This is a genomic window from Dactylosporangium sp. NPDC048998, assembly GCF_043197855.1.
Taxonomy (GTDB): Bacteria; Actinomycetota; Actinomycetes; order Mycobacteriales; family Micromonosporaceae; genus Dactylosporangium.
In genome coordinates this window covers 6,705-231,261 of sequence record NZ_JBICTV010000011.1, presented here as the reverse complement: position 1 = coordinate 231,261, position 224,557 = coordinate 6,705, and the positions used below count along the sequence as shown (strand labels likewise).

At 71.4% G+C, this 224,557-nt stretch carries 204 protein-coding genes and 2 pseudogenes; 112 read left to right on the top strand and 94 right to left on the bottom strand.

Going from position 1 to position 224,557, the window contains the following annotated elements; translation table 11 throughout:
• Together ACGFI8_RS25795 and ACGFI8_RS25790 are read left to right on the top strand one after the other, a co-directional pair.
• Positions 1-1,756 (top strand): tetratricopeptide repeat protein (locus ACGFI8_RS25795; RefSeq protein ID WP_392808656.1); only part of this gene is annotated, 1,756 nt, incomplete at its 5' end.
• A complete protein-coding gene (locus ACGFI8_RS25790) occupies positions 1,753-2,763 on the top strand; it encodes an HAD-IIA family hydrolase (protein WP_392808655.1) in 1,011 nt (336 codons plus the stop codon). The genes ACGFI8_RS25795 and ACGFI8_RS25790, both read left to right, overlap by 4 nt.
• A 64-nt stretch (positions 2,764-2,827) precedes the next feature.
• Here the strand turns inward: ACGFI8_RS25790 and ACGFI8_RS25785 are convergent, their stop codons facing one another.
• Complete coding sequence (locus ACGFI8_RS25785) at positions 2,828-3,166, bottom strand: SCP2 sterol-binding domain-containing protein (protein WP_392808654.1); 339 nt, start codon at positions 3,164-3,166, stop codon at positions 2,828-2,830.
• A gap of 109 nt (positions 3,167-3,275) precedes the next feature.
• Here ACGFI8_RS25785 and ACGFI8_RS25780 point away from each other — a divergent pair, with 109 nt between their 5' ends.
• The 6 genes and pseudogenes from ACGFI8_RS25780 to ACGFI8_RS25755 form a co-directional block, all read left to right on the top strand.
• Positions 3,276-3,953 carry a hypothetical protein gene (locus ACGFI8_RS25780; protein WP_392808652.1) on the top strand — a complete coding sequence of 226 codons (678 nt, stop codon included), beginning with the start codon at positions 3,276-3,278 and terminating at the stop codon, positions 3,951-3,953.
• On the top strand, positions 3,950-4,180 hold the full coding sequence (locus ACGFI8_RS25775; protein ID WP_392808650.1) for a hypothetical protein: 231 nt from the start codon (positions 3,950-3,952) through the stop codon (positions 4,178-4,180). The genes ACGFI8_RS25780 and ACGFI8_RS25775 overlap by 4 nt, the downstream gene beginning before the upstream one ends.
• 21 nt (positions 4,181-4,201) lie before the next feature.
• Positions 4,202-4,999, top strand: a complete 798-nt coding sequence (locus ACGFI8_RS25770; protein ID WP_392808648.1) for a TlyA family RNA methyltransferase — start codon at positions 4,202-4,204, stop codon at positions 4,997-4,999.
• Between the two features lie 88 nt (positions 5,000-5,087).
• Complete coding sequence (locus tag ACGFI8_RS25765) at positions 5,088-6,029, top strand: NAD kinase (protein WP_392808645.1); 942 nt, start codon at positions 5,088-5,090, stop codon at positions 6,027-6,029.
• A 38-nt stretch (positions 6,030-6,067) separates the two neighbouring features.
• Positions 6,068-7,819: a DNA repair protein RecN gene (recN, locus tag ACGFI8_RS25760; RefSeq protein WP_392808644.1), complete on the top strand. Its 1,752-nt coding sequence runs from the start codon at positions 6,068-6,070 to the stop codon at positions 7,817-7,819.
• A gap of 100 nt (positions 7,820-7,919) precedes the next feature.
• Positions 7,920-8,369, top strand: a pseudogene (locus tag ACGFI8_RS25755) (DedA family protein); the annotation flags it as partial.
• 114 nt (positions 8,370-8,483) lie between these two features.
• Here ACGFI8_RS25755 and ACGFI8_RS25750 read toward each other — a convergent pair.
• On the bottom strand, positions 8,484-8,702 hold the full coding sequence (locus ACGFI8_RS25750) for a PASTA domain-containing protein (protein ID WP_392808642.1): 219 nt from the start codon (positions 8,700-8,702) through the stop codon (positions 8,484-8,486).
• A gap of 205 nt (positions 8,703-8,907) precedes the next feature.
• Between ACGFI8_RS25750 and steA the strand changes: the two genes are divergently transcribed.
• The 6 genes from steA to ACGFI8_RS25720 are packed head-to-tail and all read left to right on the top strand — an operon-like array spanning position 8,908 to position 16,725.
• A complete protein-coding gene (steA, locus tag ACGFI8_RS25745; protein ID WP_392808640.1) occupies positions 8,908-10,080 on the top strand; it encodes a putative cytokinetic ring protein SteA in 1,173 nt (390 codons plus the stop codon).
• 16 nt (positions 10,081-10,096) lie between these two features.
• Positions 10,097-11,044, top strand: coding sequence for a copper transporter (locus ACGFI8_RS25740; protein ID WP_392808637.1), 948 nt, complete (start codon positions 10,097-10,099; stop codon positions 11,042-11,044).
• Between the two features lie 7 nt (positions 11,045-11,051).
• Complete coding sequence (locus tag ACGFI8_RS25735; RefSeq protein ID WP_392808671.1) at positions 11,052-11,906, top strand: hypothetical protein; 855 nt, start codon at positions 11,052-11,054, stop codon at positions 11,904-11,906.
• Positions 11,903-13,501 (top strand): murein biosynthesis integral membrane protein MurJ, encoded by a 1,599-nt coding sequence (gene murJ / locus ACGFI8_RS25730; protein ID WP_392808636.1) that lies wholly within the window; start codon positions 11,903-11,905, stop codon positions 13,499-13,501. Before ACGFI8_RS25735 ends, murJ begins: the two co-directional genes overlap by 4 nt.
• Complete coding sequence (locus ACGFI8_RS25725; RefSeq protein ID WP_392808635.1) at positions 13,502-14,596, top strand: glycosyltransferase family 4 protein; 1,095 nt, start codon at positions 13,502-13,504, stop codon at positions 14,594-14,596.
• Positions 14,596-16,725 (top strand): hypothetical protein, encoded by a 2,130-nt coding sequence (locus ACGFI8_RS25720; RefSeq protein ID WP_392808634.1) that lies wholly within the window; start codon positions 14,596-14,598, stop codon positions 16,723-16,725. Before ACGFI8_RS25725 ends, ACGFI8_RS25720 begins: the two co-directional genes overlap by 1 nt.
• Positions 16,726-16,752: 27 nt before the next feature.
• Here the strand turns inward: ACGFI8_RS25720 and paaI are convergent, their stop codons facing one another.
• From paaI to arfB, 6 genes are all read right to left on the bottom strand, one after another.
• Complete coding sequence (gene paaI, locus ACGFI8_RS25715; RefSeq protein ID WP_392808632.1) at positions 16,753-17,178, bottom strand: hydroxyphenylacetyl-CoA thioesterase PaaI; 426 nt, start codon at positions 17,176-17,178, stop codon at positions 16,753-16,755.
• Positions 17,175-17,762 (bottom strand): NUDIX domain-containing protein, encoded by a 588-nt coding sequence (locus ACGFI8_RS25710; protein WP_392808630.1) that lies wholly within the window; start codon positions 17,760-17,762, stop codon positions 17,175-17,177. The genes paaI and ACGFI8_RS25710 overlap by 4 nt, the downstream gene beginning before the upstream one ends.
• Positions 17,759-19,465 (bottom strand): CTP synthase, encoded by a 1,707-nt coding sequence (locus ACGFI8_RS25705; RefSeq protein ID WP_392808629.1) that lies wholly within the window; start codon positions 19,463-19,465, stop codon positions 17,759-17,761. The genes ACGFI8_RS25710 and ACGFI8_RS25705 overlap by 4 nt, the downstream gene beginning before the upstream one ends.
• Positions 19,466-19,606: 141 nt before the next feature.
• Complete coding sequence (locus tag ACGFI8_RS25700; protein WP_392808628.1) at positions 19,607-20,272, bottom strand: NAD-dependent epimerase/dehydratase family protein; 666 nt, start codon at positions 20,270-20,272, stop codon at positions 19,607-19,609.
• An 8-nt stretch (positions 20,273-20,280) separates the two neighbouring features.
• Positions 20,281-20,589, bottom strand: a complete 309-nt coding sequence (locus tag ACGFI8_RS25695) for a hypothetical protein (RefSeq protein ID WP_392808626.1) — start codon at positions 20,587-20,589, stop codon at positions 20,281-20,283.
• 36 nt (positions 20,590-20,625) lie between these two features.
• Entirely contained in the window at positions 20,626-21,051 is a 426-nt protein-coding gene (arfB, locus tag ACGFI8_RS25690) for an alternative ribosome rescue aminoacyl-tRNA hydrolase ArfB (RefSeq protein WP_392808625.1), read from the bottom strand.
• Positions 21,052-21,166: 115 nt separating this feature from the next.
• On the opposite strand from arfB, the gene ACGFI8_RS25685 reads away from it, so the two are divergent.
• Complete coding sequence (locus ACGFI8_RS25685) at positions 21,167-21,574, top strand: ATP-binding protein (protein WP_392808623.1); 408 nt, start codon at positions 21,167-21,169, stop codon at positions 21,572-21,574.
• 9 nt (positions 21,575-21,583) lie between these two features.
• On the top strand, positions 21,584-22,153 hold the full coding sequence (locus ACGFI8_RS25680; protein WP_392808621.1) for a GNAT family N-acetyltransferase: 570 nt from the start codon (positions 21,584-21,586) through the stop codon (positions 22,151-22,153).
• Here ACGFI8_RS25680 and ACGFI8_RS25675 read toward each other — a convergent pair.
• Positions 22,132-22,503 carry a YchJ family protein gene (locus tag ACGFI8_RS25675; protein WP_392808619.1) on the bottom strand — a complete coding sequence of 124 codons (372 nt, stop codon included), beginning with the start codon at positions 22,501-22,503 and terminating at the stop codon, positions 22,132-22,134. The genes ACGFI8_RS25680 and ACGFI8_RS25675 overlap by 22 nt on opposite strands.
• Before the next feature lie 85 nt (positions 22,504-22,588).
• Positions 22,589-23,290 carry an RICIN domain-containing protein gene (locus tag ACGFI8_RS25670; RefSeq protein WP_392808617.1) on the bottom strand — a complete coding sequence of 234 codons (702 nt, stop codon included), beginning with the start codon at positions 23,288-23,290 and terminating at the stop codon, positions 22,589-22,591.
• 155 nt (positions 23,291-23,445) lie between these two features.
• Here ACGFI8_RS25670 and ald point away from each other — a divergent pair, with 155 nt between their 5' ends.
• The 6 genes from ald (at position 23,446) to ACGFI8_RS25640 (ending at position 29,299) form a co-directional block, all read left to right on the top strand.
• A complete protein-coding gene (gene ald, locus ACGFI8_RS25665; protein WP_392808615.1) occupies positions 23,446-24,561 on the top strand; it encodes an alanine dehydrogenase in 1,116 nt (371 codons plus the stop codon).
• A 6-nt stretch (positions 24,562-24,567) separates the two neighbouring features.
• Entirely contained in the window at positions 24,568-25,533 is a 966-nt protein-coding gene (locus tag ACGFI8_RS25660) for a site-specific tyrosine recombinase XerD (RefSeq protein ID WP_392808613.1), read from the top strand.
• Positions 25,534-25,586: 53 nt separating this feature from the next.
• Positions 25,587-26,162 carry a TetR family transcriptional regulator gene (locus ACGFI8_RS25655; protein ID WP_392808611.1) on the top strand — a complete coding sequence of 192 codons (576 nt, stop codon included), beginning with the start codon at positions 25,587-25,589 and terminating at the stop codon, positions 26,160-26,162.
• An 85-nt stretch (positions 26,163-26,247) separates the two neighbouring features.
• The gene (locus ACGFI8_RS25650; protein WP_392808609.1) at positions 26,248-27,039 is read left to right on the top strand and encodes a hypothetical protein; all 792 of its coding nucleotides are present in this window, start codon (positions 26,248-26,250) and stop codon (positions 27,037-27,039) included.
• Complete coding sequence (locus tag ACGFI8_RS25645) at positions 27,036-28,946, top strand: hypothetical protein (protein ID WP_392808607.1); 1,911 nt, start codon at positions 27,036-27,038, stop codon at positions 28,944-28,946. The genes ACGFI8_RS25650 and ACGFI8_RS25645 overlap by 4 nt, the downstream gene beginning before the upstream one ends.
• Positions 28,943-29,299, top strand: a complete 357-nt coding sequence (locus tag ACGFI8_RS25640; RefSeq protein ID WP_392808605.1) for a hypothetical protein — start codon at positions 28,943-28,945, stop codon at positions 29,297-29,299. Before ACGFI8_RS25645 ends, ACGFI8_RS25640 begins: the two co-directional genes overlap by 4 nt.
• Positions 29,300-29,386: 87 nt before the next feature.
• Here the strand turns inward: ACGFI8_RS25640 and ACGFI8_RS25635 are convergent, their stop codons facing one another.
• The 4 genes from ACGFI8_RS25635 to ACGFI8_RS25620 form a co-directional block, all read right to left on the bottom strand.
• Positions 29,387-29,620, bottom strand: coding sequence for a hypothetical protein (locus ACGFI8_RS25635; protein ID WP_392808603.1), 234 nt, complete (start codon positions 29,618-29,620; stop codon positions 29,387-29,389).
• Between the two features lie 236 nt (positions 29,621-29,856).
• Positions 29,857-31,038, bottom strand: a complete 1,182-nt coding sequence (locus ACGFI8_RS25630; RefSeq protein WP_392808601.1) for a hypothetical protein — start codon at positions 31,036-31,038, stop codon at positions 29,857-29,859.
• Positions 30,968-31,615, bottom strand: coding sequence for a SigE family RNA polymerase sigma factor (locus ACGFI8_RS25625; RefSeq protein WP_392808599.1), 648 nt, complete (start codon positions 31,613-31,615; stop codon positions 30,968-30,970). Before ACGFI8_RS25625 ends, ACGFI8_RS25630 begins: the two co-directional genes overlap by 71 nt.
• Before the next feature lie 174 nt (positions 31,616-31,789).
• Positions 31,790-33,097 (bottom strand): protein kinase, encoded by a 1,308-nt coding sequence (locus ACGFI8_RS25620; protein WP_392808597.1) that lies wholly within the window; start codon positions 33,095-33,097, stop codon positions 31,790-31,792.
• A gap of 161 nt (positions 33,098-33,258) precedes the next feature.
• On the opposite strand from ACGFI8_RS25620, the gene ACGFI8_RS25615 reads away from it, so the two are divergent.
• From ACGFI8_RS25615 to ACGFI8_RS25600, 4 genes and pseudogenes are all read left to right on the top strand, one after another.
• Complete coding sequence (locus ACGFI8_RS25615) at positions 33,259-34,194, top strand: ParA family protein (RefSeq protein WP_350621314.1); 936 nt, start codon at positions 33,259-33,261, stop codon at positions 34,192-34,194.
• Positions 34,195-34,227: 33 nt separating this feature from the next.
• Entirely contained in the window at positions 34,228-35,301 is a 1,074-nt protein-coding gene (locus tag ACGFI8_RS25610) for a segregation and condensation protein A (protein ID WP_392808594.1), read from the top strand.
• A gap of 578 nt (positions 35,302-35,879) precedes the next feature.
• A pseudogene (gene scpB / locus ACGFI8_RS25605) lies at positions 35,880-36,644 on the top strand (SMC-Scp complex subunit ScpB); the annotation flags it as partial.
• The gene (locus tag ACGFI8_RS25600) at positions 36,631-37,440 is read left to right on the top strand and encodes a pseudouridine synthase (protein WP_392808592.1); all 810 of its coding nucleotides are present in this window, start codon (positions 36,631-36,633) and stop codon (positions 37,438-37,440) included. The pseudogene scpB and the gene ACGFI8_RS25600, both read left to right, overlap by 14 nt.
• On the opposite strand, the gene ACGFI8_RS25595 is transcribed toward ACGFI8_RS25600, so the two are convergent.
• Complete coding sequence (locus ACGFI8_RS25595) at positions 37,421-38,128, bottom strand: ABC transporter ATP-binding protein (RefSeq protein WP_392808590.1); 708 nt, start codon at positions 38,126-38,128, stop codon at positions 37,421-37,423. The two genes, ACGFI8_RS25600 and ACGFI8_RS25595, sit on opposite strands and share 20 nt — an antisense overlap.
• A gap of 61 nt (positions 38,129-38,189) precedes the next feature.
• On the opposite strand from ACGFI8_RS25595, the gene ACGFI8_RS25590 reads away from it, so the two are divergent.
• A complete protein-coding gene (locus ACGFI8_RS25590) occupies positions 38,190-39,176 on the top strand; it encodes a helix-turn-helix transcriptional regulator (RefSeq protein ID WP_392808589.1) in 987 nt (328 codons plus the stop codon).
• A 297-nt stretch (positions 39,177-39,473) separates the two neighbouring features.
• On the opposite strand, the gene ACGFI8_RS25585 is transcribed toward ACGFI8_RS25590, so the two are convergent.
• Entirely contained in the window at positions 39,474-40,034 is a 561-nt protein-coding gene (locus ACGFI8_RS25585) for an NADPH-dependent FMN reductase (RefSeq protein WP_392808588.1), read from the bottom strand.
• Positions 40,035-40,144: 110 nt separating this feature from the next.
• On the opposite strand from ACGFI8_RS25585, the gene ACGFI8_RS25580 reads away from it, so the two are divergent.
• From ACGFI8_RS25580 to der, 3 genes are all read left to right on the top strand, one after another.
• A complete protein-coding gene (locus ACGFI8_RS25580) occupies positions 40,145-40,774 on the top strand; it encodes a MarR family winged helix-turn-helix transcriptional regulator (protein WP_392808587.1) in 630 nt (209 codons plus the stop codon).
• A gap of 194 nt (positions 40,775-40,968) precedes the next feature.
• The gene (gene cmk / locus ACGFI8_RS25575; protein WP_392808585.1) at positions 40,969-41,640 is read left to right on the top strand and encodes a (d)CMP kinase; all 672 of its coding nucleotides are present in this window, start codon (positions 40,969-40,971) and stop codon (positions 41,638-41,640) included.
• A 5-nt stretch (positions 41,641-41,645) separates the two neighbouring features.
• On the top strand, positions 41,646-43,010 hold the full coding sequence (gene der, locus ACGFI8_RS25570; RefSeq protein WP_392808669.1) for a ribosome biogenesis GTPase Der: 1,365 nt from the start codon (positions 41,646-41,648) through the stop codon (positions 43,008-43,010).
• Between the two features lie 86 nt (positions 43,011-43,096).
• Here the strand turns inward: der and ACGFI8_RS25565 are convergent, their stop codons facing one another.
• The 7 genes from ACGFI8_RS25565 to ACGFI8_RS25535 all read right to left on the bottom strand — a co-directional run bounded on the left by ACGFI8_RS25565 (position 43,097) and on the right by ACGFI8_RS25535 (position 49,826).
• Positions 43,097-44,446 (bottom strand): ferric reductase-like transmembrane domain-containing protein, encoded by a 1,350-nt coding sequence (locus tag ACGFI8_RS25565; RefSeq protein WP_392808583.1) that lies wholly within the window; start codon positions 44,444-44,446, stop codon positions 43,097-43,099.
• Positions 44,443-45,117 carry a RibD family protein gene (locus ACGFI8_RS25560; RefSeq protein WP_392808668.1) on the bottom strand — a complete coding sequence of 225 codons (675 nt, stop codon included), beginning with the start codon at positions 45,115-45,117 and terminating at the stop codon, positions 44,443-44,445. The genes ACGFI8_RS25565 and ACGFI8_RS25560 overlap by 4 nt, the downstream gene beginning before the upstream one ends.
• Positions 45,118-45,304: 187 nt before the next feature.
• Positions 45,305-45,937, bottom strand: a complete 633-nt coding sequence (gene ribA / locus ACGFI8_RS25555) for a GTP cyclohydrolase II (protein ID WP_392808581.1) — start codon at positions 45,935-45,937, stop codon at positions 45,305-45,307.
• Positions 45,938-45,946: 9 nt separating this feature from the next.
• The gene (locus ACGFI8_RS25550; protein WP_392808579.1) at positions 45,947-47,053 is read right to left on the bottom strand and encodes a YbhN family protein; all 1,107 of its coding nucleotides are present in this window, start codon (positions 47,051-47,053) and stop codon (positions 45,947-45,949) included.
• A gap of 146 nt (positions 47,054-47,199) precedes the next feature.
• The gene (locus ACGFI8_RS25545; RefSeq protein ID WP_392808667.1) at positions 47,200-48,336 is read right to left on the bottom strand and encodes a glycosyltransferase family 4 protein; all 1,137 of its coding nucleotides are present in this window, start codon (positions 48,334-48,336) and stop codon (positions 47,200-47,202) included.
• 92 nt (positions 48,337-48,428) lie between these two features.
• Positions 48,429-48,827, bottom strand: a complete 399-nt coding sequence (locus ACGFI8_RS25540) for a 6-pyruvoyl tetrahydropterin synthase family protein (RefSeq protein ID WP_392808578.1) — start codon at positions 48,825-48,827, stop codon at positions 48,429-48,431.
• 27 nt (positions 48,828-48,854) lie between these two features.
• Positions 48,855-49,826 carry a zinc-binding alcohol dehydrogenase gene (locus tag ACGFI8_RS25535; RefSeq protein ID WP_392808665.1) on the bottom strand — a complete coding sequence of 324 codons (972 nt, stop codon included), beginning with the start codon at positions 49,824-49,826 and terminating at the stop codon, positions 48,855-48,857.
• A gap of 555 nt (positions 49,827-50,381) precedes the next feature.
• Here ACGFI8_RS25535 and ACGFI8_RS25530 point away from each other — a divergent pair.
• From ACGFI8_RS25530 to ACGFI8_RS25520, 3 genes are all read left to right on the top strand, one after another.
• A complete protein-coding gene (locus ACGFI8_RS25530; protein ID WP_392808576.1) occupies positions 50,382-51,041 on the top strand; it encodes a CDP-alcohol phosphatidyltransferase family protein in 660 nt (219 codons plus the stop codon).
• Positions 51,042-51,061: 20 nt separating this feature from the next.
• Complete coding sequence (locus ACGFI8_RS25525; RefSeq protein ID WP_392808575.1) at positions 51,062-53,011, top strand: sulfatase; 1,950 nt, start codon at positions 51,062-51,064, stop codon at positions 53,009-53,011.
• A gap of 369 nt (positions 53,012-53,380) precedes the next feature.
• Positions 53,381-54,655, top strand: a complete 1,275-nt coding sequence (locus tag ACGFI8_RS25520; RefSeq protein ID WP_392808574.1) for a glycoside hydrolase family 3 N-terminal domain-containing protein — start codon at positions 53,381-53,383, stop codon at positions 54,653-54,655.
• Positions 54,656-54,666: 11 nt separating this feature from the next.
• On the opposite strand, the gene clpB is transcribed toward ACGFI8_RS25520, so the two are convergent.
• Genes clpB through dnaK form a run of 5 tightly spaced genes read right to left on the bottom strand, consistent with a single transcriptional unit; the run spans position 54,667 to position 60,887 of the window.
• Positions 54,667-57,297 carry an ATP-dependent chaperone ClpB gene (gene clpB, locus ACGFI8_RS25515; RefSeq protein ID WP_392808572.1) on the bottom strand — a complete coding sequence of 877 codons (2,631 nt, stop codon included), beginning with the start codon at positions 57,295-57,297 and terminating at the stop codon, positions 54,667-54,669.
• The gene (locus ACGFI8_RS25510) at positions 57,288-57,578 is read right to left on the bottom strand and encodes a chaperone modulator CbpM (protein ID WP_392808570.1); all 291 of its coding nucleotides are present in this window, start codon (positions 57,576-57,578) and stop codon (positions 57,288-57,290) included. The genes clpB and ACGFI8_RS25510 overlap by 10 nt, the downstream gene beginning before the upstream one ends.
• Positions 57,575-58,486, bottom strand: a complete 912-nt coding sequence (locus ACGFI8_RS25505; RefSeq protein ID WP_392808568.1) for a DnaJ C-terminal domain-containing protein — start codon at positions 58,484-58,486, stop codon at positions 57,575-57,577. Before ACGFI8_RS25505 ends, ACGFI8_RS25510 begins: the two co-directional genes overlap by 4 nt.
• Positions 58,476-59,006 carry a nucleotide exchange factor GrpE gene (locus ACGFI8_RS25500; RefSeq protein ID WP_392808567.1) on the bottom strand — a complete coding sequence of 177 codons (531 nt, stop codon included), beginning with the start codon at positions 59,004-59,006 and terminating at the stop codon, positions 58,476-58,478. Before ACGFI8_RS25500 ends, ACGFI8_RS25505 begins: the two co-directional genes overlap by 11 nt.
• Before the next feature lie 3 nt (positions 59,007-59,009).
• On the bottom strand, positions 59,010-60,887 hold the full coding sequence (dnaK, locus tag ACGFI8_RS25495; protein ID WP_392808566.1) for a molecular chaperone DnaK: 1,878 nt from the start codon (positions 60,885-60,887) through the stop codon (positions 59,010-59,012).
• 188 nt (positions 60,888-61,075) lie between these two features.
• On the opposite strand from dnaK, the gene ACGFI8_RS25490 reads away from it, so the two are divergent.
• The gene (locus ACGFI8_RS25490) at positions 61,076-61,465 is read left to right on the top strand and encodes a DUF2267 domain-containing protein (RefSeq protein ID WP_392808565.1); all 390 of its coding nucleotides are present in this window, start codon (positions 61,076-61,078) and stop codon (positions 61,463-61,465) included.
• 24 nt (positions 61,466-61,489) lie between these two features.
• Here the strand turns inward: ACGFI8_RS25490 and ACGFI8_RS25485 are convergent, their stop codons facing one another.
• Together ACGFI8_RS25485 and ACGFI8_RS25480 are read right to left on the bottom strand one after the other, a co-directional pair.
• On the bottom strand, positions 61,490-61,870 hold the full coding sequence (locus ACGFI8_RS25485) for a YccF domain-containing protein (protein ID WP_392808563.1): 381 nt from the start codon (positions 61,868-61,870) through the stop codon (positions 61,490-61,492).
• A gap of 49 nt (positions 61,871-61,919) precedes the next feature.
• Positions 61,920-62,507 (bottom strand): HdeD family acid-resistance protein, encoded by a 588-nt coding sequence (locus ACGFI8_RS25480; RefSeq protein WP_392808561.1) that lies wholly within the window; start codon positions 62,505-62,507, stop codon positions 61,920-61,922.
• A gap of 194 nt (positions 62,508-62,701) precedes the next feature.
• Between ACGFI8_RS25480 and ACGFI8_RS25475 the strand changes: the two genes are divergently transcribed.
• On the top strand, positions 62,702-63,547 hold the full coding sequence (locus ACGFI8_RS25475; protein ID WP_392808559.1) for a M15 family metallopeptidase: 846 nt from the start codon (positions 62,702-62,704) through the stop codon (positions 63,545-63,547).
• Between the two features lie 39 nt (positions 63,548-63,586).
• Here the strand turns inward: ACGFI8_RS25475 and ACGFI8_RS25470 are convergent, their stop codons facing one another.
• From ACGFI8_RS25470 to ACGFI8_RS25460, 3 genes are all read right to left on the bottom strand, one after another.
• A complete protein-coding gene (locus tag ACGFI8_RS25470) occupies positions 63,587-63,805 on the bottom strand; it encodes a ferredoxin (protein ID WP_392808557.1) in 219 nt (72 codons plus the stop codon).
• A complete protein-coding gene (locus ACGFI8_RS25465; RefSeq protein ID WP_392808555.1) occupies positions 63,799-65,016 on the bottom strand; it encodes a cytochrome P450 in 1,218 nt (405 codons plus the stop codon). Before ACGFI8_RS25465 ends, ACGFI8_RS25470 begins: the two co-directional genes overlap by 7 nt.
• A gap of 66 nt (positions 65,017-65,082) precedes the next feature.
• On the bottom strand, positions 65,083-65,538 hold the full coding sequence (locus tag ACGFI8_RS25460; RefSeq protein WP_392808554.1) for a DUF6640 family protein: 456 nt from the start codon (positions 65,536-65,538) through the stop codon (positions 65,083-65,085).
• 93 nt (positions 65,539-65,631) lie between these two features.
• Between ACGFI8_RS25460 and ACGFI8_RS25455 the strand changes: the two genes are divergently transcribed.
• Positions 65,632-66,174, top strand: coding sequence for a DUF6886 family protein (locus tag ACGFI8_RS25455; RefSeq protein WP_392808552.1), 543 nt, complete (start codon positions 65,632-65,634; stop codon positions 66,172-66,174).
• A 132-nt stretch (positions 66,175-66,306) separates the two neighbouring features.
• A complete protein-coding gene (locus ACGFI8_RS25450) occupies positions 66,307-67,398 on the top strand; it encodes a cellulose-binding domain-containing protein (protein WP_392808551.1) in 1,092 nt (363 codons plus the stop codon).
• Between the two features lie 110 nt (positions 67,399-67,508).
• Here ACGFI8_RS25450 and ACGFI8_RS25445 read toward each other — a convergent pair whose 3' ends face one another.
• A complete protein-coding gene (locus ACGFI8_RS25445; RefSeq protein WP_392808549.1) occupies positions 67,509-69,524 on the bottom strand; it encodes a ThuA domain-containing protein in 2,016 nt (671 codons plus the stop codon).
• 365 nt (positions 69,525-69,889) lie between these two features.
• Between ACGFI8_RS25445 and ACGFI8_RS25440 the strand changes: the two genes are divergently transcribed.
• Positions 69,890-70,642, top strand: coding sequence for a DUF4253 domain-containing protein (locus ACGFI8_RS25440; RefSeq protein ID WP_392808547.1), 753 nt, complete (start codon positions 69,890-69,892; stop codon positions 70,640-70,642).
• 88 nt (positions 70,643-70,730) lie between these two features.
• Complete coding sequence (locus ACGFI8_RS25435) at positions 70,731-71,135, top strand: PadR family transcriptional regulator (protein WP_392808546.1); 405 nt, start codon at positions 70,731-70,733, stop codon at positions 71,133-71,135.
• A gap of 127 nt (positions 71,136-71,262) precedes the next feature.
• Here ACGFI8_RS25435 and ACGFI8_RS25430 read toward each other — a convergent pair whose 3' ends face one another.
• The 5 genes from ACGFI8_RS25430 to ACGFI8_RS25410 all read right to left on the bottom strand — a co-directional run bounded on the left by ACGFI8_RS25430 (position 71,263) and on the right by ACGFI8_RS25410 (position 76,119).
• Positions 71,263-71,979, bottom strand: coding sequence for a hypothetical protein (locus tag ACGFI8_RS25430; RefSeq protein WP_392808543.1), 717 nt, complete (start codon positions 71,977-71,979; stop codon positions 71,263-71,265).
• Between the two features lie 75 nt (positions 71,980-72,054).
• Positions 72,055-73,080 (bottom strand): cellulase family glycosylhydrolase, encoded by a 1,026-nt coding sequence (locus ACGFI8_RS25425; protein WP_392808541.1) that lies wholly within the window; start codon positions 73,078-73,080, stop codon positions 72,055-72,057.
• 291 nt (positions 73,081-73,371) lie between these two features.
• A complete protein-coding gene (locus ACGFI8_RS25420) occupies positions 73,372-73,986 on the bottom strand; it encodes an exonuclease (RefSeq protein WP_392808540.1) in 615 nt (204 codons plus the stop codon).
• Positions 73,987-74,058: 72 nt separating this feature from the next.
• On the bottom strand, positions 74,059-75,036 hold the full coding sequence (locus ACGFI8_RS25415) for a hypothetical protein (RefSeq protein ID WP_392808538.1): 978 nt from the start codon (positions 75,034-75,036) through the stop codon (positions 74,059-74,061).
• A 45-nt stretch (positions 75,037-75,081) separates the two neighbouring features.
• Positions 75,082-76,119 (bottom strand): LysR family transcriptional regulator, encoded by a 1,038-nt coding sequence (locus tag ACGFI8_RS25410; protein WP_392808663.1) that lies wholly within the window; start codon positions 76,117-76,119, stop codon positions 75,082-75,084.
• Positions 76,120-76,160: 41 nt separating this feature from the next.
• Here ACGFI8_RS25410 and ACGFI8_RS25405 point away from each other — a divergent pair, with 41 nt between their 5' ends.
• The 4 genes from ACGFI8_RS25405 to ACGFI8_RS25390 all read left to right on the top strand — a co-directional run bounded on the left by ACGFI8_RS25405 (position 76,161) and on the right by ACGFI8_RS25390 (position 80,341).
• Complete coding sequence (locus tag ACGFI8_RS25405) at positions 76,161-77,429, top strand: MFS transporter (protein WP_392808537.1); 1,269 nt, start codon at positions 76,161-76,163, stop codon at positions 77,427-77,429.
• Between the two features lie 45 nt (positions 77,430-77,474).
• Positions 77,475-78,728 carry a hypothetical protein gene (locus ACGFI8_RS25400; protein WP_392808536.1) on the top strand — a complete coding sequence of 418 codons (1,254 nt, stop codon included), beginning with the start codon at positions 77,475-77,477 and terminating at the stop codon, positions 78,726-78,728.
• A 99-nt stretch (positions 78,729-78,827) separates the two neighbouring features.
• Positions 78,828-79,610, top strand: a complete 783-nt coding sequence (locus tag ACGFI8_RS25395) for a glycosyltransferase (protein ID WP_392808535.1) — start codon at positions 78,828-78,830, stop codon at positions 79,608-79,610.
• Positions 79,611-79,615: 5 nt separating this feature from the next.
• Positions 79,616-80,341: a polysaccharide deacetylase family protein gene (locus tag ACGFI8_RS25390; RefSeq protein WP_392808661.1), complete on the top strand. Its 726-nt coding sequence runs from the start codon at positions 79,616-79,618 to the stop codon at positions 80,339-80,341.
• Between the two features lie 17 nt (positions 80,342-80,358).
• Here ACGFI8_RS25390 and ACGFI8_RS25385 read toward each other — a convergent pair whose 3' ends face one another.
• The 8 genes from ACGFI8_RS25385 to ACGFI8_RS25350 form a co-directional block, all read right to left on the bottom strand.
• On the bottom strand, positions 80,359-81,069 hold the full coding sequence (locus tag ACGFI8_RS25385) for an FHA domain-containing protein (protein WP_392808533.1): 711 nt from the start codon (positions 81,067-81,069) through the stop codon (positions 80,359-80,361).
• Between the two features lie 13 nt (positions 81,070-81,082).
• The gene (locus ACGFI8_RS25380; RefSeq protein ID WP_392808531.1) at positions 81,083-82,369 is read right to left on the bottom strand and encodes a VWA domain-containing protein; all 1,287 of its coding nucleotides are present in this window, start codon (positions 82,367-82,369) and stop codon (positions 81,083-81,085) included.
• The gene (locus ACGFI8_RS25375) at positions 82,366-83,466 is read right to left on the bottom strand and encodes a PP2C family serine/threonine-protein phosphatase (protein ID WP_392808529.1); all 1,101 of its coding nucleotides are present in this window, start codon (positions 83,464-83,466) and stop codon (positions 82,366-82,368) included. The genes ACGFI8_RS25380 and ACGFI8_RS25375 overlap by 4 nt, the downstream gene beginning before the upstream one ends.
• Entirely contained in the window at positions 83,466-85,934 is a 2,469-nt protein-coding gene (locus ACGFI8_RS25370; protein WP_392808527.1) for a tetratricopeptide repeat protein, read from the bottom strand. The genes ACGFI8_RS25375 and ACGFI8_RS25370 overlap by 1 nt, the downstream gene beginning before the upstream one ends.
• Positions 85,931-87,124, bottom strand: a complete 1,194-nt coding sequence (locus tag ACGFI8_RS25365) for a hypothetical protein (RefSeq protein WP_392808525.1) — start codon at positions 87,122-87,124, stop codon at positions 85,931-85,933. Before ACGFI8_RS25365 ends, ACGFI8_RS25370 begins: the two co-directional genes overlap by 4 nt.
• A gap of 20 nt (positions 87,125-87,144) precedes the next feature.
• Positions 87,145-88,119 (bottom strand): glutamate ABC transporter substrate-binding protein, encoded by a 975-nt coding sequence (locus tag ACGFI8_RS25360; protein ID WP_392808524.1) that lies wholly within the window; start codon positions 88,117-88,119, stop codon positions 87,145-87,147.
• Entirely contained in the window at positions 88,116-89,336 is a 1,221-nt protein-coding gene (locus ACGFI8_RS25355) for a hypothetical protein (RefSeq protein WP_392808522.1), read from the bottom strand. Before ACGFI8_RS25355 ends, ACGFI8_RS25360 begins: the two co-directional genes overlap by 4 nt.
• Before the next feature lie 314 nt (positions 89,337-89,650).
• Positions 89,651-91,345, bottom strand: a complete 1,695-nt coding sequence (locus ACGFI8_RS25350; RefSeq protein WP_392808521.1) for a cellulase family glycosylhydrolase — start codon at positions 91,343-91,345, stop codon at positions 89,651-89,653.
• A 639-nt stretch (positions 91,346-91,984) separates the two neighbouring features.
• Here ACGFI8_RS25350 and ACGFI8_RS25345 point away from each other — a divergent pair.
• Complete coding sequence (locus ACGFI8_RS25345; RefSeq protein ID WP_392808519.1) at positions 91,985-92,695, top strand: hypothetical protein; 711 nt, start codon at positions 91,985-91,987, stop codon at positions 92,693-92,695.
• A 232-nt stretch (positions 92,696-92,927) separates the two neighbouring features.
• On the opposite strand, the gene ACGFI8_RS25340 is transcribed toward ACGFI8_RS25345, so the two are convergent.
• The 5 genes from ACGFI8_RS25340 to ACGFI8_RS25320 form a co-directional block, all read right to left on the bottom strand.
• Positions 92,928-93,260: a hypothetical protein gene (locus tag ACGFI8_RS25340; RefSeq protein ID WP_392808517.1), complete on the bottom strand. Its 333-nt coding sequence runs from the start codon at positions 93,258-93,260 to the stop codon at positions 92,928-92,930.
• A 306-nt stretch (positions 93,261-93,566) separates the two neighbouring features.
• Positions 93,567-96,356 carry a BTAD domain-containing putative transcriptional regulator gene (locus tag ACGFI8_RS25335; RefSeq protein ID WP_392808516.1) on the bottom strand — a complete coding sequence of 930 codons (2,790 nt, stop codon included), beginning with the start codon at positions 96,354-96,356 and terminating at the stop codon, positions 93,567-93,569.
• Between the two features lie 1,003 nt (positions 96,357-97,359).
• Entirely contained in the window at positions 97,360-98,595 is a 1,236-nt protein-coding gene (locus ACGFI8_RS25330; RefSeq protein ID WP_392808514.1) for an RCC1 domain-containing protein, read from the bottom strand.
• A gap of 255 nt (positions 98,596-98,850) precedes the next feature.
• Positions 98,851-99,063 (bottom strand): hypothetical protein, encoded by a 213-nt coding sequence (locus tag ACGFI8_RS25325; RefSeq protein WP_392808513.1) that lies wholly within the window; start codon positions 99,061-99,063, stop codon positions 98,851-98,853.
• On the bottom strand, positions 99,060-99,992 hold the full coding sequence (locus ACGFI8_RS25320; protein WP_392808512.1) for an SPFH domain-containing protein: 933 nt from the start codon (positions 99,990-99,992) through the stop codon (positions 99,060-99,062). Before ACGFI8_RS25320 ends, ACGFI8_RS25325 begins: the two co-directional genes overlap by 4 nt.
• Before the next feature lie 41 nt (positions 99,993-100,033).
• On the opposite strand from ACGFI8_RS25320, the gene ACGFI8_RS25315 reads away from it, so the two are divergent.
• The 3 genes from ACGFI8_RS25315 (at position 100,034) to ACGFI8_RS25305 (ending at position 103,390) form a co-directional block, all read left to right on the top strand.
• Positions 100,034-100,975 (top strand): ABC transporter ATP-binding protein, encoded by a 942-nt coding sequence (locus ACGFI8_RS25315; protein WP_392808510.1) that lies wholly within the window; start codon positions 100,034-100,036, stop codon positions 100,973-100,975.
• Positions 100,972-101,712 carry an ABC transporter permease gene (locus ACGFI8_RS25310; RefSeq protein WP_392808508.1) on the top strand — a complete coding sequence of 247 codons (741 nt, stop codon included), beginning with the start codon at positions 100,972-100,974 and terminating at the stop codon, positions 101,710-101,712. The genes ACGFI8_RS25315 and ACGFI8_RS25310 overlap by 4 nt, the downstream gene beginning before the upstream one ends.
• A 211-nt stretch (positions 101,713-101,923) precedes the next feature.
• Positions 101,924-103,390 carry a glutamate synthase subunit beta gene (locus ACGFI8_RS25305; protein WP_392808506.1) on the top strand — a complete coding sequence of 489 codons (1,467 nt, stop codon included), beginning with the start codon at positions 101,924-101,926 and terminating at the stop codon, positions 103,388-103,390.
• Between the two features lie 52 nt (positions 103,391-103,442).
• On the opposite strand, the gene ACGFI8_RS25300 is transcribed toward ACGFI8_RS25305, so the two are convergent.
• Genes ACGFI8_RS25300 through ACGFI8_RS25290 form a run of 3 tightly spaced genes read right to left on the bottom strand, consistent with a single transcriptional unit; the run spans position 103,443 to position 105,654 of the window.
• Positions 103,443-103,739 carry a hypothetical protein gene (locus ACGFI8_RS25300; RefSeq protein ID WP_392808505.1) on the bottom strand — a complete coding sequence of 99 codons (297 nt, stop codon included), beginning with the start codon at positions 103,737-103,739 and terminating at the stop codon, positions 103,443-103,445.
• Complete coding sequence (locus ACGFI8_RS25295) at positions 103,736-104,713, bottom strand: adenosine deaminase (RefSeq protein ID WP_392808503.1); 978 nt, start codon at positions 104,711-104,713, stop codon at positions 103,736-103,738. The genes ACGFI8_RS25300 and ACGFI8_RS25295 overlap by 4 nt, the downstream gene beginning before the upstream one ends.
• On the bottom strand, positions 104,710-105,654 hold the full coding sequence (locus tag ACGFI8_RS25290; protein WP_392808501.1) for a nucleoside hydrolase: 945 nt from the start codon (positions 105,652-105,654) through the stop codon (positions 104,710-104,712). Before ACGFI8_RS25290 ends, ACGFI8_RS25295 begins: the two co-directional genes overlap by 4 nt.
• A gap of 62 nt (positions 105,655-105,716) precedes the next feature.
• Here ACGFI8_RS25290 and ACGFI8_RS25285 point away from each other — a divergent pair, with 62 nt between their 5' ends.
• The 12 genes from ACGFI8_RS25285 (at position 105,717) to ACGFI8_RS25230 (ending at position 118,167) form a co-directional block, all read left to right on the top strand.
• Positions 105,717-106,631, top strand: coding sequence for a carbohydrate kinase family protein (locus ACGFI8_RS25285; protein WP_392808500.1), 915 nt, complete (start codon positions 105,717-105,719; stop codon positions 106,629-106,631).
• A complete protein-coding gene (locus ACGFI8_RS25280) occupies positions 106,628-107,521 on the top strand; it encodes a nucleoside phosphorylase (RefSeq protein ID WP_392808499.1) in 894 nt (297 codons plus the stop codon). The genes ACGFI8_RS25285 and ACGFI8_RS25280 overlap by 4 nt, the downstream gene beginning before the upstream one ends.
• A 97-nt stretch (positions 107,522-107,618) precedes the next feature.
• Positions 107,619-108,971: an ABC transporter substrate-binding protein gene (locus ACGFI8_RS25275; protein WP_392808497.1), complete on the top strand. Its 1,353-nt coding sequence runs from the start codon at positions 107,619-107,621 to the stop codon at positions 108,969-108,971.
• Between the two features lie 75 nt (positions 108,972-109,046).
• Positions 109,047-109,955: a carbohydrate ABC transporter permease gene (locus ACGFI8_RS25270; RefSeq protein ID WP_392808495.1), complete on the top strand. Its 909-nt coding sequence runs from the start codon at positions 109,047-109,049 to the stop codon at positions 109,953-109,955.
• Positions 109,952-110,776: a carbohydrate ABC transporter permease gene (locus tag ACGFI8_RS25265; protein WP_392808493.1), complete on the top strand. Its 825-nt coding sequence runs from the start codon at positions 109,952-109,954 to the stop codon at positions 110,774-110,776. The genes ACGFI8_RS25270 and ACGFI8_RS25265 overlap by 4 nt, the downstream gene beginning before the upstream one ends.
• Positions 110,773-112,845: an ADP-ribosylglycohydrolase family protein gene (locus tag ACGFI8_RS25260; RefSeq protein WP_392808492.1), complete on the top strand. Its 2,073-nt coding sequence runs from the start codon at positions 110,773-110,775 to the stop codon at positions 112,843-112,845. The genes ACGFI8_RS25265 and ACGFI8_RS25260 overlap by 4 nt, the downstream gene beginning before the upstream one ends.
• Before the next feature lie 25 nt (positions 112,846-112,870).
• On the top strand, positions 112,871-113,299 hold the full coding sequence (locus ACGFI8_RS25255; protein WP_392808490.1) for a secondary thiamine-phosphate synthase enzyme YjbQ: 429 nt from the start codon (positions 112,871-112,873) through the stop codon (positions 113,297-113,299).
• The gene (locus tag ACGFI8_RS25250) at positions 113,299-114,198 is read left to right on the top strand and encodes a PfkB family carbohydrate kinase (RefSeq protein WP_392808488.1); all 900 of its coding nucleotides are present in this window, start codon (positions 113,299-113,301) and stop codon (positions 114,196-114,198) included. Before ACGFI8_RS25255 ends, ACGFI8_RS25250 begins: the two co-directional genes overlap by 1 nt.
• Positions 114,195-115,163, top strand: a complete 969-nt coding sequence (locus tag ACGFI8_RS25245; protein WP_392808487.1) for an SIS domain-containing protein — start codon at positions 114,195-114,197, stop codon at positions 115,161-115,163. Before ACGFI8_RS25250 ends, ACGFI8_RS25245 begins: the two co-directional genes overlap by 4 nt.
• Before the next feature lie 10 nt (positions 115,164-115,173).
• Positions 115,174-116,394, top strand: coding sequence for a multidrug effflux MFS transporter (locus tag ACGFI8_RS25240; RefSeq protein ID WP_392808486.1), 1,221 nt, complete (start codon positions 115,174-115,176; stop codon positions 116,392-116,394).
• A 94-nt stretch (positions 116,395-116,488) separates the two neighbouring features.
• Positions 116,489-117,259 carry a GntR family transcriptional regulator gene (locus ACGFI8_RS25235; RefSeq protein ID WP_392808484.1) on the top strand — a complete coding sequence of 257 codons (771 nt, stop codon included), beginning with the start codon at positions 116,489-116,491 and terminating at the stop codon, positions 117,257-117,259.
• The gene (locus ACGFI8_RS25230) at positions 117,256-118,167 is read left to right on the top strand and encodes a ribokinase (RefSeq protein ID WP_392808482.1); all 912 of its coding nucleotides are present in this window, start codon (positions 117,256-117,258) and stop codon (positions 118,165-118,167) included. The genes ACGFI8_RS25235 and ACGFI8_RS25230 overlap by 4 nt, the downstream gene beginning before the upstream one ends.
• Before the next feature lie 163 nt (positions 118,168-118,330).
• On the opposite strand, the gene ACGFI8_RS25225 is transcribed toward ACGFI8_RS25230, so the two are convergent.
• The 11 genes from ACGFI8_RS25225 to ACGFI8_RS25175 all read right to left on the bottom strand — a co-directional run bounded on the left by ACGFI8_RS25225 (position 118,331) and on the right by ACGFI8_RS25175 (position 129,081).
• Positions 118,331-119,668: a hypothetical protein gene (locus ACGFI8_RS25225; RefSeq protein WP_392808480.1), complete on the bottom strand. Its 1,338-nt coding sequence runs from the start codon at positions 119,666-119,668 to the stop codon at positions 118,331-118,333.
• Between the two features lie 4 nt (positions 119,669-119,672).
• Positions 119,673-120,455 (bottom strand): helix-turn-helix domain-containing protein, encoded by a 783-nt coding sequence (locus tag ACGFI8_RS25220; protein WP_392808478.1) that lies wholly within the window; start codon positions 120,453-120,455, stop codon positions 119,673-119,675.
• 50 nt (positions 120,456-120,505) lie between these two features.
• On the bottom strand, positions 120,506-120,958 hold the full coding sequence (locus ACGFI8_RS25215) for a hypothetical protein (RefSeq protein ID WP_392808477.1): 453 nt from the start codon (positions 120,956-120,958) through the stop codon (positions 120,506-120,508).
• A 79-nt stretch (positions 120,959-121,037) separates the two neighbouring features.
• On the bottom strand, positions 121,038-121,673 hold the full coding sequence (locus ACGFI8_RS25210) for an NAD(P)H-dependent oxidoreductase (RefSeq protein ID WP_392808475.1): 636 nt from the start codon (positions 121,671-121,673) through the stop codon (positions 121,038-121,040).
• 4 nt (positions 121,674-121,677) lie between these two features.
• Complete coding sequence (locus ACGFI8_RS25205) at positions 121,678-122,856, bottom strand: cupin domain-containing protein (protein WP_392808472.1); 1,179 nt, start codon at positions 122,854-122,856, stop codon at positions 121,678-121,680.
• 245 nt (positions 122,857-123,101) lie between these two features.
• Entirely contained in the window at positions 123,102-124,526 is a 1,425-nt protein-coding gene (locus ACGFI8_RS25200) for an MFS transporter (protein ID WP_392808470.1), read from the bottom strand.
• Entirely contained in the window at positions 124,516-125,703 is a 1,188-nt protein-coding gene (locus ACGFI8_RS25195) for a hypothetical protein (protein WP_392808468.1), read from the bottom strand. The genes ACGFI8_RS25200 and ACGFI8_RS25195 overlap by 11 nt, the downstream gene beginning before the upstream one ends.
• Positions 125,700-126,896 (bottom strand): hypothetical protein, encoded by a 1,197-nt coding sequence (locus ACGFI8_RS25190; protein ID WP_392808466.1) that lies wholly within the window; start codon positions 126,894-126,896, stop codon positions 125,700-125,702. The genes ACGFI8_RS25195 and ACGFI8_RS25190 overlap by 4 nt, the downstream gene beginning before the upstream one ends.
• A 16-nt stretch (positions 126,897-126,912) precedes the next feature.
• A complete protein-coding gene (locus ACGFI8_RS25185) occupies positions 126,913-127,671 on the bottom strand; it encodes a hypothetical protein (protein ID WP_392808465.1) in 759 nt (252 codons plus the stop codon).
• Positions 127,672-127,679: 8 nt separating this feature from the next.
• Positions 127,680-128,231 (bottom strand): CGNR zinc finger domain-containing protein, encoded by a 552-nt coding sequence (locus ACGFI8_RS25180; RefSeq protein WP_392808464.1) that lies wholly within the window; start codon positions 128,229-128,231, stop codon positions 127,680-127,682.
• 1 nt (position 128,232) lies between these two features.
• A complete protein-coding gene (locus ACGFI8_RS25175) occupies positions 128,233-129,081 on the bottom strand; it encodes a creatininase family protein (protein ID WP_392808462.1) in 849 nt (282 codons plus the stop codon).
• 223 nt (positions 129,082-129,304) lie between these two features.
• Here ACGFI8_RS25175 and ACGFI8_RS25170 point away from each other — a divergent pair, with 223 nt between their 5' ends.
• The 10 genes from ACGFI8_RS25170 (at position 129,305) to ACGFI8_RS25125 (ending at position 139,950) form a co-directional block, all read left to right on the top strand.
• Entirely contained in the window at positions 129,305-130,642 is a 1,338-nt protein-coding gene (locus ACGFI8_RS25170) for an ABC transporter substrate-binding protein (protein ID WP_392808460.1), read from the top strand.
• A gap of 139 nt (positions 130,643-130,781) precedes the next feature.
• Positions 130,782-131,615, top strand: coding sequence for a carbohydrate ABC transporter permease (locus tag ACGFI8_RS25165; protein WP_392808458.1), 834 nt, complete (start codon positions 130,782-130,784; stop codon positions 131,613-131,615).
• Positions 131,612-132,463 carry a carbohydrate ABC transporter permease gene (locus ACGFI8_RS25160; protein WP_392808456.1) on the top strand — a complete coding sequence of 284 codons (852 nt, stop codon included), beginning with the start codon at positions 131,612-131,614 and terminating at the stop codon, positions 132,461-132,463. Before ACGFI8_RS25165 ends, ACGFI8_RS25160 begins: the two co-directional genes overlap by 4 nt.
• 133 nt (positions 132,464-132,596) lie before the next feature.
• Entirely contained in the window at positions 132,597-133,661 is a 1,065-nt protein-coding gene (locus tag ACGFI8_RS25155) for an aminotransferase class V-fold PLP-dependent enzyme (protein ID WP_392808454.1), read from the top strand.
• Complete coding sequence (locus ACGFI8_RS25150) at positions 133,658-135,097, top strand: amidohydrolase family protein (protein ID WP_392808452.1); 1,440 nt, start codon at positions 133,658-133,660, stop codon at positions 135,095-135,097. Before ACGFI8_RS25155 ends, ACGFI8_RS25150 begins: the two co-directional genes overlap by 4 nt.
• Complete coding sequence (locus ACGFI8_RS25145) at positions 135,094-136,080, top strand: DUF4432 family protein (protein WP_392808450.1); 987 nt, start codon at positions 135,094-135,096, stop codon at positions 136,078-136,080. Before ACGFI8_RS25150 ends, ACGFI8_RS25145 begins: the two co-directional genes overlap by 4 nt.
• A complete protein-coding gene (locus tag ACGFI8_RS25140; RefSeq protein ID WP_392808449.1) occupies positions 136,073-137,044 on the top strand; it encodes a Gfo/Idh/MocA family protein in 972 nt (323 codons plus the stop codon). Before ACGFI8_RS25145 ends, ACGFI8_RS25140 begins: the two co-directional genes overlap by 8 nt.
• Positions 137,041-138,294, top strand: coding sequence for a M20 family metallopeptidase (locus tag ACGFI8_RS25135; protein ID WP_392808448.1), 1,254 nt, complete (start codon positions 137,041-137,043; stop codon positions 138,292-138,294). The genes ACGFI8_RS25140 and ACGFI8_RS25135 overlap by 4 nt, the downstream gene beginning before the upstream one ends.
• On the top strand, positions 138,291-139,133 hold the full coding sequence (locus ACGFI8_RS25130) for an amidohydrolase family protein (protein WP_392808446.1): 843 nt from the start codon (positions 138,291-138,293) through the stop codon (positions 139,131-139,133). The genes ACGFI8_RS25135 and ACGFI8_RS25130 overlap by 4 nt, the downstream gene beginning before the upstream one ends.
• Positions 139,134-139,191: 58 nt before the next feature.
• The gene (locus tag ACGFI8_RS25125; protein ID WP_392808444.1) at positions 139,192-139,950 is read left to right on the top strand and encodes an SDR family NAD(P)-dependent oxidoreductase; all 759 of its coding nucleotides are present in this window, start codon (positions 139,192-139,194) and stop codon (positions 139,948-139,950) included.
• Between the two features lie 34 nt (positions 139,951-139,984).
• On the opposite strand, the gene ACGFI8_RS25120 is transcribed toward ACGFI8_RS25125, so the two are convergent.
• Entirely contained in the window at positions 139,985-140,467 is a 483-nt protein-coding gene (locus tag ACGFI8_RS25120; RefSeq protein WP_392808443.1) for a flavin reductase family protein, read from the bottom strand.
• On the bottom strand, positions 140,464-141,882 hold the full coding sequence (locus ACGFI8_RS25115) for a condensation domain-containing protein (protein ID WP_392808442.1): 1,419 nt from the start codon (positions 141,880-141,882) through the stop codon (positions 140,464-140,466). Before ACGFI8_RS25115 ends, ACGFI8_RS25120 begins: the two co-directional genes overlap by 4 nt.
• Positions 141,883-142,259: 377 nt before the next feature.
• On the opposite strand from ACGFI8_RS25115, the gene ACGFI8_RS25110 reads away from it, so the two are divergent.
• Complete coding sequence (locus ACGFI8_RS25110) at positions 142,260-143,492, top strand: helix-turn-helix domain-containing protein (protein WP_392808441.1); 1,233 nt, start codon at positions 142,260-142,262, stop codon at positions 143,490-143,492.
• A gap of 19 nt (positions 143,493-143,511) precedes the next feature.
• Here ACGFI8_RS25110 and ACGFI8_RS25105 read toward each other — a convergent pair whose 3' ends face one another.
• A complete protein-coding gene (locus tag ACGFI8_RS25105; protein ID WP_392808440.1) occupies positions 143,512-148,338 on the bottom strand; it encodes a condensation domain-containing protein in 4,827 nt (1,608 codons plus the stop codon).
• A 346-nt stretch (positions 148,339-148,684) separates the two neighbouring features.
• Here ACGFI8_RS25105 and ACGFI8_RS25100 point away from each other — a divergent pair, with 346 nt between their 5' ends.
• Both ACGFI8_RS25100 and ACGFI8_RS25095 read left to right on the top strand, forming a co-directional pair.
• Positions 148,685-149,941 (top strand): MFS transporter, encoded by a 1,257-nt coding sequence (locus ACGFI8_RS25100; RefSeq protein ID WP_392808438.1) that lies wholly within the window; start codon positions 148,685-148,687, stop codon positions 149,939-149,941.
• Between the two features lie 429 nt (positions 149,942-150,370).
• Positions 150,371-151,264, top strand: a complete 894-nt coding sequence (locus ACGFI8_RS25095; RefSeq protein ID WP_392808436.1) for a ParB/RepB/Spo0J family partition protein — start codon at positions 150,371-150,373, stop codon at positions 151,262-151,264.
• Between the two features lie 16 nt (positions 151,265-151,280).
• On the opposite strand, the gene ACGFI8_RS25090 is transcribed toward ACGFI8_RS25095, so the two are convergent.
• A complete protein-coding gene (locus ACGFI8_RS25090) occupies positions 151,281-152,303 on the bottom strand; it encodes a TauD/TfdA family dioxygenase (protein ID WP_392808434.1) in 1,023 nt (340 codons plus the stop codon).
• A gap of 331 nt (positions 152,304-152,634) precedes the next feature.
• On the opposite strand from ACGFI8_RS25090, the gene ACGFI8_RS25085 reads away from it, so the two are divergent.
• The 5 genes from ACGFI8_RS25085 to ACGFI8_RS25065 are packed head-to-tail and all read left to right on the top strand — an operon-like array spanning position 152,635 to position 159,971.
• A complete protein-coding gene (locus ACGFI8_RS25085) occupies positions 152,635-153,633 on the top strand; it encodes a phosphopantetheine-binding protein (protein WP_392808432.1) in 999 nt (332 codons plus the stop codon).
• Positions 153,630-154,379, top strand: coding sequence for a thioesterase II family protein (locus ACGFI8_RS25080; RefSeq protein ID WP_392808431.1), 750 nt, complete (start codon positions 153,630-153,632; stop codon positions 154,377-154,379). The genes ACGFI8_RS25085 and ACGFI8_RS25080 overlap by 4 nt, the downstream gene beginning before the upstream one ends.
• Positions 154,376-156,448, top strand: a complete 2,073-nt coding sequence (locus ACGFI8_RS25075) for an amino acid adenylation domain-containing protein (protein WP_392808429.1) — start codon at positions 154,376-154,378, stop codon at positions 156,446-156,448. The genes ACGFI8_RS25080 and ACGFI8_RS25075 overlap by 4 nt, the downstream gene beginning before the upstream one ends.
• Positions 156,445-156,630 (top strand): MbtH family protein, encoded by a 186-nt coding sequence (locus ACGFI8_RS25070; protein WP_392808427.1) that lies wholly within the window; start codon positions 156,445-156,447, stop codon positions 156,628-156,630. The genes ACGFI8_RS25075 and ACGFI8_RS25070 overlap by 4 nt, the downstream gene beginning before the upstream one ends.
• Complete coding sequence (locus tag ACGFI8_RS25065) at positions 156,627-159,971, top strand: amino acid adenylation domain-containing protein (RefSeq protein WP_392808425.1); 3,345 nt, start codon at positions 156,627-156,629, stop codon at positions 159,969-159,971. Before ACGFI8_RS25070 ends, ACGFI8_RS25065 begins: the two co-directional genes overlap by 4 nt.
• A 45-nt stretch (positions 159,972-160,016) precedes the next feature.
• Here ACGFI8_RS25065 and ACGFI8_RS25060 read toward each other — a convergent pair whose 3' ends face one another.
• Positions 160,017-160,901, bottom strand: coding sequence for an aminoacyl--tRNA ligase-related protein (locus ACGFI8_RS25060; RefSeq protein WP_392808423.1), 885 nt, complete (start codon positions 160,899-160,901; stop codon positions 160,017-160,019).
• 77 nt (positions 160,902-160,978) lie between these two features.
• On the bottom strand, positions 160,979-162,328 hold the full coding sequence (locus tag ACGFI8_RS25055; protein ID WP_392808421.1) for a condensation domain-containing protein: 1,350 nt from the start codon (positions 162,326-162,328) through the stop codon (positions 160,979-160,981).
• A gap of 142 nt (positions 162,329-162,470) precedes the next feature.
• Between ACGFI8_RS25055 and sbnA the strand changes: the two genes are divergently transcribed.
• From sbnA to ACGFI8_RS25005, 10 genes are all read left to right on the top strand, one after another.
• Entirely contained in the window at positions 162,471-163,496 is a 1,026-nt protein-coding gene (gene sbnA, locus ACGFI8_RS25050) for a 2,3-diaminopropionate biosynthesis protein SbnA (protein WP_392808420.1), read from the top strand.
• A complete protein-coding gene (sbnB, locus tag ACGFI8_RS25045) occupies positions 163,496-164,518 on the top strand; it encodes a 2,3-diaminopropionate biosynthesis protein SbnB (protein WP_392808418.1) in 1,023 nt (340 codons plus the stop codon). The genes sbnA and sbnB overlap by 1 nt, the downstream gene beginning before the upstream one ends.
• 16 nt (positions 164,519-164,534) lie before the next feature.
• A complete protein-coding gene (locus ACGFI8_RS25040) occupies positions 164,535-165,479 on the top strand; it encodes an ornithine carbamoyltransferase (protein ID WP_392808416.1) in 945 nt (314 codons plus the stop codon).
• Positions 165,466-166,425, top strand: coding sequence for a 3-oxoacyl-[acyl-carrier-protein] synthase III C-terminal domain-containing protein (locus tag ACGFI8_RS25035; protein ID WP_392808414.1), 960 nt, complete (start codon positions 165,466-165,468; stop codon positions 166,423-166,425). Before ACGFI8_RS25040 ends, ACGFI8_RS25035 begins: the two co-directional genes overlap by 14 nt.
• Complete coding sequence (locus ACGFI8_RS25030) at positions 166,422-167,789, top strand: ATP-grasp domain-containing protein (protein ID WP_392808412.1); 1,368 nt, start codon at positions 166,422-166,424, stop codon at positions 167,787-167,789. The genes ACGFI8_RS25035 and ACGFI8_RS25030 overlap by 4 nt, the downstream gene beginning before the upstream one ends.
• On the top strand, positions 167,786-169,072 hold the full coding sequence (locus tag ACGFI8_RS25025; RefSeq protein ID WP_392808410.1) for a type III PLP-dependent enzyme: 1,287 nt from the start codon (positions 167,786-167,788) through the stop codon (positions 169,070-169,072). The genes ACGFI8_RS25030 and ACGFI8_RS25025 overlap by 4 nt, the downstream gene beginning before the upstream one ends.
• The gene (locus ACGFI8_RS25020) at positions 169,069-169,329 is read left to right on the top strand and encodes an acyl carrier protein (RefSeq protein ID WP_392808409.1); all 261 of its coding nucleotides are present in this window, start codon (positions 169,069-169,071) and stop codon (positions 169,327-169,329) included. Before ACGFI8_RS25025 ends, ACGFI8_RS25020 begins: the two co-directional genes overlap by 4 nt.
• A 78-nt stretch (positions 169,330-169,407) precedes the next feature.
• Positions 169,408-170,136: a hypothetical protein gene (locus tag ACGFI8_RS25015; protein ID WP_392808407.1), complete on the top strand. Its 729-nt coding sequence runs from the start codon at positions 169,408-169,410 to the stop codon at positions 170,134-170,136.
• Positions 170,133-170,705, top strand: a complete 573-nt coding sequence (locus tag ACGFI8_RS25010; protein ID WP_392808406.1) for a hypothetical protein — start codon at positions 170,133-170,135, stop codon at positions 170,703-170,705. Before ACGFI8_RS25015 ends, ACGFI8_RS25010 begins: the two co-directional genes overlap by 4 nt.
• Positions 170,702-171,823 (top strand): acyl-CoA dehydrogenase family protein, encoded by a 1,122-nt coding sequence (locus ACGFI8_RS25005; RefSeq protein ID WP_392808404.1) that lies wholly within the window; start codon positions 170,702-170,704, stop codon positions 171,821-171,823. Before ACGFI8_RS25010 ends, ACGFI8_RS25005 begins: the two co-directional genes overlap by 4 nt.
• Before the next feature lie 25 nt (positions 171,824-171,848).
• Here ACGFI8_RS25005 and ACGFI8_RS25000 read toward each other — a convergent pair whose 3' ends face one another.
• Genes ACGFI8_RS25000 through aroB form a run of 9 tightly spaced genes read right to left on the bottom strand, consistent with a single transcriptional unit; the run spans position 171,849 to position 181,141 of the window.
• Complete coding sequence (locus tag ACGFI8_RS25000) at positions 171,849-172,874, bottom strand: LLM class flavin-dependent oxidoreductase (protein WP_392808403.1); 1,026 nt, start codon at positions 172,872-172,874, stop codon at positions 171,849-171,851.
• Between the two features lie 48 nt (positions 172,875-172,922).
• Complete coding sequence (locus ACGFI8_RS24995; RefSeq protein ID WP_392808402.1) at positions 172,923-173,804, bottom strand: aldo/keto reductase; 882 nt, start codon at positions 173,802-173,804, stop codon at positions 172,923-172,925.
• Positions 173,801-174,598: a trehalose-phosphatase gene (locus ACGFI8_RS24990; protein ID WP_392808400.1), complete on the bottom strand. Its 798-nt coding sequence runs from the start codon at positions 174,596-174,598 to the stop codon at positions 173,801-173,803. Before ACGFI8_RS24990 ends, ACGFI8_RS24995 begins: the two co-directional genes overlap by 4 nt.
• Positions 174,595-176,028 carry a trehalose-6-phosphate synthase gene (locus ACGFI8_RS24985; protein ID WP_392808398.1) on the bottom strand — a complete coding sequence of 478 codons (1,434 nt, stop codon included), beginning with the start codon at positions 176,026-176,028 and terminating at the stop codon, positions 174,595-174,597. The genes ACGFI8_RS24990 and ACGFI8_RS24985 overlap by 4 nt, the downstream gene beginning before the upstream one ends.
• Positions 176,029-176,054: 26 nt before the next feature.
• Positions 176,055-177,134 (bottom strand): sugar phosphate nucleotidyltransferase, encoded by a 1,080-nt coding sequence (locus ACGFI8_RS24980; protein WP_392808395.1) that lies wholly within the window; start codon positions 177,132-177,134, stop codon positions 176,055-176,057.
• 5 nt (positions 177,135-177,139) lie between these two features.
• Positions 177,140-178,114 carry a sugar phosphate isomerase/epimerase family protein gene (locus tag ACGFI8_RS24975; RefSeq protein WP_392808392.1) on the bottom strand — a complete coding sequence of 325 codons (975 nt, stop codon included), beginning with the start codon at positions 178,112-178,114 and terminating at the stop codon, positions 177,140-177,142.
• Entirely contained in the window at positions 178,111-179,073 is a 963-nt protein-coding gene (locus ACGFI8_RS24970; RefSeq protein WP_392808390.1) for a BadF/BadG/BcrA/BcrD ATPase family protein, read from the bottom strand. The genes ACGFI8_RS24975 and ACGFI8_RS24970 overlap by 4 nt, the downstream gene beginning before the upstream one ends.
• Positions 179,070-179,963 (bottom strand): SDR family oxidoreductase, encoded by an 894-nt coding sequence (locus ACGFI8_RS24965; protein ID WP_392808388.1) that lies wholly within the window; start codon positions 179,961-179,963, stop codon positions 179,070-179,072. Before ACGFI8_RS24965 ends, ACGFI8_RS24970 begins: the two co-directional genes overlap by 4 nt.
• Entirely contained in the window at positions 179,960-181,141 is a 1,182-nt protein-coding gene (aroB, locus tag ACGFI8_RS24960) for a 3-dehydroquinate synthase (protein WP_392808387.1), read from the bottom strand. The genes ACGFI8_RS24965 and aroB overlap by 4 nt, the downstream gene beginning before the upstream one ends.
• Before the next feature lie 280 nt (positions 181,142-181,421).
• Between aroB and ACGFI8_RS24955 the strand changes: the two genes are divergently transcribed.
• The 4 genes from ACGFI8_RS24955 (at position 181,422) to ACGFI8_RS24940 (ending at position 187,100) form a co-directional block, all read left to right on the top strand.
• The gene (locus tag ACGFI8_RS24955) at positions 181,422-183,038 is read left to right on the top strand and encodes a carbamoyltransferase (RefSeq protein WP_392808385.1); all 1,617 of its coding nucleotides are present in this window, start codon (positions 181,422-181,424) and stop codon (positions 183,036-183,038) included.
• A gap of 127 nt (positions 183,039-183,165) precedes the next feature.
• Positions 183,166-184,467 carry a condensation domain-containing protein gene (locus tag ACGFI8_RS24950; RefSeq protein ID WP_392808383.1) on the top strand — a complete coding sequence of 434 codons (1,302 nt, stop codon included), beginning with the start codon at positions 183,166-183,168 and terminating at the stop codon, positions 184,465-184,467.
• A 14-nt stretch (positions 184,468-184,481) separates the two neighbouring features.
• Positions 184,482-186,101, top strand: a complete 1,620-nt coding sequence (locus tag ACGFI8_RS24945; protein WP_392808381.1) for a carbamoyltransferase N-terminal domain-containing protein — start codon at positions 184,482-184,484, stop codon at positions 186,099-186,101.
• 60 nt (positions 186,102-186,161) lie between these two features.
• Positions 186,162-187,100 carry a carbohydrate kinase family protein gene (locus ACGFI8_RS24940; protein WP_392808380.1) on the top strand — a complete coding sequence of 313 codons (939 nt, stop codon included), beginning with the start codon at positions 186,162-186,164 and terminating at the stop codon, positions 187,098-187,100.
• Between the two features lie 51 nt (positions 187,101-187,151).
• Here the strand turns inward: ACGFI8_RS24940 and ACGFI8_RS24935 are convergent, their stop codons facing one another.
• On the bottom strand, positions 187,152-187,427 hold the full coding sequence (locus ACGFI8_RS24935) for a phosphopantetheine-binding protein (protein WP_392808379.1): 276 nt from the start codon (positions 187,425-187,427) through the stop codon (positions 187,152-187,154).
• Positions 187,428-187,505: 78 nt separating this feature from the next.
• Here ACGFI8_RS24935 and ACGFI8_RS24930 point away from each other — a divergent pair, with 78 nt between their 5' ends.
• On the top strand, positions 187,506-188,711 hold the full coding sequence (locus ACGFI8_RS24930; protein ID WP_392808377.1) for a glycosyltransferase family 4 protein: 1,206 nt from the start codon (positions 187,506-187,508) through the stop codon (positions 188,709-188,711).
• A gap of 15 nt (positions 188,712-188,726) precedes the next feature.
• Here the strand turns inward: ACGFI8_RS24930 and ACGFI8_RS24925 are convergent, their stop codons facing one another.
• The 3 genes from ACGFI8_RS24925 to ACGFI8_RS24915 are packed head-to-tail and all read right to left on the bottom strand — an operon-like array spanning position 188,727 to position 191,328.
• Positions 188,727-189,524 (bottom strand): ABC transporter permease, encoded by a 798-nt coding sequence (locus ACGFI8_RS24925; RefSeq protein ID WP_392808376.1) that lies wholly within the window; start codon positions 189,522-189,524, stop codon positions 188,727-188,729.
• Positions 189,521-190,306 carry an ABC transporter permease gene (locus ACGFI8_RS24920; RefSeq protein WP_392808375.1) on the bottom strand — a complete coding sequence of 262 codons (786 nt, stop codon included), beginning with the start codon at positions 190,304-190,306 and terminating at the stop codon, positions 189,521-189,523. Before ACGFI8_RS24920 ends, ACGFI8_RS24925 begins: the two co-directional genes overlap by 4 nt.
• Entirely contained in the window at positions 190,303-191,328 is a 1,026-nt protein-coding gene (locus ACGFI8_RS24915; RefSeq protein WP_392808373.1) for an ATP-binding cassette domain-containing protein, read from the bottom strand. Before ACGFI8_RS24915 ends, ACGFI8_RS24920 begins: the two co-directional genes overlap by 4 nt.
• A gap of 76 nt (positions 191,329-191,404) precedes the next feature.
• On the opposite strand from ACGFI8_RS24915, the gene ACGFI8_RS24910 reads away from it, so the two are divergent.
• The 5 genes from ACGFI8_RS24910 to ACGFI8_RS24890 are packed head-to-tail and all read left to right on the top strand — an operon-like array spanning position 191,405 to position 196,228.
• The gene (locus tag ACGFI8_RS24910) at positions 191,405-192,619 is read left to right on the top strand and encodes an alpha/beta fold hydrolase (protein ID WP_392808371.1); all 1,215 of its coding nucleotides are present in this window, start codon (positions 191,405-191,407) and stop codon (positions 192,617-192,619) included.
• Positions 192,612-192,869, top strand: coding sequence for an acyl carrier protein (locus tag ACGFI8_RS24905; protein ID WP_392808369.1), 258 nt, complete (start codon positions 192,612-192,614; stop codon positions 192,867-192,869). Before ACGFI8_RS24910 ends, ACGFI8_RS24905 begins: the two co-directional genes overlap by 8 nt.
• Positions 192,866-194,089: a glycosyltransferase gene (locus ACGFI8_RS24900; protein WP_392808368.1), complete on the top strand. Its 1,224-nt coding sequence runs from the start codon at positions 192,866-192,868 to the stop codon at positions 194,087-194,089. Before ACGFI8_RS24905 ends, ACGFI8_RS24900 begins: the two co-directional genes overlap by 4 nt.
• 4 nt (positions 194,090-194,093) lie before the next feature.
• On the top strand, positions 194,094-195,995 hold the full coding sequence (locus ACGFI8_RS24895; RefSeq protein WP_392808366.1) for an HAD-IIIC family phosphatase: 1,902 nt from the start codon (positions 194,094-194,096) through the stop codon (positions 195,993-195,995).
• On the top strand, positions 195,992-196,228 hold the full coding sequence (locus ACGFI8_RS24890; protein WP_392808364.1) for an acyl carrier protein: 237 nt from the start codon (positions 195,992-195,994) through the stop codon (positions 196,226-196,228). Before ACGFI8_RS24895 ends, ACGFI8_RS24890 begins: the two co-directional genes overlap by 4 nt.
• Before the next feature lie 6 nt (positions 196,229-196,234).
• Here the strand turns inward: ACGFI8_RS24890 and ACGFI8_RS24885 are convergent, their stop codons facing one another.
• Complete coding sequence (locus ACGFI8_RS24885) at positions 196,235-197,218, bottom strand: ParB N-terminal domain-containing protein (RefSeq protein WP_392808362.1); 984 nt, start codon at positions 197,216-197,218, stop codon at positions 196,235-196,237.
• Between the two features lie 43 nt (positions 197,219-197,261).
• Between ACGFI8_RS24885 and ACGFI8_RS24880 the strand changes: the two genes are divergently transcribed.
• Complete coding sequence (locus tag ACGFI8_RS24880) at positions 197,262-198,416, top strand: ParB N-terminal domain-containing protein (protein WP_392808360.1); 1,155 nt, start codon at positions 197,262-197,264, stop codon at positions 198,414-198,416.
• Between the two features lie 543 nt (positions 198,417-198,959).
• On the opposite strand, the gene ACGFI8_RS24875 is transcribed toward ACGFI8_RS24880, so the two are convergent.
• Positions 198,960-199,535, bottom strand: a complete 576-nt coding sequence (locus ACGFI8_RS24875) for a winged helix-turn-helix transcriptional regulator (protein ID WP_392808359.1) — start codon at positions 199,533-199,535, stop codon at positions 198,960-198,962.
• Between the two features lie 95 nt (positions 199,536-199,630).
• Between ACGFI8_RS24875 and ACGFI8_RS24870 the strand changes: the two genes are divergently transcribed.
• Complete coding sequence (locus ACGFI8_RS24870; protein WP_392808659.1) at positions 199,631-200,206, top strand: dihydrofolate reductase family protein; 576 nt, start codon at positions 199,631-199,633, stop codon at positions 200,204-200,206.
• Positions 200,200-201,018 carry an MBL fold metallo-hydrolase gene (locus tag ACGFI8_RS24865; protein ID WP_392808358.1) on the top strand — a complete coding sequence of 273 codons (819 nt, stop codon included), beginning with the start codon at positions 200,200-200,202 and terminating at the stop codon, positions 201,016-201,018. The genes ACGFI8_RS24870 and ACGFI8_RS24865 overlap by 7 nt, the downstream gene beginning before the upstream one ends.
• A gap of 3 nt (positions 201,019-201,021) precedes the next feature.
• On the opposite strand, the gene ACGFI8_RS24860 is transcribed toward ACGFI8_RS24865, so the two are convergent.
• Positions 201,022-201,600 (bottom strand): TetR/AcrR family transcriptional regulator, encoded by a 579-nt coding sequence (locus tag ACGFI8_RS24860; RefSeq protein ID WP_392808356.1) that lies wholly within the window; start codon positions 201,598-201,600, stop codon positions 201,022-201,024.
• Positions 201,601-201,681: 81 nt separating this feature from the next.
• Here ACGFI8_RS24860 and ACGFI8_RS24855 point away from each other — a divergent pair, with 81 nt between their 5' ends.
• The 3 genes from ACGFI8_RS24855 to ACGFI8_RS24845 are packed head-to-tail and all read left to right on the top strand — an operon-like array spanning position 201,682 to position 204,278.
• A complete protein-coding gene (locus ACGFI8_RS24855; RefSeq protein ID WP_392808355.1) occupies positions 201,682-202,737 on the top strand; it encodes an NAD(P)H-binding protein in 1,056 nt (351 codons plus the stop codon).
• 15 nt (positions 202,738-202,752) lie between these two features.
• Complete coding sequence (locus tag ACGFI8_RS24850; protein WP_392808353.1) at positions 202,753-203,712, top strand: hypothetical protein; 960 nt, start codon at positions 202,753-202,755, stop codon at positions 203,710-203,712.
• A complete protein-coding gene (locus ACGFI8_RS24845) occupies positions 203,709-204,278 on the top strand; it encodes an HD domain-containing protein (RefSeq protein ID WP_392808352.1) in 570 nt (189 codons plus the stop codon). The genes ACGFI8_RS24850 and ACGFI8_RS24845 overlap by 4 nt, the downstream gene beginning before the upstream one ends.
• Before the next feature lie 63 nt (positions 204,279-204,341).
• Here ACGFI8_RS24845 and ACGFI8_RS24840 read toward each other — a convergent pair whose 3' ends face one another.
• From ACGFI8_RS24840 to ACGFI8_RS24830, 3 genes are all read right to left on the bottom strand, one after another.
• Positions 204,342-204,950 (bottom strand): sigma-70 family RNA polymerase sigma factor, encoded by a 609-nt coding sequence (locus tag ACGFI8_RS24840; protein WP_392808350.1) that lies wholly within the window; start codon positions 204,948-204,950, stop codon positions 204,342-204,344.
• A gap of 48 nt (positions 204,951-204,998) precedes the next feature.
• The gene (locus ACGFI8_RS24835) at positions 204,999-205,697 is read right to left on the bottom strand and encodes an alpha/beta fold hydrolase (protein ID WP_392808348.1); all 699 of its coding nucleotides are present in this window, start codon (positions 205,695-205,697) and stop codon (positions 204,999-205,001) included.
• 94 nt (positions 205,698-205,791) lie between these two features.
• Positions 205,792-208,575: an AAA family ATPase gene (locus ACGFI8_RS24830; protein ID WP_392808346.1), complete on the bottom strand. Its 2,784-nt coding sequence runs from the start codon at positions 208,573-208,575 to the stop codon at positions 205,792-205,794.
• Between the two features lie 185 nt (positions 208,576-208,760).
• Here ACGFI8_RS24830 and ACGFI8_RS24825 point away from each other — a divergent pair, with 185 nt between their 5' ends.
• Both ACGFI8_RS24825 and ACGFI8_RS24820 read left to right on the top strand, forming a co-directional pair.
• A complete protein-coding gene (locus ACGFI8_RS24825; RefSeq protein ID WP_392808344.1) occupies positions 208,761-208,931 on the top strand; it encodes a hypothetical protein in 171 nt (56 codons plus the stop codon).
• Between the two features lie 9 nt (positions 208,932-208,940).
• Positions 208,941-209,303, top strand: a complete 363-nt coding sequence (locus ACGFI8_RS24820; RefSeq protein ID WP_392808342.1) for a RidA family protein — start codon at positions 208,941-208,943, stop codon at positions 209,301-209,303.
• A 23-nt stretch (positions 209,304-209,326) separates the two neighbouring features.
• Here ACGFI8_RS24820 and ACGFI8_RS24815 read toward each other — a convergent pair whose 3' ends face one another.
• From ACGFI8_RS24815 to ACGFI8_RS24805, 3 genes are all read right to left on the bottom strand, one after another.
• Positions 209,327-212,047, bottom strand: coding sequence for a right-handed parallel beta-helix repeat-containing protein (locus ACGFI8_RS24815; protein ID WP_392808341.1), 2,721 nt, complete (start codon positions 212,045-212,047; stop codon positions 209,327-209,329).
• A gap of 6 nt (positions 212,048-212,053) precedes the next feature.
• Complete coding sequence (locus ACGFI8_RS24810) at positions 212,054-212,710, bottom strand: response regulator transcription factor (RefSeq protein ID WP_392808340.1); 657 nt, start codon at positions 212,708-212,710, stop codon at positions 212,054-212,056.
• A 189-nt stretch (positions 212,711-212,899) separates the two neighbouring features.
• Positions 212,900-214,318 carry a hypothetical protein gene (locus ACGFI8_RS24805; protein ID WP_392808338.1) on the bottom strand — a complete coding sequence of 473 codons (1,419 nt, stop codon included), beginning with the start codon at positions 214,316-214,318 and terminating at the stop codon, positions 212,900-212,902.
• 323 nt (positions 214,319-214,641) lie between these two features.
• Between ACGFI8_RS24805 and ACGFI8_RS24800 the strand changes: the two genes are divergently transcribed.
• From ACGFI8_RS24800 to ACGFI8_RS24770, 7 genes are all read left to right on the top strand, one after another.
• Positions 214,642-216,390 carry a S8 family serine peptidase gene (locus ACGFI8_RS24800; RefSeq protein ID WP_392808336.1) on the top strand — a complete coding sequence of 583 codons (1,749 nt, stop codon included), beginning with the start codon at positions 214,642-214,644 and terminating at the stop codon, positions 216,388-216,390.
• A gap of 208 nt (positions 216,391-216,598) precedes the next feature.
• Positions 216,599-217,489 (top strand): hypothetical protein, encoded by an 891-nt coding sequence (locus ACGFI8_RS24795; protein ID WP_392808334.1) that lies wholly within the window; start codon positions 216,599-216,601, stop codon positions 217,487-217,489.
• A gap of 19 nt (positions 217,490-217,508) precedes the next feature.
• The gene (gene eccCb / locus ACGFI8_RS24790) at positions 217,509-221,561 is read left to right on the top strand and encodes a type VII secretion protein EccCb (RefSeq protein ID WP_392808333.1); all 4,053 of its coding nucleotides are present in this window, start codon (positions 217,509-217,511) and stop codon (positions 221,559-221,561) included.
• 70 nt (positions 221,562-221,631) lie between these two features.
• Positions 221,632-221,949 carry a WXG100 family type VII secretion target gene (locus tag ACGFI8_RS24785; RefSeq protein WP_344617503.1) on the top strand — a complete coding sequence of 106 codons (318 nt, stop codon included), beginning with the start codon at positions 221,632-221,634 and terminating at the stop codon, positions 221,947-221,949.
• Positions 221,950-221,989: 40 nt separating this feature from the next.
• Entirely contained in the window at positions 221,990-222,301 is a 312-nt protein-coding gene (locus ACGFI8_RS24780) for a WXG100 family type VII secretion target (RefSeq protein ID WP_392808332.1), read from the top strand.
• Positions 222,302-222,309: 8 nt separating this feature from the next.
• On the top strand, positions 222,310-223,710 hold the full coding sequence (locus ACGFI8_RS24775) for an EsaB/YukD family protein (protein WP_392808331.1): 1,401 nt from the start codon (positions 222,310-222,312) through the stop codon (positions 223,708-223,710).
• Between the two features lie 12 nt (positions 223,711-223,722).
• Positions 223,723-224,557: hypothetical protein (locus tag ACGFI8_RS24770; protein ID WP_392808329.1), on the top strand; the 835-nt coding region annotated here is incomplete at its 3' end.

Genomic DNA, 224,557 nt, shown 5'->3' with positions numbered 1-224,557 from the left:
CTTCCGCGACCGCGACGGTGCGCCGCGTGGGGATCGGCCGTCGGGCTTCCGCGACCGCGACGGTGCGCCGCGTGGGGATCGGCCGTCGGGCTTCCGCGACCGCGACGGTGCGCCGCGTGGGGATCGGCCGTCGGGCTTCCGTGATCGTGATGGCGGCGGGCGTGGGGATCGGCCTTATCGGGATCGTGACGGTGGGCCTCGTGGGGATCGGCCGGGCGGGTTCCGTGGTGAGCGGGCCGGCGGTGGGTTCCGGGACCGCGATGGCGGGCCTCGTGGGGACCGGCCGTCCGGGTACCGCGACCGTGACCGCGACCGCGATGGTGGTGGGCGCGACCGCGACGGTGGGTTCCGCGATCGGGGCGGGAATCGGCCCGGGTATCGGGACCGTGACGGGGACACGCGCCCCGGTGGGTTCCGGGACCGGGACTCCGGCGGGCGCGCCGGCGGGTTCCAGCGCGGCGAGGGGCTGCGGCGCAGCGACGCCGGCGGGTACCGGCCGCGCACGAGCGACCCCGGGTTCGTCAGCAGCGAAGAAGCGGGCGAGGAGACGGTCAGCCGGGTCGCCGACCCGGTGCTCGCGGACGACATCGACGCCTCGGAGCTCGACCGGGAGGTTCGGGCGGAGCTGAGCTCGCTCGCGCGGCCCGTGGCCGAGGAGGTCGGTCGCCGGCTCGTCGCGGCGGGGCAGCTGATCGACGACGACCCCGAGCTGGCGCTCGCGCATGCGCTCGTGGCGCGGCGGAAGGCGTCCCGGATCGCGGTGGTGCGCGAGGCGGCGGGGCTCGCGGCGTACCACGCCGGGGAGTGGCAGACGGCGCTCGGGGAGCTGCGGACGTACCACCGGATGACCGGGCGGCAGACGCACATCGCGGTCATCGCGGACTGCGAGCGGGCGCTCGGGCGGCCGGAGAAGGCGATCGACCTGTTCCGGACCGCGGACCGGGAGCGGCTGTCGGCCGAGGAGATCGTGGAGCTGCTCATGGTCGCCGCGGGGGCCCGCGGGGACATGGGGCAGCACGACGCGGCCGTCGCGATGCTGCAGGTGCGGGAGCTCACGTCGGCGCCGGAGGCGCCCTGGGCCGCGCGGCTGCGGTACGCGTACGCCGATGCGCTGCTGCGGGCCGGGCGGCGGGAAGAGGCGCGGGAGTGGTTCGCCCGGGCCGCGGACCTGGACGAGGACCTGCGCACCGACGCGGCGGAGCGGCTGCTCGAGCTCGACGGGATCACGCTCGACGGGGACACGGACGAGGAGTCCGACGAGCAGGACGGCCGGGACGAACCGGCCGGCCGGGCCACGGACGACGAGGACGACGACGTAGACGACGAGGATGACGACCGCGACGAAGACGACCGCGACGACGATGACGTAGACGACGATGACGTAGACGACGATGACGACGAGGACGATGACCGCGACGACTACGACGACGAAGACGACTACGACGACGATGAGTACGACGACGAGGACGACGAGGACGACGACCTCGACGACGACGATGACGACGTAGACGATGACGACGACTACGACGACGAGCGCGACGGGGACGCCGACGTCCACGACGGCGACCGTGAAGGCGACGAGGACCGCGAGGACGAAGACGGCGGGGACCGTGAAGACGGGACCGGCCAGGGAGCCGATCCGGACGGGGCCGTGGGTGACGACGAGCGGGACGGGGACCACGGCGACACTGAGCCGGTGACCACACGGGACGAGACGACGCAGGCCGGAGGCCGCGACGGGACGGGTACGGCGTGAGCGGGGCCGGTCCGGAGGAGGACGGCGGCGACCTGGTCGGTCACTACGACCTGGTGATCTTCGATCTTGACGGGGTGTTGTACCTCGTCGATCAGGTCATCCCGGGGGCGGCGGAGGCGTGCGCGAGGCTACGCGAGCGGGGTATCCCCAGCGCGTACGCCACGAACAACGCCTCGCGGCTGCCGGGCGACGTGGCCGCGCTGCTCACCCGGATCGGCATTCCCGCCGAGCCGCGTGAGGTCGTCACCTCGGCGCACGCCACCGCGCTGCTGATGGCGGAGCGGTTCCCGGCCGGGACGCCGGTGCTCGTGCTCGGGGCGCCGGCGCTGCGCGAGGAGGTCGCCGCGGTCGGGCTGACGCCAGTGACCGAGGCGGAGCAGGCGCGGGTCGTCGTGCAGGGGTACGGGCCGGAGGTGCGCATGCGCGACCTCGGCGACGCCGCCGTGGCGATCCGCGGTGGCGCGGCCTGGATCGCGACCAACGCCGACAAGACGCTGCCGTCGCCGCGCGGGCCGCTGCCGGGCAACGGGTCGCTGGTCGTGGCGCTCGCAACGGCGCTGGGGCGCCAGCCGGACACGATCGTCGGCAAGCCGGACCCGGGGCTGTTCCTGGAGGCGGCGCGGGAGCGGGGTGCGCAGCGGCCGATCGTCGTCGGGGACCGGCTGGACACGGACATCGAGGGCGCGTACCGGGCGGGGATGGACAGCCTGCTCGTGCTGACCGGGGTCTCCGACGCCGCCGAGCTGCTCGCGGCGCCGGTCGAGCGCCGGCCGACGTTCGTGGCGGAGGACCTGCGCGGGCTTTTCGAGGCGGCTCAGGCGGTACCGCGGGAGGGGCAATGGCAGGTCACGGACCGTGACGGACGGTGGGAGCTCGCGGGCGACGGACGCCCGGTCGACGCCCTGACGGCGCTGTGCCAGGTCGCGTGGGCGGCGGGCGAGGTGCGGCCGGTCGTCGCGGCGGACGAGGCCGCGCAGGCCGCGCTGAAGTGGCTGAAGCTGGCCTGAGACGAGACCATGCGCGGTGCGGCGACATCGTCGCCGCGGTCGCGCTGAGGCGGTCGCGCGGGCTCTACAGGAGCTTGCGGAGCTTCAACATGTCCAGCACGCCGGCCTCGATCTTGATGCGGCCGCTCGTCCACGCCGACATGACGTGGAGCCCGCCGTTGACCAGGGAGACCAGGTCGTCGCTCGACGAGGTCAGCTTGATCTTGGCGCGGGGGTCGTCGCCGTCCTGGAGGTCGATGATCTGGCCGTCCTTGAGCCGGCCGTGGAACGCCACTTCGAGATCGGTGACGCGGCAGGCGAGGGAGCGGTCGAAGTCCAGCTTCTCCCGTGCCTCGGCGGCGTTGGCCGCAAGTCGCTCTGCCAGCTTCTGCAGTGCGGCCCGACACTCGTCAACCGTTGCCATCGCGTGAATCTCCGTTGTTCTGCGGTTCTGTGGAATGTGACGGTACCGTACGGCGTCGCGGCTCGCCCGGTAGCGTGATGGCGTACACCACTTGGAGGAGAGACGCAATATGGCGCAGGAAGCATGGCGAGCGTATTTGGAACTCGCCTACGGCATGACCGAGGCCACCACGAAGAAGGCGACCAAGACGGTCCGGCGCCTGGTGGGTAAGAGCGGCGCGACCGCCGAGCAGCTGCAGACGATGGCCGAGGACCTGCTCAAGGCGGGCTCGGCGAACCGTGAGGCGCTGACGAAGCTGGTGCGGTACGAGCTGGATCGGGCGCTCGGCGCCGTCGGCCTGGCGACCGCGGACGAGGTGTCGGCGCTCACCTCCCGCGTGCACGAGCTCGAGGCGCAGCTGAAGGAGGCGACCGTGCGCGCGGTCGCGCCGGTGCCCGAGCCCGCGCCGCCGGTGGGTGCCGAGGAGATCGAGGAGGCCCCGGCGGCGCCGGCGGCGAAGACCGCGCCCGCGAAGAGGGTGGCGAAGAAGACGGTGGCGAAGAAGGTCGCGGCGCCGGCCGAGACGGCCGCCCCGGCGAAGGCTCCGGCGAAGGCTCCGGCCAAGGCAGCGGCTCCGGCGAAGGCTGCGGCTCCGGCCAAGGCGGCCCCGGCGCGGCGGGCGCCGGCGAAGAAGGCCGCGGCGAAGGCCGCCATCGAGACCGTCGCGGCGGCCTCGGAGGTCGGGCCTGTCTCGGACAAGCTGCCCGTGAAGAAGACCACGCGCAGGCCCCGTAAGGCCGCGTCATGACGGCCCCGGTTCCCGGCCCCGTGCCTGGTGAAGGCCCCCGTCCGGGGCCGGTGCCCGGGCCGGGCGCTGTGCCGGGCCCGCCCGGCGCGGCGGTGGTCGGCCGCGTCGAGGCGGCGGTTGCGGCGCTGGGCGAGGTAGCGTCGCTTCCGCTGCGGCAACAGGTCGGGGTGTACGCCGACGCGCACCGAACGCTGCAGGAGACGCTGAGCACGATCGAGGAACGCTGAGCATTCAGGAGCTGCTGGCAGATGGCGCGCCGGAACCGACTCGACGCTGAGCTGGTGCGCCGCGGGCTGGCCCGCTCCCGCGAGCAGGCGGCGGCGCTGATCGCCGCGGGCCGCGTGGAGGTGCGGGGCACCACCGCGGGCAAGGCCGCGGCCCAGATCGACCCGGCAGACCCGGTGCGGGTGCTGGAATCGGCGACGGACGATTACGTGTCGCGGGGCGGGCACAAGCTGGCGGGGGCGCTGGACGCGTTCGGCGCGCTGCCGGTCGCGGGGCGACGCTGCCTCGACGCGGGTGCCTCGACCGGCGGGTTCACCGACGTGCTGCTGCGCCGGGGCGCGGCGGAGGTCGCGGCGGTCGACGTGGGGTACGGGCAGATCGCCTGGTCGCTGCGGACGGACCCGCGGGTGCAGGTCATCGAGCGGACGAACGTGCGCACGCTGACGCCCGAGCAGATCGGCGGCGCGTGCGAGTTGACCGTGGCGGATCTCTCATTCATCTCGCTGCGGCTGGTGCTGCCCGCGCTGGCGGCCTGCACGACCCCGGGCGGCGACCTGGTGCCGATGGTGAAGCCGCAGTTCGAGGTGGGGCGCGAGGCGCTCGGCGACCGCGGGGTGGTGCGCTCGCCGCAGCTGCGCGCCGCGGCGGTGCTCGACGTCGCCGCCTCGGCCGCGGAGCTCGGCCTGGGCGTGGCCGGCGTGGCGCGCAGCCCGCTGCCGGGGCCGCAGGGGAACGTGGAATTCTTCCTGTGGCTGCGGCGCGACGCCCCTGCGGTGGATCCGGCCGCGGTGAACGACGTGGTGGAAGGGGTTGTGGCGTGAGCGGTACGGAGCGAAGCGGCGCCTGGTCTGGGTCGCTCACCGCGAAGCCTCATCGAGCCAGACTGGGCGCAGTGGCCGCTCACCGGGGATGCAGGTGCAACTCGCGCCGCGGCCGGAGCGAAGCGGAGGTCTCGGCGTGAGCGTACGTGAGGCGCTGCTCGTCACGCACACGGGCAAGGCCAGCAACAATGACCATGCTCGCACGGTGGCGGCGGACCTGCTCGACAACGGCTTCACGGTGCGGGTCCTCGCCGACGAGGCCGCGCAGCTGGACATCCCGCGGGCGGTGCCGGTCAGCGGCGAGGCGGCGGCGCAGGGCGTCGAGATCGTGTTCGCCCTCGGCGGCGACGGCACGCTGCTGCGCGCCGCGGAACTCGCCCGGCCGGCGAAGGCCCCGCTGCTCGGCATCAACCTCGGCAAGGTCGGCTTCCTCGCCGAGGCCGAGATCGGCGATGTCGACAAGGCGGTCCGGGAGATCGTCGAGGGCACGTACACGGTCGACGAGCGGCTCACGGTCGACGTCACCGCCGAGCACGACGGGCGGCTGGTCGGCACCTCGTGGGCGCTCAACGAGGCCACCGTGGAGAAGGGCGCCCGGGAGAAGATGCTCGAGCTGCTCGTCGAGGTCGACGGGCGGCCGCTGTCGCGATACGGGTGCGACGGCGTGGTGTGCGCCACGCCGACCGGGTCGACGGCCTACGCCTTCTCGGCCGGCGGGCCGGTCGTGTGGCCGGAGCTGGAGGCCCTGCTGCTGGTGCCGATCTCGGCGCACGCGCTGTTCAGCCGGCCCCTGGTGATCGCCCCGTCGGCGACGATCACGATCAACGTCGAGCCGTTCACCAGCTTCGCGCTGCTGTCGTGCGACGGCCGGCGGGTCATGGACCTCGCCCCGGGCTCCACGGTGACGGTACGCCGGGGATCCCTCCCGGTCCGCGTCGTGCGCCTGCGTGAGCGGCCGTTCACCGATCGTCTCGTGGCGAAGTTCGGTCTCCCGGTCGAGGGGTGGCGGCACAACAAACGGCATGGCTGAGTGGAGAACTGTCGTACCCCGCGGCTAGTGTTCCTCACGTGCTGGAGGAACTCCGCATTACCGGACTGGGCGTGATCGAAGACGCCACCCTGCCCCTGGGCCCGGGCCTGACCGTCATCACGGGCGAGACCGGCGCGGGCAAGACCATGGTCGTGACGAGCCTCAATCTGCTGTTCGGCGGGCGCGCCGACGCGGGCCGGGTGCGCGCCGACCCGGGGCGCGCCACCGTCGACGGCCGGTTGACGCTGCCCAGGCACGTGCGGGCCGCCGTGGAGAGCCGCATCGCGGACGCGGGCGCGGAGGTCGACGACGACGGCACGCTGCTGATGAGCCGCACGCTGACCGCCGAGGGCCGCTCCCGCGCCCACGTCGGCGGGCGCACCGTCCCGGTGTCGCTGCTGTCGGAGGTCGGCGAGCGGGTGTTCGCCCTGCACGGCCAGTCCGACCAGCTACGCCTGCTACGCCCGGCCGAGCAGCGGGCCGCGCTCGACCGCTATGCCGGGCCCGAGCACGAGAAGCTCCTCGGTCAGTTCGCCGAGCTGTACGGGCGCTGGCGGGCGGTCGAGGACGACCTCGCCGACCGGCGCGCCAACGCCCGCCAGCGCACCCAGGAGGCCGAGCTGCTGCGGCTCGGCCTCGACGAGATCAGCCGCGTCGACCCGCAGCCCGGCGAGGACGAGCTGCTGCGCGAGGAGGCCCAGCGCCTCGAGCACGTCGAGGGCCTGCGCTCGGCCGCGCAGCTGGCGCACGTGGCGCTGGCCGGCACCGGCGAGGGCGACGACGTGGCCGACGTGCTCAGCCTGATCGCGACCGCCCGGCGCACCCTCGAGGCGCAGTCCGGCGTCGACCGGGTCCTCGGCGAGCTCGCCGCGCGCCTCGACGAGGTCGCCACGCTCGCCGGCGACGTGTCCACCGAGCTGGGCACCTATCTCGCCTCGCTCGACGCCGACCCGGGCCGGCTGCAGGAGGTGTACGAGCGGCGGGCCGCGCTGCGGGCGCTCACCCGCAAATACGCCGAGGACGTCGACGGGGTCGTCGCCTGGGCGGAGCACGCCCGCACCCGCCTCGCCGAGCTTGACACGTCCGACGAGCTGCTGGAGGAGCTCGACCGGGAGCGCAAGCGGCTGCACGGCGAGGTCGCCGAGCTCGCGACCACGCTGTCCGCGGCCCGCCGCGAGGCCGCCGTGCGGTTCGCCGCCGACGTCACCGTCGAGCTCGCGGGGCTGGCGATGCCGCATGCGCGGATCGAGGTCGTCGTCGTGCCGAAGCCGGCCGGGAGCGGGCCGACCATCCCGACGCCGTCCGGCGCGGACAGCGGAGTCGGGCCCGACGGGGCCGACGACATCGAGATCCGGCTGCTGCCGCACCCGGGGGCGCCGGCGCAGCCGTTGCAGAAGGGCGCCTCGGGCGGCGAGCTGTCGCGGGTCATGCTCGCGATCGAGGTGGTGTTCGCCGGGGTCGGCGGGCCGCCGACGCTCGTGTTCGACGAGGTCGACGCCGGGGTCGGCGGGACCGCGGCGGTGGAGATCGGCAAGCGGCTGGCCCGGCTCGCGCGCGACCACCAGGTGCTCGTCGTGACGCACCTGCCGCAGGTGGCGGCGTTCGCGGACCGGCACCTGGTGGTGGCCAAGGACACCGGCGGCGCCGTGACGACGAGCGGGGTGCGGGTGGTGGAGCACACGGAGCGGGCCCGGGAGCTGGCCCGGATGCTCGCCGGGCTGCCCGACTCCGACCTCGGGATCGCGCACGCGGAGGAGCTGCTGTCGGTGGCGGATCGGGAGAAGGCGTAGGTCCCCTCCGGGAGCGGGGCCGATAGTTGCTTCGTCGGCGGTAGTCGTTCCGCAGTCTCGTCGTTACTGGGCGTTTGAGCGGCCGCCCTACGTTTCGAGTGTGGTGGATGCGGTTGCGGGGTCGCCGTGGGTGTTGCTCGTGGTGTTCCTCGTGGCCGGGCTCGATGCGATCGTGCCGCTCTCGCCGAGTGAGTCCACGTTGATCGCGGTCTCGGTGCTGGCCGGGACCACCGGGGAGCCGCACATCGCGCTTGTCGTCCTGGCCGCCGCGTCGGGGGCGTTCGCCGGGGACGTGGTGTCGTACCGGATCGGGGTGCGGGCCGGGGCCGGGGTGCTGCGCCGGCTGCGGGGGAAGTCGCGCGGGCTGGCCGCGTACGAGTGGGCGCGGCGGACGCTGCACAGCCGCGGGGCGCAGGTGCTGGTGTTCGCGCGGTACCTGCCCGGCGGGCGGTCCGCGTCCGCGCTGGCCGCCGGGGTGGTCGGATACCCGGCGGTGCGCTTTCAGGCCTGGACGGCGCTGGGGGTGAGCCTCTGGGCCTCGATGGCCGGACTCATCGGGTACATGTGCGGGCTCTCCTTCGGGGGTAGCCCCTGGAAGGCGCTGTTGTTCGCCTATGCGGGGGCCGGCGCGCTGCTGGTCGCGGCGGAGCTGGTGCGGCGCTACTCAGCGCCGGCCGACCAGCAGGTTGACCTTCGTGCCGACGGGGGCGACGGTCAGGGCCAGGGTGGACTGCTCGAGCACGATCATGGTGCCGGCCGGGCCGATCTCGCGGATCACTCCGAGCTCGAGTCCGGCGGCGCGTAGTGCGGCGGTCGCCTCGGCCGGGGTCTGTCCGGCGAGGTTGGGCACGCGGGTCAGGCGGATCGACGACAATGTTTCCATCAGGCGACTCCTCACGATGGACCCTTGCGCTGATGTGAGGCACCGCCGGGCGTCGTAAATACGCCTCCATAGTGTCGGGTGCGCGACACCGTGCGTGAGCTATCGAGGGTGACCGGCGTCACGCCGAAACGTGAAATGGGGCGTTCCACCTGGTCGTGGACATGTCGCGCGGCTTTCGGCGACGGTCCATGCCAGGATGGTGCTGATGCGACTTCCAACCTTGCGCCGCACCCGGCCCGCCGAGCCGGGTGTCATCGCTGGCGTCGTGCGGCTCGATCGGCGGACGAAGCGCCTGGTGGGGCGGCTGCGGCCGGGGGACATCGCGGTCATCGACCACATGGACCTCGACCGGGTGGCGGCCGACTCGCTGGCCGCGTCGGGCGTGGCGGCGGTGCTCAACGCCAAGCCGTCGGTGTCCGGGCGGTATCCGAACCTCGGGCCCGAGGGGTTGATCAAGGCCGGCATCCCGCTCGTCGACGACCTGGGCGAGGAGCTGTTCGACCGGCTCCGCGAGGGCGACTCGGTGCGCATCGAGGGTGACAGCGTGTATGTCGGCGACGACGCCGTCGCCAAGGGCGTGCGGCAGGACGCCGACTCGGTCGCCGAGGCGATGGCCGATGCCCGCGAGGGCCTGTCGGTGCAGATGGAGGCGTTCGCCGCCAACACGATGGAGTACCTCAAGCAGGAGCGCGGCCTGCTGCTCGACGGCGTCGGCGTGCCCGAGGTGCAGACCCAGATCGCCGGGCGGCACTGCCTGATCGTGGTGCGCGGGTACGACTACAAGGCCGACATCGACGTGCTGCGGCCCTACATCCGGGAGTACAAGCCGGTCCTCATCGGCGTCGACGGCGGGGCCGACGCGCTGGTCGAGGCGGGGTACACCCCGGACATGATCATCGGTGACATGGACTCGGTCAGCGACGACGTGCTGCGCTGCGGCGCCGAGATCGTCGTGCACGCCTACCCCGACGGGCGCGCGCCGGGCCTGGCCCGCGTGCAGCGGCTCGGCGTCGAGGCGATCACCTTCCCGGCCGCGGCGACCAGCGAGGACATCGCGATGCTGCTGGCCGACGAGAAGGGCGCGTCCCTCCTGGTGGCGGTCGGCACCCACAACACGCTCATCGAGTTTCTCGACAAGGGCCGCGGCGGCATGGCCTCCACGTTCCTGACCCGGCTCAAGCTCGGCGGCAAGCTCGTCGACGCCAAAGGCGTCAGCCGGCTCTACCGGCAGAGCCTCTCCGGTTCGTCGCTGATTCTGCTGCTCGCCTCGGCGATCGCCGCGATGGCCGCCGCGCTCGCGGTCACCACGATCGGCCGGGCCTATCTCGGCGTCATCGCCGAGTGGTGGGACAACCTGATCTTCACGCTGTTCTCCTAGACGGGCCGCATTTCCTGTGATCAACTTCCGGTACCACGTGGTGTCGCTGGCCGCCGTGTTCCTGGCGCTGGCCATCGGCCTCGTCGTCGGGACCGCGGCGGCGAACGGGCCGCTCGCCGAGAACCTCAACGAGCAGGTCAGCAAGATCACCGACGAGAAGCAGCAGCTGCGCGACGACCTCGAGCAGTCCCGGGCGGAGCTGAAGAAGAACGCCGACTTCGCCGCCGAGATCGCGCCGATGCTGCTGACCAACAAGCTGCCGAACAAGAACGTGCTGCTCATCAGGCTCGACGGCAGCGACAGCAGCGACGTGGGCACCGCCACCGACGGCGTGGCCACCATGCTCGGCACCGCGGGCGCCAAGGTCGTCGGCACCGTCACCGTCAAGGAGAAGTTCACCGCCGCCGCCAGCAACGCGATGCTGCTCGACCTCGCCGAGTCCTCCGCCCCGGCCGGCGTCAGCGGCGCCCTGCCAAACCAGGCCAACGGCGTGGACACCTCGGCCGCGCTGCTCGCCGCCGTGCTCGTCGGCAAGACCGGCACGCCGCAGGTCGAGGGCGCGCGCACCGTGCTCAGCACGTACGAGTCGGCCGGGTTCATCGGGCTCGACGGCGACTTCAAGGCGCCCGCCGAGGCGGTCGTGATCGTCGCCGGGGCGCCCGCCACCGGCAAGGACGCCAAGGACCGCAACGCCGCCGCCCTCACCCTGGCCAGCCGGTTCGACCTGGCCGGGCGGGTCGTCGTGGCCGGGCTGTCGGCCAACGGCCTGGTGTCGTCGGTACGCGGCGACGCCTCCATCGCCCGCTCCATCTCCACCGTCGACAACGCGGTCACCGCAAACGGGCAGGTCGCCGTGGTCATGGCCCTCGTCGAGCGGCTCGGCGGCAAGACCGGCCACTACGGCATCGGCGACGGCGCCAGCAGCCTGCTGCCCAAGAACGCGAGCGTGACCAATGGCTCGTAGCCGCGTGCTGAGGTTTATCGGCGGCGCGCTCGCCGGCCCGGTCGGCGGCGGCGTCGCCCGCGCCGCGCTGCGCGCCCTGCAGGACAACCCCGCGCTGGAGCGCACCAACTTCCGCGGGCGCACCGTCTCGCTCGCCGGCGGCCCGGCGCTCGCCCTCGGCGCCACCGCCGGCGCGATCGTGCACCGGCCCGAGCACGCCGCGGCGAACGCGATCGCCGGCCTCGGCGCCGGGGCCGTCGGGCTCTACGACGACCTCGTCGGCGGGCGGCCCGAGCACGCGGCCAAGGGCTTCCGCGGGCACCTCGGCGCGCTGCGGCAGGGCCGGGTGACCAGCGGCCTGGTGAAGATCGCGGGGGTCGGCGCCGCCGGGCTGGCCGCCGCCGCGCTGCTGCCCCGCAAGCGCGGGATCGACGTGCTGCTCGGCGCCGGGGTCATCGCCGGCGCGGCGAACCTGTTCAACCTGCTCGACCTGCGCCCCGGCCGGGCCCTGAAGGCCGGGCTCGCGGCCGGGACCCCGCTGGGAGCGTCCGGCCCGCTCGGCGCGGCCGGCGCGCTGCTGCCGGCCGACCTCGACGAGCGGATCATGCTCGGCGACGCCGGGGCCAACGCGCTGGGCGCGCTGCTCGGCACCGCCTACACGGCCCGCGCCGGCACGTTCGGGCGGCTCGCGGCCCTGGCCGGGATCGTCGCGCTGACCGCGGCGAGCGAGAAGGTGAGCTTCACCCGGGTCATCGAGGGCCATCCGGTGCTCAACGCGGTCGACCAGTGGGGACGGCGACAGGAAGACTCGAACAACTCGGAAATGTCCGGAAAGCCGGCGGAGTCGAAGCCGCGTAAGCCGTCCCCGTATCCGCGCGGGTGACGGGACGCCGGATCTTCGGCGCGGCGGCACTCGTCGCGGGCCTCACCATGCTGAGCAGGATTGCCGGATTTGCCCGCATTGTGGTGTTCAATGCGACGGTCGGTGCCACCGGCCTCGGCAGCGCCTACCAGGCGGCGAACAACGTTCCCAACATCATCTTCGAGCTCGTCGCCGGCGGGGCCCTGGCCAGCCTCGTCGTGCCGCTGCTGGCCGGCAAGGACCGCGAGACCGTCGGGCGGACCGTGGGCGCGCTGCTCACCTGGGTGGTCCTGCTGCTCACGCCGATCGCCGTGCTGGTCGCGCTGCTCGCCCACCCGCTCGTCGAGCTACTCGCGGCCGGGCAGGGCCCGCAGGTCGTCGACACCGGCGCGGCCATGCTGCGGGTGTTCGCGCCGCAGCTGCCGCTGTACGGGGTGGGGATCGTGCTGGCGGGGGCGCTGCAGACGTACCGCCGCTTCGCCTGGCCGGTCATCGCGCCGCTGCTGTCGAGCCTCACGGTGATCGGCGTCTACATCGCGTTCGGCGCACTGGCCGGGAGCGAGGCCGCGCTCGGCGGCGCCTCCGGCGGCCACCTGCTGCTCCTGTCCGGCGGCACGACGCTCGCGGTCGCGGTCCTCTCGCTGTGCCTGGTCCTGCCCGTGAGCCGCCTCGGGCTGCACATCCGGCCCACGACGCGCCTCGACGTCGGCGCGATCGCCACGCTCAAGCCCCTCGCGATCGCCGGGATCGTCACCGTCGGCACCCAGCAGCTGGTGTTCGGGCTCGCCATCCGGCTGGTCAGCTACGGGCACGACAAGGGCGTCATCGTCGTCTACGGCCTCGCCCAGACGATGTTCCTGCTGCCGTGGGCGGTGCTCGCGGTGCCGGTGGCCACCACGACCTACCCGGCGCTGGCCGAGCACGGCTACGCCGGCGACCGGGCCCGCTTCGCCGCCGCGCTCGCGCCCGCGGTGCGGGCGGTCGTGCTGCTCAGCTGCCTCGGTGCGGCCGGGCTGATCGTGCTCGCCCGGCCGATCGCGGTGCTGCTGAACGCCGCCTCCTCGCACCCGCCGGCGATCGGGCCGCTCGCCGCCGGGATCGCCTGGTTCGCGCCCGGCCTGCTCGGCTACGGCCTGTTCGCCCTGCTGTCGCGGGCCCTGTACGCCGGCGGCAACGCCTACCCGGCCGCGGTCGCCACCGCGATCGGCTGGGCGGCCGCCGCGGCCGCCTCGGTGTTCCTGGCCGTAGCGCTGCCCGTCGCCGACCGGGTGGCCGCCGTCGCCGCGGCGAACTCGTTGGGCATGCTGGTGCTGGGGGCGGCGCTGCTGGTCGCGGTGCGGAGCCGGGCCGGGTCCGAGGCGCTGGCCGGCACCTGGCGTACCGCATCCATCTCGGTCGTTTCCGCCGCGGCCGCGGTCGGCGCCGGGCTGTTCGTGCGGGCACATCTGACAACCCCGGGTGTGGCCGGGGCCCTCACGCAGGGCATGCTGTGCGGAGTCGTGGTGGCGGCGGTGTTCCTCGCCGGGGCGGCGGTCGCGGACCGGCGGACCCTGTGGCGATTGGTCGGAGCCAGATCGATCGGAGGCAGGCCGATCCGAGGAAGAAGGGACGGGTAGGTGGGCGCCCGCATCGCGTTGGTCCTGGCGTCGAGCACGGGCGGCATCGGCCGGCACGTCGGCATGCTCGCCGAGGGTCTGGTCGCGCGCGGCCACGAGGTCAGCGTGCACGGGCCGGCGGCGACCGAGGAGCAGTTCGGCTTCGCGGCGCGCGGCGCGCGGTTCGTGCCGGTGGAGATCCCGGCCAGCCCGCAGCCGGGCGACGTGCTCGCGGTGCGCGCCCTGCGCCGCTCGGTGCGCGGCGCCGACGTGATCCACGCGCACAGCCTGCGCGCCGGGCTCGTCGCCGCGCTCGCCCGGCCGTCCGGCACCCCGCTCGTCGTCACCTGGCACAACCTGGTGCTCGCCACCGGCCTGCGGGCCAAGCTCTACCACCCCCTCGAGCGGCGGGTCGCCCGCGCCGCCGACGTCACCCTCGCCGTCTCCGGCGACCTCGTGGCCCGCGCGCGCGAGCTCGGCGCCCGCGACGTGCGCCTGGCCAAGGTGCCCGCGCCCGTGCCGCGGCCCGTGGCCCGCGGCCGCGACCAGGTCCGCGAGGAGCTCGGCGCGGAGCCGGAGCAGCCGCTGGTGCTCGCCGTGGGCCGCCTGCACCCGCAGAAGGGCTTCGAGACGCTCGTGTCCGCCGCCGCGCGCTGGCGCGACCGCGAGCCCGAGCCGTTCGTCGCGATCGCCGGCAGCGGGCCGTCGTACATGTCGCTGGCCCAGCGCATCTCCGTCGAGCAGGCCCCGGTGCACCTGCTGGGCAACCGCGACGACGTGCCCGACCTGCTCGCCGCGGCCGACCTCGTCGTGGCGACCAGCGTCTGGGAGGGCCAGCCGCTGTTCATCCAGGAGACCCTCGCCGCGGGTGTACCGCTGGTGTCCACCGCCGTCGGGGGCGTCCCCGAGCTCGTCGGCCAGGCCGCGCGGCTCGTCGGGCCGCACGACGTCGACGCCGTGCACGACGCCGTGCTCGGCCTGCTCGACGACCCGGCCGCCCGCGCGGAGCTCGGCCGGCTGGGGCTGGTGCAGGCCGCCACCTGGCCGACCGAACAGGACACCGTCGAGCAGGTCGAGGCGGTGTACGCGCAGCTGCGCGCCCGCGGGGAGGGCTGATGCGGCAACCGCTGCATCGGCTCACCCCCGCCCTGCTGGCACTGCTCGCCGGCCTCCTCGGGCTCGTCGCGCTGGTCCCGCGCCCGGCCGCGGCGCCCGCCGCGCCCACCGCCGACTACGTGCTGATCGTCGGCGTCGCCGGGCTGCGCTGGGACGACATCACCGCCGCCGACACCCCGGCCATGTGGCAGATGGCCCAGGGCGGCGCGATCGGGGCACTGTCGGTGCGCTCCGCTCGGCGTATCACCTGCGCGGGCGACGGCTGGCTGACGCTCGGGTCAGGCAACTTCGCGATCTACACGCCCGGTGCCGTGACACCGACGTGCCCCGGGCTGAGCGTGCCGATCGACCTGAACAACTCGAGCGCCTCGCTGCCCGACCAGGGCGACATCGTCGCGCGCAACCGCGGCCTGCACTGGGGCGCCCAGCCGGGCGCGCTCGCCGAGGGCGTGCGGTGCACCACCGCGATCGGGCCGGGCGCGGCGCTGGCCGCTGCCCGCCCGTACGGCCGCATCGACCGCTACTCCGAAAACCTCAACGACGGCCTGCTCTCCGCCTGCGCGCTGACGCTGATCGACCTCGGCCAGATCGCCGGCGACGACCCGGTGGCCCGGGCCGCGGACGCCCGCCGCGCCGACGCCGCGCTCGCCTCGATCCTCGCCGCCCGCCCCGAGCGCTCGGTCGTCGTGCTCGCCGGCCTGTCCGACCTCGACGCCACCAGCCGGCTACACGTGGCGATCGCGCAGGGCCCCGGGTTCACCGGCGGCTGGCTCACCTCGCCGTCGACGTCGCGGCCCGGGTACGTGCAGGTCGTCGACCTCGCCCCGACCGCGCTCGCGGCGCTGGACCGGCCGGTGCCCGGCAAGCTCTTCTCCGGCAGCGCCGCCTCCACCAGCAACAGCGGCCGCCCGTCCGACGTCGCCGCGGCCATCAGCCGGCTCGCCGACGCCGACCGTGAGGCCAGCGTCCAGCGCCGGGTCGGCACGAACTTCTTCACCACCCTCGTCGTCGCCGAGCTCCTGCTGTTCGTCGCGGTCGTGCCGCTGCTGCGCCGGGCCCGGCGCCCGGCCGGGCCGCTGACCCACCGGCCCGTGCCGCGGCCGATCGTGCGCGCCGCCGAGGTGCTGCTCATCGCCGCCTGCCTGGCCGTGCCGGCGGCGCTCGTCGCCGACCTGCTGCCGTGGTGGCGCTGGGCCCGGCCCGGCCTCGGCTTCGGCGGCGTGACCCTCGCCGTCCTCGCCGTCGCCACCTTCGCCATCGCGTTCCTCACCGCCCGCAGCCGGGCGATCGCGCCGCTCGGCGGCGTCGCCACGATCGCCGCCCTCGCCGTCGCCTTCGACGTGCTCACCGGCTCGCGGCTGCAGCTCAACGGCGTCGCCGGGTATTCCGCCGTGGTCGGCGGCCGCTACGCCGGCGTGGGCGTCATCGGCCTCGGCCTGCTCGTCGCCGGCGCGCTGCTCGGCGGCGCGGCCATGGCCCAGCGCTTCGAGCGGCGCTGGCGCCCGTTCGTCATGGCCGTCATCGGCGCGGTCGGGATGGTGGTGATCGGCAGCCCGTACCTCGGCGCCGACGCCTCCGGCGCGGTCGCGCTCACCGCCGGCGTGTGCGTGGCCGCGGCGATGGCCGTGGGCGGCTGGCTCACCGTCACCCGCCTGCTGTGGGCGGCCGGCGCCGCGCTGTTCGTCACCGCGGGCTTCGCCGTGCTCGACCTGTTCCGGCCCGAGGAGCAGCGCAGCAGCGTCGGGCGGCTGCTGGTGCGCACCCAGGACGGCACCGCCGGGTTCCTCGCGCGCCGCATCGGCGAGGCCGACGTGGTCACCACCGTCACCAGCCCGCTGACCGTGCTGGTGCTGGGATCCCTGGTGTACGCCACCTTCGTCCTGCTGCGCGCCTGGGGCGGCCTGCGCCGGCTGCTCGGCGTCTTCCCGCCGGTCCGCGGCGCGCTGTCCGGCCTGGTGGTCGCGAGCCTGCTGGCCGGCCTCGTCGAGGGCGTGTCGTTCAACGTGCTCGGCGCCGCCCTGGCCACGGCGCTGCCCCTGGTCGTGCTGTCCTGCCTGCGCGTGCTCGACCACGCCGACGACCGCAGCCAGCCCGCCCCGCGCGTGCCCGAGGCGGCCCTGGAGAGCTGACCGGCGCTCGGGCCCGTGCGGACCCGGTCAGGGGTTCAGGATCGAGGCGTCCAGGGTGCGTGAGCGGCCGCGGAACTCGGCCAGTACCGTGCCGTCGGCGCGGCGTACCGTGACGTCGTAGAGGCCCGAGCGGCCGCGGCGGGTGCGCTCCACCGCCGTGGCGGTCAGCTCGTCGCCGTCGCGCACCGGCTCCAGAAACGTCACGTCGGCGCCCGCGGCCACCGTGACGCGGCCGTAAGTGTTGCAGGCGAACGCGAACGCGGTGTCGGCGAGCAGGAAGACGTATCCGCCGTGGCCGATCGCGTGGCCGTTGAGCATCCGCTCGGTCACCGTCATGGTGGCCGTGGCCCGGCCGGGGCCCACGCCGTCGATCCCGATGCCCAGGGACCGCGACGCGGTGTCCTCGGCATAGAGCTTGGCGGCGCAGGCCTCGGCGAGCTCCTGCGGACTCACGTGGCGTCGGTGGCCGGGCGCAGCGTCGCCCAGTCACGGGCCCGCGACTGCGCGGCGCCGAGGACGCCGATGACACAGGCCGCGTTGGTGATCTCGCCGGACAGGGCCATCGTCACGGCCTGGTCGAGATCGATCCAGTGCAGCTCGAGGTCGGCCTCCTCGTGGGTGCGCTCGTGGCGCTCCTCCTGCGGTACCGGCGCGATCTCCCGGGCCAGGAACAGCCGGATGCGCTCGTTGGAGCAGCCCGGGCTGGTGTGGACCTCGGCCAGCAGGTCCCAGCGGGCCGCGACCAGGTCGGCCTCCTCGGCGAGCTCCCGGGCGGCGGCGCCGACCAGCGACTCGCCCGGCACGTCGATGAGGCCGGCGGGCAGCTCCCACAGGACCTGGCGGACCGCCGGGCGGTACTGCCGCACGAGCGCGACCCGCCCGTCCGCGTCCAGCGCCACGACCCCGACGGCGCCGACGTGCACCATGTAGTCGCGATCGACGACCTCGCCGCCGGGCATCTCGATGGCGTCGGTAACGATGGAGAACACCCGGTTGCGCAGCCGCTCGGTGTGCGAGCGCACGTCATAGGCCGTCATGCGTCGACCGTCTCCAGCTCGACCGGCAGGCGGTCGGCGGCGTTGTAGGCGACGGCGGCGCCGACGAACGCGGCGAAGAGCGGGTGGGCGCGGGTCGGGCGGCTCTTGAGCTCGGGGTGCGCCTGGGTGGCCACGAAGAACGGGTGCTGCTCGCGGTCGAGCTCGACGAACTCGACGAGCCGGCCGTCCGGCGACGTGCCCGAGATGTTCAGGCCGGCGCGGACCATCGCGTCGCGGTAGGCGTTGTTGACCTCGTAGCGGTGGCGGTGGCGCTCGGAGACCTCGGTCTCGCCGTAGGCGTCGGCGGTGAGCGAGCCCGGCACGAGCACGGCCGGGTAGGCGCCCAGCCGCATCGTGCCGCCCAGGTCGCCCTTGCCCGCGACGATGTCCTCCTGGTCGGCCATCGTGGCGATGACCGGGTCGGGGGCGTCGGCGTCGAACTCCAGCGAGTTGGCCCCGGCGATGCCGGCGACGTGGCGGAGCACCTCGATCGTCATGCACTGCAGGCCCAGGCACAGGCCGAGGGTGGGGATGCTGCGCTCGCGGGTGTACTGCGCCGCGCCGATCTTGCCCTCGATGCCCCGCACGCCGAAGCCGCCCGGGATCACCACGCCGTCGACGCCCGCGAGGGCCTGCGCCGCCCCGGCCGGGGTCGTGCAGGCGTCGCTGGGCACCCAGCGGATCTCGACCCGGGCCCGGTGCGCGAAGCCGGCGGCGCGCACGGCCTCGGTGACCGACAGGTAGGCGTCGGGCAGGTCGACGTACTTGCCGACGATCGCGACCGTGACCTTCTGCCGCGGGTGGTGCACCCGGTCGAGCAGGTCGTCCCACTTCTTCCACGCGACGTCGCGGAACGACAGGCCCAGGCGGCGCACGACGTAGGCGTCGAGGCCCTCCTCGTGCAGCACCCGCGGGATGTCGTAGATGGACGGGGCGTCGGGCGCGGACACAACGGCCTCGGCGTCGACGTCGCAGTACAGGGCCAGCTTGTTCTTGGTCTTGTCGGGGATCTCCCGGTCCGAGCGGCAGACCAGCGCGTCGGGCTGGATGCCGATGCTGCGCAGCGCGGCCACCGAGTGCTGGGTCGGCTTCGTCTTCAGCTCGCCGCTGGGCGCCAGGTAGGGCACCAGCGACACGTGCAGGAAGAAGCAGTTGTCCCGGCCGATGTCGTGACGCACCTGGCGGATCGCCTCCAGGAACGGCAGCGACTCGATGTCGCCGACCGTGCCGCCGACCTCGGTGATGACCACGTCGGGCGCCACGCCGTCGGCGTCGGGGGCGGACATCGCCCGGATCCGGGCCTTGATCTCGTTGGTGACGTGCGGGATCACCTGGACGGTGTCGCCGAGATACTCCCCGCGCCGCTCCTTGGCGATCACCGCCGAATAGATCTGGCCGGTCGTCACGTTGGCGTTGCGCGACAGGTCCTGGTCGAGGAACCGCTCGTAGTGCCCGATGTCGAGGTCGGTCTCGGCGCCGTCTTCGGTGACGAACACCTCACCGTGCTGGAACGGGTTCATCGTTCCGGGGTCGACGTTGAGGTAGGGGTCGAGCTTCTGCATGACGACCCGCAGTCCGCGGGCGCTGAGCAGGCTGCCCAGGCTCGAGCCGGTCAGGCCCTTGCCGAGTGAGGAGGCGACGCCCCCGGTGACGAAGATGTGCTTAGCCTGCCGGCTCGCACCGGTCCGTGCTGATGAGGACAAAGCCTGCTCCCGTGGGGTTCGTCACGCTGCCGAGTCAGCGATCCACGGGAGTCCAGCCTAACACCAGGTAAACGGCGGTGGAGAAGACACACCTGTGGTCACACGCGTCACACACCTCGGTGCGCGCCTGGCCCAGGACGGTCAGCTTGGGTAGTGGTTGACCTCAGCGGCGGCGATGTCGCGGGACGTCCACACCCGTCGCGGCGGGGTCGTGCGGGCGACCTCGAGCATGGCCCGGCCCAGCTGCGACGTGCTCGTCGCGATGCCCGGGACGAAGCGGACGAGCAGCCACGACAGCGGGCTGAGCGCGGTGTACATCACGTTGTAGAGGCGGACCTTCGAGCGGGCGCCGTGCTCGGGCCTGATGAAGCCGGGGCGGAACGCGTACACGCGCAGGTCCAGCGCGGCGACGGCGTCCTCGGTCTGGCCCTTGACCCGGGCCCACATCTGGCGGCCGTCCGTGTCCGTGCCGGCGCCCGAGACGTAGACGAACACCATGCCGGGCCGCTGCTCGGCCATCCGCCGGGCGGCGGCGAGGGTGAAGTCGTACGTGATGCGGCGGTAGTCGGCCTCGCTCATGCCGACCGAGCTCACGCCGAGGCAGAAGAAGCAGGCGTCGTACCCCGCGAAGTCCACGCCGGCGAAGTCGGTGAAGTCGCCGTGGCGGACCTCGCGCAGCTTCGGATGCGTCACGCCCGTCGGCGCGCGGGTCACGACCAGGACCTCGTCGACGTCGGCGGCCAGCAGGCACTCGCGCAGTGCGCCCTGGCCGACCATGCCGGTCGCCCCGAACACGATCACCTTCATGTCCGTCATTATGGCCGGATCGCCGACAGCGTGGCGTTCACCAGCGTCGTGTAGAGGTCCGAGTCGGTGAAGTCCGGGCCGGTCTCCTCGCCGATGTACACGTCGACGTGCCGCTTGCCGCCCAGGCCCGGGGTGAACTCGTCGACGATCGTCCAGGTCGGGGCCTTGAGCTTCGCGCACACCTCGGCCGCGACCTCGGCGGTGCCGCAGCGCAGGATGGTGAACCGGGTGCCGGCCCCGAGCACGTCGCCGTCGGCGGCGGCCGAGCTCCACGGCCGCAGTGGCCGGCCGGCGCTGTCGCGGGGCGCGGTGTCCATCCAGTAGCCGGTGTCGGATTTTGCACGAGATCGGGGCTATTCGCTGGGACGGCGGCGTTCCTGTTTGCGTAGCGCCGTGCGGCGCTTGTCCGTCAGGCGGCGCTCCACCGCCCCCTTCGACGGTTTCGTCCGCTTCCGCGGCCTCGGCGGCGGGGCGATCGCGAGGGCGATGGTCGCGGCCAGGCGCTCCTCGGCGGCCCGGCGGTTCTGCAGCTGCGAGCGGTGCTCCGAGACCACGACCGACAGCACCCCGTCGACCAGCCGGCTGGCCAGGCGCTCCAGCGCCCGGGCCTTGAGCGGCTCGGGCAGCGCGCCGGTCGCGGCCAGGTCGAAGCGCAGCTCGACCCGCGAGTCGGTGGTGTTGACGGACTGGCCGCCGGGGCCGCCGGAGCGGCTGAAGCGCCACGCCAGCTCCGTGCGCGGCAGGGCGATGTCGTCCGTCACCCGCAGGTCGTCATCCATCCGCCTAGCATGCGGGGCGCGGAATGCAATTTGCACCTCACGGGTGACTTGACGTCGGCTCGCCACCGGCTGGGGGTACTCTCAGCGAGGCGAGACGCAGCGGAAAGGTGACACCGTGGCTGAAGCCGTTCAGACGACGGCGCTGCTGGTCGAGCAGTTCGGCGTTGCGCAGATCACCACGGTGCGCCACGCCGTGAGCGAGGGCGCCTCGGCCGCCGGGCTGAGCGGGTCGCGGCTGGAGGACTTCGTCCTCGCCGTGAACGAGATCGTCACCAACGCCGTGCGGCACGCGGGCGGCGGGGGCACGCTGCGGCTGTGGGCGGCCGGTGGCGTTGTGGTGTGCGAGGTCACCGACCACGGCACCGGCATACCGCCCGAGCGGCTCAACGGCCAGGCGCTGCCGCCCAGCCACGCCATCAGCGGGCGCGGGCTGTGGCTGGCCCGGCACCTCGTCGACGACGTCACCGTGACCACCGGCGAGGCCGGCACAATTGTGCGGCTGAGCAGCGCGGTGCCGGACTAGCATCGTCGGGTGCTTCGACCCGAGTACCCCATCCTGACCGAGCGGCTCACGCTTCGCCCCTTCGCCGAGCGCGACCTCGACGACCTGCACGCCCTGACCGGCGACCCCGAGGTGGTCCGGTACCTCTACTGGGAGGTCCACACGCCCGAGGAGACCCGCGAGTCGCTACGCCGGCGCATGGCCCAGGACGCGATCACCGAGGAGGGCCAGTGGCTGGTGCTGGCCATGGACCTCGACAGGCGCGTGATCGGGCAGGTCGTGCTCAAGTGGGCCAGCCGGGTGCACCGGCAGGGCGAGCTCGGCTTCGTGATGCACCCGGCGTTCCAGGGCAAGGGCTACGCCCGCGAGGCGGCCGAGGCGATGCTCCGGCTGGGCTTCGAGGGCCTCGGCCTGCACCGCGTCTACGGCGCCTGCGACACCCGCAACGAGCCCTCGTGGCGGCTGCTGTCGCGGCTGGGCATGCGCCGCGAGGCGCACTTCGTCGAGGACGAGCTGTTCAAGGGCGAGTTCGGCGACCAGTACATCTACGCGATCCTCGACCGCGAGTGGCGCACCCGTCAGGAGACCTCGTCAAGGTAGCGCCAGGCGCCGTCGACCTTCACGAAGCGGCTGCGGTCGTGCATCGTGCCCGGGCGGCCGTCGGCGACGTACCGGGCGCGGAACTCCACGACCCCCTCGGTGTCGAACAGGCCGCCGCCCTCGCGGTCCAGGATGGTCAGCCCCTGCCAGTTCTGGCCCTCTTCGAGGGTGAGCGCCCGCGGCCGGGTCTTCTCGTGCCAGGTGCGCAGCAGAAACTTGCGGTCGCCCACCACGTACGCCGCGTAGCGGGCCCGCATGAGCAGCTCGGCGCTCGGCGGTTCGGCGCCGCGGTGGTACTTGCCGCAGCAGTCGTCGTACGGTTCGCCGAGTCCACACGGGCAGTTGTTCATGCTGAGCATTCTTCCCGATGCGCCTGCGGTGACACCCCGCGGACCCGCGCTCGGCGCCTGACGCCCGCGGCGCGACGCGCTAGCCTTACAGCTGCTGGAACTGCCAGCGCTGGTTGGTCGAGCCGTCGCAGTCCCACTGCCGGGCCACGGCACCGGGCGCCGGGTTGCCGGAGTCGATGCCGATGCAGCGGCCGCTGTTGAGGCTCACGAGGCGGTATCCGTCGCCGTCGCGGACCGGCCGCCACAGCTGGTTGGCCCCGCCGTGGCAGTCCCAGATGACGAGTTCTGCGCCGTTGTCCTTCGACGCGCCGTTGACGTCCAGGCAGCGGTTGTCGGCGGCGTTGATGAACTCGAACGTGTCCTGGCTGCCGTTCATCGCCTGAGGTACCCACAGCATGGTCCGGTTGTTGCCGTCGCAGGGCTGCTGGGAGGCGTTGCCGCCGTCGCCCGGGTTGGCCTGCAGGCACAGGCCGGAGTGGTCGGGGCGCATCAGGGTGGGCTTCGCGGCCAGCAGGGCCGCCTTCGGCGGGGTCGGCGACAGGGTGGGCGACGGCGGGGGCGGAGCCGAGGACGGCGCGTCCGACGGGGCCGGCTGTGACGGAGCGTCGCTGCGCTGCTCGGCCTGCTCGGCGGCGCTGGTGCCGTTCGGCGAGTCCGACATGAAGGCCTGCACGCCGAAGACGATGCCGGCGACGAGCGCCAGCACCAGGAAGCCGGACGCGGCGAGCAGCACCTTGTCGGGCTTCGGTGCGGGCGGCGTGGGCCGCGGCCCGCCGTAGACGGTCATGGCCGCACAGCATAGATCAGCGCCTCGGGCGACACTGTGTCAATCCGTCCACGGAGGAGTTCACACTGTGCAGCCCGCGCGCGCTGCTCACGGGCCATAAACTCCCGCGTATACACACAGCGTAACGGTGCGCTGAGTGGAGGAGGGGTCCCAACGTGAAGGTCGCAATTCCGCGCGAGGTCAAGAACCACGAGTACCGCGTGGCGATCACACCCGCAGGCGTCCACGAGCTCGCCGCGAACGGGCACGAGGTCTTCGTCGAGACCGGCGCCGGCGAGGGATCGTCGATCACCGACCAGGAGTTCCGCGAGGCCGGCGCCGCCATCCTGCCGACCGCCGACGACACCTGGGCCGAGGGCGACCTGGTGCTGAAGGTCAAGGAGCCCGTCGCCGAGGAGTACGACCGCATGCGCCCCGGGCAGGTCCTCTTCACCTACCTGCACCTGGCCGCGTCCCGCGACTGCACCCAGGCACTCGTCGACCGCAAGGTCACCGGCATCGCCTACGAGACCGTGGAGCTGCCCGACCGGTCGCTGCCGCTGCTCGCCCCGATGTCCGAGGTCGCCGGGCGGCTGGCCCCGCAGGTCGGCGCGTACCACCTGATGCGGGCCGGCGGCGGGCGCGGCGTGCTGCTGGGCGGCGTGTCCGGCGTGTACGCGTCGAAGGTCGTCGTCATCGGCGCCGGCGTCTCCGGGCTCAACGCGGCCGCGATCGCGCTGGGCATGCAGGCCGAGGTGCTGCTGCTGGACAAGAACATCTCCCGGCTGCGCGGCGCGGACGCGATCTACCAGGGGCACCTGCAGACGGTCGCGTCCAACGGCTACGAGATCGAGCGGGCCGTGCTCGACGCCGACCTCGTCATCGGCGCCGTGCTGGTGCCGGGCGCGAAGGCGCCGAAGCTCATCAGCAACGACCTGGTCAAGCGCATGAAGCCGGGCAGCGTGCTGGTCGACATCTCCATCGACCAGGGTGGCTGCTTCGAGGACTCGCGCCCGACCACGCACGCCGAGCCGACCTACCGGGTGCACGACTCGATCTTCTACTGCGTGGCGAACATGCCCGGTGCCGTGCCGCACACCAGCACGTACGCGCTGACCAACGTGACCCTGCCCTACGCGCTGGAGCTGGCCAACCGCGGCTGGCGCGACGCCCTGCGCCGCGACCCGGCGCTCGCGCTCGGGCTCAACACGCACGACGGCCAGGTCACCTACGGCCCAGTCGCGGACGCGCACGGGATGAGCCACGTTGCCCTGGAAGACGTCCTGGCATAGAACTCCATGGTGGACGTCGACGGCGGGAGTTCGGGCGCGCAGCTGCGCCGCGTCGTCGACGCCTACCTGGACCACCTGACCGTCGAGCGCGCCCTCGCGGCGAACACGCTCGCCTCGTACCGCCGCGACCTCGAACGCTACGTCGAGTGGCTGGTCGCGGCCGGGATCGACCGCCTGTCCGACGTGGCCGCGCGCGACATCGCCGGCCACGTCGCGGCGCTGCGCACGGCCGGCGGCGACGGCCCGCCGCTGTCGGCCTCCTCGGCCGCCCGCGCCGCCAGCGCCGTGCGCGGCCTGCACCGCTTCGCGCTGCTGGAGGGGCTGGTGCCGACCGACCCGTCGCGCGAGGTGAAGCCGCCGTCGCTGCCCAAGCGGCTGCCCAAGGCGCTCGACGTCGACCAGGTGTCGCGGCTGCTCGCCGTGTCGCTGCAGGCCGCCGGGCCGCTGGACCTGCGCGACGCGGCACTGCTGGAGTTTCTCTACGGCACCGGCGCCCGCATCTCCGAGGCGGTCGGCATCGTCGTCGACGACCTCGACCTCGACGCCCGGCCCGGCATGGCTGTGCTGCGCGGCAAGGGCGGCAAGACCCGGCTGGTGCCGATGGGCAACTACGCGCGCACGGCCCTGGACTCCTACCTGGTCCGCGGCCGCCCGTCGCTGGCCGCCAACGGCACCGGCGTGCCCACCGTGTTCCTCAACGCCCGCGGGGGCGCGCTGTCGCGGCAGAGCGCCTGGACGATCCTGCGCAAGGCCGCGCACCGGGCCGGCCTGGCGGTCGACGGGCCGGCCGGCGTCTCGCCGCACACGCTGCGGCACTCCTTCGCCACGCACCTGCTCGACGGCGGCGCCGACATCCGGGTCGTGCAGGAGCTGCTCGGGCACGCCTCGGTGACCACGACGCAGGTGTACACCCTGGTCACGGTCGACCGGCTGCGCGAGGTCTACGCGACGGCACACCCGCGGGCCCGCTGACCTGCCCCCCACCGCGCGGGGTCGTCAACGAGTGTTGGCCTACAGTTGTGGGCATGTCCTCCGAGGCGCCGCGGCGCTCCGACGCCACCCGGGCCGCCATCCTGCGCGCGGCGCGGGCGAGGTTTGCGCAGGACGGCTACCAGCGGGCGACGATCCGGGCGATCGCCGCCGACGCCGCGATCGACCCGTCGATGGTCATGCGGTACTACGGCAACAAGGCCCAGCTCTTCGCCGCCGCCGTCGACGTCGACCTGCGGATGCCCGACCTCGCCGGCCTGCCGCCCGAGCGGCTCGGCGCCGAGTTGGTGCGGCACTTCCTGCACCGCTGGGAGGAGGACCCGGGCGGCGACGTGCTGCTGACCCTGCTGCGTTCGGCCGCCACCGACGAGACCGCCGCCGAGCGGGTGCGCGGCATCTTCCGCGAACAGATCCTGCCGATCGTGGTGCGGATGGCCGGCGGCGACGAGCCGGAGGCGCAGCGGCGCGCGGGGCTGCTCGCCACCCAGATGCTCGGCCTGGCCATGTGCCGGCACATCCTGCGCATCCCACCGGTCGCCGCCATGACGGCCGAGACGCTGGTCGACCATGTGGGGCCCACGGTGCAGCGATATCTCACCGGCGAGCGCTGACCGGCCCGCCGGAATCCTCGGATCAACACCAGGGATCGGCCGAATGTCCGGTGAAGTCCGGTTTCCGGTTCGCTACAAGTGAGGCATGACCGCACCCCCATCCCCGGAACCACCGGAACCGCAGCGGCGCATCCTTGTCGCGGTTGACGTCGAGCGGTACTCGCGGCGGGAGAACCTGCAGCAGTACCACATCCAGCACGACTTCCGCGGGGCGCTCGCGGACGCGTGCGACCGGCTGGGGCTGCGCCGCGGCGACTGGCTGACCCAGGCCAGCGGCGACGGCGAGCTGGCCGTCCTGCCGGCCGGCACGTCCGAGCCGCGGGTGGTCGCGCGCCTCGCCGCCACCCTCGACACGCTGCTGCGCGAGCGCAACCGGGACCTCGCCGCCGAGCTGCGGCTGCGGCTGCGGGTCGCGGTGCACGTCGGGCTGGTCCACGTCGACGGCGCCAACGGCTTCCCGGGCTCGGCCGCCGTGACCGTCTGCCGGCTCGTGGACGCCGCGCCGCTCAAGCTCGCGCTCGCCGCGTTCCCGGCGGCCGGCACGGCGCTGATCGTGTCCGAGCAGGTGTACGACGACGTCGTCGCGCAGCGGTACGAGGACCTGCGGCCGGAGGGGTACACCCGGATCCGCGTCGAGCTGCCCGACAAGGACTTCGACGCGGCCGCCTGGATCACCGTCCCGGGCGAGGCGGCGGCGGACGTCTCGCGGGTCGTGCCGGACTTCCTGTTCGAGCCGGCCGCCCCGATCCCGCCGGCCCCGCCGGCGCCGGCGCGGCCCGGCAGCAGCTTCAACTTCGGCAACCTGACCACGAACGGGCCGGCCGCGTTCGGCGACAACAGCCGCGCCGTCTCCACCTGGCCGCAGGCGCCCCGATGAGCCTGACGACGACCGTTCCACCTGGCGGCCTGACCCCGGACAGCCCGACCACCGGCGCGATCCCGCCGCCGCCGTTCGCGCACCCGGTGGTGATCGCGCGGCCGCCGATGAACGACACCACCCGCCGGCTGTGCGCCGCGGCCTACCTCGACGACGAGTACGCGTACAAGGTCATCGAGGAGACCACCGGCGACGACCAGCGGGCCGTGCCGCCGTCCCTCGGCTTCGACATCGAGCCCGTCATCCGCCACTCCTTCCGGGCCCGCGGGATGCTGCTGGCGCGCGACGGCATCCTGTGCGCGATCCTGCTGGCCGCCTTCGTGCTGCTGCCGTTCGTCACGATCGGCTGGCTGTGCTTCGCCTGGGGCGTGCGCCGCATCCGGCTCGTGCGCCGGCTGCGCCGTGCGGTGCTGTCCGGGCAGGTCACCGGCGCGCTGGCGGCCCGGATCGGCTCGCTGCGCACCACCGGCGCCTGGGCGGCGGTCCTCCTCTCCGCCGTGCTGTACGCCTGCGGCTTCGCCTACTCGCCGCTGCTGCTCCTGCTGGGCCTCGGGCCGAGCCAGCAGGAGCAGGAGCTGTCGCCGTACTACGGGCAGGAGCCCGGCGCGCTCACGACGCTGACGCAGCGGCTGGGCCTGGCGTTCGACACCTCGCTCTTCCTGCTGATCCTCGCGCTGCCGCTGCTCTTCGCGCTGGTGACCGTCGGCTACGCGCTGATGGCCCGGGTCCGCACCCTCCGGACGCTGACCCACGTCCTCGCCCCGGGTGTGAATGTGTTGTTGCCGGGGCTGCCCAGCGCCCGGGTCGAGAACCGCGTCGGGTGGCTGGCCGCCGCCCAGCGCGGCAACGTCTCGCTGCACTCGGAGCGGCCGTTCATGGGCGCCGGGGACACCACGATGGTGTGGTCCATGGCGGTACTGCTGCAGGGCCAAGCGGTGCGCGCGGGCGCCGGCCGCCACGACGGCACCGAGCGCTTCGGCCGCGACGGCACCTTCGACCCCCGGTCCGTCTCCGCCCTGCCGCTGCAGCACTCGATCCGCGAGGCGGTGCTGCGCCTGCAGGATCCCGCGCTGCCGGCGCACCAGCGGGTGCCCGGCGTATACGTCATGGACCGGATCATCGCCGACGGCGAGCGCTACCAGGGCGATCCGCTCATCGACCAGCGCAGCCGCACCGCGCTGCAGATGGCCTCGCCGGACGCGGTGGCGGCGATCGTCGAGCAGCCGCAGGGCGGGGTGCGCCACTACCTGCACGTCCTCGTCGGCGTCGAGGGCCGCGAGGTGCGCATGCGCGACGGGCGCGTGGTCGTGCCGCCGCAGTCGCAGGACATCATCGTCTCCGCGCACGTTCACGTCGCGGTCGAGGGCGGCAAGCTCTACGTCGAGTTCATCGGCACCGTCCTGCCCCCGATCCGCAGCGAGTTCAAGGTCGTCGACCGGCTGCGCCCCGACCTCGGCCACCTGATCCGCCGCGCCCTGCCCGGCCTCATGTCGGACTGGATGAACTCGATGGACGCGCCCCGCCGGCTGCTGCGCTCGCTGCGCCAGATGATCTTGATCAACTACCGGGCCCGGCAGGCACACGAGGAGGCGCAGGAGTTCAAGTCGTACGAGCACGGCGCCCGGCTCTGCGTCCGCGAGCTCGCCGCCGAGTCGCAGGGCCGGACCTTTCTGCAGGACCTCGACGCCACCAAGTACCTCAAGCTCGTGGAGAAGACCGTCCTGGCGACGGTGCTCGACCACCTCGAGCGGGCCGGGGTGGACACCTCGGAGTACCGGATGCAGATGAACCACATCCAGAACTTCTCGAACACCTACAACAGCCCCACCTTCAACGGGCCGGCCGCGTTCGGCGCCGGCGCGCTGGCGCAGTCGGTGGGCGCACAACAGGCAGGAGTCTCGGTATGACCTCGGCGAGCGGCGGCGACTCGTTCACCTTCAACAACGTCGTGACCAACGGCCCGGCCGCGTTCGGCGCAGGCGCGACGGCCATCTCGGGCGCGCCGAGCGCCCAGTGGCTGGTGGAGCTGCACAGCATCCTGGGAGATTTCCACCGGCAGTGGCCGGCGACCGCGGCGACGGCCGAGCCGGCGCAGGTGGCGCGGGTGCAGGAGGCGTTGACCGCGGTCGACGAGCAGCTGCAGCGGGCGCCGGTCGACCGGGCGGCGCTGAAGGACCGGCTGTCGAGGTTCTCGGCCGTGGTGGCGACGGTGGCCGGCCTGGCCGCCGTCGCGGACCGCATCCGCGACTGGATCAGCTGACCGGGGAGCTGGGGAGACGGACCGTTTGCGGCGGCGCGTCGCCCGCGGTGCCGGGTGGCGGTGCGGGCGACGCGCTGCCAGGCGGGACTACTTGTGGCGGTTGTACATGCGCGGGGCCTTGGGGCTGCCCCCCTTGCCGACGCCTCCCCGGCCGCCGTGGCCGCCCGAACCGGGGGGCAGCGAGCGGTTGGCCTGGGCGCGCCGGAGGGCCTCGAGCGGGTTGGCCGGCGCGCTCTCCTCGGCGGCCTCGGCGGCCTCCGCCGCCTCCGCGGCCTTCTCGGCGTCGTGCGCGGACTCGTCTGAACTGTTTACGGCAGGCATGTGAGCGTCTCCTTCGCGGGACGTGCTGGCTGCATACAGAAGAGGGCTGCTGCCGCGCGGGACGCGAAGCGGGGATTGATGAACCCACAACGGGGGCCGGCCTGCTGCGCCGGATCGGCGGTCAGCGGCGGGCGCGCGCGGCGTCGGTGGGCTCAGAAACGCATGCGGAAACGGTACAGCACCCCGGCCCCTCGCGCACGCGAGTTTCCGCCGGGGTGCTGTCGACGTCGTGCCGTTTAGGGGAACACCTTGACCGCGGGTGGCCAGTCCGCCATGTTGTCCGCGTTCTGCGGCCTGATGCCCAGCGTGATCTGCGTGACCTGCGCGGTCGTCTTGAGGCCGTTGAGCTCGGCCTTGACGTACGTGGTGCCATCGCCGAGCACCCGCTGGCACTGGACGCCGGACGTGCAGTCGAGCTTGTCGACCATCCTGGGCCCGGCATTGGTACGGCCGAACGACAGCGTCAGCGTCGGGAAGCCCTGCAGGTCGATCGGCTGGGTCAGGGGCAGCGTCGGCAGCCCCGGCGACAGGCGGGCGGCCGACACCACCTGGTTGCCGGTGCCCATGTCGGTGCCGTAGCTCACCGACAGCAGCTGGAAGCCGTGCGGTACGAACGAGGGAAGGAAACCGACGGGGAACTGCTTCGTGGCCGACGGCCTGAGCCCGTCGGCGATCGCGGCGAGCTCCTCTTTGGTAGGCAGGCTCTCCCACGATGACCAGTAGATGACCGCCCAGGCGTTCTTCGCGTACTGCCACGCCAGAGACGGTATCTGCGCCTGCATCTTCTGCAGCCGGGCCCGGTCGGGGGGCGACGGCGTCGGTTGGCCCGAGCCGCCGGCGTTGCGCAGCAGCCCGAAGCCCGTGCGCACCTCGACCTTCTCCGCGGACTTGAGGAACTCGGTCGGGTCGAAGGCACCGGGGCGGTACACCACCAGGATCCCGCCGCGTAGCAGCCCCGGCATTCGCGACAGGCCCGCCGCCGGCACGGTCGTGGCCGGCAACGGCGGCGACGACAAAGGTTCGGCCGACAGGTCGATCCCGGCGTCGATCGAGGACTGCTGGTACGCCATGGTCACCAGGTCGGGGTCGCTCACCAGGTAGGAACCGGCCGCGTAGCCGTTGTACGTGGTCACGAACGGCTCAGCGTCGGCGAACGCCGTCGGGGCCGGCGACACCGCGTTGGGCAGGGTGCTCGGGTCGACCGCGGGTGTCAGCGCCGCCGGCGTGCCGGCGATGACCAGCGCGGCGGTGACGGCCGCGACCGCCGCCGCGGCGCTCCCGCCGACCGAGGACAGCAGGGTGAGCCGCCGGCGGCGGGCGAGGTGGCGGCCCGCGGCGGTGATGTCGTCAACGCTGAGCCGTGGTGGCGGCGCGCCGTCCCGGACCGACGTCAGCAGTGTGCGCAGATCCTGTTCCATACCCTTCCCTCCCATCCTGGTCGTGGCCGAGGCCGATCCCGATGGCGCCACCCGCTGTAGCGCCGCCTGCAATGTCGTCCGTGACCCGAAGCTCCTCCGCGCCGAGGAGCGCCCGGAGCGCGGCGAGCCCCCTGGCGGTCTGACTCTTGATCGTGCCCGGCTGGCGGCCGAGCACCTCGGCGGTCTCCTCAACGCTCAGTCCCTCGTAGTACCGCAGCACCAACACGGCGCGCTGGCCAGGTGCCATGCGGGCGAGCGCGGCGCGGATCCGGAGCCGCTCGTCGACCTGGTCGGCGTGGTCGGGCCCGGGCAGTTCGGGCAGCGCGTACCCGGCCGAGCGCTCCCGGCGGCGCCACGGTCGCCGGCTCTCGTCGACCAGCGCGTGCACGATCGCCCGCCGCACGTACGCCAGCGGCGTGTCCACCTTGTTCCAGCGCACGTACAGCTTGGCCAGGGACGCGGCGACCGCGTCCTCGGCGGTGTGCCAGTCCCCGCACGTCAGGTAGGCGAGCGAGCGCAGACCGTCGAATCGCGCGGTGACGAATTCGCGGAAGTGCGCCTCGTCGTCTTGATTCACCCGTCCGGGCTCCCTTCGTCGCGGGTAGACGGAACCACCCGGGGAAGGGTTGCACACGGTTGCGGATTCTTTTTCCGGTGAACGCGGTCTATGTCCCGATTGATGGGTAAATGCCCAGCAAAGTCGGTACGCACGGACGACACGGACGCCGCCATGCGTGGTTCGTCATGGTTGCTATGCCGCGGCCGCGCCGGTGGCTTCCGGTGACGCCGGTGTCGGGGGCGGGGCGTCCGTCGTCGGCGTCGCCGGAGGCTTGCTCGTCGCCGGGGGAGCGGAGGACGCCGGCTGGCTGTCCGGCGCCGGGGAGCTAGGGGCCGCGGTCTCCGTACCGGTGCTGGCGCTCGCCGAGCCGCCGGGCGTCGGGGCGTGCGAAGCGGCCGGGGCGCCAGGCCCACGGCCCGACGTCGGGGCGACCACCGAGGCCGAGACGGTCGGGTGGGCACCGCCGGAATCGGACGGGCCGATGAACTTGCGGTTCAGCGCGACCACCGCCAGGACGACGCCGGTGACGAGCGCGACCAGCGCCACGCCGGCGACCACCGGGACCCACACCGGGCGCCCGGCCGGCTCGCCGTCTGCCGCGTCGCCGTGGTCGGGCGTCGTGACGGCGGTCGGTGCGGAGGTGCGCACCAGCGGTACGGCATCCGGCTCTTCCAGCGTGCCGCTCTGCGCGGCGCGGGCCGCGGCGGCCATTGCGGCGGCGGTGGGGAAGCGGTCCTTCGGATCCTTGGCCATGGCCCGCTCGACCAGCGCGCGCATGGCGGGCGGCAGCGTCTCCGGCAGCGGCGCGGGCTCGTCCTGCAGATGCTTGATGGCGATCTCGAGCGGCGAGTTGCCGGTGAACGGCGGGGCGCCGGTGAGGCAGTGGTACGCCACGACGCCGAGCGCGTAGATGTCCGTCGACGGCGAGATGGGATTGCCGGAGGCCTGCTCGGGCGACATGTACAGCGCGGTGCCGATGACGGCGTTGACCTTCGTGACCGAGGTGACGGACTGGGAGCGGGCCACGCCGAAGTCGACCAGGGTGACCGCGCCGTCCTCGGAGACGAGCAGGTTGCCGGGCTTGACGTCGCGGTGGATGATCCCCTTCTCGTGGGCGGCGTGCAGCGCGTCGGCCGCCTGGGCCACGATGTCGAGGGTCTCGTCGACCGGCAGCGAGCCCGCGGCCTTGATCCGCTCGCCGAGCGAGCGGCCGTCGACGAAGGCCATGACCAGGAACAGCGTGCCCTCGGGGGTCTCGCCGTAGTCGTAGACGCCGACGACGCCGGGGTGCCCGATCGAGGCCATGATGAGCGCCTCGGAACGGAACCGGCTGCCGAACTCGGCGTTGGCCACGTGGCCCGGCAGCAGCACCTTCACGGCCACGGTGCGGCCGAGCGTCTTGTCGGTGGCCCGGAACACCTGCCCCATGCCGCCGCTGGCGACGAACTCCTCGAGGCGGTACCGGTCGCCGAGCACGTCCCCTGGTCCTAACACGTGCATGACCGTACCCAACGATGAGCTTCGCGACACGCCGGGCGCGCAGTGCGATATGTACCCTGCAGTGACGTACAGTCGGTCAACGGCTGACTCGTTCCCCCCGCAGGCCGACGCCGATTCGGTCCTGGGTGGAGACAATGCCGCCGGGAGGGGCGAAGACAGCGATGACAGGCATGGGCGACCAGGCGGAGTCGTGGACCACCACGATGCGCGCCGAGCAGGCCTCGCTTGACCTCGGTGCGGAGCTCGGGCCGGCGGACCCGACCGCGTACACAATGCGCAAGCCGATCCCCGAGCCGATGCCGATGGACCGGCACGGCCCGGCGCGGATCATCGCCATGGCCAACCAGAAGGGCGGCGTCGGCAAGACGACGTCGACCATCAACCTCGGCGCGGCGCTCGCGGAGTACGGGCGGCGAGTGCTCCTCGTCGACTTCGACCCGCAGGGCGCGCTCTCGGTCGGCCTCGGCGTCAACCCCCACAACCTCGATCTCACGATCTACAACATCCTGATGGACTCCGACGTGACGGTCGAGGACATCAGGATCAAGACGGACATCGCCGGGCTGCACCTGCTGCCGGCCAACATCGACCTGTCCGCCGCCGAGATTCAGCTGGTCACCGAGGTCGCGCGCGAGATGGCCCTGGCCCGGGTGCTGCGCCCGGTGCTCAAGGAATACGACTTCATCCTGATCGACTGCCAGCCCTCGCTCGGCCTGCTCGCGATCAACGCCCTTACTGTCGCACACGGCGTCATGATCCCGCTGGAATGTGAGTTCTTTTCACTTCGCGGTGTCGCGCTGCTGCTCGATACGATCGACAAGGTGCGCGAGCGGCTCAACTTCGACCTGGAGCTCGAGGGCATCCTGGCCACGATGTACGACAGCCGCACCACGCACTGCCGCCAGGTGCTGCAGCGGGTCGTGGAGGCGTTCGGTGACAAGGTGTACCAGACCGTGATCACCAAGACGGTCAAGTTCCCGGAGTCGACCGTCGCCGGGGCGCCCATCACCACCCTCGACCCGGCCTCCTCCGGTGCGCGCAACTACCGGCAGCTGGCGCGCGAGGTGATCGCGCAGCAGGCCGAGCGGCGCCTGTAAGGGTTTTCGCTGTTCGTGCGCTAGGTTCTTCGCGTGACTGAGCCGGATTTGGACTCGGCGTCCGCGCCCCCGCCGTCCTCGGACGACGCTGGGCCGCTGGATCCTGCGCCGGTTCCCGCGTCCGGGCCAGCCTCCTCGGACATCCCGGCTTCTTCGGAGTCCGCTCCGGCCACGTCCGGTTTTCAGGTCAAGCTCGCCAACTTCACCGGCCCGTTCGACCTGCTGCTGCAGCTCATCGGCAAGCACAAGCTCGACGTCACCGAGGTCGCGCTGCACACGGTGACGGACGATTTCATCGCGTACATCAGGGCGATGGGCGACGACTGGGATCTCGACGAGGCCTCGGAGTTCCTGGTCGTGGCGGCGACGCTGCTCGACCTCAAGGCCGCGCGGCTGCTGCCCTCGGCGACCGTCGAGAACGAGGAGGACCTCGCGCTGCTCGAGGCGCGGGACCTGCTCTTCGCGCGGCTGCTGCAGTACAAGGCGTTCAAGGAGGCCGCCGCCCACATCGCCGGCCTCGAGGCGGTCGGGTCGCGGCGCTACCCGCGGTCGGTCGCCCTCGAGCCTCGCTACGCTGAGGCGCTGCCCGACCTGGTCCTCGGCGTCGGCCCGCAGCGGCTGCTGAAGCTGGCGCTGAAGGCGTTCACCCCGAAGGCGCCGCCGGTCGTGTCGATCGCGCACATCCACATGGTGCGGGTCAGCGTGCGCGAGCACGCGAACATCATGCGCGACCGCCTGATGGAACAGCGCGTTGCGACGTTCACCGACCTGTGCATCGACTGCGAGTCGACACTGGAGGTGGTTGCCCGCTTCCTCGCCCTCCTGGAGTTGTACCGCGAGAATCTGATCAGCTTCGAGCAGGTGCAGGCGCTGGGCGAGCTGGTCGTGCGCTGGACGGCCGCCGAGGACGCGGACATGAGCATCGAGGTCGAGGAGTACGAAGGGTCGCCGGCTCCGGCGGCCGGCCCCACTCCTGCCGCCGCCGACGGTCCTTCTGATGCGGCGGATTCTTCCGACTTGGTGGATTCCGCGGGATCGTTGGATGCTTCGGGTCCGTCGGTGGGCGGGGACGCTGGGGTGGACGTGGACAACGAGGTGGACGAGTGAACCAGGACGACAAGCCGACGGGGTCGCTAGCCGACCAGGCCGCGAACTGGATTCCACCGTGGGCCCGCCCGAAGCCGGAACCGCAGCCGCAGTCCTTCCCCGAGTTGCAGTGGCAGTCCGACCCCGAGGATGCTGGCTCCCCGGATTCCGCTGATTCGCCGGACTCCCAGGGTTCCTCGGCTTCCCCTGAGTCCCCGGCTTCCCCTGAGTCCCCGGCTTCCCCTGAGTCCCCGGCTTCCCCTGAGTCCCCGGCTTCCCCGGACGCCTCTGATCCGCCGGCCGACTCGTCGGAAGCCGCCGCGTCGGAGTCTTCGTCTTCGTCTTCGGTTTCGTCGTCAGAGCCTGAGCCGGTCTCTGAGCCCGAGCTTGCGTCGGTTTCCGAGTCTGAGCCCGAGACCGTCGTTGAGCCCGAGCCGGTCGCTGAGGTTGGGCCCGAGTCGGTTGTCGAGCCTGAGCCGGTTTTCGAGCCGGAGTCTCAGTCTGTCGCCGAGTCGGTTGTCGAGCCTGAGCCCGTCGTCGAGCCCGAGTCTTCTTTCGCCGAGTCGCTCGGCGAGCCTGAGGCTGCTGTCGGGGCTGAGCCCGCAGTTGAGCCTGAGGCCGCTGCCCCGTTCGAGCCTGTCGTCGAACCCGATCTTGCCTCGCCGTCCGAGCCTGTTGTCGAGCCCGGGTCTTCCGTTGTCGAACCCGATGCTGTCGCGGAGCCGGAGTCTCTCGTTGAGGCTGAGGGTGCGCCGGGTGTCGGGGTGGACACGAAGGGTGAGGAGGAGGCTCCGGCCGAGGCTGTTCGGGCGGAGATGACGGACAGTGAGCTTCGCGGTGCGGTGGAGGCGATCCTGCTGGTCGTCGACGAGCCGACCAGCGAGGTGGCGCTCGCCCAGGTGCTCGAACAGCCGGTCGATCGGGTGCTGGCGGCGCTGGAGGCGGCGTCCCGGCAGTATACCGCGATGGGTTTTGGTTTTGATCTTCGCCGGGTGGCGGGGGGCTGGCGGCTCTACACCCGGCCGGAATATGCCGCATATGTGGAGAAGTTCGTCCTCGACGGCCAGCAGATCCGCCTCACCCAGGCCGCACTGGAGACACTCGCCGTAGTCGCCTATAAGCAGCCGGTCACCCGGTCGCGCATCTCGGCCATCCGCGGTGTGAACTGTGACGGCGTAGTCCGTACGCTGGTTACGAGGGGTCTGATCGAGGAGACCGGGAGTGAGCCCGAGAGCGGCGCATTCCTGTACCGGACGACCACGCTGTTCCTGGAGAAACTCGGCCTGGACAGCGTCGATCAGCTACCGCCGCTCGCCCCGTTCCTTCCCGACGACATAGATGAGATCGCCGATGCCCAGCGTTGACCCGTCCGTTGAGTCCGAGCTCGTGGAGTTCGAGGGTTCCGCCTTCGACGCGCCGCCGGACGCCGAGCCGCCGCGCCACGAGGAGCGGCTGCAGAAGATCCTGGCCGCGGCCGGCTTGGGCTCGCGGCGCACGTGCGAGCGCATGATCGACGAGGGCCGCGTCGCCGTCAACGGCAAAGAGGCCACGCTCGGCGACAAGGCGGACGCGATACGTGACGCGATCCACGTTGACGGCCAGCGACTGGTGACGGACACGCGGATGGTGTACCTGGCGCTGAACAAGCCGCGCGGCGTCGTCTCGACAATGGACGACGAGAAGGGTCGCGACGCGATCGCCGACTTCCTGCCGAACATCACCGCGCGCGTGTTCCACGTCGGCCGGCTCGACCAGGACAGCGAGGGCCTGCTGCTGCTCACCAACGACGGGGGTTTGGCGCACAAGCTGATGCACCCGTCGTATGAGGTCGCCAAGACATACCAGGTGGAGATCCCCGGCCCGGTCCCGCGCGCGATGGGCCGGGAGCTGAAGGCCGGCGTCACGCTCGAGGACGGCCCGGTGAAGGTCGACTCGTTCCGGGTCGTGGACGCGTACGGCAAGGTCGCCCTCGTCGAGGTCATCCTGCACGAGGGCCGCAACCACATCGTGCGCCGCATGTTCGACGCGGTTGGCTTCCCGGTGCAGCGGCTGATCCGCACCCAGATCGGCCCGATCCGCCTCGGCGACCTGCGCCCGGGCCGCACCCGGCACCTGTCGCAGGCCGAGGTGGGCGCCCTGTTCAAGGCGGTCGGCGAGTAGCCGGCCCCGCCGCCGAGGCGGTGGCGCACCACCAACGGCCGCCTTGCCCGAGTTCAGCGCCGTCGTGTCCGCACCCGGCGGGTCGTGTCCGCACCCGGCGCTGGGTCGTCAGCACGATCGTCATGCCGAGCTCGGCGCGCATGCGGGCGATGTGCGACCACAGGTTCGCCCGGTTCTGCGGGTCCAGGCCGGTCGACGGCTCGTCGAGGAACAGCAGCTCGGGGGCGTGCACCAGGCCGATCGCCACGTCGAGGCGGCGACGCTGGCCGCCCGAGAGGTCGGTGACCCTGCGCTTGCCCAGGTCGGCGAGGTCGAGCGCCTCGAGCAGCTCGTCCGCGCGGCGGCGGGCGGTCTTGCGGTCCAGACCATAGATCCGTCCCTGTACCCGCAGCTCGTCGCCGACCCGCTGGGTGTGCGCGGCGCCGTTGCCCTGCCCGACGTATCCGATGCGGCGGCGCACCCGGGCGGGCTCGCGCACCACGTCGTGGCCGGCGACCGTGGCGGTGCCGGCCGTCGGGGCGATCAGCGTCGTCAGCATCCGCATCGTCGTGGTCTTGCCGGCCCCGTTCGGGCCGAGCACGGCGACCAGCTCGCCCGGCTCGACGTCCAGGCTGATGCCGCGTACCGCGTGGACCGTCGTCTTCCGGCCGGTGGCGAAGTCCTTCGTCAATCCTCGCGTTCGAATCATGCGACGAGCCTGGCAAGGGATGCGGACAGCTCCTGTCCTGTTCGCCGGCGATACTGAACGCATGCTCGAAACCTCGGCCCGGCTGCTCGCCCTCCTGTCGCTGCTGCAGGCCCGCCGCGACTGGCCGGGTCGCACGCTCGCCGACCGGCTCGAGGTCAGCCCGCGCACGGTCCGTCGCGACGTCGACCGCCTGCGTGAGCTCGGCTACCCGGTGCAGGCGACCCGCGGCCCCGACGGCGGATACCGGCTCGACGCCGGCTCGGAGCTCCCGCCCCTGCTGTTCGACGACGACCAGGCCGTCGCTGTCGCCGTGGCACTGCAGACCGCGACGATGACCGTCCAGGGCGTCGAGGAGGCCGCGCTGCGCGCGCTGGCCACCGTCCGTCAGGTGATGCCGGCCCGGCTACGCCATCGCGTCGACGCGCTGCGGGTGACCCGGGTAGTCAAGAACACCTGGCGCGAGGCCGACATCGACGCGGAGCACCTGCTCGCGATCGGCACCGCGGTCCGCGCGCGCGAGGTGCTGCGGTTCGACTACTCCGGGCGACGCGAGATGGCTGAGGGTGCCGATCAGGACCGGCCGCCACGCCGCACCGAGCCCCACCACCTCGTCACGTGGGGTGGCCGGTGGTACCTCGTGGGCTGGGACCTCGATCGCAAGGATTGGCGCACCTACCGTGTTGATCGCATGACGCCGCGCTCACCGAACGGGCCGAGGTTCGCCCCGCGGCCGCTGCCCGCGCCGGACGTCGCCGCGTTCATCGCGGAGCGATTCGAGCGTCACGATGTGTTGCCCTGCCGGGGGACGGCGATCCTGAACGCGCCGGCCGCAGCGGTGAACGATTGGCTGCGCGGCCAGGGGGTCGTGGAGGACTTCGGGCCGGACCGGTGCCGGGTCACGGCCGGTTCGTGGTCGTGGACCGGCCTCGCCGCGTGGTTCGGCATGTTCGACGTCGACTTCGAGCTGGTCGGGCCGCCCGAACTGCGCGCCGCGGCCGCCGGGCTCGCCGGCAGGTTCGCCAAGGCGGTGGACTCGGCGCCATCCTGATATTGCTATCCGTGATTCAGGATGGTCGAGCGTAGCGGGATGGGCGACGTGCAGGGGGCGTCGCCGTGGGTAACGCGCTGGGAGCATCGCCGGATGGGTGATGCGGTCAAGCCGTCACCGGATGGGCGACGTATTGGGGGCGTCGCTGGATGGGAGTCCGCGCCGGCGAGATCGGCGCCGGTAATCGAGCGTGTCGGGTGCGGGGGTGCAACGGTGGGCTTGGACGTACCGATGAAGGAAAAAGGCCGGCCGGAACCCTCCCTCGGAACTCCGGCCGGCCAGGAATGAGCGGAGCGATCAGCCCTTGCGGACCGTAGCGAGAGCCTTACCCCAAGCCACCGTCTGGTCGAGAACGGTGGTCAGCGTGGCCTCGTGCTGCGGGCCGGGCTTGAAGACGCTGTAGTTCTCGAAGTCCGAGAACAGCGACAGTGCGACCTGGGCGCGCACGTCGGCGATCTGCAACTCGGCGGCGATGAGCCGCAGGTGCTCGACCGCGCGCGTGCCGCCCGCCGAGCCGTAGCTGACGAAGCCCGCCGCCTTGTTGTTCCACTCGGCGTAGAGGAAGTCGATCGCGTTCTTGAGTGCACCGCTCGTCGAGTGGTTGTACTCCGGCGTCACGAAGATGTACGCGTCGAACTCGGCGATCTTGGCCGACCACTGCTTGGTGTGCTCGTTCGCGTACTGGCCCATCGACGGCGGGGCAGCCTCGTCCAGGTGCGGCAGGTTGTAGTCGAGCAGGTCGACCAGCTCGAACTCCGCGTCCCCGCGCCGGCTCGCGATGTCGTAGACCCACTTGGCCACGGCCTCGCCGTTCCGGCCCGGACGGGTGCTGCCGAGGATGATTCCGACCTTGATCATTTCTGGCTTCCTCTTCCTGAAGGGTGACGCCACCGCCGAGGGTGACGTGTCACCGAGACGATAGCCCACAACTACGGTGACATGTCACCCATTCCCGTAGACTTCATCCTGTGACGGAACCGGACTGGCTCGACGAGCGTGAGCAGCGGGCCTGGCGCGGGTACCTTGCGCTGAACACCGAGGTGCAACGGCGCGTGGCGCGGCAGCTACTGCGCGAGACCGGTCTGACGGGCGCCGAGTACGCGGTGCTGGTGAGCCTGTCCGAGGCGCCGGGCGGGCGGCTGCGCGTGTTCCAGCTGCGCCATGCGGCCGAGTGGGAGAAGACCCGGCTCACGCACCAGATCACGCGGATGGTGGCGCGCGGCCTGGTGGCGCGCGAGCCCTGCCCGGACGACCCGCGCGGCGCGTTCGTCGTGCTGACCGAGGCTGGCTGGGAAGCGGTGACGGCCGCGGCGCCCCGCCACGTCGCTCACGTACGGCACTGGTTCTTCGACGCTCTGAAACCGGAGCAGGTGGACGCGCTGATCGACATCTCGCGGTCGGTGCTGACTCGCCTGCCGGAGGCCGATCGGGCGATGGGGGAGCCGTGCTCGCAGTCGATCGCCGCCGAGGCGGAGGCGTGCGGCCCGGACCCGGCCGGCGCGATCGAGGCCTGCACCGCCCTGGGTGGCCTATCTGAAATGTCCGAAATCCCCGAACCGTGTCCACCCTGCGGCAATGACGACGGCGGCGACCGGTGAGGTCAGCACCTCGCGCATCGGGCGACATTCCGGAAATGTCCGAAACGGCGCCAAGATCGACAGCGAGCCAGTACGCCGACGTGCCATACCACGCAAACCAGGTGTGACGGCGGCCTCCCGTGGGTGGGCGTCATCGGCGGGTCAAGTACTGTTTTGAAGGGCTTCATCGAGTCATCTGTGTGAGGGAGACGGGCGTGCACGACGAGGGTCGGCAACTGGTGGTTGCCGTCGACGGGCCGTCCGGCTCCGGCAAGTCGACGATCTCCCGGCGGGTCGCCCAGGCGCTCAACGCCCGCTACCTGGACACCGGCGCGATGTATCGCGCCGTCACGTATGCCGTGCTGCGCGACAACGTCGACCTTGGCGACGCCGACAAGATCGCCGCGGTGGCCGAGGGCGTGCAGTTGACCATCGGGACGGACCCCGCGACGCCGCACATCAGCGTCGACGGGATCGCCGTCGACCGCGAGATCCGCGGGCCCGAGGTGACGCGGGCGGTGTCGGCGGTCTCGGCGGTGCCGGCCGTGCGCGCGCTGCTCGTCGCCCGCCAGCGGGAGATCATCGCCGAGGCGGAGCGGATCGTCGTCGAGGGGCGCGACATCGGCACGGTCGTGGCGCCGGACGCTGACCTCAAGGTCTACCTGACCGCCGACGCCGAGGAGCGCGCCCGCCGACGCAGCAGCGAAGACGCTACGAGCCAGGCCGCGACCGCCGCCGACCTCGCCCGCCGCGACCGCCTCGACTCGTCCCGCGCCGCCGACCCGCTGCGTCAGGCCGAGGACGCGGTCGTGCTCGACACCACCTCGCTCGGCATCGACGAGGTGGTCGAGCGGCTGCAACACATGCTCGACAAGGTGACGGCGTGAACCCGATGTCCGCGGACGTCTCGCGCGAGGCCGTCGACGCCGAGCCGGAGACCGAGCTGAGCCTGCCCATCGTCGCCGTCGTCGGCCGCCCCAACGTCGGCAAGTCCACCCTGGTCAACCGCGTGCTCGGGCGCCGGCAGGCGGTCGTCGAGGACGTCGCCGGGGTGACGCGCGACCGGATCGCGTACGACGCTGAATGGACCGGTCGGCAATTCACGATCGTCGACACCGGCGGCTGGCTGCCCGACGCCCGCGAGCGCGCGAAGGCCATCGCCACGCAGGCCGAGATCGCCGCCCAGACGGCCGACGTGGTACTCCTCGTCGTCGATGCCACGATCCCGCCGACCTCCGACGACGAGGCGGCCGTGCGCATGCTGCGCCGCAACGGCAGCAAGGTCATCCTGGTCGCGAACAAGGTCGACAATGACCGCATCGAGGGCGAGATCGCCAGCCTGTGGGGCCTGGGCCTGGGCGAACCCTTCCCGGTGTCGGCCCTGCACGGCCGCGGTGCGGGAGACCTCCTCGACAAGATTCTGGAAAACCTTCCAAAAGCCCGTCCCGTTGTACCGCGTGCGGCCGGCCCCCGCCGCATCGCCCTCGTCGGACGTCCGAACGTCGGCAAGTCCAGCCTGCTGAACAAGCTCGCGAAAGAGGAGCGGGCGGTCGTCGACTCGGTCGCCGGAACGACCGTCGACCCGGTCGACAGTCTCGTCGACTTCGGCGGCGAGACGTGGCACCTCGTCGACACCGCCGGCCTTCGCAAACGCGTTTCCCACGCCAGCGGCACCGAGTACTACGCATCGCTGCGCACCAATGCCGCGATCGAGGCCGCCGAGGTCGCGATCGTCCTGCTCGACGCGAGCGAGCCCATTTCCGAACAGGACCAGCGCATCATCTCGATGGTCATCGAGTCGGGCCGCGCGCTCGTCATCGCGTTCAACAAATGGGACCTCGTCGACGACGACCGCCGGTACCAGCTCGGCAAGGAAATCGACCGCGAACTGCGTCGCGTCCCGTGGGCGGTGCGCGTCAACGTCTCCGCGCTGACCGGCCGCGCCGTCGACAAGCTCGCCCCCGCGCTGCGTACGGCCCTGGCAAACTGGGAGCGCCGCGTGCCGACCGGCCAGCTCAACCAGTGGCTCACTGCGCTCGTGCAGGCAACCCCGCACCCGGTCCGCGGCGGCCGTGCCCCGCGCGTGCTGTTCGCCACCCAGGCCGGCGTTTCCCCGCCGAAGTTCGTGCTGTTCACCACGGGCGTCCTGGACCCGGGTTATGTCCGTTTCGTGGAGCGCCGCCTGCGCGAGGAGTTCGAGTTCACCGGCACCCCGATCCACATCACGGTCAAGCCGCGGAAAAAGAACAAGAAATAGCGGATTCCGTACGCGTTCGCCTCTCTGTCCGCCGGCTCGCTTCCGCGTTTCGCGGCCTGCGACACGCCCGTGTAACGGCCGGACCGTCAGTCCGCCAACGCGAAGATCTCGGCGTGCAGCTGGGTGCGCGGCACGCCCAGGCCGCGCAGCGTTTTCAGCACCGCGTTGGTCATTGCGGAGGGTCCGCAGACATACACGTCCCGTTGCCGGACGTCGGGCACCAGCGACAGGAGGTGATCGGCGCCGAGCGGTGTCGGCGTCGTATCCCTGGTGCGGCCCGTGACCAGGTGCAGCTCGGCGCCCTTCGCAGCGGCCAGCTCGCGTAGCTCGCCGAGCAGCGGGGCGTCGGCCTCGGAGCGGGCGCGGTACAACACGACGATCGAGCCGTCGAGATCCTCCAGCAGCGATCGGATCGGCGTGATGCCGACGCCGCCGGCGATCAGCAGCGTCGCCGGTTGCGTGCGGTGCAGGCCGGTGAACGCTCCGTACGGGCCCTCGACGAAGACGCGCGTGCCGACCCGGATTCGGCGCAGGCCGGCGCTGCCGGAGCCGACCGCCTTCGCGGTGAGCCGCAGGCTGCGGCCGTCGGGCGCCTTGGACAGGGAGAACGGGTTGACCTGCCACCAGCGGGTCGGGGTGAGGAACCGCCAGAGGAAGAACTGCCCGGCCAGCGCCGGCATCCGGTCGAGGTCGCGCCCGGTGACGTGCACGGACACCACGTCGTCGGTCTCGGGTACGACGGCCGAAACGCGCAGCCCGTGCCGGGCGTTGCGCCACAGCGGCAGCGCGACGCGGCCGAACACGAACGTGCCGATCGCGATCGTCCACAGCAGCACCCAGTAGACCTTCGCCCACGTGGCCGGCTGGGAGATGGGGTTCTCGACGGTCTGGTGCACGATCGCGAACCCCACCACCGCGTACGTGCCCAGGTGCAGCGCGTGCCACAGCTCATAGGGCAGGCGCCTGCGCGCGGCCCGTGTCGAGGCGAGCACGATGAGCAGCAGCAGTGTGCCGGCCACGAACCCGGCGACCGTGCCGAGCGAGCCCGCGAACTTCTCCACCAGGGTGCCGAAGGGCCAGTTGCGGATCCGGGCGTACGCCCAGGTCGCCAGCGTCGCGTGCACGGTGATCGTCCACGCCAGCGTGATCCCGACCCAGCGGTGCCAGGCGGTGAGCTGTCCCATGCCGAGCCGCCGGTCCAGCCAGGGCACCCGGGCCACGAGGACCAGCTGCAGCGCCAGGAGCACCGCGGCGTGCAGGCCGAGGAAGCGGCCCGCGGACAGCATCGGCTCCGGCGTGTCCGACGCCGTGAAGAACAGCACCTCGACGACGATGGCGTTGGCGATCGTGACGGCGAGTACCGCCGCCGTCGCTCGTCGTGGGCCGGTGCCCAGGAAGCCCGGCATCGGCCGGGTGCGCTGCGTAACGGTGGTCATGAGGCCTCGAATCGGTCGGACAGGGCGTACCGGAGCAGGACCACGTCATCCATCTGGCGGACCTCGGCCATGGTGGCGCGGTGGCCCGGATGCCACGGGAACCGGCCGTCGCCGACGAAGCGCGGCGCCCGCCCGTCACCCACGAAGAACGGCGCGATCACCAGCTGCAGCTCATCGACGAGGCCGGCCGTGAGGAACGTCGTGTGGATCGTGCTGCCGCCCTCGACCAGCAACCGCCGTACGCCGCGCGCCGCGAGATCCTCGAGGGCGAGGCCGAGGTCGACCGGCTCGCCGCCGTCAACGACGGTGGCGCGGCCGTCAAGCCGGGCGCGGTTGCGGCAGGCGGTCTTCGTCGCGCAGTACACGATCTTGTCGGTGTCACCGTCGGTGAAGAACCGTGACTCCGGGTCGACGTCGCCGTGCCCGACGATCGCGACCTTGGCCGGCAGTGGCGGCAGCCCGTTCTCTGCGCGCCGCTCCCGCCGCTCCTGGGCGCGCACCATCAGCCGCGGGTTGTCGCGGCGGATCGTGTTGGCGCCTACCAGGATCGCGTCGCACTCGGCGCGCATCGCATCGACGCGGTCGAGATCCTCGCTGTTGGACAGCACGAGCCGCTCGTCGGTGGCGTCGTCGAGGTAGCCGTCGAGCGACATCGCGCAGCTGAGCAGCACGTAGGGCCGTTCGCGCGGCGTCGTGAAGTCGCTGCTCGTAGGTGCCGTGCGTGTTTCGGTGTGAGCGCCGAACGTGGTCGCGCTGTCGCGGAGAGCAATCGTCGTTGGCGCGCGTTCGATGGTGGTCGCGCGTTCGTTCCGTGCCGGCGTCGCCGCGCCCTTGCCCAGCGGCGGCGCGGGCGTGGACTCACCGTGCCGCGGCACGGTTCGCCTTCGCCGCGAGGTAGCCCGCGTTGGCCGGGCTCAGGAACACACCGGTCGGCACCACGCTCGCCACGGTCACGCCGAGGCGGTCGAGCTGGTCGGCCTTGTCAGGGTTGTTGGTCAGCAGGGCGATCCGCGGCACGCCGAGCGCGTCGAGCATCTGCGCCGCCGCTGAGTAGTCGCGCTCATCCTCCGCGTGACCGAGGGCGATGTTCGCCTCATACGTGTCCAGGCCCGTGTCCTGCAGCGCGTACGCGTCGAGCTTCGAGTACAGGCCGATGCCGCGGCCCTCCTGGCGCAGGTACAGCAGGAACCCGCCCGCCTCCGCAATGCGCTCGATCGCCTCGCGCAGCTGGGGACCGCAGTCACAGCGCTGGCTGCCGAAAATGTCACCGGTCAGGCACTCGCTGTGCAGGCGGACCAGGGGAGCGGAGCCGCCGTCCGCGCTGCGACGCAGCGCGCCGGCCCAGTCACCCAGCCCGAACGCGACGTGCTCGCGCCCGTCGACCAGGCCGTTGAACGAGAACAGCCGGGCGGTGGTGCAGTACCCGTCGAGGAGCCGTAGCGGCACCGTCACCTGCGTGCGCATCGTTGCCCCGGGCAGAGTTTCGAACATCCTTCTCCTTCAGCTGGCCACGGCGCGTCGGCGGAACAGCAGGACCGCGACGCCGGGAAGGCTCGACACCAACACCAGTACCCCGTAGACGGTCGCCGTTGCGACTCCCTGCGCGGCGGTCAGCCCGGCGGCGCCGAACGCCCACGCGGCGACGCCCTCGCGCGGTCCGAACCCGCCGACGTTCGTGGGCAGGCCCATCGCCAGCAGGGCCAGGAGCGTCAGCGGCAGCAGTTGGGCGGCCGGGGCGGTCAGGCCGGCGGTACGCGCGGCGACCAGAAACGTCACGAGATGCCCACCGACGGCGACCGCCGAGAAGAACACGACGCCAGGCCAGATCCGCCGCGCCAGCAGCACCTCGCGTACATCGGCGCGCACGGTGCGTACCGCCCGGCGCCACGCCTGCGGCCCCCGCCGCCCGGCGACCAGCGCCAGCAGCGCGAAGACCAGCGCGACCACGGCCAGCGCGAGCGCGATGCGCGGCACATAAGGCCGTACCGGCGACGGCAGCGCCCACAGCAGCGCCACCGCGAGCGCGCACTGCACCACCTGCCCCGCGCTGCGCTCCCACACCACCGCGCGGATCCCCCGGCCGACGTCGCCGTGCTCCCGCCCGTGACCGACCGCACGGTCGACGTCACCCAGCACGCCCCCCGGCAGCGTAGAGTTGATCAGCACCGCGCGGTAACAGTCCGCGATGGCCGTGTGCAGGGGCAGTTGCAGGCCCAGCCCGCGCGCGACGAGCCGCCACCGCCAGGCGCACGCCACGATGGTCGCCGCCCCGACCCCGAGCGCCGCGAGCAGCGCCCAGGCATCGATCATCCGCAGCCCCGCGAGGAACGGCCCGCTGCCCAGCCGCCACAACAGCATCGCCAGCACGGCCAGCCCGCCAAGCGTCCGCAGCAGCCCCCAGGGGATTTTCGGCTTTCGTACGGCAACGCGCCGACCCCCGTGAGAACCCACACCGGGGTCGGGTTCAACGTCGGGATGGTGGTCCGCCTCGGACCGGCGGCGGTTCGCATCGAGTGAGCTCTGGGCGCGAGGAGCGACCGCCGCCGACGCGGGCGCATTCGTGTCCGGCATGGCCTGCGGGCGTGCGGGCACGTCGATGCGCTGCATGGCGGACTCCTTCAGGGGGATCTCTCATGGCATACGCCGTCCGCGCCGATCGGGTTCATATCCGGCCGCGCCGCGGCCCAGGGTGTCGGGAAAGCGTCGCCCTCGCCGCGCGCGGCGATTCGGTGCCCGAGAGTGTGGATGCCATTTCAGGCGGTGATGGACGCGCCCGGCCGGGCCTGGCCGGGCGAGAGTCGCCGGAGCGTGTTTGCGACCGTGCGCGCGGTCACCGTCCAGTCCGCCAGCGTCGCGCGGCGGGCCAGGGCGGCGTCGTGCAGGCGGCGCCGGAGGGTGGGGTCGGTCAGCCAGCGGCGCAGGGCGGCGGCGAGCGCGGCCGGGTCGTCCGGCGGGATCAACAGTCCCGGCACGGTGCCGTCCGGGGCGCGGCCGACGGCGTCCGGCAGGCCCTTCGCCGTCGTGGCCAGGACCGGGATGCCGCGAGCCAGGGCCTCGGCGGCGACCATGCCGTACGTTTCCCCGCGGGACGGGTGGACGAGCAGGTCCGCCGCTGAGTACAGAGCGTCGAGGTCCGCGCCCGTTCTCGGGCCGACCAGTCGCAGCCGGTCGCCGATCGTGACCGCGTCGATCCGTGCCGTCAGGGCACGTACGAAATCCGGGTCGCGGTCCAGTGCGCCCACGCAGACGCACGTCCAGGGCAGGTCGACGATCCGGGCCAGGGCCTCCACCAGCACGTCATGGCCCTTGTGGTGGCCGACCACCGCAACGCACAGCAGTGCCCCGCCTCCGCCGAGGTCGACGCCGTCAGGGTCGGACTCTGCGCCCCCGCTGCTGCCGGTGGCGGGCTGGGCCGGGGTGACACCGGGCGTGGCGACGTCGATACGTTCGGTGGGTAGGTCGTACAGCTCCGACAGGCGGCGGCGCGTCCACTCGCTGGTGGCGATGATCGCGGACGCGGCGCGTAGCGCCCGGTGCTCGGCCGGTCGCGCCGCCGGGGCGGTGTCGCCGAACGGCATGTGCACCAGCACGGCCAGCCGCAGCCGCGGTGCGTGGGCCGCCATGGTCTCCGGCGCGCACGACGCGACCAGGCCGTCGACCAGGGCAGACGCGCCCGATGGCAGGCTGGCTATGAGATCGTCGAGCGCGGCCAGGTCGCCGACGCCCGGCCGCGGCCAGGCGCCGTGCGCGGCGTGCTCCCGCACCGACCAGCCGAGCGCGGCGAGGCCGGTGCAGAGTTCGCGGTCGTACCGGTTGCCGCCACTCGGCGTCGCGGCGTCGTCGATGTCGTTCGGCAGGACCACGTGCAATTCGACGTCGCTCGGTCGCATCGCGTGCAGGTCGTGGCTCGGCCGCACCGTGTGCGATCCGTCGTTCGGTGGCGTCACCTGCGGTTCGTCCGCCATGACCCAGTGTGGTCGGGTCACAGAGGGCGCTCGTACGTCGCCCAGGCGACATGGGACTCGCGCAACGTCACCGAGATTCGCTCCAGGCCCGCGGCGCCGGGGCCCAGGGCACCCGCCTGCACGCGGGCGGCCAGGCGGTCGGCGACCACCGCGGCGAGCATCTCCGTCGACGTGTTCACGCCGGCGAAGTCGGGGTCGTCGTCCAGGTTGCGGTAGTTCAGCGCGGCCAGGACATCTTTCAACTCCTCCGACGCGCGGCCGATGTCGACCACCAGGTTGTCGGCATCCAACTTCGGGCGGAAGAAGGTCACGTCGACGACGTACGTCGCGCCGTGCAGGCGCTGAGCCGGGCCGAAGACTTCGCCGCGGAAGCTGTGAGCGATCATCATGTGGTCACGGACGGTGATGCTGTACACGCGGAGTGGCTCCTGTCTCGGGAAGGCTTACTCGTTGCCGTAGGTGATCAGGTGGCACAGGGCCGGCAGGGTGCCCGCAGTGAGGCGAGGGAGCACCGCCGGCAGGTCCTCGAACGGCGAGGAGCCGGTGATGAGCGCGTCGAACGCCGGGTCGCGCAGCAGACGCAGGGCCAGCGCCATCCGGTCGGCGTAGGTGCGGCTGGCGCGCCGGGCCGGTGACACGGTGCCCACCTGGCTGCTGCGGATCGTGAGCCGGCCGGAGTGGAACGCGCCGCCCAGGGCGAGGGAGACCGGGCGGTCGCCGTACCAGCTCAGCTCGAGAACCGTCCCCTCCGGGGCGAGCAGGTCCAGCGAGCGCTGCAGGCCCGCCTGGGTGGCGCTCGCGTGCACGACGAGGTCGCGGTCGGTCGACGCGGTGTCCGGGGTCGCGAACATCACGCCCAGTGCCTCGGCGGTCGCCTTCCGTGCCGGGTCGGTGTCGACGAGCTCCACCTCGACACCCGGGAAGCGGGCCAGCAGCGCGGCGACGCAGCAGCCGACCATGCCGGCGCCGACGACCGTGACGCGGTCGCCGATCAGCGGGGCGGCGTCCCACAGGGCGTTCACCGCGGTCTCGACCGTCCCGGCGAGTACGGCCCGCCGCGGGGGCACACCGTCGGGCAGTTCGACGACCGATTCGCGCGGTACCACATAGGCGGTCTGATGAGGGAAGAGGCAGAACACCGCGCGGCCGACCAGCGACGGCGGGCCGGCCTCGACGATGCCCACGTTGAGGTATCCGTACTTGACCGGATACGGAAAGTCGCCTTCCTGGAACGGTGCGCGCATGATCGCGTGCTGGTCCGGCGGGACCTTGCCGGAGAACACCAGCGTCTCAGTGCCGCGGCTCACGCCCGAGTACATGGTTCGGACCAGGACCTCGTCGCCGGTCGGCGGGCGCAGCGTGACCGAACGGATCTCACCGCGGGCCGGTGCGGCGGCCGCGCGGGAGCCGGCGATGGACGGGGCGCCAGCGGGGGAGCTGGTGGTCGCCGGGGCGGCGTCCGTGGGAGAGCCGGTGGTCGCCGGGGCGGCGTCCGTGGGAGAGCCGGTGGTCGCCGGGGCGGCGTCCGCGGGAGATTCGGTGGTCGCCGGGGCGGCGTCCGCGGGAGATTCGGCGGTCGCCGAGGCGGCGTCCGTGGGGAAGCCGGCGGTCGGGGGAACGCCCACGGTGGGACCGGTGGTCGTCGGTGAGGCGTCCGCGGGTGAGGCGGACGGGGGCGTGCCGCGGTCGTCGGGGGCGGTGATCCAGAACGCCCGGGCCTCGTGCATCTGACGCTCCTTCGTGGTTCTGCTCATCGGGGCGTACCCGTTCGTGCGCCCCTCGACCGGGTCGTTCGCAGCCGCCCCCGAATCCGGCGCCGCGTCCGGCGTGGTCCGGTGTGATCGAACCGTCGCGGCGCCGTGCGCGTATGCACTGTCGGGTCCATGGTCACGGAGCGCAGCCACGTATACGGAGCGACGATGCCGAGAGTTCGAACTGGTCCGGTCACTGGACTGATCTTCCATTTCGCCGTGCTGGCCGTCATTGCGACGAGTGTCGGGCTCGGTACGGCGGGTTGGCTGGTCGGTCTCGCCAGCGGGGTCGTCACGTTCGTGGCGCTGGGTCACGGGCTGCAACGCTCCGGAGCCGAGGTGTTCGGCGCGGCGAACTGGGTCACGCTGACCCGGGCTGGGCTCGTCGGCGGGGTGGCCGCGCTGACCGCCGACTCGTTCACGCGTCCCGCGCCCGTGACGGTGCTGTGCGCGCTGAGTGCGGTCGCGTTGGCGCTGGACGCGGTTGACGGGCATGTCGCGCGGCGTAGCGGCGGGGTAACGGCGCTGGGCGCGAAGTTCGACATGGAGACCGACGCCTGGCTGATCCTGGTGCTGAGCGTGTACGTGGCGCAGTCGGTCGGGCCTTGGGTGCTCGCCATCGGGGCGATGCGGTACGTGATCGGCGTCTCCACCTGGCTGGTGCCGTGGCTGCGCGGGCCCGTGCCGCCGCGATACTGGCGCAAGGTGGTCGCGGCGATGCAGGGCGTGACCCTCGCGGTGGCGGCCTCCGGGCTGCTCCCGCTCGAGGTGGCGACCGCCGCCGTGGCGATCTCGCTGCTGTTCCTCATGGAGTCGTTCGGCTCCGAGGTGTTGTGGCGCTGGCGGCGGCAGTCGCTCGCGGTGGCGGTATCGTCCTGATGGCCATATCGTCGCATTCCGTGAGCGCCGGTGGCGACAGCGCCGAGATCGGCGTGGACGTCGCCGCCCAGAGCGGCGTGGATGTTGCCGCCGAGGGCCGCCTGGATGTCGCGGCCCAAGGCGGCGTGGACGTTGCCGGCGAGAGCGGCGTGGATGTCGCCGCCCAGAGCGGCGTGGTTGTCGCCGCCCAGAGTGGGATGGATGTCGCCGCCCAGAGCGGCGTGGATGTTGCCGCCGAGAGCGAGGGCGGCGTCGATGGTGGGAACGATGCGAGCGCCGGCACCGAGAGTGATGCAGATGTCGCCGTCGTGAGTGGCAAGGGCGGTGCGGGGCGGGGCGCGGGTGCGGGACGCGGTGTCGGCAACGTTGTACGTGGCGTGTTCGCCTGGGTCGGGACGCTGCTCGGGACTGCCGTCGTGCTGTTCACGCTCGTCACTCCCGACAGCCTGACGCAGTTCAGTCCGGCGGCGTTCGTGCGCATCCCGATCGAAGGGCTGCTGCTCGTCGCGGTGTTCCTCGCCGTGCGCGGGCGGATGCGGACCGTCGTGCTCGCCGTTGCCGGGGTGGTGCTCGGCCTGCTCGTGGTCATCCGGCTGCTCAACCTCGGGTTCTACACCGCGCTGGGGCGGCCGTTCGATCCGGTGCTCGACTGGGTGCTGTTCCAGCCGGCGTTCGGGCTGGTCAGCTCGTCCGTCGGCCGCCCGGCCGCGATCGGGGTCGCGGTCGCGCTCGGGATCGTGGTGCTGTCGGTGCCGGTGGTCATGACGCTGACGCTGCGGCGGCTCGGGCGGCTTGCGCTGCGTCACCCCGTCGCCACGACCCGTGGCACAGCGGTGCTGGCGGCGGTGTGGGCCGTGTGCGCGGTACTGAACGTGCAGACCGCCCACGGCCTCCCCGTCGCCTCCGACAGCGCGACCGGAACCATCGGCGACCAGGTCTCGCTCGTGCGCCGGGACATCGACGACGGGAAGAAGTTCGGCAACCAGGCCGCCGTGGACGCGTTCCGTGACAAGCCGGGGTCGCAGCTGCTCACCGCGCTGCGCGGCAAGGACGTGCTGTTCACGTTCGTCGAGAGCTACGGACGGGATGCGGTACAGAACCCGCTGTTCGCGACGCAGGTCGGGGCCACCCTCGACGACGGTACGCGGCGGCTGGAGGCAACCGGGTTCGGCGCCCGTAGCGCGTTCCTCACCTCGCCGACGTTCGGTGGCGGCAGCTGGCTCGCCCACGACACGCTGCTGTCGGGACTGTGGGTGAACAATCAGCAGCGCAGTGACACCCTGCTGGCCGGCGACCGGTTCACGATCAACGCCGCGTTCCGCCGGGCCGGCTGGCGCGTCGCCGGGATGATGCCGGCGAACGACCGGGACTGGCCGGAGGGCAAGTTCTTCCAGTACCACGAGCTCTACGATTCCCGGAACATCGGCTACCGCGGGCCGAAGTTCAGCTACGTGCCGGTGCCCGACCAGTTCACACTCGCCGCATTCCAGCGGCTCGAGCGCGGGCCGGGGCACCAGCCGGTGATGGGGGAGATACCCCTCGTGTCCAGCCACGCGCCGTGGACGCCGATCCCGCAGATGGTCGGCTGGGACGAGGTCGGCGACGGCACCGTGTACAACTCGATGAGCACCGCCGGGGACCCGCCGGACGTCGCGTGGCGCACGTCGGAGAAGATCCGTACCGCGTACCGCAACGCGATCGTGTACTCACTCAGCAGCATCATCTCGTACATCGAGCGGTATGGGGACGACAACCTCGTCGTGGTGTTCCTGGGCGATCACCAACCGTCACCGGTCATCGTCGGCGACACGCTGAACCGGGACGTGCCGATCACGATCGTCGCCCATGACCCGAAGGTGCTCGACCGCATCTCGGGCTGGGGGTGGCAGAACGGGCTGCGGCCCGACGACAAGGCCCCGGTGTGGCGCATGGATGCGTTCCGTGACCGCTTCCTCACGGCCTATGCGTGACGGCTCGGTGTGAGGGGTCAGCACAGCGAAGGCGTGGCCGCGGCGAATAACAAACGCGAAGCAAGGGCAAGAGAAGCAAGGGCAAGACAAGGAAGGGCAAGACAAGGAAGGACGATGACCCCGGCCGCGATCACCGCCGGCGGCCGGCGCGTCGGGTTCGCCGTGATCACGGCGTCAACATGGACAAGGAGCAGCACGTTTACTCCGTGATCAGCGAAATGCGAGGAGCGGCGGGGCGGGACGGGGAACGTGGGTACGCGTGATGGTTCAGGTAACTCTGCCGGATCCGGTGAGGGGCGGCCGCGGGCCGTTTCCGTATCCTCGATCGCGGCGTGGAAGAGCCGCCAGCAATCGCGGATGGAGTAACGGATGCCGAGAGGAACGCGCCGCCCCGGCGGGCGCGGGAGGATCGGGCCGTTCCCGGTGTGGGCCGTCGTCACGGTGGCCGTCGCGCTGGTCGCGGCCGGGGTCGTCGTCGTGGTCTCCGGGTCGCGCGGCGGATCGTCGCGGGACGCCGGGGTGAACTCGTCGGCCGCCGCGGCGTCGCCCGAGCAGGCCGGTGCCGGATCTCAGGGCGCGGGGTCGCCGTCGGCGAGCGCCGACTGCGCCGCCTCGCTGGTGGCCAAGATGACGGTGGAGCAGCAGGCCGCCCAGCTGCTGATGATCGGCACGCCGATCGCGTCGCCGTTGAACGCGACCCAGACGATCCAGCGGTACAAGATCGGGGGGATCTTCCTGGCCGGGCGCAGCTCGGCGTCGGCCGCGTCGATGCGGCAGGCGATCGGGCAGCTGCAGGAGGCGTCGCGGCAGGCTTCCGGGCTCGCGCTGCAGATCGGCATCGACCAGGAGGGCGGGCAGGTGCAGACCCTGAAGGGCACCGACTTCCCGGCCATCCCGTCGGCGGTCAGCCAGGGCCGGCTCGACGGCGGCACGCTGAGCGGCCGCACCGCCGAGTGGGCAGGGCGCCTCAAGGGTATCGGCGTGACCATCGACCTGGCGCCCGTCGCCGACGTGGTGCCGGCGGACGTGGGCAAGGCGAACCCGCCGATCGGAGGGTTCGACCGGCAGTACGGCTCGACGCCGGACGAGGTCGCCGACGACGTGGCGACCGTGGTGTCGGCGGTCCAGGGCGCCGGGGTGCTCACCACGCTCAAGCACTTCCCGGGGCTGGGCCGGGTGCGGGTCAACACCGACACGTCGACCGGCGCGCACGACGACCTGACCACCGCGGACGATCCGTCGCTGCGGCCGTTCAGCAAGGGCATCGCGGCCGGATCGGCCGCGGTCATGATTTCGTCGGCGACGTACCCCAAGCTCGACCCCGACAACGTGGCCGCGTTCTCCGCGCCGATCGTCACCGATCTGCTGCGCGGCAAGCTCGGCTTCACCGGGCTGGTGCTCTCCGACGACCTCGGCGCCGCCGAGGCGGTCGCCTCGGTGCCGGTGGGGCAGCGGGCCGTGCGCTTCGTGAAGGCCGGCGGCGACATGGCGCTCAGCGTGCGGCTGTCCGACGCCGCGCCGATGTCCGAGGCGTTGGTGGCGGCCGCGAAGAGCGACCCGGCGTTCGCCGCGCGGGTCACCCAGTCAGCGACGCGCGTGGTACAGAGCAAGATCAGGGCCGGGCTCACGAGCTGCGCGGGTTGAGCTGAGCAAGGTCAGGTCCGGGCCCGAGCCGGGGCCGGGGTGAAGGACACGTCCAGGCCGTCCGGGCCGACTTCGACGGTGACCGTCGCGTCCTCGGTGACGTCGCTGGCGAGCAGGGCGCGCGCGATCCGCGTCTCCAGCTCCCGCTGCAGGAAGCGGCGCAGTGGGCGGGCGCCGAACACGGGGTCGAAGCCCGCCTCGGCGATGAACCGCCGCGCGCCCTCGGTGACCTGCAGCGCGATGCGGCGCTCGTCGAGGCGCGAGCGGAGATCCTCGATGAGCAGGTCCACGATCCGCTCGATCTCGGGCATGGTGAGCGGCCGGAACAGCACCGTCTCGTCGATGCGGTTGAGGAACTCCGGCCGGAAGTGCCCGCGCAGCGTGTTCATGACGCCGATGCGGGCCTCCTCGGTGAGCCGGCCGTCGGGCGTGACGCCCTCGAGCAGCAGCTGCGAGCCCAGGTTGCTGGTCATGATGACGACCGTGTTGCGGAAGTCGACGGTGCGGCCCTGCGCGTCGGTGAGCCGGCCGTCGTCGAGCAACTGCAGCAGGATGTTGAAGACGTCCGGGTGGGCCTTCTCGATCTCGTCGAGCAGGATCACCGAGTACGGCTTGCGGCGCACCGCCTCGGTGAGCTGGCCGCCCTCCTCGTAGCCGACGTACCCGGGTGGCGCCCCGACCAGGCGGGAGACCGTGTGCCGCTCCTGGTACTCGCTCATGTCGAGCCGGATCATGTTGTCCTCGGTGTCGAAGAGCGCGGCCGCGAGGGTCTTGGCGAGCTCGGTCTTGCCCACGCCGGTCGGGCCCAGGAAGAGGAACGAGCCGATCGGGCGGCGCGGGTCCTTGATGCCGGACCGGGCGCGGATGACGGCGTCGGCGACGACCTGCACCGCCTCGTCCTGTCCGACGACGCGCTCGTGCAGGATGTCGGCCAGGCGCAGCAGCTTGTCCCGCTCCGCCTCCAACAGGCGGGTCGTCGGGATGCCGGTCCAGCGGGCGACGATCCCGGCGATCTCGTCCGGCGTGACCACCTCGCGCAGCAGCCGGTGCCCGCCCTGCTTGGCGGCGAGCCGCTCCTCCTCGCCCCCCAGCCGCCGTTCGAGCTCGGGCAGCCGGCCGAGGCGCAGCTGCGCGGCGCGGTCCAGGTCGTACTGGCGCTCGGCGAGGTCGGCCTCCCGGCGTACCCGTTCGATCTCCTCGCGCAGCTCCTGCACCTTGCGGATGGCCTGGCGCTCGGCGTTCCACTGTGCGCGCATGGCGTCGACCTCGCCGCGCAGGTCGGCGATCTCGCGGTGGATCTGGTCGAGGCGGGCGACGCTGGCCGGGTCGGTCTCCTTGGACAGCGCCGCCTCCTCCATCTCGAGGCGCATGAGGCGGCGGGCGGCCTCGTCGAGCTCGGCCGGCTGCGAGTCGATCTCGGTGCGCAGCATCGCGCAGGCCTCGTCCACGAGGTCGATGGCCTTGTCCGGCAGGAAGCGGTCGGCGATGTACCGATGGGAGAGGCGAACGGCCGCCACGAGCGCCGCGTCGAGGATGCGGACCCCGTGGTACACCTCGAGGCGCTCCCGCAGCCCGCGCAGGATGGTGATCGCGTCCTCCGGGCTGGGCTCGGACACCAGGATCGGCTGGACGCGCCGCTCGAACGCCGCGTCCTTCTCGATGTGCTTGCGATACTCCTCCAGCGTCGTCGCGCCGATCATGCGCAACTCGCCGCGGGCCAGCATCGGCTTGAGCAGGTTGCCGGCGTCCATCGCGCCCTCGGCGGCGCCGGCGCCGACGACGGTGTGCAGCTCGTCGACGAACAGCAGGATGCCGCCCTGCGCGGCGGTCACCTCGGAGAGCACGGCCTTGAGCCGCTCCTCGAACTCGCCGCGGTACTTCGCGCCCGCGATCAGCGCCCCCATGTCCAGCGCGAAGATCGTCTTGTCGCGCAGCCCCTCGGGCACGTCGTGGTCGACGATGCGCTGGGCCAGCCCCTCGACGATCGCGGTCTTGCCCACGCCCGGGTCGCCGACGAGCACCGGGTTGTTCTTCGTCTTGCGCGACACGATCTGCACCACGCGGCGGATCTCCTCGTCGCGGCCGATGACCGGCTCGAGCCGGCCCGCCCGGGCGTCGGCGACGAGGTCCCGCCCGTACTTCGACAGCGCCTCGTACGCCGCCTCGGGATTGGCCGAGGAGACCCGCTGCGCGCCGCGCACCGAGGTGAGCTCGCTCAGCAGCCGCTCGCGGTTGACGCCCACGTTGTGCAGCCGCCGGCCCGCCGCGGTGGACGAGCCCTCGTCGACGAGCGCCAGGAGCAGGTGCTCGACCGAGACGTACTCGTCCTTGAGCCGCGCCGCCTCCCGCTCGGCGGCGTCGAGGAGCCGGGCCAGCCGCTGCGTGATCGACACCTGCCCGGGCGGGACGCCGGGGCCGGTGACGCTCGGCCGCCGGTTCAGGTCGGCCTGCACCTGCGCGCGAAGGTCGGCCACGTCGACGCCGCAGCCGGTCAGCAGCCGCACCGCGACGCCCTCGGGCTGGTCGAGCAGGGCGAGCAGCAGGTGCTCGCCGTCGACCTCGGTGTGGCCCGCGCGGGTCGCCAGGTGCTGCGCCTCGATCAGCGCCTGCCGAGACCGCTCGGTGAGCCGGTTCAGGTCCACGACCGCCTCCTCAGTTCGGCCTCGAGCTCGTCGATGCGGGCGAGCAGGTCCAGCACCACGCCGACCGCGGCGTAGTTGAGCGGAAGGGTCGCCCGCAGCCGGCGGATCCGCGCGAGCCGGGCCAGCTGCGAGCCGGGGAACGCGGGCTCGCCCCGCACGTCGGCGACCGGCTCCAGCAGGCCGAGCGCGACGAGGCGCGTGACCAGCTGGGGGTGGACGCCGCCGGCGGCGGCGAACGCGTCCAGGGACATGGACGGGCGATGGACGATCGCATAAGTCATCGGGTACTCCGCGGGTTGTACTTGGAGACCCTCGCCAGCTCCTCGAACAGCCGTCGTTCCTCGGCCGTCGGCGCCGGCGGGACCATGATCCTGATTTCGGCATAGAGGTCGCCGGGGTTGCCGTGCGGGTCCGGCAGCCCCTGGCCGCGCAGGCGCAGCCGCCGCCCCGAGGACGAGCCCGCCGGCACGTCCAGCCGCACCTCCCGGCCCGCGGGGGTGCGCAGCGGCACCTTCGCGCCGAGCGCCGCCTCCCACGGCGCGACCGGGAGCCGCGAGGTGACGTCGCGGCCGGAGACGGTGTACCGCGGATCGGGCGCGAGGTGCACGATGAAGTACATGTCGCCGGGCGGCCCCCCGCCGAGGCCGCCGGATCCCTGTCCGGCCAGCCGGATCCGCTGCCCCTCGGTGATCCCGCGCGGGATCGTCACCTCGTAGCGGCGCCCGCCCGGCAGGGTGACCGTGCGCCGGCCGCCGCGGTAGGCGTCCTCCAGGCCGATGGTGAGCTCGACCTCGGTGTCCGCGCCGGGCACGGCCCCGCCGCGGAAGCGCCCGCCGAACATGCCGCCGAGGAGGTCATCGAGGTCGATGTCCGGCCCGGCCTCGAAGCCGCCGCCGGGCGAACGGCGCCGTCCCGCCCCGGCTCCCGAGCCCGCCCCGGCGTACTGCCGCGACTCGAAGTCGTCGGGGGCCTGGCGCCACTGGGCGCCGAACCGATCGTACTTCGCGCGGCTCTTCGGGTCGGAGAGCACGTGGTAGGCCTCGGTGATCTGCTTGAACCGCTCCTCGGCGCCCGGCTCCTTGCTGACGTCGGGGTGGCTGCGGCGGGCCAGCGTGCGGTACGCCCGCTGGATCTCCTCGGCCGTCGCGGTCCTCGGCACGCCGAGCACCTGGTAGTAGTCATCCGCCATCGTCCGGCCGCTCCAAGCTGGGGGCCTTCGCCACCGCAACGATCGCCGGGCGCAGCAGGCCGCCCGGCCCGCCGTAGCCGGGGCGTACCACCCGGACCACCGTGCCGGGCGGCACCTGTGGGTCCTCGACCGCCTCGGCCGCCTCGTGCCGTGTGGGGTCGAACGGCTCCCCCTCGGCGCCGACCGGCTCGAACCCCAGCCGCGCCAGCGCGGACTGCGCGTCTTGGCGCACCTGGGCCACGCCCTGCACGATGGACTGCGGGTCGGCCTCGGCGTGGCGAAGCGCCAGGTCCAGGTGGTCGAGCACCGGCAGCCAGGCGGCGGTGACCCGCAGCCGCTCGGCCGCGGTGCGCTCCGCGACGATCCGGTCGCAGCGCTTGCGGGCGTTCTCGGCGTCGGCGGCGGCGCGGTGCCACCGATCCCGCAGCTCCTCGATCTCGGTCGCGCCCTCGGTCCGGTCGGGGCCGCCGGCCTCGGGGGGTTCGGTGGGCCCGGCGGCCTCGACGGGTTCGCCGGTCATGGCTCACCCGCCGGTGAAGTCGGCGTCGACGACGTCCTCGTCGGACGCGGCCCCGGTGGGCTGCTGCGCCTGTCGCGGCTGTTGCTGCGCGGCGCCGGCGAGGCTGTAGGAGACCTGCCGCAGGTCCTCGGTGAGGCCCTGCAGCCGCTGCTGTTCGGCGTCCGGGTCCTTGACCGCCTCGCGGGCCTGCTGCACCAGCATCTCGGCGCGGGCGCGCTCGTGCTCGGGCACCTGGTCACCGCGCTCGTCGAGCATCCGCTGCACCTGGTACGCGGCGCCGTCGAGCTCGTTGCGCGCCTCGATCGCCCGGCGCGACCGCTCGTCCTCGGCGCGGTGCTGCTCGGCCTCGCGCACCATCCGCTCGACCTCGCTCTTCTCCAGCGTGCCGCTCTCGGTGATGGTGATCTTCTGCTCGCCGCCGGTGTCCTTGTCCCTCGCCGAGACGTTGAGGATGCCGTTGGCGTCGATGTCGTAGGTGACCTCGATCTGCGGGGCGCCGCGCGGGGCGGGCCGGATGTTCTCCAGCCGTACCCGGCCGAGCACCCGGTTGTCGGCGGCGCGCTCGCGCTCGCCCTGCAGTACGACCACCTCGACCGCGGGCTGGTTGTCCTCCGCGGTCGTGAACGTCTCCGTGCGCCGCGTCGGGATGGTCGTGTTGCGGTCGATGACCTTCGTCATGAGCCCGCCGAGCGTCTCCACGCCCAGCGACAGCGGGGTGACGTCGAGCAGCACGACGTCGCGCACCTCGCCCTTGAGCACGCCGGCCTGGATCGCGGCGCCGAGCGCGACGACCTCGTCCGGGTTGACGCTCATGTTCGGGTCCTTGCCGCCGGTGAGGCGCCGCACGAGCGCCTGCACAGCCGGCATGCGGGTCGCGCCGCCGACGAGGATGACCTCGTCGAGGTCGCCCTGGCTGACCTTCGCGTCGCTCATCGCCTGCCGTACCGGGCCCATGGTCCGCTCCAGCAGGTCGTGCGTGAGGTCCTCGAACACCGCCCGGGTGATCGTCATCGTCAGGTGCTTCGGGCCGTTGGCGTCGGCGGTGATGAACGGCAGGTTCACCTGTGTCTGCGGCACCGACGACAGCTCGATCTTGGCCCGTTCGGCGGCCTCGATGAGCCGCTGCAGCGCCTGCGGGTCCTTGCGCAGGTCGATGCCCTGCTCCTTCTTGAACTGATCGGCGACGTGGTCGACCAGCCGGTGGTCGAAGTTGTCGCCGCCCAGGTGGGTGTCGCCGGCGGTCGCGCGTACCTCCACGACGCCGTCGCCGACGTCGAGGATGCTCACGTCGAAGGTGCCGCCGCCGAGGTCGAACACCAGCACCGTCTCGTGGCCGGCCTTGTCCAGGCCGTAGGCGAGCGCGGCGGCCGTCGGCTCGTTGATGATGCGCAGGACCTCGAGGCCGGCGATGCGCCCGGCGTCCTTGGTCGCCTGCCGCTGGGCGTCGTTGAAGTACGCGGGCACGGTGATGACGGCCTCGGTGACCTTCTCGCCCAGGTACTTCGCGGCGTCGTCGGCGAGCTTGCGCAGTACCTGCGCGGAGACCTCCTCCGGAGAGATCAGCTTGCCGCGCACGTCGAAACGGACCGCGCCCTCGGGACCGGGAAGGACCTTGTACGTGACCGTCTTGGCCTCCTCGGTCACCTCGTCGAACCGGCGGCCGACGAAGCGCTTCGCCGAGGTGATGGTGCCCTCCGGGTTCAGCGCCGCCTGACGTTTGGCGAGGTGCCCGACGAGACGCTCGCCGCCGGCGGTGTACGCGACGACGGACGGCGTGGTCCGGCTGCCTTCGGCGTTGGCGATCACCGTGGCCTGACCGCCCTCGAACGCGGCGATCACCGAGTTGGTCGTCCCGAGGTCGATGCCTACTGCCCTGGCCATGGGTCTCAGATCCTTCCGACGCGTGACGTCCTCTTCTCGACATTCCGCCGGTGTACCGAACGTCACTTCCTCTGGCCCGGATGAGCCGCCCATCGCCCGGCGGCCGGACCGTTCGCCACGGGCAAGCCGTTTACCCGCACACCCCGCCGGGTAACCGAACAGGTTCATCGCACGGGAGGTGAATCCCAGTGAGGTACGTCGAGTTCATCCAGAAGGTGGCCGAGCGCAGCGGCGGCGTCTCGCTCGGGAAGGCCGAGGCGCTCACGACGGCCGCGCTGCGGACGCTCGCCGAGCGGATCGTCGGCGGCGAGGCCCGCGACCTGGCCGCCCAGCTGCCCAAGGACCTTCAGGAGCCGCTCACGTCCGGTGTGGACCAGCCGGCCGAGCGCATGGCCCTCGAGGAGTTCGTGCACCGGGTCGCCGCCCGCGCCGAGGTCAATTTTACCCTCGCGCGGGAGGGCACCCGGGCCGTGCTGGAGACCTTGCGCGACGCGGTCAGCGAGGGCGAGTTCGACGACGTGCTGGCGCAGCTGTCGGACGAGTACCACGAAATGCTGCGGCCCGTGGCGAGCCGATAGGGATGCTGGTTCCTGCCGCCTCGGTCACAGGTCGACGATCTCGCGGCCCAGGGGCCAGAAGGCGGCCGGGACCAGCTTGAAGTGGGCGATGCCGAACGGGATGCCGATGATGCTGAGGCACAGCGTGATGCCGGCGGTGATGTGCGTCAGGGCGAGCCACCATCCGGCGAGGACCACCCAGAGCACGTTGGCCAGCCCGGTGACGACCCCGGAACCACCGGACTTGGCGCGCACGGTACGGCCGAACGGCCACAGCGAGTACACGGCCAGCCGCCACGAGGCGATCGCGAACGGGATCGTCACGACGAGTACGAAGCAGATGGCGGCCGCGAGCGCGTAGCCCAGGAACAGCACCAACCCGCCGCCGAAGATGAGCCAGAGCACGTTGAGGACGAATCGGATCACACCCCGATCATGGCGCAGGCGCGCAACTGGCGCGGCCCAACTCCGGGGGTCAGCCCGCGACGGCGTGGCGGGCGCCGAAGGCGACGCCGATCTCGGCGATGCCGAGCACGATCGCGGTGATGCCGCTCAGCAGTACCAGGACGCTCAGGGACAGGCTCGGCCAGGCCAGGAACAGCACGCCGACGGCGACCGACACCGCACCGATCCCGAACAGCCAGCCCCGGACCTGGCCGGCGGTGAACGCGCCCAGCAACACTCCGGCGAAGCCGCTCAGCAGCCAGGCCAGGCCGATGAGCACCGACACCGCCACGACTCCGGTCGCGGTGTCCCGCAGGCACGCCAAGCCGACGATCGCCAGCAGGAGGCCGAAGGCGCCGTCGACGATCCGGCGCATGGGGACGAAGCGCGCCGTCTCGTCGCGGCGGGCCCGGAACGCGCCGAAGATGCGCATCAGGCCGATCACCAGCAGCCAGACGCCGGCCATCAGGCCGACGAGCCGCAGCGTCACCTGCGGCCAGGCCAGCACCCCCAGACCGAACAGCAGGGTGATCACGCCGGCGCTCAGCAGCGGCCAGAACGGCACCGTCACCGGGCGGTGCACCGCGCGAGTGGAGGCGCTTCCCGGAACGGTGGTCATGCTTCCCACCCCCTTGACGACACGATCAGCGTCGACCCGCCGGGCTCGGGGGTCCATCGCCCGGGTCGGGTGAAAAGATCGAGATTGCGGTACGGGCGTGTGACACCGGGCTGCGGTGGGCAGGGCCGCCGGCCGGGTGGCACGCGCGGCGGGCGGCGCCGCATCGACCGGCGCGGAAGCCGAATAATCCCGGCGTGCGCCTGCTGATCGCCGCGGTGGCCTGCCTGGCCCTGGCCGCGTGCGGTGGCCCGGCGCGGCCCGGCCCGCCGGCGCCGCCCGCCACCGCCCCCTCCACCGCCGGGTCCCCGTCCCCGGCGGCGCCGCCGAGCCCGTCCCCGTCGCCGTCGGTGTCGTTCGCGCCGCTGCCGACCGGCTTCGTGGCGCTGTCCGATGTGGACAACAGCATCCTGTCCGACGTCCGGTACGCCACCCCGCACAACTTCGTCGGCCGGCCAGTCACCGGATACCTCCGGCCGCGCTGCCTGCTCACCCGCCAGGCCGCCGAGGCGCTGCATCGCGTGCAGCAGAGCGCCCTTTCGCGCGGGTACAGCCTCAAGGTGTACGACTGCTACCGCCCCCAGCAGGCGGTCGACGACTTCGTCCGCTGGTCCGGCGACGCCGACCAGCGCATGAAGGGCGAGTTCTACCCGCGGGTCGACAAGTCCGCGCTCTTCGACGACGGCTACATCGGCGGGCCCACCGCGCACAGCCGGGGCAGCACGCTCGACCTGACGCTGGTGGCGATGCCGGCGCGCACGCAGCCGCCGTACCGAGCGGCCGACCCGCTGGTGTCGTGCACCGCCCCGGCGGACCAGCGCTTCCCGGACAACACCATCGACATGGGCACCGGCTTCGACTGCTTCGACCCGCTGGCCCACACGGCGGCGGCGGGCCTGAGCGCGGCGGAGCGCGACAACCGGGCGCTGCTCACCGGCCTCATGTCCGCCGGCGGCTTCACGAACTACCCGAAGGAGTGGTGGCACTACACCCTCAACGGCGAGCCGTTCCCGGACACGTACTACAACTTCCCCGTCGCCTGACCGTGCACCGGGCCGTCCCGGCGTCGGTGCGCCGCCGGGTCATTCCTCCTCGATGCGCAGGGCTCCCGAAGGGCAGCCGAGGACGGCCTGGCGGGTCGCCTCGTGCAGGGCCGGCGGGGGTTGCTCGTCGAGCACGACCACCACGCCGTCCTCCTCGCGCTGGTCGAAGACCTGGGGCAGCAGCATCGCGCACTGGCCGGAGGCCATGCACACGCCGGTGTCGGCGCTGACCTTCATCGAACCGTCTCCGTTCACCATGTCACGGGTACCTCGTCCACACCGCCGGTGAGCCGGTTGTGCCGGATCTGGATGTCGTCCACGTCGACGGCGAGGCGCAGGTCCGGGAAGCGGCGCAGCAGGGCGGGAAACACGGTGCGCAGCTCGGTGCGGGCGAGGTTGGCCCCGATGCAGACGTGGGCGCCGTGCCCGAAGGCGAGATGCGCGTTGGGCCGGCGGCCCGGGTCGAACTCGGCCGGGTCGGCGAAGACCGAGGCGTCGCGGTTGGCGGCGTTGCTGGAGATGATGACCGCCTCGCCGCGGGCGATGGTGACGGTGCCGACCTCGACGTCCTCATGGGCGTACCGCAGCAGCCCCAACCCGCCGGGCGCGGTGATGCGCAGGATCTCCTCCACGGTCGGGCCCACCTCGGCGTCCGGGTCCTTGGCGAACCGGTCGCGCCGGCGCGGGTCGGCGAGCAGCAGCAGGACGCCCAGGTCGATGCGGGTCGAGGTGGTCTCGTGCCCGGCGAAGATGAGCCCGGCGGCGAGGCGGGCCAGCTCGTCCTCGGTGAACGTGGGGTCCTCGGCCTGCGCGGCGACGAGGTCCGAGATGACGTCGAGGCCGGGCTTGCGCCGCTTGGCCGCGGCGAGCCCGGCCGTGTACACCGTGAACTCCTCCATCGCCGCCCGCGCGTCGGCGCCGCCGTCGATGCGGCCGATGCGCTGGGACAGCTGCCGGAATTGGGCGCGGTCGGCGTAGGGCACGCCGAGCAGCTCGCAGATGACGAGCACCGGCAGTGGGAAGGCGAGCAGCTCGTGCAGGTTGACCGGCTCGCCGGTGTGGGCGTCGCGGGCGGCCCGCATGTCGTCGAGGCAGCGGGCGGTGAGCACCTCGATCCGCCCGGTCAGGCGGCGCATCCGCGGCGCGGAGAACGCCGGCACCAGCAGGCGGCGCATCCGGGCGTGCTCGCGCTCCTCGGTGCCGTAGTCGCCGGACGGCCCGTCGAGCACGGCCGCGTGCGAGATCCGGGCCGCCTCCCGTGGCGCCGGGTGGGAGCGGCCGAAGCGCCGGTCGCCGAAGATCTGCCTCGCCTCGGCGTAGGCGGTCACCAGCCAGGCGGGGTCGCCGGCGGGTGTGGTGACGCGGGTGAGCGGGGCCTCACGGCGCAGCACGTCGTACAGCGGCGCGATGTCGAGGACATTCGGCCGGTCGAAGGGCAGCTGCGGCCGGACCTGGGTCGTCACGGTCACTAGTGCTCCTCCGCGCGGTATCACGACATTCGTCTCCCAGGCTCCCGGCGACGACAGCGCGCGGCCTCACCCGCCGGTGGTGCTTCTCGCCGTGCGCGGGTACTGCTCGGCACCGGCACGGGTCAAGAGGTAGCCCAGCGCGGAGATGGCCGACATGACGGCGGCCACGAACAGGTTCGCCGGCACGCCTGCGACGCGCGGAACCTGCCCTGGCTCGTCCTCGGCCTCGGACCCCGGCACCGCCTCCGCGACGAAGAACGGCGCGTAGCTGAGGACCGGATGCAGCGCGGCGACCTTCAGCGCCAGCTCCCGTTCCTCGCGCGTTCCCGGGCGCCGTAGCAGCCACAGGGACACGATGGACCAGCCCACGTCGGTGGCGACCGCCGACGCCGTGTGGAAGCGGGCGTGCGGCTTCCAGCGTGGATTGAAGACGTGGGTGCGGTTCAGGTCCGCCACGGCATGACTGACCCCAGTGCCCACCACGGAGGCGGTGACGAGCAGCCGGCCGATTCTCGTCATCATGCCTGGCTCGTGCCCGGCGCCGGTCCGGTCAAACGACCTGCCGAGTCCGGAAATCGGTTGATCGCGTCACCGGTCCTGGCGTATCACGACCGGATGCGACCGGAACCCGGGCAGGTGCTGCACTTCTCAGAGGATCCGACGATCACGCGGTTCGTCCCGCACGTCGCCGCGACCGCCCAGATGCCTGAGGCGTATGTCTGGGCCGTTGACTACCACCGCGCGCCCGACTACTGGTTCCCGCGCCAATGCCCCCGGGCGATGGCCTGGGTCCGCGACACGACCTCGGACGCCGACCGTGAGCGCATCATCGGTACGGGCTGCGGCAACCGGGTCCACGCCATCGAGTACGGCTGGTTGGCGGCGATGCGCACGACCCGGTTGTTCGCCTACCGGCTGCCGGCCGAACGTTTCCGGCCTTTCGGTGTGCCCGAACCGCACGCCCATGTCGCCGTCGAGCCGGTCGTGCCGCTGGGCCCTGCCGAGCCGGTGGGCGATCTGTTCGAATGCCACGCCGAGGCCGGCATCCAGCTGCGCGTACTGAACAACCTGTGGGCGTTCTGGGACGCCGTCATCTCCAGCACGGTGGGGTTCAGCGGCATCCGCCTGCACAACGCGAGACCTCGACCGGTGGCGTGAAACTTTCGCGGCTTTCGCCGGCTCGGGGGTCAGCAAGGTTTTCGGACTCCCGCCCCCATCTTGCCGAAAAGGTTTTCGTCCACCACAGTGTCGGATGCCTTATCGGAGTTCATGGATGAAAGGGGATGAGCGATGGGGCGTCAACGGCTCCGCAGCCTCGTGGTCGTCGCCGCCACGATCGGCCTCGCCGCGGGCGGGGCGGCCGCCGCCACGGTGGCCAGCGCCGCCGCGGCCGGCTGCCAGGTGTCCTACACGATCACCTCGCAGTGGCAGGGCGGCTTCGGCGCCAGCGTGGCGATCACCAACCTCGGTGATCCGATCAACGGCTGGACGCTGACCTGGAGCTTCACCAACGGCCAGACCGTCACCCAGGCCTGGAACGCCACGGTGGTGCAGAACGGCGCCGCGGTGTCAGCGGCGAACGTCAGCTACAACGGCGCGCTGGGCACGGGCGCCAGCACCTCGTTCGGGTTCAACGGCGCCTCGAACGGGGCGAACTCGGTACCCACCGCCTTCCGGCTCAACAACGTCGCGTGTACCGGCAGCGTCAACCCCACCGCGAGCGCCTCGCCGACGCGGTCATCGACGCCGTCGCCGACGCCGAGCAGCACCGGGTCGCCCACGACGCCCGCGCTGAAGACGGTGCGGGTCTTCTGGCTCAAGCCCACCGACGTGGCATTCGACCAGCGCTACCCCGACGGCATCGCGAACGTGATGCGCGAGGCGCAGCGCTACTACCGGCAGGAGCTCGGCAAGACGTTCACGCTGAACAACACCGTCGTCGAGGTCGTCAACGGCGAGCATGACGCCCGGTGGTACATCAACACCAACTGCGACCCGAACGGGGACCGCTACTGGTGCGTGGTCGGCAACATGCACCAGGAGCTGATGCGCCGGTTCAGCATCGCCAACCCGGACAACCGGTGGCTCTGCGTCGGCGAGATCAGCGCCGAGGACGTCGGCAATTCCGGCGGCGGCGCCAGCGTCGGCTGGGTCGTCCTCAGCGGCCACGACGCGGACGGGGCGGCCGGCATCAACGGTGCGATGAACCGCTGGTACGGCGGCATGGTGCACGAGCTCGGCCACGCCTTCGGGCTGCCGGACTCGACGTCGACGGACGGCACGCCCATGTCAGCATCGTTCTACAGCTACCCGAACACCCACTTCAGCCAGGCGCAGAAGAATGCCATCCTGACCGGGCCGTACGGCAGCTTCCTGGCCTAGCGCGGGAAGCGCGGTGGCGGCATCCGGCCGGACGCCGCCACCGCTCGCCGGCAGCCTCGTCCGCCATGCGTGTGCCGCCGGCCCACCCGGTGGGCCGGCGGCAACACAGGTCAGGACCTCTTCAGGGACAACATCCAGCTCCGCAGTTGGCGGGCCTGGTGGTCGAGCTCGCCGCGCGCCTCCTTGGTGCCGGCGGCGGGGGAACCGGTGATCGCTGTGATCTGGTTGAGCGAGTTGGTCGCGGCGTTGTAGTCCTGCCGCAGGTACGCCGACTGGGCGTCGTCGAGCAGCGCGGCGGCGGCAGCGGCGGACTCCTGCGTCAGGGTGCCGCCGGCGGCGCCGGCGGTGATCAGCGTGCGGGTCTGCCGGAAGGTCGAGCAGTTGGTCTCGATCTGCCCGGCCGTCCAGTTGATGCCGGCCAGCAGGATCTGGGTGAACGGCTCACGGGAGTACTGTGCCCGGTCGTGGCCGAGGATGAGCGAGAACGCGCGGCCGCCGTCGTACTCCTGACACCATGCGATCGGGTGGTCGCCGCCCATCAGCGGCAGCGGGTTGGTCGCGGCGTTGCCGCTGTTGAGGCTGCGCCGGTAGGACTCTTCGTCCAGGCTCAGCAGCGTGTGTACCTCGGCCCGCGGGTTGTGGTCGAAGTTGTACAGCTCGTCGATGGTCAGCCAGGTCTTGGGCAGGTGCGCCGTGGCCGGGTTTGTGCCGTCCTCGGTGTTGACCCGTACGTTGATGCAGCTGCCGCAGGTGCCTTCGCCGTTCTGACCGCCCGGGTGGTTGGTGAACCACGCCCCGACGAGGTCGCGGTACCAGGGAACATTGTGGATCGCGTCGGACGCGCCGTGCAGCGCGACGTATCCGCCGCCGGCCCGGATGTACTCCTGGAACGCGGCCAGCTCACCGGCGTTGAGCGCGTCCGCGCTCGCCGGGCTGTTCGGGTTCGTCCCGTCCACCGGGGAGGAGAAGATGACGCTCTTGTACTTCGCCAGGTCGGCACCGGAGGTGAACGGCGTACTCGCCAGCGACGCCGGGGCCAGCCTCGGATCCCAGATGTCGACGTCGAAGCCGTACTGCTGACCCCACTGCTGGACGAGCAGGGCGGTATCCGGAATGTGGTCGTGCCGGAAGCCCTTGGTGGCCGAGAAGTACAAGACCCGGAACTTGGCGCCGGGGAAGTTCGTCGAGGCCGCGAGCGGAACCACCGCTGGGATCGGGTTGGGCCCGGCAGCCGGCGTGACGACCATGCCGGTCGTCGGATCGCTCGGCAGCGCACCGGCGATCTGCTGCTGCAGGTAGCGGGCGTCGCCGACGAGCGTGTCGCGGACCTGGTCAGACTTCGACCCGCCCTGCACGGCGGCGACGAACTGGTTGAGGGCCCGCTTCGCCTGGTTGGTGTCGCCGGCCTGTGCGAGGCTCGCCGCTTCCGCCAACTTGGTGTGCAGGTCGGCCGCGAAGCCGGCACCGATCGCGCCCCTGCTGACGAAGCCGTCGATGAGGGTACCGAGTTCGGCGAACGACGTGGTCACCACGAACGTCTGGTCGAAACGCGCCGCGTTACCGGCCGCGTCGCTGGCGACCACGCTGATCGTGTGCGCTCCGGTGGACAGGGTGGAGGTGCTCACCGGCAGCGGGGTCGTCTCGGTCTGGTCGATCCACATCTTGTGGATGAAGACGCCGCCGGAGCCGGGCGCGGGATCGGTCCGGGTCGGGATCAGCGTCGCGGTGTGGCCGACCCGCCCGCCGACGATGCCGGGCCAGCTGACGACCGGCGCGACGGTGTCGATCCGGACGGTGATGGTACGGGTGGACTCGACCGAACCGTCACCGCCGACGGCGCGGTACCCGACGGTCGTCGAACCCTGCTGGGTGATCTCCACCGAACCGGTCAGCGTGCCGGGGTAGGGGGTGGTCGCGGACACCACGGTCTGGAACGGCGCCGCGTTGCCGAGGCGATATTCCAGGCGTTGTACGCCGCCGGCCCCGTCGGTCGCGGACAGGTTCAGGGTGACCGGGCCCCGATACCAGCTGTTGGTACCGGTGGCGACGGCCGGGGTGAGCGTGGCCGTCGCACTGGTCGGCGCGGCCCATGCCGGGGCGGCGATGATGAGCGACCCGATGGACATGGACGCGGCCGGTAAGGCGGCGACGACCAGGCAGCGGGCCAGTCGTTGGCGGGAGTCTCCGGCCGTCCGGCCGGATGGGCGTGACCGCAGATCTCTTGCGGTCGGAGGTTGGCTGGGCATGTGGTTCCTTTCCAGTTCCGCAGGTGGGGCGCGGAGGCATACCTCGACCGGCGGGGCGAGCACGGCGAGCGGTGGAACCCACGTCGGTCGGGGTCGGGGTGTGGGCCGGAGAACGATCACCTTGAGTGATCACTCACCCGCAGAATGGTATCGGACGACAAAAGTTAAGAGTATTTTCGGTATAACTTTCAAAGATTTCAACAAAAGTTGACCGCCGGTACAGCGGAAGCCTTGGATCGAGGGTCATGACCGCACTCCTGAAGGCCGTGGCGGCATCGCCCGTGCCGCTTCCTCCGGGTCGGGAAGTCCCGGTGGCCGACGGCGTCCACGCCACCATGTTGTGGTGCAGCGACGGGCCGCCCACCGCGGACCTCATCCGGCAGTTGCGGGCCGCGCACTCGGTGTCCGGGCTCTGGCCGTTGCTGCTGGACGACGATCCGCTCGACCTCTTTCCCGGGCGGATGAGCACCCCGGACGCCCATGACGGCGCCCTGGTCCTGGCCGGCTTCTGGTATCGCTCCACGCGTAACGGTCCGGACTGCACCACCAGCCCATGGGATCAGCGGTGGCCGCGTACCGCCCCGGCCGGCGAGCCGCGCGAGGACCCGCACGACTGCGCCGACGCGCTCACTCGTGAGCTGCTGCACGACAGCCCACGTACGCCCTGGCGGCTCGGCCTGGTACCCGCCGCACGCGGCGCTGACGCGTTGACTGTCATGGGCTGGGCGGGTCCGGTCAACTACGACAACGACACTGCCAAGTTCTCGGCTGTGCTGCGTTCCTGGGAGGACCGTTTCGGCATCAGCGTCGTCGAGATCGACAGCAGCACGCTCACCGTCAGCGTCGCCTCGCCACCAGCGGATCTCGACGCGGCGCTGCATCTGGCGGCGGAGCACTTCGCGTTTTGCCCGGACAACCTGTGGCAGGGACCGGACACCATCGGTGAGTACGCCCCACTCCTTGTCGACGCGCGATCGTGGTCGTTCTGGTGGGACTGAACATGGCCTATCCGTACCCCCTTGCTCTTCGACTTGACACCGCTATGGCTAGCGGTTATCTATTGTCGATCTACGGAGGGTGTGTCGGGTGCAGGACGTGGTGCTGGCTATGCTGGCGAAGGAGCCGGCGTACGGGTACGACCTGCGGAGCCGGTTGCGTGGCGCGCTCGGCCCGCTCGGCGAGGCGATGAACGCCGGGCAGATCTACGTGACGCTGGCCCGGCTGGCCAAGGCGGGGCTGGTGACCTCGCAGCGCGCCGAGGGTTTGCCGGACCGGCCCGACCGCCGGGTCTACGCGCTGACCCCGGCCGGGCAGCAGCGGGTCGCCGCCTGGCTGACCGAGGTGAGCTGGCCGAAGCCGGACCTCACCGAGTTCCACCTCAAGCTGGTGGCCGCCGCTGCCGCCCGGCTGGCCGATCCGGTGGCCGGTACGCACCCGCCTCCTGGATGCTCGCCGTGGCACTCGCGGTCCTGCTCGCCGTCGCCGCATTGACCGCCATCCCCGCCCTGGCCGCCACCCGGCGCCCGGTCGCGGACGCCCTCCAGTCCACACCGACCTGAGCGGCCGCCGACGGCCTACAGCCCGCGGCATTGCCCCAGCCGCCGGGCCCTATCCGGCCTCAGATCGGGGCCGGTCCGGTACGCAGGCCCTTGACCGAGCCGATCAGGACGTCCTTGCCGGACGCCTCCACCACGACGCAGCCGGTCCGCTCGCCGTCGCGCGGGGTGGTCAGCCAGTGCGACTGCAGGTCGTGCCGGGCCGCGAACTCGTCGGCGCTCAGCTCAAGATAGGCCGCGGCCGCCTGCCGGCAGCTGGCGTCGTGGTCGCCGCCGTCCACAACGGACCCGACGTACTCCGCCGAATGGGCCTCGGTGCACGTCAGGTATTCCAGCACGCCGTCGGCGTAGCGCCCGCAGGTGATCGCCATCGGCCGGTTTCCGCTCATCGTGCCCTGCAGGCTGCCGGTATGCAGCGCATCAGTGCCGTCGGAGTCGCTGACGACGACCAGCGCGCACGCCTGGGAGGTGAAGTCGTCCCGCACGTAGTTGAGCTGGCGCAGCTGGACCCGGGCGTCCGCGAGCGGCCCGCCGAGGAACGCCTCGGCTGACCGGTGGCAGCCGGCCTCGGCACCGTCGGGGTAGAAGAAGTCGATGATCTCGGCCTGGTGCGAATCGGCACAGCGCGCGGGCGCGAGCTTATCGGGGTCGGTCGTGCTCGCGTAACAGCCCTTGTCGCCGGACGCGTGATGATTCGGGGCGAAGTGTCGGTACAGTGCAAAACCGCAGCAAGAGGCCACCAGGGTGACGGCCACACCGGCCGCGATCTTAAACTTCACGCGCGGAAGATACACCCTGTGCCGGCCGCCGCACCGGCGCGCATCCGGCGCGCACGACGGTGAGCGAGTGCCGAACTATGGCGTGTAGACGGTCGCCTCACGAGAGGTCTGCCGGATGCCATTGGGGCCGTTGAATACCCGCTCACCCCACCAGGTGAGCGACTTGGCGTTGAACCGGGACACCATGTCGAGGTTGCTGACGTCTCCGGTGTTGCCGCTCCAGGACCAAGCGAGATAGCCGATGCGGTGCGCCTGCGCCTCGGACATGATCGCGTCCTCGTCGACGTCGCCGTCGGGATGCGTGTACGCGAACTCGGTCACCACGATGGGAAGCCCAGCCCGGATAAACCGGCCGAGGTAGTCGTGGACGTTCGTGGCGCGGAAGAAAGCGCCGTACATGTGAACGGAGAAGACGGTGTTCCGCTCCGGATCGGCGGCGAAGACCCCGGCGGCGTGGTCGCGCATGGTGAATGACAGGTCCTGACCCCAGTCGGGCGCGTCGACCATGAGGGTGTGATGGATGCCCGCTCGGCGCAGGCGGCGGATCGAGTCCATCGTGTCGCCGGGCCAGGTGCGGAAGTTGTCGAGGACGTACGGTTCGTTCGCGACGTCGATGACGACGTACTTCTCCTGGCCGATGAGCGCCTCGCGAATGCTGATCCAGTAGTCCACTGCCCGTGCCTGCGGAATGGCCTCCTTGCGGTAACCCCACCCTGTGGTGTCGTCCACCACCAGGACGCAGATGAGGCGGTTGCGGCGGCACAGTGCGATCACGTGCGCGACATCGGCCGCGTCGTTTCGCTTCGCAATCACGCCGGTGGACAACTCGACACGTACGGTGTTGGCGCCCATTGCCTTGACGTCGCTCAGCATCTGGGCCGTTTTTTCCGGATACGTGGCGTGGCTCTGGCCCACGCCACGCATGACGAATTCGTTGTTGTTGCCATCGTAGAGGCGCCCATTGTTCACATGGAACCCAGATCGTAGCGGTGCCCCATAAGATCGTTGCCGTGCCCCATTCGAATGCTGCAGTTGTCCCACGAGGATGATCGAGACGACGACGGCGGCGATGAACGACGTACCCGCGATAGCGATGCGCATTCTCATGACCCACCTCGGACCGGGTTCCCTGGCGCTCACGCCTGGCCCTGCTCAGCATCAAAGCCGGCGCACGGCCCCGGCGCAGTAGAGCACTTCCCCGGTGCCGCCACGCAAACCCCTCGCATGGCGAATTCGACCCCGCAGACACCGCCGCGCGCAGCGCCAGCTCACCGGAGGATGCGACGCCGGCGTCGGGGGCAGGGAAGGCGGCCGTACATCACCGGGCGCAGCAGCGGCAGCGCGGACGGATGGCGCCTGGCGGTGACGCGCAGGCCGTACGCCAGACTTGCTTCAATCCCGGAAGGCCTGGGCTCGACGGAACAGCACACCGAGCAGATGCGCGTAACCGCGGGCATCGTCGATCGCGCGGTGCGTGTGCGCGATATTGCCGAACCACTCTGGCGGCAATGTCTGAGGTGACAGTTCGGCGACTGGACGGCCCGTGACAGCCGCGGCGTAGCTACGCAGGCATAGGCCGGGACCGTCGAAGAGGGTGTCCTTTTCGTAGGGGCCCTGGACCAAGCCGTAGCGGGTATAGCGTCGGAGGTAGTAGTCGATCCAGGTGCCGTCGAAAGCGATCGGCGAGGCCGCGAACATGCGCGGTCCCGGCAAGTCGCGAACCCACGCGACGAAATGCTGCATCACCAGGTCGACAGGTTGTGGGTCGGTCGTTGCCGCCGCCCACGCCCCCGGCTGCGTCTGGAACCACGCGTACGTGTCGGGATTCGGAGCCGCGCCCGGGAGAGGTTCGAGGACGGCTTCGAACGTGCCGCGTTCCTCTCCACTGGAGGTTACGGCGACGGAGGCGAACGACCGCATCGAGTTCGGGCCCGGCCACGGGCCGTCGACCTCAATGTCGGTGACGACGTACACCCACTCGTCCCGGCCCTCGCGCATCTCGGTCAAGGCGAATCTCCTGAACGGCAGGTTCGTTGTCGCCAGAGAGTCTGCCACGTCATGCGCGTGGCCGTGGTGATGTCAGGGCGGTGGGGCGGTGGTTTCAGGAGCCGCCGGACCGTTCACGGATCCCGACGCGTGAGGCGCGGGGCCGCTGACGAACCTTACGGCCAAGGCGACACCGCCCGCGATAATGACCAGAATGATCGGGACCCCGCAGACAAACCCCGGAAACATGCCGGAGGCGGGGAGATGACCTGCCAACCGCGTCCCGTAGCCGGCCAAGCCGGCAAGGGCAATGACAGCCACCGTGCCGGTCCACCGCAGCGTTCGCCGGCGCATCGCCGTGATCGCGCCGGACAACAGGATCGCCAGCACGACGACGACCATCGCGTAGCTGGTCAGGTCAAGTGGTTGCGGCTCGGAGGGAACGCGCAGTGGTGGTTCGTAGTAACAACAGCCCTCGCCGGACGCAGGAGCTCCGAGGCGGCGCCACGTGCCGCCCACATCCCGATAGAGCAGACCGTCGCGACCGTTGGCGACGAACACGACGTGGCCTCCGGCCACCGCGTGCACCACGACGGAACGCGAGGACAGGTGCTCCGCCGGGTTTCCCACCTGCGGGTATGTCTCGGTGAGCATCGTGTACGTCTCACCGGCGATCTCCCACGCAGTGGAGTAGGTCTTGCCGGTGTCACCGCTCGCCTCGACCCGCAAGGCCGTCGTTGCCACGCGGTAGCACACGGTGCCCACGCAGTCCTGTGTGCGTGATACGTCTTGGGCCTCGTCGGCCTCGCGTGCGTCGTTCGTCGCCGCTGCGGTGTCGTCCACCAACCATCGCGTTGTCAGTCCGTACCGCTCGATGTGCACCACAACACTGCCTGGGCGACGGCCGTCAACGACAGCGGTCACCTCCCCGACCGCTCGCAGGTTCCGCTGGCGGAGATCATCGGCCATGAACGACAGGCCGACGCAGGCACCCGCAATGACAGCGAGCACCGCAAGCACATGCCACCGTGTGCGCATGCCCCCAACGGTGGCATCCGTCGGCAACGGCACAATTTCCTCCTCGACACAGCGAGGACACGATCGTCGATACCCGGCTCATGACCCTGGGGCTGGTGTACGTCCCCATTTCGGTATCCAGATCTCGGCGTCGGGTGCCGCCGTGCGTCTGGAGCGGAGGTAGTCGCGAAGTTTGATGAGCGCGGGATGCGCGTTGTCGCCACGCCAGATCAGTGACATCGGGTACACCGGTGCCGGGTGACGCACAGGTATGCGCCGCAGGTCGTAGCTGTCTGGCCACAGATACCGCGAGCGTTCGCCCACCAGGGTCGCCAGTTCCGAGGAGTCGGCGATCTCGGCCAGCAGCGCCTCGTTTCCGAAGACGGGCCCGACCACGTCGATCGTGAGCCCGAACGCGGCGGCGAGTTGGTCGTAGTAGTCGGCCCATTCGGTTCCCGGGGCCATGCCGGGCATCCAGATTCGATGCCCGGCAAGCTGCGCGGGCGTGACGGCGTCAGCGTCGGCGAGCGCATGCCCGGGTCCGACGAGCAGCTGGTGCGGCTCGTCGATCACTCGAACGGTCTTGATCGCGTCCGGCAGATGCTGAGCGGGAACTGTGACGGCGTGGAAGGTGGCGTCGATCGTCCCGGCCTCGACGGCAGCGATCGCGGCGTCGACGCCGGCATTCAGGGTCAGGACATCCAGCTCGATCTCGGGGTGCGCACGGTAGAAGTCCTGCAGCAGCACCGCCGGCGCGATCCGCCGGTTCACCACGTCTACGCGTAGGGCGCGCCGGCCAGGACGTACGGACGCGTCGGCCCGCTCTGCCACCCGGAGGAGCTCACGGGCGTGGGGGAGGAATGCCTGGCCGTCGATCGTGAGCCGGACTCCGCGGGCCGTGCGGATGAACAGGTGTACATCCAGGTCTTTCTCCAGCGCGGCGATACGTTTGGAGACGGCCTGCTGGGTGATCGACAGCGCGGCGGCGGCTTCCTGGAACTGCCCGGCGTCCGCGGCGGCGACGAAGGTGCGCACGGCGTCGAGATCCACGCAGCAAAACCTACTCGCACAACACAGGGTTGTGGCTCGCCGCCGGCTCAGTTGTTTGATCCCTCCTCTCGGCCTTGCTTCGATCACAGCGTTCAACGGCAAGTTGTTCGACGGGGGAGGTGCGGAGCTTGGCGGCCAGACGATCGCTGGGCCGGCAGTTCGGCTGGCTGTGGGCGGCCTATGCGGTCAGCGCCTATGGCTCCGGGCTGGGGTTCGGTGCGCTCCCGCTGATCGCCGTGCTGGTGTTGCATGCCGGTCCGGCCCAGGTGTCCGCGCTGTCGGCGGTGGGGCCGGCGGTCGGCGCGCTGATTGCCTTGCCGCTCGGGCCGTGGGTGGAGTTTCGCCGCAAGCGGCCGGTGATGATCGCGATGGACCTGGCCCGGTTCGCGGTCATGATGACGATTCCGGTCGCCTACGCCTTCGGGTGGCTCGGTTTCGTCCAGTTGCTGGTCGTCTCAGCCGTGGTCGCCGCGGCCAAGATTGCCTTCAACGCGGCCGGCGGCGCATACCTCAAGGCCCTCGTCCGGCCGGATGACCTGCTCGTAGCCAACGCGAGGTTCGAGTCGACGACGTGGAGTTCCATCGCCGTCGGGCCGCCGCTGGGCGGCGCGGCGATCGGCCTGTTCGGGCCGGTCACCACCGTGGTGGCCGACGCGCTCAGCTACCTGTTGTCCGCGCTGGGCATCACCGCGATTCGCGGCCACGAAGAACACCCCCGGCGAACCGAGCAGCGCCGGGTCCGGACCGGCGAGTTGCTCGACGGCTGGCGGCACCTCCTGACCCATTCCGGCCTGCGGGCGCTGTACCTCAACAACCTGCTCGTCAGCGGGCTCATCATGGCCACCGAGCCGCTGCTGGCCGTGCTCCTGCTCCGCCAGCTCGAGTTCCCACCCTGGCAGTACGGCCTCGCCTTCGCCGCCCCCTGCATCGGCGGACTCATCGGCTCACGCCTGGCCCGCCGTGTCGTGGCACGGTATGGCCAGCACCGGATCCTCCGTACCGTCGGCACGCTGCGCGCGGTCTGGCTGATCGGCCTCGCCTTCGTCCAGCCCGGCGTCGCCGGCCTCGCGACGGTGATGGCCGTCGAGCTCGCGATCATCGTCAGCATGAGCCTGTACAACCCCGTACTCGCCACCTATCGACTCGAACACACGCCCAAGGACCGCATCGCCCGCACCCTGTCGGCCTGGTCGATTAGCAGCAGCGCCTCCATCGCCATCCTCAGCGCGCTCGGCGGACTGCTCGCCGACGCCACCAGCCCGCGCACGGCCATCACGGTGGCGGGACTGCTCATCCTCGCCAGCCCGCTGCTGCTACCCCGTCGCCAGGGTCCTGCACCCGAGCTGGAAACGGCCCGTGTCCAACCACAGGCGGCGGTTTCGCATGACGCCAAGTAATGCATCATATTGCTTGAGGCGAATGGGTCACCGAGGGGGCGCGACGTGCGGTACATCCTGCGATGGGCTGCTGGACTCGTCGCCGGTTCGCTGGTGCTCACAGCGGTCGCGTACGGGGTCGCTCAGGCAGCACTGCCCGGGTGCCCTCCGGCGACCCGGATCGACGCCCTGCCCGCAGGGGTCGATGCGCCGCCGCTGTGGGCGCCGACGGTGGCCCAGGCCCCGCCGGGGGCGGTGCCGATCGTGGTCGGCGGCCCGTCGACGGCGATCGGCGACATCCTGACCGGCAACGAGTCGGTGGTCGTCTTCGCCGGCGGCGCCGCCGGCGCGCGGACGATGGATGTGCCGTACATCGGCACGGCCACGCCCGGCGAGACGCTGCTGCTCTCCCCGGACGGGACCCGGGTCGCGTACGGAGAGCTGCGGGGCCTGGGCACCGTGGTACAGAACCTGCTGGACGGGAAGGCGTCGCTCGTGCCCGGCACCGCGGAGCAGGGCACCTCACCGATCGCGTGGGCGCCGGACGGCCGGACGCTGCTGGTGGTGCGCTATCCGGAGGGCAGCGGTGGGACGGTCGGCACGCTCGACGTGGCCACCGGAGTGTTCGGCGCGCTGCTCGACGCCGGCGACACATCGCTGCTGGTCGGGGCGTACCGGCCGGACGGGACCCTCGCGGTGCAGGCCGGCGACCGGCTGTGCGTGTTCGCCGGCGGCCGCCAGCAGTCGTGCTTCAAGCCTCCGGCCGGCGCGCGGCTGGCCGGCAAGGGTGCCTGGACCCCGGACGGGCGGTCGCTGGCGCTCGTCGCCGACAACGGCCGCGCCTCGGACCTGACACTGGTCGCACCCGACACCGGCACCCCGACCGGCGCCGCGGCGTTCCGGGTCGACGGCGTCACCACACTGCGGCTGCTCGGCTGGTGGCCGGACGGCCGCGCGGTCATGGCGGCGTACCGCCCCGAGCCCGATGCCCCGGCCACCTTCGATCCATCCACAGTGGACAGTTTGCCGACCCGGTTCGACTTCGTCCACCAGATCTCCGTCCTGGCCGTGACCGGCGCCGGTGACACGCGCGAGATCTCGGCCATGCCCGGCGCGTTCCTGTCCATCGACATCGCCGACGCCGCTCTCGCGTCCGGCCGTACCGGCCAGGCGGTACCGGCCAAGCCGTGGCCCGCCCGCCCCGCCATGGTCGCCGCCCTCACCGCCGTGACCACCGCCGCGGCGGTGCTGCTGATCCTGCTTGTACTGTCCGTTCGCGCCCGCCCCACCCGCCGCCTGGCTCGCACCCCCGAGGAATAAACGGCGAGCACCACTAAGCAAGAGCGTGTCGTTGTACCCGGGTGAACTCGGGGGATTCCCTGACGGTGCCGACGGGCCCCGGGCGGAATACTGAACTGCATGACCGACAAGATCAGGTTCAGTGTCGTCATACCGTGCTTCAATGAGGCCGGCTATCTCGCAGAGACGCTCCTCTCCCTGCGGAAGCTGGACTTCGACGGGGAATGCGAGGTGATCGTGGTCGACAACAATTGCACGGACGAGACCGCCGACATCGCTCGCGACCTCGGGGCGCGGGTCGTCGCCGAGCCAATCGCCGGAGTCTGCAACGCTCGCCAGCGCGGCACGGTGGAGGCGCGTGGCGAGATCGTCGTGTCGGCCGATGCCGACACCGTCTATCACCCCGACTGGCTCAGCCACATCGACGCGCACTTTCGCGACGACGAGCGCATCGTCGCGGTCGTCGGTCCCTGCCGATATGCCGACGGCCCTCGCTGGGGCAAGCTGTACGCCCGGATGCTGTTCGGGGCGGTCAACGGTGTCTACCGGCTGACCGGCCGCGCCGTGTACGCGAGCGCGACGAACATCGCGTTCCGACGCGAGGCCTGGACGGGATACGACACCAACTTGACGCAGGGCGGCGACGAACTCGACCAACTGCGCCGGCTGCGGAAGAAGGGGCGGGTCGTCTACGACCACGGCAACCCGACGTACACGTCGGGCCGCAGATTCACCCGTGGGCTCGGCTACAACCTTTTCGTGACGCTCCCCGTGCACTACCTGCTGACCTACTGCACGAACCGGGTCGCGGGGCGGCGCGTGCTCGGATCGGCGCCGGCGTTTCGCGACCGCGCGGGGTCCATCGAGGCGACCTCCGGGTCCGGCCACGGGGTGGCCCGGTGATCGTCATGGCCGGGCTGGCGTTGGTGGTCGCGCTCGGTGGATCGTACTGGTTGCTGATGTCGCCGTTCGCCCCGTCGTCACGCGCCTACCCCTACCGCGGCCGGACGACCGAACGGGTGGTAGCGCTGACGTTCGACGACGGCCCGAACGAGCCGTACACCTCACAGATCCTCGAGATCCTTGCGACTCACGGCATCCGGGCGACCTTCTTCCACGTGGGACGATGCGTCGAACGCCACCCCGAAATCGCGCTCCGCGCGGTCGACGCCGGTCACGTATTGGGTAATCACTCGCTGAGTCACCGGTTCGGCACGTACTTGCGGCCGCGGGCGTACGAGCGGGAGGTCGAGCGGACCCAACAGATCCTGGAGCGGATCACCGGCCGCACTCCCGCCCTGGCCCGCACGCCGTGGCTGTGGCGGCAACCGGCCTTGCTCCGGATGATGCGCCGCCGCGGTCTGCATCCGGTGGCCGGCGAGTTCGGCCACGCGTTGGAGGTGTTCCAGCCGTCCGGCCCACGCATGGCCCGCCGCGCCATCGCCAAGACACGCCCAGGCTCAATCCTCATCTTCCACGACGGGTTCGACAGCCGGGGAGGAAACCGCGCCGAGACGGTCGTCGCGGTGCGCGAGACGATCGAAGGGCTGCTGGCGCTGGGCTACCGGTTCGTGACAGTGGACGAACTGCTCGGCGTGCCGGCGTACCAACCGTCGGACGCTCGCCCGTCGTAGCGGCGGTCGGCCTTCAGTCAAGAGATGATTGTCAACGTGGTCCAGGCGCCGACGTGGATCTGGTCACCCTCCTTGACCGGCGTCGGCACGTTGGGCTTGAGCGGGTCGGTGCTGTCGTTGAGGTAGGTGCCGTTGGACGAGCCGAGGTCGACGATGGTCCATGCACCGTCGGGTGTGGACATCAGCACCGCGTGCGCGTGCGAGACGCCGACGTCCTCGGGCGGGCCGGTGAGGTCGATGTTCGGCTCGATGCCCCGCGAGCGGCTACGACGGCCGATGAGCAGGTGCTGGCCGTCGGCGAGGGCGAAGCGGCGTTCCGGACAGAAGACCGGGAAGGCGACGCTGTCCGCGTCGGGAGCGTCGATGGCGGCCATGCGGTCGTGGTAGGCGCGGTCGGCGGACACGACGAGGCGCAGGACGCCGTTCGATGGGGAGGCCGGCAGAGGCGTCGGCGTGCCGGTGACCGTCGTCTGCGAGATCCCGTCGGGCTGCTGCGCCGGCAGGTTCTGCGCCTCGAAGTCGAAACCGTCGACCTCGCAGAAGCGACCGTTGCGCGGGGTGCTGCAGTCCGGGCACATCTGGCCGCCGGCCGCGGACGCCGGCGGCGCGCCGCCCGCTGACGCGACCTCCGCGATGGGCGTCGGCAGGACCGGGGCGTTGATCGGCGTGCCGCACTCGTCGCAGTAGTCGGTTGCGACGGAACTGTGCCCCCGTGGACAGGTTGCCATCGTGTGCGCCTCCTCAGGTGCCCTTGACGCGGATGGTCTTCACCGAACGGACGTTGGCCAGCTCGGCATCGACGCCGGCCACCTTCTGCTTCAGCCTGACCGTACCGCTGGGCGCGTCGATGACCTCGACCACCTTGCCGAGCAGCTTGGCGGTGTCGCTGTGGCCGGACTCCTCGGCGAGCTGCACCGCGCGGCCCAGCTTCGCGGTGGCGGTCTCGACATCGCCGGCGTCACGGGCGGCGAGGCCCTGCTGGATCGCGTCGGCGAGTTCGGCCTGGCCGGTGTAGTGCGCGACCCGCCCGTTGATCTGGGTGGACAGGGCCGTCTCGTCGGTCCAGTTGGCCAGGACCAGTGACTGGCTGAGCACCTGGTCGCCGGCGACCAGGCTGACCCGGCCGGCGAGCATCTCCTCGCCGACGGCGTTGGCCGGCACCTCGATGGACACGTGATACTCACGGTGCTCCGCGCCCCACGAACCGGTCGGGTAGTCCCCGATCCGGGCGCTCACGTCGGTGCGGCGGCCGGTCAGGTCCTCCACGTGCGGGAAGACCTGCTTGACGAACCGGACCGTCGCGCCGGCCGGCGTCCACAGCCGAAGCGCGGCCTCGGCGACGGACTTGCCCATCGCCGCCTCGGTCATCGCCCGGAAGTCGGCGACCAGCTCGCCGGGGTCGGGCAGGCCGTCGGCGCTGCCGAGCAGCGCGGAGGCGACGGTGCGCAGCTCCGAGCCGCTCCAGTCGGCGCCGACGCCGCGGGTGTCGCAGACGAACCGGCCCTGGCAGGCGCGCAACACGCCGGCGAGCTGCTCGGCCGTCTCGTGCTGGTTCTGCCCGTCGGTCAGCATGATCGCGTGCTTGACCTCGGCCGTGCTCGGCGCGAAGAGGTGGTTGGCCATGGTGAGCCAGGTGCCGATCGCGGTGCCGCCGCTGGCCTGGAGCCGGTGCACCGCGTTCTTGGCCTGCCCGCGGGTCTGCCGGTCGGCCGGCACCAGCCCGAGCGTTGACGGGTAGACCATATCCGCGTTGTTGCGGCCGGCCACGATCGCGAACGCGACGCCGTCACGCAGCGCGTCGATCGCCGCCGCGGTGGCCTTCTTGGCCTCCTGCATCTTCGTGGCCGGGCTGTTCATCGACCCCGAGCAGTCGATCATGATGACCTGCGCGGCGCTGGGCGGTCCGCCGGCCGCGGCCAGGCCGGTGCCGGAGGTCGTCACGTCGAGCACCGCATCGACGACGGTGCCGCCGGCGGGCAGGAAGCGGTTCTGGTGGACCTCGACGGCGAATGCGGGTTGGTCGGTCATATTCTCGATCCTTCGCTTGGACCTTCTTCGCCGGCGGCTACCGCGGCGATGGCTGCTGCGGTGACGGCTGCTGCGGTGACGGTGGCCGAGCCGACGGGCCCGATCGGGTAGGGCGCCAGCACCACGGTCACGTTGTCCTGGCCGCCCTCGTCGAGCGCGAGCCACGTCAGACGCTGCGCGCCGGCCAGCGGCGATCCCTTGGCGGCGGCGACGGCGGCGGCCAAGTCGGTGACGACGGGGCGGTACCGGAAGAGCCCGTCGCTGCAGACCAGCACCCGTCCGGGCGCCTCGGGGGCGATCGTGCGCAGGTGGGGGTCGGTGTCGGTGGCGTCGGCGCCGAGCCAGCGCACGAGCGAGGCGGCGTGCGGGTTCTCGTCGATCGCCTTGCCGCTGACGCCCCGGGCGGCGAGGGAGTTGCGCAGCGAGTCGTCGACGGTCAGCAGGAGCGGTTCGCCCTCGCCGTCGGGCAGCCAGTAGGCGCGGCTGTCGCCGACCCAGCCGACGGTGATCGCGTCGGCGGTGACCACCGCGCTGACGAAGGTGCAGCTGGGCGGGTTGGGCCCGGGATGGGAACCGGCCACCACCGTCGCGGCGGCCTGGGCGGCGCGGGTCGCCGCGATGATCGAGGCGTCGCGGTCGTCGCCGCCGGCGAGGCCGTCGAGCAGCGCCGCCATCGCGGCGTCGGCGGCCGCATGGGAGGCGGTGTCGGGCCGGCTGGACGACGAGACGCCGTCGCACACCACGACGGCGACCGCGCCGTCGAGGACACCGATCGCGACGGCGTCCTCGTTTCGGTGGTGGCGGCTGCCGATGTCGGTCACGGCGGCGACCACGCCGAGGTCGAGCTCGGTGTGGTTCCTCGCGGTCGGCCGGCGCTGCCCGCACTCCTCGCAGAAGCCGTCGGAGCTGAAGTTGCGGCCCTGGCAGGCGGGGCAGGCGGCGGCGATCTCGGTCGCGGTCAGCCACCGGAGCGAGGCGTTGCGCGGCCTGTCCCGCGCCGCGGACGCGGGCGCCTCCAGATCATGGCCGCACGCCTCGCAGAAGCGGTCGCCCGGCCGCACCGGCTCGCCGCAGTCCGGGCAGCTGGTCTGTGCCATCAGAACACCGTCCGGGGGCGCACCGCGTTGGCCTGGTCGACGAGGGCGTAGCGGGCGATCGGGTCCGACTCGTCCGCAGCGAGCGACCGGTAGGCCTGTTCGAGGCCGAAGCGCACCTCCCGCTCGGTGAAGGCCTGGCCGAGCAGCCGGCCGGTGGCGGCGACGGCCGGCGCGGGACGCACCGCGACGCCCGGCCTCTCGTCGACGCCGAGCCAGTCCAGCGCCGCGTGGAACATCTCGACGGCGAGCTTCGCCCGTCGCTGCTTGTCGAGCTTCAGCCTTTCGAGGCGATTCGAGGAGTCGACGAAGTCGATGGGGGTGAGCGGGCCGCTCTCGGTGTGCAGCGCGGCGCGTACCGCGGCGATCTGCGCGGCGACGTGGTGGCTGGAGATGTCGGGCACCTCGTCGAGCACCGCGACCGCTCCGGCCCGGTCGCCGGCGGCGAGTCGCATCCTGGCAACGCCGAACGCGGCACTGACGAAGTTGTGATCGACTCTCCAGACCCGCTGGTACCGCCAGTCGGCCCAGGCGCGGTCGCCGGCCAGCTCGTTGGCGGCGGCCAGGGCGAGCTGCCCGGCCGGCTCGCCGGGCAGCGCGTCGAAGACCCTGTCGAAGGCCTTCTCCGCACGCTTCGGCGCCGCGGCGGCGAGGGCGATCAGGCCCTCCGACCAGTCGCGGCGCCAGTCGCCGCCGTCGGCGGCGACACCCTGCAGCTCGTGCTCGGCGCCGGCGAGGTCACCGGCCTCGACCAGGGCCCTGATCAACTGCAGCGTGACCTCGACGGTGCGGATCGGCGCGCCGCGCAACGCGGCGATGGTCGCCCCGATGTCGGTGGTGTTGAGCGTCGCGAGGAAGCCGGCCGCCGGGTCGGCCGGGTCGACCAGGGGCAGCGGCAGCGCCACCGCCACGGCCGCGCCGGTGAGCGGCTCCGTCCCGCCGGTGGCGCCGAAGGCGCGGCGCTCCGGGGTGAACTGCGTCGAGTTCTCCGGCCGGGGCACTCCGTCCGCGCAGGAGAGGATCTCGCGCAGCACACCGCGGGTCTGGTCGGCCATCTCGCCGGCCGAGGAGAACCGGCGCGTCCAATCCTGGTCGGTCGCCCGGCGCAGCAGCCGGTAGTAGGACTCCTGCCCACGCAGCAGCTCGACGTCGTCGGGGGTGGGCAGGCTGTGGGCGTACTTGTTGGAGAATCCGCTGAAGTCGAAGCTCAGCACGGCGAGCGTCCGGCCGACCGTGTAGATGTCCGAACCGATCGACGCGCCGGCCTGGGCCAGCTCGGGCGCCTGGTAGCCGGGCGTGCCCCACAACGGCGAGACCTGGTCCTCGATGCGGCGGACCGCGCCGAGATCGATGAGCTTGAGCCGCTCCTCCGTGTGGATCACGTTGTCGGGCTTGAAGTCACAGAAGAGCAGGCCGCGATCGTGCATGTATCCGATCGCGTGGAGGACCTCGATGCCGTAGGAGAGCACGTGCTCCAGCGGCAGCGGAGTCCGCCGGCCGTCGGGGCCGAGATTCTCCAGGGCGAGGTCCTTCAGGGACTTGCCGCCCACGTACTCCATGACGATGTACCCGATCATCTCGCCGGTCCTGCTGTCAGGGTGCTCGGCGATGTCATGGATCTTGACGATGTTGGGGTGGTCGATCTCGACCAGGAACCGGCGCTCGGCCATGGCAGCCTCGAGCGCGTCCTGGTCGCCGGTGTTGATGAGGCCCTTGAGTACGACCCAGCGGTCGGCGCCGGACTCGCTGATGTTGCGGTCGCGGGCCAAGTAGATCCAGCCGAGCCCGCCGTGCGCGAGGGCGCCGAGGATCTCGTACCGGCCGGCGACGCGCTCACCGGGTTGCAGGCGGGGCGAGAACGAGTACGGCGTGCGGTCGCGCGGGCAGAAGCCGTCGGTGCGGCCGGGCTGCCCGTCACGGCCGCGGCCCACCGGCTCGCCGCACATGCTGCAGAAGCGCTGCGACTCGGGCACACCGGCGTTCTGCTTGATGGCGGTCGACGGGTCACGCAGCGGCACCGGCGGCATGGCGACATAGCCCGCCCCGAGGCGCCCGCGGCTGCTGCCCGACCTGCTCCGGCGGCCTCCGGTCGAGGTGCCGGTGGAGTGGCCGCCGAGCGCACCGGAGGTCTGGGCGACGCCGGTCACCGCGGCGGGGTCGGGCCGGGCGGCGGTGGTGCGGGCCGGGTCGGGCCGGGCGGCGGCGGTGCGAGCGGGGTCGGGCCGGGCGGCGGTGGTACGGGCCGGGTCGGGCCGGGCGGCGGCGGTGCGGGCGGGGTCGGGCCGGGCGGCGGCGGTACGGGCGGGGTCGGGCCCGGAGAACCCGGCCGACCCGGTCCGCGTCGCGGGCGACGGGGCGACCGGGGGCTGGCCGGAGACCCCACTCGCCCGGGCCGCCTGCTTGTGGCCGCACTCGTCGCAGTAGCCGTCGGCCGCATACGTGCCGGTGCATCCGAGCCTGGTACACCTCATGACTGCTCCTCCAACAGCGTGTTCAGGGTCTGCTGGTAGGCCACCACCGCGCGGGTGGCACCCCGCAGGTCGCACGGCGCGGTGAACAGCAGCGCGTGCGCATCGTCATACCGGGTGCTGAGCTCGCTGTGCTCGCCGAGCCCCTTGCCGGCGGCCTTCGCCCGGTAGGCGTCGAGCCGTCCGCGCAGCTCATCACGGCGCGCGATGAGCCCATTGGCGTTGTCGCGCAGCTCGGCGGCGTGCTGCTTCGCCCGCACCGCGGCCTGTTCGGCCGCGGCGAGGCCGTCGGTGAGCCTGCCCCATCCGGCGCCGCGGCCGAGCTGGTCGAGCCCGTCGACGGTCGCGTGCAGGGCGGCGCCGGAGGAGGGCGGGGCCGGCAGGTTGGGCGTGAGGATCTTCCCGGTGACCCGCGCGAAGGTGTCCGCGGTCTCGCGCTCGGCGGCGACCACTTCGTCGGCGAGGCGGCGCAGTGCCTCGACACGCTGCGGATACGAGTCCCGCAGCCGCGACATCTCGGCAAGCCGCCGGCGGAGCGCGTCGACGCCGGCGGCGACGTCGCTCAGCGCCCGGTCGGCCCGGGCGCCGAACCTGCCGCCGGGAGCCGCGGAGACCGGGTCCGCGAGCAAGGCCTGGTGCACGTCGGCGAAGCGCGCGGCGGTCTGCTCCACGTCGGACGGCACGCCGAGCTCGGCGGCCAGGGCGGTCGCGGCGTCCAGCGCCTCGCCGACCGGTCCCAATCGGCTCGCCACCGCCGTCCAGGCCGCGTCGACCTCGGAGAGGAAGGCGATCGCCGCGGTGCATCGCCGCTCGAGCTGCTGCGCCAGATCCCACAGCCGTATCCAGGTCGCCGGCGGCGAGCTGCCGTCGGCCGGCAGGCCGGCGCTGTTGAGGCCGATGGCCGGTTCCTGGAGCAGGAGGCCCAGCTCGGTCCACTGCGGATCGCCGGGCCGGTTGGCGTTGCGGACGGCGCGCGCCTGCTCCAGCGCCTCGCTGAGCACGGTGAAATGCGCCCACAGCAGGTCGACCTCGTTGCTCAGGGTCTGCCACCTGGTCGCGGTGGCCCCGGTGAGGCCGCCGGCGCGCAGGAAGCCCAGCGCCGGGTTGCTGTCCAGGGCGTACATCGCGGCGGCGATCCGGTCGTGGCCGGCGCCCAGCCCGGCGAGCACCTGATCTGCCGCATCGCGACTCATCGGCGGCCCGTTCACCCGCATCAGTCCCGGTAACCGGCCGGCGGCGGGTTCGGCGCGGCCGCCTGCAGCTGTTTTGTGTAGATCGCCTGCCACGTGCCGTCGGAACGGATGCGCTCCAGGGTGCGGTTGACGAACCGCAGCAGGTCGTTGGCCTTCTTGTTGACCGCGATGCCGTAGGGCTCGTCGGTGAACTTGTCACCGACGAGTTTCACGTTGGGGTCCTGAGCGGCGAGGCCCTGCAGGATCGTGTCGTCGGTGGAGATGGCCGCGACCTGTCCCTGTTGCAACAACACCAAGCAGTCGGTCCAGTCCGGCACCGAGACCGGGATCGGCTTGGATGCCGCGGTGGCGATGTTGCGGATCGAGGTGCTGCCGTCGGCCGCGCAGACGGTCTTGCCGCCCAGGTCGGCGATGCCCGTCGCGGTGGAGTCCTTGGGGACCAGCACCCGCTGACCGGCCTCGAAGTAGACGCTGGAGAAGTCGACCTGCTGCAACCGGTCGCAGGTGATGGTCATGGTCTCGGCGACGAGGTCGACCTGATTGTTCTGGATCGCCGGGATCCGCTGGGCGGAGGTGATCGCGACGAACTGGATCGCGTTGCGGTCACCGAAGAGGTCGAACGCGACCTCGCGGAGGATGTCGATGTCGAATCCGACGATCTGCCCGCTGGCCGGGTCGCGGTAGCCGAACAGGTAGGTGTTCTGGTCGACGCCCACCACCAGCCGGCCCCGCGACTTGATCGCCGAGACGGCCGGTCCGGTCGCCAGGTTGCCCGATCCCGGACGCAGGCTGGAGTGCCGCACGTCGCAGTTGTTCTGCGAGCCGGCGGCGGCGCTCGGGATCTCCGCCGGGTTCTTGACCCCGACGGGCTGTGCCGGCTCGAAGGTCGGCGCCGGCGTCGTGGCCTTGTCGGTGGTGGCGGCGCAGGCGCCGAGCAGGGACAGCAGAACCGCACCGGTCAGGGCTCGGGTGACCAGCATCCGTTTGGTCGTCATCGGTACTCCGCGATCCGCTGCTGGTAGCCGACGCCGATCCCGGCGAGCAGCACGATGGTCAGGAAGACACCGCCGCCGGTCTGGCCGCCGAACGCACCAGCCGCCTCGGCGCCGCGCTTGTCCGACACCGCGCTCGTCGCGTGGATCGCCTGGGCGAGTACGCCGTCGAGCCGGTTGAAGATCGTCGCGGCGCTGTCGGTCTCGCCGCCGATGGCGAGCTTCACCGCACCCGGGAAGTCACCGCCGTCGTCGGCAGCGCGCAGCTTCTTGTGCACTGCGAGCCAGGCATTGACGTCGGATATCGCGGTGTCGACCGACGCGCGTACCGAGCCGTCGGTGGCGGCCGCCCTCGCCCGGTTGAGCAGCCCGGATCGGTTGTCGCCGTTGACCAGCGCGCCGAGTTGCACGACGTAGTCCTTCTCGAAGGCGGCTCCGCTGCCGCGCGCCACCAGGGTCAGCGCCTCGTCGCCGCGGGCGGTCAGCGCGGCGATGCGCGCCTTGGCCAGCAACTCCACCTGCCGCGAGCCCTCGCGGTTGGCCGCGCCGATGTGTGTGGCGACCGCCGCCCAGCCGATGCCGTTCCACATGACCATGACGACGGCGACGAGCGTCGCGGCGAGCAGGCCGAGGTTGATGGTGCGGTGGGTCTGCCGGCTCAGTCGCACCTGTGCCCGGATCAGCCCCACGACGAGGCCGATGCCGATCAGCAGCGCCAGCCACGGCAGGGAGGCGGCGGCGTCGCGCTCGTTCTTCAGGGCGGTCGTTTCGCTGTCGTAGAGCCGTTGGGCCGCCGGCAGCAGCTGTCCGCGCATCAGCCCCGACGCCTCGCGCAGGTAGGCCGACCCGACCGGGTAGCCCTGCCGGTTGTAGCTGCGGGCCGTCTCGACCAGGCCGGTGTAGACCGGCAGCTGCGCGGAGATCTGCTGAATCGCCGTCTTGTCGCTGGCGCCACCGTTGGCCACGGCGGCGAGCGCGGCGGTCGCGGCGGAGACATCCGACTGGTAACGGGTGCGAAGCTCGGCCGGCTCGACCCCGCTGGACAGGAACGCGATGGCGGCGGTGGCATCGGCGTCGGAGAGCGCACGGTAGAGCTCCTGCGCCTGCACGGCGAGCTCGCCGCTGCCGGTGCGCGCGCCGCCGGCTGAGGACGAACGCTGTGACGAACCGATCACCCAAGCGATGCCGGCCAGCAGGCCGGCCAGCAGCAACACCAGCATGACAACCACCATGCGCCCCGGTGTGCTGCGGATCCTGGCGGTGACGCGACTGCCCTCGCCGCGCCGGACCGGCGGCTGAACAGGCGTGGGCGCGGTCAGCAGGGCCATCTCGGTCTCATCTTCGGCGGTCTCCCGTGTGCAGGCTTGTGCGGAGAACCGTAGCGGGCATGGTCAAGCAGTCCGATGGCCACCTGCTACAGCCCCGACAATGACGCGCCGAAGACGATGTACTACGAGGGCGGGGAGCGCGGATCGTTCGCCTCACCCCGCACGGCTGACCGCGCGGTCAGCCGTGCCGGGTTCGAGGCATGCGGTCAGGCGGTGCAGGTGAGGGTGGGTACCGCGTTCGTGGTGCTGTTCCAGGTACCGGTGAAGCCGAAATCGGTGGTGCCGTTCGCCGGTATTGAACCGTTGTATGACATGTTCGTCACCGTCACCGCCGAGCCGGACGTAGTCACCGTCCCGCTCCACAGTTGGGTGATGGTCTGGCCGTTGGCGAACGTCCACTTGACCGTCCACTTGGATATCGGCGCGTTCCCGGCCTTCACCGTCACCGAGGCCTGGAAGCCGCCCGGCGAGCCCGTCCACTGGTTGGTGATCGTGTACGTCGCGGTGCAGGCGCCACCCGTCGGCGGTGTGGTCGTCGGCGGTGTGGTCGTGGGCGGCACCGAGCTCGGGGGCGGGGTCGTCGGCGGCCGCGAGGTGGGCGGCGTGGTGGTCGGCGAGGTGGGCGGCGTGGTGGTCGGGCCACCGCTCCCGGTCGGCGGGATCAGGTACGGGCCGATGATGTTCATCTTCGCCTGGTTGACCGTGTTCCAGTCGTCGCCGACGATGCCACCGGTGTCGCCCGAGTCCGGGTTCCATGACCAATACGTGAAGGACATTCCGTTGACGCCGGTGCCCATGTAGGACATCAGCTTCGTCATCCACTGCGTGTCCAGCGGGTTGGCCAGCGTGCTGCCGAACTCGCCGACCAGGATCGGGGCGATGTTCTGCTTGTACAGGTAGCCCCAGAAGTGGTCCCACACGGCAGGCAGGTTGTTCGGGAAGGTGGAGTCGTTGAACCACGGCTGCCGGTCGTAGACCGAGATGCCGTAGTCGTGCGCGGAGTAGACCAACCGGTTGGCCACGTTGAGCCGGACCGGGTAGGTACCCGCCTGGGACAGGTTGCCGCCCCACCAGTCGCACGTCATCGGGTCGTGCGGGAGACCGTCCCAAACGTTCGGTGAACCGCCGCCGCCGTCGCAGCTGACGCCCTCGACGAAGATCAGCCAGTTGGAGTTGGTCTGCAGGATCGCGTTGCCGATCCGCTCGGCGGCCAGCCGCCAGTCCCTCGCGGTGACTCCGCAGCCCCAGCACGAGCCGGTACCGTTCGGCTCGGTACCTTCGGCGTGCGGCTCGTTGAACAGGTCCGCCCCGATGACGGTCGGGTTGTTCGCGTACCGGGTGGCGAGCGTCTGCCAGTCGGAGATCTCGCTGGCCTCCGATGCGGTGCCGGTGTACCACAGGGCGGTCTGGCCGGCGGCCGTGGGGCGGTGCCGGTCGAGGATGATCCGCATGCCCTTGCTACCGGCGTAGTTGATGACCTTGTCCAGGATCTGCAGCGGGGACAGGCCGACGAGGTCCGGGTTGGTGTCGGTGTTGACGCTCGTCGCCTGCGCCCCGGAGCGCAGCGAGTCGCCGGTGTACGGCACCCGGATGGTGTTGAACCCGAGCTGCGCCATGTGGTCGAGCTGCTGGGTCCAGGTCACCGGCTTGCCGGCCCACAGCCCGTGGAAGGTGTGGTTGTCGGTCTCCATGCCGAACCAGTTGATCCCGGTCAGCCGGACCGTCGCGCCGGTCGAGTCGACGATCTTGTTTCCATTGGTGTGCAGGTAGCCGGTACCAGTACCGGCGGCCATCGCAGGGCCGGCGGCGAGCGTGACGGCCACGAGCGCGCTCGCCGCGACGGCGACCAGGGCCGCCGCGCCGGCGGCGACTTCTCTCGTTCTGATGCGTCTGAAAGCCACGGGGTGGGACTCCGTTCACGTGACGACGATTGGCGCAGCGGCGTTCCCGGGACGGCACGAGGCGCACGCAGGCATGGTGGCGCCCGGATTGTCCACATTGAACGTTCACGTCGGGCGGGGTCGGCACCCGGCGTCACCCGGCGGGCTGCGCGCAGGTCTCTGCGCCGCGACCGGTAACGAACTGCGCTTTTTCCGGAATCGTGGGCGCCGGTACGACCGGCGTCAATCCTCCGATACCGGCCGCCGACGTCCACCTGCGGCGGCGGCTGAAACTTACGGTACGGCCAGGCCGCGATTTCCGGGTCCGTGTCTGGGAGAGCCATCGTCGTCGGGCGATCCGGCACCTCGTGGCGGCCGGGATCCGCCAGATCATCGATATCGGTTCCCGGGATCCTGGCCGACAACCGGCTGCGCTCGCTGATCGATCTGGATCAGCCGGTCGGCGTCCTCCTGGTCGCCGTACCCCACCTGCTGACCGACGCGGACAGCGCGGCGATCACAGTCCGCGGGGCTCCGAGGATCGGGGCGGCTACCGAGGACATGGACTCGGGGTGCGAGCGTGACCAGCGGCCGCGCCTGCCCGAAACCGCCCGCGGCCCGCTCTTGTTCGGCTGGGCCTTGATCGATACGGTCGCGGGCGTGCAGACGAACTACCTGTCGTGGGGCGAGGCAAAGGCCCTGTTCGACAGCCGCGGCTTCGCCGAGTCGTCCTACCAGAACCTGTACGAGGAGGAGTACATCCTCCACCCGGGCAGTGCCCTGGTCACCGGCGCCTTCCCGCTCAACGGCCATGACCGGCACCCGTGGCGCGACACCACCCCCGACGCCGCCACGGGGTACATCGTCGATGGCGACCTCACCGTCGACGGCAACATCCTCGACTGGGACGACGGCGCCAGCGCATTGATCGTGCTAGGCAACCTCCGTGCCGCCAACATCTACCTGAGCTGCGACGCGAAGCTCCTCGTACAGGGCAACGTCGAGGTCGACACGTTCGTGGGTGACATGACCGACAAGCTGGTGATGATCCACGGTGACCTGCGTACGGGGGTGACGATCATGTGGGACGGGTTCTGCCCAGACCTGGTCGGCGGGTGCCTCTACGGCCGCACGCTCGCCCCCGGCTACATCGACCTGCCAGGCGAAGCCATCGGTCGGGTCGAGGATCCGACCCTCGACGTCCCGGTCGCCGACCTGCTCGTCCCGGAGGTGCTCGTCGACGCCGACCCGGACGACCCGTACGCCGTCGAGCTCGGTGTACACAAGCGGCGCTTGTACGACCGGATCGCGCAGGGGCTTCCGGTCGTCCAGGACGGCCGCCGCGTGGCCGCCCTGCAGACCCCAACGTAGTGGCGTCGTTCTTCGTTCCGGCCGCCGACAGCGACGCCTCGGACCGATGAGCGCCCGCGGGAGCCGCACGCCACAGGCGCACCCGCGGGTGTGCCCTCCCGGCGGGGCCAGGGAGGCGTGGAGTGCCCTGGCCCCGCCGGTCGAGAAGGCACGCGGATCCCCTGCTCGCCAGGTGCTGTCAGGGGATCCGAACGCCGCTGCCGACTCGGACGTCGTCTGCGTTGTCCTACAGCTAGCCGAGGATGATGTAGCCGCCGGTGCCGAGCTTGTATCCGCCCTTACCCGCGCAGTAGGCGTAAGACCACGTGTAACTGCTGCTCGAGATCGAAACGGTGCTGCCGTACGCCCATTGCCCGTTGTTGCACTGCGCCGAGGCTTGCAGCTTGTAGCCTGCGGGGTATCCCTTACAGCCCTCACCGTACGTGTTGCTGTCGTGCCACCCCCCGTAGCACGAGCCGGCAGCCAGGTTCACGGTGGGGGTGGCCGCCTGGGCTGGGCTCACGGGTGCCGCGAGCACCGCAACGGCGCCCCCAGCAATGGCCAGTGCTGCGATTTTCCTGCGCACGTGACTCCTCCTGTCGTGGTCCATCGGAAAGGAATACTTCTGGACTGCGACAGCCACGTTGTCACGCTGACCTTGTGGGGTTCTGCCATGAACCTTGAATCCCCTGGTCAGAGCTGTGCGGTGCCGTGCTGGTATCAAGGCTGGAATCGTCCCCCGCACCCCGCCTTGCGGTCGCCGAGTCACGCTTGTCTCGCAACCCGTTCGGACCGGCCACCAGGCGGAGCTGGCCTTCCTATCGGCGTGGCGGGTATGGAAGCCGCGGCGCGTCGACGATCGATATGCGGTGAGCTCTCCGGTAGTGCCCCCTCATGCGGCCGAACGGCCTGCGTCGAGGAGCTTGCTGACGACGCTCGCGGCATGGCGAGGACGGTGTTGTGCTTCGTAGAGCGCCAGCGCCGCCCGCCAGGCGTCCACGGCCTCGGCGGTGCGGCCGAGGGCACAGTAGACGTCGCCGAGGTGGGCCAGGGTGTCCGCCTCCTCGTAGGTGTCGCCCAGTTCGCGACGCAGTTTCAGGGCGTCGAGATAGTGCTGCAGCGCGGACACGGGCCGGCCGCTGTGGTGTGCGACGTAGCCGAGACTGTCAGAGGTGTAGGCCTCGCCCTCGCGGAATCCAAGCTCGCGGCAGAGGGCGAGGGCTCGGTGACAGTAGCGGGCGGCCTCCTCGTAGTCCTGGATGCGGGCGTGGTACCAGCCGACCGCGTTGTACGCCTCGGCCTCCCGGGCGGGGTTGCCGAGGGCGGACCGGATGCGCAGGTTCGCTGCCGCGTGGGCGAGGGCCTGCCGATGGTCGCCGACGTGTTCCCATGCGAGCGCGAGGTTCAACTGGGTCTGGGCCTGGCCGTCGGCATCGCCGACTTCCTCGTACCCGGTCATTGCCCGCCGGAGGTGGTGCAGCGCACGGTGGTGCTGGCCGAGCGGGACGTACGCGCGGCCCAGCAGCCGGTGGTTGAGGGCGAGAGCTGCCGGGTCCGGGAGCGCCCCGGTGGCGGCGATCGCGGCCTCGAGCATGGCGACGCGCTCGTGAAGGTATCCCCGCCGCCAGTGGAAGGTGTCGAGTGCCCACGCCAGCCGCCACACCTCGGCGTGCTGGCCACGCTCGACGGCCTCCCGGTGCCGGGCCAGCAGGCACCGGTGCTCGGCCTCGAACCAGGCCATCGCCGCGGCGGCATCGGTGGGCGCACCGGACGTCCGTACCCGCGCCGCGCCCGTCGCGATGGGGGTGCGCTGCGGCGACAGCAGCCGGTCGGCGGCGAGGGCGGTGCCGGTGTAGAACGCCGCCAGCCGCCGCCGCGCGAGTTCCACGACGGCGGCGGGCTGATCGTGCGCGCAGCGCTCCGCGGCGTACAGGTGCACGAGGTCATGCATCCGGTAGCGGCCCGGCGCGTGCTCCTGCAGCAGGTACGCGGCCGCCAGCCTGCGCAGCGCGACTCTGGTCCGAGCGGCGGACTGACCGGTCAGCTCGGCAGCGGCGGACAGGCCGATGTCCGGTCCGGGCGCATCCCCGAGCAGCCGGAACATCCGCGCCAGATCGGGCTCCAGCGCCTGGTACGAGGAGGAGAACACGGCCCGCAGGTTCGCGTTGAGATCGTCGGCGTCCAGGGCGTCGAGCCGCCCCGACCGGTCGCCGAGTTCCTCGGCCAGCACCGCCAGCGGCAGGCCGGACTGAATGCGCGCCCTGGCCGCCACGATGCTCGTGGCCAGTGGCAGCCCCGCGCAGTGCGCCACGAGCGCTGCGGTGGCCTCGGGTTCGCGCGCCGCCCGGCGCCGGCCGAGGTGACGCACGAGCAGTTCCCGCCCCTCGGAGCTCAGCAACGCGTCCAGGGCCAGCGGCTGGGCGCCGAACGCGGTGACCAGCCCCGCCAGCTGCCGGCGCCCGGTGATCAAGACCATGCAGGACGGACTCCCGGGCAGCAGCGGCTCGACCTGGGCGGTGCTGCGTGCGTTGTCGAGCAGGATCAGCATCCGCCTGGCCGCTACGAGGCTGCGGTACAACGCCGTCCGGCCCGGCAGATCCGCTGGGATCTCGGCCGGCGCGACCCCCAGGGCCTCGAGGAAGCCTTGCAGGGCGACTGACGCGGGCACCGGGTCCCCGGCTGGGTCGAAGCCGCGGAGGTCGACGTAGAGCTGCCCGGCGGGGAAGCGGTCGACGTTGCGGTGTGCCCAGTGCAGCGCGAGCCAGGTCTTGCCGATCCCGCCGGTACCGCCGATGGCCGCGACCCCCATCACGTCACCCGTTCCGGCGACGCGGTCGAGCTCGGCCATCTCCCGGGCCCGGCCGATGAAGACGGCGGGCGGCGCCGGCAGCCGGCGCGGGGTCTCTACCAGGAGCCGGGCCCGCGGCACCGGCGCACCCGGGGCGTCGAGGGCCGGGTCACCGGCGATCATCCGCTCGTGCAGCTGCTGCAGTGCGACGCCCGGATCGCTGCCCAGCTCCTCGTTCAGCCTCCGCCGGGTCAGCCGGTAGTGAGCCAGCGCGTCGGCGGCGCGGCCGCTGCGGAACAGCGCGAGCATGAACTGGCCGGCCGCACGCTCGTCCAGCGGGTGCGCCTCGGTGCGGGTGAGTAGCTCGGCCAGCAGCTCACCGTGGTGTGCCAGCCGGAGCCGGATGTCGCAGCGGTCCAGCTCGGCGGCGAGCCGCTCCTGGTCGGCCGCGTCGCGCTGCAGGTTGAAGTACGGGGTGTCGAGGTCGGCGAAGGCATTGCCGCGCCAGAGGCCAAGCGCCAGGCCAAGCATGCCCGAAGCCGTGTTGTCGTCGGGCGTCGAACGGGCCTGTGCGCACAGGTGCCGGAACCGGTGCAGGTCCACCGCCAGCCGGTCAATCGCGAGCAGGTAGCCGCCGGACCGCCGGTGGAGTAGCGGCTCACCGGACTGAATGGTCAGGGTGCGACGCAGGCGGGACAGATAGCTGTGCAGGGTGGACTGCGCCCGCTGCGGAGAACTGGCGCCCCACACCCGCTCGATGAGCTGGTCAGCCCGCACGACCTCGCCGGCGTCGACGAGCAGCGCTGCCAGCACCCCGCGCTGCCGGGCATGTCCCACGTCGATCGCCGTTCCGCCGGTATGAGCCTCGATGCTGCCGAGCAACCGGAACTCCAACGTCGCCTCGACCGTCCTTCGCTTCGTAGCGTGTTTTCCAGCTGTGCGCGGACGTCCTCCTCGGCCTGGCGGTCACGTCCACGTTCGGCTGGGATGTTCAGGCTGTGGTCTGCCCGGCTCGCTCCGATCGGCCTCCGATCGACGGCTGGCGGACGAAGCTGGCGCCTGTAGCGCATGAGTGAGGAACGTCAATGCTGAGTTCTCCCTCTGACCAGGCGGTTCGAGGTTTCCACGATGATTTTACAACGCCAGCAGGACACCGTTGTTATCGCAGGCCACGAGGGCTCATAGTGGCGTCTGACCGCATGTCCGGAACTCTGGGGCGGGAAGAGAACGGTCAATCCTTGGCCGTGTGAGGTTCCGAAATCCCGTCGGCTGGGGTGCCGTTCTCCGAAGATGAGCATGCGATCTGTGACATCACGGCGAACGGTGCCGGCGAACCGTTCCGCGTAGGCGTTGGCTCGTGGGCTGCGCGGCGGGATTTTGCGCACGGTGATGCCGGCGTCGGCGAGGACGGCGCCGAAGTCGGCGTGAACTGTCCGGCCCGGTCATGGATCAGGACCTTGCATTGGTCGGTCCGCTCGCCAGGTCCATGAGCAGGTTACGGGCCGCCGCAGTGGCATGAAGCTCGATCATTCCCGACGGTCACCGCTCGGACCCTGCTGCGACTGGCCTACCTGGCCGTGACGAACGCGTTCGCCATGCTGCGCCTACTGGCCGCTGCAGTCCCACAGCTGCACCTGCATGAGCTGGCCATATCGGCGGATGCCGGCGCGCCGGCACCCGCCGATATGGCGCGGTCGTCGTACGGATAGTCGCCGCCACCGGGGTCAGTCGCCCTGGTGCTTGAGCCGCGGTCGGCGCCCACTACCGCGATGCGCTCGCCGTGTACGGCGATCCGTGAACTTCACACCGGGCGACGCGACGGGCGCCCGCCCGGGCCGGGTAATGCCGCCGGCCCCGCGCGGCCGCCGGCCTGGGCCCGACCCGGAAGTCACAGCGGTCAGCTCGGAAGGGTCACCTGCGCCGGGGTCGACCGTTGGGTGGTGGTGCCGTCGCCGAGCTGCGCGTTCGCGTTGTTGCCCCAGCACCACAGGCTGCCGTCGGTGCGGACCGCGCAGGTGTGGTAGCCGGCGACCAGGCCGCTGGTCCAGGTGGTCGCGGTGCCGACGCGGGTCGGGGCGTACCGGTTGGTCGTGGTGCCGTCGCCCAACTGTCCTGTCGCGTTGTTGCCCCAGCACCAGAGGCTGCCGTCGGTGCGGACCGCGCACGACGTGTCGAAGCCCGCGTTGACGCCGGTCCAGGTGCTGATGTTGCCGACCTGGGTCGGTGTGGTCTGGTACGTGGTGTTGACGCCGAGCTGTCCGTACCCGTTGTCACCCCAGCACCACAGCGTCCGGTCGGTGCGGACCGCGCAGGTGTGCGTGTATCCGGCGGTTACGCCGGTCCACGTGGTTGCGGTGCCGACCTGCGCCGGAGTGGTCGCGTAGCTCAGACTGCCGAGGCCGAGCTGTCCGGACGAGCTGTCACCCCAGCACCACAGGGTGCCGTCGGCGCGGGTTGCGCAGGTGTGCGCGAAGCCGGTCGTGACGCCCACCCAGTTGGTCGCCGTGCCAACCTGTGCCGGGGCGACCAAGTAGTAGACGGAGGAACCGAGACCCAGTTGCCCAAGGCGGTTGAAGCCCCAGCACCACAGCGTGCCGTCGGTCCGGACAGCGCAGGTGTGACTGTCGCCGGCGCTGACGCTGGCCCAGGTGGTGGCGTTGCCGACCCGTACGGGGGTGGTCCGGTTCGTGGTGCTGCCGTCACCGAGCTGGCCTCTGAGGTTGCTGCCCCAGCACCACAGCGTTCGATCGGTCTGTACCGCGCACGTGTGACTGCTGCCGGCCTCGATGCCGGCCCAGGTGGTGGCGGTGCCGACACGTACGGGGGTGGTCCGGCTCGTGGTGGTGCCGTCACCGAGCTCGCCGCTGTAGTTGCTGCCCCAGCACCACAGCGTTGCGTCGGTACGGATCGCACAGGTATGGGCGTAGCCCGCGGCGACGCTGGAGACCGCCGGGGCGGCCAACGCGGCGTTCAGCGAGCCACGCTCGGCGGGACTGACGCCTGCGGCAGCCTGGCCGACCATGGTTCCAAGGGCGAGCACGACGCTTGCCACGGACATCGCCGCCGTGGCGGCGACAGTTCTCGCCGAACGCTGCCATCGGTCCCGCAGCCATCCATCCTGACATTCACTCATGTGCTGTGTCCCCCAACGACGTCGGTGCCTGAACAGTGGTGGCGGCATTGCCCTGCCAGGTCGCCAGCGACCCATCGGTTCTTCCGTGAGGTCGCGCCGGGCGACGCTACGATCGCCCGGCCGCGGAGGGCAACGCCGCCGGCGCCGCGCCGCCGCCGGCCTGGACCGTGCCCGGAAAGTTACAGCGGCCAATCAATGACTCGCCGTCACTTCTGACCAGACCGCCACACCAAACCGGGATTGTTCAGCGGTCTCCTAGCGCTCGTCGGCCGGCTCCTTGCGGGGGCGGCCGGGCCGGCGGATCGGCGCCACCCGGTCGGGCAGCCGCCGAGCCTCGGCGAGCGCCTTGCGCAGCAGGAACTCGATCTGGCCGTTGGTGCTGCGCAGCTCGTCGGCCGCCCAGCGGGCGAGCGCGTCGTGCACGGCCGGGTCCAGTCGCAGGACGATCTGCTTGCGAGGTGAGGTCACTGGTAGATGGTGCCGGTGTTGACGACGGGCTGGGTGGCGTGGTCGCTGCACAGGACCACGAGCATGTTGCTGACCATCGCCGCCTTGCGGTCCTCGTCGAAGTCCACGACGCCGTCGGTGGCGAGGCGGGCCAGCGCGCCCTCGACCATGCCGACCGCGCCCTCGACGATGCGCAGCCGGGCCGCGACCACGGCCTCGGCCTGCTGGCGGCGCAGCATTGCGTGCGCGATCTCCGGTGCGTAGCTGAGCCGGGAGATCCGGGTCTCCAGCACGCGGACGCCGGCCGGGGCGACCCGCTCGGCGATGTCGGCGGCCAGGATGGCCGAGATCTCCGGTGCGCTGGCGCGCAGGCACGCCTTGCCAGAGCCGTGGTCGTCGTACGGGTAACTCATCGCGGTCTGCCGGGCCGCGACCTCGACCTGGGTGCGCACGAACGCGGTCACGTCGTCGACGGCGAAGACCGCCCGGGCGGTGTCGGTCACCTGCCACGTGGTCACGACGGAGATCTCGATCGGGTTGCCGTCCGCGTCGTTGACCTTGGCCGGCGGCGTCTGGAACGTGCGGATCTTCACGGACACCCGGCGGCGGGCGGCCCACGGGCGGATCCAGCGCAGCCCGGGCCGGCGGACGGTGCCGAGATAGCCGCCGAAGAGCTGGACCACGACCGCCTCCCCGGGCGCCACCGCGACCAGGCCGCGCAGGGTCGTGATCCCGGCGACGACCAGCAGCACCGAGAGGGCCAGCAGGCCGGCCCGTCCCACGGCGCCGCCGTGGCCGGCCACGGCCGGGCGGAGCCCCGTGTCCAGCGCCGCGATCCCGGCGGCGAGCGCGGCGCCGCAGCCGGCGAGCACGGGCCGGCCCGGCGCGCCGGCGACGGTCCGCTCCTGCGGATGGTCGCCCGGCTCGGCGGCGGACGGCGCGGTGTCCATGGGGTTTGACGGTACCACACATAACTGATATCAGTTTTTTCATGAGCGCAGCGGTCCAGGTCAGCCACCTCAGCAAGCGCTTCGGCGACCGGTCCGCGGTCGCCGACGTGTCGTTCACCGTCGACCGGGGCGAGGTGTTCGGCTTCCTCGGGCCCAACGGCGCCGGCAAGACCACCACCGTGCGGATCCTCGGCACGCTGATCGCCCCGTCGTCGGGAACGGCCAGCGTCGCCGGGATCCCGCTGGAGCCGGCCAACGGCCCGGAGATCCGCCGCCGCATCGCCATCATGCCCGAGGCTCCGGGCCTCTACCTGCGGCTCTCCGTCGCCGAGAACCTCGAGTACTTCGCCGGCCTCTACGGCCTGAAACGGCCCCGGGACCGCATCGCGGCGGCGCTCGCCGCGGTGAGCCTCGCCGACCGGGCCGGCGAGCGGTGCGGCGCGCTGTCCAAGGGGCTGCGCCAGCGCGTCGGCCTGGCCCGCGCCCTGCTGAACGAGCCCGAGGTGCTGTTCCTCGACGAGCCCACCTCCGGCCTTGACCCGGTCGCCGCCCGCGACGTGCACGACCTGATCGACGGCCTGCGCCGGCAGGGCGTGACGATCTTCCTGACCACGCACCGGCTGGCCGAGGCCGAGCGGCTCTGCGACCGCGTCGCGATCATGCAGACCACGCTGCGCACCGTCGGGCGCACCGACGAGCTGCGCGACCGGGTGTTCAGCAAGGCGCTGACCGTCACGACCGCCGCGCCGCTGCCGGACCCGGAGCGGGTCTTCGCCGGCCTGCCCGCGGTCGACGGCTGGCGCGCCGACGGCACCGCCGGCTACGCGCTGGCCGTGTCGGACCTGGCCGTCGCCGCGCCCGCGGTCACCCGGGCGCTGGTCGCGGCGGAGGCGGACGTGCTGTCCATCACGCCCGCGCAGCACTCGCTGGAGGACATCTACCTCCAGCTGATCGACAACAACGAACCGGCGGGCAGGTCATGAGCACAGCCATCAGCGCGACCCACACCTTTGCCGTCTTCCGCAAGGAACTGCGCGACTACCGGCGCAACCGCACGGTCATCTGGACCATGGGCGTGCTGCCCCTGATCTTCGTCGCGCTGCCCACGATCCAGCTGTTCAGCGTGCCGATCGACGCGACCGGCCCCGAGGTGACGGCGCGGCTGGGCGTCTCGCTGCTGTACCTGCTGCTCGTCCCGACCGTCGTGCCGGCCACCCTCGCCGCGTACTCGGTGGTCGGTGAGCGGGAGCAGGGCACGCTCGAGCCGGTGCTGACCACGCCGGTGCGCCGGGAGGAGCTGCTGCTGGGCAAGGCGTTCGCCGCCCTGGCGCCGACGCTCGTCATCGCCTACGCGATGTACGGCATGTTCCTGGTCTGCGCCGCGCTGTTCGCCCACGAGGGCATGCGCGCGGCGGTGTTCCAGGGCGAGCACGTCCTCGTCCAGGTGCTGTTCACCCCGCTGCTGGCCAACTGGTCGATCTGGGCCGGTATCGCCATCTCCACCCGGGCCGGCGACGTGCGGACCGCCCAGCAGCTGACCATCCTGACCAGCTTGCCGCCGCTGGTCCTGACCGTGCTCATGGCGTTCGGCGTCATCCCCTACACCCTCCCGGTCGCGCTCGGCCTCGCCGCCGGCCTGCTCGTGATCGACCTGGCCGCCTGGCGGCTGGTGTCGGCCCTGTTCGACCGGGAGCGGCTGGTCACCGGCCGGCAGGCCTGAGCACCCGGAGTACACCAAACCGGGCCGCGGCGAGGTCATTGTGGCCGACCCGCCGTGGCGGATGTGGCGCACTTGGCTTTTCTGGCCCTTGTGAGACACCCGGGCGGTTCGGTTAGGGTGCCTTCTACGGCAGTGGGACGATCGTCTCACATTTCGGGACAACGTTGTCCTGTCGCGATCCGGATGCACCGCCAGGCAACGGAGGCCAGTCATGCCTGATCCGATGGGATTCATGAAGTACCGTCGGCAGTTGCCGCTGCTGCGCCCGGTGCCCGAGCGGGTCGCCGACTGGCGCGACGTGTACCAGCGCGTCGACGAACAGGTGATCCACGAGCAGTCCAGCCGGTGCATGAACTGTGGCGTCCCGTACTGCCACAACGCCTGCCCGCTGGGCAACCTGATCCCGGACTGGAACGACCTGGTGCGCGTCGGCGACTGGGAGCGTGCCGCGGAGAGGTTGCACGCCACGAACAACTTCCCCGAGTTCACCGGGCGGCTCTGTCCGGCCCCGTGCGAGGCGGCCTGCGTCCTCGGCATCGGTGACGACCCGGTCACGATCAAGCAGGTAGAGGTCGAGATCATCAACCGCCTCACCGATGGCGGGCCGCTGCGGCCCTTCACGATCGCGACGCGCTCCGGTCGCAGCGTGGCCGTGGTCGGCTCCGGGCCGGCCGGTCTGGCCGCCGCGCAGCAGCTGGCGCGGGCCGGACACGCGACGACCGTGTACGAGCGCAGCGACGCCGTCGGCGGCCTGCTCCGCTACGGCATCCCCGACTTCAAGCTGGAGAAGCGCCACATCGACGGGCGGGCCGCTCAGCTCGCCGCCGAGGGAGTGGAGTTCGTCACCGGCTGTGAGGTCGGCGTCGACGTCTCGCTGGCCGAGCTGCGGGAGCGGCACGACGCCGTCGTCCTGGCCTGCGGCGCCCTCGACCCGCGCGACGTGCCGACCACTCCCGGCCGCGAGCTCAACGGCATTCACCAGGCGATGGTGTACCTGGAGGGTGCGAACCGGGTCGTCGCCGGCTCGCTGGACGCACCGCCGATCGACGCGGCCGGCCTGAACGTCATCGTCGTGGGCGGCGGCGACACGGCCGCGGACTGCCTCGGCACCGCGCACCGGCAGGGCGCGGCCAGCGTGCAGTTGGTGGAGGTGGCACCGCTGCCTCCGCCGCAGCGGGACGGCGGCCGCGACCCCTGGCCGACCTGGCCGACCATGCTGCGCAGCGGCTCGGCGCACGAGGAGGGCGGCGAGCGCAACTTCGGCTGCGCGGTGCGCCGCTTCCTCGGCGACGACGAGGGCCGGCTGCGCGCGGTCGAGCTGGTGGACGTCCTCGTCGGCCCCGGCTTCACGCTGAGCGAGGTTGAGGGCACCGTCCGCGAGGTGCCGGCCGACCTGGCTCTGCTGGCGATCGGATTCGCCGGTACGCAGCCCGGACCGCACCTGGCCCAGGCGAAGCTCACCCGCAACGGGCGCGGCACGATCGACGCCGACGGCGACTGGCAGACCGAGGCGCCGGGCGTCTTCGTGGCCGGCGACGCCCGTCGGGGACCGTCGTTGATCGTCTGGGCGATCGCGGAGGGCCGCTCGGTCGCCGCGGCGGTCCACCAGTACCTGGGCGGCGGTGGACGTCTGCCGGCCCCGGTCACCCCGGCCTCGATGCCGCTCAGCGCAAGGTAGGCCCGGCGCCAGTATCGTCATCCGTACCGGCAGCGGCGCAAGCTGCGGTCCTTCAAGGCCGCCCGCGGCTCGTCAAGGAAGTCCTCGACGCGATGGGGGAGACCTCGTCCGCCGCCGTCGCGCGGCGCCTGCGGCGGCCGATCGCGATGAGGTGGCCAATATCGATGATGGCGACGGCAACGTTCATCGCCACCATCGGCCAGACCAGCAACGCCGCGTTGTAGCCCACGAGGACGACGGCGGCGATGAGGTTCAGGAACCGCAACGTGAGCATCCGCGACTGCAGAAGCGAGACCACCAGCAGGGCGCTGCCGATCCATCCGATGGTCTGGAGGACGACGTTCGTCATCGGCTGACAAGCTGCTGTCGCAGCCGGTCCTTCTCCGTGTCGGCGAGGAACGAGGCGGCGATCGAGTTGGCGCACAACTGGTCGAGGTCGGCGTCGGTGAGCGAAAACGCAGTCTGGATGCTGCGCAGGTTGTCGTCGAGGTAGCCGCCGAAGTAGGCCGGGTCGTCGGAGTTGATCGTGACCCTGAGGCCCTTGTCGAGCATGCGGCGGATCGGGACCTCGTCAACGTTCTGCACGACCTTGAGGCGGACGTTCGACAGCGGGCACACCGTCAGGGGGATTTGATCCTCGACCAGGCGACGCACAAGCGCCGCGTCGTCGAGGGCGCGGATGCCGTGGTCGATCCGCTCGGCGCCGAGAATGTCGAGCGCCTGCCACACGTAGTCGGCGGGTCCCTCCTCGCCGGCGTGGGCGACGACGTGAAGACCGGCGTCGCGGGCGTCGGCGAACACGGACGCGAACTTCGACGGCGGGTTGCCGACTTCGGCGGAGTCCAATCCGAGGCCGATGACCTCGATCCCGGAGGCGAGGATCGTCTCGAGCATCGCGCGGGCCGAGTCGACGGGCTGGTCCCGCAGGACACAGACGACGATCGAGCTCGAGATGCCGAGGGACTCGCGCGCACGATCCATCGCGCGCTGGATCCCGCGAAGCACCGTTTTCTCGGCGACGCCCCGCGTCGAGTGAGCCTGCGGGTCGACGAAGAGTTCGACGTGCGCGACGCCCGCGATCTGCGCGCGGAGGAAGTATGCCCACGCCATGGTGAAGAAGTCGTCCTCTCCACGGAGGACCCGCATGTTGTCGTAATAGAGGTGAAGGAACGACTGGAGGTCTGTGAACTGGTAGCGGCGGGCGAGGTCGTCCTCGTCCGTGTAGGGCAGCGTCACCCCCTGATGGCGAGCGAGCTCGAAGATCGTGACGGGCTCAAGCGTCCCCTCGATGTGGAGGTGCAGCTCGCAGAATGGGCGGCTCATCGCACGAGCTCCGCGGTGACGAGGTCGAGGAAGCGGCCGAAGTCCATGCCGGTCGCGATGCGGATCCGCGGCATGTCCGTCCACGCGTGGTGGTTGCGGCGATCGACGACAGTCATCCCGCGGGTCAGACCGTCGGCGAGCGCGATATCGCACAGGACCACGTCCGTCTCGAGAAGGGTCGGGTCGATCGCGGCAGCGACCGCGGTGCTGTCGATCAGCGAGCAGTAGGACTGGTAACCGCGCCCGTTCACGAAATCGACGACGCGGGTCGCGAACTCGGCCTCAGGCCGGTCGGAGGCGCGGAGCTGGTCGAGGTCGCCGGGCCGGAAGTTGATCTCCGGATGCGTGCCGACGTCGAGACCGACGGCGAGTAGCTCGAACCCGGCGTGGAAAACACGCTTGGCCGCCTCGGGGTCGACGAACACGTTCCACTCGCTGACCGGGTTCGCCCCCGTCGCCTGGGACCACGCGTATGGGGTAGCGCCGAAGGACCCGCCAATGATGATGAGCCGGCCAACCTTGGCGGGTAGGTCCGGGTCGATCTCGAGCGCCGCGGCGACGTTCGTCATGGGCCCGAGCCCCAGGATCGTGATGCCCGGATAGGCGTTCACGGTGTCAACGATGAGCTGGGCGGCGGTGCGCGAGTCCAGCTCGCGTGTCGACTCTGGGAGGTGCGACTCCGCCAGACCGTCCGCCCCATGCGAGAACGGGTCGACGGGGTAGTCGCCGGCAGACGGAACCAGCGGGCCCTGTGCCACCGGGATCTCGGGCGCGCTGAGGAGGTCCAGCACCTTGCGGGCGTTCGAGGCGGTCCGGTCGGAGGGAAGGTTCCCCGTGACGGCCGTGATCGCGCGAATCGTCAAGGCCGGCGACTTGTGCGCCACGGCGATAGCGATGGCGTCATCCATGCCTGGGTCGGTGTCGATCAGCACGTCGGTCATGCAGGCTCCATCTTGCGCATTAAAGGGTCCTGATATCATAACCACAGAACCAGGAGGCCGCAGTGAAGAAGATCACGATCCTGTCCCACGTCGTCATGGACGAAATCCACCGTCCCGGAGAGGATCAGCCCCTCGAGCAGATCGGCGGCGCCGGCGCCTACGCCGCAGTCGGGGCAAGCCTCGCGGGCCCGGCCGAGCAGTCGCTGATCGTCTCCGGCGTCGGCCGCGCGGACCAGCCGATGATCGCGACTTGGGCGCGATCGCGCGGCATCGACCCGCGCGGACTGTTCGAGGTCGACCAGCGCAGCCCCCGGACCCGCATCGACTACTTCGAGGACGGCGAGCGGATCGAGACCCCCGTCTTCGGCATGGCGCATTTCGACGCCCACACGCCGCTGCCGCGCCACATTCCCGAACCCAGCGGGAACCTCGCCGGCGTCTATCTGTTCCACGCCCACGAGGAGCCGTACTGGGACGAGCTCACTCGCTGGCGACGCACCGTCAGCGCGCCGATCCTCTGGGAGATCTCCCGAGACTCGTGCCTGCCGCAGCACTTGACCCGCGTCCGCGAACTCGCCGCCACGATCGACGTGCTCTCCATCAACCTCACGGAAGCGCGCGAGCTCCTCGGACGCGACATCGATGACCTACCCGGCGCTCTCGCGGCCATCGCGCCCATCGTCATTCTCCGCTGCGGCGATCGCGGATCGCTGGTCATGGAGGGGCGCGAACGGATCGACGTGCCGGCCCTCCCTGTCGAGCTCGTCGACCCGACCGGAGGCGGCAACAGCTACTCCGGTGCCTTCATCACCGGTTACGCCGCCACCGGCGACCTCGAAGCCGCTGCCCGCATCGCCGCCGCAGCCGCGGCAGTCGTGGTGTCGAGCACCGGTACCGCCGCCGTCGACGACGCCGCGCGAGCCGCGGTCGCCGCCGCGGCCCGAACCCTCACCACCACCAGAAAGGCATCGGCATGACCGACTGGGACTCGTCCGCTCTCTATGACAGCTACAAGTACGCGGGCAACGTGCCAAAGCGTGGACTCCTCATCGAGGGGCGCCCCGCCCTCGGCCAGTTCGACCCCGCCAAGATCGCTCGGTACGTCCTTCTCGCCGTGCGCGACCCGCTCTGCGCCTACGACGACGACCCCGCGACGCAGCTGGCGCGCCGCATGGACGTCGCTGAGCAGATCGGGCGGTCCGGCATGTTCACCACCTGGACCGGCACCTACAAGGGCGTTGCGATCACCACCGTGTCGGGCGGCAGCGGATCACCCGAAGCGGAGCTCATCCTGCACGAGCTGCTCGAGTTCACCGAGGCCGACACCTTCATCCGCGTCGGCGGCTCCGGCGGCATCCACCCGAAGGTCGAACCCGGCGACGTCGTCGTCAGCTCAGGCGTCGTGCGCGACGAGGGCATGACCCGCGCCTACATACCCGCTTCGTATCCGGCTGTCAGCTCCTACGAGGTCGTCGTCGCCATGTCGCGCGCGGCCGAGAGGCTCGGCCAGCCGTATCACGTCGGAGTCACCCGCTCCAGCGACAGCGACTTCGTGGGCGTCGGCCGTCCCGGTGTCGGCGGCTACTTCCAGCCGTGGCACATGGACATCTTCGACACCTGGGCTCGCGCGGGCATCCTCAACGGCGACCGCGAATCCGCCGCGGTCGTCACGCTCGCGGCCCTGTTCGGCAAACGCGGCGGCTCCGTGTGCTCCGTCGCCGACAACGTCATGGCCAACAAGCCGTTCCAGGCCGGCGCGGGCCACCACTCGAGCATGGACATCGCTCTCGAGGGCCTCGTCGAACTCGCTGCCATGGACGAGCAGACCGCGAACCGCGGCAGCGTTCGCTGGCTCGGGATGCGTTGACACCCCCTGGCATTGGTATTACGGTCATCACAACCTAACCAATGGGGCGTCGGTGAGGCTGAGCTGCCCGATGACTCCCCGACAGCAAGGACCTCCTATGAAGAAGAAGAGGCTGATCGCGGTCACCGCGATCGTGGCCGCGGCAGCCCTCGCCTTGGCCGGGTGCTCCGGCGCGACAGGCTCAGGCGGACGCCAGACGCTGCAGTTCTGGTTCTGGGGCGCCCCGCCGGCGAACCAGGAGACCCTGAAGACGGTGCTCGTCGACGGCTTCGAAAAAAGCCAGGACAAGTACAAGCTGACGGTCACGTTCAACAATGCCGTGGACAAGAACATCCAGGTCGCCCTGGCCGCCAACAAGGGCCCGGACGTCGTCTACGGCTCCGGTCCGGCGTTCGCCTCGGCCTACGCCGTTCAGGGCAAGCTCGCCGACATGACCCCATACGCGACGAAGTACGGCTGGGAGGACCGGATCCTTGCTCCGATGTACCAGTCGGGCACGGTCAACGGCAAGCTTTACTCGCTGCCCAACTCGATCGAGGACATCGGCATCTTCTACAACAAGAAGGTGCTCGACCAGCTCGGGGTCCAGCCGCCGAGCACGTACGACCAACTGACCTCGATCATGAACAAGGCAAAGGACCAGGGCCTCTACGCCTCGGTCACCGGCAACCAGGGCTGGAAGCCGGTCAACCAGAACTACATCAGCCAGTTCCTCACCATCGACGCCGGCGGCAAGACAATCTATGACGCGCTGCAAGGCACCATCCCGTGGACCGACCCCGCGATCGTCAAGGCCGTCGAGGACTCGGCGAAGTTCTACCAGAACGGCTACCTGGGCGGTAAGGACTACTCGACGCTGAACTTCGACACGTCGATGCAACTGCTGTCGAAGCAGAAGGCGCCGTTCTTCATCGGCCCCAGCCTCGCGTTCCAGTTCGCCAACACGTACTTCAACGACAAGGCCGGCAACACCGGTGACCTCGGGTACATCCCGTTCCCGACCGTGAACCCGGATTTGCCCACGCCCTACTACACGCTTGGCACGACCGCGTCACTGTCGATCAACGCGGCGTCCGAGAACAAGGACGGCGCTGCCGAGCTCATCGACTACATGATGAGCGACAAGTTCGCGAAAGAGATGAACAAGACCTGGCCCGGCTACTGGGCGGTCCCGCTCAAGAACTTCGATCTCGACCCCAATGACTACACGGGTCTGTCGAAGCCTTTCGTCACCTCCATCAAGAACACCATCCAGGGCGTCAACGACGGTCACTATGGCTTCTTCGCCGGGACCTTCTTCCCGCCCGCCACCGCCGAGGCGTTCACGAACGTGGACTCGGTGTGGCTCGGCCAGGAGTCCGCGCAGGACTTCCTTCGAAAGGTCGACAGCACCTTCCAGGACGAACTCAAGAAGAAGCTGGTGCCCCCACTTCCGCAACCGTCCCGTTAGCAGAGATGGGGCGCTTGACCCCCAACCAGGCGCCCCATCCCGCTCCAGCGAGCAGCAGCAGTTAGGACCCCCGCCATGACCACGATTGTCCCGCCGGTAGGCGCAGTCGGCAGACCTCGCCGTGGACGCCTCGCTCGTCGACGCGAGCTCATCAGCTACGGGCTCGTCGCCCCCGCGCTCATCCTCTCGATCGGGATAGTCGTAGTTCCCGGCATCTTCACGCTGATTCTCTCGTTCACCGACTGGAGCGGTGTCGGCGGCACCTACAACTTCATCGGCATCGACAACTTCAAGGAGATCCTCTCCGACAAGGTGTTCGGGACCGCGCTGCTGAACAACATCAAGTGGGTCGTGCTGTTCCTCACCCTGCCGGCCATCATCGGCATCCTCACCGCGACGCTGCTGCTCCGTCGCCGCAAGATGCGGACCTTCTTCCAGGTCATCTTCCTCATGCCGTACGTCCTCGCGCCCGTCGTGAACGCACTCGTCTGGCAGACGATCATCTACAACCCAAACGGCGGCATCTTCGGCTTCTTCGGCCTCCAGCCCCCGACCGCGATCCTCTCCACATCGCTCTATGGCGCCGCCGCGGTCGACATGTGGCACTACTTCGGGTTCCTTACCGTCGTCTACTTCGGAGCGATGAGACAGACACCCATCGACCAGGTCGAGGCCGCCGTCGTCGACGGGGCCAACGGCTGGAAGGTCTTCCGGTACGTGTACCTGCCGAGCATTCGACCGACGCTCCTGCTCATGGGCGTCATGACGGTGATCTTCTCCTTCCTGGCGTTCGACTACGTGTACCTGATCACCCAGGGCGGCCCCGCTCACTCCAGTGAGGTCATGGGCACCTACGCCTACGCGCTGGCGTTCTCGGCGTTCGCATTTGGCAAGGCCGCTGCCGTCGGACTCATCATGAGCTTCTTCGGCCTCATCGCGTCGGTCGTTTACACCCGGCTCAGCCGACGGGACGTGGCCCTGTGAGGCGCGGACTGTCCGCGATCGGCGGCTACCTCGTACTCGCGTTCTTCGCCGCCATCGCCCTCATCCCGCTGCTGCTGGTCCTCGTCAACAGCTTCAAGACCAATCCCGAGATCCTCGACAACCCGTTCAAGCCGCCGACTTCGTTCTCGTTCGACAGCTTCGTCACGGCATGGAACTACGGCAACTTCGCCAACGGGTTCTTGAACAGCGTCCTGCTCACCGGGGCCGCAGTCCTCGTCGTGCTCGTCGCGTCGTCCCTCGCGGGCTACGTCCTCGCCGGACGTCGCGTGCGCACCACCTCCGCGATCACGACCTATCTGACCATGGCGATGACGGTGCCGATCCAGCTGTTCATTTTTCCGCTCTACGCCGCGGTCGCATCACTGAACCTCACCGACAACGTTCTTGTAGTAGGCGTCATCCTGGCCGCGATCAACATGCCATTCGCGACGTTCCTGATGAGGACCTTCTTCCTCAACATCCCCACTGCGGTCGAGGAAGCTGCCATGGTCGACGGTGTCAGCACCTTCGTGCTGTTCCGCCGGATCATGCTGCCGATGGTCCGGCCCGGCCTCATCACCGTGGGTGTCATCGTGGGCCTCAACGCGTGGAACGAGTTCCTGCTCTCGTCGACGTTCCTCCAGAACCCCGATGATCAGACCGTCACGCTCGGGTTCCTGACGATGAACGGCACGTTCAGCACCGACATGGGCACCATGATGGCCGGCGCTCTCATCCTGATCGTCCCGGTCCTCGGCGCCTTCATCGCCCTCCAGCGCTACGTCGTGGACGGCATGGCCGGCGGCGCGGTGAAGGGGTGATCGCGGCGCGCACGGGCTACGCGGAGCGTGTCTACGCGGGCGTGCTCGGTAAGTTCATCGGCGTCTACCTCGGACGACCCGTTGAGGGCTGGCCGTATCAGGACATCCAGGAGCGCTTCGGCCTCGTCGACCGATACGTCGCGCCCGAACTCGACCTGCCGATCGTCGTCGCCGACGACGACATCTCCGGCACCCTCGCCTTCGCGCGAGTCGTGGAAGACGCCGCCGAACCCGCCGCCCTCAACGCGTCCGACGTGGGCCGGACCTGGCTCAACTACATCATCGAAGACCGCACCATCCTCTGGTGGGGAGGGTACGGACGCTCAACCGAGCACACCGCCTACCTCAACCTCCGCCGCGGCATGACCGCACCCGACAGCGGCTCGATCGCTCACAACGGATCCACCCTCGCCGAGCAGATCGGCGCGCAGATCTTTTCCGACGCGTTCGCGATGATGCACCCTGGGGACCCCGACGCCGCTGTCGCCCTCACTCGAGCCGCTGCGAGCGTCAGCCACGACGGCGTAGCCCTCGAATCCGCCGGTTTCCTCGCCGCGATGCGTGCCGCAGCGTTCGACCACCGCGAACTCGAGCAGCTCATCGACATCGGACGGCGCTACGTCACCGACCCGCGGCTCGCCGCTCTCATCGACGATGTCTGTGCCCAGGTCGGCACCGACGCCGACTGGCGTGAAGTCCGCGACTGGGTCGACCGGCACTACGGCTACGCCGTCTATCCCGGCCCCTGCCATGCGCTGTCCAACATCGCTATGTCGCTCGCGTCGCTCCTCGTCGCCGGCGACGACTTCACCAAAGCCGTCGCGGTCGCTTCCTCCGTCGGCTTCGACACCGACAGCAACGCCGGCACCGTCGGCTGCCTCAACGGCATCCGCCTCGGCCTCGCCGCGATCCCGCAGAGGCTCCGCGACCCCATCTCCGACCGCGCCATCGTCGTCAGCGCCGATGGAGGTGAAAGTGTCACCGACGCCGCCCGGGAAGCCCACCGTATCGTCGCCTCCGCCGACCGGCTCGCCGGGCGGGAGCAGGCACCGCGGCGGGCACGATTCGACTTCGAGCTCCCTGGTTCGACGCACGGCTGGACCCTCTGCCCGTACCGGGCGAACCAGCAGGGTCGCTCGGTGATCCTGACGAACGAAGACGGTGCTCTCGCCGTGTCCGTGGGCGCCGGGCCCAGATCGATCTCCACGACGACGTTCCTCGACCCGGCGGAGGCGGTCACAAACTTCTCGACCGTCGCGAGCCCCACTCTGTACCCGACAGACACGGTGCGGGTTCGCCTGACGTCCGACGCGCCGGTCGACGTTGCGCCATACGCAGTCTTCAACATTTCGAGCGGCATCCACACGGTGCACGGTGCTGCCATGCGCCTCGATGGCGACGGGGAGCTCGTGTGGGAGATCCCGGCCGTCGGCAACGCGGTCCCGTTCCGGTTCGGGCTCGAGTTCACCGGTGACCCGGCCACCACACGCATCTCCTCTGTCGACTGGGGCGGCGCACCCCGCGCGTTCAGTCAGTCGGGACTGCTGCTGTCGTCGATCTGGGACACCAAGCCTCTCGGACTCGCTCCATGGGTGAGCTCGGCGAAAAACTTCGAGGCAGACTTCGCCACGACATACTCGGTGTCGCATCCCGATCAACTCGGCGTTGTCACCACCGGTACTCGCGACTGGCGCGACTACGCGATCACCTCGACGCTGATCTTCTCCCTGCACGACGCGGGCGGCCTCGTCGTCCGCGCACGCGGTCACCGGTCCTTTACGGCGGCGATCTTCCGGCTCGGCGGCGTCGAGCTGATCGAACAGCAGGACGACGACCGGACGATCCTGGCCCGTGCTGACTTCGACTACCGCCTCGACCGGCGTTACCACGTGACGCTTACCGCCGCTGGCGCGCAGCTGCGCGTCGACATCGACGGCAGCACCGTCCTCACCGCCCGCTCGACGCGGACCACCGGCGGAGGCGCCGGCTTCCTCATCGAGACCGGAACCATGTCCGCCGACGGCGTCGAGATCCGAGCTGTCGACCCCGCGACGTCAGCAGCAAGCTGACCGACGAGAAAGAGAAATTATCACCATGTCCGGTACCTGGAGCAGCCTTCCCGTCAACACCCAGCCGGCGGAGGGATACCCCAATCCGGTCCACTACGTCGACGTGACGCCTCAGCTGCGCGAGGCCGCCCGCGGCAGCGGCGACGGCGTGCTGCATGTGTTCCTGCCCCATACCACCGCGACCCTGATCTTCAACTCTGGCGTCGACGGGACGACCCTGCATGATATCCGTCTCTTCATCGAGCAGCAGATCCCGGTCGACCGTCCCTTCGTGCACCTGCACGACGGTCCGCAGGATGCCGCCGCCCACGTCCGCTGCGTCTTCGGTGTCCAGTCGCTGACGCTGCCCGTCATCGACGGCGAGCTCGGCATCGGCCACAGCCAAGGTGTCTACCTCCTCGAGATGGACGGCCCCCGCGACCGCACCGTCCAGTACGCGCTGCAGACGTTCTGATGACCAAGAGGATCGGTGTCGTCGCTGGGCTCACTGTCGACCATCTGGTGTCCGTGGATCACGGTTCGAAGTTCAACGAACTCGGCGGGCCGGCGCTGTACGCAGCGTTGGGCGCCCGACTCGTTGACGGCGTCGTCCCCGTGCTCGCTGCGGCACTGCCCGACGACGACCACCGATTCCGCAATACCTTCGCCCACCTCGGCATCGACACCACCCACTGTTCGGCGATTGCCCAGCTGCTCAAGGTCTGGATTCTCAACTCGCCGGAGGGCCGTCGCATCGTCACTACAGCTCCGGTCGGCGACACCGAGCTCGAATCCGGTGCCGCCGAAGAGGAGGGATCGGACCCGGAGCTGGCCCCGGAGTTCCTCCAGGGTCTCGACGGCCTGCTGCGCTCCTCGCCCCTGGGCGAGCTGACCGACGCAGACGCGGCCACCGTCGTCGGCGTCGACCCGCACCAGGTCCCCATGAAGCGGGAGGGATCCGCCTACCTTCGGCGGGTTCTTCCCGGGGGAGCGGCGCTGCTGCCCAGTCGCGTGCACCTTCGTCCGCTCGGCGACGACCCACGCGCGGCCGCTGCGCGCCTGTCGGAGGAGTTCAGCAGCCCGGTGTTCGCCCGGCTCGACGTCGAAGGGATCTACGTCGTCGACCGGGGCCGCGCCTGGCACATCGTCGACGATGCGGTCCGGGTCGAAGAGACCACCGGAGCAGGCGACGCCAGCGCCGCCTCGATCGTGGCGGCGCTCGCCGCGGGCGCCGACCCTCCCACCGCCGCCATGTTCGGCGCGAGCGTGGCACGCATCGCGCTCTCGGCATGGGGGTGCACCGGCCTGCTCAATGCCGTGCCCATCACCCAACCGTTCAACCACATCCACGCCACACAGGAAGTAGCCCCATGAGCATCACTGCCCAGCTGGCCGCCATCCGCAGCAGCCTCATTGCTGTCGCCGACGTCCAGCCGTCGGTGGCGTCACCGCTGCCGTCCGGCTCCGTCTTCGTCGGCTCAGGCGACTCCCTCTCGTCGGCGATCCTCGCGGCCCCGTACGGCCATCGGGCGATGTCCTCGGGCGACATCACCTGGACGGGCACTCTGCCCGCCGCCACCCACGCCGTGATCGGCATTTCCCACTCCGGCACCTCGGGCGCCACAGTGCGCGCCCTGCGTATCGCCCGCGACGCCGGCGTCCGCACCATCGCGATCACATCGAACCCGGACTCGCCCCTGGCGGACGAATCCGACGAGCTGCAGCTGGTCCCCAACCTCGGCATCGCCGAGGAAATCCCCGTCGGCGGTCACCTGATGCTCAGCCTCGGCGTTGCCGCCGTCAGCGGGCAGGACACTTCAGGTGTCAACAGCGCTCTCGCGCAGGCCCTGAGCGGTCTCGACGCGGCGGTCGACGACGCCGTCGAGCAGCTGCCGCTCAGCGCGCCGACTTCGGTGTCCGTACTCACGCTGCCGGATCTCCGCGGCACTGGCGACTTCTTCATGCTCAAGCTCATCGAGGCGGCCGGCATCTCCGTCCGCACCGTCGCCCTCGAGGAGTCGGGCCACGTCGACTACTTCATCGGACCTCAGCCGCACCTCGCCCTCCAGCTCATCGGCGGCGCCGGTCGGCAGCGGTTCGACCGCCTGCACCAGGCGCTCGAGCACACCGGGCAGACGGTGCAGCAGATCCAGATCGGTGCCGCGACCCCGGTCAGCGGCCACGACCAGCTTCTGCGCGAGCTCTCCGGCGCCGTGTTCGGCAGCCTCCTGGCCGGCGCGGCCGCGCACCGCTGGGGGCGCCCGCCGTTCCGCGGCGGCGCCGTCAACATGGACGCCAGCCACATCAAGCTTGACGGCGCGCCGGTCGCGACCCACTGACCGTCACCTGATGACAGCCAGCTATCCGGGTGACCACCTCAGCGTCCGACACCGCATCTTCTACATTGTCGTTCTCGGCGGACTGACCACCCTCGGTCCGTTCACGATCGACCTGTACCTGCCGTCGTTCCCGGCTCTCAGCAAGGACTTGGGGGTCGGGACGGGCGCGGTTCAAGTCACGCTCACCGCGACCACCATTGGGTTCGCCGTCGGTCAGCTGCTCATCGGTCCGTGGACGGACCGAGTCGGCAGGCGCATCCCACTGGTCGTCGCGACTGCCGTGCACATCGTCGCGAGCCTCACCGTCGCGATCGCACCCAACTACGCGTTCCTGATTGTGGGACGAATCGTGCAAGGTGGGGGCGCGGCCGCCGGCGCGGTCGTCGCCATGGCGGTGGTTCGCGACCTGCTCGGCGGCTATCCGCTCGTGCGGATGCTGTCGCGGCTCGCGCTCGTCACGGGTATCGCCCCGATCTTCGCACCTGTCATCGGATCGCAGCTCCTGCTGCTGTTTGACTGGCGCGGCATCTTCGCGCTCCTCGCTGCGTACGGAGCGGTGCTCCTCGTCGCGTCGATCATCGTCGTGCCGGAGAGCCACACCCTGGAACGTCGAGCCCAGCTGCGACACATCAAGTCCCGCCACCGCTACCTGGCGCTAGCGCGCGACCGCACCTTCATCGGTGCCTGCATCATTTCGGCGATGAATTTCACCACGGTGGTTACCTACCTCGCGTCCAGTCCGTTCCTCTTCCAGGGCGTCTATGGCCTCACCGCACAGGGGTACGGGTTCCTGTTCGGCGTGAACTCGGTAGGGGTGGTTGCCAGCATCCAGATCGGCGCCCGCCTCATCAAGCGGCTCGGACCCGAGTGGGTGCTCTTCGGTGGGATCACTGCGCAGATCGTCTTCGCCGCCGCGATCATCGCGCTGCACGATGGGGGCTTCCTCGGGCTGCTGATCCCGTTGTTCTTCATGGTCGCGGCAGGGGGGCTGTGCGTCCCCTGCCTTCAGACGATGGCGATGATGAACCACGGCGAGCGTGCAGGCACGGCCGCATCGGTGCTCGGTGCGTGCAGCTTCGGAGGTGGCGGACTTATCGCCCCGATCGTCAGCCAGTTCTCCGCGACGACGCCCGTCCCTATGGGATGCCTGATGCTCGCCGCGGTGACAGTCTCCATGCTGACCCTCTGGACCGTCGTCCGGCCGACTCGGCATGCTTGGGCTGCTTCCTGACGGCGTCAAGTGGTACTAAGATCAAGATGACGGAATCTATGCGAAATCGGGAAGCAGCGTGACCGTGACATCTGGGGTGCATCCGCTGAGCGCGATGGCTACGCCCGTCGACAAGAAGCTCGTGCTGCCGGCCTGGGCTCAAGTCGAGCGTGATCTCCGCTCCCTCATCGAGCAGGGACAGGAGTTCGAAGTCGGCAGCCAGCTGCCGACCGAGAAGGAGATGGCGGTCATTTACGACGTCAGCCGCATCACCATCCGACAGGCGCTCGCCACCCTCGCCGACGAAGGCTACGTCGAACGGCGACAGGGCTCGGGGACGTTCGTCGCAGACCGCCCCCGGCACGTCCAGCACGACTTCGGCCTAACCACGCCGTGGCGGGACCGCTTCCGCGAGGCCGGCGAGGACGCCCAGTCCATCCACCTCACCGATGCTGCGGAGGAACAGGAGCCGTATGAGCTGACGCGCACGCTCACGCGGGAGGAGCGAGCGCTGCCGCGCCTCCACCTCAAACGCCTGCACCTGGTCAACTCGAAGCCGATCGGGATCACCGATTCGTGGCTCGCTGGCGCCGCGGCGGATGCGCTGCGAGGAACCGTCCTGATCGACGGGTCCGTGTCCAAAAGCCTCGACCCGCACGGCATCTTCGAGACCAACATCGACCACATCCTCGAGGTCCGATCCGTGACGTCACTCGAAGCATTTCTTCTCGACGCCTCGATCGACGCGCAGGTGTTCCTCGACTGGTCGATCGGACGGTCTGGCGAGGATCTCGTACAGACGTCCCGCACCGTCTGGCTCGGTGCTCGCGTGCGGTTCCACTACTCCAGCGACATGACGACCGCGTCGCCGATGGTGCAGGCATGACTCAGGGCGGCATCGTGTTTGTGGGGTCGATCAACCTCGATGTCACGATGCGGATCGACCGGTTCCCTGAACCGGGGGAGACTGTTGCCGGCTTCGACCTCGCCGAGTCCGGCGGGGGCAAGAGCGCCAACCAGGCGCACGTATCGGCCAAGCTCGGGGGTGCGGCAACCCTGATCGTCGGAGTCGGCGCCGACACCACCGGCACCCAACTCCTCGACGATGCGGCTCACGCCGGCGTCGACGTCAGCGGCTGCGTCACCATCCCCGACGAGCCCACGGGACGTGCCTTCATCGAGCGCGACCAGTCCGGTGAGAACCGGATCGTCATCATCGCCGGCGCAAACGGGGCGCTGCGTCCCGACCACGTCAAGGCTGAAAGGTTCTACGGCAAGGACGTCGCCTGCTTCGCCCTCGAGGTGCCGCTCGACACGGTCCGCCATGGGCTTCTCGAAGCGAAGCGGCATGACGTCATCACCGTGCTGAACCCCTCGCCGTTTGCGCCCGAGGTCGTCGAGTTGCTGCCCTGGACCGATATTCTCATCGTCAACGTTCACGAGTCCGAGCAGCTGGCCGCCTTGCTCGGCTCCGACATGAACGGACTCGTCCTTCAGCATGGAATTTCGGCCGTCGTCGTAACGGCTGGCGTCAACGGCTCGACGATCTACGAAGGCACCCGCAGCAAGGTGGTGCCGACCTTCGCCGTCGACGCCGTCGACACCACCGGCTGCGGCGACGCATTCACGGGGGCGGTCGCGACCGCTTTGGCTGAGGGCCGCAGTCTCAGCGACGCTGTCGGACTCGGTGCAGCCGTCGGCGCTTACGCAGCCGAACGAGTCGGCGCTCAGCCGTCCTATCCGACCGCAGCCGAACTGGACGCCTGGCTCACGACCGCACGCCGCCGCTCCTGACCACTACGCGGCCACCACCTACCGGCGGGCCGGCCGCTGCGGCCCGAGCAGGTCGAACGTTGTCTCCAGGTGGCGTGTCTGCACCGCGAGACGCTCCACTGTGGAGTGTCAGTCGGCAAGCACACCATCGTTGTCGTCCACGGCCACGCCCGTATCGGCGCGCTCACGGCCGGTCCAGGACGGCCAGAGCGGTCGCGCCGACCCGCAGCGCGGACTCGAGCGCGGCCAGCACGTCCCGGGGCGGGGCGGGCACGGCCCGAGGGCGGACCTCCGCGAACAGCTCGGCCCTGCGGCCCAGCAGGGCTTCGAGATCGCGCGCCGTCACCGAGAAGTCGAGCCCGTTGGTTGCCTCGTAGGTGCGGGTGGCGCGCACGCGGTCGCCGGGGCCGAGCACGGAGGCCTCGACCCGGAGGATCCTCCGCTCGCCGCCCTCGTAGACCTCGGCCGATCCGTGGCTCCAGTGCCGCAGTACCGCCGTCGGGGGCGTCAGCTCGGCCATGGCGGGTGCGGCGGTGATCGGCTCGGCGTGGCACTCCTGCGGCCGCAGCTGCGTCTCGAATGCGGCGCGCGGCTCCCCGGGCGCGGCCGTGGACCCCAGCGTGACCCGCAACCGCACCCGCTCGCGCGTGCGGTTGGTGAGCTCCAGCGCCGTATCGGTAAGCCGGAGGTGGATGACGTCCGAGGCCCGCACGGCCGGCGAAGCGTCCGATGGTGCCAGCGCCGGCGGGGCGGGCCGGGCGGCGGCCGGAGCGCTTTGCCCGACCCCGGCCGCGAGCTCGATGAGCGAGGCGACCTGACGCGCCACCTCGGCGCCGTGATGGGCGTGCACGGCATCGAACACGAGCACGACGTCGGCGTCGGGGTGGGCGGCGATGACCGCGGGCGCCTCGGCCGATCCGGGCGGGACCGCCATGACGATGACCGCGGGCCGGGCGGAGAGCTTGTGCAGGGACCGCTCCGGGCGGGGCTCGGCGCGCTCCCGCCACTGCACCACGGCGGCGCGCAGGCCAGCGCGGGCCGGGACGCCGGGCTGCGCGGCCGAGGCCGCGGCGCCGCGTCCGTTGACGTGCTCGACCCGGCGGCCGCTCGCCGCTGCCAGCGCCGCGCCGACGTACAGCTCGTGTGCCGAGACCGGTCCGCCCGGGGAGAGCACGGCCACCGGTCCGGACCGGGGCGTCACAGTGGCCGGGATGACCACGACCGCGAGCAGCCGCGAGTCCGCCGACTCCGCGGACGCCTCCGTCGCCGCCGCCAAGCGGCCGGCACCGCCGGTCTGCCAGGCGCGCGCATCCCGTCCGCCGCCGACGACGACGGCCAGCGCGTCGTGCGCGGCGCCGAACCGGATGGCGCCGGCCAGGTCGGGCAGCGCGCCCGCGGCCGGCTCGCCCCAGATATCCGGGGCAGCACCGTCGCCACGGACCGAGATGCCCAGACCGTGCAGCCGATCCCGGGCCGCGTCGTCGAGCCGGAACGGCGGTGCGAGGACCGCAGTCGTCCCCATCCCGTCAGCCCGATGCCGCTCGGCGGAGGGCCTTCGGGGTACCGCCGGACCGCCGCGCGAGCTGCGCCCGCAAGCGGGAGGCGGTGCCGAACCCCGACCGCTCGGCGACCTCGGCCACGGTCAGCGCACCATGCGCGGCCAGGAGGTCGCGGGCCGTGGCCAGCCTGCGCTCGGCCAGCATCGCCGCGACGCCGCCGGCGGGGGCGTGCCGGTGCAGCTGCCGCCGGGAGATCCCCAGCTCGCGGGCGACCTGCGCCACGTCCAGCCGGGAGTCCGTGTGGCGGGCCTCGATGAACGCCCGCAGCCGTGCCGCCATCGTCGCCTCCGGCGGCGCCGTACGGCTCGCGTCCGGGTGTTCGAGCACGATCCCGCGCAGCAGGCTCAGGAGCACGTCGTCGACGCCGAGCCCGAACCGGCGGCCGCCGTGGTCCAGGTCGCTCAGCAGACCGGCCATCATCGAGCGCGACGCGCGCACGAGGGGGGTCTGGTTCAGGTGCGTCGCCGGCGCCAGCGCAGCGTTCGTCACCCGCGTCAGCGGCGCGGCGAGGGCCAGCGTGCGGCCGCCCCGCGACTCCGGTGGGACCGCCCGCGGATGTGTCACCAGCAGGGAGCGCGGCTGCCCGGCGGCCGGGTCGCCGGGGTCGCGCTCGTCGAGGCGATGGACGAGCAGCAGCCGCGGTTCGCGCGAGGGCCTGCCCAGCAGCAGCCCCGCGATCGCGCCGAACCCGCCGGCCACAATGGAGCATTCGGCGTGGAGGCCCGCGCCGAGGCGATCGGAAGCACACACCAGCCCGGATTACCCGCCTCGGACGGGTGCATGCCGCCCGACCGTGAGGGTCACCCCTGGTCGAAGCGCACTCGGATCTTGACCAGGGCGGCGTGCACGCTCGTGTGGTCGGCCAGGTAGGCCGAGATGGCGTCGGCGTCGGCGCCACCCGGCAGGGGTGCGGTGCCGATCACGAGCACGATGTAGCGTCGGCCGATCGCGTTGGTGGTCCAGTCGTCGGTGACCTGATGGCTGAGCCACACCCGGTCGGGGGTGCAGAGCTCGACCCGCATCGCCTTGAGCGACGCGTAGAGGGTGTCGGTGCCGATCGGCAGGATGTCCCGGCCGGCGTCCAGCCGCCGCAACCCGAGGTGCTCGACAGCGTCCGCGAAAGTCCCGTCGTCCGGGGCGGCGCTCGGGTGGACCATGACGAAGGCCGTGGGCTCACCGAAGGGGTTCGGCGCCGACCACGCCGTCACCCCGACGTCGAGCGTCGTGGTCGTCCCAGCAATCGGCTCGGTCACGCTTGGAACCTACCGATCCCCGCCGCCCGTCCGCTCGGGACGGCGGGGCCTGCCCCCGGATCTCGCCCCGGAGCCACGCTCAGGTGAGGACTCCGGCGATGGTCGGCACCTTGCGGGCCCCGCCTTCGGCGTCCGCGGCCCGCAACGGGGCCAGCGCGTCGGTGACCGCGACCAGGCGGTGCAGGTGCGTCGTCAGCACCCCGGTGGTCTCCCCGGAGCCCGGCAGCCGGCCGTGCTCGAGCACGAAGCTCAGGCCGTACGGGTTGCCGTTGTGGACGTTGAGGCCCTCGTCAGTGGTGCCGGGGGCGACGATCACGCAGCCCCAGGCCGCGCCGACGGCGTTGAGCTCGTCGACAACGCGCTCCTGGCCGGCGTGTGCGAAGCCGGACGTCGCCATAGCCGTGAACGTCTTGTTCAGGTGGGCGCCGGCGACGGCGCTGTCATGGTGCTGGTCGATGAAGGCCTTGATCGAGGCGGACAGCAGGCCGGTGTGCGAAGGCGAGCAGAACACGAACCCCTCGGCCCAGGTCAGATCGGCGCCGGTGGCGATCTGCGCGCCCTCGGCCGCGGTCTGCTCCTCGCCGGCCAGCGCGACCTCCCGGACGCGCCGGACCCGGACGTCCGCGGCGGCGGCGCGGAGAGCGGCCTCGGTCAGGGAAGCGAGCTGTGCGTTGGCCCCGAACAGGCTGGAGTAGACGACCAGGATGCGCGCCACGACCTCACCGCCGCGCCTTGGACTGGTCGTACCAGACGACCGGCGCCGGTGTCTCCTCCAGCGGCAGCGACTCGACGAACTGGGTGGTCACGTTGAGGTGATCGGCGACGATCTTGGCCGGGTTCGAGGCCAGCCACTTGTTGGCGGAGATGTCGGAGTACTCCGGGTGCTTGAACACCTCGATGAAGATCAGCTTCTCGTCGCCGATGTTCTGCACGTAGTGCCCGGCGACCAGCGGCACGATGCCCACGTCGCCGGCCGTGAAGTCGAACGTCCGCGACAGGCCGTTGGAGTTGAAGACGGTCATCCGGGCCTTGCCCTGGATGTAGTACTGCCACTCCGCGGCCTTCGGGTGCCAGTGCAGCTCGCGCATGCCGCCCGGCTCGACCTCGACGATGGCCGCCGAGATGGTCTTCGCCGCCGGGAACCGGTTGACGTCGACGATCCGCACTCTCCCGGCCTCGGACTCGATCGGCTCGACGTCCTCCATATGGAGGGTGAACGGCGAGGGGACCTTGCCGGCCGGCACCGGCCGGTCGACCTCGGCGATGGGGCCCGGCAGGTCGGCCTGGAAGATGTACTTCTCCCGCTTCGGGAAGGCGCCGATCTCGGCCACCGACTTCTTCAGGTTGGCCGCCACGACGTCCTGGGGCGTGTGCGCGAACCAGTCCGACAGCAGGAACGTGAAGTTCTCGGAGAAGTCGGGATCGCTGAACACCAGCAGGAACTCGACGCCGTCTTCCAGGCCCTGGATGGAGTGCGGCAGCCCCGCCTCGAAGTTCCAGATGTCGCCGGCCTTGACCTCGTCGATGAACGAGCGGCCGTGCTCGTCGATCGCCGTCAAGCGGCAGCTGCCGACGAGCACCAGCCCCCACTCGGCCTCCTTGTGCCAGTGCAGCTCGCGGTAGGCCCCCGGCTCCAGCGCCATGTTCACGCCGGCCAGGTCGAGCGACGCCGGAATCTCGCGGTTGGTCACCTCGCGGGCCCACCCTCCCTTCTCCAGGCGCTGGTGCGCGTCGGAGAAGGAGTACCGCAAGTTGGGAAACGTGCCGCTGTCGGTGGCCGGCGGGATAAAGATGTCCGGGTTCTCCTGGTCGCGCCGGATGTCCCGGGGGCCGAGGTCCAGCCATCCCTTGCCGTCGGACTCCCGGATCGGGTGAGGCGGGCTCTTGACCTGCGTCATGACGGGTGCCTCCTGAGCGTTCCGCGGTTGCCTGAAGCACCAACGTAGGCACGCAACGGCGGCGCCCGGCCGGCGTGACCCAAGTCCGATGCCGCGATGGCCCGGAACCGAGGTTCGCAGCGCCCGGCCAGCCACGCCGACAACCGTTATTTCATGCCGTCTGAGTGAGGCAGGAGGCGCAAGCCTGACCCAGGCCGCTTGCCCCGCCGGTTACGACGGCAACCCTCGCGCGCGTCTCTTCCACGTCATCCTCCACTATTTGGAATGCCCTCCATGAGGGGCTCTCCCGGCAGCAATCCACTGTGGAGTCTGAGGCGGCCCACGACGACGGCGGCCAGCAGGGCAAGGGCCGCCATGGACAGGCCAATTACAGCGAAGGCGGCCGAGTATCCCAGCAAACCACGAGTCGCCAATCCGACTAGGACTCCGGATGCGCCGGTGGTGAGGCTGCTCATGGTGGTGTCGGCAACTTGCAGCGCGGACGCGTCGGCGGCTCGGTCATGCTCGGTGGTCCGTTCGAGCACCAGCACGTTCGCGGTCGGTATCGCGAGGCCGAGGCCGAAACCGGCCAGCACCCACATCGGGTTCATCAGCCAGCTCGTCGCCGTCGGCTGGCTGAGCCAGATGAGGGACGCATTCGAGCAACAGACCATCATGAGCCCGCAGCGCGCCAGTCGGATGCGACGTCGGAGGGCATCGGGCCCGGTCACGCGGCCCAGCCACCACGAACTGATCGCGCAGGGTAGTCCCGCGCAGGCGAGCGGAATCGAGGCCTGCAAGGGGCTCAGGCCATGCTGCGTCGCCATCATCAGCGGCAAGATCGACTCGACACCGAAGAATGCCCCAGCCGTCAGGCCGCGCAACGCGACCGGCGCACCAATCCCCGGCCGGGCAATCGCCGTGCCCCGTGGCAGAAGCCCCCGAAGTCCCCAGGCGAGGGCCGCGACCCCCATTGTCGCGGCCAGAAGAGTAGCCGCATCAGGATGTTGTGCGCCGCGCTCGACACATCCGATGCCGATTGCGACGGCAACGGCGCTGCGGATGCGGGACGGGTTGGCGTTGCCGGTCCGGGGTGTGGCGGGGCGGACAGCCCGCAATGCAGGTAGTAACAGTGCCGCTGCCGCTACCGCGACAGGTACGAGGCCGAGGAAGACCCATCGCCAGCCGACGTGCTCGGTGAGTGCGCCGGACATGGTCGGGCCGACGATGCCCGGTATCACCCAGCAGAACGAGATCACCGCGAACAGCCGTGGCCGCAACGCCTCCGGGAACAGGGCGCCGACCATAACGTAGACGGTTGTCATCAGGCCGCCGCCGGAGAGTCCCTGGATGACTCGTCCAGCGATCAACGGGAGCATCGCCGTCGCGGTTCCGGCGAGCAGAAGGCCAAAGACGAACAGCGCCACCGCGGTGAGAATGGTTACGCGTACTCCATGTTTGTCGCAGGAGTACGCGGCGCTCGCCATACCGATGACACTTGCGGCGAGATACCCCGTAAACACCCATCCATAGTTGGCGAGGCCACCCAGCTCGCCAACCGCGGTGGGGAGTGCGGCCGCTACACCCATCCCTTCGAAAGCGTTGAGCGAGACGAGTGCGCAGACGCTCCAACTGACGAGTCGGTACGGGCCTCGCAACAGTGACAGGCGTGATTCGCTGTCAGGTCCCATCTGATGCCGCCTGGACGACACTCACGATCCGTTCGCCGATCTGAGAGCCGTCACCGGCCGCGAGTCCCAACGGGTTGACGATCAGGACGTTGCGCCACGCGTCCTGCTCGCTGAGTTGGATGCGCGGCGTTCCCCGGTCCAGTTGCCGCGCCACCTCATCCGCGTTGATCGCCGTCGCGGAGAAATCGATTGCAAGAGTGGTGACATCCATGAACGTGTTGTGCCCGCGAGTCACCCGCAAGGTGTCGCACGCCGTCAACGCCCGTTCGCACGCGGCGAGCTCGGCCGCATAGTGGCCGGCCCACCGATCCGGTTCCGCGACATGCTCGCAGACCGCGACGAGCAGGCCGATGATCTGTTCCCGGCCGACCTTCATCCCACGGCCGATGCCCTCGCGCCCCCCGGTCGGCCACAGCCCGGTGATGTCGGAGGCCTGCCATGTCGCCTCTCGCAGGTCCATGTCAAGGTGGTGCAGCGCCACGTCACGGATGAGGTCCGCTCGCCCGCACAGCACCCCGGACGCCTGCGGGCCGCGAAACGACTTGCCTCCCGAGATCGCGACCAGGTCCGCCCCGTCGTCCAACAGCTGCTGCAGCCGGGAGATCGGCGGGATGTAGTCGGCCGCGTCAACGATCACCGGGACACCCGCGGCATGGCTCAGCTCGGCGACTGTCCGCAACGGCAGCATGTCCCCGTCTCCGCCGAGGCGGTGGAGTACCGCCGCGACCGTGTCGTCAAGCTCGCGAGCGAGCTCGTGCGTGCGCGTCGAGTAGGGGTAACCGATCTCAGTAAGGCGCAGACCCACCGCTGTGATCGCATGGTCATAGGGATCGCGGTGGGCCATCTGCACGATCACGCGGGAGCGCGCGCCGGTAATCGGCAGCTCGTCCACGCCACGAGAGTCGCCTCCGACGGCGCAGACCGCCGCAGCCAGAGTCAGTCCGGCAAATGCCCCGCTCGTGACGTATGCTGCCGGGACGTTGAGCAGGCGCGCGAGCTCGATCCCCACCGCCTCTTGGAGCTCGTCCATCCGGACGTTCGTGGCCACCGCCCAACGCATCGCCTCGATGACCGTGTCGGACAGTGGCAGTCCACCAAGCCTCGTCACCGGGCCGAGCCCGTTCACCACGGGCCGCAGGCCGAGTTCGCTGTAGGAGGATGCGGTGGGGACACTCATGGTCTGTCTTCGTCGATGCCGGTATCCGGGATCGCCTGCGGTGCGGTGTAGCTCAGCGACAGGTGCGGTGTCGGGACCAGCCGCTTCTCGCGGCGGGACTTCAGCGCGGCTTCTATCATTCCGGTGGTCAGCAGCGTCCGAGTCACCGGGTAGGGGCTGATACCGGTGAGCACAAGGGATTCGATCTGACGGACCAGGAAGGTGAAGTGCCCGTGATCGGGCTCGTCGAGCCAGGGCGACGTCACGACCGTCTTGTCGTGGCCACGGACGGCAATCGCGGCCCGGTAGGCGTGCAGATCGAAGTTCACCACCATCAGCGAGGTGCCGTCGAGATACTCGATGAGGAACAGGTCGTTCGCGCAGCTGCGGGCGAAGCCGATCGGATCGTCGGTGTCAATGCCCAGGGCGCCGACCGCGGCGGCGAACAGGTCCGAGCCGCCGAGCTGTAACACGATCTCCGGTTCCACGGCCGCGCCCGTCACCGCCGTGACGGTTGCGACACCCGTTTCGCCGCCGCTTCGGCGTTCCAGCAGTGCCTGGGCGAACTCCAGATCGTGGAAGCCATTCATCTCGGTCGGCCGGCAACCGGGCTCGGTCGCCGCAATTCCCGCGACGACAGCCTCGGAGATGGGCGCGCCGTAGGGCCAGTTCGCACCGGTGGGGGTGCGCCAGGCGAGCGGCAGGGACGAGCCCGCGAGGAGCGGGATGCCCAGCCGTTCGGCGTCGGCAACCATGCTCGCGGCATCGGTGAAGCTCCACGCCAAGTGTTTGTCGACGAAGATCGGCACGGTCCGGCCGCCCGCGACCATGGCCGCCACGCTGGCGTCGAACATCCGCCGCCGAGGGTAGAGCTTCTGTTCGAACTCGCCCCATCCGTAGTCGCCGTGCTCGCCGATGATCAGCACACCGTCGACGTTCACGCCTGACCCGCCGAGGGAAATCGCTTCGCCGACGGACTTGAACATCGGAATCCCGTGCGCACGCAGTGTTTCCATGCCGATGTCGATGCGTGATATGGGCTCGAAGTCATGCGAACCGAGCTGCTCGAGGTAGACCGACGCCACCTCGATCCGCGCATCCTGGTGTGCGCCGCCGAAGCGGTACCCGTCCAGCAGACGCCCGACGATGACGTCGGCATGGGAGCCCTTGAAGTAGACCGTGCACAGCACGGCGACGCGCGGCCTGTTGCTCATGACTGTTCTGTTCTCCTTATGCTGTCAGAACCGCGCGCGCGGAGAGGCGTTTGCAGCCGAGCTCGACCTCCAGGTCGACCACCGGTGGCCGGGCGGGCCAGCGGTGCAGTCCGTGCTGGGCGATCGAGCCAAACGTGCCGGTCAGCACGGACTCCAGCCAGTCCAGAGGCTGCGCGATGTACACATCGACAATGCGCGCATCGTCGGTGGACAGGCCCAGTGCGTGAAGGCGGGCGGCGATCTCACCGGCCACGAAATCGACCTTCGCGCGCCAGCCGGCCATGCTCGTGTCGCGGTAGGCGACGGTGTTCTCCGGACCAAGCGCACCCCGGATCTCGGCCACCCCGGACAGCACGAAGTCAGCGCCGCCGGCGGCGGCGTCCGGCTCCACGACCTGCACCGCGCGCACTGACGGCTGGTCCAGCAACGACCCGACGGGAGCCACGTTCGTTCGGGTCAGCGGACTGGGCTCGCCCTCGCTCAAGGGGTAGTAACGGCCGAGCAGATCGAGGTAGTGCGCGTTGAAGGACGCGAAGCCCTCGGGATCGAACGGCACCGGCGACCGCAGGTCCACACCGGCCAGGGCGTCCCAGCCTTGTCCGTGGGCGGCGAGCTCCCGCCCGACCCGATCGAAGGCGACCTCGAGTGGCTGCGGCGTGGCGAACTCCCACTCGACGATCCGGAAACCGGCCTCGACGGCCAGACCGTTCGAGAACGTCGCGCCACCGGGCAGGTACCGGAAGGCGCCACTTCGATGTGTGACGGGTTTGGTCATGTGCGCTCCTAATTTCGTTGGCGCGCGCGGAAGGCGGCGGCGTTGACCCGGTTGCCACAGGTACGGCTGTCGCAGTACGCCCGCGACCGGTTGCGAGAGAAGTCGACCAGCACCCGGTTGCAGTCCGGTGCCGCGCACACGCGCAGCCGGCCCGCTTCACCCGCCACGAGCAGGAAGGCGAGTGCCATTGAGCAGTCGGCGTTGAGATGTTCGGCCAGAGATGCGTAGGGCGGGAAAAAGTGCAGGTGTACGCCGAGGTCGTCGTGTTCGACGACGCGCGGTGTAACAGTCGCGTTGGCGAGCGCGTCGTTGATCAGTCGATTGCGGGCCTGGTCGTCCGGCGCGACGAAGATCGCGGCCAGTCGGGCTCGGACGCGATGCACAGGCTCGACATCGGCGTTCGTCGGCGGCGCCACCTCGGTGATGATCCGCTCGGTGACGAATCTGCGCAGCGCTTCGGCGTCTGGCAGTTCCTCGGTCCCGCTCACGTGCGGGCCGGTGTTGACCAGCGTGGTGATGGTGCCGAGCACATGGTCAAGGTGGTGCCGCGAGGTCACCATGTCAGTCCTCCGCCGGGGAGCTGGAGACGAACGCACCAGCAACGTCGCTTCCACCGGCCGGTGTGGACCGGTGGAACTGCACGAGGAACTGTGCGACGACGGCGACGATTTCGTCAATCAGGACAGCACCGAGTTCGGCCGTGGCCTTGGCCGCGTCGTCCGTCCGTCCATCGCTCGCCTCCCAGAGGCCCGGTCGGCGGATGGACGCCCCAGGGATGTCCGGGCGGCCAAGCGGTGTCCACTCGGTGGGGTCCGTCGCGCGGCGGTCGAGATGGACGAGGTCCGGCTCCAGCGCGAGCATCAGCGATGTCTCGAAGTGTCCGGCGTGACCCGGGGAGACGAACCCGTGCGCACGCAACACGTCGTCCGCGAGAACCCAGTACGACGCCGCGGCGATGTGCACATCGAGCCGTTCCTCATAGACGATCCGGTCTATGGCGAGGCGGATGGCGGAGTCGTTGCCGCCGTGCCCATTGAGCAGCACCACGCTATGGAACCCCTCGCGCACAGCACCGCCGACCAGGTCGCACAGCAGGTTGACGTAGGTCGAGGTGGTGAGGCTCAACGTGGCGCCGAAGGGCAGGTGGTGGTGCGCGCAGCCGAACGGCAGTGTCGGCGCGACCAGGACGGGCACATGCTCGGCGGCCAGTCGGGCGGATCGGTGCGCGATGGCGCTCACGCACGCGGCGTCGGTGCGCGTCGGAAGGTGGTGGGCGTGCTGTTCGGTGGAGCCGAGGGGAAGCACGAGCGTCGTCGCGGCGGCTGCCGAGTTCAGCTCGTCACGGGCAAGTGCGTCGAACGCGATTGTCTGCGGGGGGACCCGCTCGACGACGTGGACGGGGGCGCGCATGCCGCAGACCATAGCGCACGTAAGCCCCGTAGTCATGTTTGCTCATGTGCTGATTTTCGTAAGGACCAAAGCGCAAGTGCTCGTGCTTGACGCTCCTGACCTGGCGCCTTATGTTCTGCGTACTCAGCAACCGTGCTTACGGTCATGACGCGGGGCGAGGTTCGTATCCGGGTGCACCTGAGGAGCTCAGTTGTTGTCAAGCAAGCCTTAAGGAGACAGACCTGTGAAGAGACGCTCCTACCTTGCTGGCGTCGCCGCGCTCGCGGCGTCGTTGGCGCTGGCCGCGTGTAACAACGGCGGCACCAAGAACTCATCGGAGCCGCTCAGCGGCGCCGGCAAGACCCTTGTCGTGCAGGGGAGCGCCTACTTCCTTCCCGTCTTCAAGGAGGTCGGCGCACAACTGCAGCAGCAACTGCCTGGTCTGCAGATCAGGTACGACGAACTGACCGGAGACCAGGAGACCTCGACCAACCTGCAGGTCGTCGCCTCCGACGCCGCTCCGGACGTGGCGGACATACCGACCAACCTGCCCCCGTACCGGACGTTGCTCAAGGCCAAACAGCTGCTCCCGCTCGACGATGTGTGGGCGGCCGACGACCTGGAGAACGGGTACGGCAAGGACCTGGCGAACTCGCTCAAGGCCGGTGACGGCCACCCGTATGTCGTCTCCTACAGCCGTACCCTCTACGGCGTCGTCTGGTACAACAAGGCGATCTTCTCCAAGCTCAACATCTCGGCCCCGGCCGATCACCAGATCGCGACGATGGCGGACCTGTTGACGATCACCAACGCTCTCCGTGCCGGCGGGTACCAGCCGCTGGCGGCCGGCGGTGCATCCAACTACCACCTGACGTGGATGCTGGACAGCCTGCTGCCGACCTCCGCGACGACGGATCAGCTGACCAACTTCGTCAACAACTTCGACCCGAAGGTCCCGATCACGGTCGACTACACCGACAAGTCGTTCACCGCAGTGCTCGACCGGCTCAAGGAGATGTACGACAACAAGGTCTTCCAGGACGGAACCCTCGGGATGGATTCACCGACCACGAACGCGCTGTTCGCCTCGGGCAAGGCCGGGATGCTCATGGGTCATGACCTGTCACCGACAGGCGCAAAGAAGACGAGCAACACAGACCTGGATCTGGACTTCCTGTTCCTTCCGCCGATCAACCCAGGTGCCAAGACTCTCCCGGTGAACTACGCGGGCAACACCGTCGCCATCCCGAAGCAGGCGAAGAATCCGGCCATCGCCAAGGAGTTCCTCAAGCTGTTGATGAACAAGGAGAACCAGGCGAAGGCGATCAAGTGGAGCGGCGGCGCCGCGCCCGCTATCGACCTGCCCACCTCGTTGCTGACCGAGGGAAAGCCGGCGAACGAAATGAGTCTGCTCAGCTACGGCGCCGCGAACGGGACCCGCGACGGGTGGGCGTCGATCGTCCCCGCCAAGCTGGGAACGACCGACCCGTACATCGAGAAGCTGTTCACCGGCACGATGACCTCTGCGGAGATCGGCAAGGCGTTGAACGGCATACGGGACGAGCTCAGGTCGAGTTCCTGACCCTGTGCGCACCGCAGATACCGCCGGTCGCCACGAATGGCCACCGGCGGTCCATCCCAGAAAGCTGTTGTGGACTGTGACCCCTCGTGCGTTTCGCCGGCGCGGCACGACCGCCAAGGTCCCTTGGCCCCTGGCGCTGATGCTCAGCCTTCCGGCGCTGGCCGGGATCATCATCGCGTTCCTGGTGCCGTTCATCGGCACGATCAGGCTGTCGTTCACGACCTGGTTCGGCATCGGCGAGGCCGAACCGGTCGGCCTGAGCAACTACAAGGCGCTGTTCAGCGATCCCACGTTCTACTCCTCGATCCGCGTCACCGTTCTCTACACGCTGCTCTCCGCGGTCGGCATCGTCATCCTCGCCACCGTCACGGCGATGTCCGTGCGGCGGGGGCGCCTCGCCACGGTGCTGCGGATCATCTGGTTCCTCCCGGCAATCGCGCCGGGCACAGCGGTCGCGGTGTTCTGGGCATTCGCGCTTCAGCCGGTCTCCGGGGCAGTGAACGGCCTGCTCGGCGCCGTCGGACTCGGGAACACGCACGCCTGGTTGGCGTCGCCGCATGACGCGATCTACGTCGTCATCGCGGTCACGATCTGGGCCAACGTCGCGTTCCCGTTCCTGCTCATCGTGGGCGCGATCGAACGGATCGCCCCGGAGATCTACGAGGCTGCCCAGCTCGACGGCGCAGGGGCCGCTCGCCAGGCGTACCACATCACGCTGCCGCTGACTCGGCCTGTTCTCGCGATGGTGACCGTGCTCGAACTCATCTGGAACTTCAACTCATTCACGACGGTCTGGGCCATGACCAAGGGTGGCCCTGCGGAGGCGACGAACACGCTGCCCGTGCGCCTCTATATCGACGCGTTCCAGAACTTCGAATTCGGCAAGGCGGCGGCGCTCGGTGTGATGACCAGCGTGGTGCTGGTCGCGATCGGGCTGGTCGGCCTGCGCTTCGCCAACCGGAGCGCCGTATGAAGCCTTCGCTGAAGCTCCGAAACGCCGCCGGCGCGGGCGCGTCGTGGCTACTCAAGCTCGTCTGGACACTGCTGATCGTCGTTCCGTTCGTTCAGATCGTCCTGTTGTCGCTGCGGTCGATGGCAAGCATCTACAACGACCCCCTCGGATTCTCCGGGAAATGGGTTCCCCAGAACTTTCCCGACGCGTGGGCCGGCCCGTCCGGTACCGCAGGCTTCGGCCTGTACGCCCGCAACTCCGTGCTCGTCGCGGTCGTCGCGTTGGCTGTGTCGACCGCATTGGGCTCGCTGGCGGCGTACTTCACCGCGACGTTGCCCCCGAAGTGGCGGCGCCGGGTCATGCTCGTGCCGCTGATCGCGACCACGGTTCCGACCATCGCCTTGTTGATCCCCTTCTTCCAGGCCTTCAACATCCTCGGCACACTCAACAGCCCAAGCGCGGTGGGTGTCCTCTACGGATTGCTGTGTCTGCCGACCACCGTCCTGGTGCTGCACGCGTTCTTCCTGGACTTTCCGGAGGACATCCGCGAAGCCGCCGCCATGGATGGGCTGGGGCACATCGGGACCTTCCTGCGCATGGTGTTGCCCTTGTCCACCGGTCCGCTCGGCGCGGTCGGGCTGCTCAATCTGATCTGGGTCTGGGGTGAGACACAGATCGGTCTGGTACTCCTGCACTCATCGGACGCCCAGACGATCCCCCTCGGGCTGCTCTCCTTCCAGGGGCGTTTCGTCAGCAACCTCGGCCCGATGTTCGCGGGCCTTGCGATGGCCACCGTTCCGATCATTGTGGTGTACATCGTGTTCCACCGGTCCATCAACAAGGGGATCTCGCTCGGCGGATTCCGATGACACGTTCAGAAAGCGACAGGAATTGACTCCCAGAGCGCCGCTGAGCCCCCCCGAGGACATCCCAGAACTCGACGGGAAGGTCTGGCTGTACACCGGTGCGGAAGGGCCACCGCTGGCCCGGCAGCAGGCGGCATTGCAGGCGTACCTGAACAATCGTGGGCTCGCCGACGCGGGCCGCGCCGCGCACGCCGCAGTGGAGGAAAGATTGCGTGGGCGGCTCGCCACGCTGCTCGGGCTTGGGCCAGAGTCGGTCGCGCTGGTGTCCAACGCCAGTGAGGCGATCAACCTTGTTGTCGGAAGCGTCCCGCTGGTTCCGGGCGATAACGTCGTGCTCAATGCGATGGAGTACCCGTCGATGGTGCAACCCTGGCTGCGCTGGGTGGCCCGTGGGGTCGACGTCCGGGTGGCGCCGGCGATCGGCGGTGACGTACCGACCAGCTCGATTACGGACCTGATCGACGACCGGACGAAGGTGGTCGGGGTCAGCCACGTCAGCTACCTCTCCGGCTGGCGCCACGATCTGGCCGCGATCACCAAGGCCGCCGACGCCGTCGGTGCGCTGACCCTGGTCGACGCGACGCAGTCGCTCGGCGTCGTCCGAGTTCCCGGCGATCTGGTCGACGTGGTGATCAGCAGCTCGTACAAGTGGCTGCTCGGCGGCCATGGTCTCGGTATCCTTGCGTGGAATGCGGCTCGCCGGCCACTGCCTGAACCCCCGGCCGTGGGCTGGCGATCGGTGGGCGAGATCTTCACCGACGATCGCATGGAGCGCTACGACCTGCACTCCACGGCGCGGCGCTTCGAGGTCGGCCTGCCGTCGTATCCCAGCATCTACAGCCTCGACGCGTCCCTGGCCTGGCTCCAGCAGTTCCCTGCCGAGGCGGTGGAGGAGCACGTCCTCGCCCTTACCGGCCGACTGATCAACGAACTCTCCGAGCGCGGATGGGACGTGCTGACCTCGGCCGACGACGCGCACCGTGCCGGTAACGTCAGCGTCAGGGCGCAGAACGGTGCCGACCTCGCCGTCGATCTCGCCGACCGCGCCGTGCACTGTTGGGGCGGGGACGGCAGGCTGCGGTTCTCGCTGCACCTGTTCAACGGCGATGCGGACATCGACCGTCTGCTGGCCACCCTGGATTCGGTGCCGGGGCCGGCATCGCCCAACCCACGTCGTCCCGGCGGAGCGGATGCGTCATGAGCCGAGTCGCTGATCTCATGGTGCGGCATGGCCACGTCATCACGATGGACGACGACCGTACCCAGTTCGAGGACGGTGCCGTAGCGGTCATCGGCGACACCATTGTCGCGGTGGGCGCCGACCGGGACGTGGCGGCGCAGTTCACGGCGACCGCGGAGATCGACGCCGCCGGCGGACCCGTCCACCCAGGACTCATCGAGGCCCATCTGCATGCCTCGTACCAGCTCTTCCGCGGAGCGCTGCCGGACCAGATGCCCGAGGACGAAACGTTCGACAGCTTCGAGAGCGTCTTCTACAACCAGGTGCGAGACGAGGACGAGTACCTGTCGGTCGCTTTGGCCGGCGTGGAGATGATCCGCAACGGCACGACGTGTTTCCTCGAGGCGGGGACGATCCTCTCGCCGGACAGCGGCGCCGCGGCGGCGGAGCACGTCGGGATCAGAGCGCTGCTCGGGGACGCGTTCATCTGGGACCAGCCGCACGGCTTTGCGATGGGCACGACCGAGGACCAGGCGCACGAACGGCCGGTGCTCGCACGCACTCCGCAGTCACTGGATGAAGCACTGGCGAGTCTCGGCACGCAACTGTCCCGCAATGACAAGGAGGGCCTTGTCCGCGGGCACGTCGCCGTGCTCGGACTCGGCACCGCCAGCGAACAGCTGCTGGTCGAAGCGAAGCGGGTGGCGTCGTCCGCCGGCGTCATCCTCAACATGCACCAGTCCTACAGCCCGGCCGACACCGCGGCGGATCGCAGCCGGTTCGGCGCCGACCCCCTGGTCCGGCTGCACCAACTCGGACTGCTCGACGGTGACGTCACGCTCGCTCACGTGAACCACCTCACCGACGCGGAAGTCGAGGTCGTCCTCGAGTCCGGCGTCAACATCGCCTGGGCTCCGGCCGCATCGATGATGTGGGGCCATGGCAGCACCCTGTATGGCCGCCACGCCGAACTGTGGCGGCGCGGCGGCAACATCGCTCTCGGGTCCGACTCGCCGAACTGGTCGAACAGCTTCGACGTGTTCCGCCAGATCATGTTGGCCGTGCTCGGGGCGCGCGATGCGCACCAGAGCCGGACCTACCTCACCGCCGAGGACGGCCTCTACATGGCCACCCGCGGGGCCGCGCGGGCGGTGGGGATGGCCGAACGGATCGGCTCGCTGGAGGTGGGCAAGAAGGCCGACATCGTGATCCACACGCTGGACCGCCCGGAACTCGTCCCCACAACCGACATGACGCGCAACCTCATATATTCGTCAGGATCGAAGTCCATCGACACCGTCGTCATCGGCGGGACCGTGGTGCTGGAACACGGGGCCTTCCGCCGCCTCGCCGAGCGAGAGCTGTACCGGGAGGTTCGCGCGGCGTCACAAGCGCTGCTGCGGCGGATGGAGCGCGCTGTCACCCCCAACACCCCGACCCGGCGGCCCCAGCGATGAGCGCGGTCACGATCGAGCTCGAGCCGGTGACCTTCGCGCGGGCCGCGCAGACCGTGGTACGCCACGGCGACCTGTCGGCGGCGACGTTCCGCTACGGCAGCGGAGTGTGCGGCCTCACCATTCGACATGGCGCTGCGGAGCTGGAGTTGCTGCCGTTCCAGGGCCAGCAGGTATGGCGGGCCAGGCTGGGCGGGCGGGAGCTGACCATGTGCTCCATGTTCGATGAGCCGCAGCCCACGCTGGAGTACCTGGGCACCTACGGGGCGTTGTTCATCCACTGTGGAGCGCTGGCCATGGGCAACCCCGGCCCCGGGGACCACCACCCACAGCATGGGGAGCTTCCGAACGCCCCGTATCGCCAGCCACAGCTCGTGGCCGGAGAGGACGCGCACGGCAGGTTCCTCACCCTCACCGGCACCTATGAGCACGCCACCGCGTTCGGCAACCGCTACCTCGCCACACCACGGCTGACCGTCCGCGAGGGTAGCACCCGGCTCACCGCGCGGATGTGGCTGCGCAACATCGGCCACCGCCCGATGCCGCTGATGTACCTCGCACACGTCAACTTCGCCCCCGTTGACGGCGCGCAGCTGATCGACGCGTTGGGGATCGAGACGATCGAGCCTGGCCGGCCGGTCGATCCCGAGCGGGTCACCACGCGCCGCCCCACCGCGGACGCGGACGGCTGGGCGCACGCACTGCAGCTGCACCCCGACGGCGGGGCCGACTTCGTCCGTCACCGCCCAGCGGAACTCGACCACGCCTTGCGCTGGCTTGTGCGTGACGGCGACCAGGACGCACTGGGGTTGGCTCTACCCGCGACGGCGGAGGCCGAGGGCTTCAAGCGAGAGACTGAGAAGGGAAACGTGCGACAGCTGAGGCCAGGGGAGGAGTTCACGTGCACCGTCGAGTTCGGTGCGCTGGACGCCGCGGATGCGGTCACGATGGTGTCCGCGATGAGGTCTGGGACACTCGATGGCTGATCGAGTGCCTACGGTCGCCGTGATCGGCCTCGGCGCGTTCGGGCGGGCGCATCTTCAGGCATATGTGCGGGCCGGTGCGCGGATTGCCGCGGTCGCCGATCGCGATGGTGACCTCGCGCGCCGGACGGCCGAGGAGTTCGACGTTCCCGCCGCATTCGCCGACGGAGTGGATCTCCTCGACGCGGTGTCGGTTGACGGCGTTTCCGTCGTCACGTCCGCAGCGTCGCATGTGGAGCTTGCTCGCGAGGCGACGCTGCGCGGGCGCAAGGTGCTCCTGGAGAAGCCGATCGCGACGACGGCCGCGGAGCTGGCGCTGCTGCCCGCTGCTGCCCGGTCCCGGATCCTGCCGGGGCACGTCCTGCGCTTCGAGCCGCTGCACCAGCGGTTGCGAACCGAGATCACGTCAGGACGCATCGGTCCCGTACTGGGAGTCGCGGCCGGCCGCAGCCGGACCCGCGACCACCAGCGGCTCTACGCCGATGTCCACCCGGCGCGGATGACCGGCATCCACGACATCGACCTCATCGCATGGCTGACCGGCTCGCCGATCCGGCGGGTCGTCGCGTCCGCCGAGGGTAACCCGGCGAGCCTGGTCCAGGCGCACCTGTTCTCGGCGTCGGGCATCGCAAGCTCGATCCGTACCTCCTGGCTGCTACCCGACGGTGCCGGTGCCGAGGACGAGTTGGAGGTCTACGGGCAGGAGGGCGTGGCCCGGCTGCGGGTCGACCCCACGGGCGCGGTGCTGTACGGGCAGTCACGCGAGCGGCCGTGGGCCAGCGCGCCGCCGGCTGACGCGCCGGGCCTTGACGCCGAGATCGTCCACTTTCTCCAGTGGCTGCGCGACGACGTCGAGCCGCTCGTGAGCTTCGCCGCGGCCGCCCACGCCGTAGCGGTCGCCGATGCGATCGTCGCCTCAGGCACGGCCGGCGGCACGCCGATCGATGTCCTGGAGGTGCCGTCATGAACGAAGCGGTGACGAAGGCGTACGCCACGGTCGAGGCTGAACTGGACCGGCGGCGTGCCGACCTGGAGGCGCTCGTCTTCGAGATGGTCTCCATCAACAGCCAGATCCCGCCGTTCGGTGACGAGCGCGCGATCTGCGACTTTCTCTCCCGGGCGCTCGGCCGCCTCGGGTTGCCCGAGGCCGAGACGCACGCCCTCGTCCCCGAACGGCCCAACCTCCTCGTACGGATACCCGGTACACCTGGTGGCAAACGGCTGCTGCTCTGCGGTCACATCGACACCAAGCCCGTTGGTGACGCTCGTAGCATCTGGCGATCCGAGCCGCTCACCGCCACCATCATCGGCGATCGGGTCTACGGCCTCGGAACCAGTGACATGAAAGCCAGCGTCGGCGCGATGATCACAGCCGTCGCGGCGATCCGGGCGTGCGGCATCGATCTCGCGGGCGACGTGCTGCTGGCGCTGGTCGCCGACGAAGAAGCCGGCGCCACCTTTGGTGCGAAGTTTCTCGCCCCGCGGATCGCCGCTGATGTCGATGCGGCGCTGATCGGAGAGCCGTCCGGCTGGACCCGGGACTGGGAGGGCATCCACCTTGTCTCCCGCGGCCTATGCTGCTTCAAGGTCCGGGTGCACGGCACCCAGATGCACAGTAGCCTCTCAGACCGCATGCCGTCGGTGAACGCGAACGTCGAAATGGCGCGTCTGATCCTGCAGTTGCGTGACGAGTTTGCCGCAGCGCCCATCGCACAGCCACGCGACGGCCTACGCCCAACCGCCAACATCGCGGTCACTACCAGCGGCGGCGTTTTCTACGGCGTGGTACCGGGCGAATCGGCATTCGGCTGCGACCTCCGCATCGTGCCGGGCATGTCGGAGGGCGAGGTCCGCGCATTTCTCGACGACTGGGCGCAACGGATGACCGGCGCCGGCCCGGCGCAGGTCTCCGTCGAGTACGACGACGTGCTGAGCTGGATACCGAGTGCCTCTCTGGCCGCGAACCATCCACTGGCCGCGTCCGCCGTCGCGGCGACTCGTACCGTGCTGGGCGCCGACGTCCCGCTGTCGAGCTTCCCCGGCACGACGGATGCGCCCTGGTTCGAGATGGCCGGCGTGCCGACATTGCCATCGCTCGGCCCCGGCATCCTGACGTATGCCCACGGTCCCAACGAGTTCGTGAGCCGGGAGGCGATCCACGAGGCCGCCAAAATCTACGCGCACATCGTGCTCAGCTACTGCGGCGTCGCACGGTGAGCCTCCTCGCCGATGCCCACGTACATTTCTTCGCGACCGGATACCCGGGCGAAGAACGGTCCCCGGTTCCCGGGGCAGGTCATGAGGTCGCCGCCTACGAACGGATCCGCATCAGCTCGGCCGTGGGCGACGCCCTCGTCATCGGGTTTGAAGGGGCGGACTTCGCGACCGGCAACAACGAATACATCCGGACCCTCGCAGCCGAGCGCGACTGGATGCACACAACCGCCTACGTCGCGGCCCACGGACGTCCGTCAGCGGCCATGGCCCGAGCGATATTCGCGGCGGGTCATATCGGGATCTCGATCTACGCGGCCGACACCCTGGCGGGCCGGGCGATCCGTGACTGGCCGACTGAGTTCTGGGCCGAGTGCGATCAGTCGGGCGCCGTGGTGTCCATCAACGCGACGCCGGAGGCGGTCGAGCAGTTGGCAGGCCTGCCGAGAACGGCACCGAACTGCGCCTTCCTCTTCGCCCACCTCGGCTTACCGGGGCGGTACGCGGTCGCGCCGAGTGCGGAGGTGGCGAGGACGCGCCTGGAGCCGCTGCTCCGGCTCGCCGAACACCCCAACTGCTTCGTGAAGATATCGGGGCTGTACGCCGTCGCCGATCCCCGCACCGCTTATCCGCACGACGCGGCAACGCCGTTCGTTACCGCCTGCCTGCGGGACTTCGGCGCCACCCGCTGCCTCTGGGGCTCCGATTTCGCTCCGGCTCTTGAGTACGTCAGCTTTGAACAATGTCGCGACCTGCGGCAGCTGGACAGCCTCTCTGCAGCTGCCAGGCAACTGGTGATGGGCGACAACCTTCGGCACCTGTTTGCGGTGAGGCGGCGGTGAGCTCTCGTTCGGTCCAAGCACGGTCCGCTCGCAGGTGCGGCGATGATGAGGAGGAGAAATGAAGGAGTTCGATGGCCTAGCCGCCATCGTGACCGGCGGGGCCTCCGGGATCGGGCTCGCCACCGCGCGGTTGCTGGCTGAGCGGGGCGCCCGAGTCGCGGTGCTGGATCTCAACGTCGACGGCATCGGTCCGGAGTTCCTCGCGTTGCAGTGCGACGTAACCGACGACGCGGGGGTCACCGCGGCGGTCGCGGCGGCCGAACGGGGTTTGGGCCGGCTCGATGTCGTGATCAACAATGCCGGCATCGGCGCCCAGGGCGCGGTCGAAACCAACGACCTCGACGAGTGGCGGCGCGTCCTCGACGTCAACCTGCTCGGCGTGGTCCGCGTGGCCCGGGCCAGCCTGCCGGCCCTGCGCAGCTCGCCGGCGGCGTCAATGGTCATCACCTCGTCGATGGCGGCCACAGTCGGTCTGCCACAGCGGGCGCTCTACAGCGCAACCAAGGGCGCCCTGCTCTCACTCACCCTGGCGATGGCCGCCGACCACGTACATGAGGGGATCCGGGTCAACTGTGTGGCTCCCGGTACCGCGGACACGCCCTGGATCCAGCGCCTGCTGGCTCGGGCGGCCGATCCGGTCGCCGAACTCGCCGCTCTGGGGGCCCGCCAACCCATCGGCCGGTTGGTCAGCGCGCCGGAGGTGGCCGAGGCGATCTGCTACCTGGCCAGCCCGCGCTCCGCGTCGACCACCGGCACGGTGCTACCCGTCGACGGTGGCGCCCAGAGCCTCCGCCTGCCGGTCAGGCTCGCAAATTAGGTTCAGTGGTTGTGACGTGCGGGTTTGCCGGTCTTCAGGTCGATTCCGGCCGCAGCTGCCGGTAGCGGCTGCGGAAGTACAACAGCGGCTCGGCGCCGGGGTTGCTCTCACGCAGCGCGGTGACCCGGCCCAGGACGATCTCGTGGTCGCCGCCGTCGTGGACCGCATCGAGGGTGCACTCGATGTGTGCGACAGCGTGGTCGAGCAGAGGCGCGCCGCGGTGCCCAGGTGTCCAGTCGATGCCGATGAACTTTTCGCCGCGGCGGGTCGCGAACGCGTGGCTGACGTCCTGCTGATCGGCGTTGAGGATGTTCACCGCGAAGACGCCGGCCGCCCGCACCCGCGGCCAGCTCGTCGAGGCGCGGCCGACGCTGAACACGACCAGCGGCGGGTCCAGCGACAGCGAGGTGAACGACTGGCAGGTCAGTCCGGTCGGACCGGCATCGTCGTATGCGGTGATGACGACGATGCCGGTACAGAAGTTGGACAGCACCCGGCGGAACCCGTCGGCGTTCACGACGCGGCCGGCCCCTGCGGCGGTGCCGAGGGCCGGGCGGCGGCGCCGATGCGCCGGGCCGCCTCGTCCAGGGTCAGGCCGGCGTCCGCGCTCGCGGCGACCAGTACCGCGTCGACGTCTCGGACGAACCGCTCGCCGCCGCCCGGCAGGAGCACCCCACGGTCGGCGGTGAGCAGCCACCGGGTCATGCTCGGGGACAGCTCGAGGACCCGGAAGAACATCCGGTGCCCGACCTGGCCGTCGTGGTTGTCGATGTGCTGGCATTCGCGGCCGTCGGGCGTTGAGGGAGCATCGTCGGCCGGTCCGGCGTCGCCGGTGGCGCCCGTGGCGACCATGCTGTCGTTGTAGAACCATCCCTGTGGTAGCTCGCCGCCGCGCTCGGCCGCGATCCGGCGCAGCAACGCGTCGATTTCGCCCAGGTCGTACTCGCAGTACGCGTACGCCCGGAGCGCGCCCTGTGCGGCCTGGCGGACGAAAGCGGCGTACGTGTCGACGCCCCAGTCCGGGCGGAACAGCGCGTTCTGGTTGAACGCCGCGACGAGCCGCCGCGACGCCGGCCGGAACCGGGTGGCCGTCACGGTCCACAGTGCACTGTCCCAGGCGCCGGTGTGCAGGCCGACGACGAGCGCCACGGTCGCCTGCAGGCACATGGCCGGGGTCACCTGGTCGCGCGCGGCGATGGCGGCGATGGCCCGGGCCGCGGCGGGGGAGGAGAAGATCACGCTGTCGTAGTCGTCGGCGACCGGCGCGGGCGCGAAGTACAGCGCCGGCAGCGTCCGCAGGTTGGCGGCCCAGTAGTCCAGGGCCGCGGCCTGCCGGCGCAGTCCGGCCTCGGAGCGCTCGTACCAGGCGCGGTCGATCGGTTGCTCCCCGGCCGGCGGAAGTTCGCCGTCGCGGCCATCGAGGGCCAGCGCGAGCTCCTCCATGACGATCGTGAGGCTCCAGCCGTCGAGGGCGAGGTGTGACAGGCCGAGCACGAGGCCGGTGGGCGTGTCGCCGGCCGTGACCACGGTGACGCGCACCGGGCGCGGGTCGCCGAGCGGGAACGGCACGGCCCGCATCGACTCCCGCAGCCGGTCGGCCTGGTGGGCGTCTGAAGGGTCGGCCGCGACCACGTCCACCGGGATTCGCAGCGTTGCCGGCACCTGCTGTTGGGGCTCACCGTCCGGCGCTGCCGCGAACGCCGTCCGCAGGGCCTCGTGCCGACCCAGCACGAGCCGCAGTGCGCCCAGCAGCCGGTCCCAGGTGATACCGCCCGGGAGGGCGAAGTGCAGGGCGATGTTCGTCGACACGTCGTCGGCCGGCAGGCTCCGCAGGATGTCCCACATGATGCGCTGTCCAACGGCGAGCGGGCCGCTGTGGCTGGTCCCGTCGCCGTACTCCAACCACAGGCGCGGCTCGGACTGCACGCTCATCGGATCTCCTTCCGGGCCCCGGAGCGATGTCCGGGCTGCCGATCGGGCCATCATCGGCACAAGGGCCGGTGATGAAGGGGGAAACTCCAGTTGGCAAGACATTGACGGCGTTGCGCCGAGCGACGCCGCACCGGTGGCCGGCCCGCGGTGCGCGTGTTCGACGTCGTCCGCCTCTTGATGCCCTTGGATGCGGTGTCGTAGCGTGCCGACATCGCAATCGCAGGCCTGGCGAGTTCTTCTGGCGGATCACTTCAGGCGCGCTGCGCTCGCCAGCGCCACGAACACGACTACGGTTGGGGTCGCACCGCGTGGTGCCGGCCCCACGTCGTCGCGCCGATCGGTCAGTCCTGACTCGTGCACACGGTGACGGGGGACGCATGGATCTGGCAAGGGAGATCACCTTTCTGCGACGGCTGCGGGGCTGGACCCAGGAGGAGCTGGCCGAGCAGTCGGGGCTCAGCGTCCGTACGATCCGCAACATCGAACGCGGGCTGGTCGTCAACCCCCGGCGCTCCTCGATGAGCCTGTTGAACACGGCCCTCGCCGTGGAGACCGGGCCGGTTATGACGGCACCGGCCGCCCCCGGGCCTTGGCGCGGACCGCAGCCGGCCGCCCGGCCGCTGGTGGGCGGCCGCGCGGTGCTGGACCGGCTCGCCCAGGCCGTTCGGGGCGACCGCCTGACGACGTTGGTCGGCGCCGGCGGGGTGGGCAAGACGCGGCTCGCGCTCGACGTCGCGGCCCAGTTGCGTCCGTCGTTCGGGGACGGCGTGGCCGTCGTCGAGCTCGGTGATCTGCCGTCGGAGCGTCGCTCGGCCACGCACGACGGCGCCGCCATCCTGCGCCGCGCGGAGGAGCAGCTGCGTGGGGGCGCGGAGCCGGCGGACGGCGGGCAGCGCGACATGGACGCCCTGCTGGTCCTGGACAACGCGGAGCATGTGCCGGCCGGCGCCATCGAGGCGGGCCGCCACCTGCTGCGCATGTACCCCAACGTCCACCTGCTCGTCACCTCCCGATGCCGGCTGACCGAGCGGCTCGGCGTGAACGTCGAGATCGAGCCGCTGGCCGTCGCGCCGGCCGCCGGCGCCGCGCTGTCCCTGGTCTCGGCGGTCAAGCTCGTCCTGCAGCGCGTCGGCGAGGACTCCCGCGTCGCCGAGGAGCTCGCCGCCGACCTGCCCGGCCTGGTGGAGCTCGGCCGCCGGTTAGGCGGGATACCGAGATACCTCGAGTTCGCCGCGGAGCGGCTGCGCACGATCCCGCTGCGTCTGCTGCTGGCCAGCGGACCGGACCTGGACATGCTCGTCACCGCCGATCGGATGCTGCTGAGCCACCAGCGCTCGGTCGCCGGCAGCCTCCGATGGGACATCGACCTCCTGAGCGACCGGCACCGGTTGCTGCTGGATCGGCTCGCCGCGTTGCCCGTCGGACGCTTCACCCTGCACGACGTCATCGCGGTGAGCGAGCGTCTGGACCTGACCGACATGACGACCCCGATCGGGATGCTGTCCGACCTGATCGAGGCGCGGCTGGTCGAGGCCGACACGAGCGAGCTGTACGAGTACCGCCTCGCCCGGTACGTGCCGGCCGTCGTCAACATGGGGCCTCCGTCGTGACACCCATGGTCTGCACGCGTCAGGTCCCCGCGACGCGCTGCTCCCGCTGCGCCGCGCCAAACGCGACAACGCAGTCCCACAGCGTCCGCGGCGTCCGGAACATCTCCGCGATCTGAGCCTCGTCGGGAACGGTGAGGGCGTAGGCCTCCTCGATGGCGACGAGCAGTCCCACCTTCCCGAACGAGTCCAGCCCCACATCGTCGAGCGGCATGTCAGGGTCGAGTTCGCCGGCGAAGGACACGGGGTCGAGCGCGTTGCGCAGCAGCGTCTCGAACGCCTCGTCCCATGGCTTGTCGGCCACCGCCGGTGCGTCGGCGGGGTGCCACAGCTCGGCGAGGCGATCCTCGTCGACGGTTCCCCGGCCGTCGAGCGGCCATTCCGTCACGGCGATCAGCTCGTCCGGCACCAGCCGCCGGGGGAGTCGCCGGTCGGCGAGGAAGTGGCGAACCCGCTCCTCGTCCACGGGCGTACCCCGATCGGTGCGGACGAACCCGACCAGCCGCTCGACCCCCAGTCCCGGGTCGGCGACGAGCGCCACGAGACTGTCCGTGACCGAGGGCTCGAGATCGAGCAGCTCTCTGGTGCGGAACAGCTCGATCGGGCGCCCCTCCCGCTGCGTGCGTTGCCGGATCGATCCCAGCGGCTCCAGGGCGCCGGCGTCGTCGCACCGAACCAGCCGGCCGGTGCGGTACAACCCGGGCGAGCCGGTGTCGTATCGGCCCAGCCCTGGGCCGTAGAGGCAGAGCTCGCCGACGACGCCGGCGGGAACCGCCTGCAGCTCGGCGCCCAGCACCCGCGCGCCGAGCCCCTCCGGCGCCCACCCGTCGAGCGCGATCCAGCCAGGGAACGCGTCGACGGCGATGGCGGGGATCAACCGGCCGATACCGTCGGATCCGGCCGGCGCTGGCCCGGTCCGGGGCCGGTCCTCGCAGACGACCGCGGTCAGTCCGGTGGCGGGCCGGCCGCGCAGGACCCGCTCCAGGACGAGCGACGTCGCGCGGATGTGCGTCACCGCCCCCCGCTCGACGAGCTCCAGAATCTCCGGGATGGCGTCCGGCAGCGCGCCGGCGGTGAGCACCGCCGTGCCCGCGCACATCAGCGGGGCCAGCAGGTCGCTGATCGCGCCGCAGGAGGTGAGGGGGCCCGCGCAGACCCAGGCGGGCCGACGCGATGGCTGCGGGTCGAGCGCCCTGAGCCGGCGGTTCGCGCCGGCCAGCGATCGGGCCAGCGCATCGTGCGTGAACGCCGCGTGGTCCGATCCGGCGGACGTGTCGACGGGCAGCACGCACGCGACGTCCTCGGGCCGCGGGCCCGGCCACCAGGCCGGCTCGGCGATCGCACCGGACGGGCGCAGGTCCCGAGTCGCCAGGACCGGTACGTCGCCGCGGCTCCCGCCGGGGTCGTCCGCGGTGATCAGCGCCGACACCGCAGGCCGCCAGCCCGGCTCCTCCGGGCGCGCGGCGACGGGTGTCCACGCCATGTGTGCCTTCCACGCGCCCAGGATCGCGGCGGGCGTGCCGAGGTCCTGCTCCGCCGCCACCGCCACGACGCTGCCGGGCGCGATGCCCAGTTGCCGCAGCCGGAGCGCGATCGCGTCCGCCCAGGCGTCGAGTTCGCGGTACGTGATGGACTGTCCGAGCTGCCGCACGGCGACATCGTCGGGATGCTCGCCGACCGCTCGCGCGAACGCCGCCGGCACCAGGCTTTCGGCGCCGCCCGGCGGGAGGTGCGGCGTCCCGGCCCGCTGCGGCGGCGCGGGGCAGGCCGGCTCCGCGTCACCGTCCGGATCGAGCGTCATCTCGCCCAGCACCGTCCGGTACAGGCCCGCGAGCCGCACGGCCGCCTCGCGGTTCAGGCAGTGGTTGGTGGTGTTGAGCTTGATCGCACCGGGGAGGGTGAAGACGTGCAGCGCGAACTCGTTGTCGTTGTCGTTGAGCGTTCGCTCCTCGTCGATCAGCTCCGAGTCGACCTGATGGAAGTCGAGGTAGTTGAAGAACACCTCCAGCAGCCGGCCGTCGTGGCCGAACTCCTGCTGGATGAGCTGCAGGGGATAGACGCGGTGCGGCCAGAGGTCGGTCAGCGCGTCGTAGACCGCGCGGATCAGCGACCGCCAGGTCGGGGTCCCGGTGGGCATGGCGAAGGGCAGCGTGTTGAGGTACATGCCGAGGACCCGGTCCGCTCCGACGACCTCGGGCCGGGCGTCGCAAACCAGTCCCGTGAAGAACGTCTTCGACCCGACGGCCATGCTCATGACCGTCAGGTGCGCGGCGAGCAGGACGGCCTTGAGCGAGGTGCCCGTCTCGGTGGCGAGCCGGCGCAGGTCGGCGTCCATGTCCCGGACGTCGACGAGGTGCTGGTAGCGCTCGCGCGGAGTGGCCAGGTCGTCCCGCCACGCCAGCGGTAGCAGCGCGTCGGTCCGCCCCGCGACGACGCTTCTCCAGTACGCGCGGTCCTCCTCCGACTGCCGGGCCGCCGCCTCGGCCGCGATGTAGTCGGCGTAGCGGAAGGCGGCGCGTTCGGGCTCGGCCGGGTCGCGGCCCTCCCGGATCTGCTGGTACGCGGTGAGGATCTCCATCAGCATCGTGTGGAAGCTCCAGCCCTCGAGAATCGGGTGGCACTCCGTGATCGTGATCCACCACTCGGGCCGGTCGTCCGCGGTGTGCGCGAAGACGCGGATCAACGGCGCGGTGCGCACGTCGATCAGCGATCGCCGTTGCCCGGCCGCGTACTCCTCGAGGAGGGGCAGCCAGCCGTCCTCCGAGCCCAGCACGCCGTGGTTCGCCACGCCGACGGTGATCGTCGCCTGCCGGTGCACGAGCTGCAGCGGGACCGAGTACGCCTTCATCTCGAACGAGGTGCGCAACACCTCGTGGCGGTCCACCACCAGCTGGGCGGCCCGCTGCAGGACCGCCGCGTCGAGCCGGCCAGCCCCGCGGACCAGGTACGAGGTGGAGTCCTGGTACGTGTTGAGGTCGGGCCGGGCGAACAGCTCGATGAGCATCCCGAGCTGCATCGCCGCCAACGGATACGCGTCCACCACGTCCGGCGGCAATGCGTCCCGGTCCCGCTGGCTCAGCAGCGCGAACGGCGCAACGGCGGCAGTGCCCGACGACTCGTCGGGCGGTGACTGGCGCGCCGCCGCGGCGGCGCACGCCTCGGCCAGCCTCTCGACCGTCTGATGGGCGAAGACGTCGGTGGCCGTGACGGGCAGGCCCTCGGCCTTCAACCGGGCGGCGAGTGCGACGGCCCGCAGCGAGTCTCCGCCGACGTCGAAGAAGTTGTCCCGGACGTCCACGTCGGCGCGGCCGAGCACCTCGCGCCAGGCCCGGTGAATCGCTTCGAGCTGTGCGCCGTCCGGCGCGGCGCTGTCCATAGTGGACGGAGCCGAGGTGATCGCCGGGAGGATCGCGGCGGCTCGCTCGCCGCTGCCGGGTCCGGCCGCGCCGGCCCGGATGGCGGCGAGGGGCCGGCGGGGATCGCGGACCACCGTTTCCAGCAGGGCCTCGCCGTAGGCCGCCCACCGGCGGGCGGTCGCCTCGTCGATGACGGCGGTGTCGAACTCCACGCGTCCGAACAGGCGGCCGTCGGGCGCCTCCGCAACGTGGAGTATCAGGTCGAACTTGGCCGTCGCCGTGTCGGAGAGGCCGAGCTGTTCGACCTGCAGGCCCCGCAACGCGAGGGTGTCCGCGCCGGCTCCGCTCATGTCGAAGCTGGCCTGGAAGAGCGGGTTCGCGCCGGTCGCCCGCGCCGGGTTGACCTCGTCGACCACCCACTTGAAGGGGGCCGACCGATGGTCCATGGCCTCCAGGAAGGCACGCCTGACCTGCGAGAGAACGTCCTCGAAGGTCTCCTCCTCCGTGTGGCGTGACCGCACGACCACGGTGTTCACCAGATAGCCGACGACCTCGTCCAGTCCCGGCACGGTCCGGGCCGAAACGGGTGTACCCACCGTCACGTCGGCGCTGCCCGAGATGTGCGAGAGCATCGCGTGGTACGCCGCCAGCAGCACGATGAACACCGAGGCGCGGTAGGCGGAGGCCACCGCTCGGATCCCGTCGGCCGTCGCCGGCGTGATCGCGAAGTCGACGGTCCCGGCCCGCCGGTCCGACCTGGCGGGCCGAGGGCGGTCCAGTGGCAGGGGGAGGTCGGTGACACCGGCCAGCGCGCGGCGCCAGTACTCGACGTGCCGCCGCAGCGAGCCGTTCTGCCGGTTCGCCAGCTCCCAGGCCGCGAAGTCGGCGTACTGGACCTCGGGCTCCGGCAGCTGCGCGGGCGGCCCCGACACCTGCTCCGCGTAGCACGCGCTCACCTCGGCGCTGATGCGCTGGAACGCGGTCTCGTCGCAGGCGATGTGGTGGACGGCGACGACCAGCAGGTGGACTTCCGGCTCGACCGCGATGAGGGTGACCCGCACCGGATGGTCGGCGGTCAGGTCGAACGGCTTGCGGCGCAGCCATTCGGCGATGCGCCGGGCGCGCTGCATCCGTGCGTCCGGGTCGTCCCCGGTCGCATCGACGACCCGCATCGCGAAGCGCCCCGGCGGGTCGATGAGCTGCACCGGCTCGCCGCCGGCGGTGGCGTAGCGCGTCCTGAGGATCTCGTGGCGATCGACGACCCGCTCCCAGGCCCGTTGCAGGCCGTCCGCGTGCAACGGACCGGAGATCCGCAGCACCCAGCTCATCAGGTAGGCGGGGCTTGCGGGATCGAGCTGGTGCAGCAGCCACATCTGTTGCTGCCCGGCGGACAGCGGCAGCGGCCGCGTGCGATCGGCCCGGCCAGCCAGACGCCAAGCGTCGAGGACTGTACCGGAGCTGTTCGTGGAAGTCCCGGGTGGGCCTGCCGCCATCGAGCGCCTCCTCATCCGCGCGAGGGAGTGCCGCCACGTGTCTCGGATGCCGCCCGTCGGGGGCGCTCGAGGCTGGGCGGGCGAGCCGTGACCCGACCCGTGTCGGCGCGTTCGGCCCCGCCGACGAGCCTCGGTCTTCCGGCCCGGCCAGGCCAGGCAGCGGACAGGCAAGTTCCCGCTTCGAACTTGCCGGTCGGCCCGTCGCGTCCGCGCTGCGGGCGCCTGCGCCCGCCGTCGGGCCAACTGCGGAAAGCCCGGAGTCGACCGGCAAGACCGAGGCGATCCATATTGAGCAGAACGCGGCGCAGGGGCTAGCCTCGCCGCATGTCGCAGCCGGAGATTCACTGTGGTCGATAGTGTGGAGTCGGGGCAGGCGAGCCCGGTTGACGTGGAGAAGCCGCCGTCGCTGTGGCGGAATCGAGACTTCGTCGTGCTGTGGGGCGGCCAGATCGTCTCGACGCTCGGCTCCCGCATCAGTGCCACGGCGCTGCCCCTGCTCGTGCTCGCGGTGGTCGGTTCGCCGGCGGCGGCCGGCCTGGTGGCGGCCGCCGGATCGCTGCCCTTCCTGCTGTTGAATCTCCCGGCCGGCACACTGGCCGACCGGTGGCCGCGCCGCCGCCTCATGATCGGTAGCCAGATCGTCGCCGCGGTCGCCCTGAGCAGCGTGGTCGTGGTCGTGCTCAGCGGCGCGGTCACCGTGCCCCACCTGGCGGTGGCCGCGTTCGTCGACGGCTCCTGCGCCGTGGTCTACGGAGTGGCCGAGCACGCCGCCCTGCCGCAGATCGTGCCGTCCGTGCTGCTGCCCGCCGCGCTGGCGCAGAACGAGGCGAAAGGGCGTGGGGCCGCGCTGGCGGGACCGCCCCTGGGTGGCCTGCTCTTCGGTCTCGGCCGTGCCGTGCCGTTCCTTGCCGATGCCGTCTCCTACATTGTCGCGACGGTGAGTGTGCTGACGGTGCGCAACGAGCTGCGGCCCGTCCGGTCCGCCGCGCCCGCCTCGATGTGGCGGGACACCGTGACGGGCCTGACCTTCCTGTACCGGCACGCGTTCGCCCGCACGGCGGTTCTCCTCATCGCCGCGAGCAATCTGATCTTCCAGGCGATCCTGCTGATCCTCGTCGTGCTGGCCACGAAGCAGGGCGCCGATCCGGCCATGATCGGGCTGATGTTCGGCATCTACGGCGCCGGCGGCCTGCTCGGCGCCCTGGTCGCGGGCCGGCTGCACCGGATGTTCGCGCCGAAGACAGTCGTCATCGGGGTCAACTGGGTTTGGGCCGTCCTGCTGCCGCTGCTTGCGGTCGCGCACCATCCGCTGTTGCTCGGTGCGATCGGCGCGGCGGCCGCGTTCATCGGTCCGATGTGGAACGTCGTCATCGGGACCTACGCGCTCACCCTCATCCCGGACGAGCTCCGCGGCCGGGTCACCAGCGCGGCCATGACCGTCTCGGCGGGCGCGATGCCGGTTGGCTCGCTCGTCGCCGGCCTGCTCCTGCAGGGCTTCGGCCCGGTTGCCGGGGTGCTGGTGCTCAGCGCCGGCATGCTGCTGGTCGCCGTGGCCGCGACCGCGAGCCGCGCGGTGCGCACCGTGCCGCCCCTGGAGGGCTGATCGGCCCGGATCCACCGGCCGAGGGTCATTGCGGCGCCGCACCCGCGGCGCCGCATTGCGCATCGCATCGACGATGGCCAATCAATCTTGGCCGTCATCACCTGATGTCACCCGCAGTCCGGGCCTTGAAGCCGGTCCCGGATCGACACCGCATGCCCTTCGCTCGACGTGAATGTCGTGAGTTTCCGAATGGATCATGGCAGAATGATTACCCCGAGTGGTCAGGATGTGTCTTGCGTGTAGCAAAATCCAGACGGTACATTGCATTTACTTGACGTAATGATGCTTGGGCGTTGGCGGCCCGCACCGTGACCTGGAGCGCCCAGCCGGCCACGGCCGCCGGTCGACACGGGGGAAGGACGCAGCGTGCGTGATGTTGTCCGCTCAACAGGCGATACCGCTGGGTGCGAGGTCCGCGATATTCCGATCGTGGTGCTGCGCGGCGCGGTCTCGCCGCGGTCCGAAGGCGTCGACGAGAACCACGCGCGCCTGCTCGCCGAGTCCGCGCTCGAGCTGCCGCCGGTGGTGGTGCAGCGCAGCACGATGCGAGTGATCGACGGCATGCACAGGATTCGCGCCGCAATCCTGCTCGGCCGCAGTCACATCGCGGCGACCCTGGTGGACGATGACGACGACGCGGCATTTCTGCGCGCCATTGCCGCCAACATCGCGCACGGGCTGCCGCTGAGCCTGGCCGACCGCCGGACCGCGGCGGCGCAGGTGATCAAGATGAACCCGGACTGGTCGGACCGCCGGGTCGCGCGCGCGGTGGGCCTGTCGGACAAGACTGTCGGCAAGCTGCGGCGCCATCACGGGCTCACGGAGCAGAGCTCTGTCCGGGTCGGTCAGGACGGCCGGGCCCGCCCGGTCGACGGGGCCCGCGGCCGGAAGGCGGCCGGCGAGCTGCTCGCCCTGCATCCCGAGGCCTCGGTGCGCCAGATCGCCGCTGCGGCCGGCGTCTCGCGGGCGACGGCCCGGGACGTCCGTGATCGCATCCGGCAGGGCCAGGACCCGGCGAGGCCGACCCAGCGGCCGGCCGGCGCAGCCCGGTCCGTGCTGGAGCCGCCGTCCGTCGAGGATGTGGACCTGGGCCTGGAACTGGGCAGCCTGAGCCGCGACCCTTCGCTGCGTTACTCCGAGATCGGCAAGGCGCTGCTGCGCACGCTCCACGTGCACGCGCTTTCGCAGATCACCGACCATGGCGTCGCCGCGCTTCCGCCGCACTCCCTTCCGGCGATCGCCCGGATAGCGCAGCAGTACTCGGCGCGCTGGAAGCGCCTGGCGGAGCTGGCGGACCGCCGGGCCCGCGCCGAGGCGGCGTGACCCCGGCGGTCCGCTCTCAACGCAGGACCATGCTGTGGGCGTCGCGGGCCGGGCGGGTGCGGCGGCTGTCCAGGTGGACGAAGATCCGATGCAGCCAGCGGTCGGAGCCGTCGTAGCGGGGAGCGAACGCGCCGCGGCCGTGCACCACCATGCGGTTGTCGAGGAACACCATGCCGCCGGGTGGGAGTACGAGCTCCGTGCGCACGGCCAGGAGGACGTCGCGTAGCCGGTGCATGGCCGCGGCGGCTTCGTCGTCCAGCGCGTGCGTGGCGTTGAAGTCGACGAGGATGTCCGGGTCGTCGGGGGCGCCGTTGAGCAGCGGGTGCGGCGCGGTGCGCTCGGCCGTGTGGAACGACGGCGGGGAGTCCGTCGCGTAGCGGTTCTGCTGCAGTACCGCGAGGTCGGACGGGTCGAGCAACGCCAGCGCCCGCCGGACGGGGGCGATCAGCGTGCCCACCGACGACTCCTGCGCCCCGCGGAGGCACAGCAGCGCCACGAAGTCCGGCCGGTTGGGGTGGAACGCATTCTCGGTGTGGAACTCCAGCGGTACGGATCCGCCGTTGCTCTGGGAGTTGGCCAGCGCGGGCACGGGCACGACGTTCTGCAGCAGCGCCCCGTGCTTCTCGTCGCGATACGCGATGACCTCACCGAGCTGCAACCCGACCAGCATGGCCAGCGCGGCGGGCACCGTGGCGGCCCGCTCGACCGAGTCGCGGACGTTCGGCGTCGGGGGCAGCGTCAGCGGGATGGGCAGGTTCGTCACGGCGAGGGTCCCGTCGGTCCCGGAGTCGTACCGGTAGCCGCGAAGCGCCTCGCGCAGACGGGACGGCATGTGGCAGCTCGTGCGGCGGGCCTCGGCCAGCCAGGCGTCGTCGTCGACCAGCGACCGGGCGGCCTGGGTGAGATGCACGGCGAGCGTGGACATCGTGTCCCGCTCGTCCGCGGTGAGTTCAAGGCTCTGGGCGGCCCCGCCATCCCGGCGTTGCCGGATGTCGGGGTCGTTCTCTCCGCTCGTCGTCGACGTCAAGGCGGCAGTCACGGCACCGCTCCTCTCCTGGGCATCACGGGCCGGTGCGGACAGGGCTCCGCACGCGAAGGGTTTCCGTCTGCCGTACCGAATTCTGTGCGGACGGACCACGCCGCTCCAGGCATGCCGGCGGCAAGAGCACACCTGTACGGACCGGCAAGTCGGGCCGGCCAATTGCCGGTCGGCATGCCTTGTTCGTCGCGGGCCGGTCGCCGAGGCTTCCCTTCGGGCCCGCGCCGGATCCGATCGCCCAGCCGTCGCTGGCGGTGCGACCGGCGGGCCGCACAGGTGGCCGTTGCGTTGGTTGCGAGGTGCTATGACCGGACCGAATCGACTGTCCACAATGGTTGGTCCGCCGACCTGCCGTGCGGTCGAGGACACCGTCCGCGACCTGTGGCGCGACTACTTCCGCCGCGAGGTCGGGCCGGACGACGACTTCTACGACCTCGGCGGGGACTCGCTGACCGTCGCCGACATCGTGGTCGCGGCGCGGTCGCGCGGACTGCCGCTGCGCAGTTCGCAGGCCCTGCGTCACTCGACGCCGGCCCGCCTGGCCGAGGCGCTCACCATCGGTGCCGAGGGCGCCCCGCCGGTGGAGATTCCCGCGCTGCACGCGGACACGACCGGTCCGGACGAGGCGGTGCTGCCGCCGACGACCGGCGCCGGCCCGGCGCTGTACGTCGTGCACTCCGACAGCCACGCGGGCGCCGAGCGGGACGCGGTCGCCGGCTGGGACAACCCCGGGCCGGTGCGCCGCCTCCCGTTGCCGCCGGCGCCGGCCGCCGACCCGATCGGCGCGGTGGCCGATCAATTGGCCCGCGTCGTGCGCGCCGACCGGCCGACCGGCCCGTATCGCGTGGCGGGCTTCGGCCTGGGCGCGGTGATCGCCGCCGAGATGGCCCGGCAGCTGGACGGGGTGGAACTGCTGGTGCTGGTGGACGTACCCGGACCGGGGGAGCCCGGCGGAGTGCGCGAGTCCCTGCGGCGGCGCGAGGCCATGCTGGCGCGGCGGTTCGCGCTCACCGGCGCCGAGACGGTCGATGAGATCCACGCCCGGGCGTCCGCGGCCGGCTGGTACGTCGACGTGGCCCCGCAACGGCTGCCCGAGCGGCATGTGACCTGGGCCCGTCTGACCACCGCGCTGGGCGAGCACCGGCCCGCCGCCGACGCTACGCCGGCCGTCTGTGTTCAGGACCGCGTGCGGTCGGCCGCCCTCGACCGGTGGGCCGGCGCGCTGGCGAACCTCGGCGTGCACTGGGTCGAGCACGGCATCGCGGCGCCCGACGCGCTGCTGCGCGACCCGCTGGCCGCCGCCGAGATCCGCAAGCGGCTCGCGGCATGAGCGCCGTCTCGACACGCTGGCTGGCCCGGCCCGCGGCGGTGGACGCTCCGCGGCTTCGCCTCATCTGCGTTCCGCACGTCGGCGCCGGCGGGGCGGCCTTCAACTCCTGGCTCGGCCGCATGCCCGACGGGGTGGAGCTGTGCGCGGTACGCCTGCCCGGCCGGGAGAACCGGCTCGCGGAGCCGCTGCTGGAGGACTGGCAGGAGATGCTCGCGGCGCTACAGCCAGCGGTGGCCCCGTTGCTCGACGTGCCGTACGTGCTGTTCGGCCACTGCTCGGGCAGCGTCATCGCCTACGAGCTGGCCCGTCGCCTGTCCGCGGCGGGCACGCCGCCGCGGACGCTGGTGGTGACGTCCACCGACGGGCCGTCCCTGCGCCGGATCGACGACCCGCTGCACCTGCTGCCGCAGCGGGAGCTGATCGACCGGGTCATCGGCTACGGCGGCATGGCCAAGGGGGTGCTCGACGACCCGGACCTGATGGACATGTTCGCGCGCATCCTGCGAGCGGACTACCGGCTGGTGGAGAACCTGGTGTACTCGGACGGACCGCCGCTGGACGTCCCCATCGTCGCCATCGGCGGCCGCCGGGACCGGTTCGTCCCGGTCGCCGCGCTGAGCGCCTGGTCCGCCGCGACCACCACCGACTTCGTCCTGCACCTGCTGGACGGCGGCCACTACATCCTGGCCGAGGCGGCCGGGCCGGTCGCCGCCGTCCTGCGCGATCTGTTGGAGCGCCGGACATGACCACACCACCGTTCTCGCTGCCCCGCGCGTGGCGCGACGACGCGTTCCCGGGCCCGCGCGAGGCCGCCGTCGTGCACGCCGTCCCCGACCGGGCGGTCGCGTTGGCGGTGCACCTCGCGGTGCTGAGCGCGCTCACCGACGACGCGGAGATCCGCACCACCATCCGCGTCGACGGCCGCGCCCGGGACGTGCGAGCCGAGCCCGGCCGCCGGGGGCGATGGCCGGAGTCGGTGGCGCGCGCCCGGTCCGTGCTGGACGCCGCCGGCGAACCGGTGGGCGAGCCGGCGCCCGGACAGGTGCTGTTCACGGACGCGGCCGCAACGGGATACGCGCTCGTGGTCGAGCTGCACGCGGGAGGCCTGACGCTGCGGGCGTACCACGGTGCGCTCGCGGGAGACCGGCTGGAGCTGCTCGCCGAGATGTACCGCGCGGCCCTCGCCGACGCGACCGGCGACGGACCGGCGGTGGTCGCGGTGCCGCCGGACGAGTGGTCGGCGCTGCGACGCTGGGGGACCGGTCCGGTCGTCGACCGCGGCGCGACGACGTTCGTGGACCTGTGGGAGGCGCAGGCCGCGCGTACCCCGGACACGACGGCGGTGCGGGTGGACGGCGGCACACTGACCTACCGGGAGCTCAGCCACCGCGCGCGACAGTTCGCCCGGCACCTGGGGGAGCTGCGCACGGACCCGGACGCGCCGGTCGGCGTCTCGCTGCGGCGCACCGCGGATCTGCTGCCGGTACTGCTGGGCACGTGGCTCGCCGGCGCGGCCTACCTCCCCCTGGACGTGGACCTGCCCCCGGCTCGGCGGCGCGAGATGATCGACAGCGCCGGCTGCGGGGTGATCGTGACCACCACCGACCAGCTCGCCGCGCTGACGGATGCGGGGTCGCGCACCTTCTGCCTGATGGACAAGGAGCGCGAGCTGATCGCGGAGCGGTCGGCCGGGCCCCTCCCCGGGCGGAGCGACCCGGACGCGCTGGCCTACCTGATGTACACATCGGGCTCCACCGGAAAGCCGAAGGCCGTCATGGTCCAGCACCGCGGCCTGGTCAACTACCTGCTGTGGGCGGCGGAGGCGTACCTGGCCCGCGGCGCCGGCGGCTCGCCGTACTTCACCTCGATCTCCTTCGATCTCGGCGTGCCGAGCCTGTTCGGGCCGCTGCTCGTCGGGCAGGCGGTCGACCTGCTGCCCGACCCGCTGGACGTGGCCGACCTGGGGCGGCTGCTCGCGTCGGGCGCCCCGTACAGCTTCGTCAAGATGACGCCCGGCCATCTGAACCTCCTCGCCCTGGACCTGGAGCCGGCCGAGGCGCACGTCCTGGCCGGGCTGGTCATCGCGGCCGGCGACGCGTTCCCGGTCGAGCTCGCCGCCCGCTGGGCGGCGCTGGCCGGCCCGGGCGGCACGCCGGTGGCTACGGAGTACGGCCCGACGGAGATCACCGTGGGCAACTCGGGCCAGACCGTGGACCACTCCCAGTGGACGGGGTTGATTCCGCTCGGCGACCCCATTGCGAACACCACGATGTACGTGCTGAACGCCCGGTCGGAGCCGGTACCCGCCGGTGTGCCGGGGGAGGTCTACGTCGGCGGCACGGGCGTGGCCGCCGGCTACCTGGGCGCGCCGGCGCTCACCGCGGATCGGTTCGTGCCGGACCCCTGGGGCCCGCCGGGCGCGCGGATGTACCGCACCGGCGACCGGGGCCGCTGGCAGGCCGGTGCGCTCGAGTTCCTGGGGCGGATCGACGGCCAGCGCAAGATCCGGGGGCACCGGGTGGAGCTGGGTGAGGTCGCGGCGGCGGTGCGCCGGCACCCCGATGTGGCCGACGCGGTCGTCATCGTCCACGAGCGGCCGGCGCGCCCGGCGCGCCTTGCCGCGTTCGTGGTGCTCGTTGCGCAGCGCGTCCTGGACGCCAGGGCGCTGCGGGCGGCGCTGGCCGAGGAGTTGCCCGAGTACATGATCCCGACGGACATCCGCGCCGTTGCGGATGTGCCGCTGACGGCGAACGGCAAGATCGACAATCGCCGGTTGGAGAGCCTGTTGACCGACCCGCAAGGCGGTAACCCGTGAACGAGACGTATCAGGTCGTGCGCAACGACGAGGAGCAGTACTCGGTGTGGCCGGCCGACCGCGAGCCCCCGGCCGGCTGGCGGGCCGATGGGGTCACCGGCACCCGGGAGGACTGCCTGACGTACATCGGCGATGTGTGGGCCGACCTGCGCCCGCTCAGCCTGCGCAGGGCCGGCCGATGAGCACGACACGGCCGGACCTGCTGCCGGAGCTGGTCATCGCGCGCGCCCAGCAGTGCCCGGAGGCGCCCGCCGTGATCTCCGACCGGGGCAGCGTCACTTACGCCGAGCTGGTCCGGTCGGCCACCCGCGTGGCCGGTGCGCTGCGCGGGTACGGCGTCGGCCGGGAGTCGATCGTGGCGGTGCTCGTCGCCCCGGGGCCGGACCTGGTCGCCACGCTGCTCGGAGTCTGGCTGGCCGGCGGCTGCTACCTGCCGCTGGATCCCATGGCCCCGGCCGCCCGCATCCGGCAGGTGTGCGCCCTCGCGGACGCCCGAGTGGTGGTCGCCGACCCCGAATGGTCGCCCGAGGCCCTGGGCCTGGGCGACGCCGTCGCCCTGTGCCGGCCCGCCGCGCTGCAGGCCCCGGCCGACCGGCCGGCCCTCACGGTGGCCACCCACCCGCGCCAGGCCGCATACATGATCTTCACGTCGGGTTCGACCGGCGCGCCGAAGGGCGTGGTGATCGAGCATCAGGCCATCGCGAACCGGGTGGCCTGGGCGGTCCGCGCCCTGGACCTGGCGCCGCACGACCGGGTGCTGCAGAAGACGCCGCTCACCTTCGACGCCGCCGGCTGGGAGATCTTCGCCCCGCTGGTCTGCGGCGCGCCCGTGACGGTGGGCCGACCGGGCGCCGGCCGGGACCCGGGCGAGCTGATCGCCTCGGTCCGCGAGCGGCGGGCCACCGTCCTGCAGGTGGTGCCGAGCATGCTGCGGCTGCTCGCCGCCGAGCCGGACCTGGCCGCCTGCACGACACTGCGCGCCATCTCCTCGGCCGGCGAACCGCTGCGCGCCGAGCTGTGCCACCGGGTCCGCGAGCGGGTCGACGTGGCGATCTGGAACACCTACGGGCCCACCGAGTGCGCGATCGACGTGCTCGCGGCCCGGTTCGAGCCCGCGCAGCGCGAGGGTCCCGTGCCCATCGGCCACCCGATCGACAACGTGCGGGTCGTGCTCGAGCCGGCCGGCGACGGGCTGCACGAGCTGTGCGCGGCGGGCATCAACGTCGGCCGCGGGTACCACGGCGACCCGGCGCAGACCGCTGCCCGGTTCGTTCCGGACCCGGACGGCCCGCCCGGTGCTCGCATGTACCGCACCGGCGACCTCGTCCGCGTCCGGCCCGACGGGGCGTTGGTGTTCGTCGGCCGGGCCGATCAGCAGGTCAAGATCAATGGTGTCCGGGTCGAGCCGGGCGAGGTCGAGGCCGCGCTGGAGACTCACCCCGCGGTCACTGCGGCGGCGGTCCGGGCCGCCGACGATCCGCACGGCGTGCGGCGGCTCGCGGCCTGGGTGGTGCTGACCCGGGCCGGCGCCGCCGCCGAGCTCGTCCCGTACCTGCGGGAGCGGCTGCCGTCCACAATGGTGCCCACGGCGGTGACCCCCGTCGCGTCGCTGCCCCGGACGAGCAGCGGCAAGATCGACCGCACCCGGCTTCCCGAGCCGGACTGGAGCCGGGCGCGAGCCGTCGACCGCGCCCCGGCCCGCACCGCGCAGGAGCGCATCGTCGCGACGGTCTGGCAGGACCTGCTCGGCGTCGACGACGTCGAACCCGACGACGACTTCTTCCGCCTCGGCGGGCATTCGCTCCTGCTGGCCCGCTTGTCGGCCCGGCTGGCGGAGGCGTCCGGACTGCAGGTGCCCTTCCGTGACCTGCACTACGCCGCGACCGTCCGCGAGCAGGCGCGCCTGCTGCAGGACGCGGCGACGGTCGTGCCGATAGACCGGCTGCCGGAGGACGCCCGGCTGCCGCTGTCGCACGCCCAGGAGCGCTTCTGGGTGTTGGACCGGATGAACCCGGCGAGCCCCGAGTACCTGATCCCGGTTGTGGTCAGACTGCCCGCCGACGCCACCGTGGCGGAGGTCGAGGACGCCCTGGCCCGGCTCACCGCGCGGCACGACATCCTGCGCTCGCGCTTCGTCATGGACGCCGAGGGCCTGTGCTCGATCGTCGAGCCCGTGGTCCGGGTGCCGGTGCGCGACATCGGCGCCGCCGCGGACGCCGGCGCGGCGCTCGGAGCCGAACTGGCGGTGGGCTTCCGTCTGGACACCGCGCCGTTGCTGCGGGCGGTGCTGCTCACCGACGGCGACGAGCGGCTGCTCCTGGTCGTCTACCACCACATCGTGGGCGACGGCTGGTCGTCCGCCATCATCGACCGGGAGCTCTGCGAGATCATCGAGGCCAACCGCCGGGGCCGGCGGCCGGACCTCCCGGCGCCCTCGTTGCGCTACGCGGACGTGGCCGCCTGGCTGCGGGCGCAGCTCGGCGCCGAGACGCGCGACGAGCAGCGGGCGTACTGGCGCGAGGCGCTCGCCGACCTGCCGCCGCTCGCGCTGCCGAGCGCCGGGGCCCGTGGCCCGCAGTGGCGGCCGGGCGGCGCGACGGTGGCGTTCGACGTTCCCGCCGAGGCGGTCACGGCGCTGCTCGCGGCGGGCCGGGCGGTCGGAGCCAGCTCGTACGTCACCTGGCTGACGGTCTGGACGCTGGCGCTGGCCCGCGCCGCCGATCAGTGGGACTTCGGGGTCGGCTGCCCGCATGCCGGACGGTCCCGCCCCGAGCTGCACGACGTCGTCGGGCCGTTCGTCAATGTCGTGGTGATCCGCGCCGGCCTGCACCCGGACATGTCGTTCGCCGAGGCGGTCGCCCGGGTCGCGGCGGTGGCCCGGGAGGGCTTCGCGCGGCACGCGCTGCCGTTCGAGGAGGTCGCGGAGGCGGTTGGCGCCGCGCGGGACCTGTCCCGCACGCCGCTGTTCCAGACGATGTTCACGATGGTGGGCGACGGGCAGGTCGGGCAGCGGCTGCGTGAGCGCGACGTGGAGCTGCTGGGGCCGGTCTGGTCGACGGCGCGCACCGACTTCGTGCTCACGCTGTGGCCGTACCCGGACGGGCGGCTCGGCGGCGCGCTGGAGTACGCCCGCGACATCTATCCGGAGCCGGCCGCGAGCGGCCTCGCCGCGGCCGTGCCGGCGCTGGCGGCCCGCTTCGCCGCCGAGCCGGAGCTTGCCGTCGGTACCCCCGGTCTGGAGCCGCCCGCCGCGGCGCTCGCCCCGGGGGAGGAGACGGTCCTCGGCTTCATCCGGGAGCTGTGGGGCAACGAGGACATCGGGCTCGAGGACGACGCGATGCAGCGGGGCGGGACGTCGCTGCTCGTGGCGCGCCTGCTGTGGAACGTGCAGACCACGTTCGGCGTCGAGGTGCCGATGTGGGTGTTCTTCGACGAGCCCACCGCGGCCGGGCTCGTGCGCGCGATCGAACAGTTCGGCGCGGCCGGGGCCGAGCGATTCGAGCCCACGACGGAGAGTGTGTAACGAGCCGCAGGAGGGGCCGCATCCCGGCCCCTCCTGCGGCTCGCGTCAGGCCAGCGTGGGCCAGTCGGCCAGATCGGCGCCGTGCACCTGGATCAGCGCCAGCACGATGCGCTCGATGCCGAACGCCGTGCACGCGGTGTGGGCCGGCTCCTGGCCGCGGTAGCTGATGTCGAAGCGCAGGCCGAGGTGATCCTTGTGGTAGTTGGCCGAGGCGATCGCGGTGCCGGTCGCCTGCCCGGGCAGTGCCGCCACGAACTCGTACTTGAGATCCTGCTGCTTCTGGCTGTTGCGCATGAGCCGGGCGCCCGGGCCGAAGAACGGGTCGCTCGCCGGCACGACGGAGACGGTGACCCCCAGCCGCGCGAACAGCGCCTCACCGCGGGCGATCCACGCGTCGCGCCAGTCCCGTGCGGTCGCCGCGTCGGCCACCATGACGAACTCCCGCATCCGGAAGGAGCGGAACCGGCCGAGCTCGCTGGTCGCCTCGTGCCGATAACAGTAGCCCGCCGCGTCGAAGTGCCGAGGACCTTCGATCACGCCGTCGGCGATGCGCGGGTACACGCTGTAGCAGACGGCCGGCGCGAGCACCAGATCGGTCGCGCCCCGGTCCTCCTCGCCGACGACCGTGTCGGCCGACGCGTCCAGGGCCAGCGCGTGCACCGTGCCGAGCAGGTTGGGGAAGCCGTCGGCGTACTCGGAGCGGTCGATGGTGGCCCGCGGCACCACGGGTGCGTACCAGATCGGCCCGGCCGAGCCGAACGGATCGGACCCCGTCAGCACGGCCTGGAGGCCCGCCACCACCGACTCGAACTTCGGCGTGAAGCTCAGCAGTCCGTTCGCGGTCGGTGGTAGTGCCCAGTCGCCGTCCACCAGTGGACCGAACGCGTCCCGCGACGCGGTCCCGGGCAGGGCTGTCATCTCGGCTGTCATGCTCTTCCCATGCTCCTTGCTTCGGTGAGGCGCTTCGGTGAGGGCAGGGCTGCGCGAACGGGCCGCATCGCGCTTGCTCAGCGCACGTCGCGCAGCGTGGGCGGAAGGGTGCCGTCGGCGGCCGCCGCGAGCACAGCAACGTAACGTTCGGCCAGTCGAGCGGCGGTCTGCTCGGTGAACAGGCTGGTGTTGTACTTGATCTTGGTCAGCGTCTCCAGCCCGCTGGACATCACGTGCATCGTGAGGTCGAACTGGCCCAGCTGCTGGGGTACGTCGAACCGCGACATCGCGACGCCGGCGCGCTCGACGCGACGGCCCGGCAGGATGGCGGCGGACAGCTCGTCGCCGGTGTCGGTGTTCATCACGAACATCACCGGCAGCAGGCCGGCCTGGCTCGGGTTGCGTCGCACCGAGGTCAGCCGGGGCATGAGCGCGAACGGGTACTGCCGGTGCAGCAGCCCGCTGAGCAGCTTCTCGCCGGTGCGGCGCACCAGCTGGTCGAACGGCCCGTCGAGGTCGATCTCGGTGCACAGCGGCAGCGAGTTGACGAAGTACCCGATGGACCGGCGGTACCGCCGGAAGGACCGCTGGGTCGTCGGGTAGCCGACGATGAACCGAGTCTGCCCGCTGGCCAGGAACAGTACGAGCTGAAACGCCGAGAGCAGCACTGCGAACGGCGTGGTGTTGTAGCGCGACGCCGCCTGCCTGACCCCGGCCAGGAGCTCGGGCGGCAGGTCGAACCGGAGCTCGGCGCCCACGAACTGGTGCACCGCGGGCCGGGGGTGGTCGGTCGGCAGCTCCAGGTAGCCGGGGACCGCGGCGAGCTCGCGCCGCCAGTGATCGCCCGAAGCGGCGGCCCGCGGCGATGCGATGAACCGCTCCTGCTCGACCAGGTACGCGTCGAAGTCGCTGCCGTCGTCCGCCGGGGTGTGCGGGTCGCCGCCGCCGGCCGCCGCGTACTCGTCGAGGATGTCGAACAGCAGCACCACCTGCGACACGTCATCGAGGATGATGTGATGCGCGGTGATCAGCAGCACGTCGTCGTCGCCGCGGCGCAGCAGCGCCACCCGGACCGCCGGTCGGGCGGCCAGCCGGAACGGGGTCTGCACCAGGTCGGTGGCGAACCGGCGCACCGCGTCGTCGTCGCCCGGCACGTCGTACACCTCGAGGGTGCCGGCGGGGCCGGCGAAGCGCCGGGGCGTGCCGTCGACCGCGCGGAACACCGCGTGCAGCAGCCGGTGGCTCGACAACACCCGGGACACGGCCGCCGCCAACCGGTCGACGTCCACAGTGGAGTGCAGCGTGACGGCGCCGGCGACGTTGTAGGCGGCGCAGTCGGGAACCAGCTCCTGGATGAACCAGAGGGCCTCCTGGCCGATGGTGAGCGGATGGCCGGCTTCCCCCGGGACGTGTTGGCGGTACACCACTCGACCAGTAGGACATGCGGCGGAAATCGGAAACAGGAACCTGCGGCGGCAACTACAACTGCCGCGTAGTTGCCTGGTCCGACCCGCGCCGCCCTCCTAGCGTCGGTGGGCGTTGGTCGCTTCGGACGTGGGGTTGACGGCTGTGATCTACGAACATGCGTACGACATGATCGTTGACGACGTGTTTCTGCATCTTGGGGATGCGGCCCCGAACGTCGACATCCACCTGAAGATCGAGGGCCTGAACCCGGCGGGAACGATCAAGCTCAAGGCCGCCGCGCGCATGATTCAGGACGCCGAGGAGCGCGGGCTGCTCAGGCCGGGCAGCCGCGTCATCGAGTCGTCCTCCGGCGGGCTCGGCGTCGCGGTCGCCATGGTGTGCGCGGGGAAGGGGTACGACTTCGTCTGTGTGACGGACCCGAACGCGTCACCGCACAGCCTGGACGTCATGCGGGCCCTGGGCGCCGAGATCGTCACCGTCAACTCGCCCGATGGCAATGGCGGCTACCTGGGCAGCCGCATCGCGTACATCCGCGTGCGGCTCGCCCGCGACCCGGACCTGGTCTGGCTGAACCAGTACGCGAACCCGGTCAACTGGATCACCCACGACCAGACCACGGCAACCGCGATCACCAACGCCTTCCCGGACCTGGACTATCTCTTCGTCGGCACCGGCACCTCCGGCACTCTGATGGGCTGCGTGCATCATTTCCGCAGGGTCTCCCCGGCCACGAAGATCATCGCGGTCGACGCGCTCGGTTCGGTGAGCTTCGGCGGGCCGTCGCAGCCCCGGTTCATCCCGGGCATCGGCACCAGCCGCCGGCCGGAGATCCTGCGGCCGGAGCTGGTCGACGAGGTGGTGACGGTGGCCGAGCCGGACACCGTCGCCGTCTGCCGCTGGCTGCGGCGCCGATACGGGTTGTTCGCGGGTGGGTCCACCGGCTCGGTCGTCTCCGCGATCCTCGGCACCGCACCGTACCTGCCGGCCGGCGCCCGCATCGTGGGCATCTCCCCGGACTTCGGGGACCGCTACGCCCAGTCCATCTACGACGACGCCTGGGTGTCCGAGCGGTTCGGCCCGCAGTGCCTCGAACTGGAGTACCTCGCGCCGCGGTCCCTCGATCCCGTCGGTGCCGCGGCGCTCACTCTGACGACCGAGGAGCGTTGATGGCCTTCCCCTTCCATGTCATGCGGGGGCCGGACGTCGCCGAACTCCTCGCCGCCGACCGGCCGGGCATCGTCGAGCTGGTCCGAGAGACGTACCTCGCACACCACGACGGCGCGACGGTGAACCCGAGCAGCCACTTCCTGCGCTTCCCGGACGACCCCGCCGCGCGGATCATCGCGCTGCCGGCCGCGCTGCGCGGCACCGATGCGGCCGGTCCGCCGGGCGTCGCCGGCATCAAGTGGATCGCCAGCTTCCCGGGCAACGTCGAGCGCAACCTGCCGCGGGCCTCGGCGGTACTGGTCCTCAACGATTTGTCGACCGGGTACCCGTTCGCGGTGCTGGAGGCGGCCGCGATCAGCGCGGCCCGCACCGCCGCCTCGGCGGCGCTGGCCGCGGAGGCCCTGCACGGTTCCCGCGCCGCCGCTAAGGTCGCCGTCGTCGGCGCCGGCGTCATCGCGCGGACGGTGCTGGACTTCCTGCACGCCCAGCGGTGGCGTATCGACGGCGTGGCCGTGTACGACGCGGTGCCCGAATACGCGGACCGGCTCGCGAGCTACGCCGATGGTCTCGGCTGGCCCGGCACCGTCGCCGACAAGCTGGGCGACGCGGTGGACGGCGCCGACGTGGTCGTGCTGGCAACGACCGCCGCGACGCCGTACATCCTCGACCCCGGAGCCTTCGTCGCCGGCCAGACGGTGTTGAACCTGTCGCTGCGCGACATCGGCCCGGAGCTGATCGCCGCCGCCCACAACGTCCTCGACGACGTGGAGCACTGCCTCACCGCCGGCACGTCGCCGCACCTCGCCGCGCAGGCTTACGGGCACCGCGAGTTCGTCGACGGCACGATCGCCGAGTTGCTGCGCGGTCAACTCGACATCACCGCGGCCAAGCCGCGGATCTTCTCGCCATTCGGGCTCGGCGTCCTCGACCTCGCCGTCGGGCTGCGGGTGTTCCGCGCCGGTCTGGCCGCCGGGCGGTGCCTGGCGGTGGCGGACTTCTACGCAACCGTCGAACGCTGGTAGCTGAGGAGGTGGTTCCGTGTGTCGTGACACAGCACGCCACGTGATCTCGCTGAGTGATCTGTCCGATGTGGACATACGCCGGATCGTCGCGCGGGGCGGCGAGTTCGCCCGGGGCGCGGCCGCCGGGCTCCGGCCGCAGCCGACACTGGCCGGTTCGGTGATCGGTCTGTACTTCAGCCGGACGTCGACCCGCACTCGGACCGCCTTCTCGGCCGGTGCGCTGCGACTCGGCGCATCGGTGGTCGCGTACGGACCGGGCGATCTGCAACTGAACACGGGGGAGACGAGCGAGGACACCGGCCGCGTGCTGGCCGGCATGCTCGACGCCCTGGTCGCCCGCACCGCCGGCGACCCGGCGGAGATGCGGGCCTGGGCCCGGCAGGAGAGGATGGCGGTGGTCAACGCGATGAGCGCCGACGAGCACCCGACGCAGGCCCTGGCCGACCTGACCACGCTGGCCGGACAGTTCGGCGCGGTCGACGGGCTGCGGCTGCTCTACGTCGGCGAGGGCAACAACACGGCGGCGGCACTGGCGCTCGGGCTCAGCCGGTACCCCGGCGTCCGGCTGGACCTGCGTACGCCGCCCGGGTACGGCCTCGCCGCCGAGATCCGGGACCGGGCCGCGGCCGCGGCCGCGGCCAGCGGCGCCGTCATCCGCGAGCGGCACGACATGGCCGAGCTGCCGGCGGACGCCGAGGTGGTGTATACGGCGCGCTGGCAGACGACCGGCACCAGCAAGCCCGACCCGGACTGGCGGGCCGTGTTCGACCCGTTCCGGGTCACGACGGCGGTGATGAGCGCCATGCCGAAGGCGGTGTTCATGCACGACCTGCCGGCGCACCGGGGCGAGGAGGTCGACGCCGAGGTCCTCGACGGGCCGGCCAGCATCGCCTTCACCCAGGCGGAGTCCAAGATGTACAGCGCCATGGCGGTCCTGGAGTGGTGTCATGGTGCGGGCTGACGAGCACCGGCTGCGGCTGCACCGGATGGTGCCGTTCCGGGCGACGTCCTCCGTCTCGATCACCGAGATCTCCAGCGAGCTGGGGCTGTCCGCCGGCGCGCTGCGGATGCTGACGAGCTTCCTCGGCCTGGACCGGGTCGCCGACGCGGAGCCCTACTCGGTGCTGGACATGTTGCACGGCATCGCCGAGGAGGCGCTGACCGGGCTCGACCGCTCGCGGGTGCGCTACCTGGTCCACGCGCACACGATGCAGCTGGTGGCGCCGCCGGCCGTGGGCCTGGTGCGCACGCTGTCCGGCAAGCTCGGGCTGCGCGAGGCCCGGGCGTTCTCGATGGCGCACCAGAACTGCGCGACCGGACTGAACGCGCTGGACGTGCTCGCGGCGCTGCTGCGCGCCGAGCCGCCGGGCAGCCTCGCGCTGCTGCTGGTGGGCGAGCGCGCGAACTGCCGGAAGCTGCAGGTCATCCCGGGTACCACGGTGGTCGGCGACGGAGCCGTGGCGATTGTGGCCGGCCTCGGCGGCGCCGCCGACACGGTGATCGGCTCGGCTCGCCGCACGCTCGGCGAGTACTACCAGTCGGTGGACATGCCGGTCGAACTGCGGCGGCAATACCAGAAGATCTACCTGCCGACGCTGTGGGAGGTGATGCGCGACGCGGTCGCGGACGCCGGTCTCGGCCTCGACGACATCGCCCTCATGCTGCCGCACAATGTGAACCGGCTGTCCTGGTCGAACCTGGCCGAGCAGACCGGCTTCCCGCTCGAGCGGATCTACCTCGACAATGTGCCCCGCACCGCGCACTGCTTCGGTGCGGACCCTTTCGTCAACCTGGTCGACGCCCGGCGCGCCGGCGCCGTGCGACCCGGCGACGCGGCGCTGCTCGTCACGGCGGGCCAGGGCGGGACATTCGCCGCGGTCGTGCTGCGGATCGGTGATGTGCCATGACCGATCCGACCGATCCGACGTTCACCGCCCGTCTGAAGCGCGCCGTCGTGGGCGATGCCAGCGCGCGGTTCGTCTACCTCAACAACTTCGAGGTCGAACGGGTCTGGGGCCGCGACGAGCCGGGCCTGCCCGGTGCGGGCCTGACGTTCACCGGCGTCACGGTCAACCGCATGGAGGAGTGCGGGGTGCTGCTGGCCGACGACAGGGACGCCGTCGTGCTCAAGGCCCCGGTGGACGACGCCTACCTCGCCTACCTCCGGTCGCTGGACCTGGCGGCGGGCCGGCGGATGATTGTCGACCGCAACGAGCCGGCCCAGTCCGTCACCGCGAACGCGCTGGACTCGCCGCGGCTGCTGGCTGCCCTCGCCGCGCTCGCCGACGGCGGGACGTACCTGATGCCACTGGGCGTGTCGCCCGATGAGGAGCGCCTGTCGGCGGTCACCGGTCTGCCCCTGGCCGCGCCGGGGGCCGCTGTGTGCAAGCGGGTGAACGGCAAGATATTCAGCCGTGAGCTGGTCGACGCGGCCGGGCTCACGCCGGTGCCCGGAACCGAGTGCCGCACGGTCGCCGAGCTGGCCGAGGCGCTGCGGACCCGGTTCGTGCCCGGCGACGGCGTGCGGGTGGTGGTCAAGGAGTCCCTCGGCGTGTCGGGCCGGGGCATGGTCGTGCTGGACCGCGCCCAGCAGGCCGAGCGGCTGCTGCGGTCCATGGGCCGCTACCACCCCGACGGCCGGGCCTCGCTGGTCGTCGAGCGCTGGATCGACAAGGCGTGCGACCTCAACTACCAGTTCATCGTCGGCCGCGACGGCGCCGTGCACTTCGAGACGGTCAAGACAGCGCTGGTCGACGGCGGGGTACACCGCGGTCACCTGTTCCCGCCGACGCTGCGGCCGGAGCAGACCGGCGAACTCGAGAAGGCCGCCGCGGAGATCGGCCGCGCCCTGGCCGCCGAGGGCTACTTCGGGCTGGTCGGCGTGGACGCCATGCTCGGTGTCGACGGCACGCTCTACCCGTGTCTGGAGATCAACGCCCGGTTCAACATGGCGACGTATCAGAACCGCGTCGCCGAGCGCTTGCTGGACCGCGAGCAGTGCGCGCTGGCCACCGTGTTCGATCTGCGGCCGCGACGGACGTACGGCTTCGAGCAGGTGGTCGCGGCGCTCGGCGATCTGGCGCTGGATGCCGGGGACCGCAGGGGCGTCCTGATCAACAACTTCGCGACGCTGAACGCCGCCGTCGTCGACGGTGAGGAATCGTACGGGCGGTTGTACGGCATCTGCATCGGTGAGACAGCGGCCGAGGTCCGAGATCTACGGGACGCGGCCGAGGCCGCATTGACGAAAATGGTGGTGGCCGGGCCGTGACCGGAATCGACTGGGCCGACATCGCGGCGACGTACGGTACCCCGACCTACGTTTACGACGGGGACTGGCTGGACGAGCACCTGCGCGGCCTGCGCGCGACCCTGCATCCGGCGCTCGAGGTGTTCTTCTCGCTGAAGTCCAACCCGAACCGCGGCGTCTACGACGTGCTGCGCGCGGCCGGGGCGCGTGCCGAGGTGTCCTCGCTGGCGGAGCTCGCCACCGTGCGAGCGTCCGGCACCGACGCCGCCGACATCGTGTTCCTCGGACCCGGCAAGAGCCCGGAGGAGATCGCCGCCTGCGTCGACGCGGGGGTGTACGCGATCATCGCGGAATCCTTCGCCGAGCTCGACGACATCGAGGCGGCCGCACGGGAGCGCGGTGTCCGGCAACGGGTCCTGCTGCGGGTCAACCCGGCCTCCTCGGTCTCCGGATCACGACTGACGATGGGCGGCAAGCCGCGTCAGTTCGGCATCGACGAGGCGCAGGTGCTGGCCGGCGATGCGCGCCTGACCTCGCTGCCCCACGTCGACGTGGCCGGCATTCAGGTGTACCTGGGCACCCGAATCCTGGACCCCGACGTGGTCGTGCGCAACACCGAGCAGATTCTGGATCTGGCCGACCGGGTCGCGGCGACCTGCGGCATCCGGCTGGACGCCGTCGACATCGGCGGCGGCCTCGGGGTGGCGTACTTCGACGGTGAGTCCGACTTCGACCTCACCGCCCTGGCCAAGGACCTCAACCCGCTGATCGACCGGTTCGCCGCGACGCACCCGGGGACCCGGCTGCTCATGGAGGCCGGCCGGTACCTCACCGCGCTCGCCGGCACGTACCTGATGCGAGTGCGGTACGTGAAGGAGTCGATGGGTGAGCGCTTCGCGGTCGCCGACGGGGGGACACACCACCACATGGCCGCGGTGGGCATCGGCTCGTTCGTCAAACGCAACTTCCCGATGGAGCTGCTGTCCCGGCCCGCCGACGGGCCGCTGATCCCCTGGACGCTCACCGGCCCGCTGTGCACGCCCAACGACACTGTCGGCAAGGGCGTGCGACTGCCCGAACTGGTTCCGGGCGACCTGATCGGTGTCCGCCGGTCCGGCGCGTACGGACCGAGCGCTTCGCCCGGTCTGTTCCTCAGCCACGGCTACCCGGCCGAGGTCATGGTCCGGCGCGGACGGACCTACCTGGTCCGCGAGCGGGACACCGTGGAAGACGTGCTGCGGGCCCAGCGCACCCACCCCGACCTTTCATTCCTGACCACTTCCAACTGCGAGGAGAGCACATGACCGCCGACATTCGGGCCGTGCTGCGGGACGCGCTCGCCGACGTCTTGCACAAGGACATCGGCGAACTGAACGACGACACGCGGCTCTTCGCCGAACTCGGCCTCGACTCCACCGGCGTGATCGAGCTGATCATGGAGCTGGAGGACGCGATCGACGTGCGGATCGACCCGGAGACGGTCACCGCCGACGTGTTCGAGACCGTGGCCTCGCTCGTCGGGTACCTCGAGGCCCACGTCGTACACCAGTCGGCCGGGTAAGCGGTGCTGGGCCGTCCCGAGGTCCGGGTCATCACCGGGCAGGCTCGCTGTGTCCAGTCCGACTTGGAACGGGGTGCCATGCCCGACCTGCTCGCCAGGTACGGCATGGAGCCCGACCCGGCCGGCTACGAGCGCAGCCCGGGCAACTCGTTCGTGCACATGGTGGCCGAACTGCTGCAAAGCCTGGACCGGCCGCTGTCCACGCTGGACACGGTCGTGCTCGCGTACCATCTGCCCGATCTGAAAATTGCCGAGGCCGCGAGCGGGTACGTCGCCACCGTCTGCCCCGGCGAGCCTGACGTGTTCTCCGTGTCCGAGCAGGGGGTCGGCGCCCCGTTCACGGCGCTGCACATCCTCGACCGACTGCGGGCCGCCGGCGAGCGACGCGGCGCCGTGCTGGTGCTCGACCAGTCCACCGCCCACTACCACGACCCGGACACGCGCGAGCGGCAGATTCGGGACTGCGCGGTGCTGCTGCGCACCGGCGAGGCGGCCGGCGCCGATAGCACGGTCATCGGCGAGGTGGTCCAGGAACCGGTGGACGATCCGGCGGAGGCGCTGCTCGCCGAGGCGCGACGGCTCCCGGACTGCCGCATCGTCGTCGGCGCCCGGCTGGCCGAGTACCTCACGCCCGGCCAGCTCGCCGCGCACGGCATCGTCGCGGGCCCGGACCGGCACCTGTGCACCAGCCCCTGGCTCGCGCTCGCGGACGTATGGGCGCCGGACCGCACGACGATCGTCGCCGACTACGACCCGCACGCCGCGCTGCTGTTCCGCGTGGCGCTGCACCCCGCGGACGCGGCGTGAGCGCGGTGCATCCGGATCCGCCGGCCGGGTGCATCGCCGCCGGCCTGGCCGCCGTCCTCCACGGTGTGGACATCGCCGCGGCGGCCCGCTCCGGCGTCGCCGTGCTGCCCGCCGGCGAGCTGCCCGCGGCAGTCGCGGTGCGGCCGCACCCGCTGGCCTCGCTGGAGGGCCTCGCCCTGGTCCGGTTTCCGGTCGACCTCGGGGGAGCGGGCCTCGTCGGCCGGGCGGCCGGCGCGCTCGCCGAGCTACGGCACGGCGTGCTGGCCCGCCTTCTCGAGCTGGCCGTCGATCGGCTACGCGGCCGGCGCTTCGGCGGCGTACCGCTGATCGACCAGCAGCTCGTGCGCGGCGCGGTCGCGGACGTCGCGGCCGTGCTCGCGACCACCGCGTCGCCGCTCCCGCCGGACGCGTCGGCCGGCGTGGTCGCCGACCGGCACGAGCGGTTGACCACCGCCGGCTGGACGGTGATCCGGTTCTTCGGCGCCGAGGGCTACCTCACCGACCACCCCGCCCGTGCCCTGCACGTCTCGACGCTGGTCGCCGACGTCTGGATCGGGCCGGCGTCGTGACCGAGCTGGACGACCGCCTCACCATGCTGCGGGGCGCGGCCGCGGAGATGGCCCCGGAGCTGCGCCGCCACGCGCTCGCCGTGGACGCCGATCCGTACTGCGCGATCGGCGACCTGACCGCCCACCGTACGCTCACCGCGCTGACCACACCGGCCCGGTACGCCGAGCCGCTGCGGATCGGCCGGCACACGTTCCCCGCCGGGTCGTGCCTGGCCCAGGTGGTGTGCACGATCGAGTTCGGACGCGCCGACGCCGGCACGATGCTGACCTGGCCCGGCCCCGGACTGGCCGGCCGGCTGCTGGACGAGCTCGGCGATCCGGACCAGTGCGACTACTTCTACCGGGCGCTCGCACAACGGCGCACCGGATCGTTCTTCGCGATGACCGAGGCGGGGCGCGGCAGCGACGCGACGGCGCTGGAGACTGCGCTGGAGCCGGACGGCGACGGCTACCGGCTCCGGGGCGCGAAACGGTACGTGGGCAACGCCGCGCACGGTGGCGTCGGCGTGATCTTCGCGCGCACCGGCCCCGGACCGCTGTCGATACGAGCCGCGCTGGTGACCGTGCCCGCGCCGGGCCTGTCGACGCAACGGCTGGAAACCGTCGGCCTGCGCGGTGCGAGGCTCGCCGCCATCGACCTGGACGGGGTGCCGGTCGGGGCCGAGATGCTGCTCGGCCGGCACTTGCCCGTCAGCCGGCGCGGCCTGTGGGGCGCGATGCGCGTCTTCCACCACATGCGCGTGAACGTGGCCGCGCTCGCCGCCGGCACCGCCCAGGCCGTGTTGGACCTGGTCGCGGTGGAGCGCCCCGGCGCGCGGGGCCTGGACGTGCTCTCCGCCCGGTCGGCCGAGTGCCGCCAGTTGCTGTACGCGGCTGGCCACGCGGTCGATCACGCCCGGTCTCCCGCGGACTCCAGCACGGCGAAGCTGTCCGCCACCAGGCTCGCCTGGGACGCGGTCCGGTTCGCGATCGGGGCGCTCGGGCCGCTCGCGCTGATCGAGCAGCCGCTGCTGGAGAAGTGGGCCCGGGACGTCTGCGCGTTCGAGTTCATGGAGGGCACAAGCGACATCCAGCGTCAGCACATCGCCCGCGAGTACATCAAGGCCACGCCCGGCTGAGGGCCGGGCGTGGCCTCGTGCGGGCTCAGCCGGCGGCCGGGAGCCGCTCGGCCGGCACTCGGCTCAGCGCGAGGTCGAACACGGCACGGTTCACCTCGTAGTCGTCGTCGGCGCGGGCGGTGTCCATGATGAACGTCCGGCAGCCCGCCGCTATGTACCGGGCGACCTCGTCGGCGACCTTGTCGTAGGTGCCGACCAGATAGGGGCAGAACGTGGCGTACTGCTGGAACGGGCCCATCCAGTAGGGACTGCCGGGCCCGCCGGGGAACTCGTCGGCGTCGGAGAGCGCGGCGAGCCACCGCGAGTCGGTGGCGTCGCGCGCCATCTTCTGCAGCATTCGCCCGGCGCGAGTGGCCGGGAAGCGCTCGTGCGCGACGCGCCAGGCGTCCTCGTCCGAGTCGCGGGCGACGATGCCGAGGCGCACACCGCCACCGCGCAGGCTCGGGTCCATGCCGGAGCCGTCGGCGGCCGGCGGTTCCGGATAGCGCACGGGGACGGCGCCGAGCTCCCGGGCGGCCTGGAGACCGGCCTCGGAGGAGCCCGAGATGTACAACTCGGGGCGCAGGTGCTCCGCCAGCGCGGGGAAGAGCGCCAGCCCCTTGACCCGGTAGTGCTCGCCGTCGAACGTGACCGGCCCGGCGCCGTCGAGCAGGAGTCCGATCAGCCGGGCGTACTCCGCCAGCCGCCCGTAGCGGTGGTCGTGCTCCGTCGTGTCCGAAAGGGCGGCCAGGTCGGCGCGGCTGCCCCCGGCGACCAGGTTCAGGCAGATGCCCCGGCCGTAGAGCACCCCGTAGCTGGCCAGCTTTTTCGCGACCGCGTACGGGTGCATGTACACGGGCTGCAGGGCGACCAGCGGCTTGAAGCGCTCGGTGGCGCAGAGCACCTCCTGGGCCACCACCCACGGATCAATGGTGTTGTTGTCCGAGTAGACCAGGGCACCGACGAAGCCGACGGCCTCGCTCAACTGTGCCGCGCGCCGCACCTCTTCGCGGTAGTTCCCGCCGGAGCGGCTCGCGGGTGGGATGGTCGAGAATATCCTTACGTCGGACACCACTTCGCCTCTCTGTGATGGCGTTCTTCGGGTTGCGATCGGGGTCGCTCAGGTGCCGGCGGACCCGGCCGGGGCATCCAGCTCGGCCGCCTGTTCGTCGGTGAGCTCGAGGGCGGCCGCCGCGCAGTTCTCCGCCAGGTGCGACAGCGACGTGGTGCCCGGGATCGGCACAACGACCGGCGAACGCCGCAGCAGCCAGGCGAGCGCCACCTGCGACGGCGTGGCGCCGAGCGCCGCGGCGACCGTCTCCAGCCCGCCGCCGGGGCGCGCGAGGACCCCCTTGGCCAGCGGGAACCAGGGAATGAAGCAGATTCCCTCGCGCTCGCAGTGCGCCAGCACCTCCTCGGAGCGCCGCTCGGTGAGGTTGTACTGGTTCTGCACCGAGGCGATCGGCGTCAAGGCCCGGGACGCCTCGATCTCGGCGACCGTCACCTCGGAGAGGCCGATGTGGCGGATCTTGCCCTCGGCCCGCAGCTCCGCGAGGACGCCGAGCTGGTCCGCCAGCGGCACGAGCGGGTCGATGGCGTGCAGCTGGTAAAGGTCGATGGTGCAGACCCCGAGCCGGCGCAGGCTCATCTCGACGCACTGGCGCAGGTACTCCGGCCGGCCCACCGGCCGCCACAGGCCGGGTCCGGGCCGCACGACGCCCCCCTTGGTGGCGATGGTGACCCCGTCGTAGGGGTGCAGGGCCCGGCGGATCAGGTCCTCGCTGACGTACGGGCCGTAGCAGTCGGCCGTGTCGATGAAGGTCACGCCGAGCTCGACGGCCCGGCGCAGCACCGCGACGGCGTTGTCGGGATCGGCGGGCAGGTCCCAGATCCCGGGTCCGGTCAGCCGCATGGCACCGTAGCCCAGCCGGGCGACGGGCAGGTCGCCGCCGATCGCGTAGGTTCCACCGGCCCGGGTGCTCGGCGTGTGCGAGAGCGTCATCGCTGTATCGGATCCTTTCTGTGGGCGACCAGCGCGACGATCTGTTCCCGGCATTCGCGAGGACTGTCGAGCACGACGTCGGCCAGGTCTTCGTTGGACTGTTCGGCGCCCGGTCCACGCACGTGGATGCGGTGCACTCGGCTGACCATGCCCTCGGCCATCGCCCGGCCGGCGGCACGGAACATGGCGGCGTCGCCGCGGTCGTCGCCGGCCACCGCGAGGACGGCCGGGCGGTGCCGCCGCACGAGGTCCAGCACGGCGTCGCCCTTGTCGGGCAGGCCGGGCGGGCGCACCTCGGTCCAGCCCCGGCCGGGCACCACGACCAGGCCCGCGGCGGCGGCGCGGCCGGCCAGCGGGGCCAGCATCCGGGCGGCCGAGGCGGCGGGTACCGCGACGTGGTGCACGGTGAGGATGAGTCCCTTGTCCTCGACGGTCAGGCCGGGCCCGTCCGGCCGCTCGTTGAGGCGGGCGACCAGCGCCTCGGCGTGGGCCGCGAGCGTGCGGAGCCCGGCGGCGACGGCCGGCGGCACCGGGTGTCGCACCGGCTCGTCGTCCTCGGGCCGGAGCACCTCGGCGCCGTGCAGCCCGACCACGATGGTCGCCGCGCCGAGCACCCGGCGCGCGCTCAGGGCGCGGCGACCCGTCACGCACGCGAACGTCACGCCGGCGGTGCCGGTCAGCCGGGCGCAGAACCCCGGCAGCTCGTCCCGCTCGTCGCGCCAGCCCGGCAGATGGGGGCTCGCCGGCACGAGCGTGCCGTCGAGGTCGGCGGCGACCAGCACCCCGGCGGTCACTCGCCGGCCTCGTCCTGCGGTGCATCGAGCAGCCGCAGCTGCCGGGCGGCCCACTTCGGCAGGGCGACGCGGTCGCCCGCCGCGCGCATCCGCTCCCCCCGCGCCGCCCGCTCGGCGGCGGGCATCGCCACCGCCCGTCGCATGGCGCCGGCCAGCTCCACGATGTCGAACGGGTGCACCAGCAATGCGTCGTCGCCGAGGACCTCGCTCGCCCCGCAGGTCGGCGTGATCACCAGGACGGGGTTGCGCCGGCCGACCGCCGAACACTCGAACGCCGTCAGGTTCTGCCCGTCGATGACGGAGTTGACCAGGACAACGTCGGCGCGGGCGAGGCAGCCGAAGGTGAGCCGGCGGTCGTCGTCGATGAGCAGCCGAACCCGCTCGGCGCCGATGCGCTCGTTGGCGCGGGCGACGGCGGCAGCGACCCGGTCACGGTAGTCACGGTTCGCGGCGATGCCGAGCCGGTGTGGCTGGAGCCGGACCAGCAGCCGCGCGTCGAGGCCCCCGGGCGACGTCACGGCGTGCTCGAACGCCTGCACCGCCCGGTCGGCGTTCTTGATCGGATCGGTCCGCCCGGCGTGCACGAGCAGCGGCCCGTCCGCGACCCAGGCCTCCAGCTCGGCGGGCCATCGCCGGTCGAGTGCATCGACGGCGTCGGCGCCGTAGCTGAGCGGCTCGACGGCGACCCGGGTCGTGCGTCCGTGGTGGTGCACGGTGGCGGTGTCGTGGTCGACCACCGCGCCCGGAACGAACTCCTCGACGCAGCGCAGGAAGCGCCGCCGCCAGCGCTCCGCGAAGACCGCGACGACGTCCGCCGCCAGGACCCCGGCCATCAGGTCGGCCACGACGTGGCCGGGCAGCATTGCCAGCTGGTCGGGGCCGGGCCAGGCGATGTGGTGGAAGTACAGGATGCGTGCCCGCGGGTCGGCCGCGCGCAGCCTCGCCGGAACCAGGCTCAGCTGGTAGTCCTGCACGAGGTACGCGGCCCCGGCACGGTCGCAGCGGCGCAGCAGCGCGCCGGCGATGTCGTCGTTCAGCGCGTGCAGCGCCGCCCACGCCGGCTCGGTCGCGGGCCCGAACGTCGGCTCGGTCGCGCCGTCCCAAAGCCCGTGCATCGAATGCCACAACAGCTCGGTCACGTGGCCGTAGTGGGCCGGGTCCAGGGTCTGCGGTGCGTGCTCGACGAGCTGCAGCGCGATGTCCCGGCCGCCGGCCGAACGGACCACGAGACCGTCGGGGTGCCGGCGGGCCATCTTGACATCCGCCTCCGTCGCGGCGCTCGCCACGACGGTCACGTCGAAGGTGCCGGCGATGTCGCCGGCGACGCTGCCCGTGCTGCCGTTGAGCCGGGCGACGATCGCACCGTCGACGACCTCGTGGGCGACGGGAGCGGCCTTCGCCGCGACGAGCACGGGCGTCCTGTTCGGCATGAGCGGTTCCCTTCCTCGGTGCGGTCCTAGAATCCCGTCCGGTGGCCGGTCACGTGCTCGCCCTCGAGCACGATCGCGTCGCAGACCTCCGCCCCGGCGGCGACCGATGCGCCCGGCAGCACGACGCTGCGTCGCACGGTGGCGCCGTGCTCGACCGTGGCGCCGGGGTAGACCACCGACTCCTCGACGCGCCCCTCGACGGTGTCCGCGGCGCAGAGCGTGTTCAGGATCCGCAGGTCCGCCGTGGTGGTGAGCCGCATCGCCGATCCGGGCAGCGTGCGGGGCATGTCGTGCGGCCGCAGGGTCGGCCGGTCGCCGAGCAGCCGCAGGTGCGCGCGGTGGTACCGCTCGACCGTGCCGATGTCCTCCCAGTACGAGTGCACCGGGAAGCCGGCGATCCGCTCGCCGTTCGCGAGCATGGCCGGGATGACGTCCCGGCTCAGGTCGTGCTGCCACGCGGTGTGTCGCAACGTCTCGAGGTAGCGGGCGAGCACGGCCCGATCGAACAGGCAGAAGGCGCTGAAGATCAGGTTGCTGGTCGGCTCGGCCGGCTTCTCGACGAACGCGGTCAGCCAGCCGTCCGCGTCGAACTCGACCATCCCGAACAGCTTCACGTACTCGGGCAGGATCTCCTGGAAGCCGATCGTCAGCGCCGCCCCGGTGGCCCGGTGGTGGGCGAGCATCGGGCGGTAGTCGTAGTTGTAGACGTGGTCGGCGTGCAGGACGAGTACGTCGCGGAACCGGTCGGCGAACACGAACTCGGCGTTGGTGAGCAGCGCGTCGGCGGTCCCGTGCTCCGGCGGGCGCGGCGGCAGCTGCGCGACGTCCTGGCCGGCGTCGATCACGGCGTCGTGCGGGCCCAGATGGATGTGCATCCGGCCGGGCAGCTCCCAGTGGGTGCGCAGGTACCGGATGAGCCGTTGCTCGTTGAAGTGCGACAACAGCAGCACCTCGGTGAGGCCCGAGCCGAGCGCGTTGGCGATGCTGAAGTCGACGAGATGGCACTGGCCGCCGAACGGCACCAGGGGCTTCGGGCGCTGCCCGGTCAGCGGGCCGAGCCGGTTGCCGCGGCCGCCGGCCAGCAGTACCGCCCGCACGTCGTGCATCGGTGTCACCATGTCCGTCCCTCCGGCCGGTCGGCGGGCAGCAGTGAGCGCAGCAGCTCCACGCCGCGGGCAACGCTCTGGGCCCTGGGCAGCAGCACGTCCTCGTGCTCGACGTACACCACACCGCCGAAACCCTCGTCCAGCAGCGCCGCGACGACGGCCGGCCAGTCCAGCTCGCCGCAGCCCAGCGCCCGGAAGCGGATCGCGGGCTGCGGGCCGTAGCGGCTCCAGCCGGGTCCGGCCGGCGGCCGGGCACCTCGGGCGCGCTGCAGATCCTTGGCATGGACGGCGGCCAGGCGCTCGCCCCAACCGGTCACCGCCAGAACGGGGTCGTGGCCCATCGCCGCGAGGTTCGCCGGATCGATGCACAGGTCCAGCACGTCGCCGTCGGCGTGCGCCGCGTCCAGGACGAGTTCGGCGCTGGCCCGGTCGTAGATGATCTGCTTGGGATGCGGCTCCAGCAGGATGCGGATGCCCTCGGCGCGGGCCGCGCGCAGGATCGGCGCCGCGTGCTCGAAGAACTGCTCGACGTTGTGCTGCCAGCCGGAGGCCACGCCCGGCCAGGACAGCCACAGCGCCGGATCCGGGCAGCCGACGAGCAGCCGCACGGCGGGCACCCGCAGGTGCGCGGCGAGCCGGATGGCGCCGAGCGCGCAGGTGACCGCGTGCGCGCGCTGCTCCTGCGGGGAGCCGGTGGCGAGCGGGCCGGCGTAGGGGCCGTGCGGGCCGAGCAGCAGCTGCCCGTCGCGGCTGTTGCTCACGACGCCGACCCGCGTTCCCGCGAGGATCGAGGCCACGTCGTCGCGGTACCGGGCGTCGTCGTGACAGCGGCGGGCGTCGACGAGGCCGAGCGTCGTGTCGGTCGGCAGGTCCAGCCACAGGTCGCCGAGCGTGGCCGCGTGGCCGAGCGCGGCGGGCAGGCCGAGCGTGGAGTACGCCGCCAGGCAGAGCCCGACGGCAGGCACGGCGGCGCTGCTCACAGCCGGACCAGACGGGCGTGCGGGCGCAGCCCGGGCGGCAGGACCGGCCACCCGTCCGGGCCGGCGACGTGCCGCAGGGCCGCCAGGACGGCGGAGACCGGGTCGGGCACGTGCACCACGACCCCCGCCCCGGAGGCCGTGAGGCGGGCCTGCAGCAGCTCGCGCAGCTGCGGGCGGCCGGTGAGCAGGCCACCCAGCACGGCGACGCCGTAGGGCGCCGGCAGCTCCAGCCGCCCGGCCACGGCCCGGACCCCGAGGGCGAGCTCCTCGACGGCCTCGGCGACGAGCCGCGCCGCGACCGCGTCGCCGTCGAGCCAGGCCGAGCAGACCAGCGGTGCGAGTGCTGCGAGCGGCCGCTTCGGCGACGCGCCGAGGGCCAGGCCGCGCGCCAGGTCGGTGACCTGCCGCCCGGCGTGGGCGGCCAGCAGCGCGGTCAGCTTCGTCGCCGGACCGCGACCGTCGCCCGCGCGCACCGCCGCCCGCAGCCCACGCAGGCCGAGATCGAACGCGCTGCCCTCGTCGCTGCCGAGGTACTCGCAGCCGCCCGCCCGCGCGGTGGCACCGTCGGCCCGGGCGCCGAAATGGCCCGAGCCGGTGCCGCACACGACGGCGACCCCCGTCCCGGCGAGCGCCGGCACGCCCCACACCATCGGCACGAGGTCGTTGGACAGCACCAGGTCGGCCGCCGGCGCGCCGGCGCGGCGCAGCCGTTCGGCCTGCGCGTCCACGGTGTCGGCGTCGACCGTCGCACCGGCGAACCAGCCGGCCCACCGTCCGGTCAGCCGGTCGCGCAGATCCGCGCACAGCGCCGCGAGCGTCGCGTCCGCCCCGGCACCGCTGGATGCCGGGTTGACGGTCGGGTAGCAGGCCGTCCAGGTGGCGCCGTCGGCGGCGGCGCACCGCACCCGGGTGCCGCTGCCGCCGGCGTCGACCGCGAACCAGCCGTCGGGCCGCGTCATGCGCCCACCATCCGCCGCAGGCCCTCCGTGGGGGTCGCCGGCGGCCACGCACCGGGCACGAGCGCGGAGAAGTCGCTGCTGGAAAGGCTGGAGTACCGCGGCCGGGACGCCCACGTCGTGTCCCGGCGCAGGCAGGGCCTGACCAGATTGGGGTCGGCGCCGGCGACGGTGTACGCCAGCCGCGCGAAGTCGTAGCGGCTCAGCTCCTGCGGGCCGGCCAGGTGCTCCACGCCGGCGCTCGCGGCGTGGGTCTGCGCGATGGCCGCGACGACGTTCGCGACGTCGTCGACGTGCACCGGCGTGAACGACTGGTCGACGGGGGCCCGGAAGGCCTCGCCGGCGGTGGCCGCCGTCAGGCAGCGCTGCGCGTATGTCGCGCGGTGAGCCGGACCGGCGTCGCCGTACACGAGGCTGACCCGAAGGACCCGGCCGCCGGCCGCCAGCACGACCCGTTCGGCGCGGGCCTTGATCCGTCCGTAGGCGTTGTGCGGCTCGATCCGGTCCGACGGCCGGCGATGACCCTGCCGGCCGGAGAACACGTTGTCGGTCGAGACCATCAGCAGCTGCGCGCGGGTGGTGGCGCCGAGCGCGGCGAGCGTCTCCGCGACGCCGACGTGGACCTCCCCGGCGGCCTCCGGGTGGTCCTCGATCCAGCTCACGTCGCTCGGCCCGTGGGTGAGCACGATGCACCGCGGTGCGCGGCGGCACAGCTCATCGCGCAGGGCGGCGCGCTCGGCCGGGACGCTCAGGTCATGGCGCAGGTGCGTCGCCGCCGCGCCCGGGTCCGGCCCGGCCGAGCGCGACACCGTCCAGACCGGATGCCCGGCCCCGGCGAGCCGGGCCCGGACCGCCGCGCCGATCAGGCCACAGCCGAGGATGGCGGTGCTCATCGGAGCGAACCGGCGAACTCGCCGATGCGAGCCGAGACCGCGGCCCGGATCTCGTCCGTCGACACGTCGTCGGCGATGACCACCTCGCCGAGGGCCGTGGGCAGCACGAAGCGCAGGCTGCCGTCGCGGATCTTGCGGATCTGCTCCAGCGCCCCGATCAGGTCCTCGACCGCGACGTCGACCGGCAGCTGGCTCAGGCTGATCGGCAGCCCGATGTCGCGGAGCAGGCCGACCATGCGCTCGAGCCCGTCGGTCGGCAGCAGCCCGCGCCGCTCGGAGGTGAGGGCGGCGGCGACGATGCCGACGGCCACGGCCTCGCCGTGCAGCACCGGGCCGTAGCCGGTGACCGTCTCCAGGGCGTGTCCGACGGTGTGTCCGAGGTTCAGCGGCCGGGCCAGGTCCCGCTCGTACGGGTCCCGCTCAACCAGCCGGCACTTGACCGACGTCGCGGCGTGGACCAGCCGCCGCAGCGCCTCGGGCTCGCGGGCGAGAATCCGCGCATGGCTGCGCTCGGTCAGCTCGAACAGCTCCGGCGAGGAGATGATGCCCTTCTTGACCGCCTCGGCGAGCCCGGAGCGCAGCTGGCGGTCGTCCAGCGTATCGATGTAGCCGATGTTCGTGACGACCGCCTTGGGCTGGTAGAACGCGCCGATGAGGTTCTTGGCGGTGTGGTGGTCGACGGCCACCTTCCCGCCGAGCGCCGCATCCACGTCGGCCAGCAGCGTCGTGGGCACGTTGATGTAGGGCACACCGCGCATGTAGACGCTCGCGACCCAGCCGACGGTGTCGACCACCACGCCGCCGCCCATCGCGACCACCACGTCCCGCCGCCGCACGGCGCCGGAGGCGAGCCAGTCCAGCAGCCGCGCCGCGGTCGCCATGCTCTTGCTGGCCTCGCCCGCCGGGAACGTGGTGGTGGACACGGCGATGCCGCGGTCGGCGAGGGCTCCGGCGAGCCGGTGGGCGTGCAGCGCGTGCACGGTGTCGTCGCTGATCAGGGCCACCCGCCGGTCGCCGACCTCGTCGGCCAGGCGCTCGAGCGCCTCGCTCTCGTCCACCGTGATGTGCACGGGATACCAGTCGGAGCGGACGGCGCCGCTGAGCAGCGGCTCCTCGGCGACGTCGGGGACGGCGAGGCGATCGGAGAACACCTGGTAGGCGCCAGCACCGTTCACCATCAGACCCCACCCCCGGAAGGAACGCGTTCGCCGATGCGCCGATGGGCGCGCGACGACCGCATCAGAAAAAGTGGACGGTCGCCGCGTCCGCGGTGCCGTATCCGCGGGCAATCGTGTCGATGCCTTCGGGCAACGTCAAGACACCGCCGCGTGAGGCATCCGGCCGGACGCGCGCGGTTCCGGGACCGTCGATCCGCCGAGTACGGTCGCGCCCGCGGCCCGGATTTCCGGTGATGCCGCAAGCACACGACTCGCGGAACTTCTACCGCTGGAGGCACTCGTGACCCCGGAAGAGCCCTGCGTCATCGGCATCAACTTCGGCCACGACGGCGGCGCTGCGCTGCTGACACCGACCACGATGGTGGCGATCGGTGAGGAGCGGCTCAACCGCAGCCGGTACTCGCCCGGCTGGCAGGCGTCGTTGCTGTACTGCCTGCGCGCCGCCGGCCGCCAACTGTCCGATGTGGACCTGTTCGTCGCCAGCAACTACGGGCCGCAGATCACCGTCGCGGAGACCGGCCTCTCCGCTCTCGGCGTCGAGGACAGCCGGGTGACGGTCGTGGACCACCACCTCTCCCACGCGTACACGGCCTTCTGCCTCAGCGACTTCGCTCAGGCGACGGTCGTCGTCGCCGACGGGGGCGGCAACAACACCGACACCGAGACGTACTACGCGGCGACGCCGGACGGGATCACCCGGCTGGGCGGCAACGATGCGGCACGCCCGCGGGCCGGCTCGCTCGGCGCCACGTACGAGGCGTTCACCGAGTACCTCGGCTGGAACTTCCAGGAGGCCGGCAAGACGATGGCCCTGGCCTCCTTCGGCGACCCCACGGTGCACCGCGGCACCCTGTTCGACGTGGCCGGCGGCCGCGTCACGGGCCGGCTGGAGCAGACGCACGCCCGCGGCGTCGTCGCCTACGCCCGCGCCAACGGCTTCGACTTCGGCCCGTTGGGCAGCCTCGGCCACGACCAGCGCGGCATCGACGCCGCCGCCCATCTTCAGGAGCAGCTCCAGATCGCGCTCGTTGCCCTCGTCGAACAGCACATCGCCGAGACCGGCCTCAGCGACGTGTGCATCGCCGGGGGAGTCGGACTGAACTGCGTCGCCAACGACGTCGTACGGCGGCTTCCGGCGGTCACCGGCCTGTTCGTGCCGCCGGCCGCCTCGGACCGGGGCCAGGCGCTCGGCAACGCCCTGTACGGCCTGCACCGGCTCACCGGGCAGCTGCCTCGGCCGGAGTTCCGCTCGGACTCCCTCGGCCGGTCGTACACCGACGAGGAGATCCGGCTGGCCCTCCGCCGGGATCCGCGCTCCGGGCTCGTCGAACGGCGGTTCACGCCGTTCCGCTGGCGCCGGGAGAGCGACATCGCCGCGTGCGCCGCCCAGCTCATCGCCGACGGCCGGCTCATCGGCTGGTTCACCGGCGGCAGCGAGCTCGGGCCGCGGGCGCTCGGCTACCGTTCGATGCTGGCGGACCCGCGCACCGTCGCCAGCCGGGACGCCCTGAACGACCGCATCAAGCACCGGGAGCCGTTCCGGCCCTTCGCTCCGGCGGTGCTCGCCGGTCGGGCCTCCGAGTGGTTCGAGCTCGACGTGCCCTCGCCGTTCATGCTGCTCGCCCCGAACGTCCGCCCGGAGTGCAGGGACGCGATCCCCGGTGTGGTGCACATCGACGGTACGGCCCGGGTCCAGACGGTCGATCCCGCGGTGGCGCCGCAGTTCGGGTCGCTCATCGAGCACTTCGAGAAGATCACCGGCGTCCCGGTGGTGCTCAACACGTCGTTCAACGACCGCGAGCCCATCGTTGAGACCCCGGCGGATGCGCTGGCCACCTTCGAGGCCAGCGACCTCGACGCGCTCTGCCTGGGCGACTACCTGGTGGAGAAGGAGTGAGCGTTCAAGTGCGGAAAATCCGCAGTTGAACGCCGAGCGGCCTGCGTATCAGTCCTTCCACCGCGACGGGCTCTGTGGGTAGTCTCCAGCCCTCCGTCGGTACCGGCCAGCTGCGGAAGGAACCTGGATGGTGACAGGCATGGCGTGGTGGCCGCTGACGTACGCGCAGCGCGCGAGACTCGTCCGCGACCAGGTGCGCGGGCCGGTCCCGTTCAATCTCAACGTGACCTTCGACGTCGACGGGCACATCGACGAGGCGGCGCTTCGCGCGGCGCTCGGCCGGCTGATGTCGAGCCATCCGATGCTCCGTGCGCACCTGAGCCCGGACGCGGCGGGAATGCTCGTGCCCGCCACGTGCGAGCCCGACCTCGTAGTCCGGGCGGGCCTCACCGCGGACGAGGTCGAGCGTGCGCTCGCCGAGCGCGGCGACCGGTTTCCCGATCGCCGGCGCCCGCCGCTGTGGTCGTGCCAGCTGCTCAGCACGGTCGACGGACGCCAGGTGCTGGCGTTCACCTTCGATCACCTGGTGATGGACGCCGGCTCGATGTCCATCGCGTTGCGGGACTTCGTGTCCGGTGCCGTCCGCGACGGCGACCCCGCCGGGGCCGACGCCTACGGCGCGTTCGCCGCCGACCAGCAGGCGCGCTACGGCTCCGGTGCGGCGGACGCTCTCGCCTATTGGCACGAGCACCTGCGCGGTACCGCGCTGAACCGGCCCGTTGTGCCGAGCTTCTGCCTGGACCCCAAGGGCCCGCTGGCGGGGAGGCGGCAGGCGGTGACCGTCGCGTTCGACGCCGGGCAGCGGTCATTGGTCGCCGCGGGTGCGGCGAGGCATCGCGTCACCCTGTTCGTGCTCTATCTGGCGGCCGTGGCGGCGGTACTGTCGAAGGTCTCCGGCGAGCGGGACATGACCATCAGGGTGCTGACGAGCGGGCGCCGACCGCAGTTCGCCGAGACGGTCGGCTGGTTTGCCAACATGGTGCTGCTGCGACTGTCCGATGTGGACGTGGGCGACCAGGGCCGGCTGGTCGCCACCGTGCGCGGCACCTGGGCCCGGCAGCTGCCGCACCAGACCGTGCCGTATCAGCTCGTCCTGAAGCACATCGAGCCGGAGCGGACGATCACCGATTACCGGCCCTCCGTGGTCACGGTGAACGCGCTCACGGTGGGCCCGCCGCTGCGGTTCGGCGACGCCCGGCTGGTCGGCCGGCCCGACGCGGGCGGCGCCGGCGAGGAACCGGGCCTGCAGTTCGTCCTCATTTACGGCGCCGGCGTGATGGCCGTCGAGTGCTGGCACGATCCCGCGCGCTACGCCGCGGCCGACCTGGCGATGCTGCTCGACATGCTCAAGCAGCAGCTGCTCGACATGGCCGAAGCTCCCCGCGGCGCCGCTCGCGCGGCACGTACGGGGTGGCAACCAACTGCTTGATGAGCGGAGGCAACGTGTGGGTCTTGGGCATCAACTGGGAGTGGCACGACAGCGCGGCGGCGCTCGTCGACGGTGACGGGAACCTGGTCGCGTGCGTGGAGGAGGAGCGGTTCACCCGCGTCAAGCACGCTTGGAACACCTTCCCCCGCCAGTCGACGGCGTACTGCCTGGCCACGGCCGGCATCTCGTGGCGGGATGTGGACGTGGTGGCGGTGGGCTGGGACATGCCGCGCAACCGTCGCTGGTACTACCCGGCCCGTGACCGGCGCCGGCTGCTTGAGGCGATCTTCGGCGAGCCGGTCGGCCCCGGGGCGAAGCCAGAGGTGGTCTTCGTCGACCATCACCTCGCGCACGCGAGCTCGTCGTTCCACGCCTCGGGCTTCGAGGAGGCCGGCGTCCTCGTCGTCGACGGCAGCGGCGAGTTCTACTCCACCTCGATCTACTCGATGAGCCGGTCGACCGGGCACCGGCCGCTGCGCCATTGGCCTCGCGGCTTCTCCCTCGGCACGATGTACGAGGCCGCCACGCGCGCGATCGGGTTCGGTGAGCTCGAGGCCGGCAAGACCATGGGCCTGGCCTCCTACGGCGGCTCGGTGCCGAGTGAGGTGCTGCCGCTCGGCGACGTGATCGCCCAGGATCGGCCGTACTTCGACCTGCACGACGCGGCGCGGTACCAGACCTTCGTCGAGGCGTGGATGGAGTACCTGGCCAAGACGTACGAGCCGGTCACCCGGGGGCACGACGAACTGCACCTGGACCCGGTAGCGGTCGCGATCGCCGCCGGCGTCCAGCGCACCGTCGAAGAGGCGCTGCGGGCGCTGCACACCGAGACGGTCTGCCTGAGCGGCCAGAGCCAGGTCTGCCTGGCCGGTGGCGTCGCGCTCAACTGCGTGGCGAACGGGCGGCTGCCCGAGCCCATCTACATCCCGCCGTTCCCGCACGATTCAGGCGTCGCGATCGGTGCCGCGTGGACGGTGAACCCGCCGAAACATCCGCAGCTGCTCGCGTCGCCGTACACCGGCACGATGCTGCAGCCGAAGTCCGCGGCCGAGCTGCGCGACAGCGGCCTGGAGGTCACCGAGTACACGCCGGAGGCGGTCATCGACCTGTTGCTGCAGCAGCAGATCGGCGCGGTGGCCGAGGGGCGCGCCGAGATCGGGCCAAGGGCGCTGGGGCACCGCTCGATCGTGGCGCTGCCGTCGCAGGAGCGGCAGCGCGACATCATCAACGCCCGCAAGGGACGCGAGCCGTGGCGCCCGCTGGCGCCGGTGACGCTGCCGTCGTACGCGCCGATGCTGTGGCCGACCCAGGGCAACCGCGAGCGGTACATGGTGGGCAACACGGTGGTGTCCAGCCACGGTCGCGAGGTGATGCCGGCGACCGTCCATGTCGACGGCACCACGCGGCCGCAGGTGCTGCAGCCCGGCAGCGCGCCGGCGCTGGAGGGTCTGCTCGCCGGGATGGAGGCGGCCGGCATCCCGCCCGTGCTGGTGAACACGTCGCTGAACATGCGCGGCAAGCCGATCGCCGACACGGCCGACGACGTGCTGGAGACCTTCCACGACGTCGGGCTGGACTTCGTGGTGCTCGGCGACGCGCTGATCCGGCGCGCGCCCGGCGGGGCGGATCGTTGACGCCCCGGGCCGCCCGCGCGCCCAGATACAATTCGTTACCCTGCGTAGTGAGGACGCGTAATGACTGAGTTCGATGTACTGGTGATCGGTGGGGTGGGCGTGGACACCATCATCCGGGTCCCGGACCTGACGATTCCCCCGGGTGACAACCTGCCCGTCCCGCCGATCGTGGACTACGTCGCCCACTCCGGCAACGGCGTGGCGCTCGGCTTCCACGCGCTGGGGCTGCGCACCAAGTTCGTCGACTTCCTGGGCGACGACCAGCAGGGCGAGCTGATCCGTAGGCGCTACGACGGCGTCGGCCTCGACTTCGCCAGCCTGCCCGCCCCGAACGGCACCCCGCGCAGCGTCAACCTGGTCGACACCGCCGGCCGGCGATTCTCGTTCTACGACGGCCGCCACCCGGCCGGCCTGACCCTTCCGCGGGAGTTCTACCTGCCGCTGCTGGAGCGGACCCGGCACGCGCACATCGGCGGCCGGGACATGGCCGCGTTCGCCGACGCCCGGCGGCTCGGCGTCACCACGTCCTGCGATATCCACGCCTGGGACGGCGTCGCCCAATGGGCGCTGGACTGCGCGAGCCAGGCCGACATCGTCTTCCTGAGCTCGGCCGCCGCGCCGGAGAAGATCGACGACCTGATGCGGACCATCCTCGACGCCGGCGTCGCCGAGCTCGTCGTTGCGACCGAGGGCGACGCCGGCTGCCGCGTGCTGACCCGGGCCGAGGGGCAGGTACGCCGCTTCCCGACGGTGGAGCCGGAGCGGCCGGTCGTGGACAGCAACGGCGCCGGCGACGCGTTCAGCACCGCCTTCATGAGCCGCTGGTTCGCCGGCCGCCCCGTCGAGGAGTGCGCGCTCGCGGGGGCGGTCTCCGGGGCGTTTGCGTGCGGCGCTCACGGCACCCATGAGGAGCTGATCTCGGCGGAGCGGCTGGCGCAGGCGGTCGAGCGGGCCGGGCAGACGCCGCGCTGGCGCGACGGCCGTCCCGACACCGCCTGACGCCGGCGCCCGGTCGTGCGGCCGCGGACGGCGAGCGGCCGCACCGCGGCGTCACGGCCGGGCCGGCCCGGCGAGCGCGGCGGCGATGCCCGCGTGGACCTCGCCGAGATCCTCCGCGTCGAACAGGTCGGTCAGGTCGACCTCGACCCCCCAGCGCTGGGCCACCGCGGCGGCGAGCGCGGTGAGCGTGGCGGAGTCGGCGCCGAGCGCGAACAGGTTCGCCGCGGCCGTCGGCGCCGAGCCGGGCAGAAGCTCGGCGCACAGCGCCAGCAACGCCGCGAGGGTCGGCTCGGCGGCGGTGGACCGGGGCGGTTGCGTTGCGGTCATTTGGACTCCCGATTCGACGACGCGGCACGTGGGCGCCGCGCGCCCTCCCACGGATGATGGCGCAGGAAAGGACCGGCCGTGAAGCTGCTGCTCGCGCAGAACATGTACTACCTGCCCTCGCGCGGCGGGGCGAACAAATCCAATCGGCTCATCATGGAGCGGCTCGCCGAACGCGGGCACGACTGCCACGTGGTCGCGCCGCTGACCGGCCAGGCGGACACCGTCGACCCCGACGAGCTGCCCGGCTACCTCCAGTCGCTCGGCGCCCGGCTGCTGGAGCGATCGGCGGCCTCGCTGACGTACGTCCGGGCCGGCGTCACGGTGCACGGCGTCCTGCGCGGCCGCGACCTGTCCCGCACCACCGCGGCGCTGCTCGGGGCGCTGCGTCCGGACTGGGCGCTGGTCTCCAACGACGACCCGGGCATGATGCTGCTGTCCGCGGCGCTGCGCGGCGCGCCCCGCGTGCTGTACCTGGTGCACACCGTGCCGCAGCTGCCCTTCGGGCCGCGCTCGTTCTTCGCCAACGCGGCGTCCACGGCGATGATCCGCCGCACCACCGGCGTCGTGTCGGTCAGCGAGGCGACCCGGGACTACGTGCAGCGCTGGTCCGGCATCCCGTCCGAGGTCGTCTACCCGGACGTGTACTCCGGCGTGCCGCTGCGCGAGCCCGACCCGGCCCGGCAGCGCTACGTCACGCTGATCAACCCGTGCGCCTACAAGGGCATCGACATCCTCCTGCAGCTGGCCGACGCCCTGCCCGGCGTGCCGTTCCTCGCCGTGCAGGGCTGGGGCACCAGCGAGGCGGACCGGGCGGAGCTGCATCGGCGCCCCAACATCCGCGTCGAGCCGGGAACCGACGACGTCGACGAGATCTACGGCCGGACCCGCGTGCTGCTGATGCCCTCCCTGTGGGACGAGGCGTTCGGCTACTGCAGTGTCGAGGCGATGCTGCGGGGCGTGCCGGTGCTGGCTGCCGACGTGTGCGGCCTGCGCGAGGCGAAGCTGGGCGTCGACCACCTGCTGCCGGTCAACCCGATCGAACGGTACCCGGCAGACGCGCGGACGTTCCTGCCGCGGGGCGAGGTCCCGGTGCAGGACGTCACCGCGTGGCGACGCGCGCTGGAGGCCCTGCTCGGCGACGCCGAGCTGTACCGGAGCCTGTCGGCGCGGTCCCGCGCGGCCGCCCGGGCGTTCGTCGACGGCCTGGACCGGGACGCGATCGAGGGGTGCCTGCGGCGGCTCACGAGGGCCGCGGCGCCGGCCGCCGGCGGGCCGCCGGCGTGAGGCCCCTCGCCGGGGTCAGTTGCCGGCGCTTTCGTACCGTCGCAGCCCCGTGCGGAACACGAAGAGCGCCACCGCCAGGCACAGGGCGGCCACGACGGGCGTCAGCAGGCCCAGCCAGGGTCGCGTGCCCATGCCCATGACGAAGCCGACCGGAAAGACCGTGACGAAGGCGAACGGCACCACGACGCCGAGCACCACCTTCAGCGCCGGCGGATAGATGCTGATCGGAAACCTGGCCAGGTCGCCCACCTGGTGCACGGCCATGGCGAAGTGGGGGTTCGGGCTGCTCAGCCAGAACGAGACGCAGTTGGTGGCGAGGTTGATCGCGAGCTTGATGGTCACCGCGCTGAGCAGCAGCACGAGGCCGACGAGCACCCGCGCCGGCGACCAGGCGATGCCGGCGTTGACCAGCGCCGCGCCGATCATGATGCCGCCGGTCACCACGTTGGTCAGCCCGTTGACGCCGACCTCGGCACTGGTGACCTGCAACACGACCGGATACGGCCGGACCAGCAGATAGTCCAGGGAGCCGGTGTTGATGGCCTCCGCGATGCGCCAGGTGCCCTCGAAGCACAGCGACCCGACGCCCTCGGCGACCGCGAGGAGGCCGAACATGGCGACCACCGCCCAGTAGGACCAGCCGTTGAGCGCCGGGACCCGGGCGAAGAGCGCCGAGATGAAGACCAGGTTGACGACCTGCGTCAGCAGCGTCCCCGCCGCCATGATCCAGAAGTCGTACTCGTACTCCATCAACGCCCGCAGGTGCAACGACAGCAGTTGGAGGTACAGCCGTACCGCCCGCGCGAGAGTCATCCGCCGTTCACCGTCAACTGCCGCACCGCCACCCTCCACAGCGCCTTGGCGCCGACCCAGAGCACGATCGCCCAGCCGGCCTGCACGACCACGAACAGCAGGGCGCGCCAGCCCGTCAGCTGCCCGACGAGGATCAGGCCGGGCGTGGAGGTGATGCCGGCGAACGGCGACCATGTCGCGGCCGTGCGCAGCCAGTGCGGCAGGAACGCCAGCGGCACGAGCGCGCCGGACAGCAGGTTGACCACGGCGATGCGGGCCCAGTGCACGCCCATGTAGTTCTGGGTCCAGAAACAGGCGAGCCCGCAGCCGTACAGCACCAGGAACTTCAGCACGACCAGCAGAGCGAGGCTGACGACGAACAGCGCCGTCTCAGGCCCGGCCGGCCGGGGGACACCGCCGAAGAGCAGGACCGTCGCCAAGGCGACCATGAGCACGACCCCGGCCTCGATCCACAGGCCGCCGAGCATCTCGGCGAAGCGTGCCTCCTGATACCTGACCGGTTTGAGGATGTCCAGCGCGACCAGGCCGCTGCGGATGCGGTGCGCCATGCGCATGTCGACGAACAGCCCGGCCAGCGCACCCGAGGCGAACGCGACGAGCAGATAGGCTCGCATCTGCTCCCAGGTGTATCCGTTCATCGAGCGCCCGGCCAGCAGCTCGTGCCAGACCGCCATCATCGCCACGAACTGGAACAGCACCGCGAACAGGCTGAGCACGAACGTCAGGCGGTAGCGCAGCGCATTCTTCGCGCTGATGCGCGCCAGCGCGAGGTAGCGCTTCACGGCGTACCGCCGCGGCCGGCGCCGGCGAAGGCGATGTCGCCGGCGTAGACCCGCCGGATGACGTCCTCGATGCCCGGCTCGTCGAGGCGGAAGTCGACCACGTCGACCAGGCGGCCGACGGCGTTCACCACGTGGCCGGCGGTCAGCGCGAACCGGTCGAAGCGCACCGTCAACCGGTCCGGGGCGGCGTCCGGCTCGACCGTGGCACCGCTCAGCGCGGCCCGCACCGCGCCGGCGTCGACGGCGGAGCCCGTCTGCAGATGCAGCACCCGTTCCCGCGCGAACTCGTCCTTCACCGCGCCGAGGTCGCCGTCGAAGATGATCCGGCCGCGGTCGATGATGACCAGGCGCCGGCAGAGGTCCTCGATGTCGGCCAGGTCGTGACTGGTCAGCATGATGGTCGTGCCGTCGTCGCGCAGTTCCCGCAGAAAGGCGCGGACGCGGTCCTTCACCGACAGGTCCAGGCCGATCGTCGGCTCGTCGAGGTAGAGCACGCGGGGGCCGTGGATGAGTGCGGCAGCCAGGTCCACCCGCATGCGCTGGCCGAGGGACAGCTTCCGGCCGGTCACCGCCATGAGCTCCGCGATCTGCAGCACCTCGTCGAAGCGGCGCATCCGTCGCGCGTAGGTGCCCCGGTCGACCCCGTAGAGGTCGCGCAGCATGCCGAGCGAGTCGGACACGGGCAGGTCCCACCAGAGCTGGGTCCGCTGGCCGAACAACACGCCGAGGTCGTGCGCGACGGCCATGCGGTTGCGCTGCGGCACCAGCCCGCCGACCCGGACCTCGCCCGACGTCGGCTCCAGGATGCCGCTGAGCAGCTTGACGGTCGTGGACTTGCCGGCGCCGTTCGGGCCGACGTACGCGACGGCCTCGCCCTCCTCGATGGACAGCTCGACGTGGTCGACGGCGATGTGCTCGACGGATCGGCGGCGCACCAGGGCCCGCACCGCGCCGGCCATTCCCGGCTCACGTTCTCGCCGGCGGAACACCTTGACCAGTTCCCGGGCCTCGACCAGCGCCATAGAACCTCCTCGACGACCGGGCATCGCGATCCATGCGAATGCGCCTGGCGCGAAATTGATACCACGGGCGGCACTCATGCACATCCATCGCGTGTGTCGCCACCGCGTTGCCGCTCATGTATCGTCCACGTCGTCGCCGGCCGACCTTAGATTCTTCAGGGCCGGACTTGAGGCGGCGGCGCCGTGGGCGACCGGCTGCACGCGCAATTCCCTGGAGTGTTCGATGACCACGCCAAAAATGACTGACCGCGAACGGCGCCAGTATTTGACGGCGGTATTCGCGGACGTACTCGACCGGCCGCACCTCGATCTCGGAGATGATTTCTTCGCATTGGGCGGCGACGATGCAAAGGCCGGTGAACTCGTGCGCCGGGTCCGCCGGGAGTGGGGCGTCGACCTCGACCGGCCGGTGCTGCGCGAGCATCCGACGGTCGCCGGCCTGCTCGGGTTCCTGTCCGCCCGCTATCCACTGCCGGATCCGAAGGTCGTCCTGGCGCTGCGCCGCCAGGGCGGGCAGCCGCCGCTGTTCTGCCTGCACGCCGGAAGCGGCTTCGGGGTGCCGTACATGGGCCTGCAGCCAAACCTGGACGCCGACGTGCCGGTGTACGCGCTGCAGGCGCGCGGGCTGGTCGGCGACCTTGAACTGCCGGCCTCGCTGGACGAGATGGCCGACGACTACACCGAGCAGATCCGCCGCGTGCGGCCGCACGGCCCGTATCGGCTGCTCGGCTGGTGCCTCGGCGGCCGGCTCGCCTTCGAGATCGGCTGTCGTCTGCGGGCCGTCGGTGAGCCGGTCGAGCTGGTGGCGCTGCTGAGCGCCTTCCCGCCCGACGGTGCGCCGCTGCCCGACGCCGAGGTCATGCTCCGCAATATGCTGACGCCCCCGGCTCTCGCCGAGGCGGATCCGGAGCTGGCCGCCCTCTGCCGGCTGCCGCTCGACCACGCCGCTCTGCACGAGTACTTTCAGCGCACCGCCCACCCGATGCGCCGGTTCAACGCGCGGTCGCTGGCGGCGACGTTCGAGGTGTACCGCAACAACGAACGCCTGGTGCGCACCCCGGTGCGCCGCACCTTCGACGGCACGCTGCTGTGCCTGGTGGCCGCGCAGCACGAGCCGGCGGCCGCCGTCGCCGCCTGGAGACCGTTTGTGACCGGCGAGGTCGACGCCCGCCAGCTGCCGTGCCGGCACGGCGAGATGATGGAACCGGAGCCGTTGCGCGCCATCGGCGCGGTGCTCAGTGCCGCATTGCGGCCGCACGAGGGAGACCACGGGGAGGAAACGGATGAGTGAGCTCGCGCCGCAACGCGTCCGGGAGGCGTTCGCCGGCATGTGGAACGAGATCCTGGGCGCCTACCCGGCCGACGACGACGACTTCTTCGAGTCGGGCGGCGGTTCGATGGAGCTCGTCACACTGCTCGTCGTGGTCGGCGAGCGGTTCGACGTCTCGATGTCGATCGACGAGCTGTTCCCCGACGACTTCACCTTCCACGTCGGCGTGCGGGCGATCGCCGCCGCGATGAGGGTCGGCGCGGCGGAGTGACCGGCTTCGTCCTGTGCGCCCACGGCAGCCGCGGGGACGTCGATCCCTTTCTGGCCTTGGGCGCCGAGCTCGCCCGCCGCTTGCACGACGTCGTGGTGATGACGCACGCCCACTACGGCGACGCCGTTCGTGCCCGGGCACTGCGGCTGCGGGCCGTGGACGACGTCGAGGGCTACCAGCGGCACCTGCGCCGGACCCGACGGCTGATCGCGCCGGGCGCGAGGTCGATGCGCGACTATTACGCGGACGCCGAGCTGTTCCTCGACCGGGTGTCCGTGGCCGGCGGCTTCGACCAGATTCGCTCGGAGCTGCGGGCGCTGCTGCGCGAGCCGGACGGGGTCGTCATCGTCGGCCGGCTGACCTCGGCGATCGCCGGTCAGATGGCCGCCGAGGCGACCGGCGCGGCGCTGTGCCTCGTTTCGCTGTCGCCGTTTCAGTCGGCGACGGCGCCCGTCACCGCGATGCACCTGGCGCGGGCGGCCGGCGGCCCGCTCAACGACATCCGGCGCGAGTTCGGCCTGCCCGAGGTGCACGACTGGTCGGCGTGGCTGCTGCGGGCCGATCTCAGCGTCGGCCTGTGGCCGGCGTGGTTCGACGAGGCGGGCCGGCGCGCCCCGACGGGCACGCTGCTCACCGGCTTCCCGTTGGCCGACGACGAGCCGGGGTACGCGCCGCCACCGCCGATGCCCGTTGATCGGCGGGAGGACGTCGTCCTGGTGACCGGCGGCACCGGCCGGATGCTCCACGACGACTTCTACCCGGCGGCGATCGCCGGCGTGGCCGCCGCGGGCCGGCGGGGCATCGTCGTCACGCCGCATCGTGACCTGCTCCCCGCCGTCCTCCCGCGGGGGGTCGTGCACGTCGAACGCCTTCCGTTCGCGGCGGTGATGCCGACGGTCGCCGCCGTGGTGCACCACGGCGGGATCGGGACCATGGCCCGTGCCCTGTCGGCGTGCACTCCGCAGCTGGTCCTGGCCGACGGCGGCGACCGGCCCGACAACGGCGGGCGGCTGCAGCACCTCGGCCTGGCGGCGTGCCTGACCGCCGGCGACTGGTCGCCGCCGAGGATCGCGGACGAGATCCGGCGGATGACGGCGGCCCCCGCACCGGAGGGGCTCGTCACGGCGGCCACGGCGCGGACCTCGCTGGAGCTGCTGGCCGACCGGCTGACGGCGATTGAGCCGGTCGGTTCGCCGGTGGCGCACCGGGCGCGCTCCTAGGGGCATGATGGCGATCGCGAGGACGTCGATGAACGGGTCCGGCACCGCACTGTTCGACCTGCTCGGATCCGGTGCGGCGCTCGAGCGCTACCCCGAGGTCCAGGCACTGCTGGCGGGAGTGCCGCCGGAGGCGCTGACCCGGGCCGGGCGCATGCTCAGCAGGCTCGACCCCCAGGAGATACACCGCCGCCACCCGGGCGTTCCCGTCGCCACGGTGGCCATCACGGGGCACGGCACGCTCAACGACCTCGTGCCCGAGCTGACCGTGCAGCTGGCCCGGCACGGCATCGCGCTACGCCCCCACCTCACGGCATTCGACTCGTACGTCTTCGAGCTGTCCGATCCGGCCAGCGGGCTGTACGCGGCGGACCCCGGCGTGGTGCTGTGCGTCCTGGACCCGGACGTCGTCGGCGACGAGCTGCCCTGTCCCTGGACGGTCGCCGACGTCGAGCGGTGCCTCGCCGCGAAGCTGGCCATTCTGGAGCGTCTGGTCGAGGTTTTCGAGGCCAACTGCGCCGGAACGCTCGTGCTGAACACGGTGCCGCTGCCGCGGCGCCTCGTGTCCCAGCTGGTCGACTACCGTTCCCGGGCCCGCCTGTCGGCCGCCTGGCGGGACGCGAACGCCGGACTGCTGCGCATGATGCAGGCTCACCCCCGCCTGGTCGTGCTCGACCTGGACCCGCTGGCCTCCGAGGGCGTGCCGGTCGCCGACGACCGGCTCCGCACGTACACCAACATCAACCTGTCGCCGGCTCTGCTCGCCGCCTACGCGCGAGAGGCCGGCCACCTGGTCCGTGGCGCGATGGCCAGGATCAAGAAGGTGCTCGTCCTCGACCTGGACGATACGGTCTGGGGTGGCGTGCTCGGCGACGACGGCCCCGACGGCATCGAGGTTGCCGGCACCTATCGGGGCGAGGCGTTCGCCGCCTTCCAGCGCGTCGTCAAGCAGCTCGGCTCGCAGGGCGTCCTGCTGGCCGCCGCGAGCAAGAACGAGCCCGGCGCGGTGGCCGGTGTCTTCGGGGGCCATCCGGACATGGTGCTGCGCGAGGCCGACTTGGCGGAGGTCCGCGCCAACTGGCGACCGAAGCCGGACAACCTCCGCGAGCTTGCCGCGGCCCTCAACCTTGGCGTGGACAGCCTCGTCTTCGTCGACGACAGCCCCTTCGAGTGCGATCTCATGCGCCGTGCCCTGCCGGGCGTGGCCGTGGTCCAGGTCGACGATGAGCCGGCGCTGCACGTCGACAAGCTGCTGCGCGACGGTTGGTTCGACACCCGAGAGGTCACCGCGGAGGACCGGATTCGGACCACCACCTATCGTCAGGAGCGCGATCGCTCGGACTTCCTGCAGCGGTTCGACTCCGTGCAGGACTACCTGCGCGCGCTGGGCCTGCGGGTCCAGATCGGCCCCGTGCGGGCCGCCGACGCGGCCCGCGTCTCGCAGCTGACGCTGCGGACGAACCAGTTCAACCTCACTCGGCTGCGCATGCAGCAGCACGACGTCGAGACGTTCGCCGGCGTCGCGGGCAGCGCCGTGCTGGCCATCCGGTCGGCCGACCGGTTCGGCGAGTCCGGCATCGTGGGCGCGGCCTTCGTGCGGGCCGACGGCGCCGACCTGCGGGTGGAGAACTTCGTGCTCAGCTGCCGGGTGTTCTCCCGCGGCATCGAACAGGCCGCCCTGGCCGCCGTGTTCGATCTGGCGCGGGTGCGCGGCCTGCGTTCGGTGGTCGGGCTGTACCGGGCCAACGCCAAGAACGCCGTCGTGGCCGACCTGTACCCGCTGCACGGTTTCCGGCCCGTCGCGGCGGACGGGGCGGAGCAGGTCTTCCGCCGGGACGCGGCGGACGGGCTCGAGCCGCCGGCCCACATCCGCCTCACCGTCGACCTGGAAGGGCTCCCGCTGTCATGACGATCGAGGAGTTTGTCGCCCTGCTGCACGACGAGATCGGTATGCCGGTCGCCGCGGAACATCTCGTCCGGGATCTCGACAGCGTTCCCGGCTGGGACTCCATGAACATGGTGTGGCTGGTCGCCGCCATGGAGGCGCGCACCGGCGTGCGCGTCGCGCTGCCCGAGGTGCTGCAGGCCGGAACGCTGCGCGCGGTCCATGTGCTCTACACCGGCGACCAGGCCGGTGCCTGAGGTATCTCAGCCGGCCGGATCGTCGACGCGATCGCCGAAGCGGTTGTACTCGTCAGCGACGCTGCGCGCGATGCGGGCGAGGATGTAGGCGCAGTGCGGCGGCACCGTGGCAAGCACCGTATCGGCGTCGTCCAGGCTGCGTCCGGCCTCGGCGAGCCACTGCAGCAAAGCTTCGCCGTCGGGCGAGCGCAGCGCGGGGTGCGCTCGGAGCTCCTCGACGGTCGGCGGGCGCGGTTGCGCCCGCCGCGCGGCTGGCGACCGGTCGGCGGCCGACGGGTTGGTGGCGAGCCCGTTCAGGACCGTCGGCGCGGGCGGGATCGCGTCGCGGCCGCCGACGGAGGGTTCACCCGCCGTGATGCGCCGGCGGACGTCGCGGACGGTCGCCGGGGACACGCCGGCGATCCGGGCGATCTCGCGGAGGGAGGCGCCGGGGTGCGCCATGACGGCCTCGGCGACCCGCCGGCGGTTGGCGGCGGCGTCGATCGGGCGGGTGCGGCCATCGCGACCCACGCGGGTGTTCAACTGCAGCACTTCCGCACTCGAACGTTGCCGCAGCCGTTTGACCGTCTTCGCCGACAGGCCCGTCGCCGCGGCGATGGCCCGGTCGGACCAGGCTGGCTGGCTCACGGCGATGCGGATCACCGCGGTCTCGCGGTCCGCCTTGGACAGCGGCAGCCCGTGGGTGATGTTGCTCCACACGCCGAGTACGAAGGCCTCGTCCTCGGTGCCGTCGAAGTACCGCACGCGTATGGTGCTCTGCCCGCGCAGGCGCGCCGCGCTGAGCCGGTGTGCCCCGTCGATGACTCGGCCGGTGCGCCGGTCGACGGTGATCGGCGGAAGCTCGGCGTCGATGTCTGCCAAGAGGCGGACGTGGTCGGGATCCTCCTTGAGTAGGCGTGGCGAGTCGCCCGGCAGAAGGTCGTCGATCGGCACCTGGTGGACGAGGGTGCCCACGGCGTTCGGTAGATCACTGACGCGTGCGGCGGCCATGGCAGCGGTTCCGCTCCGTCTCGTAGCGGTGTGATGGCGGGCCGTGACAGCCAAGCTGAAGAGTCAGTTTTCCGCAAGAACTAGCGCCTATTTGTGCAAGACAAGGTTGGACCGTTGCAAAGATCACGGTCCGTCAATACTATCCGTCAGCGAGTGCTCGGAGCTTGATCGTCATGTGGGCCAACGGGGAGGTCACGCAGCGATGCATGCTGGAAACGTCTGGACGGACGTCGGCAAAACCGGCGCGGTCATACGACAAATCGCGCTATTGCCGGTCGCCGCATTACTCGCGGAGGATTCGCCGCGGCTCGGCGGCCTTGACGAGGCGCATGCTCGGAGATTGGCCGAGTCCGGTGCGGATCTGCCGCCGATTTTGGTGGACCGCCGCACCTTGCAGGTCGTCGATGGAATGCACCGGCTGCGGGCGGCGCAGTTGCGCGGCGCCGACGTAATCGAGGCGAAGCTGGCGGACGTTCCGGAGGGTATGGCGTTCGTGCTGGCCGTGGAGGCGAACATCGCCCACGGCCTGCCGCTGTCGCTCGCAGAGCGTCGCAGTGCCGCGGAACGGATCATCGTGAATCAGCCGCTGTGGTCCGATCGGCTGATCGCACGGGTGACGGGCCTGGCGGCCAGGACGATCGGGGTTCTGCGCCGCCACGCCGAGGCGATGACGCACGGGCGGGTCGGCTTGGACGGCCGTGTCCGGCCGGAGGACCCCGCCGCCGCGCGCGTGCGCGTGGCCGAGTCGATCGCGGCCCGGCCCGATGCGTCGCTGCGCCAGATCGCGGCGTCGGCCGGCGTGTCGCCGGCCACGGCACGGGACGTGCGGCAGCGGCTGAAGCACGGCGACGGCCCGGTGCCGCAGGGCCTGGAGCAGCGTCCAGGGCCGCGACTCGTGCCGGAGCCGGCGGCCCGGCCGGGGGAATCACGGGCGTCGCGCCGGCAGCAGCCGGTGGTGAACCCACGGGCCGTCGTGGAGGGGCTGAAACGGGATCCAGCGTTGCGGTTCTCGGAGTCCGGCCGTGCGATCCTGCGGTGGGCCACGGCGGCGGTGGCCGTGCCGGAGCGGTCCGGAAACGTGCTGGCGAAGGTGCCCGCGCAGTGCCGTCCGATGGTTGCGGAGATGGCGCGGGCACACGCGCGGGAGTGGCTGTCGCTGGCCGACCGGTTGGAGCGGCGCGCCGCGGCCAGCGCGTAGGTGCCCGAGCGGCCTGCCGAACGACGACCGGTGGTGGACCGGCTGCGGCGGGAGGCCGCGGCGGATCTTGGCATCCCGGAGCGTCGGGTCCAGGGCGGGCTGCCCTGGCCGCCGGAGGCGTCTCGTTCTTCCCCGTTCGAAGCCTGCTGCTGCGCACGAGCCCGTCGCCGCTGCGCCGCTTCATCCATGCAGCGCCACAGGACCACCGGGCCAAAGACCGACACCCCGAAGAACAGCTGATACACGAACGAGCGATGGAACACGTAGTGTTGCATGAAGAGCAGGGTCAGGACCAAGCTTGCCGCAAGGAGAATCCGCAGCGTCCGCGATCTCCGAGATCGCATCCAAAGCCCCCCGCCATATCGGTGCTTCGATGTTATGGCGTGGTGGCGTCGCCGGCGCGTGTGTGCCTCCCGGGCGAGCGTCGCCAAGCGTCGTGATGACGTAGGAGCGATACAGTCCGCGAACGAAGTGGCAAGGCGCGGCGAGTTCCCGAGCGGCGCGCTGCGGCCGAAGGCCGCCTTGAAGGCGTACGGAACATGCTTACTCGCCGGAACCTCTTTGTAGCTCTCGCGACGGATTCATGGGTGGGATTCGGCCAGGAGTGGCGAAGTCCCCGGCTGCTTCATCGACTCGTTCCTGCTCAGCGGCGGCGTAGGCGGCGCTGAGTCGCTCGAAGGCGCCCGGGCCTTCGTGCGGCTTCGGCGGGGCGCCGAGGTGGCGAACGCGGAGCTCGTCCATGAGTTCCTCGATGAACGCCGGACCCTCATCGCGCATGAGCTGCTGCCGGTTCCGGAGCTCGGCGCTGCCGGAGCTCCAGTCGAGGCCCCAGTTGCCGAGAGCATAGATGATCGGCAGAGTCTGGATGCCGGCTTCAGTGAGGCTGAAGCGCGCGCGCTGCCCGCGGGCGGCGGTGCCGCGGGTGAGGATCCCCGCATCGATGAGCCGCTTGAGGCGGTCGGCGAGGATGTTCGAGGCGATGCCCTCAAGCGACCCGGTGAGCAGCGCGCGGAAGTATCGGCGGTCGCCGAAGATGACGTCGCGCAGCACGAGCAACGACCAGCGATCTCCGAGCACCTCGACGGCGGCGTTGATCGGACACCCGGACCGTGGTTCCACGACTCCTCCTTGACAGGTATTTCGCTCCCAATATAGTGGTTGCAGAATGCAAGCACTATGAGGAAGAGGAGATGATGGGTCGCTTCGTATATTGGATGAACGTGTCCCTCGACCTGCGGATCGAGCAAGTTCCGGGGGACGACGGTGCGGGCGAATGGCTTCGCATCGGCGAGGAACTGCACCGCGAGTTCAACGCGCGGGCGCGGGCGCTCGCGCTCATGGTCCAGGGCCGGGTCATCTACGAGACGATGGAGGAATATTGGCCACGAGCGCGCGAAGACGCGTCGCTGCCGGACGTCCTGCGTGAATACGGCGAGATCTGGACCGCAAAGCCCAAGGTGCTTGTCTCTCGCACCCGCCGCAGCGCCGATCACAACACCCGGATCATCGGCGGAGACGATGCGATCGAGAAGCTCGCCGCCCTCCGTGCCCAGACCGACGGCACCATCGGTGTGGGTGGCGCGGCGCTCGCCACACAGCTGCTCCGCGCCAAGCTGCTCGACGAGCTGCTGCTCTTCACCCATCCCGCGATCCTCGGCTTCGGCAGGCCGCTGTTCGACGAATACGACGTGCCGATCGAGCTTGACCTGCTCGAGCAGCGCTCGTTCGAGCAGGGCGTCACGATGCACCGCTACACGATCCGCAATGAGCTCGAGGCCAGCCCATGCTGAGGCAGGTCGCCGAGGGTGTGTTGGTCCATGGCAGCGAGTTCTGCCAGAGCAACGCCGTGGTCGTGCAAGGCCGGGCTGGGGTGTTGCTCATCGACGCCGGGATCCATGGCGACGAAATGGCCTGCCTCGCGAACGACCTGTCCGAGTTGGGTCAGACCGTGGCGGCGGGCTTCTCGACGCATCCTCATTGGGATCACCTGCTTTGGCACGCCGGGCTCGGCGCGGCGCCTCGTTATGGCACGGCCCGCTGCGCGGCCACTGCCCGAGATCGGCTCTCGGGCGGGGTGGACGCGGTCGCAAAGGCCGCCGGCATCCCCGAACAGGTACCGCTGGACCTGCTCGGCCTCATTATCGGTCTGCCCGCCGAGACGGCGCAGATTCCTTGGGATGGCCCGCAAGTCCGCATCGTCGAGCATCAAGCACATGCCCCGGGCCATGCGGCGCTGTTGATCGAGGAACGCGGGGTTCTCGTCGCCGGCGACATGCTTTCCGATGTCTTGATTCCGATGCTCGACCTGAACGCCGCTGACCCGATCGAGGACTACCTCGCCGCGCTGGGCCTGATCGAGGGCGTGGCGGGCGACGTAGATGTCCTCATCCCTGGCCACGGGTCCGCCGGCGGAGCTGATCAGATACACGCGCGGATCGACCAGGATCGGGCGTACGTGCACGCCCTGCGTGACGCCCATGTTCCCGGCGACCCGCGGATCGGCCCATCGGCCAGGGACGGCTGGGACTGGGTGGCCGGCGTGCACGAGCGTCAACTCCAGCGTCTCGCCCAAAGAGGCGAGCGCGACGGGACGCCCCGCTAGCGCTTACATCGACGGCGTATTCGTCAGGTGCCTCATCGCCGCCAGGGTCTGGTTGATGGTGGCCGGGAGGTCGGGGTCGCCGTGCTGGTTGAGCCAGCGGGTCACCGCTATCCGGAACGTGGTCACGGCGATCTCGGCCGCCAGCTGGGCGGTCAGGTCGTCGACGCCGCGGTCGCGGAAGCCCTGCTCCATGGCCTCCGACATCAGCGAGAACTTGCGCAGCTCGCGCTCGTGCAGGGCGGGTTCGGCGGCAATCGCGGCCCGTCGGCGTAGCAGGTAGTCGAGGCTGCGGCCCTCGAAGATCTCGCCCGCGGTGGGGGCCAAGCCCTCGGTGATCAGTTCCATCGGGCCGAGCGACGGCGGGGCCTCGGCCATGAGGCGGGCCACCCGCTCGGGCACCAACTCCTCGCCCGCGAACAGCACCTCACGCTTGTCGGCGAAGTGCCGGAAGAACGTGCGGGTCGTGAGCCCGGCCCGCGCCGTGATCTGCGGCACGGTGGTCTCGGTGAAGCCCTGCTCGAGGAAGAGATCGAGCGCGGCCTGCTCGAGCCGTTCTCGCGCACCCGGCTGCCATCGACTCATGCGCCAAATTCTAGTGATGACACGTCGTGTCGTGCTATGCGATAGTGATGACACGACGTGCCATGACTGACGGAGGCGAACATGACGGGTGAGATCTGGGTGCTCGGCGCGACCGGACGGGTCGGCCGGGAGGCGGTGGAGCGTCTGCAGCAGGCGGGCGCCGAGGTGGTGGTGGCCGGCCGCAATCGGGAGCGGCTGACCCAGGTGAGTCCGGACGCGCGGGCGGTGACCGGCTCGCTCGACGAGGTCTGCGCGCGGTTGGCCACCGAGGCGCCGGCCGTCGTGATCAACACGGTGGGCCCGTTCGCGGTCACGGCGCCGCAGGTCGCGCGGGCCTGCCCGCCAGGCACCCACTACGTCGACGTCGGCAACGAACTGAGCGCGTTCGAGCTGCTCCACGGCATGGACCGGGAGGCGGCGGCGACCGGTCGCACGCTGGTCTGCGGGGCGGGCTTCGGTGTGCTCGCGACCGAGAGCATCCTGCTGCATCTGCTGGCGGTCGAGGAAAAGCCTTCGCGGGTACGCGTCGACGCCGTCGCGTCAGTCGCGATCGAACCCGGCGCCCTCGGCGAAGCCCTGGCCGCCACCATCGTGCGTTCGTTGCTCGACGGCGGCCGCGAGGTGCGGCAGGGCCGGATGGTGCGCGCCTGGGCCGGCGGTGCCGCCGAGCGTTTGACCACCCCCGACGGCGACGTGGTCACCACCGCTTCCCTGGGCAGCGGCGAGCTCTTCGCGGCCTGGCGGGCCAGCGGCGCCCCGTCGGTAATCGGCGCCTCGGCTCTCGCCCCGGCCAACCCGGCCGTCCGAGCGGCTCTGCCGGCGATCGGTGGCGTGCTGCGGTTGCCCGGCCTGGCCGGCTTCGCCACTCGGCGGCTCGCCCGCATCACGACGACCACGGCCAAGGAGCGCCCGCGCCGATCGTCCTGGGGTCGCGCCCGAGTCGAATGGCCGTCGGGTCGCGTGCGTGAGGGCTGGCTGCGCACCGGCGAGGGCATGACGTTCACCGCCGGCGCCGTCACCGAGGTGGCCCAGCGCCTGGCCAAGGGCGAGGGCCGCCCCGGCGCGTTCACCCCGGCCAGGCTCTTCGGCCCCGAGGTGGCGCTGGCCGCCGGCGCCGAGTTCGTGGTCACGAACTAACGCCCCGGCCTGCTCGTGCGCGGCCACCGGGCGATCGCGTGGGCCTGGGAGGCCCGCACCCGGCTCCCCGCCGCGCAGGTCCCGCCCGAGCGGTGGGTGCCGTTCCGGCAGCGACTGGGACTCGCCGAGTACTGCCTGCAGGAGGTGGTACGCCGCGAGCCGGCCAACGTCACCGCCTGGACCGGCCTGATCACCGTCGCCCGTGGCCAGCAGCTGAGCGCGGACGAGCAGCGGCGCCGGTTCGATGCCGCGGTCGCGCACGACCCGGACAACTACCGCGCCCACACCGCAATGCTGCAGAATCTCTGCCCGAAGTGGGGCGGCTCGCCGGAGGGGGTGCGCGCGTTCGCCGAGCGGGCCGCGCGGGACGCAGGCGAGGGCAGCCGTCTCGGCACGCTCGTCGCCCTGGCGCACCTTGAACACTGGGTGGACCTCGATGACGCGCCTGGCCGGGACTACATCCGCTCGGCGGCGGTGCGGGAGTCACTCAACGATGCGGCCCGCGAGTCGGTCCGGCACCGCCGCTACGTGCGGCGCCGGGACTGGGCCCTGGACGCCAATGCGTTCGCGGTCGCGTTTCTGGTGGCCGGCGACGACGAGGCGGCGGCGATGCAGTTTCTGGCCATCGGCGACCTGGTCACTGAGTTCCCGTGGCGCTACCCTCGGCGAACCGGTGGCAGTCTTCCGGTCCGCCGTCACGGCCGTCAACGCCCGCACGGCCTGGTGAGACGCACCGGCCCGGCGCCGCCGAGGGAGGCGGGCCGGGCCGAAGGGGCGACGGGCCGAGGTCAGGGCCATCCCGGGAGGGGAAGGCCGCCGGCTACGAAGAAACGTGCTCATCGTCCTGCGGCCCGGTACCGGCCTGGCCACGCACCCGGCTGGCGAGCGGGCCGTGGGGGCGATCCGGGTCCGCGGACGCTGGGCGCCGACCGAGACCTGGCCGCGCTCGGCCGTGCGACAGGATCTTCCTCATGAGGATCCCTGCCGACGACGAGATCCGGGCACTGCACGAGCGGCTCGCCCCGACTCCGGCCGCGTTTGACCTCGTGTACGTCCATTGCGAGATCGTCGCCCGAATAGCTGAGCAGGTCATGGCGCCCGGCGTCGACGCGGCCCTGGTGCGCGCCGGGTGCCTGCTGCACGACATCGGCGTGTACCGTCTGGCCCCCGCGGAGGAGTACATCCGGCACGGGCTGCTCGGCTACGAGGCCCTCGCCGGGCTGGGCTTCCCCGAGCCGCTCGCCCGATTCTGCTCGCACCACACCGGCGTCGGCCTCACCCGCGACGATGTGCAGCGGCAGGACCTGCCACTGCCGCTGGAGGACTACGTAGCCGAGACCGCGGAGGAGCGACTCGTCATGTACGCCGACAAGTTCCACAGCAAATCGACGCCGCCGCGCTTCGTGTCGGCCGCGGCGTACACCGCGGCCGTGACCCGCTTCGGCGAGGACAAGGCCGCGGCGTTCAAGGCCATGGTCGCCGAGTACGGCGAGCCGGACCTGGCCCCGCTCGCCGCCGAATACGGGCACCCGATCGTCTAGGCCGGTGGCAGGTCAGGCCGACGACGTCGGCGAGCGCCGAGGGCGCTCCATCCCGTGGGGAACCTAGGCCGGGGTGCAGGTGAGAGCCTCGGCCGTGGCGCGGTTGATGTACTGCGCGTTGCGGGGGTTCGACCGTGAGCGGCGTTTGCGTTCCAGCGCCGCGCGCAGGGCGCGGCGGGCATAGTACGTCCGCGACTTGACGGTGCCCTCGAGCAGGCCGAGCGTGGTGGCGGCCTCGGTCGTGGAGCTGCCCCGCAGGTACAGCTCCACCAGGACCTGGCGGTGATCGGGAGACAGCTCCGTCAGGGCGGCGCGGATGTCGCATCGCGAGATGGCGCGCTCGATCGGGTCGTCGTCGGCCGGGTGCGCGGCGAGGTCGATTCCGGTGATCTCAGCGGGCCGGGCGACGCGCGCACGGGCCGCGTCGATCGCGATCCGGCGGGCGACGGTGAACAGCCACGGACGTATCTCTGCGATGTCCGCGCTGAGGGTATCGCGGTGCCGCCAGGCGCGCAGGAGGGTTTCCTGCAGGTGGTCCTCGGCCAGTTCGACCTGACCGAGGGTCAGTCGCAATAGGAATCGGTACAGCGCCTCGGCGTGTGTCTCGTAGACGCCGGCCATCCATTCTTCGGGACATTCACTGTGCGGGGCGTGAACGGCGAAGTGGGACATCCCGGCCTCCTTCCTCGTATCGCTGGGCAGGAATCACAAATGCGCGCGTCAGTGCTCGGCCAGTCCGGCCGCGGCTTGGGCCACCAGCAACGCGACGGCTTCCGGCTGGGAGATGTAGACGCAGTGGCTGGCCGCCACCTCGACGACCGTGCTGCTGGCGCGTTCCGCCATCGCCCGCTGCACGGGCGGGGGGATCATGCGGTCGTCGGTCGCGACGAGGTACCAGCTCGGCTTGATGCGCCACGCCGGCTCGGCGACCGTACCCCCGAGGGCGTCGACGCCCCAGGGTACCTGCGAGTCCGCCATGAACTCGGCGAGCTCGACCGGAAGGTCCGCCGCGAAGGAGCCGTGGAACTTGTCGCGGTCCAATAGCAGGTGACCGGCGCCGTCGGGGACGATCGGCGGCACCGGCGCGCCGGGTGGTGGGCTCGCGATGAGGGTGTTGACCGACTCGCCCATGTCGGGGGCGAACGCGGCGATGTACACCAATGCGACGACGCTGGGGTGGGTGCCGATCTCGGAGATGACGGCGCCACCGTACGAGTGGCCGACCAGCACGACCGGACCGACGCAGGCGTCCAGTACCCGCCGGGTGGCGGCGGCGTCGCCGTCCAGCGACTCCGTCGGATTCTGCACGACGCTGACCCGGAACCCGTCGCCGCTCAGCAGGTCGTAGACCTGCTGCCAACCGGATCCGTCGACGAAGCCACCATGGACGAGGACGACATCCCTCACTGGATCTGGCATGTGGCGCTCTCTTCCCGCGTAGTAGTGAGAGCACGCTATGCCGCCGTGGCGCCTGCGGAATTCCGTCAGATGACGTAAGTGCGCGGTCTGATCGTCATTCCTCCGGCAACTGCTCCAGCGCGTCGCGCAAAGCCGCGCGCGACGTGATGCCGAGCTTCGGGAAAATCCGGTAGAGGTGCGTGGACACGGTGCGCGGCGACAGGAACAGCCGCTCACCGATCTGCTTGTTGGACAGGCCGGCCGCGGCCAGGGACGCGATTTCGCGTTGCTGCGGCGTCAGCGCCTCCGGTGCGATGTCGCGCGTCCTCGTCACGGCGAGACCGGTGGCGCGCAGTTCGGTGCCGGCGCGCGCCGCCCAGGGATGCGCCGAGAGACGCTGGAAGATCTCCAGGGCGGCTGTCAGGTGCATCCGCGCTTCGATGGTCGCCTTGGCCCGGCGCAGCCGCTCGCCGTACGCCAGCTGAATGCGGGCCAGGTCGAAAGGCCAACGATCTGCTCCTGGTACCTCCAGCGCCGCCACGAACGGTTCGTTGGCCCCGGGATCGGGGTCGGCCAGCGCCGTGGCCGCCGACACCAGCATGGCCAGGCGCGGTGAGAGCTGCGCCAGGCCGGCGTCCCGGGCCGCCCGGGCGTGGGCGGCTGCTTCGGCCTGGTGCCCGGACCGGGCGGCGGCCTCGGTGAGGTCGAGCACGAGCCACAGTGCGTGGGGCGTGTACGCGGACAGTTCGCCGGGCGGACTGACCAGACTCGCCTGCCGGTACGCCGTGTCGAAGTCGCCCCGTGCGTGCGCCGCCAGAGCCTGGACGTGCGCGGCGTATCCGCGGACGAGACCCACCCGGCGCGGCGCCGCCCACCGGAGCATCGCCTCCGTGTCGGCCTGGACCACCGCCTCGTCGCCCCGGGCCGCCGCCAGCATGGCCCGCAGGTAGATGCCGGGCCAGGCTAGCAGCCGGTAGCTGTGCTTGTCGCACAGCACGAGTCCTTCGTCGCACCACGCCTCGACCTCGTGCCACCGGCCGGCGAGGTACCCCTCGTTGGCGAGCAGAAAGAGCGCCTCGATCACCGAGGTAGTGGCACTGCCGTCACGTCCCTGGCCGACCACCCGGTGCAGCGCGGCGCGGCAGCCGTCGAGGCGGTCGAGGTAGGCCCCGGCGGTGGCGGTGCGCACGATGCGGGCCGGGCTGTTTTCGTCGGAGAGGCGCTCGATGGCCGCGTCCAGATCGGCCAGCGCCGAAGCCGCGCGGCGAGCGGGGTCCGCCAAGGTCCGGCTGGAGATACGCAACAGCTCGGGCGGCCACGGCACGAGCCGGTCGATCGCCGCGTCGGTGGCCGGCCACATGTCCGGCCGTCCACTGAAGAACGCCACCATCAACAGGCTGTACAGGGCCTCGATCAGTGCCTTGTGGTGCGCGTCGGTCGGGTCGTCGAGCGAATCGACGGCGCCGATCAACAGCCGGTGGGCGGAGTCCACGTCGCCGTCGCCGTTGAGCAGGTAGTAGCTTCCGGCGACCGCGCCGGCCAGCGACCCGGCGTGGTCGGGGTCGGCGCGGCGCACGGCGTCGAGCAGTCCGGGCAGGGCGGCCAGGTCTCCGGTCACGGTGGCGCCCAGGTAGGCCGCCTCGGCGATGCGGCTGCCCCGATCGGTGCCGTTCGGGCTGAGATCGGCTGCTCGCAGCAGTTCGCTGATCGCGCCCACGGCGTCACCGCGACGCAGGTTGGCGTGCGCCACCGACTGCATCAGCGCGGCCACCTCCTCGTCCGGGCCTTCGGCCGCTTCGGCGAGGTGCCACGCCCGCAGCTCGGGCCGGTCGGGGCGGCGGGTCGCCAGCAGCCGGTGCGCCGCGCGCCGCTCGTCGCTCGTGGAGAGCTCGACGATCGCGGACCGGATCAGCGGGTGGCGGAACTCGAGCCGGCCACCACCGGCGTCCACCCGGACCAGCCGTGCCCGTTCCGCGGGGCCGAAGGCCTTGAGGGTGTCGGCGCCGCCCTCGTCCCCGCGTAGGGCGCTGAGGTCGTCGGTGCCGTCCAGCACGGCGAGCAGCAGCAGGTCCCTGGTTGCCGGGGGAAGGGGATCCACCCGGCCGGCGAACACGGACTGCAGCCGGCGGGTCAGCGGCAGGACCCCCCGCGGAGCGCCGGTCGCGCCGGCCGGCGAATCGGCCACGGCGAGCGGCAGTTCCAGCAGCGCGAGCGGATTGCCCCGCGCCTCGTCCAGCAGACGTTGCCGCATACGGATGTTGAGCGCCGGGTAGCGCTCGCGCAGCAGCGTGTCGGAGGCGGCGGCATCAAGTGGCTGTAACTCCCGCTCCGGCAGCCCGACGCCGTCGAAGTAGCCGGCCTCGCCCAACCGGGACGCGCCGAGGAAGCCGACCCGGACGGTGCTGAGGCGGCGGGCGACGAAGGCGAGGACGGCCGTGCTCGCGCGGTCCAGCCACGGCAGGTCGTCCACGACGATCAGTACCGGTTTGGTCCGGGCCGCGTGCTCGAGCAGCAGCAGTGCCGCATTGGCGATCATGAGCTGGGCGGCCGACTGACCCTCGTAGAGACCTAACCCGATACCCAGTGCCCGGCGGCTCGCGCCGGGCAGCGACGGCAGGAGGTCGAGGATCGGATGGAGCACCTGATGCAGGCCGGCGAAGCTCACCGTCGCCTCGAACTGCGTGCCGGCCGCGCGCAGGACCCTGGTGCCGACGCTGTCCGCGTAGCTCGCCGCGGCGTCCAGCAGCATCGTCTTGCCGACTCCCGCGTCGCCGTACAGCAGCAGCGCACCACCGGACCGCGCGGTGCCGTCGACGAACGTCTGAAGCAGCTGGAGATCGTCCGCCCGGCCGACCATCGCACCATTTGACGCGGTTGGCCGGGATTCGTCGCCTCCCATTGGAGGCCTCCTTCGCACCAGGTGAGAAGCGACATCGTACGCGCACGGGCGAGACCGATGGCAGACCTGTCGATGAGGCCGACCAGTCATTTGACGAATGCTCACGGACGTCATTGCGGGCCAAGCTCTCAGACATCAAGTCCGGACAATGGGAAGGACCGCAGGAAAACCGGAAGGAGTACGCCATGCGCCGCCACGCCGACCGTGTCACAGACGCACAGCTGCACAACCGTACCGTCCGCCGCCGGCTGCTCACCGGGGCCGGGGCCGCCGGAGCCGCTCTTCTCGCGGGTGGACCGGCCGCACCCGGTGAGCCGGCCGGTGCGGCGCCCTCGACCCGCACCAACCTCATGTAGTACTACTGGGTGTCGGATCAGCAGTCACTGGGCTACTCGCAGGCCGTCCAGGTGGGCGACACGGTGTGGCTGTCCGGCACGGCGAGTCTCGACCCCCAATTCAACCCCGTGCACCCGGGTGATCTGGCAGCCCAGATGGCGTTCATCTACCAGCGGATCGGGGAGACGTTGCACCGGTTCGAACTGGGCTTCCGTCACGTCGTCCGCGAGAACATGTACGTCACCGACATGGCCGCGCTGATCAACGCCCTGCCGTACCGCAAGAGCATCTACGGCTCCGGTCCCTTTCCCACCTCGACCACGGTCCAGGTCAATCAGTTGCTGTTGCCGGAACTCATGATCGAGATCGAGACGACCGCCTGCCGGGCCTGACCGGCCGGGCGTCGCTGAGCGCGCTATGACTCCGGTGCCCCGTCGCCGGCCGCCCGAGCATCTATATCCGGCAGGTCGGCCGGAGCAAGCGCGCTCAGTTGTCGCGACGTCATCTCCGCGCCCGTGGCGCTGAACTGCTCGGCGATGCGCCGGGCGTGCCGCTCGGTCATCTCCTGGAAGACCTTGCGGGCGAACCGGCCGTTGCCGAATCCCTCGCCGCGCTGCACCGCCCAGAAGTACCGGTGCAGCGCCGCGCGAGTGTCGTCGTCCAAAAGGTACTGGTGGGCGTTGGCCTGGTGCACGACTATCTGGACGAGCTCGTCGGCGGAGTAGTCGTCGAACGTCAGGGTGCGGGTGAACCGGGAGGCCAGGCCGGGGTTGGCCGAGATGAAGCGCTCCATCTCGTCCGGATACCCGGCCACGATGACGACCACCTCGTCGCGGTGGTCCTCCATCAATTTGACCAGTGTGGAGATCGCCTCCTGGCCGAAATCGTTGCCCCGCCCGTCGGGTACCAGCGCATACGCCTCGTCGATGAACAGCACACCACCCAGCGCGCGCCGGAACGCCGCCTGCGTCTTGGGCGCGGTGTGACCGACGTACTCACCGACGAGGGTGCCCCGGTCCACCTCCACCAGATGGCCGTTGTCCAGCATGCCCAGCGCCCGCAGGATCTGGCCGTACAGGCGGGCGACGGTGGTCTTACCGGTCCCGGGGTTGCCGGCGAACACCAGGTGCCGGCTCAGCGGCGGCGGCAGCAGACCGGCCTCCTCCCGCCGCTTGACCATCTGCATGAGGTTGACCAGCGTGCCCACGTCCTGCTTGGCCCGCTCGAGCCCGACCAGTTCGTCGAGCTCGGCGAGCAGCTCGGCCATCTCCTTCTCCGGGCCGGCCTCCCCGGCGTCGCCGGACGGGACACGACCCCCGGCACGGCCCGGCCGGGCCTGGGCGGAACTGGGGATCGTCGTGGTGCGCACCGCCGTGATCTCGCACTGTTCGAAGACGGCCGCAACGTCGTCGTCCAGTACCGCGTCCTGGTCGACGTCGTGGATCCGGCAGTCGCGCACGACCGGCCCGGCCTTGGTACCGATGTAGAGCGCCGCGTACTCGGTCTCGGAGAAGTCGCAGCCCTCCACCGTGCCGGCGGACTGGGGTGCGAAGTACACGGCGTTCTTGCGGCACTTCGTCACGGTGGTGGACCGGATGGTGGGGTCGGCCCGTGTCCACACCACCAGGCCACTGCCGTGCACATTGCTGATCTCGCAGCTTTCGATGTGAGCCTGGCTCTCGCGGTCCAGGAACACGCCCGCGGCGCCGCTGCCGTCGAAGCGGCAGCCACGGACGGTCGGGCTGCTGGACGGCCCGGCTTCGAGACCCGACTGTCGTGTACCGGTGACCACGCACTCGTCGATCAGCGGCCGGTGGAGCGTCTGATCGACCCGGACGCCGACCACCGCGTCGGTGATGGAGACCCGCCGGACGGTGGCGTCACTGGCCCCCTCGAGCTGAAGCCCGTTCATCTGCGCCTGTTCGATGCGGCCGCCGCTCATCCGCAGGACCGACCGGCCGGTGACCCGCACACCGTGCTCCGCGGCGCCGGTCACGGTGCAGTCGGCGAGGTCGGCGGTGGCCGCCCCGCTGAGATGGACCGCGGTGAAGCCCGACGGGCCGATGGTGCACGAACTCAGCGAGGAGGTCGACTCGTCGCCGAGGAACAGCCCGTTGGCGGCCGAGCCGGTCATCGTGCAACCCTCGGCGATCAGGTGGGCCGAGTCACGGATGACCAGGGCGGTGCTGGCGCTGTCGGTGATCTGGCAGCCGGTCAGGTCGACGCGGCTCTGCCCCGTCGCGGAGACGCCGGTCTTGCCCGGGCTCACCAGCTGGCAGTGCTGCGCCCGCAGTTGCGCGTCGGCCGCGGCGACCAGGGCCGTGCCGCCGGCCCGGGAGATCGTGCACCCGGTCAGCTCGATGCCTTGCGCCGGCGGCTGTTCCGGTCCGGACGCTTGCGGCACGCCCAGCGGGGCACTGCCGGTGGCGTGCACGCCGTCGCCGGCCAGGTCGCGCAGCCTGCTGTTCAGCATGCGCAGACTGGCGCTGCCCTCGAGGACCACGCCCGCGCCGCCGCTCTCCGCGATGTCGCAGTCCTCCAGCACGGCCCCGGTGGTGTCCCGGAGGTGCAGGCCGGCTCCGGTGACCCGGACGAGGCCGGTAGTGGTCAGTTCGGCCCGGGCCGCCTGGGTGAGGATCACCCCAGAGCCGTCCACGTCCTCCACTCCGCATTTGGTCAGCCGCACGTGGGCATCGCCGGTGGCGTGGACGCCGGCACCCGCGCAGTCACGGATACGGCACCGGTTCAAGGTGGCCCGGGCCCAGCCGGCCACGTCGATCCGGCCGCCCCGTACCTGGCAGTCCTCCATGACAACCGTGGCGTCGCGTACCGACACCGCGATTCCTCCTGGGTCGCCGCTGTGCACGACGAGGCCGCGCAGGGTCGCGGCACCGCTGTGCACGCTGATCGCCGGTCCTTGGGCGGCGACCAGTTCCACCGTGCCCTCGGTGCTTTCGGCGCTGATCACCACGTCCCGGTCGAGAACCAGGTGTTCGTTGTAGGTTCCCGGGGCCACGGTGATGACCGAGCCTTCCGGGGCGGCCCGCACGGCCGCGCCGATGGTGCGGTGCGCGCCCCAGCCGCGCGCGGCGACGCGGTACGATCGTCCGGCGGCGACGGGCTTCGGTGTCTGCATGGCGACTCACGCCGCCGTACTGGCGTGGCGGTCGCTGGTGAGGTGGCCGAGCTGGATGGCCAGCCGGGTCAGCTCCGCCTTGTTGGTGGCGCCGAGCTTCGTGCGGATCCGCTTGGCGTACGTGTTGATGGTGGCCTGCGACAGCCCCATCCGCCGGGCGATCTGCGCCTGAGTGAAGCCCCGGGCGATCCAGCGCAATGTCTCCACCTCACGTGGGGCCAGCCCGGTGGAGTCGTCCCGGGGCTGGCTGGTCAGCTCGTGGTGGAATTGCTCGCGCAGCCGGTGGCACACGTAGAACCCGCCGCCGGCGACGGCCCGGATCGCCGTACCCAGTGCCGACCGGTCGGCCTGGCGGCTCACACAGGCGCACGCGCCGGCCCGGACCGCGGTCAGCAGTGAGGGCGCCGTGTCCCACGCGGAAATGACGATCGGTCTGCTCTGTGCCGCAACGTGCGCGATGAGTGCCACCGCTTCTTCTCTGGTACCCGCGGGCAGGTCCAGCACCACCAGATCGGGACGCGCGTCCACAGTAGACAGATCGTCCACCCGGCCGACCGACGCCACAATCGACAGCGTCGGGTCAGGCGCGACGAGCCGTTCGATGCCGCCGCGCCGGACCGGTTGGTCGTCGACGATGGCCACGGTGAACGTGTGTCCGTCCACCGGTCCGATCGGGTCCGGCGCGGCCGGCCGACCGGTCTGCTCAGACCGGACCGTCGATAGCTGCCCCACCTGACCATCACCCCTCACGCAGATGTCGTGCTTCTCGGTCGGTACTACGGCGCGCCGTCGGCGCCCGTTCACATCGCTTGTGGTGCGCGGTGCTCCGGCGTCACCGTGGACCGGGTGGCCTCAGTGCGCGGTGTTGGCCGCCCAGATCACGACGCCCTGGTACACGACGCAGACGTTGCCGTCGGCCTCCAAAACCAGCGTCGCGCCGTTGTGGCCGGGCGTGTTGGAGGTCCATATGGACGTGTCGTTCTGGTCGTTCACCACGAGGTTCCCGTCGTCCTGGAAGACCATCTTGTACCCGCGCCCGGTGGTCGGGGAGTTCCACCGCTTCCGCCCGGTCTCGTCGTACACGGTCAGCTCTCCGTTGTTCTCCATGACCAGCCGGGTGCGGTTGCTCTGGATCGACTGACCGCGTTCCAGGACATGGGTGGCCTGCACGGTCACCACGGTCCCTTGGGCGGGGGACGTTCCCGGCCGGCCCGACGCCGGCTGCGGGCTGCCGGGGCCGGGCCCGCTGCTCGGGTCGGTCGAGGCGGCCAGCTGGCCGGCACTGAGTGCCGCGTCGGTGGCGTAGGCGTGGGCGTAGTCGAGCGCGGCCTTGACGAAGTCGCCGATGCCCGCGGAGTCGGGTACCTTGCCGGCCTGGCGTACCGGTTGCGGCCCGAGCCAGAACGCGGCCAGGGCAACCTGGTACGGGTCGCCGCCGAGCGGGGTCAGCTGCGCGACCAGATCGCACATGGCGGTACCCACCGCGGGGATGGCCGCCTTCGGATCCCCCGGCGAGGCGCTGCCCGACGGGGCGTACTGCGCCCAGATGTCGGGCCGGAACTGGGCGATACCCATGGCACCGGTCGGCCCGATCAGATCGGCCTGGAAGCCCGACGCGGCCATCAGCTGTCCCGCCACGCGGCTGGGCGTCACCTTCGGGCAGACCTTCCCGGCGGCCTGCACCAGAGGAAGATACGCGGCCGGTATCGGGCGGGCCGGGCCGGCGCCGCTCCCCGCCGTCGTGGGCGTCTGCTGCTTGGCGTACCAGTCGGCGTAGCCCGACACCTGGTCGACGTACGTGGTCGCGGCGGGCGGCACCCCGTGGGCCTGGACAACGGCGTCGACGCCGACCCGGTAGGCGGCGAGAGCGGTGCGCCACGGGTCCCCGGTGACCTTCGCCGCGCGTACCGCGCCGACCAGGTCGCACATCTGGTGAGCGAGCGCCAATACGGTGCTCGCCGCGTCAGCGCGTAGCGCGTGTGGGTCGGGTGCCCACTTCGCCCAGGCCGCGTCCGTCAGGCCGGCGACTCCCGTGCCGCCGTCGGCCGAGGTGGCGTTCTGGTCGAACCTGGACGCGGCCATCAGCTGCCCGGCCAGGCGCGCCGGTGTCAGCGTCGGGCAGGACAGCGCGGCGGTCGCGATGGGCTGGCGCAGGGCCGCTGGCACCGGTGTCCCGGCGTACGCCTCCGGGTTCCGCTTGGACGTGACGAGGACCCCGAGGCCGGCGAGGAGCGCGAAAACCAGCAGCAGCGCCACGATTGAGACCGTCACGAGCGGCACGCCCGGCCGGAGGTACCGGCCGAGGTTGTGCTTGCCGGCAAACCGTCGAATCCTGCTTATCGCCACGTTCGCCTCCAGTGTCCGTTGCCGCCCGTGAATACACGACGGCGGACCGAGCGTTCTGGTTCGAAGATTTCGGTTGGGTGAAACACGTCCGAACGGACTTCTGTCCCGGCGCGTAGTACCGGCCGTGCCCCTCTGGTCGCCGGACCGGAATGATTCGAGGTGCGTCAAGGAGGATGCCGGTGCCTGCCATGCGGAAAGGGCGGTCACGCGGATGTGCGGCCGTCCTGCTGAGTCTGACGGCCCTGATCGTGGCGTGGATACCGGCGCCTTCGACGGCGTCGGCCGCGCCCCCTGCGAGCGGCCAGGAATACCAGAAGTACTACACCGTCGCGCAGTCCTATCAGGGCTCGCCGGAGAACCTGCCGGAGATCGCCGGGCGGTTCCTGGGTTCGTCCGGTCGCAGCCGGGAGATCTTCAACTTGAACGTCGGTCGCCCGCAGCCGGCCGGCGGTGCCCTCAGCGATCCGGCGAAACTGCGCGCCGGCTGGTATCTGATGCTGCCCTGGGACGCCCATGGCGACGGTGTGCAGTACGGGCAGCTCCCCACCGCCGCGCCCGCGCCGGGCGGGTCACCGACCCCCTCGGCATCGTCGACACCGACGAGCCGGCCGACCGGCCCGCCCGCGGCCGTGCCGCCGCCGGGGAACTGTGCGGCCGGCCGGAGCGCGCCGGGCAACCAGGACCAGTGGGCGGCCCTGCGACTGGCGCCCGAGCACGCGTGGAAATACAGCCGGGGCAAGGGTGTCACGGTGGCGGTCGTCGACTCGGGCGTGGATGCCAACCTGCCGGCGCTCAGCGGGCGGGTCGCCGTCGGCACCGACATCGTCTCCGGCTCCGGCCGCGGCGACACCGACTGCCTGGGTACCGGTACCGCGATGGCGAGCATCATCGCCGCACGCGCCGACTCCGGTTCCGGTGCGGTGACCGGGGTCGCGCCCGACGCGACCGTCCTGCCCGTCCGGCTGGTCACCACGAACCCGCAAGCGACGGTGCCGGACCAGGTCGCGGCGATCGAGTTCGCGGCCAACTCCGGGGCGAAGGTGGTCGTGCTCGGCACCTATGTCGACCGGACCGACCCGACCGTGGCCGCCGCGATCCGCGACGTCGGGGCGCACGACGCCGTGGTGGTCACCGCCGCCCTGGACAGCGGGGCCGCCCCGTCGGCAGCACCGTCGGTGCCGCCGGCCGCCACTCTGCTCCGCGTCGGGGCGGTCGGCATCGACGGCAGCCCAGCGTTGCGCTACCCCGCCGGTACCGTCGACGTGGTCGCTCCCGGGGTGGCTGTCGCTGGACTGGGGATCAGCGGAGTCGGCCCGGTCTCGGTGACCGGTGGCCAGTACGCCGCCGCCTTCGTGGCGGGGGAGGTGGCACTGGTCCGGGCGAGGTTCCCGCACCTGACCGCGGCCCAGACGGTGCACCGGATCGAGGCGACCACCGACCCGGTGGGCAGCCCGGCCGCCTCCGGTCCCACCGCCTCCGGTCAGCCCGCCTCCGGTCAGCCCGCGTCCGGTCGGGCCGGTGCCGGGATGATCGATCCGGGGCTGGCCGTAACCCGGGTGCTTCCCGAGGAGAACCAGGCGCCGGCGCCGCAGCCGGTCGCGACCCGCCCCGCCGAGCCTCATCCGTACCGGGGGTACGCACTGGTCATCATCGCGTTGCTGGCTCTGGTCACCGTGGTCCTGCTCATTCTCCGGGCCCGCCGCGCGATCCGGCCGGACGACCCCGTGCTCGGCGGGACCGCCGCGCCGGTGACGGAACCCGCCGGTGCCGCGGCGGCCGGCGAACGGTTGTCCCGAATGTCCACATCGGACGTCGACGAGACCGGCGAGGCCCGGGAACGTCAACCGGCGGCGGTGCCGGTGGCCCCGGTCGCGGCGCCGGACGAGACACCGGTCGAGGTCTCGGTCGGCGCGAGCCGGTCGGGTGGCGTCCGCCGCCGGCAGGCCGCCGCTCCGACCGGCCTGCCGGCCGAAGCCGAGGAAACCCCCGCGGGCTGAACGGGCTCCTTGCCCGAGATTCATGGTTGGGTCTCGCGTCCACATTGCACGGTCGACGCGTGTCGGTCGATCGTGTTCGGCACTTTGCGTCCGCGACGGTTGTGTCGCCGGCATTTCCCGGCATTCGGAGAAACAAAGCAGAACCAGTCGCGGCGGCCGCGCGTAGTAGACGCATGGTAACCCCGGTGCGAACCCAAGGAGGACACCGTTGCCTGCCATGCCAAGCGCCGACGGGGCGGCCCGGTCCGATCCGGATCCGGTCGCGCTGGGCCGGGTGACGCCGGAGCACCTGCCGGCGCCGACGGAGCCCTCCACACCGTCGCCGAGCGAGCCGGAACCGGCCGTGACGCCGGTGGCCGCGGCCGTGTCCGGACCACCCGCCGCTCGGGCCTCCGTGGACCGCCAGGAGTTCGTCCGCGCCTTCGTCGCACAGTCCTGGGCACGGCCGGGTGGAGACCGGCCCGTCGCCCGGGTGCACGTCACGCTCATGGTCACGATGGGCGCGGTGGCGGTCGCGGTGGTGATCGGCGTGGCCCTGCAGATGTTGCACCCGATACCGCTGTCCACGCCGGTTGCGGCGGCCGTGCCGCAGGTCTCGTCGGCACCGAAGTACAGCGCGGTCAGCGGCTGGGACTGCGGTACCGGGGCGGACCGCGGCTTCGACGTCACAGGGCGCACGGCCGACTGGCACACGGCGCCGCGCGGCGGGTGGGCGCACGACGGTTGCCACGGCACCTTCGAGGCGATCCCGATGAGCGGTGACGCGCACAAGTCCTCCGAGAACGTGTCGGCGGTCTGGTGGTTCAAGCCCGCGGCCGACATCAACCGCTGCACCATCTCGGTGTACCTGCCCGCCGCCGAGCAGCCGGCCGATTCGGCCGCCACCGCCGCACAGTTCTTCGTCACGGCCGGACCGGGCGGCGGCCGGCTGGCGTCGTTCACCCTCGACGAGACCGCGGCGCGCGGCGCGTGGCGATCGGCCGGCACGTATCCGGTCAGTCAGGGCGGGATCGCGGTGCAGTTGGTCAACCAGGGGGTCCCGGCCCAGCCGGCGGCCCGGCTCGCGGTGACCCAGGTCCGCGTCATGTGCACCGGCTGAGCCGGGGAGGAGGAGTGGAATGAGTCGGCTCGCTTTTCACCGTCCGGCGCGGTTCCTGCCGCCGCCGTTGTCCGACGAGAAGGTCGTGCTACCGACGCCGCCGGAGGCGCGCTCGGGCACGGGTGCCTCGACCTGGGTCAGCATGGTGCTGCCGCTGATCAGCAGCATGGCCATGGTCGGCTACATGATCAGTTTCGGCCGGCCGCTGCTGGTCGTCATCGGTATCGTCTTCGTGCTGGTCTCCATCGGTACCACCGTCACGATGCAGGTCCAGACGCGCAGCGCCAACCGCAAGGCCGGCAAGCGGCAACGGGCCCGGTACAGCAACCACCTGGCCGCGGTACGGTCGCAGGCCCGGGCCGTGGCGACCGTACAGCGGATGCACGTGGCGCTGGTCCACCCCGAACCGGAGCGGCTGTGGGGCATCGTCACCGGCTACCACCGGGTGTGGGAGCGGCGCCAGAGCGACCCGGACTTCCTGCGCATCCGCCTCGGCGTCGGGCAGGCGCACCTGTCCACGCCGATGCAGATCGGTACCCGGCTCGACCCGATGGCCGAGTACGACTGGGACTCCCTGCAGGCCGCGCAGAAGCTGGTCGACCGGATGAGCCGGGTCGAAGGGCAACCAAGCGTCGTGGACGTCGGGGCCAGCGGTGTCATCAGCGTTCTCGGCCCGAGGCCGGCGGCCGACGGGGTGGTGCGCGCGTTGTTGTGCCAGATCGCCGTGCTGCACGCGCCCGAGGACGTGGCGATCGCGGTGGAGGCGTCCGTCGGCGACTGGGAGTCGGCCAAGTGGCTGCCGCACACGATCGAGCCGGACGCGCCCAGCGAGGCCGGGGTTGTGCCGCTGGTCGCCGCCGGCCCGGAGGACCTCGCCGACTACCTCGAGCGGGAGCTGCAGCGCCGGCAGGAGCAGGCCGCCGCGCGGCGCGGCCAGATCGGCTTCGACCGCGGCAGCGCGCCCGTCCAGCGGCGCCTGATCGTGCTGTTCACCGGATTCGACCCGGTGTCGGAGTGGGGCCGTTCGGCACTGCTGCGCGCGTTGCTCGAAGCGGCCGGTCCGCAGCTGGGCATCACCCTGATCTTCCTGGCCGAGCGCGAGGTCGACGAGCCGAGCCGGGTCGACCTGCGCATCCAGCTGACCGACACCAACGAACTGGAGGTCACCGGCACGCCGGCGCTGGTCGCCGCCACCGCGCAGTCGGTGGTACCCGATGTGGTGTCCCCGGCGACGGCCGAGCTGATCGCGCGCCGGTTGGCCCCGCTGCGCCTGTCGGACGAACGCGACCAGGTGCTGAGCCGGATCGTGTCGCTGACCGAGATGCTGCTGGGCGGCGACCCGGCGACCGCCGACATCACCGGCCGGTGGGCGAACGCCACCGGGGAACGCCTGCTGCGGGTACCGATCGGCAGCGACGGCGACGGCGAGCCGGTCGTCCTGGACATCAAGGAGTCCGCGCAGGGCGGCTCCGGGCCGCATGGGTTGATCGTCGGCGCGACCGGTTCGGGCAAGAGCGAGCTGCTGCGCACGCTCGTCACCGGGCTGGCCGTGACCCACTCACCCGAGACGATCAGCTTCGTCCTCGTGGACTTCAAGGGCGGCGCGGCGTTCGCGCCGCTGACCGACCTGCCGCACGTCGCCGGCCTGATCACCAACCTCTCCGACGACGTCGCGATGATCGACCGGGTCCAGGCCGCGTTGCAGGGCGAGCAGCAGCGCCGCCAGCAACTGCTGCGCCAGGCGGGCAACCTCGACTCCATCCGGGAGTACCAGCAACGGCAGGCGGCCGGACGGCCCGGCCCGGACGGGCGACCGCTGGAACCGCTGCCGTACCTGGTGATCATCGTCGACGAGTTCGGCGAGCTGCTGTCCGGCCGACCCGAGTTCACCGATCTGTTCGTGCAGATCGGCCGGGTCGGTCGCAGCCTCGGGATGCACCTGCTGCTGGCCACCCAGCGCCTGGAGGAGGGGCGGCTGCGCGGGCTGGACTCACATCTGTCGTACCGGATCTGCCTGCGTACCTTCAGCGCCCAGGAGAGCCGTACCGTCATCGGCACGCCGGACGCCTACCGGCTGCCGCCGGTACCGGGGTCGGCGTACCTGAAGGTCGACGAGTCGGTCTATCAGCGGTTCCGGGTGGCGCACGTGTCCGGTCCGTACCTCTCGGCGCAGCAACGGGCGCAGGAGCGGGCCGTGCGGTCGGCGATCGTGCCGTTCGGCATCCGCGAGCGGCCCGCGGCCGAGGCGACGCCGGCACCCGACCGGGCCCCCGCCGCGGCCGAGCAGCGGCCGGGCCCGACCGAGCTCGGTGTGGTGGTGGACCGGCTGAACCAGGTCGGCCGCCCCGCCCACCAGGTCTGGCTGCCGCCGCTGCCCGCCGCGATTCCGATGGACAACCTGATCGGCGCGCCCGGTCTGCTGCCCGGTCGCGGCTACGGCGCCCGGATCTGGGCGCAGCCGGGCACGCTGAAGGTACCGATCGGGGTCATCGACCTGCCGCTGCAACAGGAACAGCAACCGCTGGTGATGGACTTCGGCGGGCCGCACGGCCATCTCGCGGTGGTCGGCGCGCCGCAGACCGGGCGGAGCACCGCGCTGCGCACCATCATGCTGGCCGGGATGCTCACGCTGACGCCGGAAGAGGCGCAGTTCTACGCCATCGACTTCGGCGGCGGCACGCTGCACCAGTACCAGTCCGCGCCGCACGTCGGCTCGGTGGCCGGCCGCGGCGACCAGCAGCTCGTCCGGCGTACCCTGGCCGAGATCCGCGGGCTGATCGTGGCCCGGGAGAAACTGTTCCGCGAGCTGTCGGTGGACTCGATCGCCGACTTCCGGGCCCGGCGTGCGGCCGGTCGCCTGCCGGGCGGGCTGCGGACCGCCGACGTGTTCCTGCTCATCGACAACTGGGGCGCGGTGCGGAGCGAGCTCGAGGACGCCGAGCCGCTGGTCGCCGACATCGCCGCCCGAGGGCTGGGTGTCGGGGTCCACCTGGTGCTGTCGGCCAGCCGCTGGCTGGAGATCCGGCCCGCGCTGAGGGACAGCATCGGTACCCGCGTCGAGCTGCGGCTCAACGACCCGGCCGAGTCGGAGGTCAACCGGCGGCTGGCGGCCCGGATCGCCACCGCCGTGCCGGGCCGCGGCATCGCCCAGCCGGGCGTGCACTTCCAGCTCCTGCTGCCCCGGCTCGACGGTCAGGAGACCGCGGAGGCCATCGGGGAGGCGCAGGAGCACGCGCTGGCGAAGATCAGCGCGGGCTGGACCGGGGCGCCGGCCCCGGCGGTACGGATGTTGCCGGCCCGGCTCACCTTGGCGCAGCTGCGGGAGCGCCCCGTGGGCACCACCGGCGTACCGGTAGGCCTGGCCGAGGCCGACCTGGCTCCGGTCACCGTCGACCTGTCGGGCGAGACCCAGCACTTCATGGTGCTGGGCGACTCCCGGTCGGGCAAGACCTCGTTCCTGCGGACCTGGATCGCCGGGCTGGTCGACCGGCATTCCGCCCTGGACATCCGGATCGTGCTCGTCGACTACCGGCGTTCGCTGCTCGACGCCGTTCCGGCCGACCACCTCGGTGCGTACGCCATGGACGGCCGGGCCGCCGAGGTGTACGTCCAGCAGGTCTGCGACAAGCTGCGCGAGCGGCTGCCGCCATCCACCGTCACCATGGCCGAACTGCAGGCGCGCAGCTGGTGGGAGGGGCCGGAGATCTACGTGGTGCTGGACGACTACGACCTGGTCGGCACCGGCCACGGCTCGCCCCTCGCACCGCTGGCCGAGTTCGTACCGCACGCGCGTGAGGTCGGCCTGCACATCGTGCTGGCCCGCCGGGTCAGCGGGATGAGCCGCGCGTCGATGGCCGACGTCCTGATGACCCGCATCCGCGAGCTCGGCTGTGACGGTCTGGTGCTCGACGGCGACCCGCGGGAAGGGCCGGTGCTCGGCGACGAGCGCGCGGCCCCGCGGCCACCCGGTCGCGGCGTGCTGGTGCGGCGCAGCGCCCCCAACGCCCTGGTACAGATCGCGCTGTCCCAGGAGGCCGACGAATCGGCCGCGTCGGCACTGGCACCCAACTGAGGAGGTGTCCACAAGCGCTGTCGTACGCGGTACCAAGTGAAATCTGTTGATGTGAAGAAAGGGTGCAGAAGTGGACTTCAAAGTCACTCCGGAGTACGTCGCGAACGCGGCGGCCAACTGTGACGCCACGGCCAACGAGATCCAGGCCCAGCTCGCGGCGCTGAAGTCGTACGTCGTCAATCTCGAGGCGACCTACCACGGCGTTGCCGCCACGACGTTCCAGGCGCTGATGCAGGACTACGACACTTTCGGCCGGATGCTCAACAACGCCTTGACCGACATCGGCTCGGGCCTGCGCGGCAACTACGTCAACTACACCGACACCGAGCAGCAGAACATCTCGAACCTGGTTCCCATCCAGGGCGACCTGCCCGGCGCGCGGCTCTGATCCGCTTTCCCCATCCGACCGAACACACAAGGAGATTGCCATGCCCGACGTCACGGGATCGATGCTTCAAGTACCCAGCGACCTGCAGGGGGCCGGAAACTACATCAACGGCGTCGCCACTCAGATCGAGGCGGAGCTGTCGTCGCTGAAGAGCCAGCTCGCCCCGCTGATGCAGACCTGGACCGGTGCGGCGCAGGCGTACTACGAGGGCCTGCAGCAGGAGTGGAACGTCGCCGCAGACGGCCTGTTCGGCCCGACCGGCGTCCTCGGCGTCATCGCCCAGACGATGAACCTGAACTGGAACAACTACTCCGACTGCGAGTCCTCCAACGTGCAAACCTGGAAGCGCTGAGCACGGCCATGCTTGACGCGCGGAGCAGAGTGACGGTGGTCGGCGTGCGCAAGCGGGTCGACGTGGCGCTGCCGACCACCGCACCGATCGGCGAATACGCGGCCGGCCTGGCCGACCTGTGCGGGCAGGAGCGCCGCAACGCGCTCCCCGCCGCCTGGTCGCTGGCCCTGGCCGGGGAGGCGGCGTTGTCGCTGGACACGTCGCTGGGCGCGGCCGGCGTCACCGACGGTCAGATCCTGTACCTGCGGGATGTCGCCCGCGATCCGGACACCGAACCGATCGTCGAGGACGTCGGCGAGATCGTCGCCGAACAGGCCCAGTCGCAGCGCGACAACGCCCCGCCGGCGGGGCTCGTCGTCATCGGGTTCGGCCTGCTGTGGCTGTTTGCCACCGGGCTGCTCGCTTTGTGGTACCAGGAAAGTGCGATCGGCGGTGCGCTCGCCCTCATCGCGGCGGGCCTCGTCATGGTGGCCAGCGGCTGGTCGCTCAGCCAGCGCGAGACACCGGTACCCGCGGGCCTGCGGCTGCTGGTGATGCTGACCGCGGTGCCGTGCCTCGCCGCGGCCGGCGCGCTCGTGGCGACCGCGCTGGCCGGGGGCGGGTACGTCTGGGCCGGCGCCGTCGGCGGGGCGAACGTGGCCGCACTGATGGCGCTCGCCGCGCTGCCCGAGGCCGTCATCATCGCCCTGGCGGTCGAACTCGGCGTGGCCGCGGTCGTGGCGCCGGTACTCATCGCCCTGCACACGAACGCAGTGCAGACCAGCGCCACCGTCGTCATCGTCGCGCTGGCCTTCCTCGGCGTCGCGAAACTGCTCGCCGCGGGCATCGCCGCGTGGTCGCGGCGGCCGTCGAAGGGCCCGGCGTCGATGGAGCGGTCGGTGACCGAGCTGCTGATCCGCTCACGCCGGCTGCTGACCGTCGTCCTCGCCGGGCCCACCCTGGCGCTCGCCGTGGCCTTCGTGGTCCTGGCCGCGTCGCGCGGCGGATTCGCCATCGCGCTGTCCGCAGTCGTCGGCGTGGCCTTGCTCGTCCGTGCGCGGCAGCGCGGGTTCACCAACGAGCTGATCCTCATCGGCGGCGCGGGCGTGGTCGGCCTGTTCAGCGCGCTGGTCGCGCTGATGAGTCGTTACCACCTCAACGGGACCGTGATCGTCGCCGGCCTCGCGGCGCTCGGCGCGGCACTGATCGGCGTCGGCATGGCCGGGTCGATGATGCGCCGCCAGCCGGACACGATGCCGGTCCTCACCGCGGCCGCGGGTGCGATGCCGGGCGCGACGGTGCGGCCCGACCGGTACCGCTTCATCGACATCGTCGGCGTGCTCTGCAACGTGGCGGCGGTCTCGCTGGCGCTCGGGGTTTTCGGTGTGTTCGACGACCTGGTCGGCATGGGCCGCGCCATGGTCGGCTGACAGGAGGCCGCCATGACCGGTTCGGACGCACCAACCGAGATGACCGCCCGCATCGGCGCGCTCCCGGCCACGCCGCAGCAACCGGCCGTCCAGACCATGCCGGACGGAACCCGCGTGGAGTACGACGCGGACGGCAACCCCACCCGTCAGTGGAACCCGGACGGTTCGGTGCGCACGTACCAGCCGGACGGCACGTCGACCGAGCAGCTGCCCGACGGCACGAGCCTGTACCTCGACCAGTCCGGCAAACCCGTTCGGGAGGTGGCGCCGGACGGCACGACGTACACGAGCTTCGACGGCCAGGGACGCCCGACGTCGGGTGTGACACCGGCCGGTGCCGGGTTCACGCTGTCGTATGACGCGCAGGGTGACGTGTTCGAGAAGCTCGATGACGGTACGGTGCTGGAAACTGATCCGGGTGGTAAGCCGATCCGCGAAGTGACGCCGGACGGGACGACGTACACGAGCTTCGACGATCGGGGCCGCCCGACGGGTGGTGTATCGGCGAACGGCAGTCAGTTCACGTTGTCGTACGACGCGCAGGGCGACGTGTTCGAGACGTTCGACAACGGTACGGTGCTGGAGACCGATCCTGGTGGTAAGCCGATCCGGGAGGTGGCGCCGGACGGGACGACGTACACGAGCTTTGATGGTGGTGGTCGGCCGACGTCGGGTGTGACGGCGAGTGGTATCGGGTTCACGATCACCTATGACGCGCAGGGTGATGCGTTCGAGAAGTTCGACGACGGTACGGTGCTGGAGACCGATCCTGGTGGTAAGCCGATCCGGGAGGTGGCGCCGGACGGGACGACGTACACGAGCTTTGATGGTGGTGGTCGGCCGACGT

Excerpts from the sequence above, each read along its gene's own strand:
- ACGFI8_RS25785 (WP_392808654.1), bottom strand. The coding sequence starts at position 3,166 with ATGGCAACGGTTGACGAGTGTCGGGCCGCACTGCAGAAGCTGGCAGAG.
- ACGFI8_RS25030 (WP_392808412.1), top strand. The coding sequence starts at position 166,422 with ATGACCGATCCGACCGATCCGACGTTCACCGCCCGTCTGAAGCGCGCC.
- ACGFI8_RS24925 (WP_392808376.1), bottom strand. The coding sequence starts at position 189,524 with ATGACTCTCGCGCGGGCGGTACGGCTGTACCTCCAACTGCTGTCGTTG.
- ACGFI8_RS25290 (WP_392808501.1), bottom strand. The coding sequence starts at position 105,654 with ATGACCGACGTGCTGATCGACACCGACCCAGGCATGGATGACGCCATC.
- ACGFI8_RS24935 (WP_392808379.1), bottom strand. The coding sequence starts at position 187,427 with ATGACCGCAACGCAACCGCCCCGGTCCACCGCCGCCGAGCCGACCCTC.
- ACGFI8_RS25320 (WP_392808512.1), bottom strand. The coding sequence starts at position 99,992 with ATGGACACCGCGCCGTCCGCCGCCGAGCCGGGCGACCATCCGCAGGAG.
- ACGFI8_RS25085 (WP_392808432.1), top strand. The coding sequence starts at position 152,635 with ATGGTTGGTCCGCCGACCTGCCGTGCGGTCGAGGACACCGTCCGCGAC.
- ACGFI8_RS25635 (WP_392808603.1), bottom strand. The coding sequence starts at position 29,620 with ATGCCTGCCGTAAACAGTTCAGACGAGTCCGCGCACGACGCCGAGAAG.
- ACGFI8_RS25450 (WP_392808551.1), top strand. The coding sequence starts at position 66,307 with ATGGGGCGTCAACGGCTCCGCAGCCTCGTGGTCGTCGCCGCCACGATC.
- ACGFI8_RS25425 (WP_392808541.1), bottom strand. The coding sequence starts at position 73,080 with ATGCGCATCGCTATCGCGGGTACGTCGTTCATCGCCGCCGTCGTCGTC.
- ACGFI8_RS25060 (WP_392808423.1), bottom strand. The coding sequence starts at position 160,901 with ATGACAGCCGAGATGACAGCCCTGCCCGGGACCGCGTCGCGGGACGCG.
- ACGFI8_RS24905 (WP_392808369.1), top strand. The coding sequence starts at position 192,612 with ATGAGTGAGCTCGCGCCGCAACGCGTCCGGGAGGCGTTCGCCGGCATG.
- ACGFI8_RS25710 (WP_392808630.1), bottom strand. The coding sequence starts at position 17,762 with ATGACGGCCTATGACGTGCGCTCGCACACCGAGCGGCTGCGCAACCGG.
- ACGFI8_RS25780 (WP_392808652.1), top strand. The coding sequence starts at position 3,276 with ATGGCGCAGGAAGCATGGCGAGCGTATTTGGAACTCGCCTACGGCATG.
- ACGFI8_RS25280 (WP_392808499.1), top strand. The coding sequence starts at position 106,628 with ATGACCGACTGGGACTCGTCCGCTCTCTATGACAGCTACAAGTACGCG.
- ACGFI8_RS25330 (WP_392808514.1), bottom strand. The coding sequence starts at position 98,595 with ATGAGTGAATGTCAGGATGGATGGCTGCGGGACCGATGGCAGCGTTCG.
- ACGFI8_RS25035 (WP_392808414.1), top strand. The coding sequence starts at position 165,466 with ATGGTGCGGGCTGACGAGCACCGGCTGCGGCTGCACCGGATGGTGCCG.
- ACGFI8_RS25640 (WP_392808605.1), top strand. The coding sequence starts at position 28,943 with ATGACCTCGGCGAGCGGCGGCGACTCGTTCACCTTCAACAACGTCGTG.
- ACGFI8_RS25370 (WP_392808527.1), bottom strand. The coding sequence starts at position 85,934 with ATGAGGTGTACCAGGCTCGGATGCACCGGCACGTATGCGGCCGACGGC.
- ACGFI8_RS25505 (WP_392808568.1), bottom strand. The coding sequence starts at position 58,486 with ATGGCGGATGACTACTACCAGGTGCTCGGCGTGCCGAGGACCGCGACG.
- ACGFI8_RS25140 (WP_392808449.1), top strand. The coding sequence starts at position 136,073 with ATGGCTGATCGAGTGCCTACGGTCGCCGTGATCGGCCTCGGCGCGTTC.
- ACGFI8_RS25600 (WP_392808592.1), top strand. The coding sequence starts at position 36,631 with ATGCCCAGCGTTGACCCGTCCGTTGAGTCCGAGCTCGTGGAGTTCGAG.
- dnaK (WP_392808566.1), bottom strand. The coding sequence starts at position 60,887 with ATGGCCAGGGCAGTAGGCATCGACCTCGGGACGACCAACTCGGTGATC.
- ACGFI8_RS25305 (WP_392808506.1), top strand. The coding sequence starts at position 101,924 with ATGCCTGATCCGATGGGATTCATGAAGTACCGTCGGCAGTTGCCGCTG.
- ACGFI8_RS24870 (WP_392808659.1), top strand. The coding sequence starts at position 199,631 with ATGAACGTGTCCCTCGACCTGCGGATCGAGCAAGTTCCGGGGGACGAC.
- ACGFI8_RS25775 (WP_392808650.1), top strand. The coding sequence starts at position 3,950 with ATGACGGCCCCGGTTCCCGGCCCCGTGCCTGGTGAAGGCCCCCGTCCG.
- ACGFI8_RS25255 (WP_392808490.1), top strand. The coding sequence starts at position 112,871 with ATGTCCGGTACCTGGAGCAGCCTTCCCGTCAACACCCAGCCGGCGGAG.
- ACGFI8_RS25230 (WP_392808482.1), top strand. The coding sequence starts at position 117,256 with ATGACTCAGGGCGGCATCGTGTTTGTGGGGTCGATCAACCTCGATGTC.
- ACGFI8_RS25500 (WP_392808567.1), bottom strand. The coding sequence starts at position 59,006 with ATGACCGGCGAACCCGTCGAGGCCGCCGGGCCCACCGAACCCCCCGAG.
- ACGFI8_RS25595 (WP_392808590.1), bottom strand. The coding sequence starts at position 38,128 with ATGATTCGAACGCGAGGATTGACGAAGGACTTCGCCACCGGCCGGAAG.
- ACGFI8_RS24985 (WP_392808398.1), bottom strand. The coding sequence starts at position 176,028 with ATGCCGAACAGGACGCCCGTGCTCGTCGCGGCGAAGGCCGCTCCCGTC.
- ACGFI8_RS25360 (WP_392808524.1), bottom strand. The coding sequence starts at position 88,119 with ATGACGACCAAACGGATGCTGGTCACCCGAGCCCTGACCGGTGCGGTT.
- ACGFI8_RS25440 (WP_392808547.1), top strand. The coding sequence starts at position 69,890 with ATGACCGCACTCCTGAAGGCCGTGGCGGCATCGCCCGTGCCGCTTCCT.
- ACGFI8_RS25630 (WP_392808601.1), bottom strand. The coding sequence starts at position 31,038 with ATGGAACAGGATCTGCGCACACTGCTGACGTCGGTCCGGGACGGCGCG.
- ACGFI8_RS25645 (WP_392808607.1), top strand. The coding sequence starts at position 27,036 with ATGAGCCTGACGACGACCGTTCCACCTGGCGGCCTGACCCCGGACAGC.
- ACGFI8_RS25295 (WP_392808503.1), bottom strand. The coding sequence starts at position 104,713 with ATGAGCCGCCCATTCTGCGAGCTGCACCTCCACATCGAGGGGACGCTT.
- ACGFI8_RS25110 (WP_392808441.1), top strand. The coding sequence starts at position 142,260 with ATGGATCTGGCAAGGGAGATCACCTTTCTGCGACGGCTGCGGGGCTGG.
- ACGFI8_RS24980 (WP_392808395.1), bottom strand. The coding sequence starts at position 177,134 with ATGCACGACGTGCGGGCGGTACTGCTGGCCGGCGGCCGCGGCAACCGG.
- ACGFI8_RS25365 (WP_392808525.1), bottom strand. The coding sequence starts at position 87,124 with ATGAGTCGCGATGCGGCAGATCAGGTGCTCGCCGGGCTGGGCGCCGGC.
- ACGFI8_RS25655 (WP_392808611.1), top strand. The coding sequence starts at position 25,587 with ATGTCCTCCGAGGCGCCGCGGCGCTCCGACGCCACCCGGGCCGCCATC.
- ACGFI8_RS25195 (WP_392808468.1), bottom strand. The coding sequence starts at position 125,703 with ATGAGTGTCCCCACCGCATCCTCCTACAGCGAACTCGGCCTGCGGCCC.
- ACGFI8_RS24825 (WP_392808344.1), top strand. The coding sequence starts at position 208,761 with ATGCGCCGCCACGCCGACCGTGTCACAGACGCACAGCTGCACAACCGT.
- ACGFI8_RS25480 (WP_392808561.1), bottom strand. The coding sequence starts at position 62,507 with ATGACCACCGTTCCGGGAAGCGCCTCCACTCGCGCGGTGCACCGCCCG.
- ACGFI8_RS25205 (WP_392808472.1), bottom strand. The coding sequence starts at position 122,856 with ATGACGCAGGTCAAGAGCCCGCCTCACCCGATCCGGGAGTCCGACGGC.
- ACGFI8_RS24865 (WP_392808358.1), top strand. The coding sequence starts at position 200,200 with ATGCTGAGGCAGGTCGCCGAGGGTGTGTTGGTCCATGGCAGCGAGTTC.
- ACGFI8_RS25565 (WP_392808583.1), bottom strand. The coding sequence starts at position 44,446 with ATGACCACCGTTACGCAGCGCACCCGGCCGATGCCGGGCTTCCTGGGC.
- ACGFI8_RS25545 (WP_392808667.1), bottom strand. The coding sequence starts at position 48,336 with ATGCGACCGAGCGACGTCGAATTGCACGTGGTCCTGCCGAACGACATC.
- ACGFI8_RS25180 (WP_392808464.1), bottom strand. The coding sequence starts at position 128,231 with ATGGTGACCTCGCGGCACCACCTTGACCATGTGCTCGGCACCATCACC.
- sbnB (WP_392808418.1), top strand. The coding sequence starts at position 163,496 with ATGGCCTTCCCCTTCCATGTCATGCGGGGGCCGGACGTCGCCGAACTC.
- ACGFI8_RS25395 (WP_392808535.1), top strand. The coding sequence starts at position 78,828 with ATGACCGACAAGATCAGGTTCAGTGTCGTCATACCGTGCTTCAATGAG.
- ACGFI8_RS25590 (WP_392808589.1), top strand. The coding sequence starts at position 38,190 with ATGCTCGAAACCTCGGCCCGGCTGCTCGCCCTCCTGTCGCTGCTGCAG.
- ACGFI8_RS25175 (WP_392808462.1), bottom strand. The coding sequence starts at position 129,081 with ATGCGCGCCCCCGTCCACGTCGTCGAGCGGGTCCCCCCGCAGACAATC.
- ACGFI8_RS24780 (WP_392808332.1), top strand. The coding sequence starts at position 221,990 with ATGCCCGACGTCACGGGATCGATGCTTCAAGTACCCAGCGACCTGCAG.
- ACGFI8_RS25080 (WP_392808431.1), top strand. The coding sequence starts at position 153,630 with ATGAGCGCCGTCTCGACACGCTGGCTGGCCCGGCCCGCGGCGGTGGAC.
- arfB (WP_392808625.1), bottom strand. The coding sequence starts at position 21,051 with ATGGATGACGACCTGCGGGTGACGGACGACATCGCCCTGCCGCGCACG.
- ACGFI8_RS24910 (WP_392808371.1), top strand. The coding sequence starts at position 191,405 with ATGCACATCCATCGCGTGTGTCGCCACCGCGTTGCCGCTCATGTATCG.
- ACGFI8_RS25245 (WP_392808487.1), top strand. The coding sequence starts at position 114,195 with ATGAGCATCACTGCCCAGCTGGCCGCCATCCGCAGCAGCCTCATTGCT.
- ACGFI8_RS25270 (WP_392808495.1), top strand. The coding sequence starts at position 109,047 with ATGACCACGATTGTCCCGCCGGTAGGCGCAGTCGGCAGACCTCGCCGT.
- ACGFI8_RS24840 (WP_392808350.1), bottom strand. The coding sequence starts at position 204,950 with ATGTCCCACTTCGCCGTTCACGCCCCGCACAGTGAATGTCCCGAAGAA.
- ACGFI8_RS25510 (WP_392808570.1), bottom strand. The coding sequence starts at position 57,578 with ATGACTTATGCGATCGTCCATCGCCCGTCCATGTCCCTGGACGCGTTC.
- ACGFI8_RS25695 (WP_392808626.1), bottom strand. The coding sequence starts at position 20,589 with ATGGACACCGCGCCCCGCGACAGCGCCGGCCGGCCACTGCGGCCGTGG.
- ACGFI8_RS25315 (WP_392808510.1), top strand. The coding sequence starts at position 100,034 with ATGAGCGCAGCGGTCCAGGTCAGCCACCTCAGCAAGCGCTTCGGCGAC.
- ACGFI8_RS25615 (WP_350621314.1), top strand. The coding sequence starts at position 33,259 with ATGACAGGCATGGGCGACCAGGCGGAGTCGTGGACCACCACGATGCGC.
- ACGFI8_RS25225 (WP_392808480.1), bottom strand. The coding sequence starts at position 119,668 with ATGGGGACGACTGCGGTCCTCGCACCGCCGTTCCGGCTCGACGACGCG.
- ACGFI8_RS25310 (WP_392808508.1), top strand. The coding sequence starts at position 100,972 with ATGAGCACAGCCATCAGCGCGACCCACACCTTTGCCGTCTTCCGCAAG.
- ACGFI8_RS25115 (WP_392808442.1), bottom strand. The coding sequence starts at position 141,882 with ATGAGCGTGCAGTCCGAGCCGCGCCTGTGGTTGGAGTACGGCGACGGG.
- ACGFI8_RS24970 (WP_392808390.1), bottom strand. The coding sequence starts at position 179,073 with ATGACGCGGCCCGACGGCTGGTTCGCGGTCGACGCCGGCGGCAGCGGC.
- ACGFI8_RS25125 (WP_392808444.1), top strand. The coding sequence starts at position 139,192 with ATGAAGGAGTTCGATGGCCTAGCCGCCATCGTGACCGGCGGGGCCTCC.
- steA (WP_392808640.1), top strand. The coding sequence starts at position 8,908 with ATGCGACTTCCAACCTTGCGCCGCACCCGGCCCGCCGAGCCGGGTGTC.
- ACGFI8_RS25275 (WP_392808497.1), top strand. The coding sequence starts at position 107,619 with ATGAAGAAGAAGAGGCTGATCGCGGTCACCGCGATCGTGGCCGCGGCA.
- ACGFI8_RS25200 (WP_392808470.1), bottom strand. The coding sequence starts at position 124,526 with ATGGGACCTGACAGCGAATCACGCCTGTCACTGTTGCGAGGCCCGTAC.
- ACGFI8_RS24775 (WP_392808331.1), top strand. The coding sequence starts at position 222,310 with ATGCTTGACGCGCGGAGCAGAGTGACGGTGGTCGGCGTGCGCAAGCGG.
- ACGFI8_RS25550 (WP_392808579.1), bottom strand. The coding sequence starts at position 47,053 with ATGCAGCGCATCGACGTGCCCGCACGCCCGCAGGCCATGCCGGACACG.
- ribA (WP_392808581.1), bottom strand. The coding sequence starts at position 45,937 with ATGTTCGAAACTCTGCCCGGGGCAACGATGCGCACGCAGGTGACGGTG.
- ACGFI8_RS24965 (WP_392808388.1), bottom strand. The coding sequence starts at position 179,963 with ATGAGCACCGCCATCCTCGGCTGTGGCCTGATCGGCGCGGCGGTCCGG.
- ACGFI8_RS25075 (WP_392808429.1), top strand. The coding sequence starts at position 154,376 with ATGACCACACCACCGTTCTCGCTGCCCCGCGCGTGGCGCGACGACGCG.
- ACGFI8_RS25135 (WP_392808448.1), top strand. The coding sequence starts at position 137,041 with ATGAACGAAGCGGTGACGAAGGCGTACGCCACGGTCGAGGCTGAACTG.
- ACGFI8_RS24835 (WP_392808348.1), bottom strand. The coding sequence starts at position 205,697 with ATGCCAGATCCAGTGAGGGATGTCGTCCTCGTCCATGGTGGCTTCGTC.
- ACGFI8_RS24940 (WP_392808380.1), top strand. The coding sequence starts at position 186,162 with ATGACTGAGTTCGATGTACTGGTGATCGGTGGGGTGGGCGTGGACACC.
- ACGFI8_RS25670 (WP_392808617.1), bottom strand. The coding sequence starts at position 23,290 with ATGACCGTCTACGGCGGGCCGCGGCCCACGCCGCCCGCACCGAAGCCC.
- ACGFI8_RS25190 (WP_392808466.1), bottom strand. The coding sequence starts at position 126,896 with ATGAGCAACAGGCCGCGCGTCGCCGTGCTGTGCACGGTCTACTTCAAG.
- der (WP_392808669.1), top strand. The coding sequence starts at position 41,646 with ATGTCCGCGGACGTCTCGCGCGAGGCCGTCGACGCCGAGCCGGAGACC.
- ACGFI8_RS25385 (WP_392808533.1), bottom strand. The coding sequence starts at position 81,069 with ATGGCAACCTGTCCACGGGGGCACAGTTCCGTCGCAACCGACTACTGC.
- ACGFI8_RS24995 (WP_392808402.1), bottom strand. The coding sequence starts at position 173,804 with ATGACGCTCTCGCACACGCCGAGCACCCGGGCCGGTGGAACCTACGCG.
- ACGFI8_RS25015 (WP_392808407.1), top strand. The coding sequence starts at position 169,408 with ATGCCCGACCTGCTCGCCAGGTACGGCATGGAGCCCGACCCGGCCGGC.
- ACGFI8_RS24815 (WP_392808341.1), bottom strand. The coding sequence starts at position 212,047 with ATGCAGACACCGAAGCCCGTCGCCGCCGGACGATCGTACCGCGTCGCC.
- ACGFI8_RS25390 (WP_392808661.1), top strand. The coding sequence starts at position 79,616 with ATGGCCGGGCTGGCGTTGGTGGTCGCGCTCGGTGGATCGTACTGGTTG.
- ACGFI8_RS25585 (WP_392808588.1), bottom strand. The coding sequence starts at position 40,034 with ATGATCAAGGTCGGAATCATCCTCGGCAGCACCCGTCCGGGCCGGAAC.
- ACGFI8_RS25700 (WP_392808628.1), bottom strand. The coding sequence starts at position 20,272 with ATGAAGGTGATCGTGTTCGGGGCGACCGGCATGGTCGGCCAGGGCGCA.
- ACGFI8_RS24885 (WP_392808362.1), bottom strand. The coding sequence starts at position 197,218 with ATGGCCGCCGCACGCGTCAGTGATCTACCGAACGCCGTGGGCACCCTC.
- ACGFI8_RS25520 (WP_392808574.1), top strand. The coding sequence starts at position 53,381 with ATGCCGAGAGGAACGCGCCGCCCCGGCGGGCGCGGGAGGATCGGGCCG.
- ACGFI8_RS25150 (WP_392808452.1), top strand. The coding sequence starts at position 133,658 with ATGAGCCGAGTCGCTGATCTCATGGTGCGGCATGGCCACGTCATCACG.
- ACGFI8_RS25065 (WP_392808425.1), top strand. The coding sequence starts at position 156,627 with ATGAGCACGACACGGCCGGACCTGCTGCCGGAGCTGGTCATCGCGCGC.
- ACGFI8_RS25380 (WP_392808531.1), bottom strand. The coding sequence starts at position 82,369 with ATGACCGACCAACCCGCATTCGCCGTCGAGGTCCACCAGAACCGCTTC.
- ACGFI8_RS25650 (WP_392808609.1), top strand. The coding sequence starts at position 26,248 with ATGACCGCACCCCCATCCCCGGAACCACCGGAACCGCAGCGGCGCATC.
- ACGFI8_RS25750 (WP_392808642.1), bottom strand. The coding sequence starts at position 8,702 with ATGGAAACATTGTCGTCGATCCGCCTGACCCGCGTGCCCAACCTCGCC.
- ACGFI8_RS25620 (WP_392808597.1), bottom strand. The coding sequence starts at position 33,097 with ATGCACGTGTTAGGACCAGGGGACGTGCTCGGCGACCGGTACCGCCTC.
- ACGFI8_RS24830 (WP_392808346.1), bottom strand. The coding sequence starts at position 208,575 with ATGGGAGGCGACGAATCCCGGCCAACCGCGTCAAATGGTGCGATGGTC.
- ACGFI8_RS24855 (WP_392808355.1), top strand. The coding sequence starts at position 201,682 with ATGACGGGTGAGATCTGGGTGCTCGGCGCGACCGGACGGGTCGGCCGG.
- ACGFI8_RS24860 (WP_392808356.1), bottom strand. The coding sequence starts at position 201,600 with ATGAGTCGATGGCAGCCGGGTGCGCGAGAACGGCTCGAGCAGGCCGCG.
- ACGFI8_RS25460 (WP_392808554.1), bottom strand. The coding sequence starts at position 65,538 with ATGATGACGAGAATCGGCCGGCTGCTCGTCACCGCCTCCGTGGTGGGC.
- ACGFI8_RS25235 (WP_392808484.1), top strand. The coding sequence starts at position 116,489 with ATGGCTACGCCCGTCGACAAGAAGCTCGTGCTGCCGGCCTGGGCTCAA.
- ACGFI8_RS25765 (WP_392808645.1), top strand. The coding sequence starts at position 5,088 with ATGCAGGTGCAACTCGCGCCGCGGCCGGAGCGAAGCGGAGGTCTCGGC.
- ACGFI8_RS25300 (WP_392808505.1), bottom strand. The coding sequence starts at position 103,739 with ATGACGAACGTCGTCCTCCAGACCATCGGATGGATCGGCAGCGCCCTG.
- ACGFI8_RS25445 (WP_392808549.1), bottom strand. The coding sequence starts at position 69,524 with ATGTCCATCGGGTCGCTCATCATCGCCGCCCCGGCATGGGCCGCGCCG.
- ACGFI8_RS25185 (WP_392808465.1), bottom strand. The coding sequence starts at position 127,671 with ATGACCAAACCCGTCACACATCGAAGTGGCGCCTTCCGGTACCTGCCC.
- ACGFI8_RS25145 (WP_392808450.1), top strand. The coding sequence starts at position 135,094 with ATGAGCGCGGTCACGATCGAGCTCGAGCCGGTGACCTTCGCGCGGGCC.
- ACGFI8_RS25355 (WP_392808522.1), bottom strand. The coding sequence starts at position 89,336 with ATGCTGGTGTTGCTGCTGGCCGGCCTGCTGGCCGGCATCGCTTGGGTG.
- ACGFI8_RS25020 (WP_392808409.1), top strand. The coding sequence starts at position 169,069 with ATGACCGCCGACATTCGGGCCGTGCTGCGGGACGCGCTCGCCGACGTC.
- ACGFI8_RS25720 (WP_392808634.1), top strand. The coding sequence starts at position 14,596 with ATGCGGCAACCGCTGCATCGGCTCACCCCCGCCCTGCTGGCACTGCTC.
- ACGFI8_RS24845 (WP_392808352.1), top strand. The coding sequence starts at position 203,709 with ATGAGGATCCCTGCCGACGACGAGATCCGGGCACTGCACGAGCGGCTC.
- ACGFI8_RS25165 (WP_392808458.1), top strand. The coding sequence starts at position 130,782 with ATGCTCAGCCTTCCGGCGCTGGCCGGGATCATCATCGCGTTCCTGGTG.
- ACGFI8_RS25250 (WP_392808488.1), top strand. The coding sequence starts at position 113,299 with ATGACCAAGAGGATCGGTGTCGTCGCTGGGCTCACTGTCGACCATCTG.
- ACGFI8_RS24950 (WP_392808383.1), top strand. The coding sequence starts at position 183,166 with ATGGTGACAGGCATGGCGTGGTGGCCGCTGACGTACGCGCAGCGCGCG.
- ACGFI8_RS25660 (WP_392808613.1), top strand. The coding sequence starts at position 24,568 with ATGGTGGACGTCGACGGCGGGAGTTCGGGCGCGCAGCTGCGCCGCGTC.
- ACGFI8_RS25375 (WP_392808529.1), bottom strand. The coding sequence starts at position 83,466 with ATGGCACAGACCAGCTGCCCGGACTGCGGCGAGCCGGTGCGGCCGGGC.
- ACGFI8_RS25455 (WP_392808552.1), top strand. The coding sequence starts at position 65,632 with ATGCGACCGGAACCCGGGCAGGTGCTGCACTTCTCAGAGGATCCGACG.
- aroB (WP_392808387.1), bottom strand. The coding sequence starts at position 181,141 with ATGGTGAACGGTGCTGGCGCCTACCAGGTGTTCTCCGATCGCCTCGCC.
- ACGFI8_RS25105 (WP_392808440.1), bottom strand. The coding sequence starts at position 148,338 with ATGGCGGCAGGCCCACCCGGGACTTCCACGAACAGCTCCGGTACAGTC.
- eccCb (WP_392808333.1), top strand. The coding sequence starts at position 217,509 with ATGAGTCGGCTCGCTTTTCACCGTCCGGCGCGGTTCCTGCCGCCGCCG.
- ACGFI8_RS25160 (WP_392808456.1), top strand. The coding sequence starts at position 131,612 with ATGAAGCCTTCGCTGAAGCTCCGAAACGCCGCCGGCGCGGGCGCGTCG.
- ACGFI8_RS24895 (WP_392808366.1), top strand. The coding sequence starts at position 194,094 with ATGATGGCGATCGCGAGGACGTCGATGAACGGGTCCGGCACCGCACTG.
- ACGFI8_RS25240 (WP_392808486.1), top strand. The coding sequence starts at position 115,174 with ATGACAGCCAGCTATCCGGGTGACCACCTCAGCGTCCGACACCGCATC.
- ACGFI8_RS24915 (WP_392808373.1), bottom strand. The coding sequence starts at position 191,328 with ATGGCGCTGGTCGAGGCCCGGGAACTGGTCAAGGTGTTCCGCCGGCGA.
- ACGFI8_RS25470 (WP_392808557.1), bottom strand. The coding sequence starts at position 63,805 with ATGGTGAACGGAGACGGTTCGATGAAGGTCAGCGCCGACACCGGCGTG.
- ACGFI8_RS24890 (WP_392808364.1), top strand. The coding sequence starts at position 195,992 with ATGACGATCGAGGAGTTTGTCGCCCTGCTGCACGACGAGATCGGTATG.
- ACGFI8_RS25770 (WP_392808648.1), top strand. The coding sequence starts at position 4,202 with ATGGCGCGCCGGAACCGACTCGACGCTGAGCTGGTGCGCCGCGGGCTG.
- ACGFI8_RS25675 (WP_392808619.1), bottom strand. The coding sequence starts at position 22,503 with ATGAACAACTGCCCGTGTGGACTCGGCGAACCGTACGACGACTGCTGC.